This window comes from Citrobacter sp. Cpo148 (genome assembly GCF_030332375.1).
GTDB classification, from domain to species: domain Bacteria; phylum Pseudomonadota; class Gammaproteobacteria; order Enterobacterales; family Enterobacteriaceae; genus Citrobacter; species Citrobacter portucalensis.
Genome location: NZ_JAOWHY010000050.1, coordinates 299,797 through 490,525, shown reverse-complemented (window position 1 = coordinate 490,525; position 190,729 = coordinate 299,797). Strand labels below are relative to the sequence as shown.

General features: G+C 51.2%; 192 protein-coding genes, 1 tRNA gene, 2 pseudogenes and 1 other annotated feature (1 of these 196 cut by a window edge). Of the genes and pseudogenes, 105 read left to right on the top strand and 90 right to left on the bottom strand.

All coding sequences use genetic code 11. From position 1 onward, the window contains the following. Positions 1 to 215: 215 nt before the first annotated feature. Positions 216 to 920, top strand: a complete 705-nt coding sequence (locus OGY10_RS23680; protein ID WP_191226611.1) for a FadR/GntR family transcriptional regulator — start codon at positions 216 to 218, stop codon at positions 918 to 920. Position 921: 1 nt separating this feature from the next. Beyond that, complete coding sequence (mdtD, locus tag OGY10_RS23675; protein ID WP_008786557.1) at positions 922 to 2,349, top strand: multidrug transporter subunit MdtD; 1,428 nt, start codon at positions 922 to 924, stop codon at positions 2,347 to 2,349. Here the strand turns inward: mdtD and rbsR are convergent. The 7 genes from rbsR to kup form a co-directional block, all read right to left on the bottom strand. Beyond that, complete coding sequence (gene rbsR / locus OGY10_RS23670) at positions 2,315 to 3,307, bottom strand: ribose operon transcriptional repressor RbsR (RefSeq protein WP_003023757.1); 993 nt, start codon at positions 3,305 to 3,307, stop codon at positions 2,315 to 2,317. The two genes, mdtD and rbsR, sit on opposite strands and share 35 nt — an antisense overlap. Before the next feature lie 3 nt (positions 3,308 to 3,310). Then, positions 3,311 to 4,240, bottom strand: coding sequence for a ribokinase (gene rbsK, locus OGY10_RS23665; protein WP_003826997.1), 930 nt, complete (start codon positions 4,238 to 4,240; stop codon positions 3,311 to 3,313). 141 nt (positions 4,241 to 4,381) lie between these two features. After that, on the bottom strand, positions 4,382 to 5,272 hold the full coding sequence (gene rbsB / locus OGY10_RS23660) for a ribose ABC transporter substrate-binding protein RbsB (RefSeq protein ID WP_003023760.1): 891 nt from the start codon (positions 5,270 to 5,272) through the stop codon (positions 4,382 to 4,384). A 24-nt stretch (positions 5,273 to 5,296) separates the two neighbouring features. Next, positions 5,297 to 6,262 carry a ribose ABC transporter permease gene (rbsC, locus tag OGY10_RS23655; protein ID WP_003826999.1) on the bottom strand — a complete coding sequence of 322 codons (966 nt, stop codon included), beginning with the start codon at positions 6,260 to 6,262 and terminating at the stop codon, positions 5,297 to 5,299. A 5-nt stretch (positions 6,263 to 6,267) separates the two neighbouring features. After that, entirely contained in the window at positions 6,268 to 7,773 is a 1,506-nt protein-coding gene (rbsA, locus tag OGY10_RS23650; protein WP_286577516.1) for a ribose ABC transporter ATP-binding protein RbsA, read from the bottom strand. Between the two features lie 7 nt (positions 7,774 to 7,780). Continuing rightward, complete coding sequence (gene rbsD, locus OGY10_RS23645; protein ID WP_003827001.1) at positions 7,781 to 8,200, bottom strand: D-ribose pyranase; 420 nt, start codon at positions 8,198 to 8,200, stop codon at positions 7,781 to 7,783. Positions 8,201 to 8,392: 192 nt separating this feature from the next. Next, a complete protein-coding gene (gene kup / locus OGY10_RS23640; RefSeq protein WP_003827003.1) occupies positions 8,393 to 10,261 on the bottom strand; it encodes a low affinity potassium transporter Kup in 1,869 nt (622 codons plus the stop codon). Between the two features lie 329 nt (positions 10,262 to 10,590). Between kup and ravA the strand changes: the two genes are divergently transcribed. Together ravA and viaA are read left to right on the top strand one after the other, a co-directional pair. Next, positions 10,591 to 12,087 (top strand): ATPase RavA, encoded by a 1,497-nt coding sequence (ravA, locus tag OGY10_RS23635; protein ID WP_020996042.1) that lies wholly within the window; start codon positions 10,591 to 10,593, stop codon positions 12,085 to 12,087. After that, positions 12,081 to 13,532, top strand: a complete 1,452-nt coding sequence (gene viaA / locus OGY10_RS23630; RefSeq protein WP_008786554.1) for an ATPase RavA stimulator ViaA — start codon at positions 12,081 to 12,083, stop codon at positions 13,530 to 13,532. Before ravA ends, viaA begins: the two co-directional genes overlap by 7 nt. A gap of 3 nt (positions 13,533 to 13,535) precedes the next feature. Here viaA and asnA read toward each other — a convergent pair whose 3' ends face one another. Further along, positions 13,536 to 14,528, bottom strand: coding sequence for an aspartate--ammonia ligase (gene asnA / locus OGY10_RS23625; protein ID WP_003827009.1), 993 nt, complete (start codon positions 14,526 to 14,528; stop codon positions 13,536 to 13,538). Between the two features lie 151 nt (positions 14,529 to 14,679). Between asnA and asnC the strand changes: the two genes are divergently transcribed. The 20 genes from asnC (at position 14,680) to phoU (ending at position 35,330) form a co-directional block, all read left to right on the top strand. After that, positions 14,680 to 15,138, top strand: coding sequence for a transcriptional regulator AsnC (gene asnC, locus OGY10_RS23620; protein WP_003023780.1), 459 nt, complete (start codon positions 14,680 to 14,682; stop codon positions 15,136 to 15,138). 88 nt (positions 15,139 to 15,226) lie between these two features. Then, positions 15,227 to 15,676 carry an FMN-binding protein MioC gene (gene mioC, locus OGY10_RS23615; protein WP_003827013.1) on the top strand — a complete coding sequence of 150 codons (450 nt, stop codon included), beginning with the start codon at positions 15,227 to 15,229 and terminating at the stop codon, positions 15,674 to 15,676. A gap of 372 nt (positions 15,677 to 16,048) precedes the next feature. Then, positions 16,049 to 17,938, top strand: a complete 1,890-nt coding sequence (mnmG, locus tag OGY10_RS23610; RefSeq protein WP_191226614.1) for a tRNA uridine-5-carboxymethylaminomethyl(34) synthesis enzyme MnmG — start codon at positions 16,049 to 16,051, stop codon at positions 17,936 to 17,938. Positions 17,939 to 18,040: 102 nt separating this feature from the next. Next, positions 18,041 to 18,664 carry a 16S rRNA (guanine(527)-N(7))-methyltransferase RsmG gene (gene rsmG, locus OGY10_RS23605; RefSeq protein WP_003827017.1) on the top strand — a complete coding sequence of 208 codons (624 nt, stop codon included), beginning with the start codon at positions 18,041 to 18,043 and terminating at the stop codon, positions 18,662 to 18,664. Positions 18,665 to 19,278: 614 nt separating this feature from the next. Beyond that, positions 19,279 to 19,659, top strand: a complete 381-nt coding sequence (atpI, locus tag OGY10_RS23600; RefSeq protein WP_003827019.1) for a F0F1 ATP synthase subunit I — start codon at positions 19,279 to 19,281, stop codon at positions 19,657 to 19,659. 7 nt (positions 19,660 to 19,666) lie between these two features. Beyond that, the gene (atpB, locus tag OGY10_RS23595; protein WP_003023792.1) at positions 19,667 to 20,482 is read left to right on the top strand and encodes a F0F1 ATP synthase subunit A; all 816 of its coding nucleotides are present in this window, start codon (positions 19,667 to 19,669) and stop codon (positions 20,480 to 20,482) included. 46 nt (positions 20,483 to 20,528) lie between these two features. Then, complete coding sequence (atpE, locus tag OGY10_RS23590) at positions 20,529 to 20,768, top strand: F0F1 ATP synthase subunit C (protein WP_003023794.1); 240 nt, start codon at positions 20,529 to 20,531, stop codon at positions 20,766 to 20,768. A 59-nt stretch (positions 20,769 to 20,827) separates the two neighbouring features. Continuing rightward, positions 20,828 to 21,298 carry a F0F1 ATP synthase subunit B gene (gene atpF, locus OGY10_RS23585; protein ID WP_003827022.1) on the top strand — a complete coding sequence of 157 codons (471 nt, stop codon included), beginning with the start codon at positions 20,828 to 20,830 and terminating at the stop codon, positions 21,296 to 21,298. Between the two features lie 14 nt (positions 21,299 to 21,312). Beyond that, on the top strand, positions 21,313 to 21,846 hold the full coding sequence (atpH, locus tag OGY10_RS23580) for a F0F1 ATP synthase subunit delta (protein ID WP_003827024.1): 534 nt from the start codon (positions 21,313 to 21,315) through the stop codon (positions 21,844 to 21,846). A 12-nt stretch (positions 21,847 to 21,858) separates the two neighbouring features. Next, on the top strand, positions 21,859 to 23,400 hold the full coding sequence (atpA, locus tag OGY10_RS23575; RefSeq protein WP_003827026.1) for a F0F1 ATP synthase subunit alpha: 1,542 nt from the start codon (positions 21,859 to 21,861) through the stop codon (positions 23,398 to 23,400). A 50-nt stretch (positions 23,401 to 23,450) separates the two neighbouring features. Beyond that, on the top strand, positions 23,451 to 24,314 hold the full coding sequence (atpG, locus tag OGY10_RS23570; protein WP_006687765.1) for a F0F1 ATP synthase subunit gamma: 864 nt from the start codon (positions 23,451 to 23,453) through the stop codon (positions 24,312 to 24,314). A gap of 26 nt (positions 24,315 to 24,340) precedes the next feature. After that, complete coding sequence (atpD, locus tag OGY10_RS23565) at positions 24,341 to 25,723, top strand: F0F1 ATP synthase subunit beta (RefSeq protein WP_003023806.1); 1,383 nt, start codon at positions 24,341 to 24,343, stop codon at positions 25,721 to 25,723. 20 nt (positions 25,724 to 25,743) lie between these two features. Beyond that, a complete protein-coding gene (locus tag OGY10_RS23560) occupies positions 25,744 to 26,163 on the top strand; it encodes a F0F1 ATP synthase subunit epsilon (RefSeq protein ID WP_003023809.1) in 420 nt (139 codons plus the stop codon). Between the two features lie 671 nt (positions 26,164 to 26,834). After that, positions 26,835 to 28,205 (top strand): bifunctional UDP-N-acetylglucosamine diphosphorylase/glucosamine-1-phosphate N-acetyltransferase GlmU, encoded by a 1,371-nt coding sequence (glmU, locus tag OGY10_RS23555; protein WP_267442171.1) that lies wholly within the window; start codon positions 26,835 to 26,837, stop codon positions 28,203 to 28,205. Between the two features lie 367 nt (positions 28,206 to 28,572). Beyond that, the gene (gene glmS / locus OGY10_RS23550) at positions 28,573 to 30,402 is read left to right on the top strand and encodes a glutamine--fructose-6-phosphate transaminase (isomerizing) (protein WP_003827031.1); all 1,830 of its coding nucleotides are present in this window, start codon (positions 28,573 to 28,575) and stop codon (positions 30,400 to 30,402) included. Positions 30,403 to 30,736: 334 nt separating this feature from the next. After that, entirely contained in the window at positions 30,737 to 31,777 is a 1,041-nt protein-coding gene (gene pstS, locus OGY10_RS23545; RefSeq protein ID WP_003827033.1) for a phosphate ABC transporter substrate-binding protein PstS, read from the top strand. A 143-nt stretch (positions 31,778 to 31,920) separates the two neighbouring features. Continuing rightward, the gene (gene pstC / locus OGY10_RS23540) at positions 31,921 to 32,880 is read left to right on the top strand and encodes a phosphate ABC transporter permease PstC (RefSeq protein ID WP_008786549.1); all 960 of its coding nucleotides are present in this window, start codon (positions 31,921 to 31,923) and stop codon (positions 32,878 to 32,880) included. Then, positions 32,880 to 33,770, top strand: coding sequence for a phosphate ABC transporter permease PstA (gene pstA, locus OGY10_RS23535; protein WP_003827037.1), 891 nt, complete (start codon positions 32,880 to 32,882; stop codon positions 33,768 to 33,770). The genes pstC and pstA overlap by 1 nt, the downstream gene beginning before the upstream one ends. Before the next feature lie 46 nt (positions 33,771 to 33,816). Continuing rightward, positions 33,817 to 34,590: a phosphate ABC transporter ATP-binding protein PstB gene (gene pstB, locus OGY10_RS23530; protein ID WP_003023821.1), complete on the top strand. Its 774-nt coding sequence runs from the start codon at positions 33,817 to 33,819 to the stop codon at positions 34,588 to 34,590. 14 nt (positions 34,591 to 34,604) lie between these two features. Next, positions 34,605 to 35,330, top strand: a complete 726-nt coding sequence (gene phoU / locus OGY10_RS23525) for a phosphate signaling complex protein PhoU (protein ID WP_003023824.1) — start codon at positions 34,605 to 34,607, stop codon at positions 35,328 to 35,330. 121 nt (positions 35,331 to 35,451) lie between these two features. Here the strand turns inward: phoU and yieH are convergent, their stop codons facing one another. Continuing rightward, the gene (gene yieH / locus OGY10_RS23520; protein ID WP_003827040.1) at positions 35,452 to 36,117 is read right to left on the bottom strand and encodes a 6-phosphogluconate phosphatase; all 666 of its coding nucleotides are present in this window, start codon (positions 36,115 to 36,117) and stop codon (positions 35,452 to 35,454) included. 167 nt (positions 36,118 to 36,284) lie between these two features. Here yieH and adeP point away from each other — a divergent pair, with 167 nt between their 5' ends. Beyond that, entirely contained in the window at positions 36,285 to 37,622 is a 1,338-nt protein-coding gene (gene adeP / locus OGY10_RS23515; RefSeq protein WP_003827042.1) for an adenine permease AdeP, read from the top strand. Positions 37,623 to 37,678: 56 nt separating this feature from the next. Here the strand turns inward: adeP and OGY10_RS23510 are convergent, their stop codons facing one another. The 10 genes from OGY10_RS23510 to OGY10_RS23840 all read right to left on the bottom strand — a co-directional run bounded on the left by OGY10_RS23510 (position 37,679) and on the right by OGY10_RS23840 (position 45,647). After that, on the bottom strand, positions 37,679 to 38,245 hold the full coding sequence (locus tag OGY10_RS23510; RefSeq protein WP_003827046.1) for an NADPH-dependent FMN reductase: 567 nt from the start codon (positions 38,243 to 38,245) through the stop codon (positions 37,679 to 37,681). A gap of 30 nt (positions 38,246 to 38,275) precedes the next feature. Then, positions 38,276 to 39,022, bottom strand: coding sequence for a 4'-phosphopantetheinyl transferase family protein (locus tag OGY10_RS23505; protein WP_286577513.1), 747 nt, complete (start codon positions 39,020 to 39,022; stop codon positions 38,276 to 38,278). Between the two features lie 166 nt (positions 39,023 to 39,188). Then, a complete protein-coding gene (yidZ, locus tag OGY10_RS23500) occupies positions 39,189 to 40,148 on the bottom strand; it encodes an HTH-type transcriptional regulator YidZ (protein ID WP_003827051.1) in 960 nt (319 codons plus the stop codon). Further along, positions 40,117 to 41,298, bottom strand: a complete 1,182-nt coding sequence (locus OGY10_RS23495) for an MFS transporter (protein ID WP_032945462.1) — start codon at positions 41,296 to 41,298, stop codon at positions 40,117 to 40,119. The genes yidZ and OGY10_RS23495 overlap by 32 nt, the downstream gene beginning before the upstream one ends. A 182-nt stretch (positions 41,299 to 41,480) precedes the next feature. Then, a complete protein-coding gene (gene mnmE, locus OGY10_RS23490; protein ID WP_032945460.1) occupies positions 41,481 to 42,845 on the bottom strand; it encodes a tRNA uridine-5-carboxymethylaminomethyl(34) synthesis GTPase MnmE in 1,365 nt (454 codons plus the stop codon). Between the two features lie 105 nt (positions 42,846 to 42,950). Beyond that, positions 42,951 to 44,597 carry a membrane protein insertase YidC gene (gene yidC / locus OGY10_RS23485; protein WP_003827058.1) on the bottom strand — a complete coding sequence of 549 codons (1,647 nt, stop codon included), beginning with the start codon at positions 44,595 to 44,597 and terminating at the stop codon, positions 42,951 to 42,953. Between the two features lie 2 nt (positions 44,598 to 44,599). Next, entirely contained in the window at positions 44,600 to 44,857 is a 258-nt protein-coding gene (gene yidD / locus OGY10_RS23480) for a membrane protein insertion efficiency factor YidD (protein WP_003023846.1), read from the bottom strand. Then, positions 44,821 to 45,180 carry a ribonuclease P protein component gene (rnpA, locus tag OGY10_RS23475; RefSeq protein WP_003844432.1) on the bottom strand — a complete coding sequence of 120 codons (360 nt, stop codon included), beginning with the start codon at positions 45,178 to 45,180 and terminating at the stop codon, positions 44,821 to 44,823. Before rnpA ends, yidD begins: the two co-directional genes overlap by 37 nt. Positions 45,181 to 45,197: 17 nt before the next feature. Continuing rightward, a complete protein-coding gene (gene rpmH, locus OGY10_RS23470) occupies positions 45,198 to 45,338 on the bottom strand; it encodes a 50S ribosomal protein L34 (protein WP_003023858.1) in 141 nt (46 codons plus the stop codon). A 228-nt stretch (positions 45,339 to 45,566) separates the two neighbouring features. After that, on the bottom strand, positions 45,567 to 45,647 hold the full coding sequence (locus OGY10_RS23840) for a hypothetical protein (RefSeq protein WP_418221920.1): 81 nt from the start codon (positions 45,645 to 45,647) through the stop codon (positions 45,567 to 45,569). Positions 45,648 to 45,944: 297 nt separating this feature from the next. Here OGY10_RS23840 and dnaA point away from each other — a divergent pair, with 297 nt between their 5' ends. From dnaA to yidA, 5 genes are all read left to right on the top strand, one after another. Continuing rightward, on the top strand, positions 45,945 to 47,348 hold the full coding sequence (gene dnaA, locus OGY10_RS23465; protein WP_003827078.1) for a chromosomal replication initiator protein DnaA: 1,404 nt from the start codon (positions 45,945 to 45,947) through the stop codon (positions 47,346 to 47,348). Between the two features lie 4 nt (positions 47,349 to 47,352). Then, the gene (gene dnaN / locus OGY10_RS23460; RefSeq protein WP_003023863.1) at positions 47,353 to 48,453 is read left to right on the top strand and encodes a DNA polymerase III subunit beta; all 1,101 of its coding nucleotides are present in this window, start codon (positions 47,353 to 47,355) and stop codon (positions 48,451 to 48,453) included. A gap of 138 nt (positions 48,454 to 48,591) precedes the next feature. After that, positions 48,592 to 49,665, top strand: a complete 1,074-nt coding sequence (gene recF, locus OGY10_RS23455) for a DNA replication/repair protein RecF (RefSeq protein WP_069323651.1) — start codon at positions 48,592 to 48,594, stop codon at positions 49,663 to 49,665. A 28-nt stretch (positions 49,666 to 49,693) separates the two neighbouring features. Continuing rightward, positions 49,694 to 52,108 (top strand): DNA topoisomerase (ATP-hydrolyzing) subunit B, encoded by a 2,415-nt coding sequence (gyrB, locus tag OGY10_RS23450; protein WP_008786542.1) that lies wholly within the window; start codon positions 49,694 to 49,696, stop codon positions 52,106 to 52,108. Between the two features lie 210 nt (positions 52,109 to 52,318). After that, positions 52,319 to 53,131 (top strand): sugar-phosphatase, encoded by an 813-nt coding sequence (gene yidA, locus OGY10_RS23445; protein ID WP_003827086.1) that lies wholly within the window; start codon positions 52,319 to 52,321, stop codon positions 53,129 to 53,131. Positions 53,132 to 53,175: 44 nt separating this feature from the next. On the opposite strand, the gene OGY10_RS23440 is transcribed toward yidA, so the two are convergent. Together OGY10_RS23440 and cbrA are read right to left on the bottom strand one after the other, a co-directional pair. Next, complete coding sequence (locus tag OGY10_RS23440) at positions 53,176 to 53,745, bottom strand: YidX family protein (protein ID WP_053069302.1); 570 nt, start codon at positions 53,743 to 53,745, stop codon at positions 53,176 to 53,178. An 82-nt stretch (positions 53,746 to 53,827) separates the two neighbouring features. Beyond that, positions 53,828 to 54,973 carry a colicin M resistance lipid reductase CbrA gene (gene cbrA / locus OGY10_RS23435; protein ID WP_079934380.1) on the bottom strand — a complete coding sequence of 382 codons (1,146 nt, stop codon included), beginning with the start codon at positions 54,971 to 54,973 and terminating at the stop codon, positions 53,828 to 53,830. A gap of 99 nt (positions 54,974 to 55,072) precedes the next feature. Here cbrA and OGY10_RS23430 point away from each other — a divergent pair, with 99 nt between their 5' ends. Then, positions 55,073 to 56,299 carry a YidR family protein gene (locus OGY10_RS23430; RefSeq protein ID WP_079934379.1) on the top strand — a complete coding sequence of 409 codons (1,227 nt, stop codon included), beginning with the start codon at positions 55,073 to 55,075 and terminating at the stop codon, positions 56,297 to 56,299. A 1-nt stretch (position 56,300) separates the two neighbouring features. Here the strand turns inward: OGY10_RS23430 and OGY10_RS23425 are convergent, their stop codons facing one another. Further along, positions 56,301 to 56,633: a YceK/YidQ family lipoprotein gene (locus OGY10_RS23425; RefSeq protein ID WP_003023879.1), complete on the bottom strand. Its 333-nt coding sequence runs from the start codon at positions 56,631 to 56,633 to the stop codon at positions 56,301 to 56,303. A 238-nt stretch (positions 56,634 to 56,871) separates the two neighbouring features. Next, positions 56,872 to 56,944, top strand: a sequence feature (ROSE (Repression Of Heat Shock gene Expression) occurs in the 5'-region of heat shock genes and acts as an RNA thermometer to modulate expression.). Between OGY10_RS23425 and ibpA the strand changes: the two genes are divergently transcribed. From ibpA to OGY10_RS23390, 7 genes are all read left to right on the top strand, one after another. Then, a complete protein-coding gene (gene ibpA, locus OGY10_RS23420) occupies positions 56,938 to 57,351 on the top strand; it encodes a small heat shock chaperone IbpA (RefSeq protein WP_003023882.1) in 414 nt (137 codons plus the stop codon). (Overlaps the previous feature by 7 nt.) A gap of 92 nt (positions 57,352 to 57,443) precedes the next feature. Beyond that, on the top strand, positions 57,444 to 57,872 hold the full coding sequence (ibpB, locus tag OGY10_RS23415) for a small heat shock chaperone IbpB (protein ID WP_003827096.1): 429 nt from the start codon (positions 57,444 to 57,446) through the stop codon (positions 57,870 to 57,872). Between the two features lie 135 nt (positions 57,873 to 58,007). Further along, the gene (gene dinD / locus OGY10_RS23410) at positions 58,008 to 58,838 is read left to right on the top strand and encodes a DNA damage-inducible protein D (protein ID WP_191226625.1); all 831 of its coding nucleotides are present in this window, start codon (positions 58,008 to 58,010) and stop codon (positions 58,836 to 58,838) included. A gap of 110 nt (positions 58,839 to 58,948) precedes the next feature. Next, positions 58,949 to 60,610, top strand: coding sequence for a putative transporter (locus OGY10_RS23405; RefSeq protein WP_079934377.1), 1,662 nt, complete (start codon positions 58,949 to 58,951; stop codon positions 60,608 to 60,610). 185 nt (positions 60,611 to 60,795) lie between these two features. After that, on the top strand, positions 60,796 to 61,143 hold the full coding sequence (locus tag OGY10_RS23400; RefSeq protein WP_003023888.1) for a YidH family protein: 348 nt from the start codon (positions 60,796 to 60,798) through the stop codon (positions 61,141 to 61,143). After that, positions 61,133 to 61,495, top strand: coding sequence for a DUF202 domain-containing protein (locus OGY10_RS23395; protein WP_079934376.1), 363 nt, complete (start codon positions 61,133 to 61,135; stop codon positions 61,493 to 61,495). Before OGY10_RS23400 ends, OGY10_RS23395 begins: the two co-directional genes overlap by 11 nt. 14 nt (positions 61,496 to 61,509) lie before the next feature. Continuing rightward, positions 61,510 to 62,022, top strand: coding sequence for a radical SAM protein (locus OGY10_RS23390; RefSeq protein ID WP_003827104.1), 513 nt, complete (start codon positions 61,510 to 61,512; stop codon positions 62,020 to 62,022). A 12-nt stretch (positions 62,023 to 62,034) separates the two neighbouring features. On the opposite strand, the gene dsdA is transcribed toward OGY10_RS23390, so the two are convergent. After that, positions 62,035 to 63,357 (bottom strand): D-serine ammonia-lyase, encoded by a 1,323-nt coding sequence (dsdA, locus tag OGY10_RS23385; protein ID WP_003827105.1) that lies wholly within the window; start codon positions 63,355 to 63,357, stop codon positions 62,035 to 62,037. A 17-nt stretch (positions 63,358 to 63,374) separates the two neighbouring features. Beyond that, positions 63,375 to 64,712 carry a D-serine transporter DsdX gene (dsdX, locus tag OGY10_RS23380; protein WP_003827107.1) on the bottom strand — a complete coding sequence of 446 codons (1,338 nt, stop codon included), beginning with the start codon at positions 64,710 to 64,712 and terminating at the stop codon, positions 63,375 to 63,377. 229 nt (positions 64,713 to 64,941) lie between these two features. On the opposite strand from dsdX, the gene dsdC reads away from it, so the two are divergent. Beyond that, positions 64,942 to 65,868: a DNA-binding transcriptional regulator DsdC gene (gene dsdC / locus OGY10_RS23375; protein WP_057067116.1), complete on the top strand. Its 927-nt coding sequence runs from the start codon at positions 64,942 to 64,944 to the stop codon at positions 65,866 to 65,868. Positions 65,869 to 65,946: 78 nt separating this feature from the next. Then, entirely contained in the window at positions 65,947 to 67,029 is a 1,083-nt protein-coding gene (locus OGY10_RS23370) for a cellulase family glycosylhydrolase (protein WP_032941555.1), read from the top strand. Here the strand turns inward: OGY10_RS23370 and emrD are convergent. The 3 genes from emrD to tisB all read right to left on the bottom strand — a co-directional run bounded on the left by emrD (position 66,956) and on the right by tisB (position 69,378). Continuing rightward, a complete protein-coding gene (gene emrD, locus OGY10_RS23365; protein ID WP_008786527.1) occupies positions 66,956 to 68,140 on the bottom strand; it encodes a multidrug efflux MFS transporter EmrD in 1,185 nt (394 codons plus the stop codon). The genes OGY10_RS23370 and emrD overlap by 74 nt on opposite strands. A gap of 191 nt (positions 68,141 to 68,331) precedes the next feature. Then, positions 68,332 to 69,165 (bottom strand): EamA family transporter, encoded by an 834-nt coding sequence (locus OGY10_RS23360; protein WP_079934375.1) that lies wholly within the window; start codon positions 69,163 to 69,165, stop codon positions 68,332 to 68,334. Positions 69,166 to 69,288: 123 nt separating this feature from the next. Next, positions 69,289 to 69,378, bottom strand: a complete 90-nt coding sequence (gene tisB / locus OGY10_RS23355; protein WP_003023909.1) for a type I toxin-antitoxin system toxin TisB — start codon at positions 69,376 to 69,378, stop codon at positions 69,289 to 69,291. A 523-nt stretch (positions 69,379 to 69,901) separates the two neighbouring features. On the opposite strand from tisB, the gene ivbL reads away from it, so the two are divergent. The 3 genes from ivbL to ilvN all read left to right on the top strand — a co-directional run bounded on the left by ivbL (position 69,902) and on the right by ilvN (position 72,090). After that, positions 69,902 to 70,000, top strand: coding sequence for an ilvB operon leader peptide IvbL (ivbL, locus tag OGY10_RS23350; RefSeq protein ID WP_003827118.1), 99 nt, complete (start codon positions 69,902 to 69,904; stop codon positions 69,998 to 70,000). A 107-nt stretch (positions 70,001 to 70,107) separates the two neighbouring features. Further along, positions 70,108 to 71,796 carry an acetolactate synthase large subunit gene (gene ilvB, locus OGY10_RS23345; RefSeq protein WP_032945438.1) on the top strand — a complete coding sequence of 563 codons (1,689 nt, stop codon included), beginning with the start codon at positions 70,108 to 70,110 and terminating at the stop codon, positions 71,794 to 71,796. Positions 71,797 to 71,799: 3 nt separating this feature from the next. Then, the gene (gene ilvN / locus OGY10_RS23340; RefSeq protein ID WP_003023914.1) at positions 71,800 to 72,090 is read left to right on the top strand and encodes an acetolactate synthase small subunit; all 291 of its coding nucleotides are present in this window, start codon (positions 71,800 to 71,802) and stop codon (positions 72,088 to 72,090) included. Position 72,091: 1 nt separating this feature from the next. Here the strand turns inward: ilvN and OGY10_RS23335 are convergent, their stop codons facing one another. Next, entirely contained in the window at positions 72,092 to 72,877 is a 786-nt protein-coding gene (locus OGY10_RS23335; protein WP_003827122.1) for a DeoR family transcriptional regulator, read from the bottom strand. Positions 72,878 to 73,201: 324 nt separating this feature from the next. Here OGY10_RS23335 and rbsK (OGY10_RS23330) point away from each other — a divergent pair, with 324 nt between their 5' ends. From rbsK (OGY10_RS23330) to uhpT, 7 genes are all read left to right on the top strand, one after another. After that, positions 73,202 to 74,122, top strand: a complete 921-nt coding sequence (gene rbsK / locus OGY10_RS23330) for a ribokinase (protein ID WP_003827124.1) — start codon at positions 73,202 to 73,204, stop codon at positions 74,120 to 74,122. A gap of 27 nt (positions 74,123 to 74,149) precedes the next feature. After that, positions 74,150 to 75,466 carry an L-fucose:H+ symporter permease gene (gene fucP, locus OGY10_RS23325; protein ID WP_003827126.1) on the top strand — a complete coding sequence of 439 codons (1,317 nt, stop codon included), beginning with the start codon at positions 74,150 to 74,152 and terminating at the stop codon, positions 75,464 to 75,466. Positions 75,467 to 75,477: 11 nt separating this feature from the next. Then, complete coding sequence (locus OGY10_RS23320; protein ID WP_032945437.1) at positions 75,478 to 76,491, top strand: aldose 1-epimerase family protein; 1,014 nt, start codon at positions 75,478 to 75,480, stop codon at positions 76,489 to 76,491. Positions 76,492 to 76,644: 153 nt separating this feature from the next. Next, a complete protein-coding gene (gene uhpA / locus OGY10_RS23315) occupies positions 76,645 to 77,238 on the top strand; it encodes a response regulator transcription factor UhpA (RefSeq protein WP_003023923.1) in 594 nt (197 codons plus the stop codon). Then, complete coding sequence (gene uhpB / locus OGY10_RS23310) at positions 77,235 to 78,737, top strand: signal transduction histidine-protein kinase/phosphatase UhpB (RefSeq protein WP_286577506.1); 1,503 nt, start codon at positions 77,235 to 77,237, stop codon at positions 78,735 to 78,737. The genes uhpA and uhpB overlap by 4 nt, the downstream gene beginning before the upstream one ends. A 9-nt stretch (positions 78,738 to 78,746) precedes the next feature. Continuing rightward, a complete protein-coding gene (locus OGY10_RS23305; protein WP_008786521.1) occupies positions 78,747 to 80,075 on the top strand; it encodes an MFS transporter in 1,329 nt (442 codons plus the stop codon). A 142-nt stretch (positions 80,076 to 80,217) separates the two neighbouring features. Further along, entirely contained in the window at positions 80,218 to 81,609 is a 1,392-nt protein-coding gene (gene uhpT, locus OGY10_RS23300; protein WP_003023929.1) for a hexose-6-phosphate:phosphate antiporter UhpT, read from the top strand. A 47-nt stretch (positions 81,610 to 81,656) separates the two neighbouring features. Here uhpT and OGY10_RS23295 read toward each other — a convergent pair whose 3' ends face one another. Continuing rightward, on the bottom strand, positions 81,657 to 82,562 hold the full coding sequence (locus OGY10_RS23295; RefSeq protein ID WP_286577503.1) for a LysR family transcriptional regulator: 906 nt from the start codon (positions 82,560 to 82,562) through the stop codon (positions 81,657 to 81,659). A gap of 105 nt (positions 82,563 to 82,667) precedes the next feature. On the opposite strand from OGY10_RS23295, the gene OGY10_RS23290 reads away from it, so the two are divergent. From OGY10_RS23290 to nepI, 3 genes are all read left to right on the top strand, one after another. After that, positions 82,668 to 83,120, top strand: a complete 453-nt coding sequence (locus OGY10_RS23290; RefSeq protein WP_003827141.1) for a DUF1198 family protein — start codon at positions 82,668 to 82,670, stop codon at positions 83,118 to 83,120. A 99-nt stretch (positions 83,121 to 83,219) separates the two neighbouring features. Then, complete coding sequence (locus OGY10_RS23285; RefSeq protein ID WP_071444550.1) at positions 83,220 to 83,744, top strand: SRPBCC domain-containing protein; 525 nt, start codon at positions 83,220 to 83,222, stop codon at positions 83,742 to 83,744. 141 nt (positions 83,745 to 83,885) lie between these two features. After that, positions 83,886 to 85,079, top strand: a complete 1,194-nt coding sequence (nepI, locus tag OGY10_RS23280; protein ID WP_008786516.1) for a purine ribonucleoside efflux pump NepI — start codon at positions 83,886 to 83,888, stop codon at positions 85,077 to 85,079. Between the two features lie 61 nt (positions 85,080 to 85,140). Here nepI and OGY10_RS23275 read toward each other — a convergent pair whose 3' ends face one another. The 5 genes from OGY10_RS23275 to OGY10_RS23255 form a co-directional block, all read right to left on the bottom strand. After that, positions 85,141 to 86,520 (bottom strand): carbohydrate porin, encoded by a 1,380-nt coding sequence (locus OGY10_RS23275; RefSeq protein WP_008786515.1) that lies wholly within the window; start codon positions 86,518 to 86,520, stop codon positions 85,141 to 85,143. A gap of 205 nt (positions 86,521 to 86,725) precedes the next feature. After that, the gene (locus OGY10_RS23270; RefSeq protein ID WP_008786514.1) at positions 86,726 to 87,028 is read right to left on the bottom strand and encodes a PTS lactose/cellobiose transporter subunit IIA; all 303 of its coding nucleotides are present in this window, start codon (positions 87,026 to 87,028) and stop codon (positions 86,726 to 86,728) included. A 12-nt stretch (positions 87,029 to 87,040) separates the two neighbouring features. Continuing rightward, entirely contained in the window at positions 87,041 to 88,423 is a 1,383-nt protein-coding gene (gene gmuD / locus OGY10_RS23265) for a 6-phospho-beta-glucosidase GmuD (RefSeq protein ID WP_267458523.1), read from the bottom strand. A gap of 20 nt (positions 88,424 to 88,443) precedes the next feature. Further along, complete coding sequence (locus OGY10_RS23260; protein ID WP_008786512.1) at positions 88,444 to 89,775, bottom strand: PTS cellobiose transporter subunit IIC; 1,332 nt, start codon at positions 89,773 to 89,775, stop codon at positions 88,444 to 88,446. Positions 89,776 to 89,787: 12 nt separating this feature from the next. Beyond that, complete coding sequence (locus OGY10_RS23255) at positions 89,788 to 90,102, bottom strand: PTS sugar transporter subunit IIB (RefSeq protein WP_008786511.1); 315 nt, start codon at positions 90,100 to 90,102, stop codon at positions 89,788 to 89,790. A gap of 292 nt (positions 90,103 to 90,394) precedes the next feature. Between OGY10_RS23255 and OGY10_RS23250 the strand changes: the two genes are divergently transcribed. Continuing rightward, positions 90,395 to 91,342, top strand: a complete 948-nt coding sequence (locus OGY10_RS23250) for a LacI family DNA-binding transcriptional regulator (protein WP_032941556.1) — start codon at positions 90,395 to 90,397, stop codon at positions 91,340 to 91,342. 37 nt (positions 91,343 to 91,379) lie between these two features. Here the strand turns inward: OGY10_RS23250 and OGY10_RS23245 are convergent, their stop codons facing one another. After that, the gene (locus OGY10_RS23245; RefSeq protein WP_286577499.1) at positions 91,380 to 91,673 is read right to left on the bottom strand and encodes a YicS family protein; all 294 of its coding nucleotides are present in this window, start codon (positions 91,671 to 91,673) and stop codon (positions 91,380 to 91,382) included. 130 nt (positions 91,674 to 91,803) lie between these two features. On the opposite strand from OGY10_RS23245, the gene OGY10_RS23240 reads away from it, so the two are divergent. The 10 genes and pseudogenes from OGY10_RS23240 (at position 91,804) to nlpA (ending at position 100,997) form a co-directional block, all read left to right on the top strand. Continuing rightward, entirely contained in the window at positions 91,804 to 92,220 is a 417-nt protein-coding gene (locus OGY10_RS23240) for a GNAT family N-acetyltransferase (protein ID WP_032945427.1), read from the top strand. A gap of 90 nt (positions 92,221 to 92,310) precedes the next feature. After that, positions 92,311 to 95,109, top strand: a complete 2,799-nt coding sequence (dagR, locus tag OGY10_RS23235) for a transcriptional regulator DagR (protein WP_191226634.1) — start codon at positions 92,311 to 92,313, stop codon at positions 95,107 to 95,109. 120 nt (positions 95,110 to 95,229) lie between these two features. Then, on the top strand, positions 95,230 to 95,655 hold the full coding sequence (locus OGY10_RS23230; RefSeq protein ID WP_032945423.1) for a PTS sugar transporter subunit IIA: 426 nt from the start codon (positions 95,230 to 95,232) through the stop codon (positions 95,653 to 95,655). A gap of 12 nt (positions 95,656 to 95,667) precedes the next feature. After that, positions 95,668 to 96,153 (top strand): PTS sugar transporter subunit IIB, encoded by a 486-nt coding sequence (locus tag OGY10_RS23225; RefSeq protein ID WP_003023959.1) that lies wholly within the window; start codon positions 95,668 to 95,670, stop codon positions 96,151 to 96,153. Positions 96,154 to 96,178: 25 nt separating this feature from the next. Beyond that, positions 96,179 to 96,928: a PTS mannose/fructose/sorbose/N-acetylgalactosamine transporter subunit IIC gene (locus OGY10_RS23220; RefSeq protein ID WP_003023960.1), complete on the top strand. Its 750-nt coding sequence runs from the start codon at positions 96,179 to 96,181 to the stop codon at positions 96,926 to 96,928. Beyond that, positions 96,925 to 97,785 (top strand): PTS system mannose/fructose/sorbose family transporter subunit IID, encoded by an 861-nt coding sequence (locus tag OGY10_RS23215; RefSeq protein WP_005121522.1) that lies wholly within the window; start codon positions 96,925 to 96,927, stop codon positions 97,783 to 97,785. Before OGY10_RS23220 ends, OGY10_RS23215 begins: the two co-directional genes overlap by 4 nt. A 3-nt stretch (positions 97,786 to 97,788) precedes the next feature. After that, on the top strand, positions 97,789 to 98,898 hold the full coding sequence (gene dgaE / locus OGY10_RS23210; RefSeq protein WP_191226635.1) for a D-glucosaminate-6-phosphate ammonia lyase: 1,110 nt from the start codon (positions 97,789 to 97,791) through the stop codon (positions 98,896 to 98,898). Further along, complete coding sequence (dagF, locus tag OGY10_RS23205; protein ID WP_191226636.1) at positions 98,885 to 99,628, top strand: 2-dehydro-3-deoxy-phosphogluconate aldolase; 744 nt, start codon at positions 98,885 to 98,887, stop codon at positions 99,626 to 99,628. Before dgaE ends, dagF begins: the two co-directional genes overlap by 14 nt. A 100-nt stretch (positions 99,629 to 99,728) precedes the next feature. Next, a pseudogene (locus tag OGY10_RS23200) lies at positions 99,729 to 100,055 on the top strand (Rpn/YhgA-type helix-turn-helix domain-containing protein); the annotation flags it as partial. Between the two features lie 123 nt (positions 100,056 to 100,178). Further along, on the top strand, positions 100,179 to 100,997 hold the full coding sequence (gene nlpA / locus OGY10_RS23195) for a lipoprotein NlpA (RefSeq protein ID WP_191226637.1): 819 nt from the start codon (positions 100,179 to 100,181) through the stop codon (positions 100,995 to 100,997). Positions 100,998 to 101,025: 28 nt separating this feature from the next. Here the strand turns inward: nlpA and OGY10_RS23190 are convergent, their stop codons facing one another. Both OGY10_RS23190 and OGY10_RS23185 read right to left on the bottom strand, forming a co-directional pair. After that, entirely contained in the window at positions 101,026 to 101,928 is a 903-nt protein-coding gene (locus OGY10_RS23190; protein WP_003827166.1) for a carboxylate/amino acid/amine transporter, read from the bottom strand. Between the two features lie 25 nt (positions 101,929 to 101,953). Beyond that, entirely contained in the window at positions 101,954 to 102,898 is a 945-nt protein-coding gene (locus tag OGY10_RS23185) for a LysR substrate-binding domain-containing protein (protein WP_191227188.1), read from the bottom strand. Between the two features lie 146 nt (positions 102,899 to 103,044). Between OGY10_RS23185 and OGY10_RS23180 the strand changes: the two genes are divergently transcribed. Beyond that, entirely contained in the window at positions 103,045 to 103,821 is a 777-nt protein-coding gene (locus tag OGY10_RS23180; RefSeq protein ID WP_048237032.1) for an SDR family NAD(P)-dependent oxidoreductase, read from the top strand. A gap of 39 nt (positions 103,822 to 103,860) precedes the next feature. Here the strand turns inward: OGY10_RS23180 and OGY10_RS23175 are convergent, their stop codons facing one another. Both OGY10_RS23175 and OGY10_RS23170 read right to left on the bottom strand, forming a co-directional pair. Further along, positions 103,861 to 104,151, bottom strand: coding sequence for a putative quinol monooxygenase (locus OGY10_RS23175; protein ID WP_162623446.1), 291 nt, complete (start codon positions 104,149 to 104,151; stop codon positions 103,861 to 103,863). Between the two features lie 16 nt (positions 104,152 to 104,167). Then, complete coding sequence (locus OGY10_RS23170; protein ID WP_060682985.1) at positions 104,168 to 105,175, bottom strand: zinc-binding alcohol dehydrogenase family protein; 1,008 nt, start codon at positions 105,173 to 105,175, stop codon at positions 104,168 to 104,170. Between the two features lie 104 nt (positions 105,176 to 105,279). On the opposite strand from OGY10_RS23170, the gene OGY10_RS23165 reads away from it, so the two are divergent. After that, positions 105,280 to 106,182, top strand: coding sequence for a LysR family transcriptional regulator (locus OGY10_RS23165; RefSeq protein ID WP_191226638.1), 903 nt, complete (start codon positions 105,280 to 105,282; stop codon positions 106,180 to 106,182). A 36-nt stretch (positions 106,183 to 106,218) separates the two neighbouring features. Here the strand turns inward: OGY10_RS23165 and OGY10_RS23160 are convergent, their stop codons facing one another. The 3 genes from OGY10_RS23160 to OGY10_RS23150 form a co-directional block, all read right to left on the bottom strand. Beyond that, on the bottom strand, positions 106,219 to 107,715 hold the full coding sequence (locus OGY10_RS23160) for a C69 family dipeptidase (protein WP_032945412.1): 1,497 nt from the start codon (positions 107,713 to 107,715) through the stop codon (positions 106,219 to 106,221). A gap of 342 nt (positions 107,716 to 108,057) precedes the next feature. Continuing rightward, the gene (locus OGY10_RS23155; RefSeq protein ID WP_032945411.1) at positions 108,058 to 108,522 is read right to left on the bottom strand and encodes a YqeJ family protein; all 465 of its coding nucleotides are present in this window, start codon (positions 108,520 to 108,522) and stop codon (positions 108,058 to 108,060) included. Next, complete coding sequence (locus tag OGY10_RS23150) at positions 108,519 to 109,292, bottom strand: winged helix-turn-helix domain-containing protein (RefSeq protein ID WP_020996049.1); 774 nt, start codon at positions 109,290 to 109,292, stop codon at positions 108,519 to 108,521. Before OGY10_RS23150 ends, OGY10_RS23155 begins: the two co-directional genes overlap by 4 nt. A gap of 577 nt (positions 109,293 to 109,869) precedes the next feature. Here OGY10_RS23150 and OGY10_RS23145 point away from each other — a divergent pair. Both OGY10_RS23145 and misL read left to right on the top strand, forming a co-directional pair. Then, positions 109,870 to 110,487, top strand: coding sequence for a helix-turn-helix transcriptional regulator (locus OGY10_RS23145; protein WP_137377033.1), 618 nt, complete (start codon positions 109,870 to 109,872; stop codon positions 110,485 to 110,487). Between the two features lie 75 nt (positions 110,488 to 110,562). After that, positions 110,563 to 113,367: an intestinal colonization autotransporter adhesin MisL gene (misL, locus tag OGY10_RS23140; RefSeq protein ID WP_286577492.1), complete on the top strand. Its 2,805-nt coding sequence runs from the start codon at positions 110,563 to 110,565 to the stop codon at positions 113,365 to 113,367. Between the two features lie 109 nt (positions 113,368 to 113,476). Here the strand turns inward: misL and OGY10_RS23135 are convergent, their stop codons facing one another. From OGY10_RS23135 to OGY10_RS23125, 3 genes are all read right to left on the bottom strand, one after another. Next, positions 113,477 to 113,779, bottom strand: a complete 303-nt coding sequence (locus tag OGY10_RS23135; protein WP_191226641.1) for a type II toxin-antitoxin system RelE/ParE family toxin — start codon at positions 113,777 to 113,779, stop codon at positions 113,477 to 113,479. A gap of 3 nt (positions 113,780 to 113,782) precedes the next feature. After that, entirely contained in the window at positions 113,783 to 114,043 is a 261-nt protein-coding gene (locus OGY10_RS23130; protein WP_071444563.1) for a type II toxin-antitoxin system Phd/YefM family antitoxin, read from the bottom strand. 338 nt (positions 114,044 to 114,381) lie between these two features. Then, complete coding sequence (locus OGY10_RS23125) at positions 114,382 to 114,672, bottom strand: SymE family type I addiction module toxin (RefSeq protein WP_071444564.1); 291 nt, start codon at positions 114,670 to 114,672, stop codon at positions 114,382 to 114,384. Between the two features lie 135 nt (positions 114,673 to 114,807). On the opposite strand from OGY10_RS23125, the gene OGY10_RS23120 reads away from it, so the two are divergent. Then, a complete protein-coding gene (locus tag OGY10_RS23120; RefSeq protein WP_008786495.1) occupies positions 114,808 to 115,002 on the top strand; it encodes a toxin-antitoxin system HicB family antitoxin in 195 nt (64 codons plus the stop codon). A gap of 8 nt (positions 115,003 to 115,010) precedes the next feature. Here the strand turns inward: OGY10_RS23120 and OGY10_RS23115 are convergent, their stop codons facing one another. The 13 genes from OGY10_RS23115 to OGY10_RS23055 form a co-directional block, all read right to left on the bottom strand. Next, positions 115,011 to 115,577 carry a DUF6680 family protein gene (locus OGY10_RS23115; RefSeq protein WP_032945404.1) on the bottom strand — a complete coding sequence of 189 codons (567 nt, stop codon included), beginning with the start codon at positions 115,575 to 115,577 and terminating at the stop codon, positions 115,011 to 115,013. A 453-nt stretch (positions 115,578 to 116,030) separates the two neighbouring features. Beyond that, positions 116,031 to 116,372 (bottom strand): TA system toxin CbtA family protein, encoded by a 342-nt coding sequence (locus OGY10_RS23110; RefSeq protein WP_039185960.1) that lies wholly within the window; start codon positions 116,370 to 116,372, stop codon positions 116,031 to 116,033. Between the two features lie 26 nt (positions 116,373 to 116,398). Continuing rightward, on the bottom strand, positions 116,399 to 116,716 hold the full coding sequence (locus OGY10_RS23105) for a type IV toxin-antitoxin system YeeU family antitoxin (RefSeq protein ID WP_039185963.1): 318 nt from the start codon (positions 116,714 to 116,716) through the stop codon (positions 116,399 to 116,401). 28 nt (positions 116,717 to 116,744) lie between these two features. Further along, positions 116,745 to 117,227 (bottom strand): RadC family protein, encoded by a 483-nt coding sequence (gene radC, locus OGY10_RS23100; RefSeq protein WP_039185966.1) that lies wholly within the window; start codon positions 117,225 to 117,227, stop codon positions 116,745 to 116,747. An 8-nt stretch (positions 117,228 to 117,235) separates the two neighbouring features. Beyond that, positions 117,236 to 117,694: an antirestriction protein gene (locus tag OGY10_RS23095; protein ID WP_039185968.1), complete on the bottom strand. Its 459-nt coding sequence runs from the start codon at positions 117,692 to 117,694 to the stop codon at positions 117,236 to 117,238. A gap of 85 nt (positions 117,695 to 117,779) precedes the next feature. After that, complete coding sequence (locus OGY10_RS23090) at positions 117,780 to 118,016, bottom strand: DUF905 domain-containing protein (protein WP_039185970.1); 237 nt, start codon at positions 118,014 to 118,016, stop codon at positions 117,780 to 117,782. Positions 118,017 to 118,090: 74 nt separating this feature from the next. Further along, positions 118,091 to 118,501 (bottom strand): hypothetical protein, encoded by a 411-nt coding sequence (locus tag OGY10_RS23085; protein WP_039185973.1) that lies wholly within the window; start codon positions 118,499 to 118,501, stop codon positions 118,091 to 118,093. 66 nt (positions 118,502 to 118,567) lie between these two features. Next, on the bottom strand, positions 118,568 to 119,005 hold the full coding sequence (locus tag OGY10_RS23080) for a hypothetical protein (RefSeq protein ID WP_039185977.1): 438 nt from the start codon (positions 119,003 to 119,005) through the stop codon (positions 118,568 to 118,570). Between the two features lie 41 nt (positions 119,006 to 119,046). Further along, the gene (locus OGY10_RS23075; protein ID WP_039185980.1) at positions 119,047 to 119,583 is read right to left on the bottom strand and encodes a DUF4339 domain-containing protein; all 537 of its coding nucleotides are present in this window, start codon (positions 119,581 to 119,583) and stop codon (positions 119,047 to 119,049) included. 25 nt (positions 119,584 to 119,608) lie between these two features. After that, complete coding sequence (locus OGY10_RS23070; protein ID WP_050335315.1) at positions 119,609 to 120,319, bottom strand: DeoR family transcriptional regulator; 711 nt, start codon at positions 120,317 to 120,319, stop codon at positions 119,609 to 119,611. Positions 120,320 to 120,527: 208 nt separating this feature from the next. Next, positions 120,528 to 121,352 (bottom strand): DUF932 domain-containing protein, encoded by an 825-nt coding sequence (locus OGY10_RS23065; RefSeq protein WP_039185985.1) that lies wholly within the window; start codon positions 121,350 to 121,352, stop codon positions 120,528 to 120,530. A 93-nt stretch (positions 121,353 to 121,445) separates the two neighbouring features. Then, on the bottom strand, positions 121,446 to 122,309 hold the full coding sequence (locus tag OGY10_RS23060) for a GTPase family protein (RefSeq protein WP_039185988.1): 864 nt from the start codon (positions 122,307 to 122,309) through the stop codon (positions 121,446 to 121,448). Positions 122,310 to 122,407: 98 nt separating this feature from the next. Next, entirely contained in the window at positions 122,408 to 123,319 is a 912-nt protein-coding gene (locus tag OGY10_RS23055) for a hypothetical protein (protein ID WP_229717749.1), read from the bottom strand. Between the two features lie 456 nt (positions 123,320 to 123,775). Between OGY10_RS23055 and OGY10_RS23050 the strand changes: the two genes are divergently transcribed. From OGY10_RS23050 to arsA (OGY10_RS23015), 8 genes are all read left to right on the top strand, one after another. After that, a complete protein-coding gene (locus OGY10_RS23050) occupies positions 123,776 to 124,357 on the top strand; it encodes a YagK/YfjJ domain-containing protein (RefSeq protein ID WP_039185993.1) in 582 nt (193 codons plus the stop codon). Between the two features lie 93 nt (positions 124,358 to 124,450). Continuing rightward, complete coding sequence (locus OGY10_RS23045; RefSeq protein WP_008324847.1) at positions 124,451 to 124,657, top strand: helix-turn-helix transcriptional regulator; 207 nt, start codon at positions 124,451 to 124,453, stop codon at positions 124,655 to 124,657. A 102-nt stretch (positions 124,658 to 124,759) separates the two neighbouring features. Then, positions 124,760 to 125,335, top strand: coding sequence for a hypothetical protein (locus OGY10_RS23040; RefSeq protein WP_039185998.1), 576 nt, complete (start codon positions 124,760 to 124,762; stop codon positions 125,333 to 125,335). Between the two features lie 194 nt (positions 125,336 to 125,529). Further along, a complete protein-coding gene (locus OGY10_RS23035; protein ID WP_039186002.1) occupies positions 125,530 to 125,853 on the top strand; it encodes an ArsR/SmtB family transcription factor in 324 nt (107 codons plus the stop codon). 1 nt (position 125,854) lies between these two features. Beyond that, a complete protein-coding gene (gene arsH / locus OGY10_RS23030) occupies positions 125,855 to 126,568 on the top strand; it encodes an arsenical resistance protein ArsH (protein ID WP_039186004.1) in 714 nt (237 codons plus the stop codon). 8 nt (positions 126,569 to 126,576) lie between these two features. Further along, positions 126,577 to 127,122 carry a sigma-70 family RNA polymerase sigma factor gene (locus OGY10_RS23025; RefSeq protein WP_039186008.1) on the top strand — a complete coding sequence of 182 codons (546 nt, stop codon included), beginning with the start codon at positions 126,577 to 126,579 and terminating at the stop codon, positions 127,120 to 127,122. Positions 127,123 to 127,197: 75 nt separating this feature from the next. Beyond that, positions 127,198 to 127,560, top strand: coding sequence for an arsenic metallochaperone ArsD family protein (locus OGY10_RS23020; protein WP_039186011.1), 363 nt, complete (start codon positions 127,198 to 127,200; stop codon positions 127,558 to 127,560). 20 nt (positions 127,561 to 127,580) lie between these two features. Beyond that, a complete protein-coding gene (gene arsA, locus OGY10_RS23015) occupies positions 127,581 to 129,338 on the top strand; it encodes an arsenical pump-driving ATPase (RefSeq protein WP_050335311.1) in 1,758 nt (585 codons plus the stop codon). A gap of 31 nt (positions 129,339 to 129,369) precedes the next feature. On the opposite strand, the gene arsC is transcribed toward arsA (OGY10_RS23015), so the two are convergent. The 12 genes from arsC to OGY10_RS22955 all read right to left on the bottom strand — a co-directional run bounded on the left by arsC (position 129,370) and on the right by OGY10_RS22955 (position 141,003). Further along, on the bottom strand, positions 129,370 to 129,795 hold the full coding sequence (gene arsC, locus OGY10_RS23010) for a glutaredoxin-dependent arsenate reductase (protein WP_039186012.1): 426 nt from the start codon (positions 129,793 to 129,795) through the stop codon (positions 129,370 to 129,372). 12 nt (positions 129,796 to 129,807) lie between these two features. Then, the gene (arsB, locus tag OGY10_RS23005; protein WP_050335309.1) at positions 129,808 to 131,097 is read right to left on the bottom strand and encodes an arsenite efflux transporter membrane subunit ArsB; all 1,290 of its coding nucleotides are present in this window, start codon (positions 131,095 to 131,097) and stop codon (positions 129,808 to 129,810) included. Between the two features lie 47 nt (positions 131,098 to 131,144). After that, positions 131,145 to 132,896 (bottom strand): arsenite efflux transporter ATPase subunit ArsA, encoded by a 1,752-nt coding sequence (gene arsA, locus OGY10_RS23000; RefSeq protein ID WP_039186017.1) that lies wholly within the window; start codon positions 132,894 to 132,896, stop codon positions 131,145 to 131,147. 17 nt (positions 132,897 to 132,913) lie between these two features. Further along, the gene (arsD, locus tag OGY10_RS22995; RefSeq protein ID WP_039186019.1) at positions 132,914 to 133,276 is read right to left on the bottom strand and encodes an arsenite efflux transporter metallochaperone ArsD; all 363 of its coding nucleotides are present in this window, start codon (positions 133,274 to 133,276) and stop codon (positions 132,914 to 132,916) included. Between the two features lie 44 nt (positions 133,277 to 133,320). Further along, positions 133,321 to 133,674, bottom strand: a complete 354-nt coding sequence (gene arsR, locus OGY10_RS22990) for an As(III)-sensing metalloregulatory transcriptional repressor ArsR (RefSeq protein ID WP_039186022.1) — start codon at positions 133,672 to 133,674, stop codon at positions 133,321 to 133,323. Between the two features lie 159 nt (positions 133,675 to 133,833). Then, positions 133,834 to 134,274: a protein-tyrosine phosphatase family protein gene (locus tag OGY10_RS22985; RefSeq protein WP_039186024.1), complete on the bottom strand. Its 441-nt coding sequence runs from the start codon at positions 134,272 to 134,274 to the stop codon at positions 133,834 to 133,836. 45 nt (positions 134,275 to 134,319) lie between these two features. Next, complete coding sequence (locus OGY10_RS22980) at positions 134,320 to 134,799, bottom strand: arsenate reductase ArsC (RefSeq protein ID WP_039186026.1); 480 nt, start codon at positions 134,797 to 134,799, stop codon at positions 134,320 to 134,322. A gap of 4 nt (positions 134,800 to 134,803) precedes the next feature. Beyond that, complete coding sequence (locus OGY10_RS22975) at positions 134,804 to 135,175, bottom strand: ArsR/SmtB family transcription factor (RefSeq protein ID WP_039186030.1); 372 nt, start codon at positions 135,173 to 135,175, stop codon at positions 134,804 to 134,806. Between the two features lie 250 nt (positions 135,176 to 135,425). Beyond that, complete coding sequence (locus OGY10_RS22970) at positions 135,426 to 137,204, bottom strand: UvrD-helicase domain-containing protein (RefSeq protein WP_202215727.1); 1,779 nt, start codon at positions 137,202 to 137,204, stop codon at positions 135,426 to 135,428. After that, positions 137,201 to 139,144, bottom strand: a complete 1,944-nt coding sequence (locus OGY10_RS22965) for an ATP-dependent nuclease (RefSeq protein WP_229717746.1) — start codon at positions 139,142 to 139,144, stop codon at positions 137,201 to 137,203. Before OGY10_RS22965 ends, OGY10_RS22970 begins: the two co-directional genes overlap by 4 nt. A 386-nt stretch (positions 139,145 to 139,530) precedes the next feature. Further along, positions 139,531 to 140,745: a tyrosine-type recombinase/integrase gene (locus tag OGY10_RS22960; protein ID WP_039186036.1), complete on the bottom strand. Its 1,215-nt coding sequence runs from the start codon at positions 140,743 to 140,745 to the stop codon at positions 139,531 to 139,533. A gap of 163 nt (positions 140,746 to 140,908) precedes the next feature. Beyond that, positions 140,909 to 141,003, bottom strand: a tRNA-Sec gene (locus OGY10_RS22955). A 290-nt stretch (positions 141,004 to 141,293) separates the two neighbouring features. Here OGY10_RS22955 and OGY10_RS22950 point away from each other — a divergent pair. The 9 genes from OGY10_RS22950 to OGY10_RS22910 all read left to right on the top strand — a co-directional run bounded on the left by OGY10_RS22950 (position 141,294) and on the right by OGY10_RS22910 (position 151,501). Further along, positions 141,294 to 142,676, top strand: a complete 1,383-nt coding sequence (locus OGY10_RS22950; protein ID WP_048215282.1) for a glycoside-pentoside-hexuronide family transporter — start codon at positions 141,294 to 141,296, stop codon at positions 142,674 to 142,676. Between the two features lie 10 nt (positions 142,677 to 142,686). Further along, the gene (yicI, locus tag OGY10_RS22945; protein ID WP_286577452.1) at positions 142,687 to 145,005 is read left to right on the top strand and encodes an alpha-xylosidase; all 2,319 of its coding nucleotides are present in this window, start codon (positions 142,687 to 142,689) and stop codon (positions 145,003 to 145,005) included. Positions 145,006 to 145,461: 456 nt separating this feature from the next. Further along, a complete protein-coding gene (locus OGY10_RS22940) occupies positions 145,462 to 147,015 on the top strand; it encodes a BglG family transcription antiterminator (RefSeq protein ID WP_032945399.1) in 1,554 nt (517 codons plus the stop codon). Between the two features lie 26 nt (positions 147,016 to 147,041). After that, positions 147,042 to 147,512 (top strand): PTS sugar transporter subunit IIA, encoded by a 471-nt coding sequence (locus OGY10_RS22935; protein ID WP_008786490.1) that lies wholly within the window; start codon positions 147,042 to 147,044, stop codon positions 147,510 to 147,512. A gap of 19 nt (positions 147,513 to 147,531) precedes the next feature. Then, positions 147,532 to 147,852 (top strand): PTS fructose transporter subunit IIB, encoded by a 321-nt coding sequence (locus tag OGY10_RS22930; RefSeq protein ID WP_003844521.1) that lies wholly within the window; start codon positions 147,532 to 147,534, stop codon positions 147,850 to 147,852. 26 nt (positions 147,853 to 147,878) lie between these two features. Beyond that, on the top strand, positions 147,879 to 148,970 hold the full coding sequence (locus OGY10_RS22925; RefSeq protein ID WP_003827232.1) for a PTS fructose transporter subunit IIC: 1,092 nt from the start codon (positions 147,879 to 147,881) through the stop codon (positions 148,968 to 148,970). An 11-nt stretch (positions 148,971 to 148,981) separates the two neighbouring features. After that, positions 148,982 to 149,833, top strand: coding sequence for a class II fructose-bisphosphate aldolase (locus OGY10_RS22920; protein ID WP_032945395.1), 852 nt, complete (start codon positions 148,982 to 148,984; stop codon positions 149,831 to 149,833). An 80-nt stretch (positions 149,834 to 149,913) separates the two neighbouring features. After that, positions 149,914 to 150,774 (top strand): ketose-bisphosphate aldolase, encoded by an 861-nt coding sequence (locus tag OGY10_RS22915; protein ID WP_003827236.1) that lies wholly within the window; start codon positions 149,914 to 149,916, stop codon positions 150,772 to 150,774. Between the two features lie 49 nt (positions 150,775 to 150,823). Next, the gene (locus OGY10_RS22910) at positions 150,824 to 151,501 is read left to right on the top strand and encodes a D-lyxose/D-mannose family sugar isomerase (protein WP_060682971.1); all 678 of its coding nucleotides are present in this window, start codon (positions 150,824 to 150,826) and stop codon (positions 151,499 to 151,501) included. Positions 151,502 to 151,543: 42 nt separating this feature from the next. Here the strand turns inward: OGY10_RS22910 and OGY10_RS22905 are convergent, their stop codons facing one another. Together OGY10_RS22905 and xanP are read right to left on the bottom strand one after the other, a co-directional pair. Continuing rightward, the gene (locus tag OGY10_RS22905) at positions 151,544 to 153,253 is read right to left on the bottom strand and encodes an AsmA family protein (protein WP_286577449.1); all 1,710 of its coding nucleotides are present in this window, start codon (positions 153,251 to 153,253) and stop codon (positions 151,544 to 151,546) included. Positions 153,254 to 153,374: 121 nt separating this feature from the next. Further along, positions 153,375 to 154,766 (bottom strand): xanthine/proton symporter XanP, encoded by a 1,392-nt coding sequence (gene xanP / locus OGY10_RS22900; protein ID WP_003024026.1) that lies wholly within the window; start codon positions 154,764 to 154,766, stop codon positions 153,375 to 153,377. 225 nt (positions 154,767 to 154,991) lie between these two features. Here xanP and gltS point away from each other — a divergent pair, with 225 nt between their 5' ends. Further along, entirely contained in the window at positions 154,992 to 156,197 is a 1,206-nt protein-coding gene (gene gltS / locus OGY10_RS22895) for a sodium/glutamate symporter (protein WP_003024029.1), read from the top strand. 42 nt (positions 156,198 to 156,239) lie between these two features. On the opposite strand, the gene recG is transcribed toward gltS, so the two are convergent. The 5 genes from recG to gmk are packed head-to-tail and all read right to left on the bottom strand — an operon-like array spanning position 156,240 to position 162,107. Next, positions 156,240 to 158,321, bottom strand: coding sequence for an ATP-dependent DNA helicase RecG (gene recG / locus OGY10_RS22890; RefSeq protein WP_191226650.1), 2,082 nt, complete (start codon positions 158,319 to 158,321; stop codon positions 156,240 to 156,242). Positions 158,322 to 158,326: 5 nt separating this feature from the next. Then, positions 158,327 to 159,016, bottom strand: a complete 690-nt coding sequence (gene trmH / locus OGY10_RS22885; RefSeq protein ID WP_032945382.1) for a tRNA (guanosine(18)-2'-O)-methyltransferase TrmH — start codon at positions 159,014 to 159,016, stop codon at positions 158,327 to 158,329. 4 nt (positions 159,017 to 159,020) lie between these two features. After that, a complete protein-coding gene (gene spoT, locus OGY10_RS22880; protein WP_003024038.1) occupies positions 159,021 to 161,135 on the bottom strand; it encodes a bifunctional GTP diphosphokinase/guanosine-3',5'-bis pyrophosphate 3'-pyrophosphohydrolase in 2,115 nt (704 codons plus the stop codon). Between the two features lie 18 nt (positions 161,136 to 161,153). Further along, the gene (gene rpoZ / locus OGY10_RS22875) at positions 161,154 to 161,429 is read right to left on the bottom strand and encodes a DNA-directed RNA polymerase subunit omega (RefSeq protein ID WP_000135058.1); all 276 of its coding nucleotides are present in this window, start codon (positions 161,427 to 161,429) and stop codon (positions 161,154 to 161,156) included. Positions 161,430 to 161,483: 54 nt separating this feature from the next. Next, positions 161,484 to 162,107, bottom strand: coding sequence for a guanylate kinase (gmk, locus tag OGY10_RS22870; protein WP_003024042.1), 624 nt, complete (start codon positions 162,105 to 162,107; stop codon positions 161,484 to 161,486). A 261-nt stretch (positions 162,108 to 162,368) separates the two neighbouring features. Between gmk and ligB the strand changes: the two genes are divergently transcribed. Next, complete coding sequence (ligB, locus tag OGY10_RS22865) at positions 162,369 to 164,048, top strand: NAD-dependent DNA ligase LigB (protein WP_191226651.1); 1,680 nt, start codon at positions 162,369 to 162,371, stop codon at positions 164,046 to 164,048. Here the strand turns inward: ligB and OGY10_RS22860 are convergent. Then, entirely contained in the window at positions 164,045 to 164,662 is a 618-nt protein-coding gene (locus tag OGY10_RS22860) for a trimeric intracellular cation channel family protein (RefSeq protein ID WP_003024049.1), read from the bottom strand. The genes ligB and OGY10_RS22860 overlap by 4 nt on opposite strands. Positions 164,663 to 165,120: 458 nt before the next feature. On the opposite strand from OGY10_RS22860, the pseudogene OGY10_RS22855 reads away from it, so the two are divergent. Together OGY10_RS22855 and OGY10_RS22850 are read left to right on the top strand one after the other, a co-directional pair. After that, a pseudogene (locus OGY10_RS22855) lies at positions 165,121 to 165,372 on the top strand (hypothetical protein); the annotation flags it as partial. 13 nt (positions 165,373 to 165,385) lie between these two features. Further along, on the top strand, positions 165,386 to 165,826 hold the full coding sequence (locus OGY10_RS22850) for a hypothetical protein (protein WP_149607897.1): 441 nt from the start codon (positions 165,386 to 165,388) through the stop codon (positions 165,824 to 165,826). A 102-nt stretch (positions 165,827 to 165,928) separates the two neighbouring features. Here the strand turns inward: OGY10_RS22850 and OGY10_RS22845 are convergent, their stop codons facing one another. Beyond that, positions 165,929 to 166,792: a YicC/YloC family endoribonuclease gene (locus OGY10_RS22845; protein WP_191226652.1), complete on the bottom strand. Its 864-nt coding sequence runs from the start codon at positions 166,790 to 166,792 to the stop codon at positions 165,929 to 165,931. A 125-nt stretch (positions 166,793 to 166,917) separates the two neighbouring features. Between OGY10_RS22845 and rph the strand changes: the two genes are divergently transcribed. Further along, a complete protein-coding gene (rph, locus tag OGY10_RS22840) occupies positions 166,918 to 167,634 on the top strand; it encodes a ribonuclease PH (protein WP_003024054.1) in 717 nt (238 codons plus the stop codon). A 65-nt stretch (positions 167,635 to 167,699) separates the two neighbouring features. Further along, positions 167,700 to 168,341 carry an orotate phosphoribosyltransferase gene (gene pyrE / locus OGY10_RS22835; protein WP_003837602.1) on the top strand — a complete coding sequence of 214 codons (642 nt, stop codon included), beginning with the start codon at positions 167,700 to 167,702 and terminating at the stop codon, positions 168,339 to 168,341. Between the two features lie 66 nt (positions 168,342 to 168,407). Here the strand turns inward: pyrE and slmA are convergent, their stop codons facing one another. The 3 genes from slmA to coaBC all read right to left on the bottom strand — a co-directional run bounded on the left by slmA (position 168,408) and on the right by coaBC (position 170,777). Further along, the gene (gene slmA / locus OGY10_RS22830) at positions 168,408 to 169,004 is read right to left on the bottom strand and encodes a nucleoid occlusion factor SlmA (protein ID WP_003827257.1); all 597 of its coding nucleotides are present in this window, start codon (positions 169,002 to 169,004) and stop codon (positions 168,408 to 168,410) included. A gap of 116 nt (positions 169,005 to 169,120) precedes the next feature. Continuing rightward, on the bottom strand, positions 169,121 to 169,579 hold the full coding sequence (dut, locus tag OGY10_RS22825) for a dUTP diphosphatase (RefSeq protein ID WP_003827259.1): 459 nt from the start codon (positions 169,577 to 169,579) through the stop codon (positions 169,121 to 169,123). Further along, the gene (coaBC, locus tag OGY10_RS22820) at positions 169,557 to 170,777 is read right to left on the bottom strand and encodes a bifunctional phosphopantothenoylcysteine decarboxylase/phosphopantothenate--cysteine ligase CoaBC (protein WP_191227190.1); all 1,221 of its coding nucleotides are present in this window, start codon (positions 170,775 to 170,777) and stop codon (positions 169,557 to 169,559) included. The genes dut and coaBC overlap by 23 nt, the downstream gene beginning before the upstream one ends. Before the next feature lie 171 nt (positions 170,778 to 170,948). On the opposite strand from coaBC, the gene radC (OGY10_RS22815) reads away from it, so the two are divergent. From radC (OGY10_RS22815) to mutM, 4 genes are all read left to right on the top strand, one after another. Further along, on the top strand, positions 170,949 to 171,614 hold the full coding sequence (gene radC, locus OGY10_RS22815) for a RadC family protein (RefSeq protein ID WP_032945377.1): 666 nt from the start codon (positions 170,949 to 170,951) through the stop codon (positions 171,612 to 171,614). Between the two features lie 276 nt (positions 171,615 to 171,890). Then, positions 171,891 to 172,127 carry a 50S ribosomal protein L28 gene (rpmB, locus tag OGY10_RS22810; protein ID WP_003024071.1) on the top strand — a complete coding sequence of 79 codons (237 nt, stop codon included), beginning with the start codon at positions 171,891 to 171,893 and terminating at the stop codon, positions 172,125 to 172,127. A gap of 20 nt (positions 172,128 to 172,147) precedes the next feature. Further along, positions 172,148 to 172,315, top strand: coding sequence for a 50S ribosomal protein L33 (rpmG, locus tag OGY10_RS22805; RefSeq protein ID WP_003024094.1), 168 nt, complete (start codon positions 172,148 to 172,150; stop codon positions 172,313 to 172,315). A 98-nt stretch (positions 172,316 to 172,413) separates the two neighbouring features. Then, on the top strand, positions 172,414 to 173,223 hold the full coding sequence (gene mutM / locus OGY10_RS22800) for a bifunctional DNA-formamidopyrimidine glycosylase/DNA-(apurinic or apyrimidinic site) lyase (RefSeq protein ID WP_048237016.1): 810 nt from the start codon (positions 172,414 to 172,416) through the stop codon (positions 173,221 to 173,223). Positions 173,224 to 173,261: 38 nt separating this feature from the next. Here mutM and coaD read toward each other — a convergent pair whose 3' ends face one another. After that, entirely contained in the window at positions 173,262 to 173,741 is a 480-nt protein-coding gene (coaD, locus tag OGY10_RS22795) for a pantetheine-phosphate adenylyltransferase (protein ID WP_003024099.1), read from the bottom strand. A gap of 8 nt (positions 173,742 to 173,749) precedes the next feature. Beyond that, on the bottom strand, positions 173,750 to 175,027 hold the full coding sequence (gene waaA, locus OGY10_RS22790) for a lipid IV(A) 3-deoxy-D-manno-octulosonic acid transferase (protein ID WP_048237015.1): 1,278 nt from the start codon (positions 175,025 to 175,027) through the stop codon (positions 173,750 to 173,752). Between the two features lie 405 nt (positions 175,028 to 175,432). Here waaA and rfaQ point away from each other — a divergent pair, with 405 nt between their 5' ends. The 6 genes from rfaQ (at position 175,433) to OGY10_RS22760 (ending at position 181,735) form a co-directional block, all read left to right on the top strand. Next, positions 175,433 to 176,503 (top strand): lipopolysaccharide core heptosyltransferase RfaQ, encoded by a 1,071-nt coding sequence (gene rfaQ / locus OGY10_RS22785; RefSeq protein WP_191226654.1) that lies wholly within the window; start codon positions 175,433 to 175,435, stop codon positions 176,501 to 176,503. Next, the gene (locus tag OGY10_RS22780; protein WP_191226655.1) at positions 176,500 to 177,624 is read left to right on the top strand and encodes a glycosyltransferase family 4 protein; all 1,125 of its coding nucleotides are present in this window, start codon (positions 176,500 to 176,502) and stop codon (positions 177,622 to 177,624) included. Before rfaQ ends, OGY10_RS22780 begins: the two co-directional genes overlap by 4 nt. Then, the gene (gene rfaP, locus OGY10_RS22775) at positions 177,617 to 178,414 is read left to right on the top strand and encodes a lipopolysaccharide core heptose(I) kinase RfaP (protein WP_191226656.1); all 798 of its coding nucleotides are present in this window, start codon (positions 177,617 to 177,619) and stop codon (positions 178,412 to 178,414) included. The genes OGY10_RS22780 and rfaP overlap by 8 nt, the downstream gene beginning before the upstream one ends. Positions 178,415 to 178,445: 31 nt before the next feature. Beyond that, positions 178,446 to 179,438, top strand: coding sequence for a glycosyltransferase family 8 protein (locus tag OGY10_RS22770; protein ID WP_191226657.1), 993 nt, complete (start codon positions 178,446 to 178,448; stop codon positions 179,436 to 179,438). Between the two features lie 241 nt (positions 179,439 to 179,679). Next, positions 179,680 to 180,873 carry a capsular polysaccharide export protein, LipB/KpsS family gene (locus tag OGY10_RS22765; protein ID WP_191226658.1) on the top strand — a complete coding sequence of 398 codons (1,194 nt, stop codon included), beginning with the start codon at positions 179,680 to 179,682 and terminating at the stop codon, positions 180,871 to 180,873. A gap of 85 nt (positions 180,874 to 180,958) precedes the next feature. Further along, on the top strand, positions 180,959 to 181,735 hold the full coding sequence (locus OGY10_RS22760; RefSeq protein ID WP_191226659.1) for a glycosyltransferase family 25 protein: 777 nt from the start codon (positions 180,959 to 180,961) through the stop codon (positions 181,733 to 181,735). Between the two features lie 76 nt (positions 181,736 to 181,811). Here OGY10_RS22760 and rfaL read toward each other — a convergent pair whose 3' ends face one another. Genes rfaL through rfaD form a run of 4 tightly spaced genes read right to left on the bottom strand, consistent with a single transcriptional unit; the run spans position 181,812 to position 185,981 of the window. Next, on the bottom strand, positions 181,812 to 183,029 hold the full coding sequence (rfaL, locus tag OGY10_RS22755) for an O-antigen ligase RfaL (protein WP_204191597.1): 1,218 nt from the start codon (positions 183,027 to 183,029) through the stop codon (positions 181,812 to 181,814). Continuing rightward, the gene (gene rfaC, locus OGY10_RS22750) at positions 183,016 to 183,996 is read right to left on the bottom strand and encodes a lipopolysaccharide heptosyltransferase RfaC (RefSeq protein ID WP_286577441.1); all 981 of its coding nucleotides are present in this window, start codon (positions 183,994 to 183,996) and stop codon (positions 183,016 to 183,018) included. Before rfaC ends, rfaL begins: the two co-directional genes overlap by 14 nt. Before the next feature lie 3 nt (positions 183,997 to 183,999). Next, on the bottom strand, positions 184,000 to 185,046 hold the full coding sequence (gene rfaF, locus OGY10_RS22745; protein WP_060682951.1) for an ADP-heptose--LPS heptosyltransferase RfaF: 1,047 nt from the start codon (positions 185,044 to 185,046) through the stop codon (positions 184,000 to 184,002). Positions 185,047 to 185,048: 2 nt separating this feature from the next. Next, the gene (rfaD, locus tag OGY10_RS22740; RefSeq protein WP_003827312.1) at positions 185,049 to 185,981 is read right to left on the bottom strand and encodes an ADP-glyceromanno-heptose 6-epimerase; all 933 of its coding nucleotides are present in this window, start codon (positions 185,979 to 185,981) and stop codon (positions 185,049 to 185,051) included. A 214-nt stretch (positions 185,982 to 186,195) separates the two neighbouring features. On the opposite strand from rfaD, the gene kbl reads away from it, so the two are divergent. Both kbl and tdh read left to right on the top strand, forming a co-directional pair. After that, on the top strand, positions 186,196 to 187,392 hold the full coding sequence (kbl, locus tag OGY10_RS22735; RefSeq protein WP_191226663.1) for a glycine C-acetyltransferase: 1,197 nt from the start codon (positions 186,196 to 186,198) through the stop codon (positions 187,390 to 187,392). 9 nt (positions 187,393 to 187,401) lie between these two features. Continuing rightward, positions 187,402 to 188,427: an L-threonine 3-dehydrogenase gene (tdh, locus tag OGY10_RS22730; RefSeq protein ID WP_003024132.1), complete on the top strand. Its 1,026-nt coding sequence runs from the start codon at positions 187,402 to 187,404 to the stop codon at positions 188,425 to 188,427. Positions 188,428 to 188,488: 61 nt separating this feature from the next. On the opposite strand, the gene rfaY is transcribed toward tdh, so the two are convergent. Next, positions 188,489 to 189,175, bottom strand: a complete 687-nt coding sequence (gene rfaY / locus OGY10_RS22725; RefSeq protein ID WP_191226664.1) for a lipopolysaccharide core heptose(II) kinase RfaY — start codon at positions 189,173 to 189,175, stop codon at positions 188,489 to 188,491. 244 nt (positions 189,176 to 189,419) lie between these two features. Here rfaY and OGY10_RS22720 point away from each other — a divergent pair, with 244 nt between their 5' ends. Continuing rightward, positions 189,420 to 190,454, top strand: coding sequence for a glycosyltransferase (locus tag OGY10_RS22720; protein WP_191226665.1), 1,035 nt, complete (start codon positions 189,420 to 189,422; stop codon positions 190,452 to 190,454). Here OGY10_RS22720 and OGY10_RS22715 read toward each other — a convergent pair. Continuing rightward, positions 190,441 to 190,729, bottom strand: the end of a protein-coding gene (locus OGY10_RS22715; protein ID WP_191226666.1) for a divergent polysaccharide deacetylase family protein. The gene runs 686 nt beyond the window's last position; the window shows 289 of its 975 coding nt (coding positions 687–975); the start codon falls outside the window, past its right edge; it ends in the stop codon at positions 190,441 to 190,443. The two genes, OGY10_RS22720 and OGY10_RS22715, sit on opposite strands and share 14 nt — an antisense overlap.

Sequence of the window (190,729 nt, the reverse complement as noted above, 5' to 3'; positions counted from 1 at the left end):
GCTTGTAATCCGTTGTTCCGTGTCAGTGGAGGCGCATTATAGGGAGTTATTTCAGGCTGACAAGGGGAAATTTAAAATAACTTTCCGAGTGCGTGTTTTTTCACCAAAACAACCATTAACATGCCATAAAATAAGCAAATTGCCGTTTTTGCAGCCGCAATCACACTTCCAGGTGGCATACTAATGAATAAGAAAAAGAGTAAGGAAGAACATTCATGCCGTTAAATGCCCAACAGCTAGCCGCACAGAAAAACTTGTCCTACGTTCTGGCCGAAAAGCTGGCTCAGCGAATATTAAAAGGTGAATACGCGCCGGGTGCGATATTGCCTGGCGAAATAGAGCTGGGCGATCAGTTTGGCGTGAGTCGCACCGCGGTAAGAGAGGCGGTAAAAACATTAACGGCAAAAGGTATGGTATTACCGCGCCCACGTATTGGCACACGCGTCATGCCGCAAGCAAACTGGAACTTCCTTGACCAGGAGCTACTCACCTGGTGGATGACGGAAGATAATTTCCCGCAGGTCATTAAACATTTTCTGGTGATGCGTATCAGCCTGGAGCCTCAGGCGTGCTTACTGGCGGCGACTATAGGTACGGCTGAACAGAAAGCGCACCTCAACACGCTGATGGAAGAGATGGTCGATCTGAAAAGAAACTTCAGACGCGAACGCTGGATTGAGGTTGATATCGCCTGGCATGAGCACATCTATGAAATGAGTGCGAATCCGTTCCTTATATCCTTTGCATCTCTGTTCCATTCGGTTTACCAGACCTACTTTACCTCTATTACCTATAACGATGTGGTGAAACTGGATTTGCACCAGGCCATTGTCGATGCAATAGATGATAACGATGGCGATCGCGCCTTTGCTGCCTGTCAGGCATTGCTGATAGCACCGAACGTGCTACCGGATAAATAATATGTCAGAAAAGAAATCACGCAGTATGGCCGGGCTACCGTGGATAGCAGCCATGGCCTTTTTTATGCAGGCACTAGACGCCACGATCCTCAATACCGCCCTACCCGCAATAGCACATAGTCTTAACCGCTCTCCACTCGCCATGCAGTCGGCCATTATCAGCTATACCCTGACTGTCGCGATGCTGATCCCGGTAAGTGGTTGGCTGGCAGACCGATTTGGTACCCGACGCGTCTTTATGATTGCCGTTAGCCTGTTTACGTTGGGATCGCTGGCCTGCGCGCTGTCCAGTTCCTTAAGCGAGCTGGTGATTTTCCGTGTCATTCAGGGAATCGGTGGCGCCATGATGATGCCCGTTGCCCGTCTGGCGTTATTGCGTGCTTACCCCCGCAGCGAACTGCTTCCCGTGCTTAACTTCGTCACCATGCCAGGACTTGTGGGGCCGATTTTAGGTCCGGTATTGGGCGGTGTACTGGTTACATGGGCCAGTTGGCACTGGATCTTCCTGATTAATATTCCAATTGGCATTGCCGGTATCTTCTATGCCCGCAAATATATGCCGAACTTCACCACGCCACGCCGCGGTTTTGATATGACCGGTTTCTTTCTGTTTGGTTTGAGCCTGGTGTTGTTTTCCAGCGGCGTTGAATTGTTCGGTGAGAAGCTTGTCGAGACCTGGGTCGCACTCGGTATTATTCTTGCCAGTGTGTTGTTACTACTCGCCTATATTCGCCATGCGCGTCGCCACCCAACGCCGCTGATATCGCTTCCGATATTTAAGACTCGGACCTTTTCTGTTGGGATCGCCGGAAACCTCGCCACTCGCCTGGGTACAGGCTGTGTGCCCTTCTTAATGCCGCTGATGTTGCAGGTAGGATTTGGATATCCGGCTCTGATAGCCGGCTGCATGATGGCGCCAACAGCGTTAGGTTCAATTCTGGCAAAATCCATGGTGACGCAGGTACTGCGCAAACTCGGCTACAGGACCACATTGGTGGGTGTTACGGTATTTATCGGCCTGATGATTGCGCAGTTCGCTTTGCAATCTCCTGCCATGCCGATCTGGATGCTAATCCTGCCGTTGTTCATTTTAGGTATGGCGATGTCCACCCAGTTTACTTCAATGAATACCATCACTCTGGCGGATCTGACCGATGAAAACGCCAGCAGCGGCAACAGCGTATTGGCCGTTACTCAGCAGTTATCAATCAGTTTAGGGGTTGCCATCAGCGCCGCCGTTCTGCGTATCTATGAAGGTATGGAAGGAACCAATACGGTCGAGCAGTTCCACTACACCTTTATGACGATGGGCGCTATCACGGTAATATCCGCGCTGATGTTCATGCTGCTAAAAGCCAAAGATGGACGTAACCTGATCAAAGATCGGCACAAACCTAAACCGACCCCCGCTCCATCAGAACAGGAGTAAGCTGCAAACGCTGTTGCTGTAATGCGGGCTGCGCCATCCGGTGAATTAATACATCGATGGCCAGTTCGCCCAATTCATCTTTTGGTTGGTGGATGGTCGTCAGGGGCGGCGTCATATAGCGCGCCAGCTCGATATCATCGTAACCCACCACAGCCATATCCTGCGGAATGCGCAATCCTGACTGGTACAGAGCCTGATACGCGCCAACTGCCATTGCATCATTGCCGGTAAAAACGGCCTGCGGTCGCTGTTTATGCGACAGCAACGTTTGCATAGCTTCAAAGCCGCCGCCGAACTCAAAGTCACCGGTAATCTCATAGCCTTCCGGGACAGGCAACCCCGCCCGCTTCATTGCTGCCCGATATCCTTCCAGACGCAAACGCGCCGGGGTTTTATCCAGCGGCCCGGTGATGCAGGCAATGCGCGTAAAACCTTTTTCGATAAGATGTTGCGTGGCTAAATCACCGCCCAGCAAGGAGTTATCCTGAATCAGATCGCTTTCACCATCAAAAGGCGACCAGTCCATCATCACGGTCGGTATAGAAGGATAACGCTGCATTATCTCTCTGGAAGGCTGATGTGTTTCGGTGCAGAGCAGCAACAAGCCGTCCACACGTTTTTGCATCAGGGTTTCCAGGTTACGGTTCATGCGCTGTTCATCGCCTTCGGTATTGCACAGCACCAGGCTGTAGCCGCGCTCAAAACAGCTACGTTCAACGCCGCGCACTAGTTCAGAATAGAAGGGATTGGTACTGGCAGTGATTAACATGCCAATCGTGCGGGTCTGGTTTAGCTTAAGGCTACGCGCCAGTGCGGAGGGCGCGTAGTTAAGCGCTTTAATTGCAGCTTCTACTTTGTCAGTGACGGACTCACTGACAAAGCGATCTTTATTAATGACGTGAGAAACCGTCGACGTGGAAACACCCGCCAGGCGGGCGACGTCCTTCATTGTAGCCAAGCGTTACCTCTGTTGACTTAAAAACGCTTCTATTTCTTCGCGCCACGGAACGGAAGGCTGTGCGCCTTTACGGGTAACCGCAATCGCTGCAGCGGCATGCGCAAAACGGATCGCTTCAGGCAGCGGAGTCTCTTCCAGTAACGCTGTAATTAACGCGCCATTAAAGGTGTCTCCAGCGGCAATAGTATCAACGGCTTCCACTTTAAAACCGGGCACACGCTGTCCTTCGCCATTAACGCTGGCCCACACACCGCGACTACCTAAAGTAATCAGTACAGTATGGATACCTTTAGCGTGCAATGCCTGCGCCGCTTTGGCCGCGTCTTCATCATTTTCGACCCGGATCCCCGTCAGCTTTTCAGCCTCGGTTTCATTCGGGGTAATAATATCCACCAGCGCCAGCAGTTCATCAGAAAGTTCACGTGCCGGTGCCGGGTTCAGGGCGACCATGGTCTTATTTTGATGTGCAATCTTTGCTGCAGTCAGTACGCTTTCGATCGGCGATTCTAACTGCATAAGTAAGGCGGACGCCTGAGCAATACGCTCATGCTGCGCTTCCACCAGCGCTGGCGAAAGAGCTGCGTTCGCTCCGGCATGAATGCCGATAACGTTCTCACCTTCACCATTCACAAAAATCAACGCCACTCCGGTCGATTCCCCCGAAATCACGCTAATCGGCGCGATATCGATGTTGTCTTTGGCTAACTGTTTACGCACACTTTCGCCAATATCATCATCGCCCGTACAGGCAATGAATGCGATATTCGCGCCACTACGACCCGCAGCAACAGCCTGATTCGCGCCTTTACCGCCAAATGCTACCTGATAATGGCTACCAGTTACGGTTTCACCAGGTGTCGGGAAAGAGTTAAGGTTAAGGATGTGATCGGCATTGATACTGCCAAGAACAACGAGGTTGCCTGCGGTTTTCATATTTGGTGTTCCAAGTCAAAGTGCGCCACCGGGTTAGGGTGGCGCGTGCCCTGCTTTTCTTTTTACGCTTTCATCCCCAAAATCAGATACGGGGATGGCGTATTTATGTCTCCATCAGGCCGCGAGCGACCTGAATCGGTATTACTGCTTGATGACCAGCTTCAGGTCAACCGGATATTTAGCCTGAACCTTCTCGCCTTTCAGGACTTTATCCGCAGTCTCAACGCCTTTCGCGCCGATCTGATCCGGCAACTGAGCAATGGTCGCAGCCAGTTTGCCATCATTTACTGCTTTTTCGCCATCTGGAGTGCCGTCAAATCCAACCACCATCACATCAGATTTACCCGCTGTTTGCAGTGCGCGCAGCGCACCCAGCGCCATTTCATCGTTCTGGGCAAATACGGCCTGCACATCAGGATGCGCGGTCAGCAGGTTCTGCATGACGTTCAGACCTTTGGTGCGGTCGAAGTCTGCCGGCTGGCTGGCCAGTACGTTAAATTTGTGTGCCGCAACGGCCTGCTGGAAACCTTCGCCACGCTCACGCGCCGCTGAAGTTCCGGCAATCCCTTGCAGTTCGATAACTTTCGCGCCTTCACCTGCTTTCTTCGCGATGTAATCACCCGCAATTTTGCCACCCAACACGTTATCAGACGCGATGTGGCTTACCACTTCGCCTTTGGAGGCAACACGGTCAAGGGTAATAACCGGAATTTTTGCCTGGTTAGCCATCTTCACAGCATTACCAACGGCATCAGAGTCAGTCGGGTTGATCAGCAGAATTTTAGTTCCACGAACCGTTAAGTCCTGAACGTTAGCCAGCTCTTTCGCCGGGTTGTTCTGCGAGTCCAGAATCACCAGGTTGTAACCCAGCTTATCCGCCTCTTTTTGCGCCCCATCCTTCAGAGAAACAAAGAACGGGTTGTTGAGGGTGGAGACCACCAGCGCAATGGTATCTTTCGCCATCGCATTCGCGCTCACGGTGGCGCTCAGCGCAACAGCAGAAACCAGGGTAGCCAGTTTTTTCATGTTCATATTTAAGATGTCCTGTAATCGTTGTTACTGCTTTTTGTTGTCTACCAGTACCGCCAGCAAAATCACCACCGCTTTGACGATCATCTGGTAATAGGAGGATACACCTAACAAATTCAAACCATTATTGAGGAAACCAAGAATCAATGCGCCGATCAGCGTCCCAACAATACGTCCTTTACCACCCGCCAGGCTGGTACCGCCTAACACTACCGCTGCGATAGCATCCAGCTCATAGCCAGTACCTGCCGTCGGTTGTGCGGAGGAGAGTCGCGCGACTTCAATGATGCCCGCCAGCGATGCCAGCAGACCGCACAGTGAGTAAACGATAATTTTGATTTTACTGACGCTGATACCGGACAAACGCGTTGCCGCTTCGTTACCGCCCAGCGCGTAGATATAACGGCCCAGACGAGTGTGGTGCAGCATGTACCACGCCGCGAGGAAGACAATCCCCATGATCCACACTGGCGTAGGGATGCCTAACGGACGACCAATACCAAACCAGCCAAACAGATCGGCATTGTCAGTAAATCCGGTATTAACCGGACTGCCGTTGGTGTACACCATGGTCACGCCGCGCAGCAACAGCATCATCACCAGCGTTGCAATAAACGCCTGCACCCGGCCTTTCGCAACAATCACCCCGGTGACTGCGCCAATGGCAGCGCCGAGCGCCAGGGCTGCAGCAACAGCCACCAGCGCATTGACCTCAATCCCTACAATTGAAGCCGCAACCGCGCCGGTAAGCGCCAGCAAGGAACCGACGGACAGATCGATACCCGACGTCAGGATGACCAGCGTCATGCCAACGGCCATGATGGCGTTCACCGACGTTTGCTGGAGAATGTTGAACAGGTTATTAACGGTAAAAAAGTTAGGGCTCATGGTGGAAACAATCGCGATCAGCACTAACAGAGCGATGAGCGACTTTTGCTCCAGAAGCCATGCTTTAGTGAAATAACGGCGACCAGAAACAGCCTGGGTAGTCATCTTTTTTACTCCTGATTCACGCGATTAAGCTTGCCCACAGCGGCAGCCATTAATACTTCCTGAGTGGCCTGCTCGCGAGTGAACTCACCGCCGAGATGCCCTTCATGCATAACGATAATTCGATCGCTCATGCCCAATACTTCTGGCATCTCAGAGGAGACCAGAATGATACTCAGCCCGTCAGCCTTAAACTGGTTGATAAGCTGATAGATTTCTTTCTTGGCTCCAACGTCAACGCCGCGCGTTGGTTCATCAAGGATCAGCACTTTTGGCCGGGTCATCAGACCGCGCGCAATCGCCACTTTCTGCTGGTTACCACCGGAAAGCAGGCCGATAGCCTGTTCCATTGATGGTGTTTTAACATTGAACAGACGAATAAAATCACCCACCGCCTGCTGCTCATCTTTATGTTTAAGGCTTCCACCGGCGCGGCTGAAATAACGCAGCGCGGTCAGTGACATGTTCTCTTTCACCGACATGCTCAGCACTAAGCCATCGCGTTTACGGTCTTCAGAAATATAGACGATGCCGTTAGCCAACCCATCCTGCGGCGAACGGGTAACCACTTCATGGCCATCAAGCGTGACGTAACCGCTGGTGCGCGGCAATGCGCCGTACAATACTTTCATCAGTTCGGTACGTCCGGCCCCCATCAGCCCGGATACGCCAAGGATCTCGCCTTTACGCAGCGTGAACGAAACATCGTTTACGCCAGGACCGCACAGGTTATCGACCTTCAGGCGAATATCACCCGGCGCTTTTTCCAGGCGCGGGTACTGATCTTCCAGCTTACGTCCCACCATCATTTCAATCAGCGAGTCTTCAGTCAGCGAGGCAACTTCACGTTCGGCAATAAACTGCCCGTCGCGGAAGACGGTTACGTCGTCGCAAATCTCGAAGATCTCTTTCATACGGTGAGAAATATAGACAATGCCGCGTCCCTGGGATTTCAGTTCGCGGATGACGCGGAACAGGGATTCGGTTTCAGTGTCGGTGAGGGCATCCGTCGGTTCATCCATAATGATGACCTTCGATTCAAAGCTCAGCACTTTGGCAATTTCGACCATCTGCTGATCGCCAATCGACAGCTCACCAACCAGTCTGTCGCTTTTAAAGCGCAGATTCAGTTTGGCGAGCAGCAGATCGGCTTCGGCGTACATCTTCTTCCAGTCAATTTTGCCAAAGCGATTCACAAACTCACGGCCAAGAAAAATGTTCTCGGCGATAGTGAGTTGCGGGATCAGGTTCAGCTCCTGGTGGATGATACCGATTCCGGCTTCCTGGGAGGATTTCGGGCCGTTAAAGGTGGTCTCTTTCCCCAGCCACAATAAAGAACCGGCATCACGGGTATAGATCCCGGTCAGCACTTTCATCATGGTGGATTTGCCCGCGCCGTTTTCGCCCACCAGCGCCATTACGCGGCCAGGGTAGACATTCAGCGCGGCGCCGGATAGCGCTTTTACGCCCGGGAACGCTTTATCGATCCCTTTGAGTTGCAGTAATGCGTTCATGATGGCCTCAGAACGTGACGCCAGCACAGAGAATGATATTCGCATACGGAGAACATTCTCCGCTGCGAATTACCGCCTGACTGTCTGCGGTTTGTTTTTTGAATTGTTCATGCGTGGTGTAACGAATTTCTATGGTGTTTCCCTGGTGTTGTTGCAGTTGCTCAATGTGGCTGAGCAACGTTTCGTGGAGTTGCGGATTATGTTGTTTAATTTCCGACGCGAGAATGGCTGCCTCGACCTGCATTTCACGTGTGACCACATCCAGTACCTGCATAAAAGAAGGTACGCCCTGGGTTAATGCCATATCAATACGCGTTGTGCTGTTCGGGATGGGTAAACCTGCATCACACACCACCAGCGTATCGGTATGCCCCAGACGGGAGATCACCGTTGAAATTTCAGAGTTGAGTACCGTGCCTTTCTTCATTTTCTTTCCCCACTAGCGAAACGTTTCGCTGGAGATAAGTGTAGTGCGAAGAGTGGACAGAAAACCACCGCGACGTTACGAAAATGTGATCGCCATCGAAACGTTTCGCAAGGATTATCATTTGATGAAATGAAAACTGAGAGGGGCAAAACAAAACGCCCCCTTTCGCGATGAAAGAGGGCGTCGATGAGATTAAATCTCTACCTGAGTACCAAGCTCAATAACCCGGTTCGGTGGGATTTCAAACTGGTCCGGCGCGCGCAGCGCGTTGCGCTGTAGCAGCAGATACAGCTTGCCGCGCAGACGCAGGTACCATGGCCGCTTGCCTACAATCAACGACTCATGCGACATGAAGAAGGACGTTTCCATCATCCGACAGCTTAAGCCTTCCAGACCGCAGCGATGGAACACTTCCTCCACGTTCGGCGTTTCGCGCCAACCGTAGCTGGCCACCACGCGCCAGAAGGTGGGCGATAACTGCTCAATCTGCACCCTACGCACGTTGTGAACATAGGGTGCATCTTCCGTGCGCAGCGTCAGCAGAATAACGCGCTCATGCAGCACCTTGTTATGCTTGAGGTTATGCAGAAGCGCAAACGGGATGACGTTCAGTGCGCGGGACATATACACCGCCGTTCCCGGCACGCGTACCGGTGGCGATTTCTCCAGAGAAGCAATCATCGCCTCCAGAGAGTTACCGTGCTCATGCATGCGACGCAGCAGACGGAAGCGTTCGCTTTTCCAGGTGGTCATGATGGTGAACATCACCAGACCCAGCGTCAGAGGCAGCCAACCGCCGGAAATAAGCTTATCGAGGTTCGCAGAGAACAGCGGAACATCGACGCACAAGAACGCCACCAGGATCAGGAAGACGAAGTATTTATTCCAGTGCCAGTTTTTGCGCGCCACGGTGGTAGACAGAATAGATGTCAGTACCATCGTCCCCGTTACCGCAATCCCATACGCCGCGGCCAGATTACTGGAGTGTTCAAAGCTCACAATCACGATAACTACCGCAAAATAGAGCATCCAGTTAACGAAAGGAATGTAAATCTGGCCCGATTCCATTTCCGAGGTATGGATGATACGCATCGGCGATAAATACCCCAGACGTACGGCCTGACGCGTCAGCGAGAAGACGCCGGAGATAACCGCCTGAGAGGCGATAACCGTTGCCAGCGCGGCGAGGATCAACAATGGAATTAATGCCCAGTCCGGCGCCAGCAGGAAAAACGGGTTTTTGATCGCTTCAGGATGCTTTAACAGCAACGCGCCCTGCCCAAAATAGTTCAGCACCAGTGAAGGCAATACCACGGAGAACCATGCCAGACGAATCGGCAATTTACCGAAGTGGCCCATATCCGCATACAGCGCTTCAACACCGGTAATCGACAGCACCACCGCACCCAGTGCGATAAAGGACAGCGTTTTGAATTCGAGGAAGAAATGCACCGCCCAATACGGATTGAGCGCCTGCAGCACTTCCGGATTGCCAATAATACTGCGCACACCTAATACCGCGAGCGTCAGGAACCATAGCAGCATAATCGGCGCAAACAGCTTACCGACCATGCCGGTACCGTGTTTTTGAATCAAAAACAGCAGGGTCAGCACAATTATTGAGAGCGGAACAATCCAGGTATCCAGTTGCGGGGCAACTATCTCCAGACCTTCAATTGCAGACATCACCGAAATGGCTGGCGTAATCACCACTTCACCATAGAAGAAGCTGCCGCCTATCAATCCCATAATGACCAGCATGGAGGTTGTTCGCGCCGAGGTATTGCGCCCGGCCAATGACATCAGCGTCAGGATCCCGCCTTCTCCGGCGTTATCTGCGCGCATGACAAACGTCAGGTATTTAATGGAGACAACAAAGATCAGCAGCCAGAAAATCAGCGAGAGAAAACCAAATACGGCATCACGTTCAACGCCAAAACCAAACTGGCCGGACAAACATTCACGAAGCGTATAAAGTGGGCTGGTACCAATATCACCGTAGACAACCCCAATGGCCGCAAGGGTAATCGCAGACAATGATTGTTTATTATCAGTGCTCATAGACTCGTCTTTCGTTTATACACATCATCTTTCAAGTCACTCCGTGTGGGCTGCATTCGTTATTCCCCCCATCCCAGAAGAAAACTCCATTGCCGCCTTGGTGCAGCTTGATTGATTTGGTGTATATATAAGAAATGTGTGCGTCGTCCCTTGGCCCACAAAAAGGCGCACAGTATGCACGATTAATCACAAAATCGTACCCCTAAATGAGACCAGATTAATCTGGCTCAAAGAAAAATAAGCGCACCTTCAGTCTATTACTGCAATGGTGTGAAGCATCTATACTCGCAGTTTATGCAGTACATTTGGCGAAAGGACGCCACTTCATTATGGCTCACCCACATTTATTAGCGGAAAGAATTTCCCGTCTGAGCAATGCGCTGGAAAAGGGACTTTATGAACGTAGCCACGCCATTCGTCTGTGTCTGCTGGCAGCACTCAGCGGCGAGAGCGTTTTCTTATTAGGTCCCCCGGGGATCGCAAAAAGCTTAATTGCCCGCCGACTGAAGTTTGCCTTCCAAAACGCACGCGCTTTTGAATACCTGATGACGCGCTTCTCTACGCCCGAAGAGGTGTTTGGTCCGCTGTCCATTCAGGCGTTAAAAGACGAAGGTCGCTATGAACGCTTAACGGCGGGCTATCTTCCTGAAGCTGAAATCGTTTTTCTCGATGAAATCTGGAAAGCAGGCCCGGCAATTCTTAACACCCTGTTGACCGCCATTAACGAACGTCACTTCCGTAACGGCGCGTATGAAGAAAAAATTCCGATGCGTCTGCTGGTGGCGGCTTCCAACGAACTGCCTGAAGCCGACAGCAGCCTGGAAGCGCTGTACGACCGTATGCTGATTCGTCTGTGGCTGGATAAAGTTCAGGACAAGGCCAATTTCCGCTCCATGCTGTTAAGTCAGCAGGATGAAAGCGACAATCCGGTCCCGGCATCATTGCAGGTGACGGATGAAGAGTATCACCAGTGGCAAAAAGACATTGGTGCGATCAAGCTTCCCGATCGCGTGTTTGAGCTCATTTTCACGCTGCGCCAACAGTTGGACGTGTTACCGAATGCTCCTTATGTGTCCGATCGTCGCTGGAAAAAAGCGATCCGCTTACTCCAGGCCAGTGCTTTCTTTAGCGGACGCGATGCGGTAGTACCTATCGACCTGATCCTGCTGAAAGATTGCCTGTGGTACGACGCACAAAGCCTGAATCTGATGCAACAACAGCTTGAAATATTGATGACCGGACACGCCTGGCAACAGCAAGCCATGCTGACGCGCCTGGGCAGCATTGTGCAGCGCCGCATTCAGCTCCAGCAGCAGCAAAGTGACAAAACGGCGTTCACGGTGATCCGCCAGGGAGGAATGTTCAGCCGTCGTCCTCATTATGATTTACCGCCAGAAGCCTCGTCTTCTGTCGTGACATTACTGCTGCAAAAGCCTTTAAAACTGCATGATATGGAGGTTATCCATATAGCTTTCGAACGTGGCGCGCTGGAACTGTGGCTAACAAAAGGCGGTGAGATCCGCGGAAAACTAAACGGGATCGGCTTTGCCCAAACGCTGAATATGGAAGTCGATAGCGCACAGCATCTGGTTGTACGCGATGTCAGTTTACAAGGTTCTCGCCTGGCGCTGCCGGGTGCTTCGCAAGAGAGTATGCCCGCAGAGATAAAACAGGAGCTTGAAGCGCTCGATAATGAGTGGCATCAGCAACACAGCGCATTCAGCGAACAGCAAAAATGCCTGTTTATTCATAGCGACTGGTTAGGCCGCATTGAGGCCAGCCTACAGGATGTCGGGGCGCAAATCCGCCAGGCGCAACAATGCTGACCCTTGATACGCTCAACATCATGCTGGCAGTCAGCGAAGAGGCGATGATCGAAGAGATGATCGTCGCCCTGCTGGCTTCCCCAAAGATGGTGGTATTTTTTAAAAAATTTCCTCGCCTTAAAAAAGCGATCACTGACGACATCCCCCGCTGGCGTGAATCATTGCGTAGCCGCCTCAAAGATACCCATGTACCGCCGGAGCTGATGGAGGAAGTTATGTGCTATCAACAAAGCCAGCTCCTCTCTCATGCGCAGTTTATCGTTCAGCTACCGCAAATATTATCGCTATTGCACCGCCTCCATTCGCCTTGGGCCGGGCAAGCGCAGCAACTGGTCAATGACAACAGCACCTTTACGCCTGCACTACATACGCTTTTTCTCCAGCGCTGGCGCCTGAGCCTGGTGGTGCAAACCACAACGCTGAATCAGCAACTGCTGGAAGAAGAGCGCGAGCATTTGCTCAGTGAAGTACAGGAACGTATGACCCTTAGCGGACAACTGGAACCTGTACTGGCAGAAAATGACAACGCAGCAGGCCGGTTGTGGGACATGAGCGCGGGCCAAATCAAGCGCGGTGATTATCAGTTGATGGTGAAATACGGCGAATTTCTGACGCAGCAACCCGAACTCCAGCGCCTGGCCGAGCAGTTAGGTCGTTCCAGAGAGGCGAAATCCGTGCCGCGTAAAGATGCGCCAATGGAAACCTTCCGTACCCTGGTGCGCGAACCTGCAACCGTCCCGGAGCAGGTGGATGGCATCCAGCAAAGTGACGATATCCTGCGCCTGCTACCGCCAGAGCTGGCCACGCTGGGCATTACCGAACTGGAATACGAGTTCTACCGACGGCTGGTGGAAAAACAACTGCTCACCTACCGCCTGCACGGCGAAGCATGGCGTGAAAAAGTAACGGAACGTCCGGTGGTGCATCAGGATTTTGACGAGCAGCCGCGCGGGCCTTTTATCGTCTGCGTTGATACCTCGGGATCGATGGGCGGATTTAATGAGCAGTGTGCGAAAGCCTTTTGCCTGGCGCTAATGCGCGTTGCCCTTGCCGATAACCGGCGCTGTTTCATTATGCTGTTTTCAACAGAAGTGGTGCGCTATGAGCTTTCCGGTCCGGAGGGCATCGAACAGGCTATCCGCTTTTTAAGTCAGCGCTTTCGTGGTGGCACTGATATTGCCAGCTGTTTTCGCGCCATAATTGAGCGCATGCAGGGTCGGGAATGGTTTGATGCCGATGCGGTGGTGATCTCAGATTTTATCGCTCAGCGATTGCCCGATGAGGTCGTCAATAAAGTGGGTGAATTACAGCGGGTGCACCAGCACCGTTTTCACGCGGTGGCGATGTCAGCACATGGCAAACCCGGCATCATGCGCATTTTCGATCATATCTGGCGCTTTGATACCGGGATGCGAAGCCGCCTGCTCAGACGCTGGCGGCGTTAATTGTTACAGCAGAGAAGCGACGCTTTCACGTACCTGGGCCGGCCATACGCCACACTGAACCTGACCAATGTGCGGTAATTGCAGCAACAGCATGGTCAGACGCGACTGCCCAATGCCGCCACCAATTGTCTGCGGCATTTCACCGCGCAGCAGCGCCTGGTGCCACTCCAGACTCAGGCGATCTTCATCACCGGTCAGAGACAGCTGGTGTTTCAGGGCGTCAGCATCCACACGGATCCCCATAGAAGACAGCTCAAACGCATCTTCCAGAACCGGGTTCCAGACCAGAATATCACCGTTCAGACCGGCATGACCCAGCTCGGACGCTGAACTCCAGTCATCATAATCCGGCGCACGTACGTCATGACGGTGACCGTCACTGAGCTTACCGCCGATCCCCACCAGGAATACCGCACCCAGCTCTTTAGCGATCGCACGTTCACGACCTTTTGCATCAAGATCCGGATAACGAGATAACAGCTCCTGGCTATGAACAAAGTGGATCTGCTCTGGCAGGAACGGTGCCAGACCAAACTCTTTGCTAACCGCAGCTTCGGTGGCCTTAATTCCCGCCCAGATAGCCTCTACCGTGCTTTTCAGAGTGGAGAATTGACGCTCACCGTCGCCCATCACGCGCTCCCAGTCCCACTGGTCAACGTACACTGAGTGCAATGGGGAGAGGCGATCTTCATCGGGACGCAGGGCTTTCATGTGCGTGTACAGCCCCTCGCCTGCGCTAAAGTCGTGTTGTCCTAACGTTTGACGCTTCCACTTCGCCAGTGAATGAACCACTTCGAATTGAGCGTCTGGCAATGCTTTAACCTTCACCTGCACCGCTTTTTCACAGCCCGACAAGTTATCCTGCGTGCCATCTCCAACGCGGCTGAGGATCGGCGCCTGAACTTCGATCAGGCCTAAACGCTCTTCCAGCTGGCGAGAAAAATGAGATTTTACGAAGCTAATTTGACGTTGTTTGGCAATGTAAGCGGTTTTCATTATGTGTACTCCTGTGTCCTGTTGCCTATGATTAAGCAACAGAATGGAGGTAATATTCAATAATCAACAAACAAAAAGCCGACTTCGATTTTGATTCGTTAAAAATTACGTCTAAAATAGAGGGAATCATTAATCTACATAAGAAAAACCTATGGAAAATTATCAGATCGACAATCTGGACCGCGGCATTCTTGACGCCTTAATGGAAAATGCTCGTACCGCCTACGCAGAATTAGCCAAACAGTTCGGCGTCAGCCCAGGAACAATTCACGTTCGCGTAGAAAAGATGAAGCAGGCGGGGATCATTACCGGCGCGCGGATTGATGTTAGTCCCAAACAATTGGGTTATGACGTCGGCTGCTTTATCGGCATCATCCTGAAAAGTGCGAAAGACTATCCGTCAGCGCTGGCCAGACTGGAAAGCCTCGATGAAGTGACCGAAGCGTATTACACCACCGGGCACTACAGCATCTTTATTAAGGTGATGTGCAAGTCGATCGACGCATTGCAGCAGGTACTTATCAACAAGATCCAAACAATTGACGAAATTCAGTCCACGGAAACGCTGATCGTCCTGCAAAACCCGATCATGCGTACCATCAAGCCGTGATCGCTTTTTTTAATACCCTGGTTTTCCACAGGTAGATCCCAGCTCGCTCACAGCGTACAATACGCCCTCTTTATAAAGGTGGGCGATCATGGCAGACATCACTCTTATCAGCGGTAGTACGCTTGGCAGTGCGGAATATGTAGCAGAGCATCTGGCTGAAAAGCTGGACGACGCCGGTTTTTCCAGCGAAATACTGCATGGGCCAATGCTTGAAGAGGTTCCTACTGACGGGATCTGGCTGATTATCAGCTCCACGCACGGTGCGGGAGATATTCCTGACAACCTGCAGCCTTTATATGATGCGTTACGCGAGCAAAAGCCGGACCTGTCACAAGTGCGCTTTGGTGCAATCGGGATCGGCAGTCGTGAATATGACACCTTTTGCGGCGCAATCGACAAGCTGGAAGCCGAATTGAAGGCCTGTGGGGCAAAACAGATCGGCGAAACACTCAGGATCAACGTGCTGGAACATGAAATTCCGGAAGATCCGGCAGAAATTTGGCTGGGATCGTGGCATCCGTTGCTCAGAGATTTGTAAAGATCGTACTTTTTTATGTGGATAACTCTGGTTAAAAGCTTGGATCAACCGGTAGTTATCCCAAGAACAACCGTTGTTCAGTTTTTGAGTTGTGTATAACCCTTCATTCTGATCCCAGCTTATACGGACCAGGATCACCGATCATTCACAGCTAATGATCCTCAGCAACCTGTTGATCTTACTTAAAGGATCGTCCTTATCCACAGAAAGGTGCGATCCTAATAAGAGATCACAATAAAACAGATCTCTAAATAAAAAGATCTTCTTTTTAATACCCAGGATCCCAGGTCTTTCTCGATCGACTAAAGTTGAGTAGAATCCACGGCCCGGGCTTCAATCCATTTTCACACCGCGTTATGCGAGGCAATTACCATGTTTTATCAGGATCCTTTTGACGTCATCATCATTGGCGGGGGTCATGCAGGCACCGAGGCCGCAATGGCCGCGGCGCGAATGGGACAACAAACCCTGCTTTTGACACACAATATCGACACTCTGGGGCAGATGAGCTGCAACCCGGCGATTGGCGGTATTGGGAAGGGACACCTGGTAAAAGAAGTGGATGCGCTTGGTGGATTGATGGCAAAAGCGATCGACCATGCCGGTATTCAGTTTAGGATACTAAACGCAAGCAAAGGACCAGCCGTTCGCGCTACCCGAGCTCAGGCCGATCGTGTGCTCTATCGCCAGGCGGTACGCACTGCGCTGGAGAATCAACCTAACCTGATGATCTTCCAGCAGGCGGTTGAAGATCTGATTGTCGAAAACGATCGCGTTGTGGGAGCAGTAACCCAAATGGGACTGAAGTTCCGTGCCAAAGCGGTCGTATTAACCGTGGGGACTTTCCTCGACGGCAAAATTCATATTGGCCTGGATAACTACAGCGGTGGCCGCGCTGGCGATCCGCCGTCCATCCCGCTGTCACGCCGTCTGCGTGAACTGCCGCTGCGCGTCAGCCGCCTGAAAACCGGTACACCGCCGCGTATCGATGCGCGCACGATTGATTTCAGCGTGCTCGGCCAGCAAAACAGCGATAACCCGATGCCGGTCTTCTCATTCCTGGGCGATGCTTCTCAGCATCCGCGCCAGATGCCGTGTTACATCACGCATACCAATGAGAAAACCCATGACGTGATCCGCAATAACCTCGATCGTAGCCCAATGTACGCTGGCGTGATCGAAGGTATCGGCCCACGTTACTGCCCGTCGATCGAAGACAAAGTGATGCGCTTTGCCGATCGTAACCAGCATCAGATCTTCCTCGAACCGGAAGGACTGACCTCTAACGAAATTTACCCGAATGGCATCTCCACCAGCTTGCCGTTCGATGTGCAGATGCAAATTGTCCGCTCCATGCAGGGGATGGAAAATGCCAGAATCGTCCGCCCAGGCTACGCGATTGAGTATGATTTCTTCGATCCGCGTGACCTGAAACCTACTCTGGAAAGCAAATTCATCCAGGGTCTGTTCTTTGCGGGCCAGATTAACGGTACAACCGGTTATGAAGAAGCCGCTGCACAAGGCATATTGGCAGGTCTGAACGCCGCACGCTTGTCTGCCGAAAAAGAGGGTTGGGCACCGCGTCGCGATCAGGCTTATCTTGGCGTGCTGGTGGACGACCTGTGTACGCTGGGTACCAAAGAACCGTACCGTATGTTCACATCTCGCGCTGAATATCGTCTGATGCTGCGTGAAGATAACGCCGACCTGCGTCTGACCGAAATTGGTCGTGAACTGGGTCTGGTGGACGATGAGCGCTGGGCTCGCTTCAACGAGAAACTGGAGCGTATCGAACAGGAACGCCAACGTCTTAAATCAACCTGGGTGAATCCGTTAGCGGAGTCCGCAGCAGAAGTGAATGCTCACCTGGCTACACCTCTGTCACGTGAAGCGAGCGGTGAAGATCTGCTGCGTCGCCCGGATATGACCTATGCTCAGTTGACCTCTTTATCTGCGTTCGCACCCGCGCTTGATGATGCTCAGGCCGCGGAACAGGTTGAGATTCAGGTGAAATATGAAGGATATATTGCCCGTCAGCTGGAAGAAATTGAAAGACAACAGCGCAATGAAAACACCCTGTTGCCTGCAACGCTGGATTATCGTCAGGTCTCTGGCTTGTCGAATGAAGTTATCGCTAAGCTGAACGATCACAAACCCGTTTCGATCGGTCAGGCATCGCGTATTTCCGGCATAACGCCTGCCGCCATCTCCATTCTGCTGGTATGGCTGAAAAAACAAGGTATGCTGCGCCGCAGCGCTTGATAACACTATTTTGGCGGGGGCGCTTCGCTTGCCCGCCGTACAAATTTGTAGGCCCGATAAGCGAAAGCGCATCGGGCATTTGATTATTAACAGGTAACGACCGTGCTCAACAAACTCTCTCGTCTGCTGGCTGATGCCGGTATTTCTCTTACCGATCACCAGAAAAATCAGCTGATTGCGTATGTCGATATGCTGCACAAATGGAACAAAGCCTACAACCTGACGTCGGTGCGGGATCCAAACGAAATGCTGGTACGCCATATTCTGGACAGCATTGTCGTTGCACCGTATCTGAAGGGTGAGCGTTTTATCGATGTAGGTACGGGACCGGGCCTGCCGGGAATTCCGCTTTCTATAGTGCGTCCAGAAGCGCATTTCACACTGCTCGATAGCCTGGGAAAACGTGTTCGTTTCTTGCGTCAGGTGCAGCATGAGCTTGCGCTTACTAACATCACTCCAGTGCAAAGCCGTGTTGAAGAATTTCCTTCAGAACCGCCGTTTGATGGGGTGATTAGCCGTGCTTTCGCTTCACTCAATGATATGGTGAGCTGGTGTCACCATTTGCCGGGCCAGAATGGGCGTTTTTATGCGCTAAAAGGGCAGTTGCCTGCAGATGAAATTGATTCGCTGCCAGCAGAATTCAGCGTTGAGTCCGTCGAAAAATTACGCGTTCCGCAGTTGGATGGTGAACGTCATTTGGTGGTTATTAAGCCAAACAAAATTTAATTTTTATCAAAAAAAATAGAGAAAAAACGGCTTTTCAGGTGTTAAAAGTCATAGGTAATAGTGTGGTTAAATGTCGTTACATTTCACTAATGCCTTACGGTTTTGCATCATAACTATAACGTACCGTTTTTTGTTAAAAGCGAAACAAGTCAGCTGTGAAAATATCAGTCTGCTAAAAATAGAACGTAAGAATCACCGTCCGTGTTAATTTTTTATTATAAATGTCAATGAGCGGTTTTTTTGTTGTTAGGCGTTGTTTTTGAAATAGTGGCTATTTTTACGCTTAAATATCAAAAAGATGAAAAGGCATCAATTGCCACGTAAATAAATTATGCGAAGGTGAATATGTTCAATATGTGATCTGGTGCACGCTTTGGCGCCAGTGTTTTCGCGGCATTTGCAGTTTTGCATGATCGTTCACAGTTTGCCTAAAAGTAATAAATGTGGGGCAGCGAAAAATATTTAAACATTTATTCACTTTTTAGCTACTTATTGTTTGAAATCACGAAGGCGCACCGTATAATTTGTCCGCTTTTTGATGCTTGACTCTAAGCCATAAAGAACGTTTTATACGACACGCGGCATACCTCGAAGGGAGCAGGAGTAAAAACGTGATGTCTATGTCGCTCTTGAGTCGAAACGTTGCTCGTAAGCTTTTGCTCACACAGCTTCTGGTTGTAATAGCAAGTGGATTGCTGTTTAGCCTCAAAGACCCTTTCTGGGGCATCTCCGCGTTGTGTGGAGGATTGGCAGTGTTACTGCCTAATGTGTTGTTTATGATATTTGCCTGGCGTCACCAGGTACATACACCAGCGAAGGGCCGAGTAGCCTGGTCGTTCGCTTTCGGCGAAGCCTTCAAGGTATTAGCGATGCTGGTGTTGTTGGTGGTGGCGTTGGCTGTTTTGAAAGCGGTATTCATGCCGCTGATCGTTACGTGGGTTTTGGTGCTGGTGGTTCAGATACTGGCGCCGGCTGTAATTAACAACAAAGGGTAAAGGCATCATGGCTTCAGAAAATATGACGCCGCAGGATTACATAGGACACCATCTGAATAACCTTCAGTTGGACCTACGTACATTCTCGCTGGTGGATCCGCACAACCCCCCAGCCACCTTCTGGACGCTCAATATTGACTCCATTTTCTTCTCGGTGGTTCTGGGTCTGTTGTTCCTGCTTATGTTCCGTAGCGTAGCCAAAAAGGCGACCAGCGGCGTACCAGGTAAATTTCAGACCGCGATTGAGCTGGTAATCGGCTTTGTGCATGGTAGCGTGAAAGACATGTACCATGGCAAAAGCAAGCTGATTGCTCCGCTGGCCCTGACGATTTTCGTCTGGGTATTCCTGATGAACTTGATGGATTTGCTGCCTATCGACCTGCTGCCGTACATCGGTGAGCATATCTTTGGCCTACCGGCTCTGCGTGTGGTTCCGTCTGCTGACGTGAACATCACCCTGTCGATGGCGCTGGGCGTATTTATCCTCATTCTGTTCTACAGCATCAAAATGAAAGGCATCGGTGGCTTCGCGAAAGAGTTGACGCTGCAGCCGTTCAATCACTGGGCGTTCATCCCTGTCAACTTAATCCTTGAAGGGGTAAGCCTGCTGTCCAAACCAATCTCTCTTGGTCTGCGACTGTTCGGCAACATGTATGCCGGTGAGCTGATTTTCATTCTGATTGCTGGTCTGTTGCCGTGGTGGTCACAGTGGATCCTGAATGTGCCTTGGGCCATTTTCCACATACTGATTATCACGCTGCAAGCCTTCATATTTATGGTTCTGACGATTGTCTATCTGTCGATGGCATCTGAAGAGCATTAATTTACCAACACTACTACGTTTTAACTGAAACAAACTGGAGACTGTCATGGAAAACCTGAATATGGATCTGCTGTACATTGCTGCCGCTGTGATGATGGGTCTGGCGGCAATCGGTGCTGCGATCGGTATCGGCATCCTCGGGGGTAAATTCCTGGAAGGCGCAGCGCGTCAACCGGATCTGATTCCTCTGCTGCGTACTCAGTTCTTTATCGTTATGGGTCTGGTGGATGCAATCCCAATGATCGCTGTAGGTCTGGGTCTGTACGTGATGTTTGCTGTCGCGTAGTAAGCGTTGCTTGAATTAAGAGCAATATCAGAACGTTAACTAGATAGAGGCATTGTGCTGTGAATCTTAACGCAACAATCCTCGGCCAGGCCATCGCGTTTGTCCTGTTCGTTCTGTTCTGCATGAAGTACGTATGGCCGCCATTAATGGCTGCCATCGAAAAACGTCAAAAAGAAATTGCTGACGGCCTTGCTTCTGCAGAACGAGCACATAAGGATCTTGACCTTGCAAAGGCCAGCGCGACCGACCAGCTGAAAAAAGCGAAGGCGGAAGCTCAGGTAATCATCGAGCAGGCGAACAAACGCCGTGCTCAGATCCTGGACGAAGCTAAAACTGAAGCAGAGCAGGAACGTACTAAAATCGTGGCACAGGCGCAGGCGGAAATTGACGCCGAGCGTAAACGTGCTCGCGAAGAGCTGCGTAAGCAAGTTGCTATCCTGGCTGTTGCTGGCGCCGAGAAGATCATCGAACGTTCCGTGGATGAAGCTGCTAATAGCGACATCGTGGACAAACTTGTCGCTGAACTGTAAGGAGGGAGGGGCTGATGTCTGAATTTATTACGGTAGCTCGCCCCTACGCCAAAGCAGCTTTTGACTTTGCCGTTGAGCACCAAAGCATTGACCGTTGGCAGGATATGTTGACGTTCGCCGCTGAGGTGACAAAAAACGAACAAATGGCAGAGCTTCTCTCTGGCGCGCTGGCGCCGGAAACGCTCGCTGAGTCGTTTATCGCCGTGTGCGGTGAGCAGCTGGACGAAAGCGGCCAAAACCTGATTAGGGTAATGGCTGAAAATAACCGTCTGAATGCGCTCCCGGATGTTCTTGAGCAGTTTATTCACCTGCGTGCAGCCAGTGAGGCTATCTCTGAGGTAGAAGTCACTTCTGCCAATGCACTGAGTGATGAACAGCTTACGAAGATTAGTGCTGCGATGGAAAAACGTCTGTCACGCAAAGTTAAGCTGAATTGCAAAATCGATAAGTCTGTAATGGCAGGCGTAATCATCCGAGCGGGTGATATGGTCATTGATGGCAGCGTACGCGGCCGTCTTGAGCGCCTTGCAGACGTCTTGCAGTCTTAAGGGGACTGGAGCATGCAACTGAATTCCACCGAAATCAGCGAACTGATCAAGCAGCGCATTGCTCAGTTCAGTGTTGTGAGCGAAGCTCATAACGAAGGTACTATTGTTTCTGTAAGTGACGGTGTTATCCGCATTCACGGCCTGGCCGATTGTATGCAGGGTGAGATGATTTCCCTGCCGGGTAACCGTTACGCTATCGCACTGAACCTGGAGCGCGACTCCGTAGGTGCAGTTGTGATGGGTCCATACGCTGACCTCGCCGAAGGCATGAAGGTTAAGTGTACGGGTCGTATTCTGGAAGTTCCGGTTGGCCGTGGCCTGCTGGGTCGTGTGGTGAACACTCTGGGTTCCCCGATTGACGGTAAAGGTCCGGTTGATAACGATGGCTTCTCGCCAATCGAAGTTATCGCACCAGGCGTAATCGAACGTCAGTCCGTCGACCAGCCAGTACAGACCGGTTATAAATCTGTTGATGCCATGATCCCAATCGGTCGTGGCCAGCGTGAGCTGATCATCGGTGACCGTCAGACAGGTAAAACTGCGATGGCAATCGATGCCATCATCAACCAGCGTGATTCCGGCATCAAATGTGTGTACGTGGCTATCGGCCAGAAAGCGTCCACCATTTCCAACGTGGTTCGTAAACTGGAAGAACACGGCGCACTGTCCAACACCATCGTTGTTGTGGCGACCGCGTCTGAATCTGCTGCACTGCAATACCTGGCACCATATGCCGGTTGCGCAATGGGCGAATACTTCCGTGACCGCGGTGAAGATGCACTGATCGTTTATGATGACCTGTCTAAACAGGCTGTTGCTTACCGTCAGGTTTCCCTGCTGCTGCGTCGTCCGCCAGGACGTGAAGCATTCCCGGGCGACGTATTTTACCTCCACTCCCGTCTGCTGGAACGCGCATCCCGCGTAAACGCGGAATACGTTGAGAAGTTCACCAATGGTGAAGTTAAAGGTAAAACCGGCTCCCTGACCGCTCTGCCGATTATCGAAACCCAGGCGGGTGACGTTTCTGCGTTCGTTCCGACTAACGTAATTTCCATTACCGATGGTCAGATCTTCCTGGAAACCAACCTGTTTAACTCCGGTATTCGTCCGGCAGTTAACCCGGGTATCTCCGTATCTCGTGTTGGTGGTGCAGCGCAGACTAAGATCATCAAGAAACTGTCCGGTGGTATTCGTACCGCTCTGGCACAGTATCGTGAACTGGCAGCGTTTTCTCAGTTCGCTTCCGACCTGGATGAAGCTACTCGTAAGCAGCTGAGCCACGGTCAGAAAGTAACTGAACTGCTGAAGCAGAAACAGTATGCGCCAATGTCTGTTGCACAGCAGGGTGTGGTGCTGTTTGCGGCTGAACGCGGTTACCTCGAAGATGTGGAACTGGCGAAAATCGGTAGCTTCGAAGCCGCTCTGCTGGCTTACGTTGACCGTGACCACGCTCCGCTGATGCAAGAGATCAACCAGTCCGGTGGCTATAACGATGAAATCGAAGGCAAGCTGAAAGCTATCCTCGATTCCTTCAAGGCAACCCAGTCCTGGTAACGTCTGGCGGTCTGCTTTAGGGCGGACCGCAAGGCATTGAGGAGAAGCTCATGGCCGGCGCAAAAGAGATACGTAGTAAGATCGCAAGCGTCCAGAACACGCAGAAGATCACTAAAGCGATGGAGATGGTCGCCGCTTCCAAAATGCGTAAATCGCAGGATCGCATGGCGGCCAGCCGTCCTTATGCAGAGACCATGCGCAAAGTGATTGGTCACCTTGCGAATGGTAATCTGGAATATAAGCACCCTTACCTGGAAGAACGCGACGTTAAACGCGTGGGCTACCTGGTGGTGTCGACCGACCGTGGTCTGTGCGGTGGCTTGAACATTAACCTGTTCAAAAAGCTGCTGGCGGATATGAAAACATGGTCCGATAAAGGCGTTCAGTGCGATATCGCAATGATTGGCTCTAAGGGCGTGTCTTTCTTTAACTCCGTTGGCGGAAACGTGATCGCTCAGGTAACCGGCATGGGGGATAACCCTTCCCTGTCCGAACTGATCGGTCCGGTTAAAGTGATGCTGCAGGCCTACGATGAAGGTCGTCTGGACAAACTGTACGTTGTCAGCAACAAATTTATTAACACCATGTCTCAGACGCCAACCATCACTCAACTGCTGCCTCTGCCGGCATCAGATGATGATGAATTGAAGCGTAAATCCTGGGATTACCTGTATGAGCCAGACCCGAAAGCGCTGCTGGATACCTTGCTGCGTCGTTATGTCGAGTCTCAGGTTTATCAGGGCGTGGTAGAAAACCTGGCCAGCGAGCAGGCCGCACGTATGGTGGCGATGAAAGCCGCGACCGACAATGGCGGCAGCCTGATTAAAGAGCTGCAGTTGGTATACAACAAAGCTCGTCAGGCCAGCATTACTCAGGAACTCACCGAAATCGTCGGTGGTGCATCCGCGGTATAACCAGGTTAATTCGTAGAGGATTCAAGATGGCTACTGGAAAAATTGTCCAGGTAATCGGCGCCGTGGTTGACGTCGAATTCCCTCAGGATGCCGTACCGCGCGTGTACGATGCTCTTGAGGTTATGAATGGTAAAGAGAGCCTGGTGCTGGAAGTTCAGCAGCAGCTCGGCGGCGGTATCGTACGTACCATCGCCATGGGTTCTTCCGACGGTCTGCGTCGTGGTCTGGAAGTTAAAGACCTCGAACACCCGATCGAAGTCCCGGTAGGTAAAGCAACCCTGGGTCGTATCATGAACGTCCTGGGTCACCCGATCGACATGAAAGGCGATATCGGTGAAGAAGAGCGTTGGGCTATCCACCGCGCAGCACCTTCCTACGAAGAGCTGTCCAGCTCTCAGGAACTGCTGGAAACCGGCATCAAAGTTATCGACCTGATGTGTCCGTTCGCTAAGGGCGGTAAAGTCGGTCTGTTCGGTGGTGCGGGTGTAGGTAAAACCGTAAACATGATGGAGCTGATCCGTAACATCGCGATCGAACACTCCGGTTACTCCGTGTTTGCGGGCGTAGGTGAACGTACTCGTGAGGGTAACGACTTCTACCACGAAATGACCGACTCCAACGTACTGGACAAAGTGTCCCTGGTATATGGCCAGATGAACGAGCCGCCGGGAAACCGTCTGCGCGTTGCACTGACCGGTCTGACCATGGCTGAGAAGTTCCGTGACGAAGGTCGTGACGTTCTGCTGTTCGTTGATAACATCTACCGTTACACCCTGGCCGGTACAGAAGTATCTGCACTGCTGGGTCGTATGCCATCAGCGGTAGGCTACCAGCCGACCCTGGCGGAAGAGATGGGTGTTCTTCAGGAACGTATCACCTCTACCAAAACCGGTTCTATCACCTCCGTTCAGGCGGTATACGTACCTGCGGATGACTTGACTGACCCGTCCCCAGCAACCACCTTTGCTCACTTGGATGCAACCGTGGTACTGAGCCGTCAGATCGCGTCTCTGGGTATCTACCCGGCAGTTGACCCGCTGGACTCCACCAGCCGTCAGTTGGATCCGCTGGTTGTTGGTCAGGAACACTACGACACCGCGCGTGGCGTACAGTCCCTGCTGCAGCGTTATCAGGAACTGAAAGACATCATCGCCATCCTGGGTATGGATGAACTGTCTGAAGAAGATAAACTGGTGGTAGCACGTGCGCGTAAGATCCAGCGCTTCCTGTCCCAGCCGTTCTTCGTTGCGGAAGTATTCACCGGTTCTCCGGGTAAATACGTTTCCCTGAAAGACACCATCCGTGGCTTTAAAGGCATCATGGAAGGCGAATACGACCACCTGCCAGAGCAGGCGTTCTACATGGTTGGTTCTATCGACGAAGCCGTGGAAAAAGCCAAAAAACTTTAACGCCTTAATCGGAGGGTGATATGGCAATGACTTACCACCTGGACGTCGTCAGCGCAGAGCAACAAATGTTCTCTGGTCTGGTCGAGAAAATCCAGGTAACGGGTAGTGAAGGTGAACTGGGTATTTTCCCGGGTCACGCACCGCTGCTCACCGCCATTAAGCCTGGTATGATCCGCATCGTTAAACAGTTCGGTCATGAAGAGTTTATCTATCTGTCCGGCGGCATTCTTGAAGTGCAGCCTGGCAGCGTGACCGTACTGGCTGATACCGCGATTCGCGGACAGGATCTCGATGAAGCGAGAGCCCTGGAAGCGAAGCGTAAGGCTGAAGAGCACATTAAGAGCTCTCATGGTGACGTGGATTACGCTCAGGCATCTGCGGAACTGGCCAAAGCGATCGCGAAACTGCGCGTTATCGAGTTGACCAAAAAAGCGATGTAACACCGGCTTGAAAAGCACAAAGGCCAGTCTGGTTTCCAGGCTGGCTTTTTTTATGGATTTGTTTCAGTAAAAGTGGAACTAAAAAGCTGTTTTATTATTTTGTGATTTACATCACAAAAATGTTGATCGGTTAAAAAATGAGGCGTAAACTCTTTTTTGTGTGATGTGTGTCACAAAATTAATTCAGATAAAAACAGGATACCAACATGAAATTGTTTAACAAAATCATCGCCCTTTTCAGCAGCATGGACGTTTAGTCGTTCCCTACCTGCTCTGTGGCGCGATGCTTAATACGGTTTATCAGCTAGCGCCATCGTTATTAAATCCCCCTCCTTCGCTGTATCATTTGTTCTCTGTCTTTCCCCCTCAATTTTCCCTACCCGTTTTTCTGCTTCTCACTGAATCACATAAATAAAATCGTATTATGCTGATGTAATGCTTTATTCATGCGGTAAAAAAATAGCAAAAACATTAACCTAAGGCTTTAATAAGAGCAGACTCCTGGTTTTTGGGAGACAAAAGACGCAGATATAGACGAAAATAGTGAGTTATCAGATGGGGAATCCCCCCTGTTGAACGTTTTATCTTCGGTCCATTTTACGCTGAAAAAAATGTAGTATTTTCAATGTGAAACGGTATAAATTCGTTCTCAAATTACAGTCAGGACGTGTATGTTGAATAATGCTATGAGCGTTGTGATCCTTGCCGCAGGCAAAGGCACGCGTATGTATTCCGATCTTCCTAAAGTGCTGCACACCCTCGCAGGAAAGCCGATGGTTCAGCATGTCATTGATGCAGCTAATGAATTAGGTGCGACTCATGTACACCTTGTCTACGGACACGGTGGCGATCTGCTTAAGCAAACGCTGAAAGATGGCAATCTGAATTGGGTTCTGCAGGCTGAGCAGTTGGGTACCGGCCATGCAATGCAGCAGGCGGCGCCATTCTTTAGTGATGATGAAGACATTTTAATGCTCTATGGCGATGTGCCGCTGATCTCTACCGATACCTTACGTCGCCTGCGTGAAGCCAAACCGCAGGGTGGTATCGGTTTGTTAACGGTAAAACTGGACGACCCATCCGGCTATGGGCGTATTACCCGTGATAACGGCAAAGTTACTGGTATTGTTGAGCATAAAGATGCAACCGACGAGCAGCGTCAAATCCAGGAAATCAACACTGGCATTCTGATTGCCAACGGCGCTGACATGAAGCGTTGGCTGTCTAAACTGACCAACAACAACGTGCAGGGTGAATACTACATCACCGATATCATCGCGATGGCGTATCAGGAAGGACGTGAAATTGCGGCAGTTCATCCGGCACGAATCAGTGAAACGGAAGGGGTAAATAACCGCCTTCAGTTATCCCGTCTGGAACGTGTTTATCAGTCTGAGCAGGCAGAAAAACTGCTGCTGGCGGGCGTGATGCTGCGCGATCCTGCACGTTTTGATCTCCGCGGTACGCTGATTCACGGGCGCGATGTTGAAATTGATACTAACGTTATCATTGAAGGTAACGTAACCGTTGGGGATCGCGTCAAGATTGGCGCTGGCTGTATCATCAAAAGCAGCGTGATTGGTGAGGGGTGTGAGCTTAGCCCGTACAGTGTGGTGGAAGATGCCCATCTGGAAGCCGCTTGCACCATCGGTCCATTCGCGCGTCTGCGCCCGGGTGCAGAGCTGCAGGAAGGCGCACACGTGGGTAACTTCGTCGAAATGAAAAAAGCGCGTCTGGGTAAAGGCTCTAAAGCTGGTCATTTGACCTATCTGGGCGATGCGGAAATTGGCGATAACGTGAATATCGGCGCGGGTACGATCACCTGCAACTACGATGGTGCCAATAAGTTTAAAACCATCATTGGTGATGATGTGTTTGTGGGTTCTGATACTCAGCTGGTGGCACCTGTCACCGTGGGTAAAGGTGCGACGATTGCCGCAGGGACCACCGTAACGCGTAATGTCGCCGATAACGAATTGGTATTAAGCCGTGTACCTCAGGTCCATAAACAGGGCTGGCAGCGTCCGGTGAAGAAGAAGTAATTTATTTTTGCCGGATGGCGGCTTTGCCTTATCCGGCCTACGTGCGGTGACGTTCTGTAGGCCTGATAAGCGTGAGCGCCATCAGGCAGACAAGAGATGAGGGGATAATATAATCCTCCGCTCAACAAGCAGTACCTATAAAAATAACCCCACTCTCTACAAGGCTCGGGGCGCCCGTAAATACGGGTTTTATCCAAAGATTTCGCGTTGTGGTAAGGCGGCAAGCGCGTGAGACCATGGGAGCTTACAATCAGTAAGTGACCATGGCGAAAGCGTGCAGCCAACACAGCCACAGCGTGAAAGATGAAGGATAAATACAGGTTGACCGACAACGACAGGCTAATGCCTAAATTCGGAATCAAAAAATATGTGTGGAATTGTTGGCGCTATCGCGCAGCGTGATGTAGCTGAAATCCTTCTCGAAGGTTTACGTCGTCTGGAATATCGTGGTTATGACTCTGCTGGTCTGGCCGTTGTCGATGCTGAAGGCAACATGACCCGTCTGCGTCGTCTGGGTAAAGTGCAGATGCTGACTGCTGCTGCGGAAGAACATCCGCTGCATGGTGGTACTGGTATTGCTCACACCCGCTGGGCGACACACGGTGAACCTTCAGAAGCGAACGCGCATCCCCATGTTTCTGAACACATTGTTGTGGTGCATAACGGCATCATTGAAAACCATGAACCACTGCGTGAGCTGTTGAAAACGCGTGGCTACACCTTTGTTTCTGAAACCGACACCGAAGTGATTGCTCACCTGGTGCACTGGGAGCTGGAACAGGGTGGTACGTTACGTGAAGCCGTGCTGCGTACTATTCCGCAGCTGCGCGGTGCCTACGGCACGGTGATCATGGATACCCGTAACCCGGAAACCCTGCTGGCGGCCCGTTCTGGCAGCCCGCTGGTGATTGGTCTGGGTATGGGTGAGAACTTTATCGCTTCCGATCAGCTGGCACTGCTGCCGGTAACCCGTCGCTTCATCTTCCTGGAAGAGGGCGACATCGCGGAAGTAACCCGTCGTTCGGTCTCTATTTTCGACAAGTCTGGCGCGGAAGTGAAACGTCAGGATATCGAATCTAATCTGCAATACGATGCGGGCGAAAAAGGTATTTATCGCCACTACATGCAGAAAGAGATCTACGAACAGCCGAACGCAATTAAAAACACGCTGACCGGCCGTATCAGCCACGGTGAAGTGGATTTAAGCGAGTTGGGTTCGCATGCCAACGAGCTGCTGTCTCAGGTTGAGCATATCCAGATTATCGCCTGCGGTACGTCGTACAACTCCGGTATGGTGTCCCGCTACTGGTTTGAATCGCTGGCTGGCATTCCTTGTGATGTCGAAATTGCTTCCGAATTCCGCTATCGCAAATCCGCCGTGCGTCGTAACAGCCTGATGATCACCCTTTCCCAGTCTGGTGAAACGGCAGATACCCTGGCGGGTCTGCGCTTATCCAAAGAGTTGGGCTATCTGGGTTCGCTGGCTATTTGTAACGTACCGGGCTCTTCTCTGGTGCGCGAATCCGACCTGGCGATGATGACCAATGCCGGTACCGAAATCGGCGTGGCCTCCACGAAAGCATTTACCACTCAGCTGACCGTTCTGCTGATGCTGGTGGCGAAACTGTCTCGTCTGAAAGGCCTGGATGTGGCTATTGAGCAGGAAATCGTTCACGGTCTGCAGGCGCTGCCGAGCCGTATTGAGCAGATGCTGTCTCAGGACAAACGCATTGCCGCTCTGGCTGAAGGTTTCTCTGATAAACACCATGCGCTGTTCCTGGGCCGTGGCGATCAGTACCCGATTGCGCTGGAAGGCGCGCTGAAGCTGAAAGAGATCTCGTATATTCACGCTGAAGCTTATGCCGCAGGCGAACTGAAACACGGTCCGCTGGCGCTGATTGATGCCGATATGCCGGTTATCGTGGTTGCGCCGAACAACGAACTGCTGGAAAAACTGAAGTCCAACATTGAAGAAGTTCGCGCCCGTGGTGGTCAACTGTACGTCTTTGCTGACCAGGATGCTGGCTTTACCAGCAGCGAAAATATGCACATCATTGAGATGCCGCATGTGGAAGAGGTGATTGCACCGATCTTCTATACCGTTCCGCTGCAGCTGCTGGCGTATCATGTGGCACTGATTAAAGGCACCGACGTGGATCAGCCGCGTAACCTGGCGAAGTCGGTTACCGTAGAGTAATCCGTACCTAACTGAACTGAAAATGCCCTGCTATGAGCGGGGCATTTTTTTAAACTTGTTCTGTTTTTAATCAATTATCCCGCCTGTTTTATGTGACAAACCGTCATCTTCAGCTACTGTTTGCAGTGTCATAAAAAGAAAATTTTAGCGAAATGTTATTGTCATGGTAATAGATAACATTTTGTTTTAAATGAATTTTTAGACAAATAACTTTCCGTATTTTTCATTGTCATAAAACTGTCATATTTCGTACATTTAACTGTCACCTGTTTGTCCTATTTTGCTCACAGTAGCAACTCAAACAACGATTTACGAAAACCGTGCAGGAGACATTATGAAAGTTATGCGTACCACTGTCGCAACTGTTGTCGCCGCGACCTTATCCATGAGCGCGTTCTCTGCGTTTGCAGCAGCGAGCCTGACAGGTGCAGGTGCAACCTTCCCTGCGCCAGTGTATGCCAAATGGGCAGATACCTATCAGAAAGAGACCGGTAGCAAAGTAAACTACCAGGGTATCGGCTCCTCCGGTGGTGTAAAACAAATTACGGCCAATACCGTTGATTTCGGCGCTTCTGATGCCCCGCTGTCTGACGAGAAACTGGCACAAGAAGGCCTGTTCCAGTTCCCGACCGTTATCGGCGGTGTGGTGCTGGCGGTGAATATCCCTGGACTGAAATCCGGCGAGCTGGTGCTTGACGGTAAAACGCTGGGCGACATCTACCTCGGTAAAATTAAGAAGTGGGATGACGAAGCCATCACCAAACTGAACCCGGGTCTGAAGCTGCCTTCGCAGAATATCGCCGTTGTGCGTCGTGCTGACGGTTCCGGTACGTCCTTTGTCTTCACCAGCTATCTGGCAAAAGTGAACGAAGAGTGGAAATCTAAAATTGGTTCCGGCTCTACCGTTAACTGGCCGACCGGTCTGGGCGGTAAAGGTAACGACGGTATCGCCGCGTTCGTCCAGCGTCTGCCGGGCTCTATCGGTTACGTTGAGTACGCTTACGCTAAGCAGAACAACCTGGCGTACACCAAGCTGGTCTCTGCTGATGGTAAACCGGTAAGCCCGACCGAAGAAAACTTTGCCAACGCCGCTAAAGGCGCTGACTGGAGCAAAACTTTCGCTCAGGATCTGACTAACCAGAAAGGTGACGATGCGTGGCCAATCACTTCCACCACCTTCATCCTGGTCCATAAAGAGCAGAAGAAGCCTGAGCAGGGCGTTGAAGTGCTGAAATTCTTCGACTGGGCATACAAAAATGGTGGCAAACAGGCTAATGACCTGGATTACGCCAGCCTGCCGGACAGCGTGGTTGAGCAGATTCGTGCTGCATGGAAGACCAACGTGAAAGACAGCAGCGGTAAAGCGCTGTACTAATAGAATATCTTTAACGAGTTGGCGGATGGCGCTACGCTTATCCGCCCTACAGTTCCGACTGTAGGCCCAATTTGTAGGCTGGATAAGCGTAGCGCCATCCGGCAGGGCAATTTCGTAAACGCGTTTAACTTAAAGAGTGATTTATGGCTGCAACCAAGCCTGCTTTTAACCCACCGGGTAAAAAGGGTGACATGATATTCAGCGCGCTGGTAAAACTGGCTGCGCTGATTGTGCTATTGATGTTGGGTGGCATTATTGTCTCTCTGGTTATCTCCTCCTGGCCAAGCATACAGAAATTTGGTTTCTCCTTTTTGTGGACCAAAGACTGGGATGCGCCGAACGATATCTACGGCGCGCTGGTACCGATTTACGGTACGCTGGTCACCTCGTTTATTGCATTGCTGATTGCCGTTCCGGTGAGTTTCGGCATTGCGCTGTTCCTGACTGAACTTGCACCTGGCTGGCTGCGTCGCCCGTTGGGTATCGCTATTGAACTGCTGGCAGCAATTCCGAGTATCGTATACGGCATGTGGGGCCTGTTTATCTTTGCCCCGCTGTTTGCGACGTACTTCCAGGAGCCGGTCGGAAACATCCTTTCCAACATTCCGTTTGTTGGCGCACTGTTTGCTGGCCCGGCGTTTGGTATCGGTATTCTGGCGGCTGGTGTGATCCTCGCTATCATGATCATTCCGTACATTGCTGCGGTTATGCGTGATGTGTTCGAACAAACGCCGGTACTGATGAAAGAGTCAGCCTACGGCATCGGCTGTACCACCTGGGAAGTTATCTGGCGTATCGTCCTGCCGTTCACCAAAAATGGTGTGATCGGCGGTGTGATGCTGGGTCTGGGCCGCGCGCTGGGTGAAACCATGGCGGTCACCTTTATCATTGGTAACACCTACCAGCTCGATAGTGCCTCGCTGTACATGCCGGGCAACAGTATTACCTCTGCGCTGGCGAATGAATTTGCCGAAGCGGAATCTGGCCTGCACGTTGCTGCGTTGATGGAACTGGGTCTGATTCTGTTTGTTATCACCTTCATCGTACTGGCGGCGTCTAAGTTCATGATCATGCGCCTTGCGAAGAACGAGGGGGCACGCTAATGGCTACGCTTGAAATGCAAAACACCACTGCGCTGGCGGAGTCCCGCCGTAAAATGCAGGCACGTCGCCGTCTGAAGAACCGCATCGCGCTGACGCTCTCTATGGCGACCATGGCGTTCGGTCTGTTCTGGCTCATTTGGATCCTGATGTCCACGATCACCCGTGGTATTGACGGTATGTCGCTGGCGCTGTTCACCGAAATGACGCCTCCGCCGAATACAGCGGGTGGTGGTCTGGCGAACGCCCTGGCCGGTAGCGGACTGTTAATTCTGTGGGCGACCGTGTTTGGTACACCGCTTGGCATTATGGCGGGTATCTACTTGGCAGAGTACGGACGTAAGTCCTGGCTGGCTGAGGTTATCCGCTTTATCAATGACATTCTGCTGTCTGCGCCATCAATCGTGGTCGGTCTGTTCGTTTACACCATTGTGGTAGCAAAAATGGAACACTTCTCTGGCTGGGCGGGCGTTATCGCGCTGGCGCTGCTGCAGGTGCCCATTGTTATTCGTACCACGGAGAACATGCTCAAGCTGGTGCCGGATAGCCTGCGTGAAGCCGCCTATGCACTGGGTACGCCGAAATGGAAGATGATTTCTGCGATCACCCTGAAGGCGTCTGTCTCGGGGATCATTACAGGCGTTCTGCTAGCGATTGCTCGTATCGCAGGTGAAACGGCTCCGCTGCTGTTTACGTCGCTCTCCAATCAGTTCTGGAGCACCGACATGATGCAGCCTATCGCCAACCTGCCGGTCACTATCTTTAAGTTTGCGATGAGCCCGTTTGCTGAGTGGCAGCAACTGGCCTGGGCCGGGGTACTGATTATTACCCTGTGCGTACTGCTGCTGAACATTCTGGCGCGCGTCATTTTCGCGAAGAAGAAACACGGTTAATTTTTACGGCGTGGCTGATGCGGCGCCGGATGAGGAAGAGATTGAAATGAGTATGGTTGATACTGCCCCAGGTAAGATTCAGGTTCGTGATTTGAACTTCTACTATGGCAAATTCCATGCCCTGAAGAACATCAACCTGGATATTGCTAAAAACCAGGTAACGGCGTTTATCGGGCCGTCAGGCTGTGGTAAATCAACGCTGCTGCGTACGTTCAACAAAATGTTTGAACTGTACCCGGAGCAGCGTGCGGAAGGTGAAATCCTGCTGGATGGCGACAATATTCTCACCAATACCCAGGATATCGCTCTGCTGCGTGCCAAAGTGGGCATGGTATTCCAGAAGCCGACGCCGTTCCCGATGTCCATCTACGACAACATTGCTTTTGGCGTACGTCTGTTTGAGAAACTCTCGCGTGCGGATATGGACGAGCGTGTGCAGTGGGCATTGACCAAGGCCGCATTGTGGAACGAAACCAAAGATAAATTACACCAGAGCGGGTACTCTCTCTCGGGTGGTCAGCAGCAGCGTCTGTGTATTGCGCGTGGTATCGCCATTCGCCCGGAAGTGCTTCTGCTTGATGAGCCATGTTCAGCGCTCGACCCTATTTCTACCGGGCGTATCGAAGAGCTGATCACTGAGCTGAAAGAGGATTACACCGTCGTTATCGTTACCCACAACATGCAGCAGGCTGCGCGTTGTTCCGATCACACGGCATTTATGTACCTGGGCGAGTTGATTGAGTTCAGCAACACGGACGATCTGTTCACCAAGCCCGCGAAGAAACAAACTGAAGATTACATCACCGGTCGTTACGGCTGATTCAGGAGCTTGTTGTGGATAACCTTAACCTTAATAAACATATTTCCGGCCAGTTCAATGCAGAGCTGGAAAGCATCCGTACCCAGGTGATGACCATGGGCGGCATGGTCGAGCAGCAGCTTTCTGATGCAATCACGGCGATGCACAACCAGGACAGCGAGCTGGCAAAACGCGTCATTGAAGGCGATAAGAACGTCAACATGATGGAAGTGGCGATCGACGAAGCCTGCGTGCGTATCATCGCCAAGCGTCAACCGACAGCGAGCGACCTGCGTCTGGTGATGGCGATTATCAAAACCATCGCTGAGCTGGAACGTATTGGCGACGTGGCGGACAAAATTTGCCGTACCGCGCTGGAGAAGTTCTCGCAACAGCACCAGCCGCTGCTGGTAAGCCTGGAATCACTGGGCCGCCACACCGTACAAATGCTGCATGACGTGCTGGATGCGTTTGCGCGTATGGATCTGGACGAAGCAGTGCGTATTTATCGCGAAGATAAGAAAGTTGACCAGGAATATGAAGGCATCGTGCGTCAGCTGATGACTTATATGATGGAAGACCCACGTACCATTCCAAGCGTGCTGACCGCGCTGTTCTGCGCACGTTCCATCGAACGTATCGGTGACCGCTGCCAGAATATCTGCGAATACATCTTCTACTTCGTGAAGGGACAAGACTTCCGTCACGTGGGCGGGGATGAGCTGGATAAGCTGCTGGCGGGCAAAGATCCGAAGGAATAAGCAGCTTGTTGCGTGCGCCGGGATCCCCCGGCGTCGCTATTGTAGGCCGGATAAGGTGTTACGCCGCATCCGGCATTCTGCGCCATTCGCCTGATGGCGCTTTGCTTATCGGGCCTACTGTTTATTCGACGATATTCCAACCCCGCGCTTTCCACAATTCCGGCAACTGTGCCAGATCGGTAAACGTCGTGACTTTTGGATGATCGATCGGTTTGTTATGCGGATCGGCGCAGAAGTAGAACACTTCCATCCCGGCGGCAATCCCCGCCTGCGCACCTGCGCTGGAATCATCAACCAGAATGCAGTTCTCAACGTTAACGTCCATCGCTTTCGCCGCATGGAACATCAGGGCCGGATCGGGCTTCCAACGCTGAATATCGTAGCCGCTGAACAGTAAATCAGGGAAATGGTGCAACATGCCCAGCTTACCCAGCGAATGCTGCATTTTGCTGACTGGACCGTTAGAGACCACACACATTGGTACGGCCATGCTGTCCAGTAGAGCATTGGCACCGGCAATCACCTCCAGTTCCGTATCGAACAGACGTGCGACCTCAGCGCGGTAAACCGGTTCTAAATCGGCTTTTGCCAGTTCGACACCGTGCTCTTCGTTGATAATGTCGATGATCTCGTACAGCTTTACCCCCTTGAAGCGTTTGAAAATTTCTTCAAGATCGAGCGTAATGCCAAACGCCTGGAACATGCTGACATACGCGCGAGAACAAATCACTTCACTGTCGACAAGGGTACCGTCACAGTCAAAAAATACGGCTTCTATCTGGGACATGTCATTTCCGTTTTAACAAGTTTAACGTTTTCGTAATGCATTATTGGGCGACGCAATCGTTGCCGTATAAGCAAAATCAATGAAAAAAGTTGCTCATAACCCAACCCTATTGTCGCATTTTGGTATAGGATAGCGACGAATTTTCCCTCCTTGTTCGGAAATTGATAATGAGTCAACAACACACAACCCAGGCTTCTGGCCAGGGGATGCTGGAACGCGTGTTCAAACTGCGCGAACATGGCACGACGGCACGGACCGAAGTGATCGCCGGTTTAACGACCTTCCTGACGATGGTGTATATCGTTTTTGTTAACCCGCAAATTCTTGGCGTGGCTGGCATGGATACCAGCGCTGTCTTTGTTACCACCTGCCTTATTGCTGCATTTGGTAGCATCCTGATGGGCCTGTTTGCCAACCTGCCGGTCGCACTTGCGCCTGCTATGGGCCTGAACGCATTCTTCGCTTTCGTGGTCGTTGGTGCGATGGGGCTGTCATGGCAGATTGGTATGGGCGCTATCTTCTGGGGCGCTGTTGGTCTGCTGCTGCTGACGATTTTCCGCGTTCGTTACTGGATGATTGCCAATATCCCGGTTAGCCTGCGTGTGGGGATCACCAGCGGTATTGGTCTGTTCATCGGCATGATGGGGCTGAAAAACGCCGGTGTTATCGTCGCCAACAAAGACACGCTGGTGTCTATCGGTAACCTGACGTCCCACAGCGTACTGCTCGGTATCCTGGGCTTCTTTATCATCGCGATTCTGGCGTCCCGTAACATTCACGCGGCGGTGCTGATTTCTATCATCGTAACCACGCTGCTGGGCTGGATGCTGGGCGATGTTCATTACAACGGTATCGTTTCTGCGCCACCGAGCGTGATGTCTGTTATCGGACATGTCGACCTGGCCGGTTCGTTTAACATTGGCCTAGCGGGTGTGATTTTCTCGTTCATGCTGGTTAACCTGTTCGACTCCTCCGGTACGCTGATTGGCGTTACGGATAAAGCCGGTCTGGCGGATGCGAAGGGCAAGTTCCCGCGCATGAAGCAAGCGCTGTATGTGGATAGCGTGTCGTCGGTTACCGGGGCGTTTATCGGGACTTCTTCCGTTACTGCGTATATCGAATCTTCTTCCGGGGTTTCGGTCGGTGGACGTACCGGTCTGACCGCCGTGGTCGTTGGCCTGCTGTTCCTGCTGGTTATCTTCCTGTCGCCGCTGGCGGGGATGGTACCGGGTTATGCGGCCGCTGGTGCGCTGATTTACGTTGGCGTCCTGATGACATCAAGCCTGTCGCGCGTGAAGTGGGATGACCTGACAGAAGCGGTTCCGGCGTTTATTACCGCCGTGATGATGCCATTTAGCTTCTCAATTACCGAAGGTATTGCGCTGGGCTTTATTTCTTACTGCGTGATGAAGATTGGTACCGGACGTTTCCGCGATCTCAGCCCGTGCGTCATCATTGTCGCGCTGCTGTTTGTGCTGAAGATTGTGTTTATCGACGCGCACTAATCGCTGTTTATTTGCCCATATATCAACAAGCCCGGCATATCGCCGGGCTTTTTCTTTTACGCTTTCACGCGCTGAATGTAGTCGCCAAATGCGGTCAATTGACCGGTCAGATGGTCCAGCGTGCTTTGGTCGATCACTTCACCTGTCTGCGGGTCTACTTTGTTCTGAATGACGCCGCCCATAAATTCCGGCTTGTTCATTACCATGGCGTCGAGGAATACCAGGATCTGACGCAGATGATACTGGCAGCGCGCGCCGCCAATAGCACCCATAGAACTGGTCTGGATCAGCACCGGCTTACCCGATAATGGCTGATCGGGCAGGCGGGACAGCCAGTCGATGGCGTTCTTCAGTCCGCCCGGAACAGAATAGTTATATTCAGGTGTTACGATGACGACACCGTCAGCCTTTCTGATTTGCTCAGCCAGCGCTTCTACGCTGGCCGGAAAACCTTCTTCCTGTTGGAGGTCGGCATCGTACAGAGGGATATCACCAATCGACGGCAGCGCGTTCACTTCCATTCCCGCTGGAGCAATCTTGGGCAGCGTACGGGCAACCATTCCATTAAACGAACCTTTGCGCAGACTTCCCAGTAACGTAACAACATTCAATGTTTCAGACATGGCGACTCCTGTTTCATCATGAAGGTTAAATCAAAGCGTATGGCTCTTCGCTGCACATAATTGAGAGAACCGGATCAGACGACCCGTTGGCTCATTGGCGCGAGTCTGGATATCAGGCAAACTTTTCCAGTCCTGTTTACCATCAAACTCCCAAACCTTGAGTTTTTCAATGGTTGGCGTAACTGCAACTGACCACACCAGTACATCTTCCGCATCGCAAATGGCTTCAACCTGCGCCACATGGGCACATTTCAGGCGCCCTGCGCCGGGTAAAAGCTGGAGCTCGCGCGGATCGTCATTGCACACATCGCCAGTGAGTTTGAGTACGCTCTGGCGCAATGTAATGAGCTGCGCGCGTGCTTCGTTGGGGTCGTTTTGGTTATTGATCCACAGGCTTTCGTTACTGGAGAAGCGCCACGTTTCCGCTGAATTTGGATTGTGAAACCCGCGGGTGGCCCGCTGAAGTTCCATATCCAGGCCGCACGTTCCTTCAGTTGTTAGCACAACGCCGACGATATTCCCGGCATAGGAAATCGAAAAACCCGGCAGGTTCTTATCGCGAAAAACGGGCTTACCTTTGGCCTGAGTAACAATTTCGGGCAGCGTGCTGGTGCCGTAAAGCATAAACATCAGTTCAGCGAGAAGACTTCGGGAAGCCAGGAAACGTGTCCGGCGATGAGCGGGTAGATCTCTTGCTTCGATATGACATGGAGAAGGGAGGCGAGCTGAAACCAGGTGTCCCTCCGTAAGAATCCCTCTGGCAAAATGTGTCGCCATTTGTCGCTCCGTGATTAATGGTCCGTGATTATTACCAGAGTAACATTTACACGGCTTCCGGGCAGGCTTTGCTGCCCAAAAACTAAGCGAAAATGGGAGACATTACGCGATATTTACATTTCTGTTGCCAGAATGGTCGATTTAGCAACACCAAAATGAAGGATCTTCAGGAGATATCGCGATAAAGCGCCTTGATCGTGTCTTTTAGCCAGACGATCTTAGGATTGTGGCTGTTGCGTTTATGCCAAAGAAGAGTGAACGGTACGCGCATTTTTTCCAGTTGCGCCGTATCAAATGGCATTGGCCGTGCAACGAGTGGAAGCTGGTGGAGTTGGTTATAACGCTGGCAATAGACCGGTGCGGTGGCTATCAGCGCGTGATCCGGCTGCGCGGCCATAAACAGCGATTGCTCAAAACCGGGCAGACATAACGCGATATTGCGTGCGCGTCCCATTTCTTGCAGGACTTCATCCAGCGCCCATGTATCGCTTTGCTCCCAGCTAATGCTGATGTGCGGATAGCGCAGAAAGGTGTCCAGATTCCACTCTTCCTGCAGTGCGGGATGATCTTCACGTAGCCAGACGCAGGGCAGATCGGAAAACAGCACTTCATGGTCGATCGACAATGGCAACAAACTCAGCAGTTCGCGCGAACGCGGATGGCTTTCGCGCCCGGTAAAGCCAATATCCACTTCACCGCGAATAATGGCATCCAGCGAGTCATAGTCCCAGTTGCGTATTTTGATTGTTGCCTGGGGATAGCGCTGATAAATCTGCTGGGAGAGCGCATTGAACATGATCATCACTAACGGCGTTTCGGCCGCCAGATCAAACTTCAGCCCGCGTGGAGACTCATGGTGCGGCTTATCGAGCAACTGATTGCCCATCTGCATCCATTCAGCAAGGCTCTGCTCCATGCTGACCATCAGCGGCGTCGGTGATAGCCCCAGCGGGGTGTTCACAAACAAGGGATCGTCAAACCAGGTCCGCAGCTTCGACAGCGACTTACTGACCGCCGACGGTGTGACGTTCATCCGTTTGGCGGTTTTAGTGACGCTGCGTTCCTGCATCAACAGCTGCAGGCAGAGCAATAAATTAAGATCGAGACTGCTGAGGGATTTCTTCATGAGTTGGCGCGGACCGGTTAGGTGCAACAGTGATAATCAGCATGATACTCACTATGCTACAGCCAATCAGAATCCCGATCAGCATATTCAGCGCATCAAGGCCAAGAACCGCCGCCAGCCAAATCCACAGCGAGGAACCGCAAACCTGGGCAATACCTAATGCCGAGCTGGCGACGCCCGCGCGCAGCGAGAACGGCCCAAGCGCCTGGCTCATCGCAACACCGAAGCCGACCGAGAATCCGGCGCAGATTAACGTCAGCCCGAAAAGCGTTACTGCGTGTGAAGTGGCAAGGGTTAACACCACGCCGGCACACAGAAACAGCACCTGTGAGGTCAGCATCAGAACGCGGGGCTTAAATACGCTCAGAGCAAATGGCGTAGAGAAAGAGACCGCCATACTGATGCCTGCGGTCATGGCCATCGTGGTGGCATACTCACCACGGTCGAAGCCCATCACTTCCATCAGCAGCACCGGAGACGTATTCACGAAGGTCAGGATCACCGACACGCTGAGGGTGGTAATGGCCAGACGGCTTAAGAAAAAGCGGTTTACCAGTGATTCGGTCGTGTGGTTCTTTTCCGTCGTCGCCATAAGCGTTGCTGGGCGCGATTCTCGCAGCACAAACACCGATAGCAGGCAAACAGCCACACCCATTCCCATCATCGTGTAGAACAGGCTCTGCCACGGGTATTTGAGCATGATCAGATGCCCCATCACTGGAGCCAACACCGGCACAATACAGGTAATACCGTTCAACAACGACAGCACCTTCGCCCGGCGGCGATCGTCGAGCGTATCGCGCAGGATAGCGAAAGCCACCACGTAGCAACAGCCCGCACCTACGCCCTGAATAAAACGACCTATGAGGAATGGCGTACCGCTTTCGGCGAAAGAACATAGCGCAGAGGCGAAAATAAAGATGAGTGCGCCGACTATGGCGACCGGTTTGCGACCTGACTGGTCGGCAATTTTACCGGCGAACAGCATCGCCGTCGCCATTCCTGCCAGATAAACCGAAAACGCGATATGCAGTTGCGCCTCGCTGGCCTGTAAATCGGCAGCAATACGGGGCAGCCCCACCAGATACATATCAATACCGGCAGGATAAAGAAGAACCAGGGCGAAACTGCAGATTAGAAAGCGTGTCATAGCGACCTCATAAGAAATGTGGCGCTAAGCATACGGTCAGAGAGTCAACTGCACGAGTTGCCATTTGGACAACAGTGATTTCCACATGGGAAATAGTTGTTGCCGGATGGCGGCGTAAACGCCTTATCCGGCCTACGGGGCCTGTAGGCCCGGTTAGCATCGCGCCACCGGGCAACACAACGTTACTTACCAATACAGAAGCTGGAGAAAATCCGTCCCAGCAGATCGTCGGAGGTAAACTCTCCTGTGATCTCACTGAGGTTCTGCTGCGCCAGGCGTAGCTCCTCAGCCAGCAATTCTCCGGCCCATGCTCCGAGCAGTTGGGCTTTACCCTGCTCGAGATGCTCCGCCGCTTCTGCCAGCGCCTGCAGGTGACGACGACGGGCCAGGAAGCCGCCTTCCATATTGGTTTCAAAGCCCATGCTCTGTTTGAGATGATTACGCAGTACGTCAACGCCTTCACCGGTACGCGCAGAGAGGCGAACCAGTGAGTGGCCATTTACTTCGCTAAGGCCCAGCGTCTCACCGGTAATATCCGCTTTGTTACGCACCACGGTGATCGGCAGTTTGGCTGGCAGACGGGCAATAAAGTCTGGCCAGATATCTGCCGGGTCCACGGCGTCGGTGGTGGTGCCATCAACCATAAACAGTACACGGTCGGCCTGTTCAATTTCCTGCCAGGCACGTTCGATACCGATGCGTTCAACTTCGTCGCTGGCATCGCGCAAACCGGCGGTGTCGATGATGTGTAGCGGCATGCCGTCGATGTGAATATGCTCACGCAGCACGTCGCGAGTAGTCCCGGCGATATCGGTGACAATGGCCGCCTCACGGCCAGCCAGCGCGTTCAGCAGGCTTGATTTCCCGGCGTTTGGCCGACCGGCAATCACCACCTTCATCCCTTCGCGCAGCAGGCTGCCCTGACGCGCTTCCGCACGCACGGCATCAAGATCGCTGATAACGCTGTTGAGTTGCGCTTCAATCTTGCCGTCAGACAGGAAGTCGATTTCTTCATCCGGGAAGTCGATCGCAGCTTCAACATAGATGCGCAGGTGAGTGAGCGCTTCCACAAGATGATTTACCCGTGCGGAAAATGCGCCCTGCAACGAGTTCAGCGCCGAGCGAGCGGCTTGCTCTGAGCTGGCATCGATCAGGTCGGCAATCGCCTCGGCCTGGGCTAAATCGAGCTTATCATTGAGAAACGCTCGCTCGGAGAATTCACCCGGTCTGGCAATGCGCAGCCCGGGAATGGTCAGAATACGTTTGAGCAGCAGGTCAAGAATCACCGGACCTCCGTGGCCCTGAAGCTCTAAAACGTCTTCGCCGGTAAAGGAGTTTGGGCCGGGGAACCACAAGGCAATCCCCTGATCCAGCGCGCTGCCATCCGCGTCTTTAAACGGCAGATAATCGGCATAACGCGGTTTGGGCAGTTTCCCCAGTACGGTTTCTGCGACCTCACGCGCCTTCAGGCCGGAGATACGCAGGATACCCACGCCACCACGTCCCGGTGGGGTGGCCTGAGCGACGATGGTGTCGTTATGGCTCATGGTTTGTCTCTTCTTAATGCAATAAAAAAGGCGGTCTAATGACCGCCCTTTACTTTATGTTCCGTTTGCCGGATGGCGGCTTCGCCTAATCCGGCCTACACCGAATCAGGAGTTTTTCTTCTCGCGGCTATGCAGGCCACGTTTCTCCAGACCACGGTAAATCAGCTGCTGCTGAATAATGGTTACCAGGTTGCTGACGATATAGTACAGCACCAGACCTGACGGGAACCACAGGAAGAACACGGTGAAGATGACCGGCATGAAGGTCATGATCTTCTGCTGCATCGGGTCGGTTACGGTGGTCGGAGACATCTTCTGAATGAAGAACATCGTCACGCCCATCAGAATCGGCAGGATGTAGTACGGGTCCTGTGCAGACAGGTCATGGATCCACAGGGCGAACGGCGCATGACGCAGTTCAATGGAGCCCATCAGCATGTAGTACAACGCCAGGAAGATTGGCATCTGGATGATCAGCGGGAAGCAGCCGCCCAGCGGGTTTACCTTCTCAGCTTTGTACAGGGCCATCATTTCCTGGCTCTGACGCTGTTTGTCATCGCCCAGACGTTCACGCATAGCCTGAATCTTCGGCTGCAGCATACGCATCTTCGCCATGGAGGTGTACTGCGCTTTGGTCAGCGGGTACATGATGCCACGAACGATAAAGGTGATAACGATGATGGAGAAGCCCCAGTTACCCAGGAAGCTATGGATCCACTTCAGCAGTTTAAACAGCGGCTGAGAAATGAACCACAACCAGCCGTAATCCACGGTCAGATCCAGGTGCGGTGCAACGGCCGCCATTTTATCCTGAATTTCCGGGCCGACCCACAGGGTGCTGGTCATCGCGCCAGTCTGGCCAGGCTGTACCAGTACCGGCTGTGATTTATAGCCGATAGCGGCAATGCCGTTACCCAGGTTAGCGGTATAGAAGTTGTTGGTGCCGTCGTTACGCGGAACCCATGCCGTTGCGAAATACTGTTGCAGCATTGCGACCCAGCCATCTTTAGCATTGACGTTCAGGTTTTCGTTTTCAGCAATGGTGTCGAATTTGTATTTCTCATACTTCTCATCCGGCGTGGAGTACGCCGCGCCACGGAAGGTGTGCAGCGCAAAGTTGCTGCTACCGGTGTCGCGATGAGATGGCAGATTGATGGATTGCTTCAACTGACCAAAGGTGGAGATTTCCAGCGGTTTTTCGCCGGCGTTCTGCACGCTGTAGTTAACGTTGACAGCATATTCACCACGCTTAAGAACAAACGTTTTAGTGAATGTGTTACCCGCTGCGTCAGTATAGGTCATCGGGATCTGCAGTTCGTTCTGACCGTCAGCCAGTACAAACGCGTCTTTATCGACGTTGTACAGCGGACGTGGGCCGTTAGCCGGGTTATCCGGGCCGTCACGACCTGTCAGGCCACTCTGTGCCTGGTAGATGAACTGTGGCGTGGTTTCCAGTAACTGGAACGGTTCGGTAGAACCGAGTTCTTTCGGGTAAGCTGGCAGTGAAGCCTGTTCCACATCACCACCACGGGTGTTGATGGTCAGATCAAGCACGTCAGTTTTAACCGTAATCAGTTTCCCCTGGCCACTGGCCGGTACGCCCTGGTCTGCGGCGCTACCCGCTGCGGTGGTCGTTGTCTGCGTGGTCTGTTGGGCCTGAGGTTGCGGGTTTTTATCCTGCTCCCAGGCTTGCCAGATCATGAAAGACACGAACAGCAAAGCGATGACTAAAAGATTGCGTTGCGAATCCATCGTTAGTGTTCTCTGGTATCAAATGGTCCGGGCGGGACGGGATCGTCACCACCAGGGTGTAAAGGGTGGCATTTTAATACGCGTTTCACCGTCAACCAACTGCCTTTTATCACTCCAAACCTGCGCAATGCCTCAATTCCGTAGCTCGAACAGGTTGGAGTGAAACGGCAATGCGGCCCAAGCAGCGGACTGATCAGGCGTTGATAGACCCGAATGAGGGCTATCAGGACCCGCGAGCCAGGCGACAATGGCGACGCCATAATTTTTCCAACGCTTCCGAGAGAGCACGGTTATCGAGGTCAGCAACCCCTTTTTTCGCCACCACCACGAAATCCATTGCTGGAAGCTCGTGCTGACGTAAACGGAAGCTTTCACGCGTCAGACGTTTAATCCGATTGCGTTCATGCGCACGTTTAACATTTTTCTTGGCGACTGTAAGACCGATACGGGGATGCCCCAGCGAATTCAGGCGGCCGAGGATGGTGATTTGCGGCGTGCCAGCCCGTTGTGGCTGCTGGAAGACGAATGTGAAATGAGTGGGAGTTAACAAACGTAACTCCCTGGGAAATGCGAGCTTAACCACTCAGGGGCTAGCTTTTATTACTTAGAAACGGTCAGACGAGAACGGCCTTTAGCACGACGACGTGCCAGAACCTGACGACCATTTTTATTAGCCATACGAGCACGGAAGCCGTGAGAACGGTTGCGCTTCAGTACAGACGGTTGAAAAGTGCGTTTCATGGCGATTTCTACCTAAACTTGAATAAATTCACTGACTTTTGCGTATACCCGAACGAATTTCGAACGACTTACGCCACAGTGTGGGTGATTAAAGAGGCCGGATTGTAATAATTGTACACTCCGGAGTCAATTCTCTTTCCTTATTTCCCGCTTTTTTCCGCATGGTTTCGCGTAAAAAACAGGCAGCGTTGACGCCGTAAGGCGACCGTTACTCGCTGGGGGTAAGAATTATACGGGCTGGTGGATAAAGCGCAAGGATCGCACGGGATCTTTATTAGATCGTTTAAGCAGTAAAGCATCTTTACTCATTAATTTTTTCAATATGCGCGCTAAAACCTGCAGCACTTCTCCAGGATCGTTTACACTTAGCCGATTCTGGATCATCCTGTGGATAAATCGGGAAGAATCTGTGAGAAACAGAAGATCTCTTTCTCAGTTTACGCTATGATCCGCGGTCCTGATCGTTTCAATGGATCCTGATCGGGTAAAAATTGCAGATAGCAATTCGCACGTCACCCTTTGCATAGGGTCTTGTCGATGTGCGTCAACAATCATGAATGTTTCAGCCTTTGTCATTTATCGACTTTTGTTCGAGTGGAGTCCGCCGTGTCACTTTCGCTTTGGCAGCAGTGTCTTGCCCGATTGCAGGATGAGTTACCAGCCACAGAGTTCAGTATGTGGATACGCCCGTTGCAGGCGGAACTGAGCGATAACACGCTGGCTTTGTATGCGCCAAACCGTTTCGTGCTCGATTGGGTAAGGGATAAATACCTTAATAATATTAATGGATTACTCAATAATTTCTGTGGCGCGGATGCCCCACAGCTGCGCTTTGAAGTCGGCACTAAACCCGTCACGCAAACGCTGAAAACGCCGGTCAACAATGTTGTTGCGCCCGCCCACGTGGCTCAGCAAGTGCAACCACAACGTGCTGCTCCGGCGGCGCGTCCAGGCTGGGATAACGTCCCGGCTCCGGCAGAACCTACCTATCGTTCTAACGTCAACGTCAAACACACGTTTGATAACTTCGTTGAAGGTAAATCTAACCAGCTGGCGCGCGCGGCGGCACGTCAGGTGGCGGACAATCCTGGCGGCGCCTACAATCCGTTATTCCTTTATGGCGGTACGGGTCTGGGTAAAACCCACCTGTTGCACGCTGTCGGTAACGGCATTATGGCGCGTAAGCCAAACGCCAAAGTGGTGTATATGCACTCCGAGCGTTTTGTGCAGGACATGGTCAAAGCCCTGCAAAACAACGCGATCGAAGAGTTTAAACGCTACTACCGTTCCGTTGACGCGCTGCTGATTGACGATATCCAATTCTTCGCGAATAAAGAGCGATCGCAGGAAGAGTTTTTCCACACCTTTAACGCCCTGCTGGAAGGCAATCAGCAGATCATCCTGACCTCGGATCGCTATCCGAAGGAGATCAACGGCGTTGAAGATCGTCTGAAATCCCGCTTTGGCTGGGGACTGACTGTCGCGATCGAACCGCCTGAACTGGAAACGCGTGTTGCGATCCTGATGAAAAAAGCCGACGAAAACGACATTCGTCTGCCGGGTGAAGTCGCGTTCTTTATTGCCAAGCGTCTACGCTCTAACGTACGTGAGCTGGAAGGCGCACTGAACCGCGTGATCGCCAACGCCAATTTTACCGGCCGGGCGATTACTATCGATTTCGTGCGCGAAGCGCTGCGCGATCTGCTGGCTTTGCAGGAAAAGCTGGTCACCATCGACAATATCCAGAAGACGGTGGCGGAGTATTACAAAATCAAAATTGCGGATCTGCTTTCTAAGCGTCGATCTCGCTCGGTAGCTCGTCCGCGCCAGATGGCGATGGCGCTGGCAAAAGAGCTCACTAACCACAGTCTGCCGGAAATTGGCGACGCGTTTGGTGGGCGTGACCATACTACCGTGCTTCATGCCTGCCGCAAGATTGAGCAGTTGCGTGAAGAAAGCCATGATATTAAAGAAGATTTCTCCAATTTAATCAGAACATTATCTTCGTGACGCTATGAAATTTACCGTTGAACGTGAACATTTATTAAAACCGCTTCAGCAGGTCAGCGGCCCGCTGGGTGGACGTCCTACACTGCCTATTCTCGGAAACCTGCTGCTGCAGGTTGCTGACGGCACGCTTTCGCTGACCGGCACCGATCTCGAAATGGAGATGGTGGCGCGCGTGGCGCTGATCCAGCCTCATGAACCTGGTGCGACCACCGTTCCGGCGCGTAAATTCTTCGATATTTGCCGTGGATTGCCGGAAGGCGCGGAAATTGCCGTTCAACTGGAAGGCGACCGTATGCTGGTGCGTTCTGGCCGCAGCCGTTTCTCGCTGTCTACGCTGCCTGCCGCCGACTTCCCGAATCTGGACGACTGGCAGAGCGAAGTCGAATTCACCCTGCCGCAGGCGACGATGAAGCGCCTGATTGAAGCCACGCAGTTTTCGATGGCGCATCAGGACGTACGTTACTACTTAAACGGCATGCTGTTTGAAACCGAAGGGGAAGAGCTGCGTACCGTGGCGACCGACGGTCACCGCCTGGCGGTCTGTTCAATGCCTGTTGGTCAGCCGTTGCCAAGCCATTCGGTGATCGTACCGCGTAAAGGCGTGATTGAACTGATGCGTATGCTCGACGGCGGCGATAACCCGCTGCGCGTGCAGATTGGCAGCAACAACATTCGTGCGCACGTTGGTGACTTCATCTTCACCTCTAAGCTGGTTGATGGCCGTTTCCCGGATTATCGCCGCGTATTGCCGAAGAATCCGGACAAGCATCTGGAAGCCGGTTGCGATATCCTCAAACAGGCGTTTGCGCGTGCGGCGATCCTCTCGAACGAGAAATTCCGCGGCGTGCGTCTGTATGTCAGCGAAAACCAGCTCAAAATCACCGCCAACAACCCGGAGCAGGAAGAAGCAGAAGAAATTCTGGATGTCTCCTATCCTGGTACAGAACTGGAAATCGGCTTTAACGTGAGCTACGTACTGGACGTTCTGAACGCGCTGAAGTGCGAGAACGTGCGTATTCTGCTGACCGATTCCGTATCGAGCGTACAGATTGAAGATGCAGCGTCACAATCTGCAGCCTATGTCGTCATGCCTATGCGCTTGTAAAGAATATCGGGCTATCTTACTTGTTATTCTGGCTCCGGGCAGTGCTCGCAATCCTCACGTACTTCAGTACGCTCCGGTTGCTGTGCGCTGGCCGTAACCAGACTAACTGCGACGATAACGCCCTGGTTATGAGTTGATATGTCGCTATCCCGACTCCTGATTAAAGATTTCCGCAATATTGAAAATGCGGATCTCGCTTTATCCCCTGGCTTTAACTTCCTGGTTGGCGCGAACGGCAGCGGCAAAACCAGTGTGCTGGAAGCCATCTATACGCTCGGCCATGGCCGGGCGTTTCGCAGTTTGCAGATTGGCCGCGTGATTCGCCACGAGCAGGAGTCGTTTGTTTTACACGGGCGTTTGCAGGGTGAAGAACGTGAGACGTCGATTGGCCTGACGAAAGACAAACTGGGCGACAGCAAAGTGCGCATTGACGGCACTGACGGGCACAAGGTCGCAGAACTGGCACACCTGATGCCGATGCAGCTGATCACGCCAGAGGGGTTTACTTTACTCAACGGCGGCCCCAAATACAGAAGAGCATTTCTTGACTGGGGATGCTTTCACAATGAAGCCGGATTTTTCACCGCCTGGAGCAACCTGAAGCGACTGCTCAAGCAGCGCAATGCGGCACTGCGCCAGGTGAGTCGTTATGAGCAACTGCGCCCGTGGGATAGAGAACTTATCCCGCTGGCGGAACAAATCAGCACCTGGCGCGCGGAGTACAGCGCCGGTATCGCGCAGGATATGGCGGATACCTGCCAGCAGTTTCTTCCCGAGTTTTCGCTCTCCTTCTCATTCCAGCGCGGCTGGGAGAAAGAGACTGATTATGCCGAAGTGCTGGAACGCAGTTTTGAACGCGATCGCATGTTGACCTACACTGCGCACGGCCCGCATAAGGCGGATTTCCGCATTCGCGCCGACGGTGCGCCGGTGGAAGATACGTTGTCGCGTGGGCAGCTAAAGCTGCTGATGTGCGCCTTACGTCTGGCGCAAGGGGAGTTCCTGACCCGTGAAAGCGGGCGGCGCTGCCTGTACCTGATAGATGATTTTGCCTCTGAACTGGATGACGCGCGTCGCGGACTGCTGGCCAGCCGCTTAAAAGCCACGCAATCTCAGGTCTTTGTCAGCGCAATCAGCGCTGAACACGTTATAGACATGTCCGATGAAAATTCGAAGATGTTTACCGTGGAAAAGGGTAAAATAACGGATTAACCCAAGATAAAATGAGCGAGAAACGTTGATGTCGAATTCTTATGACTCCTCCAGTATCAAAGTCCTGAAAGGACTGGATGCGGTGCGTAAGCGCCCGGGTATGTATATCGGCGACACGGATGACGGCACCGGTCTGCACCACATGGTATTCGAGGTGGTAGATAACGCTATCGACGAAGCGCTCGCGGGTCACTGTAAAGATATCGTGGTAACGATTCACGCTGACAACTCCGTGTCCGTTACCGATGATGGCCGTGGTATCCCAACCGGTATTCACCCGGAAGAGGGCGTTTCGGCAGCGGAAGTTATCATGACCGTTTTGCACGCAGGCGGTAAATTCGATGATAACTCCTATAAAGTTTCCGGCGGTCTGCACGGCGTGGGTGTTTCCGTCGTTAACGCCCTGTCACAGAAGCTGGAACTGGTGATTCGTCGTGAAGGCAAAGTGCATCAGCAAACTTACGTGCACGGTGTGCCGCAGGCGCCGCTGGCAGTAACCGGCGAAACAGAATTGACCGGGACTCAGGTCCGTTTCTGGCCAAGCCACGAAACCTTTACCAATGTTGTTGAATTTGAATACGACATTCTGGCGAAACGTCTGCGTGAGCTGTCATTCCTGAACTCCGGCGTCTCTATTCGTCTGCGCGACAAGCGCGACGGCAAAGAAGACCATTTCCACTACGAAGGTGGCATCAAGGCGTTTGTTGAATACCTCAACAAAAACAAAACGCCGATCCACCCGAATATCTTCTACTTCTCCACCGAAAAAGACGGTATTGGCGTTGAAGTTGCGCTGCAGTGGAACGATGGTTTCCAGGAAAACATCTACTGCTTCACCAACAACATTCCACAGCGTGACGGCGGTACTCACCTTGCAGGCTTCCGTGCGGCGATGACCCGTACCCTGAACGCCTACATGGACAAAGAAGGCTACAGCAAAAAAGCGAAAGTCAGCGCTACCGGTGACGATGCCCGTGAAGGCCTGATTGCCGTTGTTTCCGTGAAAGTACCGGATCCGAAGTTCTCCTCACAGACCAAAGACAAGCTGGTCTCCTCTGAGGTGAAATCGGCGGTAGAACAGCAGATGAACGAACTGCTGAGCGAATATCTGCTGGAAAACCCGTCTGACGCGAAAATCGTTGTTGGCAAAATTATTGATGCTGCGCGTGCTCGTGAAGCTGCACGTCGTGCGCGTGAAATGACCCGTCGTAAAGGCGCGCTGGACTTAGCGGGTCTGCCGGGCAAGCTGGCGGACTGTCAGGAACGTGACCCGGCGCTGTCCGAACTGTACCTTGTGGAAGGGGACTCCGCGGGCGGTTCTGCGAAGCAGGGCCGTAACCGTAAAAACCAGGCGATTCTGCCGCTGAAGGGTAAAATCCTCAACGTCGAGAAAGCGCGCTTTGACAAGATGCTCTCCTCTCAGGAAGTCGCGACGCTGATCACTGCGCTCGGCTGTGGCATCGGTCGAGACGAGTACAACCCGGACAAACTGCGTTATCACAGCATCATCATCATGACCGATGCGGACGTCGATGGCTCGCACATTCGTACGCTGCTGTTGACCTTCTTCTATCGTCAGATGCCGGAAATCGTTGAACGCGGCCACGTTTACATTGCACAGCCACCGCTGTACAAAGTGAAAAAAGGCAAGCAGGAACAGTACATTAAAGATGACGAAGCGATGGATCAGTATCAGATCTCTATCGCTCTGGATGGTGCTACGCTGCACACCAACGCCAGCGCACCGGCCCTTTCCGGTGAGTCGTTAGAGAAACTGGTTTCTGAATACAACGCGACGCAGAAAATGATTGGCCGTATGGAACGTCGTTTCCCGAAAGCGCTGCTGAAAGAGCTGGTTTATCAACCGACGCTGCCAGAAGCCGATCTGGCTGATGAAGCGAAAGTTACGGCCTGGGTTTCCCAGTTGGTTAACGTGCTTAATGAAAACGAAATGCACGGCAGCACCTGGAATAGCTTCGTGCGTAAAGACGCTGAACTGAACCTGTTCGAACCGGTGATCCGGGTGCGTACCCACGGTGTCGATACTGACTATCCATTGGAACATGAATTTGTGACCGGTGGCGAGTACCATCGTATTTGTACGCTTGGCGAGAAGCTGCGTGGGCTGATCGAAGACGATGCGTTTATCGAACGTGGCGAGCGTCGCCAGCCGGTTGCCAGCTTTGAGCAGGCACTGGAATGGCTGCAGAAAGAGTCTCGTCGTGGCCTCGCTATCCAGCGTTATAAAGGTCTGGGCGAGATGAACCCGGAACAGCTGTGGGAAACCACCATGGATCCGGAAAGCCGTCGCATGTTGCGCGTTACCGTGAAGGATGCGATTGCTGCCGACCAGCTGTTCACCACGCTGATGGGCGATGCCGTTGAACCGCGTCGCGCATTTATCGAAGAGAACGCCCTGAAAGCGGCGAACATCGATATTTAAGCCAATCTGTAGGCCGGATAAGGCGGTTTACGCCGCCATCCGGCAAGACGTTGTATTGTGCCTGATGGCGCGTTGCTTATCAGGCCTTCAAACGACAACCAATCTACAAAAAGGGGAATCTCGATTCCCCTTTCTATCCCCCTTTTCGTAGCTGTTTTTTGAGCGGAATCGCGTTAGCATGAGGACGGACTCATTTAATCCGGGGAACTCATGGCTATCAAACTTATTGCTATCGACATGGATGGCACACTTCTGCTGCCCGATCACACCATTTCACCAGCGGTCAAAACGGCGATTGCCGCGGCACGCGCGCGTGGCGTGAATGTGGTGCTGACCACGGGACGCCCGTATGCCGGCGTTCACAGCTATCTGAAAGAACTACATATGGAACAACCCGGTGACTACTGCATTACCTACAACGGTGCGCTGGTGCAGAAAGCAGGGGATGGCAGTACCGTGGCGCAAACCGCGCTGAGCTATGATGATTATCGCTACCTGGAGCAGCTTTCCCGGGAAGTTGGCTCGCATTTCCACGCCCTCGATCGCAATACGCTGTATACCGCGAACCGTGATATCAGCTACTACACGGTGCACGAATCGTTTGTCGCGACCATCCCGCTGGTGTTCTGTGAAGCCGAGAAAATGGATCCCGCAACCCAGTTCCTGAAAGTGATGATGATTGACGAGCCGGAGATCCTCGATAAAGCTATCTCTCGTCTACCTGCGGAAGTAAAAGAGAAGTACACCGTGCTGAAAAGTGCGCCGTACTTCCTCGAAATCCTCGATAAACGCGTCAATAAAGGGACGGGCGTAAAATCGCTGGCCGATGCGTTAGGCATTAAAGCCGAAGAGGTGATGGCGATTGGCGATCAGGAAAACGACATCGCGATGATTGAATACGCAGGGGTGGGCGTTGCCATGGATAACGCTATTCCGTCAGTCAAAGAAATCGCCAACTTCGTGACGAAATCTAACCTTGAAGATGGCGTCGCGTATGCCATTGAGAAATTTGCGCTGAATTAAGAAATTATGGGCAAGTGCCTTGTTACATTTGCCCATTTAAATATTTATTGGTGATAATAATTAAAAAATAATATTTGTAATGGAGAGGTTACGACATCCAGAGTGATAGTAATGGGCAGCAGTCCGTTTGTGACGAATTCGGGTATATGTGAGGTTTTATATTCGTAAAAACCAACGGTAAATGGATGATAAAACGTAAGCATCTGCGAGTAATCCTGTTTGGTGCTTTTTTTATGGATTGTCCCTTGCAGTTTGGATAGATTTTTAGTGCAGTATTGCGCTGAGCAGTCAAAACCGTAGCCCGTAAGCACTTGTTTAACGTCCTGCGTTTCCCCTGTGTATTTAAGCGTTAATACGCCTTTAAACACCTTTTTATTGTCGCTGATGATGAATTTGGCGATATCAACTGCCTGTAAATTATGACGGTCGATTTGCGGATCTTGCAGCAACTTCACCACGCTTTCGGCACCACTGGTTATCAGATAATCAAACGTTTTACCGACAAAGACATAGCCTTCATTACCATCATTATCTTTACCTGACGATAAGCCAATAACGGTGTCTGTTTCCCACTTTTCCATTGTTGTGTGTGGATCGCCTGCTTTGAGCCACATAAAGCTCAGGCACCCTGATAACATAACGCTAAGCGATGATACGACCAGTGATTTTACCAACCAGCTATATTTTATGTTCAACTTAATCCCTTAAAAAAACGCGCCATAATGTCATAGCCATACTACGCGATTTCTCACGCTTTGCTTTCGCTGGCGGGTGACTTTCAGATTTTGCCAAGGGAATATGCGCAACGCCGCTACGCATAATCCATTTACGGGAAAATGCCGACGTCAGGGTCCGGCTTTTCAGGATTTTGCCATACAGTTTGAGACGTAACTTGTGGGTGGCTTTACGGTAAGCGTGATTCATATCTGGCGTATCCCGCAGCAGTACCGATTTGAGGATCTCCGCGCTGTCCAGCGCATAGCTAATCCCTTCCAGCGAGCTGGCGCTGATAAAACCGGCCGCTTCACCAATCAAAAATGCGTTGTCCTCGCCGCAGACGAAGTCTTTCCAGCGTGAGGGGAATAGCACCGTACATTTTTCACTTTTCACCGGTTTGCCGAACTGGAAATGGAACGCTTCCAGCTTCTCTTTCAGCGCGTCAAAGCGTGCCTGTCCGTCCTTCATGGGGTAGGCGCCACCAAAGATAAAATAGCCATCTTTGCTGATACTCCAGGAATAACAGTCAGTTGCATCGTTATCAAAAATACAGGAATAGAACGGTACGGGATGCTTTTCCGCAAACCATTGTTGAATAGCGACATATTTACGGATTTGGTGCTGTGGATAGAGATGACGGCGCACCAGTGAATTCGCGCCGTCTGCCCCCACCAGATAACGTGCAGTGATCTGCTGCTCCCAACCGTCGGCGCGGAAGATAACATGCCATTTATCGCCCTCGCGCCAGATTTTCCGACACAGGCTGTCGTGATACACCTGCACATCATCAGGGATGAGAGATTTAAGCCATAAATCAAAAGCATGGCGGTTGATATTAATGTAGCTGCGCTGGTAGTTACGCGTCAAAGAAGCGGCAACATCAACCGTTTTAACGCTAAAAATCTGCGGGTTGGCGATAACATCAACGGGTAAGGTTATCCCGTCGCGGATAAACGAACGCTGGGCGTCCGGGGCCAGCAGACCGCCGCAGGGTTTAGTGAAACCTTCGTTGCCGCACTGGCGTTTTTTATCCAACGCAATCACGCGCATTTTTCCGCTCAACTGTCGCGCCAGCGCTGCGCCTGCCGGACCTAAACCGATAATCGCTACGTCAAAATGTTCCATCTTTCTGTCCGCAAAAATGAAGATGGCGATACGCTAAAGCCTGAAAGTGAAGTGCTTGTGAAGTATGATTGTTTTAATCGTCTTGTATCAGGGCATCTCATGAAGCAAATCACCTTTACGCCGCGTAATCATCAGCTTACCAATATCAACACCTGGACATCGGACAGCCAGTGGCTGGTCTTTGATGTGCGCCCTTCCGGCGCTTCCTTTACCGGTGAAACAATTGAGCGCGTCAATATCCATACTGGCGAGCTGGAGGTGATTTACCGGGCTACTCAGGGATCGCACGTTGGCGTGGTGACCGTTCATCCAAAGTTGGAAAAATATGTATTCATTCACGGGCCTGAAAATCCTGATGAAACATGGCATTACGACTTCCATCATCGTCGTGGGGTGATTGTTACGCAGGCTGGGGTGGAGAATCTGGATGCAATGGATATTACTGCGCCCTATACGCCAGGTGCGCTGCGCGGCGGGAGTCATGTGCATGTTTTTAGCCCGAACGGTGAGTTTGTCAGTTTCACCTATAACGACCATGTTCTGCATGAGCGCTCTCCGGCGCTCGATTTACGCAACGTCGGTGTGGCTGCACCGTATGGTCCGGTGAAGGTCTCCGCGCAGCATCCGCGTGAATACAGTGGCAGCCATTGGTGCGTGCTGGTGAGCCAGACGACACCAACGCCAAAACCGGGTAGCGATGAGATTAACCGCGCCTATGAAGAGGGCTGGGTTGGAGAAAACAGGCTGGCGTTTATCGGTGATACGCTATCAGCCACTGGCGAGAAAGTACCGGAGCTGTTTATTGTTGATTTGCCACAGGATGAAAGCGGCTGGAAACAGCCGGGGGACGCGCCTCTGGAGGGGACTGACATGACCATGCCTGCGCCACCATCCGGTATTCGCCAACGCCGTCTGACGTTTACCCATGAGCGCGCCTTCCCGGGGCTGGTGAATCAGCCTCGCCACTGGGTACGCAGTAATCCAAAGGCATCTGAGATTGCGTTTTTAATGCGTGATGACAACGGTATTGTACAGCTGTGGCTGATTTCCCCACAGGGTGGATCGCTGCGTCAGCTTACCCAGTGCGCTACGAATATTCAGTCAGCCTTTAACTGGCACCCATCGGGGAAATGGCTGGGATTTGTACTGGAGAACAGAATTGCCTGTTGTGATGTTCAAACGGGCGAGATTGATTTTTTAACGGAACGTCATGATAACCCTCCGTCGGCCGATGCGATCGTCTTCTCCCCTGATGGTCGACAGGTTGCGTGGATGGAAGACGTCGAGGGTTTCCGCCAGCTGTGGGTGACTGAAACCGGGCGTTAATTTATGGAGCAGACATTTCTGCCGGGGGAATAACGGCGTTCGTGGCCTGGGTTCTCTCCTCGCTCTTTTCTACGCGGGATCTCACCGAGTTATCTTTGCGAAAGAGATCCCAAGGTAGCAATACCGTATCGAGCACCGCGGTAAAAGGCATATCCAGAATCGCCAGCGACTTGGTTCCCCAGTTCGTATCACTTTCGCTAATCATTGTGGCACTGGCTCGCGTGCCAGGATACGTCCCTTCTTTGCCACCTGTATGCGACATTATGCTGGAACAACCGCTTACAAACGCCATCCCACTACACATCGTCAGTGTTACCAACATTTTTTTAATCATCATTTATTCATCTGTATTTATCGTGTTTGCATGGTGAGTTAAAGCGATCCGTTGCGAAAATAACATCACCATTTCGTCGCACTGTGGCGGCCATCGCGATTTAACGAGAACAACTGCTCCCCCCAGTGTATGCAATAGACAACAAACTGCAAAAAAAGTCAGATGAATACGCTTGAAAAGTTTGTATTAAGACCCATTTTTAGAGTGTAGACAAATGAAGGGCATGCCTGATGGGTGTCCTGGCTACCTGACCTGTCCATGATGGAAGGTCAATTATTCTCGCTGATTTCAGGAGCTATTGATTATGCGTAACTTTGATTTATCCCCGCTGTACCGTTCTGCTATTGGTTTTGACCGTCTGTTTAACCTGCTGGAAAACAATCAGGGCCAGAGCAATGGCGGCTACCCTCCGTACAACGTGGAGCTGGTAGACGAAAACCATTACCGCATTGCAATTGCCGTTGCCGGTTTTGCTGAAAGCGAACTGGAAATTACTGCCCAGGACAATCTGCTGGTGGTAAAAGGCGCCCATGCGGACGATCAAAAAGAACGTACTTACCTGTATCAGGGTATTGCCGAGCGCAACTTTGAACGCAAGTTCCAGTTAGCGGAGAACATTCATGTTCGCGGCGCAAACCTGGTAAATGGTCTGCTGTATATCGATCTTGAGCGCGTGATTCCTGAAGCGAACAAACCGCGCCGCATCGAAATCAACTAATTCTGTAGGCCGCTTCAGGCGGCCTTGCTAAGTCATCGGCTTGCCGTCAGGGAGCCGAAAGGTACCTACTCGCTTCTTGGAAGGAGATTATTATGCGTAACTACGATTTATCCCCACTGCTGCGTCAATGGATCGGTTTTGACAAACTGGCCAATGCCTTGCAAAACACCGGTGAAAGCCAGAGCTTCCCGCCTTATAACATCGAAAAGAGCGATGATAACCACTACCGCATTACCCTTGCGTTAGCCGGTTTCCGCCAGGAAGATCTGGATATTCAACTGGAAGGCACGCGCCTGACCGTGAAAGGTACGCCGCAGCAGCCGGAAAAAGAGACCAAATGGTTGCATCAGGGGCTGGTCACTCAGCCGTTCAGCCTGAGCTTTACGCTGGCTGAAAATATGGAGGTCTCCGGCGCAAGCTTCACTAACGGCTTGCTGCATATTGATTTGACCCGGAATGAACCTGAAACCATTGCTCCACAACGTATCGCCATCAGCGAACGTCCTGCATTAGATAGTTAAATAGCTCCATGCCTTTGCCCCGCCAGAAATGACGGGGCTTTTTTGTGCGTCAGCACACATGAAACTGACTTGTTGTAACGAATGTTTCACTGTAAAAACATCCAGTATTAATACTCTTAACGAGGGAATGTTTTTATGAGTGAACATCAGCCATTTGAAGCCATGAAACAGTTTGATGATGCCGGGGTTGAATATTGGTCTGCCCGGGCATTCGCTAAAACTCTTGAATATTCAGAGTACCGACATTTTCTACCTGTCATAAAGAAAGCAGTGGAGTCATGTGTAGCCAGTGGTCAATTAGAGAGTGACCATTTCGAGGAGATCCTCGCAATGGTACGAATTGGGTCAGGAGCCAGTCGGAAACTAAAAGACGTAAAACTCTCCCGCTACGCCTGTTATCTGGTCGTGCAAAATGGTGATCCCGCGAAACCTGTTATAGCGGCAGGGCAAACCTACTTTGCTATTCAAACCCGGCGTCAGGAGTTGGCCGATGATGCTGCTTTTAAATCTCTGCGTGAGGATGAAAAACGTTTGTTCTTACGCAATGAACTAAAAGAACACAATAAGCATCTTGTTGAAACTGCACAACTTGCTGGCGTAGAGACCACTTTCGATTTTGCTATCTTTCAAAACCATGGTTACAAGGGGCTTTATGGTGGTTTAGATCAGCGAGCGATTCATGAACGTAAAGGGTTGAAGAAAAGCCAAAAAATTCTCGATCACATGGGGTCTACAGAGCTCGCGGCAAATCTGTTTCGGGCAACGCAAACGGAAGACAAACTGCGCAGAGACTCTGTTAACACCAAACAGCAAGCTAATCAGACGCATTATGAAGTAGGTCGCAAAGTTCGTCAGACTATTCATGATCTGGGGGGCACGATGCCAGAAGCGCTGCCATTGCCAGAAAAAAGCATTCAGCAATTACAAATCGACGTAAAGAAAAACAGTAAAGAGCGCCCTTCTTAAGCGCTCCAGAGCGCCTTGTAGCATGATAATGTGCGCCACTCTGCATTCATGCCTGAACGCTTCAGTCATAATCCTCGTTAAATGAAATGTTATTCACAGGGAACAGAATAATGAGTGATATAGCATTGACGGTCAGCGTTCTGGCATTAGTGGCAGTTGTCGGGTTATGGATCGGCAACATAAAAATACGTGGTGTGGGTTTTGGCATTGGAGGCGTGCTGTTCGGCGGTATTATCGTCGGGCATTTTGTCGATCAGGCAGGGATGACCCTGAGCGGCGACATGCTGCATTTTATTCAGGAATTTGGCCTGATTCTTTTCGTCTACACCATTGGTATTCAGGTGGGGCCGGGCTTTTTTGCTTCTCTGCGCGTTTCGGGCCTGCGGCTGAATCTGTTTGCTGTGCTGATTGTCATCATGGGTGGCATGGTCACCGCGATCCTGCATAAGATTTTTGCCATTCCTCTCCCTGTGGTGCTGGGAATATTCTCTGGAGCGGTCACCAATACCCCGGCGTTAGGTGCGGGGCAGCAAATTCTGCGCGATTTAGGTACGCCTGGCGATGTGGTTGACCAGATGGGGATGAGCTATGCCATGGCTTATCCTTTCGGCATCTGCGGAATTTTACTGACCATGTGGCTGATGCGCCTTATTTTCCGCGTTAACGTCGATGCTGAAGCCCAGCAGCATGAATCCACGCTGACCAACGGGCACGCACTGATTCAGACGATGAACATCCGCGTGGAAAACCCAAACATCAACAATATGGCGATTCAGGATGTCCCGATTCTGAACAGCGACAAAATCATCTGCTCGCGTCTGAAACGTGACGAGACATTGATGGTGCCGTCGCCAGGGACTGTTATCCAGATGGGCGACCTGCTACACCTGGTCGGACAGCCTGCTGACCTGCATAACGCGCAGGTGGTGATTGGGCAGGAGGTAGACACATCGCTGTCTACGCGAGGTACCGATTTACGCGTCGAACGCGTGGTGGTGACCAACGAGCAGGTGCTGGGTAAACGTATCCGCGACCTGCACTTTAAAGAACGTTACGACGTGGTGATTTCCCGCCTGAACCGTGCGGGTGTTGAGCTGGTAGCCAGCAGTGACGCCAGCCTGCAATTCGGGGATATCCTCAATCTGGTGGGGCGTCCCGCGTCCATTGATGCCGTTGCCAATGTTGTGGGTAACGCGCAGCAAAAACTGCAGCAGGTGCAGATGCTGCCGGTATTTATCGGTATCGGGCTGGGTGTTCTACTGGGTTCAATCCCGCTGTTCATCCCGGGGTTCCCGGTGGCGTTGAAACTGGGGTTGGCCGGCGGGCCGCTGATTATGGCCCTGATCCTGGGGCGTATTGGTAGCATCGGTAAGCTGTACTGGTTTATGCCTCCCAGCGCTAACCTGGCGTTGCGAGAGTTGGGTATCGTGCTGTTTCTTGCGGTGGTGGGTCTGAAGTCAGGCGGTGATTTTGTCGATACCCTAACACAGGGCGATGGCCTGAGCTGGGTGGGTTACGGTATTTTCATTACCGCGATTCCGCTTATTACCGTGGGCTTGCTGGCGCGAATCTTTGCCAAAATGAACTATCTGACACTGTGTGGCATGTTGGCTGGCTCAATGACCGATCCCCCGGCTTTGGCGTTTGCTAATAACCTGCATGCCACCAGCGGGGCAGCAGCGCTCTCCTACGCTACCGTTTATCCACTGGTCATGTTCCTGAGGATTATCACCCCGCAACTGTTGGCGGTGCTCTTCTGGGGATTAGGTTAAAACTGACTTATCCGGCCTGCATCTCCTGTAGGCCGGATAAAACGCAACTCTCCATCCGGCATTACAAACACCCTCTCTCTTTCCCATTGTCTCATCACCCGACTCGCCCTCTCGTTTGAGAATCAGGTTCATACTCCTTAACTGTTCCGGTATAACGACCAGACAACAATATTTAAGGAGCTGTCATGAAGATTTCTCGCCTTGGAGAAGCACCGGATTATCGCTTCTCGCTGGCAAATGAGCGTACTTTTCTGGCGTGGATCCGCACCGCGCTCGGATTTCTGGCGGCGGGGGTTGGCCTTGATCAACTGGCCCCGGATTTTGCCACGCCGGTCATCCGTGAGGCGCTTGCCTTGTTGCTGTGTCTGTTTGCCGGCGGTCTGGCGATCTACGGCTACCTGCGCTGGCTACGTAACGAAAAGGCGATGCGACTGAAAGAGGACTTGCCCTACACCCACAGCCTGCTGATTATCAGCGTCATGCTGACTATTGTGGCGGTGATTGTCATGACGCTGGTGCTGTATGCCGGATAGCCGCAAATCCCGACGCATCGCTGACCCGGGGTTACAACCGGAGCGGACTTCACTGGCCTGGTTTCGCACGTTGTTGGGCTATGGCGCGTTAATGGCGCTGGCGATTAAGCACAACTGGCACCAGGCGGGAGTGTTGTTCTGGATATCGGTAGTTGTGCTGGCGATAGTGGCGATTATCCTCTGGCACTACACCCGCAGCCGTAATCTGATGGATGTGAGTCATAGCGATTTTTCTGAATCTCGCGCGGTGCGTGACAAATTTATGATCTCCCTCGCGGTGTTATCCCTCGCAATGCTGTTTGCTGTAACGCATGTTCGCCAACTTATCGTATTTATCGGGAATTTTGCATGACAGGATGTGAGAACATGGATGTTAGTGATGATGTTTTAAACGTGGTGATTGACCATCAGAAGTGTTTACAACCGGTTGAAGTGTACCGTGGTTTGCAACAAGGAAATGTTCGCCTGGTACAATTTATTCCGCTGGTTAAGCACGATGGTTCAGGTCATCTGACAGACGAATCGGTTACGTCTGAGGCATGGGGCCGATTTTTAATTACGATATTTGATATCTGGGTACGTGAAGATATTAATCAGATATCTATCCAGCTTTTCGATAAAACGCTTCGCCAGTGGTGTGGTCTGACGGCACAGATTGAACGACAGACCATGTCATCAATGAATACGCGTTGCCAGACATGCTCATTGTTTCAATATTACCACGGTGATTGTCCTGCGTACTGCGAGGAAAATGGAAAGGGCGTGCTGTGTGCAGGCTATCAGGCTTTCTTCAGCCATACCGCGCCGCATATGCGCGTGATGCGTGACCTGCTTAAGCAGCATCGCTCACCGATGGAGCTGATGGCGATGCTGCGTTAAGCTCAGCTGTATTTAACGTCCTTTGGCCAGATACTGCGCCATTTCATCTTCCGGGACCATTCCACCGCCGGTCGCCCACACCAGGTGGGTGGCGTTATTGAGCTGATCCGCGCTGAAGCCGTGCATGTGCTGATAGTCAGCAGAGGCGCAAACGTGTTGCGGACCGGCCATCCCTGCCAGCGCTGACGGTTCGAGGCGAATACCTTCTTCCTGCGCCAGCCAGCCCAGCATATCGTACATCGTCTGATCGTCCAGAGTGTACAGACCGTCGAGCAGACGTTCCATTGCCCGGCCAACAAAGCCAGACGCACGGCCGACAGCCAGCCCATCAGCCGCCGTCAGGTTGTCGATGCCAATATCCTGCACGGAAATCGTATCGTGCAGTCCGGTATAAATCCCCAGCAGCATGCACGGTGAATGGGTTGGTTCTGCGAAGAAGCAGTGCACGTTATCGCCAAACGCCAGCTTCAGGCCAAACGCCACGCCGCCAGGGCCACCGCCGACGCCGCATGGTAGGTAAACAAACAGTGGATGGTCTGCATCCACCACGCGCCCCTGCTGGGCAAACTGCGCCTTTAAGCGCTGTCCGGCCACCGCATAGCCTAAAAACAGCGTGCGGGAATTTTCATCATCGATAAAGAAGCAGTTTGGATCGGACTCCGCCGCCTTACGGCCCTGTTCAACCGCCACGCCGTAATCTTCTTCATACTCCACGACCGTCACACCGTGACTGCGCAGTTTGGCTTTTTTCCATGCGCGGGCGTCGGCCGACATATGCACCGTCACCTTAAAGCCGATACGGGCGCTCATAATGCCAATCGACATGCCGAGATTACCGGTGGAGCCTACTGCGATGCTGTACTGGCTAAAGAACTGTTTGAATTCGGGCGAAAGCAGAACGCTGTAATCGTCTTGTGTGGTCAGCAGACCGGCTTCCAGCGCCAGTTTTTCCGCGTGGGTCAGTACTTCATAAATGCCACCACGGGCTTTAATCGAGCCAGAAATTGGCAGGTGACTGTCTTTCTTCAGCAGAATTTCGCCATTGATGCGCTGCCCGTACTCTTTCTCCAGCCGCTTTTGCATGGCCGGAATCGCGGCCAGCTCAGATTCAATAATGCCGCCGGTGGCCGCGGTTTCCGGGAATGCCTTTGCCAGGTACGGCGCAAAGCGCGTCAGACGGGCGTGAGCATCCTGAACATCGTGTTCAGTCAGGCCAACATACGGTAAACCTTCCGCAAGAGAGGTGGTGCCAGGGTTAAACCAGGTTGTCTCCTTGAGAGCAACCAGATCTTCCACTAAAGGATACTGGGCGATAAGTGTTTGAATGTTTTCCATAGTCAGTCTCTTTGCGCTTAGATAATAAAGGAAAGCAGGAATGTGCAAGCCAGTGCAATCACGGACGCGATAAATGTCGCGGTCGTATAGTATTTAAACGTTTCATTCAGGGTGGCACCGCAGTATTGCTTCACCAGCCAGAAGAGGGAATCGGTAACGATCGTGCAGCCAATAGCGCCGGAACCGATAGCAATGGCGATGATCTCCGGGCTGACGTTGGGATAGAGCGGCAGCATCGGTGCAACGATTGCCGTGGCGCCCATCATTGCCACCGTGGCGGAACCCACCGCAGCATGCAGGATTAACGCCACCAGCCACGCCAGCAGAATCGGGTGCATATGCATGTTCGAGAGGATCAGCGCAAGAGTATCCGCCAGCCCACTGCTCTTGAGGATAGCGTTGAATGCGCCGCCTGCGCCGATAATCAACAGAATGTTAGCTATGGAGCCAAAACCGTTTTCAGTGTGGGTCAGCAACGTACCCATACCGATGTGCTGACGCAGGCCGAGAATGTAATAGGCAACGAAAACGGCAATAAACATCGCGGTGATCGGGTTACCAATAAACTCCAGCAGCGTATATACCGTGCTGCCTTTCGCCATGTTCAGCTCAGCGACGGTTTTTACCAGCATCAGGCCAATCGGCAGCAGAACGGTAAACAGCGTAGCACCCAGCGACGGCAGCGTACTTTCGTCACGCACTTTAAGGTCAGAAAACTCAGCCGGAACCGGTTTAAACGGCAGACGGTTACCCAGGAATTTCAGGTACAGAGGACCGCCTATCAGCGAGGCCATCAAGCCGACCAGTAAGCCGTAGACAATCACGGTGCCAATGTCTGCGCCCAGCTTGTTCGCCACGAACAGGGCAGCCGGATGCGGTGGTACCACGCAGTGCACCGCCATCAGCGCCGTACACAGCGGAATCGCCAGCTTCAGTAATGAAGTATTGGTTTTCTTGGCAATTGAAAAGGCCAGTGGAATCAACAGCACCACGCCGACTTCAACAAACAGCGTGATCCCGCAAATCAGTCCAACCAGAACCATAATGACGTCGGCGGATAGCCAGCGGCAGCGCTGCAGCGTCAGGCCAATGCGTTCGGCTGCGCCGGACACTTCCATCATTTTGCCCAGAATGGTCCCAAGGCCGATAACCGCGGCGAGGAAGCCCAGCGTACCGCCGATGCCACTCTCAATGGCATTGACCATATCCAACGGCCCCATGCCCATCATCGTACCCACGAAGAAGCTGGCTAACAGTAGCGCCAGAAACGGGTGGAATTTGAACTTCACGATGGTCAAAACGATTAACACGATGCTTATCAGCAGCGTGCTCACAACCCAGATTTGAGAGTGCATAACTCACCTTGCCCTGTGATTAATATAGGGTTATTGGACAAAAATAAGGCATGGTCTGACAAACGATATAAATCCCCATTCACATGAGCCAGATTGCATCAAATGCGTGATTTATGTCTAATTGTGCTTTGTTTATGCGATATGGTTCACTCTGGTTCACCTTTGAGCTGATTTTTGCAGCGAACTTTTTTACACTCCAGCGCATGAATCAGAAGGAAAGGAGGTGAGAATGGATCCCCTACGCGAAGTCAGAAACCGGCTGCTCAACGGCTGGCAGCTGTCAAAGCTGTATACTTTTGAAGTGGCGGCCCGGCATCAGTCGTTTGCGCTGGCGGCAGACGAGCTGTCATTGAGCCCCAGCGCCGTCAGCCATCGCATAAATCAGCTTGAAGATGAGCTTGGCATCCAATTATTTGTTCGTTCTCATCGCAAAGTGGAACTCACTCATGAGGGCAAACGGGTATTTTGGGCGCTGAAGTCGTCACTGGACACGCTCAACCAGGAGATTCTTGATATTAAGAATCAGGAGCTCTCGGGGACGCTCACCGTCTACTCACGGCCTTCTATCGCCCAGTGCTGGCTGGTTCCGGCGCTCGGCGACTTTACCCGTCGCTACCCGTCAATTTCGCTAACCATGTTGACCGGGAACGACAACGTCAATCTACAGCGTGCGGGTATCGATCTCGCCATCTATTTTGACGATGCACCCTCCGCGCAACTCACGCATCACTTCCTGATGGATGAAGAGATCCTGCCGGTGTGCAGCCCGGACTACGCCCGCCGCCATGACCTTACCGGTTCGCTGGTGAATTTGCCGCACTGTACGTTGCTGCACGACAGACAGGCGTGGAGTAACGATTCCGGGACCGATGAGTGGCACAGTTGGGCGCAGAATTTTGCGGCGAATTTGCCGACATCGTCGGGGATTGGTTTTGATCGTTCTGATTTAGCAGTGATTGCGGCAATGAACCATATCGGCGTAGCGATGGGCCGAAAACGGCTGGTGCAAAAACGCCTCGACAGCGGAGAATTGATTGCGCCTTTTGGCGATATGGCGCTGAAATGTCATCAGCATTACTACATCACCACGCTGCCCGGCAGGCAGTGGCCGAAAATCGAGGCGTTTATTGGCTGGCTACAGGAGCAGGTTAAATAAGCGGGTCGCGAATATTTTTTACGCTTTCGCTCTACACGGAAAGTGAAAAAGCGTGCTAAATACGTGATATCACTCCTGATGATTTGCGTAAGGACGACCGTGTTAAAGCCGATTGTTTCCCTTTTACTGTTGGCCAGCGCCACCGTGTGTGCCGCGCAACCTGTGTTGACGGCGGCGCAGTATGTGCAGCAGCTTGGGGTTGGGATGAACGTAGATTGGGCGCGTACCGATCGGGGCATCCGTGAATTCGATCCGCTGGTGGTGCGGGATTATAAGGCGAAAGGGTTGACCCACGTGCGCATTCGCGTGGCGGGTGAGCCTACGGAGGCGCGGCTCATTCATCTGCGCAAGCTGGTGGAAGCCTGCGAGCAGTATGGCGTGATCCCGATAATCGCCTATCAGGCTGACGAGTATAAAAAAGACCCCAGTGCCAGTAACGAAAAAGAGGTGGTTAACTGGTGGGTGGCGGTGGCGCATTACTTTGGCCAAAGCTCGCCGTTGCTGGGTTTCGACCTGATTTATGAACCTGCCGATAAGCTCAACCATAATCAGGCGTCGCTCAATAGGGTGTATGACAAAACCATCCGTACCATCCATGCCATCGATCCACAGCGAATGATATTTATCGCGCCGAAACTGCATGCCGCTCCTGAAGATTTGCCCAACCTAAAGTTGCCGCCGCAAAGTCAGAATACCGTGCTGGCCCAATGGCATATTTTCCCGTGGGGGCCGCTGAAAAATAACGGTAAATACCCGTGGACCTCAGGGACAGCGGCAGAAAAGGCCGCCATTCGCGCCCGTATCAATACCGCCATTCACTGGCAGCAGAAAACCGGTCATGTTAGTTGGGTAGGAGGCTGGTCGCCGGGAGAAACCATCAGGAATGCGCCTTCTGCCTCGCAAATGGCGTTTGCCCGCTTTATGGCTTGCGAGCTGAAGAAAGCGAAAATTCCCTATGCTATCAATGCGGATACGCAGTTCTATGATGGTGAGGAAGGGGCATGGAGACCGGCGCTGGAGCCGTTGTTGAATACCATGATTGCCCCTGAGTGTGAAAAGCCCGGCGAGAAGCCGGGCCATCATACGCTTAAACCGCCTGTCCCTGATGCGACACGCGTGACGCCAGCGGAAGCCAGCAAACAAAAATCAACAGCCCCATAAGGGTCATCAGCAGGCCCAGACTGGCTTGCCCGGTCTGCGGCAGCATGGCAGAGAACCACGCCAGCACGCCGGAACCAATGTTCTGTAATCCACCAACCAGCGCACCAGCAGTACCGGCCAGGAACGGGAAAGGCTCCATTGCGCCGCTGGTTGCCAGCGGAAACAGCATCCCGGCGCCGAAGAAAAACAGTGCGGCGGGAACCAGCAGCGTCCAGACGTTCATCACGTCGAACAGACCAGGGATCCACATCATCAAACCGGCGACCAGACAGCAGATAACTGACTGCCACATTAGCGTCGAGAAACGCTTATTCGGGCGACCGGCGAACCAGGCACCAAAAAACGCCGCCGGAATGGGCAGAATAAACAGGATACTGACCACCATGCTGCTTAAGCCGAGACGCGCGCCTAACAACACCCCGGAACAGGCTTCGAAGACCGCAACGCCCGCCAGGCCGCCGATCAGCATCAGCACGTAACAGGTGAAAGAGCTGTTGCCAAACAGCGTTTTGTAGCTGGCGATAAGCAGTGGACGCGGCGCACCTGCGGGGCGCGTTTCCGGCATCCAGCGCGCCATGCTAAACGTGACGCCTGCACACAGCACCAGCAGGAAGATGTAACAGGCGCGCCAGTTCCACAGGGTATCCAGCATACCGCCAATCAATGGTGCCAGCAGTGGGCTAACCAGAATCCCCATGTTTAACAGGCTGTTCGCATGGCGTAACTGCGTGCCTTCATACAAATCGCGCGGTAACGTTCGCGCCATCACGCCGCCGACGCCTGTTCCCATCCCCTGTATTGCGCTGGCGATAATCAATACCGTCAGGCTGTGGGTGGTTATGGCGACCAGCGTAGCCAGCATAAAAATGGACATCCCGGCGAGGATCACCGGGCGGCGGCCAACGCGATCGGAAAGTGGGCCGTAAATCAGTTGTGACAGGCCGTAGGTCAACAGATAGGCGGCCATCACGCTTTGCACCGCCCCTTCGCGAACGTTCAGTTCACGCGCCATATCAGCAATCGCGGGGATATAAATGGTTTGCGCCATCTGACCTACCGCCACCAGTAATACCAACATCAACAACAAATTGACGCTTCTATGCCTTTTCATTTCGCTGATTACTTTTCAAAAAGTGAAAAAATAAGAATAAGGTGCTGCACTTTCCCGTAAATGCGCGTGGAATCTACCACAACAGAAAAAGAAGGCCAGATAGTGGGCTGGAATGTTTAAACGATGGACGGCAGGAAATGTAAACAAAAAGCGGCAACAAATGTTGCCGGATTGCATCGGGTTTACAGAGGTCATGATAAGCGTAGCAAAACTGCGCCTATGGCAATGCCTCCAGCCGCAACGAGACGTATTCCGGCAACCTTCTCTTTCAGTAGCAGCCACGCGAGCAGCGCGCCAAACAGGATGGAAGTTTCACGCAGCGCAGCGACTACCGCCAACGGAGCCTGAGTCATGGCCCACAGCGCCAGACCGTAAGAACCCATTGTGCCAATCCCGCCAAGAATACCTTTCTTCCACTGCTGTACCAGATAGCGCGACGCTTCCCGGCGTCGGGCAATCATCGCCCAGCCCAGCAGGCAGGAGCCGTTCAGAAAGAAGGTCCACAGCGTATAACCCAGCGCGGTTTCTGATAAACGTACGCCGGTGCCATCAACCAGCGTATATCCGGCGATAAAGCAGGCGTTAATGAGCGCCAGCACGATCCCGCGTTGCGAGCTGCTGCGTCCGTTAAACGCCATGCCGAGGATCGCCAGACAGATCGTGGCAATCCCCACCCAGGCTAGAACAGAGAGGCTATCGCCAAGAAACAGGACGCTGATAATTGCGACCAGCAGCGGCGCTGTGCCGCGCATTAACGGATAGGTCTGGCTCATATCCGAAACCTGATAGGTTTTGGCGACCAGGACGGTATATACAATTTGCAACGCAGTTGAGACGGCTAAAAACGGCAGGCTGGCGGCGGAAGGTTGCGGCGCAAAGGGTAAGAAAATCAATGCCATAATTGCGGCAGAACCGCTGACACCGATCGCTGAGTACAGTTTATCGTTTCCAGCTTTAACAATGGCATTCCAGCTGGCATGCAGCAGCGCGGCGAACAGCAAAATGCAGAAAACAGAAAGCGTCATGGTGGAATTCTTCCCTGAGAATGTCATAAAAACGTAACATATTGGCGCGACACAAGCACCAGGGAGAAGGTGAAAGGGGAGCGGAGTGTTACCCGCCCCCCTTAGGTGCGACTTGAATCCGAATTACTTAACGTATTTCAGAACGGCATCAAGTAGTTGCAGTGCTGCAACAATGAGTTTGAGGATAAGAATAGCGATATCCACGAGGCTCATACGCTCTCCTTTTGGTACAAGGAGCACGGTGCTGACGTACCTCGCCGCTGCCTGTTGCCAGCACCTTTGTTGACATAACACAGTGTGCTCACACGGGGGTTAAGGCGCTGACGGCACCACCCGTTTCAGCCAGGACTTTGATGCGCCGGTTTACGATGCGGCCCCCGCATAACACATTGCGTACCGAGACATTATAGATAAATACTGTATAAATTAACAGTATTTTATGGACGTTACGCTATTCATGTTCCATACTCGAAACCATCAAAATTCGTGCCGAAATTGCGTGTTCTTCGCAGAACGCGTATACTTTTTTCGTTGACATAACACAGTGTGTTCGGCGGCTACCAACCGCACAGCACTGAAAAAAAACCTCGCTCCGGCGGGGTTTTTTGTTTTTCAGCAATGCACAACGAAATGTGATCGTTGACGCATTTTTATGCAGATGAAAATTTTTCCATTGTCACGCTGAAAAACCTGTGTTTGTATAAATCCAGTTAATCAACAAACAGACAGGTCCCTAATGAACCCTTCCATGCTGACTGCGACCCTACTAAAAACTGCGCCATCTCGCGCAGCGGTCGTCGTGCGTGTGGTGGTGGTCGTCGGCAATGCGCCGTAGGGTCCGAATCAACACACGATTCCAAAACCCCGCCGGCGCAAACCGGGCGGGGTTTTTCGTTTCAGAGACCTGCCCGGAGCAAAGGCCCAGAATAAAAGGACTGGAGCATGGCAAGTTCGGGCATAACATCCAAGCGTACGCGTTTTACGGGCGCAGAATTCATCGTTCATTTCCTGGAACGCCAGGGGATTCAGGTTGTTACCGGTATTCCCGGCGGATCGATTCTTCCCGTCTATGACGCCTTAAGTCAAAGCACGCAAATCCGTCATATCCTGGCGCGCCACGAGCAAGGAGCAGGGTTTATCGCGCAGGGAATGGCGAGAACCGATGGCAAACCCGCCGTTTGTATGGCCTGCAGCGGACCGGGCGCAACCAATCTGGTGACCGCCATTGCCGATGCGCGTCTGGATTCCATCCCGCTGGTGTGTATCACCGGGCAGGTTCCGGCTTCAATGATCGGCACCGACGCCTTCCAGGAAGTCGACACCTACGGCATCTCTATCCCCATCACTAAGCACAACTATCTGGTACGCCATATCAGTGAATTACCGCAGGTCATGAGCGATGCGTTCCGCATTGCGCAGTCCGGACGTCCAGGCCCGGTGTGGATAGACATTCCTAAGGATATTCAAACCGCCGTTTTTGACATTGAAGAGATGCCGGAGCCTGCACAGAAAATGGAGGCACCAGCGTTCAGCCAGGACAGCATTCGCGATGCCGCAGCCATGATTAACGCCGCACAGCGTCCGGTGCTGTACCTCGGCGGCGGCGTGATTAACGCACCTGAGCGCGTACGTGAACTGGCGGAAAAAGCGATGCTGCCCACCACTATGACCTTAATGGCGCTCGGTATGTTGCCGAAAGCGCATCCGCTGTCGTTAGGCATGCTGGGCATGCACGGCGCGCGTAGCACTAACTTTATTCTGCAAGAAGCGGATTTATTGATTGTTCTGGGCGCACGTTTTGATGACCGGGCGATTGGTAAAACGGAGCAGTTCTGCCCGAACGCCAAAATCATTCACGTGGATATCGACCGCGCGGAGCTGGGTAAAATCAAACAACCGCACGTGGCGATTCAGGCGGATGTCGATGAGGTTCTGGCACAATTGATCCCATTAATTGACGCGCAGCCGCGAGAGTCGTGGCATCAGACGGTGGCCGATTTACAACGTGAATTCCCTTGCACTATTCCGCAGGAAAGCGACCCGCTCAGCCACTATGGATTGATCAACGCCGTGGCTGCCTGCGTAGACGATAGCGCCATTATCACCACCGACGTAGGCCAGCATCAGATGTGGGCGGCACAGGCTTATCCGCTGAACCGTCCGCGTCAGTGGCTGACCTCCGGCGGTCTGGGAACTATGGGCTTTGGCCTGCCAGCGGCAATTGGCGCGGCGCTGGCCAATCCAGACAAGAAAGTGCTGTGCTTCTCCGGCGACGGCAGCCTGATGATGAATATTCAGGAAATGGCGACAGCCAGCGAAAATCAGCTGGATATTAAAATCATCCTGATGAATAACGAAGCGTTGGGTCTGGTGTATCAGCAGCAGAGTCTGTTCTATAAGCAGGGTGTTTTTGCCGCGACCTATCCGGGGATGATTAACTTTATGCAGATAGCCGCCGGGTTTGGTCTCGAAACCTGCGATCTGAATAACGAAGCGGACCCACAGGCAGCGTTGCAGGAGATTATTAATCGCCCTGGGCCTGCGCTGATCCACGTGCGCATCGATGCCGAACAGAAAGTGTACCCGATGGTGCCGCCGGGTGCGGCAAACACAGAAATGGTGGGGGAATAAGCCATGCAACAGCAGACACATGACAACGTAATCCTGGAACTCACCGTACGCAACCATCCGGGCGTAATGACTCACGTTTGCGGGCTGTTCGCCCGCCGCGCGTTCAACGTAGAAGGCATTCTCTGTCTACCGATTCAGGACAGCGATAAGAGCCGCATCTGGCTACTGGTCAACGACGATCAACGTCTTGAGCAGATGATAAGCCAGATCGACAAGCTGGAAGATGTGGTGAAAGTGGCCCGCAACCAGTCCGATCCGTCGATGTTTAACAAAATTACCGTGTTCTTTGAGTGAGTTAGTCGCCGTCTGAATCTGGGGTGATCACTTTGACAGAGCCGTTCCGGCAGTGGGTTGCGTAATCTGCCGGTAACGGACGGTCGCTTATCAGTACGTCAAAGGTGGAGAGTGGACCAATGCTGGCGGGGGCGACCTCATCGAACAGGGCGTGCCGCGTCAGCAGAATTTTGCGTAATCCGCGTTCCATCGCTTTGCGTTTTGTGGCCAGATCGTCCGGATTGAACCAGCTAACGCCGAAATGCTCATGGACTCCGCTGGCGGAGATAAAGACTTTCCGTGGGTTGAGTGCATCCAGCGGGGAGGGATTGCTGGTGTCGTAAAAGGCGTCACTTTTCGCCCGGTAGGTCCCCCCGCAAAGAATCGCTGTGGCGTTGGGCTTTTCATTTAGCGCTACGAACACCCGGTGCGAGTAGCAAATCCCGGTAAAGGAAATATCGTCCGGGATCATGCTGACCACCAACGGCATTTCCGCACCATTATCAAAAAAGACCAGATCATTTTCACTCACCAGTCCCGCAGCCAGAATGGCAACCGGTAAATCGTCGCGGTGATACTGTTTTTGCGCGGGGAGTGGCGCGTTAACGATGGCAGCAGGTTTGTTCACCATCACAATGTAACCACCGAGCAGCGTGAGTGGTAACGGTTCGTCATCCTGACTGAGATCCCGACGAATAGTCATCACGGAAACTTCCAGCATTCGTGCCGCCTCTTTCAGATGGATTCGGTCGGTCTTCTTCAACAATTCCATCAGACGTCGAATACGTTCTTTTTGCTTAGTTTCCATGTGCTTCTCCACGAATCATGTTCCCATGTTCCTTCAGTAACATTTTTGTGTTTCTGAGAACATGACATTGCCACATTACTATACGTCTGACTATCCGGAAATAAAAGCGTGTTTTTTCACGTTTTATTGATTATATCCAGTTAATTTTCAGTCAATTGTAAGCAACTTCATCATTTGTATTGTGATGTGGGTGTAACGTTTAGTGCAATAAATAAACAATAAAATGATCTTCCAATCGCGATCCTAGTCACAAATGATACGAAAGTAACATGATAATGTTATTTTAATATCATTGTTGTGTGATTGTTTCTGAGAGGTAGTAAAATGGATATCGCGGTTATTGGCTCCAACATGGTGGATCTCATCACCTACATCAACCAGATGCCCAAAGAAGGGGAAACGCTGGAAGCGCCGGCGTTCAAAATTGGCTGCGGGGGCAAAGGCGCAAATCAGGCCGTTGCGGCCGCTAAGCTCAATTCCAAAGTGCTGATGCTGACAAAAGTCGGTGATGATATTTTTGCGGATAACACTATTCGCAATCTCGAATCCTGGGGAATTAATACTACCTATGTCGAAAAGGTACCCTGCACCAGCAGCGGTGTCGCACCGATCTTTGTTAATGCGAACTCCAGCAACAGTATTCTGATTATTAAAGGAGCGAACAAATTTCTCTCCCCGGAAGATATCGATCGTGCGGCGGAAGATCTGAAAAAATGTCAGCTTATTGTCCTGCAACTGGAGGTGCAGCTGGAAACCGTTTATCACGCGATTGAATTTGGCAAAAAACACGGTATTGAAGTGTTACTAAATCCCGCCCCTGCATTACGGGAATTAGATATGTCTTATGCCTGTAAATGTGATTTTTTTGTGCCGAATGAAACCGAGCTGGAAATATTAACCGGTATGCCAGTAGATACTTATGACCATATTCGCGCAGCGGCACGTTCTCTGGTTGATAAAGGTCTGAACAATATTATCGTCACCATGGGTGAGAAAGGTGCGCTGTGGATGACGCGTGACCAGGAAGTCCATGTTCCAGCGTTTAAAGTGAACGCTGTCGATACCAGTGGCGCAGGCGACGCTTTCATCGGTTGTTTTGCTCACTATTACGTTCAAAGCGGTGATGTGGAAGCCGCCATGAAAAAAGCCGCTCTCTTCGCTGCTTTCAGCGTTACCGGGAAAGGCACTCAATCATCTTATCCAAGCATCGAACAATTTAATGAGTTTCTTACCTTAAACGAATAATACTCCTGCACTGTAAAAGGTAGCACTATGAACGATAAAAACATCATTCAGATGCCTGACGGCTATTTGAATAAGACCCCTCTGTTCCAGTTTATTTTGTTATCCTGTTTATTCCCGTTATGGGGATGCGCAGCCGCATTAAATGATATTCTGATTACGCAATTCAAAAGCGTATTTTCACTCAGCAACTTTGCCTCGGCATTAGTTCAGAGTGCCTTTTATGGCGGTTATTTTTTAATTGCGATTCCAGCATCTCTGGTGATTAAAAAGACCAGTTATAAAGTCGCCATATTAATGGGGCTGACCCTTTATATCGTTGGGTGTACGCTCTTTTTCCCGGCATCGCACATGGCCACCTACACCATGTTCCTTGCGGCGATTTTCGCGATTGCGATTGGTCTGAGCTTCCTGGAAACAGCAGCCAACACCTACAGCTCAATGATCGGCCCAAAAGCGTATGCCACTTTACGCCTGAACATCAGTCAGACTTTTTATCCTATTGGTGCGGCTGCTGGCATTCTGCTAGGTAAATATCTGGTCTTCTCTGAAGGTGAAAGCCTGGAAAAACAGATGGCCGGGATGAACGCTGAGCAGATCCATAACTTTAAAGTGTTGATGCTGGAAAATACCCTTGAGCCATACAAGTACATGATTATGGTACTGGTTGTGGTGATGGTGTTATTCCTGCTGACTCGCTTCCCGACCTGTAAAGTCGCGCAAACCACGAGTCATAAACGCCCGTCAGCGATGGATACACTGCGTTATCTGGCCAGCAATGCCCGTTTCCGTCGTGGAATTGTGGCGCAATTTCTTTATGTGGGGATGCAGGTCGCGGTGTGGTCATTCACCATCCGTCTGGCACTGGAATTAGGTGATATCAACGAGCGAGACGCCTCAACCTTCATGGTCTATAGCTTCGCCTGCTTCTTTATCGGCAAGTTTATCGCCAACATTTTGATGACGCGCTTCAATCCGGAAAAAGTGCTGATTCTCTATTCCATTATTGGTGCGCTGTTCCTCGTCTATGTTGCACTGGCGCCAAGCTTCAGCGCTGTGTATGTCGCAGTGCTGGTGAGTGTCCTGTTTGGACCCTGCTGGGCGACAATCTATGCGGGTACGCTTGATACCGTGGATAACGAGCATACCGAAATGGCGGGTGCCGTCATTGTCATGGCGATTGTCGGCGCGGCGGTGGTTCCGGCGATTCAGGGCTATGTGGCCGATATGTTCCATTCATTGCAACTTTCGTTCCTGGTTTCCATGCTGTGCTTCGTGTACGTCGGCATCTACTTCTGGCGTGAAAGCAAAGTGCGCAACAACCTGGCTGAAGCGACAGTTTCCTGAGGAGAGCGATCATGACAACACGTATAACGCTGTGGCGAGAACTCTTTGCAGAGCATCCGCGAATCTTACTGAAGAATAACGACTTCACGGTTACCGCATTTCGTTACGCCAGCGGAGTGGAAGGGCTGAAGGTAGAAAACAGTCGTGGACATCTGGTTATTCTGCCCTGGATGGGGCAGATGATCTGGGATGCTCAGTTTGATGGCCATGACCTGACCATGCGTAACATGTTCAGTCAGCCGAAACCGGCGGCGGAAGTGGTGGCGACCTACGGCTGTTTTGCCTTCCACTCAGGTCTGTTGGCAAATGGCTGCCCATCACCAGAGGATTCACATCCTTTGCACGGTGAAATGGCTTGTGCCGCGATGGATGAAGCTTGGCTGGAGCTGGAGGGTGAGAATTTGCGCGTGGGGGGACGCTATGAGTATGTGATGGGGTTCGGTCATCATTATCAGGCGCATCCTGCGGTGGTAATGCACAAAGCGAGCGCGCTGTTTGATATTCAGATGGCGGTTACCAACCTCGCCTCAGTGGCAATGCCGTTGCAGTACATGTGCCATATGAACTATGCCTACGTACCGGAAGCCACCTTCAGCCAGAATATTCCGGATGAGGCCATGAAGCTGCGTGAGTCGATACCCGCGCATGTTAAGCCGACTGAGCAGTGGCTGGCGTTTAATCAGCGGATTGTACAGGGCGAGGCTTCTCTGGCGCGGCTCAATGAACCCCATTTTTACGATCCGGAAATTGTCTTCTTTGCTGACCAACTGGACAGGTACACTGATAAGCCAGAATTTAGCATGATCGCGCCTGATGGCACCACGTTCGTTACGCGTTTCTCCAGCACGGAGCTGAATTATGTGACGCGTTGGATCCTCTACAACGGCGATCAACAGGTTGCGGCATTCGCCTTGCCTGCAACCTGTCGACCTGAAGGATTCCTGGCAGCACAACGCAATGGCACCTTGATTGAAATAGAACCGCAGCACACCCGGACATTTACAGTCACAACTGGCATAGCCTGATCGCTCAAGGCTTGAACACCAAAGCACTTATCGTTAAGGTAAGCGCTTTTGCTGGGTGGCGGCATTAATGCCTTATCCGGCCTACAACGGCACCCGCCCGTAGGCCTGATAAGCGTAGCGCCATCAGGCATGCCTTAGCGCCAGGATGAACCCATGATTACCGTTGCCCTTATTGACGACCACCTCATCGTCCGCTCCGGCTTTGCCCAACTGCTGGGGCTGGAACCTGATTTGCAGGTGGTCGCTGAGTTTGGCTCAGGCAGTGAGGCGCTGGCGGGATTACCGGGACGCGGCGTGCAGGTGTGTATCTGCGACATCTCGATGCCTGATATCTCTGGTCTTGAACTGTTAAGCCAGTTGCCAAAAGGAATGGCGATTATCATGCTTTCTGTCCACGACAGCCCGGCGCTGGTGGAGCAGGCGCTCAACGCGGGCGCGCGTGGTTTCCTTTCTAAACGTTGTAGCCCGGATGAGCTGATCGCGGCGGTGCATACCGTAGCGACCGGCGGCTGTTACCTGACGCCGGACATCGCCGTCAAACTGGCGGCCGGTCGTCAGGATCCTCTCACCAAACGTGAACGTCAGGTGGCGGAAAAACTGGCGCAAGGTATGGCGGTCAAAGAGATTGCCGCTGAACTGGGTCTGTCGCCGAAAACGGTGCACGTGCATCGCGCTAACTTGATGGAAAAGCTGGGGGTCAGCAACGACGTCGAACTGGCCCGCCGGATGTTTGACGGCTGGCAATGAACACGCTCTGTTCCCGGTTAATCACCGTTGTTGCCTGCTTTTTTATCTTCTCCGCCGCGTGGTTTTGCTTGTGGAGCATCAGCCTGCATCTGGTTGAGCGCCCGGAGCTGGCGGTACTGCTGTTTCCGTTTGGCCTGCGTCTGGGGTTGATGCTGCAATGTCCGCGCGGCTACTGGCCGGTGCTGCTGGGCGCGGAATGGCTGCTTCTTTTCTGGCTGGCGCAGGAAGTGGCGCTGGCCCATTTACCACTTTTGATGATCGGCAGCTTCCTCACGTTACTCCCGGTGATGTTGATTTCGCGATACCGCCATCAGCGCGACTGGCGCACGCTGTTGTTGCAGGGCGCGGCGCTCACGGCGGCGGCGTTGCTGCAATCGCTGCCCTGGCTTGGGCAAGGTGAAGAGGCGTGGAACGCGCTGCTGCTGACGCTCACCGGCGGATTAACGCTGGCGCCGATCTGCCTGGTGTTCTGGCACTATCTGACCAGCACGACCTGGCTGCCGCTGGGCCCGGCGGTGGTGTCGCAGCCGGTGAACTGGCGCGGGCGGCATCTGGTCTGGTACCTGCTGCTGTTTAGCGTCAGCCTGTGGCTACAGCTCGGTTTACCCGCCGAGCTTTCGCGCTTCACGCCGTTTTGCCTCGCGTTGCCGATCATTGCGCTGGCCTGGCACTACGGCTGGCAGGGGGCGCTGATTGCGACGCTGATGAACGCCATCGCGCTGATTGCCAGCCAGACCTGGCACGATCATCCCGTCGATCTGTTGCTCTCGCTGCTGGTGCAAAGCCTGACCGGGCTGCTGCTCGGTGCGGGTATTCAGCGTCTGCGCGAACTTAACCAGTCGCTGCAAAATGAATTAGCACGCAACCATCGTCTGGCGGAACGCCTGCTGGAAACCGAAGAGAGCGTGCGCCGGGATGTGGCGCGCGAACTGCACGATGATATCGGCCAGACCATCACCGCCATTCGCACCCAAGCGGGTATTGTTCAGCGGCTGGCGCCAGAAAACGCAGGGGTGAAGCGCAGCGGGGCGCACATCGAACAACTTTCTCTCGGCGTGTACGATTCGGTGCGTCGCCTGTTAGGCCGTCTGCGACCGCGCCAGCTGGACGATCTCACGCTGGAGCAGGCCATCCGCTCACTGATGCGCGAAATGGAGCTGGAAAGTCGCGGTATCGTCAGCCATCTCGACTGGCGAATTGATGAATCTGCACTTAGCGAAAGCCAGCGGGTGACGCTGTTTCGCGTCTGTCAGGAAGGGCTGAACAATATCGTTAAGCACGCCAACGCCAGCGCGGTGACGCTTCAGGGCTGGCAACAGGATGAACGGCTAATGCTGGTGATTGAGGACGACGGTAGCGGCCTGCCGCCAGGGTCGAATCAACAGGGATTTGGCCTCACTGGGATGCGTGAACGGATTAGCGCCCTCGGCGGAACGCTCTCGATTTCCTGTACGCACGGCACGCGGGTCAGCGTGTCGTTACCCCAGCGATATGTGTAAGGCGCGGTCATGTTTTCGTTTTTAAAAGCTCCGGCCAGTGCGCCGCTCATTACTGATAAGCGTGAAGTGGATGCCCTCTACCGCTACTGGCGGCGGCATATCCTGACCACCATCTGGCTCGGCTACGCGCTGTTCTATTTCACACGCAAAAGCTTCAATGCCGCCGTACCGGATATCCTCACCAGCGGCGTGCTGACTCGCAGCGACATTGGGCTGCTGGCGACGCTGTTTTACATCACCTACGGCCTGTCGAAGTTTGTTTCCGGTATCGTCAGCGACCGATCTAACGCTCGCTATTTTATGGGCATCGGACTGATTGCCACCGGCGTGGTAAACATTCTGTTTGGATTCTCCACCTCGCTATGGGCCTTTGCGGTGCTGTGGGCGCTGAACGCCTTTTTCCAGGGCTGGGGATCGCCGGTCTGCGCGCGTTTATTGACCGCGTGGTATTCGCGTACTGAACGCGGCGGCTGGTGGGCGCTGTGGAACACCGCGCACAACGTCGGCGGGGCGCTGATCCCTATCGTGATGGCGGCGACAGCGCTGCACTACGGCTGGCGCGCCGGGATGATGATCGCCGGTCTGCTGGCGATTGTGGTGGGGATTTTTCTCTGCTGGCGGCTGCGCGACAGGCCGCAGGCGATTGGTCTGCCGCCAATTGGCGACTGGCGGCATGATGAACTGGAAATTGCCCAACAGCAGGAAGGCGCTGGGCTAAGCCGCAAAGAGATCCTCACCCGTTATGTGCTACTGAATCCTTATATCTGGCTGCTGTCACTGTGTTATGTGCTGGTGTACGTGGTCCGTGCCGCGATTAACGACTGGGGCAATCTGTATATGTCGGAGACACTTGGCGTTGATTTGGTCACTGCCAATACCGCCGTGACCATGTTCGAACTGGGCGGCTTCATCGGCGCGTTGGTCGCGGGCTGGGGCTCGGACAAGCTGTTTAACGGCAACCGCGGTCCAATGAACCTGATTTTCGCCGCCGGAATTTTGCTCTCCGTTGGCTCGCTGTGGCTAATGCCGTTCGCCAGCTATGTGATGCAGGCCGCGTGCTTCTTCACCACCGGATTCTTCGTCTTCGGCCCGCAGATGCTGATCGGCATGGCGGCGGCGGAGTGTTCGCACAAAGAGGCGGCGGGCGCGGCAACCGGATTTGTCGGGCTGTTTGCTTATCTGGGGGCATCGCTCTCCGGCTGGCCGCTGGCGAAGGTGATGGAGGTCTGGCACTGGACCGGATTCTTTGTGGTGATCGCTATTGCGGCGGGAATTTCCGCGCTGCTGCTGCTGCCATTTTTAAACGCCCAGGCTCCGCGCGAACTCAACGAAGCGTGATGTACCTCACCTTTTTGCCCCGAGTGGAGCAAAACTAAGAAATTTTCCCGGTTTCACCTGGACGCTGTCTCAGGCGCGTCTTCCGGCTGATTTTTACAATGCCTGCTATTCGCAGGTATAAAAATTAGCTCGGGAGTGTCAAATGCTGGCCTTTCTAAACCAGGTGCGCAAGCCGACCCTGGATCTGCCGCTCGATGTGCGGCGCAAAATGTGGTTCAAACCATTCATGCAGTCCTATCTGGTGGTCTTTATCGGCTACCTGACCATGTACCTGATCCGCAAAAACTTCAACATCGCGCAGAACGACATGATCTCCACCTACGGGCTGAGCATGACGCAGCTGGGGATGATTGGCCTGGGCTTCTCCATCACCTACGGCGTGGGTAAAACGCTGGTTTCCTACTACGCGGACGGCAAAAACACCAAGCAGTTCCTGCCGTTTATGCTGATCCTCTCCGCCATCTGTATGCTTGGCTTCAGCGCCAGCATGGGCGCGGGTTCAACCAGCCTGTTTTTGATGATCGCTTTCTACGCGCTGAGCGGTTTCTTCCAGAGTACTGGTGGCTCATGTAGCTATTCCACCATTACTAAATGGACGCCGCGTCGCAAGCGGGGTTCCTACCTCGGCATGTGGAATATCTCCCACAACCTCGGCGGTGCGGGTGCGGCGGGCGTGGCGCTGTTTGGCGCTAACTATCTGTTCGACGGTCACGTCATCGGTATGTTTATCTTCCCGTCGATTATTGCTCTGATTGTTGGCTTTATCGGCCTGCGCTACGGCAGCGACTCCCCGGAATCTTATGGCCTCGGTAAAGCCGAAGAGCTGTTCGGTGAGGAGATCAGCGAAGAAGACAAAGAAACCGAAGAAAACGAGATGACCAAATGGCAGATCTTTGTTGAGTACGTGCTGAAAAACAAAGTGATCTGGCTGTTATGTTTCTCGAACATCTTCCTGTACGTAGTGCGTATCGGTATCGACCAGTGGTCCACAGTCTACGCCTTCCAGGAGCTGAAGCTTTCCAAAGAAGTGGCGATTCAGGGCTTTACCCTGTTCGAAGTGGGCGCGTTGGTCGGTACGCTGCTGTGGGGCTGGCTCTCTGACCTGGCGAACGGTCGTCGTGCGCTGGTGGCCTGTGTAGCGCTGGCGTTGATTATCGCCACCCTGGGCGTTTATCAGCACGCCAGCAACCAGTACGTTTATCTGGCTTCGCTGTTTGCGCTGGGCTTCCTGGTGTTTGGCCCGCAGCTGTTAATCGGCGTTGCGGCAGTCGGATTTGTGCCGAAAAAAGCGATCGGCGCAGCCGATGGGATTAAAGGCACTTTCGCTTATCTGATTGGTGACAGCTTCGCCAAGCTCGGTCTGGGGATGATTGCCGACGGCACGCCGATTTTCGGGCTGACCGGCTGGGCAGGCACCTTTGCTGCGCTGGATACCGCCGCCATTGGCTGTATCTGCCTGATGGCCATCGTGGCCGTGTTTGAAGAACGTAAAATTCGCCGCGAGAAAAAGATTCAACAATTGAAAGTAGCTTAAGTTAAGTGTGCATTGGTAACTTTTGCCCGCCTTAATGGCGGGCTTTTTTATGCTCTCAACTGGCTGGTTTCATGTACCAGATTGCGCAGCCACTGATGAGCGGCATCGCGATGCGTGCGTTCATGCCAGGCCATGCTTTTTGTAAAACCGGTTATGGGCAGCGGGGGCGGTAAAACGTGCATACGGGTGTCGTCATACGCCAGACGGGCAGGAACAACGGCAATCATATCGCTGATAGCGAGGATGTCCGGCAATACCAGGAAGCTGCTAACTGACAAACCAATCTGCCGTTGGCGTCCGACGCTTGCCAGTGCCTCATCGGTGACGCCCCAGAAACTTTCACCCTCAAAAGAAACCAGCACATGCTCCAGCGCGCAGAAGCGATCGAGCGTCAGCGGTCCCCCCGCATCAGGATGCGCATGACGCATGAGACAAACGTACTCTTCATCATATAACGCCCGGCTGTGCAGGTTGTCGGGCGTGGAATCCGGCGTCAGCAATGCCAGGTCGATTTTCCCCTGCTCAAACTGTGTGGTGAGCAGCACTGGCTCAACCGGGATCACTCGTACACGAATGCCCGGTGCGCGCATGCGAAGCGCGGCAATAAATGGCACGATAACCGCTTTGAGCGCGTAATCCGTAGCGGCGACGGTAAAGGTGAGCGCTGCGGTGAGCGGGTCAAATTGTGTCGGTTTAAGCAGGATATCGATATCGCTGAGGATTTGTTTGACCGGGGCGGCCAACTGTTGGGCACGCAGCGTCGGAACAATGCCATGCGGTGTGCGACTAAACAGCGGATCGTCAAAATAGTCGCGCAGGCGGTTGAGCATACCGCTTACCGCAGGCTGGGTGAGCGACAGCCGCTGCGCCGCCCGGGTTACGCTGCGTTCATCCAGCAGGGCATCCAGCGTTTTTAACAGATTGAGATCGAGCGTTCTGATATCAGATTTCATGATGTCTGCCTGCGAGTTCGATAAGTCACATTATGACACGTTCAGTCGTCGACAGAGGTGAATTTGCCGCTATGATGGGCGTCCTGTCTGGTAATGGATGTGCGCATGATTTGGATAATGCTGGCCACGCTGGTGGTTGTTTTTGTGGTGGGATTTCGGGTACTAACGTCCGGGTCGCGGCGGGCAATTCGCCGTCTGAGCGAGCGGCTGAACATTGATGTCGTGCCGGTAGAATCGATGATCGATCAGATGGGAAAAGTACAGGGTGAGGCTTTTTTACAGTACCTCCACCGTCCTGATGAATCGCATCTACAAAATGCTGCCCAGGTGCTGTTGATCTGGCAAATCGTTATTGTCGACGGCAGTGAGCAGAACTTGTTGCAATGGCACCGCTGGCTGCAAAAAGCCCGGCTGGCTGCACCGATTACCGACGCGCAGGTGCGTCTGGCGCTCGGTTTTCTGCGCGAGATGGAGCCGGATATGCAGGAGCTTAATGCGTTCCAGATGCGCTATAACGCCTTTTTCCAGCCCGAGGATGGCGTGCACTGGCTGCACTGATATCAAAATTTATGATGACGACTATTTTGAATCGTCATTATCTTTATATCTTACGCGAAAGCATGATGTACCTCGTTAACTCACACGACGAGGTACATCATGAATCAAGCGACTCAACAACGTGCAATTATCTGGCCTGCAGCGTATCTGCCGGGGACGACTGATAACTTTGCTTCAAATGAAATTATCGTTGCCGGACTGAGCGCCCGTGCCGTCTGGGCACAGCTTAATGATACAACGCGCTGGCCGACGTATTACAGCAACGTAGCGGATATCCGTTTTCACGACGGTTCCGGTCCATTGTTAAGCATGGATGCCCGCTTTCGTTTTACGACTTTTGGTTTCCCCATCGAAGCGCAAATCACTGAGTATGTGCCGCCGGTTGACGGCCAGGCCGCGCGTGTTGCCTGGCATGGCTGGGCGGAAGGCGACGCCACTACACGTCTGGATGTGATCCACGCCTGGCTCTTTGAGGATTTACCCGGCGGGCGCGTACGTATTCTGACCCAGGAATCACAAATTGGCGTTCCGGCACAAGAACTGGCACTTACGCTGCCCAATCCGATGATCAACGGTCACCAGGAGTGGATAACCGGCCTGGCCCGGGCTGCGCGTGACGCTTAATTGAGCCAGAAAGGGCTCTCTGTCCTGGGCCGGATAAGGCACAGCCGATCTCCGGTGAATAGTTGTCAAAACGTTAAATACGTCACAAATTTAATGTTACACTGCGTAACTTTTCTACAATAACCCCACGCAGGTAGCAAAATGAGTGAAGCTGTTGAACAAAAATCCCGCGCTGAGGCAAATTCCCGACCTAACTGGTCGGCGGTATTTGCCGTGGCGTTCTGCGTTGCCTGCCTGATAACCGTTGAATTTCTCCCCGTTAGCCTGTTAACGCCGATGGCGCAGGATTTGGGGATTTCTGAAGGCGTGGCCGGGCAATCGGTGACCGTGACGGCATTTGTCGCCATGTTCGCCAGCCTGTTTGTGACGCAAATTATTCAGGCGACCGATCGTCGCTATGTGGTGATCCTGTTTTCGGTGCTACTGACGCTTTCCTGTCTGCTGGTTTCCTTTGCCAATTCTTTTTCGCTGCTGCTCGTTGGCCGCGCCTGCCTCGGTCTGGCGCTTGGCGGCTTCTGGGCGATGTCGGCGTCGCTGACCATGCGTCTGGTTCCTGCACGTACGGTGCCGAAAGCGCTGTCGGTTATTTTTGGCGCGGTCTCCATCGCGCTGGTAATTGCCGCGCCGCTGGGGAGCTTTTTGGGCGGCATTATCGGCTGGCGTAACGTGTTTAATGCGGCGGCGGTAATGGGCGTGCTGTGCACGATTTGGGTGGTGAGAGCGTTGCCTTCGCTGCCTGGTGAACCTTCGCATCAGAAACAAAACATGTTCAGCCTGTTGCAGCGTCCTGGGGTGATGGCCGGGATGATTGCCATCTTCATGTCCTTTGCTGGTCAGTTCGCCTTCTTTACCTATATTCGCCCGATCTATATGAATCTGGCGGGCTTTGACGTTGATGGCCTGACGCTGGTGCTGCTGAGCTTCGGTATTGCCAGTTTTGTTGGTACGTCGTTCTCGTCGATGATTTTGAAGCGTTCGGTCAAACTGGCGTTAGCCGGTGCGCCACTGGTGCTGGCGCTCAGTGCGCTGGTCCTGATCCTGTGGGGCAGCGACAAAGTGGTCGCGGCGGGTATTGCGATTATTTGGGGGCTGTTGTTTGCGCTGGTACCGGTCGGCTGGTCGACGTGGATCACCCGTTCGCTTGCCGATCAGGCAGAAAAAGCCGGATCCGTCCAGGTCGCCGTGATCCAGCTTGCCAATACCTGCGGGGCAGCGGTGGGAGGCTATGCGCTCGATACCCTCGGACTGCTGTCGCCCCTGATGCTTTCCGGCAGCCTGATGCTGCTGACGGCGCTTTTGGTGGCAGCGAAAGTTCGCATAAAAGGTATGCAATAATCTCGGTGTTGTTCGCCGGATAAGGCGTTCTCGCCGTATCCGGCACTTCACGACTCACTAATCAGAACCATGCTTCCCACATGGCACCAAGGTTAAAGTCGTCCAGCGTTTCATCCTGCGTGCCGTTGACCCGCGCGGTGCGATCGTTATCCACCTTGCCGCCGGTGACGTAGAAGCGCAGCATCGGGCGGAACTCTGGTCCCATGGCGATCGACATGTTCTGCGACAGCGTCAGTTTCCAGCCGTGGTTATCCCCGCCGTTGTCGTAATCTACGCGCTGATAGCCCGCTTCCAGCCAGGTGGAGTGAACGTCGTTCCAGAAGTACATTGGACGCACAATCGCGCCGTAGTTCTTACGGTTATCGCTCTTATCGGTGCTGTTGTCGTAATCATGGAATGCTAACAGGTATTCCACCTGCGCCTGGCGGGTAAACTTATGACTTCCCTCGAAGCTGGCGTAAACCGTAGTCAGGTCGTCGGTTTTGTTATAGACGCTGTTGTCGGAGTTATCAGAATAACGGGCAATCACTTTATTCACGCCGCTGTCGTTGGTGTGGCTCAGCACGAATGCGCCCTGCCAGGCTTTCAGGCGGTCATCGCTCTCGACGGCTTTGGAGTCAAAACCGTAGTTGGCGTAGATCTCCAGATCCAGCGGGCCCACTTTCATATTGTGAATTTTTGACGTCACAGCGTAGTTGCCTTTATCGCCGGTACCGGAACCGCCGGTACAGGTAATACGCGATGGGTTGGCTTCGTCTTCCATCACTTCCGGGCTGCACGATTCAACTGCGGCAACGGTGGCGACATCAAACTGTACGCCGCCGATGTCGAAGTTCTTCACCCCGGCGCCCTGGCCGTCGTGGTTCATCCAGAAGTAGTCGTTGATACCCTGTTGCGGACGCTGGTGGAAGTCGCGGCCTGCCCAGATATAGGCGTTGGGATTGGATTCCAGTACGTTGGTGACGCCCGCGTAGGCTTTTTTCAGGTTAACTTCGTCGCCCCAGTGGTCGATCATCACGTTGATGTCCCAGATGGCGCCGTTATCGCTTTTGAACGCTTTTGAGAGCTGGAACTCGCCGCCGTTGCCTTCGTTACCCAGGCGACCGATAGCGGAAGCACCGTTGTAGGAGCCATCAACGCCAACGTATTTCTGATCGCCGCTCTGGAAATGCGCGCCGTAACGCGCATAGCCGCTGAATTTCACACCGAACGGAATAGCCATATCCGGCGATTGCGCCGCGCTTTGCGGCTCGTTAATGACATCGGTTTTTTTCGCCACGGCGGCGTCCATTTTTGCCTGACGCTCAGCCAGCGCTTTATCGACGGCTTTGGCAACGATGGCATCGATTTGTTCTTGTGTGAATTCCTGTGCGAGGACAGAAATTGGGCACAGCGCGGCGACGACCGCCAGCGTGACTGGAAGTTTTTTTATCATGTTCATGGTTATCTCATCGACACTTTACCCTTCAGTTTGCGTAGAGCATTCTGAATAAGCGTGTGCATTAATTTATTTTAAGATAATAACCATCCCGTCTCGGTTTAATTTGCTATCACCAAAACAAGTTGATTTGTCTATTTAATAACGGGTACAGGGCTGCTTTATTTAATCGTAATGCTTTCTCCGTTGTTGAATGTGTAATTAACGATTAACGCTGATACAGATGAATAATTTCTTCTGACAGTTCGCGGGCTAATAACGACGTCATTAAGTGGTCCTGCGCATGCACCATAATTAATGTCATTGGTTGCCGGGCTTCCCCGGCGTCCTGTTCGATCAATTTGGTTTGCATGTGATGAGCCTGACGGGCGTAACCGTCAGCCTCACGAAGCAGGCTTTTTGCCTCGTCAATATTGCCAGCGCGCGCGGCATGCAGCGCTTCAAAGCACAGACTGCGGGACTGCCCGGCATTGACGATGATTTCCATTACTGCTTCTTCTAATGCAATCATGTTGTTCTCTTCCTAATCGAATCCGTTATTTTCGGCGGTCTGGGCAAACCATTCGCCGCTTTTTTTCACCGTACGTTTTTGCGTTGCTAAATCTAACTGAACAAAACCGTAGCGGTTTTTATAGCCGTTAAGCCATGACCAGTTATCAATAAAGGTCCACATATGGTAGCCAAGACAATTACAGCCTTCGCTAATTCCTTTATGTAGCCATTTAAGATGATCAGAGACAAATTCAATACGGTAGCTGTCGTTGATTTGCTCTTGCTGAATAAAACGCTGCTCATTCTCGACACCCATACCGTTTTCAGAAATAAAACAGCGCGGGTTGCCATAATTATCACGCAGATTGGTAATAATATCGTAAATACCCGGCTCATAAATTTCCCAGCCACGGTAGGGGTTCATTTTCCGCCCCGGCATTTCGTAATAATCAAACAGCCACTCCGGCATAAACGGTGCATCCGGGTTGACGGCGCTATCACGACATTTCACGCGACGCGGCTGATAGTAGTTGATGCCGAGCAGGTCGATTTTGCCCTCGGCGATTAACTGGCTGTCGCCTGGCTGACATGTTGGTAATTGATCATACTCCTTCAGCAGCTCAACCAGATCCGCCGGATATTCACCCTTCAGCACCGGGTCGAGGAAGCTGCGGTTAAACAGCAGATCCGCATAGTGTGCGGCTTTTACATCCGCCGGATTTTGTGAGCGCGGGTAGGAAGGCGTTAAATTCAGCACCACGCCGATTTCACCGTCATGGTTTGCGGCACGATATGCCCGAACCGCCGTCGAATGCGCCAGTACGGTGTGATACGCCACGGTGGCTGCACGTTTGAAATCCACCACATTAGGGTAATGGAAGTCATACAGATAGCCGCCTTCAACCGGGACAATTGGCTCGTTAAAGGTAAACCAGTGCTTAACCCGGTTGCCGAACAATGTAAAACACGTTTGTGCATAGCGGCCAAACGCCTCGACCACTTCACGGTTTTCCCAGCCACCTTTCTCCTGCATCACCATCGGCATGTCGAAATGAAACAGGGTGATAAATGGCGTAATGCCTTGTGCCAGCAGCTCGTCGATGACGTTGTTATAGAACTCGACGGCTTCAGGATTAACCTCGCCGGTACCGTCCGGAATCAGGCGCGACCAGCTCAGAGACGTACGGAAGCTGTTGTGCTTCAGCTGTTTGAGCAGTGCGATGTCCTGTTTCCAGTGCTGATAAAAGGTCGAGGTAGTTGCCGGGCCAACTCCCTGATGGAAACGACCTGGCTGACGGTCGAACCACACGTCCCACGTGGTCTGGCTTTTGCCGCCGTTCAGGCTATCCCCTTCGGTTTGCAGCGCTGAGCAGGCACTGCCCCACCAGAAGTTTTCAGGAAAACGGTATCTCATTGTTCTGACTCCTTGATTCATTATGAGTTGCTACGGGCAGCGTTCGCCACGGAGACGGCATCCTGTGCTTTTTGCTCTTCGGTTTTCAGCAAAGAACGTTCGTAAGCACGCAGGAATGGAAGGTACATCAGCGCTGACATCGCCATACAGATAAAGCACATCACCACCGGACTTAATGCCCAGTTTGCGGCCCAGGAAGCACCGATTGGCGCAGGCGTAGTCCACGGCGTCAGTGAAACAACCTGTGCCAGCCAGCCGAGTTTGGTGGCGCTATAGGCCAGCACGGCGTTAACCAGCGGGACGCAGACAAACGGGATGAACAACATCGGGTTCATGATGATTGGCGCACCAAACAGAATAGGCTCATTGATATTAAAGAAACTAGGCACAATTCCCATTTTGCCGATAGTACGCAGATGGGCGACGCGACTGCGCAGCAGCAGGAATGCCAGCGGTAAAGTTGAACCGACGCCGCCAATCAGCAGGTAGTGATCCCAGAAACCTTGCAGATAGACATGGGGCAGCGCAGCGCCCGCTGCCAGAGCGGCCTGGTTAGCGGACAGGTTCGCCATCCAGAATGGGTTCATGATGCCGGTTACGATCAATGAGCCGTGAATGCCGGCAAACCAGAAAATCTGGCACAACAGCACAGAAAGCAGAATAGCGGGCAGTGAGTCAGAAGCGGAAACCAGCGGCTCCAGCAGGTGCATAATCGCCTGCGGGATGATCATCCCGGTTTGTGCTTCGATAAACAGGTTCAGCGGATGCAGGGTCGCAATCACCACCAGTACCGGAATGAGGATCTCGAATGAACGCGCGACGCCGGTCGGGACTTCCTTCGGCAGGCGGATTGTCACGTTATTCTGCTTCAGCCATGCATATATGCGGGTGGAGTAAATGGCGGTGATGAGGGCGGTAAAGATACCCTGACCGGAAAGATACTGCGTCGAGATTTTACCGTCGGCATAGGGCGCAGCAACCAGTAAAAACGCCATAAAGGCCAGCAGGCCAGACATCACCGGATCGAGGTTAAACTGACGGCCCAGGCTGGCACCAATGCCCACGGAGATAAAGAACGTCATAACACCCATGCTGAGGTTAAACGGCAGCATCAGCTGTTCACGATAAGTTGCCGAGAAATCGAGCCAGCCCCGGGCAAAGCTGTTGGTGGTATCGGCAGAGAACGGCGGAAAAATAAACACCAGCATGAAGGAGCCGATGATCATAAACGGCAGCGCCGCAGTAAAACCGTCACGAATTGCAATCACATACTTCTGCTGCCCTAACTTGCCAGCGAGCGGGGTGATGGATTGTTCAATGACGGCAACCATTGACTGATATAACGAACTCATAATGACACCTTTCTAGTGTGTCGCTTCAATCAGCGACAGAGCATAATCCAGCACTTTGTCACCGCGTTGCATACCGTAATCCATCATATCTATGGCTTTTACGGGTATACCCTGGGTGGCAGCCTTTTCGGAGAGCGTATTAAGCATGTACTTTACCTGGGGGCCGAGTAGCACCACCTGGTAATTTGGAAACTGAATGTCAAATTCGGAAACGCCGTAGGCCTCAATCTTCACAGGCAATCCGCGAGACTCTGCCTCTTCAACCATTTTGCGAACCAGCAAGCTGGTGGACATCCCTGCCGAACAACACAACATAATCCTGAACATAGTGAACCATCCTTTAAATGTAAAAACTTATTGCGAGTCTGATTTGATATCATACGGAAACCGGTTTCCATTCATGGAAAACAGAACTGTGACGGCCATCAAGATCTTATTCTTATAAGGCTAATTATTTGGATTTAGCTCACGAAATTAGCTGTGAAGATCTCTTTTTGAGTCCAAATGGAAAATCGGTTTCCATGAAAAACGGAAACAGCTATACTGCGGATGGCGATTATTTGAGCCAATGTTAAATTCAGGATGGAAAGGGCCAGGCGGGTCCTGTCAGGGGAGAATGATGTCTACTATCAACGATGTATCGCGTTTGGCTGGCGTGTCAAAAGCCACTGTGTCACGCGTGTTGAGCGGATCGCGTGGCGTAAAAGAGGCCAGCCGCCTCGCCGTGTTGAAAGCGGTGGATGAACTCAATTATCGTCCTAACGTGATTGCGCAGTCGCTACTCAGCCAGTCTACGGGCTGTATCGGCGTGATATGCGCGCAGGACAACATTAATCAGACCACGGGTTATCTCTACGCGCTGGAAAAGCATCTTAGCCAGCATCAAAAGCACCTGCTGCTGCGTTTTGCCAATACCAAAGCGGAAGTCATGAGCGCTCTTGATGAATTAAGCTGCGGCTTGTGCGATGACGTCCTGATTATTGGCGCACGTTTTCCGCTGAACATCAATCAGGAGAATGTCATTCTGGTGGATTGTCTGGATTCCGGCGATGACGTCAACAGCATCCAGTTCGATCATGAGTTCGCTACCGAAACCGCCTGTAACTACCTGATAAGTCAGAACCGACGCCAGATTGCTTTAATTCATCCGGACGGGATGGGTTTCTCCGATCAGGTGCTGTTGGGCTATAAACACGCGCTGGAAAAAAACTTCCTGCCGTTTAACCGTAACCTGGTATTTATGGCTGCAACGTCATCGTCAGTGGCCTTGCAGGAGCTGCTGAACAACGCGTCCACGCTGAATTTTAACGCGCTGCTGGTGGCGGATGAACAGCAGGCACAGCGGGTGATCCCGCAGTTGCAGGCGTTTAATAAATCAGTACCGCAAGACATTATGGTCTTTAGCCTGGCCGGTTCGCTGCATCTGCCGGGAATCCCTACGATCCCGGCGATTGAATATTCCATGGACGCCATGGCGGCGCGGATCGTCAGTTGGCTTAACGAGAAAACCCAGAGCGTGCTGGGGTCGTACGTGCTGCGCGGCGACTTAATTATTCCTCAGCGTTAACGCTTTCCCTCTGGCGTGGGGCTATTTCGCTTCACGCCTATAAATCCGGGCATTCAACTTTGCCAAGCGCTTCCCAGTAGTTGTTTTGATTGTTTCTTTGAATTGCCAGAATGGCTTCGCGGATGTGCTGCTGATTACGCGTATCAGCCATAATCGTTTTTTCCCACACCTCATCAGATGGCGACCCTTGCGGGGTGCAAATCTTACGTAAATCCTTCATAACAGTATTCTTTTCGTGTACAGCCTGCAGACTGCCATAAGCCGAGTCGGCATATGCCAGACCGGGTAGCGTGAAAAGGACGGCAATAATCGGAAAAATGACTCGTTTCATGATAATAATCCTTGTTGTCTATGCGCATCATCTCAAGAGTAAGTGTAGACGGCATACGACTCACTCATCACCCTGTGTTAATGTCTAAAAATAAATCAGCCAGAAGTTGTAGTTATTTCAGGAGGATAGGATGAAAATACAGATTACAGATACGATTACCGAAGACGATCAAGATGCCCTGCTTGCCGGATTGCGCGCTTACAATCGGCAGTTTCTGAGAACCACCAATTTTGGCGACCTGGCGGTGTACTGGCGCGATGAGCGCAATGACATTCTGGGTGGGCTGATCGGCAAAATCAAAGGCGAATGGCTGTGCATTGATTTTCTGTGGATGCATGACTCGCTGCGTAAAGGTGGTTACGGCACAAAATTGATGCAGGCCGCAGAACAGACGGCGCGTGAGAGAGGATGCCTGCATGCGCTGGTGGATACCATGAGTTTCCAGGCGCTGCCGTTTTATCAGAAAAACGGCTATCAGCTGCAAATGACCCTCGATAACTTCCCGGAAACCGGTTCCGCGCGCCATTATTTGTCGAAAACGTTTTGATGACCGGAAGGTCTGGATGCCGCCTCACTTTCTTGCGCAGCAGAATAGTGTATGTTCTGAACAATCATTTATTTCTTAAGCGGTAAAGAGATGAGACGGATTGAGATAATACTGGGAGAGCTGGAACGGCTGACGCGAGGACTGAATCTTGCCCATCTGGCGCAGGAAACGGCGTTCACGGCGGAGGCCATCGGCTTCAACCTCGGGCTGGCGCGCAACTCGGTCAGTAAAGATCTCAATCAGCTCTGGAACGACGGCCTGGCGATTAAAAGCCGTGGGCGCCCGGTATTCTTTCTGCATCGTCAGGCGATTGAAACGCTGCTGGGGCGCAAACTGGATGAGTCCGAGCGAGAAGTGCAAACCGTTGCCGACCTGTTGCCTGTTCAGGAAAACCAGGCGACAGACGATCCCTTTTCCAGCCTGATTGGTTACGATCGCAGCCTGCGCGATGCGGTGGAAAAAGGCCGCGCGGCGGTGCTGTATCCCCACGGGCTACATGTTCTGCTGACCGGTCCCTCCGGCGTGGGTAAAACCTTTTTTGCCGAACTGATGCACCGTTTCGCCTGCGAACGTGCACCGGGAACACCTCCACCGCTGGTCTATTTCAACTGCGCGGAATACGCGCATAACCCGGAGCTGCTCTCATCGCACCTGTTTGGTCATCGACAGGGAGCGTTTACCGGTGCAAACGAGAATAAACCCGGTCTGGTTGAACAGGCTGATGGCGGCTATCTCCTGCTCGATGAAGTGCATCGTCTGCCGTATGAAGGTCAGGAAAAGCTGTTCTCTATTCTCGACAAAGGTGAATACCGGCCGCTGGGTTCCAGCGCCGTGGCGCGTTCAATCTCGGTTCGCCTGATATGTGCGACCACCGAACCGGTAAGTTCGGCGTTGCTGCGCACTTTCCAGCGACGTATTCAGGTATGTATCGATCTCCCCGGCATTCGCCAGCGTTCGGTGGAAGAGCAGGTTGAGCTGATCGTTGGTTTCTTACAGCGTGAGAGCCGCAAAATCGAGCGTACGATAAGCATCGACCGTCCCCTGCTGCTCTGGCTGCTGAACAAGCCGCTGGAAGGCAATATTGGTCAGCTCAAGAGCGATATTCAGTTTCTCTGCGCCCAGGCCTGGGCCTCGGGAATGACGGAGCACAGCGATACGCTACAGCTGGATAAACGTCTGACCGAGATCCCCTTTAATGCCACACCGGAACAACGTCTGTTGGTTGGAGCGCTGTTCGAAGGCAAAGAGCACCTGAGCATCGATGCCCGCACGTTGCCGGCACTGAAAAATTCGCTGGCCACCGGAGCCGAAATTGAAGAGAGCGATCTCTTTTACAGCTTCCTGACCCGGGAATATATCAACCTGCGTAACAGCAACGTACCACCTGCTGAAACGCTGGCAATCCTCAAAAACAAACTCAGCTCGATTTTTGAATACGGTCTCTACAGCCGCGACAGTGTGGCGCATCCCCCGCGCTATGGCGATCAGATTGAAGAGCGAGTTACGCTGCTGATCGGCTGCGTTGAGCAGGTGCTTGGTTTTACGCTGCCAGAAAATCTGGTTAACCCGCTGCGCAAACACTTTCTGGCGCTGATTGGCTACGTGCAGCGCGGCCTTATTCCGCAACTTTATTCTTCCAGCCTGATCCTCGATCGCTGCAAAGATGAATACGAAAACGCCACGCTGTTATGCCGAAAAATCAATGAACTGCTGCATATTCAGTGTCCGGCGACGGAGGTGGTCTGGCTGTGCCTGTTCCTCAAAGAGTGTCGCCATTACCGCCAACGGATAGACGCCAGTCCTGACTGCGGGGTGATTTTGATTGCCCATGGCGCGACGACCGCCACAAGCCAGGCGCAGTACGTGAATCGCGTGCTGGAGCGCGAGGTGTTCAGCGCTATCGATATGCCTTTCGAGCAGTCAGTGCATGACACGCTGGAAGCTCTGACACAGATGATCCAAACCCGGCAGTATCGCCGATTGATCCTGATGGTGGATATTGGCTCGCTGGTCCATTTTGGCAGTACGATCAGCAAATTATTCCAGATAGACGTTCTGCTGATGCCCAACATCACGCTCACCAGTCTGCTGGAAATAGGGTTGGATTTAAGCTACGAAACCAGCGACTTGCCGCAACTGGCGGCGTTGATGCAGAGCAAAAATATTCCCTGTCAGCTCTGTACGCCACAGCAGGAAAACAGCGGTAAAGTGCTGGTCATTTCGTGCATCACCGGGATGGGAACAGCAGAAAAAATCAAAAAGGTGCTGGAAGAGAGCTTCGGTGAGTTGATGTCGCAGGATACACGGATGGTGATCCTCGATTACAACGAAGTTCGCAGCCTGGAGCGTGTTCAGCAGGCGATTAACGCCAGTGAACGTCTGGCGGGCATAGTGGGTACTTTCCAGCCAGGACTGCCGGATATTCCGTTTATCTCGCTCGAGGAGTTGTTCTCTGAGCAAGGCCCTGAGCTGGTGCTCAGCCTGCTGACGCCAGATCTCTCCAGCAGCGAACGCCGACTGGAGATGGAGCGTAGCGCGATGCGCTTTATCAGCGCGTTGACTATGGAGAGCATCATTAACCATATTTCGGTGCTCAACCCGCAGCGTATTCTGAAAGAGATGGAAGGCGTGCTGAATCATCTGACCGCTGCGCTGTCGCTCAAACCGAGCCGTCAGGTGACACTGCGCTTCCTGATCCATTGCTGCTGTATGGTCGAGCGTATCGTGATTAACCGCAAACCGTTACAGATGGCGCTGGAGAACAAGCCGGATCTGGATGTTCGTGCGTTTAGTGTCATTAAATCTGCTTTCCTGCCGATCGAAGAGGCCTATGCCATTCGCTTATCGGACGCGGAATATTTTTATATCTACGAACTGCTGTATAGCTAATCCCAAGACTTGCGGGGCTTTGCGCCCCGTCGGCATCCATAACTCCCCCGCGTGACACAAATTCTGGCACAGCCTTTGCTCTGTTTACCTATGTCTATGTAATCGAGCCAGGAGGCCATTTTGACTACCACTGAATCCTTGCCCCAGATCCTGCTGCTGACCCATGGCGGCTGGGGGCAACAGCTTTGCAACAGCCTGCGCATGGTGATGGGCGAAATCAAAGGCGTGACGGAAATTCCGCTAATGCCCGTTGATACGCTCGGCGAATTTTATCAGCGCGTCGAAGCCGTAGTGAAAACTATGCCGGAAGGCTCACTGATCCTGACTGATTTTATTGGCGGCACCACGTCTAACGTGGCGGCACGGCTGAGCGCCGATTACCCGGTGGCAGTGATTTCAGGGCTCAATGCCTCTTTGTTACTGGAGGCGCTCGACAAACGCGAGCATGGCCAATTGACCACCTGCGTGGCCGATCTGGTCGAGGCCGGGCGTAGTAGCTGCCTGGACGTTGTTGCCCACGTACGTCAATTACAACAATCACAATAAGGAATAAACATCATGGCAAACATCGTTTTATGTCGTATCGATAGCCGTCTGATTCATGGACAAGTGGTGACCAAATGGGTTGGGCAATCTCAGGCAAACCGGATTGCAGTGGTCAGCGATGAGCTGGATGCCGATCCGTTTATGAAAAACATCTACCTGATGGCAGCGCCGCCGAACATCAAAGTGGATTGCTTTGGTAACCAGAGTTTTGCCGCCGCATGGAAAGAAAACCAGCTTGGTGACGGCAAGGTTCTGGTGCTGTTCCCCTCTCTGGCGGCGGTTCAGGAAGCGGTCCAGTTGGGTTTTGATGTCACCACCATTCAGGTCGGTGGGCTGGGCGGTGGGCCAAACCGCAAAGCGGTATTCCAGAACATTACGCTGGATGAAAAAGACGTCGGCATTCTGAGCGACCTGAAAAATCGTGGGATTCAGGTGTTCTTCCAGACTATCCCGGAAGATAAGCCTCAGTCGCTGGACGATATCCTGAAAAAATTCTAATTCTTTGATAACAGGGTACTTAATTATGGATACTTTAGTCTTCGCAAGCCTAATGGGGTTGTATTACTGGTTTGCCCGATTACGCCTTGGCTACACCTTCTCCGCCATGCTGCTACAGCCAGTGGTGATTGCCGTATTCGTTGGTCTGCTGTTAGGCAACATGGAAACGGCGATGATCATCGGTGCAGGTATGCAGCTGGTTTATCTCGGCGTGACCTCCACGCCAGGCGGCAACGTCCCGTCGGATCCGGCGCTGGCTGCCTGCATTTCAATTCCTATCGCCGTGAAGGCCGGAATGGACCCGAACCTGGCTATCGCACTGGCGATCCCGTTTGGCGTTATCGGCGTGTTCCTCGACCAGTTGCGCCGCACGCTAAACGCGGCATGGGTACATATGGCCGACAAGCATGCGGAAACGGCAAACATGGCGGGCATTATGCGCTGTGCGTTCCTCTACCCGGCGTTGCTCGGACTGGTACTGCGTTTCCCGGTGGTCTTCGCCGCCAACTATTTTGGTCAGGACGTTGTGGAAAGCTTCCTTAAGCTGATGCCGCATTGGCTGACGCACTCCTTTGAAATTATGGGCGGCATTCTGCCGGCGCTGGGCTTCGCCATCACCATTATGGTGATCGGTAAAAAGAGCCTGCTGCCATGGTTTATCGGCGGTTTCTTTGCGGTGCTGTACCTGAAGGTAGACATCATGGCGATGGCAATCTTTGGTACCTGTGTGGCCTTCCTCATTAAAGGTCTGGCGAAAAATGAAGGAGCAGCATGATGAGCAGCGATGTAATGCAGCATGAACTGGTGGAGCGCGCGCGTGAAAGCGGCACGTTGACCAAAGCAGACATCACCAAAGCCTGGTTTATCTACTGGCTAGGCGCGGAAGTTTCCAGCTCCTATGAACGTTTGCAAAGCCTTATTTTCTGCGCCTCAATGACGCCGATCATCAAAAAACTCTACCCGCAAAAAGAGGAGCAGGTTGAAGCGCTGAAACGCCATTTGAACTTCTTCAACTCGGAGCAGACGTTCGGGGCGGTGATTCAGGGGATCTCCATTGCGATGGAGGAACAGAAAACCCGCGGCGAGCCGATCAGCGACGCCTCAATTACCGGGATTAAAACCGGGCTGATGGGACCACTGGCCGGGATGGGGGACTCCATCATCTGGGCCGCCGTGATGCCGCTGTTAATTGCTATATTCATCCCGTTTGCGGCGAATGGCAGCGCGATGGGCGGAATTGTACCGTTAATTCTCTATCCTGCTATTACGCTGGCAATCAGCTATGGCATGGTTCACAAAGGCTATACGCTGGGGCGTGACTCGATAATTGGGCTGCTGCAGGGAGGGCGAATAAAGGAACTTATCTACGGCGCTAACGTGCTGGGTTTGATCATGATGGGGGCGCTTTCTGCAAGCTACGTCAAGATCACCACGCCGTTAAAACTTAGCGCCCTGAAAGGCTCTGAAGTGGTGGTCCAGCAAATCCTCGACTCTATTGCCCCCGGCCTGTTGCCGCTGGCGGCGGTGTTCGCCATCTATTTCTATCTGGTGAAGAAAGGGCCGCGTTACACCACGATTTTACTGTCGATTGTCGCGCTCAGCGTGGTCTGTTCGCTGCTGGGAGTGCTGTAAGCCATGACACAGAATATCTACCAACAATTGGGGCTAAAACAGGTCATTAACGCCTGCGGCAAGATGACGATTCTGGGGGTTTCCAGCGTAGCGCCGCAAGTAATGCAGGCCACCGCGCGGGCTGCTTCAGCCTTTGTTGAAATTGATCGGCTGGTGGACAGAACTGGAGAACTGGTTTCCCGCTACACCGGGGCTGAAGACAGCTATGTCACCTCCTGTGCATCGGCGGGCATTGCTATCGCTGTTGCCGCCGCCATTACCCGTGGTGACCAGGCGCGAGTCTCGCTGATGCCGGACAGCGCAGGTATGGCCAATGAAGTGGTCATGCTGCGCGGGCATAACGTTGACTACGGTGCGCCTATCACCAGCGCCATCCGTTTGGGCGGCGGGAGGGTGGTGGAGGTTGGCTCAAGTAATCTGGCGGCCCGCTGGCAGCTGGAGAGCGCGATTACCGATAGCACCGCCGCGCTGCTGTACGTGAAATCGCACCACTGCGTGCAGAAGGGGATGTTGAGCATTGCGGATTTTGTGCAGATCGCGCAGGTTCACAACCTGCCGCTGATTGTCGATGCTGCCGCCGAGGAGGATTTACACGCATGGGTGGCGAGCGGGGCGGATATGGTGGTCTACAGCGGGGCAAAAGCTTTTAACGCGCCGACCTCCGGATTTATCACCGGGAAGAAACAGTGGATTGCCGCGTGTAAAGCGCAGCACCACGGGATTGCCCGGGCGATGAAAATCGGCAAAGAGAATATGGTTGGGTTGGTGTATGCCCTGGAAAACTACCATCAGGGACAAACCGTAGTCACTGCCGAAGAGCTCCGCCCTGTGGCGCAGGCGATTTCAGAGATTCGCGGACTGGATGCGGATATAGAGCAGGATGAGGCCGGACGCGCCATCTGGCGGATTCGTATTCGGGTGAACGCACAGGTGCTGGGAATGGATGCTTACGCTGTAGAAGCGCACCTGCGTGAGGGCGATATCGCGATCTACGCTCGCCGTTACAACCTTCATCAGGGCGTCTTTAGTCTTGACCCGCGTACGGTCGCAGAAGGGGAAATGGCGCTGATCGTGGCCCGATTAAAGGAGATTGCAGAACATGCAGCACATTAATTTTTATCGTAATAAAGTGGCTATTAACGTGCTGGCGAAGGATATCGCCAATGCGCGGGAAATCTATGATGCTGCCGAAGGCCACGCGGTGATTGGCATTCTTTCGGCGCAGTTTTCCTCGGTTGAGGAAGGGGTTCTGGAAGTAAAACGTTGGATGAACGACGTGCCGTCGATTTCTGTGGGGTTGGGGGCCGGTGACCCGGCGCAGTATTACAAAGCGGCGATGATTGCCTCACAGGTACATCCAGCACACGTCAACCAGACCTTTACCGGTTGCGGGTTTGCGGCAGGCGCCTTGGCGGCAACGGGCGGTGAACAGACCCATATCAACGCGTTAGTCAGTCCCACTGGCACGCCGGGGGACGTGTTGATCTCGACCGGCGTCAGAAGCAACCAAGGCACGCCAGCCCGCGTTTCCTGCGAGGCAGCGGTCCGTATGATGTTGGATTCAGGAGCCCATGCGGCGAAGTTCTTCCCAATGGGCGGTGAACAGTCGCTGCCTGAGCTATACGCACTGGCGACGACTGCAGCACGAAACGGCATGACGCTGATTGAACCGACCGGCGGTATCGATCTCGATAACTTCGGCGTTATCCTGCAATCCTGTCTGGAGGCGGGAGTACCGCGCGTCATGCCGCATGTTTACAGCTCGATTATCGACCCACAGACCGGTAATACCCGGCCTGCAGATGTCATCAGGCTGATGGAGATAGTCAAAGCCCTGGTGTGATGTTGCTATCGCCGGATGGCACTTCGCTTATCCGGCCTACAGATAACCTCATGTCACCAGCCCGGTCAGCGTAAGCGCTATCGGGCATTTTGACGTATATAAAGGACACGCTAATGACAGTCAGGTAGAAACGCTATTTAATTACCTGGCGCAGTCTGGCAGCGCACCGCGTTTTGAGGCGTTTATTCGAGAGGTTGCTCTGCGCGTTCCCCAGCATAAGGAGAGATTAATGACGATTGCAGAATGCTTACGTGAGTCGGGGCGAAGGACAGGGTTGCTAGAGGGCAAACTCGAAGGCAAACGCGAGGGCAAAAAGGACGAAGCGTTGCGGATAGCCCATGCCATGCTTGAGAAGGGGATCGATCGTGAACTGGTGCTAATCATTACCGGTCTTGCAATTGATGAACTAACGGTATCTTCCGACTAATTTATCTTAGCCCCATTATGCTTTTTTCTTCTTGCTGATGCTTTTTCGTTTTTTAAACCGCAGCGGCCTTCCCGCTATAGTCATTTCATTACTCATCAGGCGGTTATTGCAAAAGGATAAAACGTGAAGCTGAAGATACCTTATTTCGGGGCCGGGGCGGCGGTATTACTGGCGGGATTATTGCTGGCAGGATGCGATCAACAGAGCAGCGATGCAAAGCATATCAAAGTGGGTGTAATTAACGGTGCTGAGCAGGATGTAGCGGAGGTCGCGAAGAAAGTCGCTAAAGAAAAATATGGTCTGGAGGTGGAACTGATGGGTTTTAGCGGTTCTCTGTTGCCCAACGATGCCACCAATCATGGTGAGCTGGATGCCAACGTCTTCCAGCATCGCCCGTTCCTTGAACAAGATAATAAAGCACACGGCTATAAGCTGGTCGCAGTGGGCAATACCTTTGTGTTCCCGATGGCTGGTTATTCGAAGAAAATCAAAACGGTCGCTGAACTAAAAGACGGTGCAACGATTGCGATACCTAACGATCCAACCAACCTGGGCCGGGCGCTGTTGCTGCTGCAAAAAGAGAAGTTAATTACGCTGAAAGCGGATACCGGCCTGCTGCCAACAGCGTTGGATATTACTGATAATCCGCGGCATCTGAAAATTATGGAACTGGAAGGTGCGCAGTTGCCGCGTGTGCTGGACGATCAGAAAGTGGATGTGGCGATTATCAGTACCACCTACATCCAGCAAACCGGGCTTTCCCCGGTACATGACAGCGTATTTATTGAAGACAAAAACTCACCGTATGTGAACATTCTGGTGGCGCGAGAAGACAACAAAGATGCCGAGAATGTGAAAGAGTTCCTGCAATCTTATCAGTCACCTGAAGTGGCGAAGGCGGCAGAAACTATCTTTAACGGTGGCGCGGTTCCGGGCTGGTAATCATAACCTTTTGCCGCGCCGGTTGGTGTTAAACCGCTCTGGCGCGGCGACGTGAGTCCATTGAGATAAGTATTACCGAAGAGAGGATCAAAAGCGTGCCCAGCCAGTCTGGCAGGGTAAAGGTAATACCTAACAGCAGCAGGGACAGCAACGCGCTGCTCAACGGTTCCGCGCAGCTTAAAATGCTCGCTTTCGGTCCGCCAATCATCTGCGCGCCTTTCAGGTACAGGCTAAACGTCAGCGACGTGCCGATGACCACCAGATAGAAAAACGCCAGAATCAAACTGCCATTCACCACGAAATTAGTGCCCTGTCCGGCATAAAACGGCAGCAGGATCATGCCGCCGATTAACATACTCCAGCCGACGACCGGCAGCGTGCCGTAGCGCGCGATAAGCGTTGAGGGGTAGGTGGTGTAGAACGCGGCGGCAAACGCCGAGGCAATTCCCCAGAACAGCGCGGCAGGTGAGATAGACAGCGACGTCGGGTTACCGTGGGTGACCAGCAAGAAGGTGCCGATAAGCGATGTGAAGATCGCAGTCAGCACTAAAATCCCCGGTCGTGCTTTGCGCACCACGGAAAACCACGCCACGATTATGGTCGGTGACAAAAATTGCAGCACCGTCGCGGTAGCGGCGTTGGATTTTTCAATAGTCAGCAGAAAAGTTAGCTGTACGGTGAGCGCCCCAACCACGGAAAAAATCAGCAGGCTGATGGCGTCTTTGCGGTTTTTGATAATGGAGAACACTTTGTCGCCGTGAACGAAAGAGAGCATCAGCAGAATGAGCCCGGCGAAAATCAGGCGCGTCATGGTCAGAAACTGCGACGACATCTGGCTTTGCTCCATGATGTATTGCGCGCAAACGCCTGAACTTCCCCACAATACGGCGGCAATCAGGACGTTCATCATCCCTCTTCTGGTGGAACTCATCTTTCCCTCGGCATGTTGTTTTGTTTTATTTGTGTGCAGGCATCATAGCAGAGATGGTTGTGATTTCTGCCAGCACATCCGCAATCAGCCAGTCATTAAAGACTTTTACCTCCGGGCGTATTACCGCGTGCTGTGGCGTAACAATGTAGTAAGACCACGCCAGAGGCCAGCGGGTGTTGGGATGAAGCTGAACCAGTTGTCCGTCTGTCAGTAGCTGCTGCACCAATGCCCTACGCACAATGGCGACACCTTGACCGCTGAGTGCCGCCAGAATCACTGCAGAGGTAGAGTTGATGTGCAATCCACTGTCGCGAACGGCAGGTGCCTGGGTGGCGGTCAGGACATCATTCCAGCCCGGGAAATTGGCGCCGGGGTGGGGAGTGTCATCATGGATAAGCTTCTGTGCGGCCAACCATTCTCCACAGGATATTTTATCTACTGGCACAATACGTGGGCTACAAACCAGAACCGCTTCTTCATCCATCAGCCAGGTTTTATTTACCCCAGGCCAGTCGCCTTTACCGCAACGTACGCCCAGATCCGCTTCGCCATGAGCAACATCCATCAGCTTTTCCGTCACGTTCAAGCGTAATTCTATGTTTTCATGCGCTTGTGAGAAACGATTGAGGCGGCTCATCAGCCAGTTCATCACCAGTACCTGAGAGGCCGTGATAATCACCACCGAGCGCGCCCGTCGGCCGCGTAACTTGTTCAGCCCGGATTCCAGGCTATCCAGTCCCTGGGTTATCTCGCGCAACGCGTCCTGTGCTTCGCTGACCAGCGTGAGACGCTCTTTGCCTGAACGGGTTCGATGCAGCAGCGGGTGGCCAACCCAGTCTTCCAGCGCACGAACCAGTTGCCCAACGGCAGCCGGAGTGACCCCCAGTTCCTGCGCCGCACCAGTAAAACTGCCGTGGCGGGCTGTGGCCTCAAAAGCGTGTAACCATTTAAGTCGATTAAGCGAGCGCATCAGGTCATTTCCCGTTTTGTGAATATCTTCAGTATATGCCATCGAGATAGATTTTCTTTCTCGGTTAGCTATTTCTTCTCATTCGTCAGCGCCTCAGGGGAGTGGCATTGTTAGCGCATTAACGAATACGTGAAACGAGGCTAGCGATGAACACATTATTTGTCGGCAAAAAACTGTTAGTGGTGGGCGGTACCAGTGGTATCGGATTTGAAACCGCAAAACTGATCCTCCAGGGTGGTGGTCGAGTGGTGCTGGTTGGCAATCGTGCCGAGAAAGCGGAACGGGCCCGTCAGGCGTTGGCGGAACTGGGTGACGTCTCTGTCATTGTGGCGGATCTGATGTCAGAAGCGGGCGTTAAGCAGGTGATGGCAACGGTGAATGCTGAGCACAAAGACATCAACCTGTTAGTAAATGCAGCTGGGGTTTTCTTCCCAAAACCTTTCACTGATCATGAAGTTGAAGATTATGAACTGTACATGAGCCTCAACCGCGCGACGTTTTTTATCACCCGCGATGTCGTGCGTAATATGGTGGCGGCTAACATCCAGGGTGCCATTGTGAATATTGGTTCGATGTGGGCGCAACAAGCAATTGGCGCAACACCTTCTTCAGCGTACTCAATGGCAAAAGCGGGCCTGCATGCATTAACTAAAAATCTGGCCATCGAGCTGGGGGCGAATGGGATCCGCGTCAATGCCGTTTCGCCAGCAGTCGTGCATACACCTATCTACGAAGGATTTATCCCGAAAGAAGACGTACAAGGTGTGATGAGTAGCTTTGACAGCTTCCATCCGATTGGTCGGGTTGGTACGCCGCGTGATGTGGCTGAATCCGTCGCGTTCCTGTTGTCAGACAAAGCGCAATGGGTAACTGGCGCCATCTGGGATGTGGATGGCGGTGTTATGGCCGGACGCAATGGCTGATGTAAAGCCCCCGCATAGCTGCGGGGGCGCGTCGAGACATTAAGGCTCAATCGGCGTCAGATAATCCAGCCGTAGCGGTTCGGCTAGCAGATCGTTCATTTGTAGAATGAACGCCTGGAAATGTGGCAGAGCGATATGCTCATCCAGACCGGCCTGACCGCGCCAGGATTCACGCACGTAGAACACATCCGGCGTGTCGCGTAACTGGAACAGGGCATATTCAATATTGCCCGGCTCCCGGCGCGTGGGCAGCAGCAGAGCTTGTAGCGCCTGTTTCAGTGCGTCGATTTTCCCCGGTTTGGCTTTCAGTACCGCAATAATTGAAATCACGTCAGAATCAGACATGTTAAAACCCCTCCAGCACAATCTTGCCGACCGAGCGACCGGTTTCAATTTGCGTGTGGGCTTTTTGCAGATTTGCCGCGGTAATCGCGCCAAAATGTTCGCCCAGCGTGGTACGGAGGGTGCTGTCGTCGATCAGCTGCGCCACGCGGGTCAGTAACTGATGCTGCGCAATGATGTCGTGGGTGGTAAACATCGAACGGGTAAACATAAACTCCCAGTGCAGCGAAATGCTTTTGGCCTTCAGCGGGCGCGCATCGAGAGATTGAGGATCGTCAATCAGCGCCAGTTTGCCCTGCGGCGCCAGTGCGGCAATAATTTGCGAATAGTGCTGCTCGGTATTGTTCAGGCTGGCAACGTGCGTCACCTCTTTAATGCCTATCCGTGCCAGCTCTTCCGTCAACGGCTTGCTGTGGTCAATCACATGATGAGCGCCCGCTTCACGTACCCATTTCTGGCTCTGCGGACGTGATGCGGTACCGATGACGGTCATTTTGGTCAGCTTACTGGCCAGTTGTGTCAGAATAGAACCGACGCCGCCAGCCGCGCCAACAATCAATAACACATCATCTTCATTGCCATTTTCCTCAACGCCCAGACGGTCGAACAGCATTTCCCAGGCGGTGATAGCGGTTAGTGGCAGCGCCGCAGCAGAAGCATTATCCAGTGTTTTTGGCTTCAGCGCGGTAATACGTTCATCAACCAGCTGAAATTCACTGTTACTGCCAGCGCGGCCCAACGCTCCGGCGTACCAGACTTCATCGCCGGGTGCGAACAGGGTGACGGCTTCGCCCACGGACTTCACCACGCCAACGGCGTCCCAGCCCAGTACGCGCGGCACATCAGCGTTAAAACCTTCGCGGACCTTGGTATCAACGGGGTTGACGGAAATGGCTTTCACTTCAACCAGAAGATCGTGCCCGGTAGCAACTGGCATGGGCAGGTCAATCTCTTGTAAAAATTCAATGTTATTGCCGTCGGTCGCGGCGCGGGTAATGGCGATGGCTTTCATATTAGCTCCGGTCACAGGAATCAGTTGAATAATTCGATGGTAAACCGGTAACAGAACGGGAAAAATAGCCCTATGGCGACAGGACTTATACTCGGGGAGTGAAAATGTTCCGGCTTGAAGATCTCACGTTGTTTGTCCGCGCCGCGGCGCTGAATAGTTTTAGTGATGCTGCGCGCGAAGTCGGCGTTCAGCCTGCTCAGGTCAGTTCAGCTATCAAGCGCCTGGAGTCTACGTTGGCTATCCGCTTGTTCGCTCGCTCCACGCGCAGCCTGCGCCTGACGCCAGAAGGTGAAGTCTGGTTACCCTATGCCCGCCAGATGCTGGACGTAATGCATGCCGGGCTGCAAAAAATTCGGACTCCGGAAGATGAAGTTTCTGGCACGCTGCAAATCGCCGTGCCTTCCGATCTCGGTCGTAACCTGCTGCTGCCGGTCTTTCAGTCGTTTCGACGCCGCTATCCCGCGCTGCGCCTGCGGATTTTTTTCTCCGACCAGGTAACGGATGTCTTTAAAGACCCCGTCGATGTTGCGTTTCGCTATGGCAACACCGAAGACGCGTCTTACATTGCGCTGCCCGTTGCAGCGGGTAACCGACGCGTGCTGGTGGCATCACCGGAATGGGTTGAGCAAAACGGCGCGCCGCAAAAACTGGATGATTTAACACAGCTCAACGCCATGACCTTCGTATTACGCGGCCGCCTGCACGATCGCTGGACGTTTACGCGCAACGGCGAGGTCAGTAGTGTGCAGGTTAACGGCACTATTATGAGTGACGATGCGGAAGTGATCCGGCGCCTGGCGATTGCCGGAGAAGGTGTGGCGTACAAGTCGTGGCTGGATGTCAGCGAGGATGTGCGTGACGGTCGATTACAACTGCTGATGCCGGATTATCAGGGAGAGAAAGTCCCGCTGAATATGATTTGCCCGCATCGGAAGCAGCTTTCAACCGCGGTACGCCTTCTGCACGAGGCGGTGAAGGCGCGGTGTGAAATGCTGGCGCAAAGCTAATAAGCGCTTTACGCCAGAATACTATCGCGTCGTTACTCAGTCTTTTTTCGTTGCATTCGCAAAGAAAATATCAGACTGAATGTCTTTAGTACGGATGGTAAATAGCTGATTGGTTAGATCTTCCGTCAGCTTCTCGGCGTCGGCCATGATGCGCAGGTTGAAGTCATTCAGCATCTTATCCGCGGCGGGTTTATCGGTTTTCGCCATCTTCAGATACTCTGCTTCGACCTCTTTTTGCTCCTTCGCCACTTTGTCTTCCCACGCTTTGTAGGCTTTTTTGACGATTGGCGCGAGCTTCGGATAATCGGTCATCGTCAGCGTTTGTAATTTACGATATTTCCAGTAGATAGACTGATCGTCCGCTTTATCGGTACCCATCGTGTAGTTAGCCGGATACGCTTTCAGACCGCTGTAGTACGGAACGAAGGCGGTGAGGTCAGCCATGCCCAGGCCAATGTAGGTCGTTTCACCAATCTCTTTTGGCAACCACGGACGGACCTGCATAACGTGCGCTTCATAGGTACGGAAAACGCTGACCGGACGCCATGGCTCTTTGCCGTTCAGACCGTTGGTGTACGGGTCATGGCTGGTCCCTTCATAGTGACTACGCAACACGGCTTTCACATCGTCCAGCGTCATTTTCTTCTCTGGCGTCATGAAGACCGGGAATTCGCGCCCTTTGGCCATATCCTGATTTACGGAAGGATTGAACTCTTTCTGGATGGTCCATACGCGAGGGTCGTTATACGTGCGGTCACGCTCGTCATCACGGGTATAGGCTTTGGAGAAGTTGAATTTACCGTCTTTCGCCGGATCGTACAGCCCTTTTTCAGTCGCAAATTGAATCAGGTTTTTTGACGCCATCATGTCCGGACTTTTAGGATCGTAATCCTGTAAGCGGCCCTGATTACCGGTGGCAAAATACTGGTTATTCGGCAGACGCTGCGCCATCCACTGGTGGCCGCTACCGGTTTCCAGGTACCAGATCTCGTTATCGTCGACGACGGCAACGCCAAAACCTTCGCCTGCGCCGACGGTCTCAACGATATGGCCCAACAGCGCCACAGCTTCACGTGCGGTTTTACTTTGTGACAGCAGAATATCCGGGATATCGTCTTCGGTGATCCCTTTATCCTCAACGTACGGGTCGGCGGCCAGTGCTTTCGGTGAGGCAAAAATGGATTCTGTACCGCTCACGCCGACACCCAGTTCGTTAAATCCGGTCGCGCCGTGCAGTTGGGTTTTCCAGTTTGGGACAGTGGTATAACGCAGAGAGTTTTTCGGCAGTGGCCAGGTAAAATCATTCGCACCATTATGTGCTTTGGTGCTGTATACCCCGGTCTGATTTTGCTTTGCCGGATGAATGACAAAATGCTGTGCTTTCAGGGCATCGCTGTCTGCGCTACGGGCGACCAGCATGGAGCCGTCCGCTGATGCTTCGTTGCCGACCAGCAGGGTCGTACAAGCAAAACCTGATGAAACAACGGCCAAATTTATAGAAAGTGCAATCAGGCACTTTTTAAAAGTAAACATTACGTATCCCTCATATGTACGCCAAAAATACACCGGAAACACACCGTTTCCTGAAATGCGATAACGCCTGAACGCTCAGACATTGCTCGCGAGAGAGATAAACGCCCCTGCCCACGTCTTCTCCAAATATCCATCCGTAGGTTGAAGTCTTCTGGGCAAAATATAACGCCCATTTCGCTTAATTATTACGCAACGGATATTATGATATTCAGGATGTTTCCTGATTCGCGATGAAGAATAGCAATGGGTTATGTGTGGATTCAGTGACCCATGTCGCGTAAGTCAATGATGACAAATGTGAATTTCATTGAGGGGCCGTACTTTTTGTTTCCGGATATGACGCTACCTTTTGCGGCAATACAGCGAGGGCACATTGGAGCTGGCAAAAATCCATGCACCTTTATACTCCTCCATGACCAGGCTCAGGCTTCGTCCGCTTTGGCGGTAAAATCCAGGTAATGTGTCGTTAATATCCGCTTCATCAGCGGTGTCAGCGAAGGTTTTGACGACCTGCATCGCCTGTAGCACTCGGGCATCGCGCTTTTGGGTGTAGTTAAAATAGATGTTCCTGCTAATGTCTGAGGTATTACGCCCGTACAGTTTGCCGGTAATAGTGGCCAGGCCTTCACTGTTGTACATCCGAAACGATAACGTACCCGTAAAGCGGTTGCTGCCAATATTCCATTCAATGTTACCGATGCAATTCAGCGGTTTGTCGGCATAGCGTGAATGCCATAACCATCCGCCTGAACCGAGCACAGTAACCAGCCCGGCCACGAGCACTATAAGGTGGCGTGTTTTTTTCATTGCCCGCGCATCCAGTAATAATGAGTAGTACAAAATGCGTTAGCATCCACCCGTGCATCTTTATCACAGACAAATGCCACGATCCTTTCCGCTTTGCTGTAACCGGTAAGAAATACGTGCTTGTTGTTTTCACAGAGATAGGGATGTAACTGCATCAGATTGAAATAGCCTTGCTGGTCGTGTTCATTTGGTGAGTAATAGATTTTGCAATTTTGCCGCGATGGCGTCTGCATGGAAGCCTGGACAAATTTACTAAACGGCATAACAGGGCGCGTTTGATACCACACCAGCCAGATGATCAACGTGGCAATCACGACACTGGCGCTAAATAAAACCTCAAACCAGGGTATCTGCGTCGTTTGTTGTGGTGTCGAAGGAATTATCTTTGCGGGGGGGATTTCTTCAATAACCGGCGGTGGGGAAACTTCACTCTGTTGAAGCGTTATTGTCTCTACTTGCGTATTCTCATTTAATCTGAGCCCGCGTCGGGAAATAGTTTTCACCGTATCACGAGGCAACCCCACGTCCGCCAGCGCGTTTCGTAGCGTCAGAATAGCCTGGTAAAATGTGTTGGTGGTGGTCACATTATTTCTTTCACCCCAACCAATTGTCATCAACGTGTTCTGGGAAACAATGTCACTTGCGTGAGTAATTAAATAGAGAAAACAGAGCGAGGCAGGGAGCTGGAGCTGAATTGCTCGCCCGGTCTGACGATTGACCAGACTTTTGCTATCAGGATTAAATTCGACCAACTGATTGATAAGATACAATTGCCCAGCCCTCAGTAACCAAAACGTATCACAGCGTGTTCTTGCACACCCCTTAAATTTTACATCCAAATCGATAAGACGCCTCTATCTTTGTACATGATCTAAGATAAGAATTTCACTTAGGGGGTAAAAATCCTTCAAATACAATATGTTATTAACTTAATTTCTTAGGTGGGAATTAGCTAAGGTTAAATAATGAGAATTCATTACATTTTTATCTGAATTATCTTTATATTTGTCCACAACATGACAAGGGTGATTGAGTTATCAGAATTACGTAATTAGTAAGTAACTTTTACGCAGGTTATTTTTTAGCAAATAGTGCTTTTTTACTGTTTATCCTGGAATCTGGATTTATGCATAAAATTCCTAATGCATAGGTTGTTATTCTGAGATAAAGCGTAAATAAGCTTAGCGCAATCGTATTACTCACAGACTATACATATTAGTGCATCAGGAGTTTATTACATTTTATTAGCGCCACTGTTATTAACAGACAAGGAACGTACTACGTGTTGGATTGACACATTTATTTACCAATGAAATATTTATGGAAAAATAACAGGAGTCATTTTTGATGAAGAGATCACCGTCACAGACTGTTCGTTGCATAAGCTGTGAATTATCCTGTCAATTATTTCCGGATACTGCGGTTCGCGCCAGTTACTGCCACCGTGCCGCTTTTGCGATCTGGCCTGCGGGGAATGGCTTTCTGCAAAAAGGAATTATTGAAAAGCTTCTGCTTAATAATCAAAACCATTTGTCGCGCGGGTTTATTTTTGTGGACTTTTCTTTCCCGAATCTGCGTCTGTTTGCCGACCCGCAATGGGTTGACCGGCTTGCCTACAGCGGTATGCATATTGTGTTGATAGCAGACAGGAACCTGGCGCCGTTAGCCAACTACTGGCTGTCCAAAAGCAATAAAATACAAGGGATTATATATTCTGATGATGATGACGAAGTTCAACATCAGAAAATTAGGCGACTCTTTACGGGTCATCTCGCTAACAGCAAACGTGGACGCTCACTTAACTATACTGAAATGATATTACTGAAGCGTTTTGTGTCAGGGAAAAGTATTCAGCAAATTACCAAAATAGATAATATCGATATTAAGAAAATATATGTCTACAAGCTCAGGCTTGAAGATAAGTTAGGCCATAGTATTCATCAAATATTGTCGAATATTTTATAACGTATTTTTGAATTTTATTATTTTCACATCCTTGCGATGTGGTGGACGCTCTACGCCTGAAAGCAGGAGGCTAATATGCCAAATCCCAAATCTTATTCTCGTATTGCCATAGCGGTTTCAGCCGCATTAACCTCTATGGTATTTTCAGCTCAAGCGGCATGGGTTGACGTTGATAGTCTACCCTCCACCGGACTGGTTAGCAGTCTGCCCCCGGAATTGCAGGCAATAATTCCAGCGCAGGCAAATGCCAGTTTCGCTAAAACCAGCGCCATGCCGAATTATGTTTATCAATGGAGTGCGGGCACGATTCCCGTTTATGGCAATGGATTAACGATTAATGGACCCGGCGCTGAAGCTTTTGAGCACTCTGTTACCGTTATTCAGAACAGTACAACGGGTAGTCCGGGCGTTATTTTTGGGGACGACCTGACGATTCGCACGCAGTCGAAGAATGCCGCCAATAATGGTAAAGATGTTGACGGTATCCGCACGCACGGGGCCAATACGCCGGATAACCCGGTCTTTATCATAACCGGGGATCGCACCAGTATTTATGTGGACGGTCAGGATGGTGACGGTATTAACGCCGGTTACAACTCCTATAGCCAGGGTTGGAAGGGCTCGGCCAGCATTTACGTCGGTGACGATCTGTATATTCAAACCACCGGTTCCCAGGGACGTGGTATCACAGCAAACGCGATGAAAGACGCCACGCAGGCCAAAAATACAATTGTCGTTGGCGACCGGGCACACATTGTGACGACAGGTGACAGTTCAGAGGGTCTTCGCACCGGGCAGAACGGTTCCTCGATACTGCTTGGCAATGACGCCACCATTGAGACTTCGGGTGCTTCTTCAACGGGGATTTATGCCGCCTCATCGTCCAAAACGGAACTGGGCAACAACGCGACGATTACGGTCAACGGCGTCAGCGCTCATGCGGTTTATTCCACCAACGCGACCGTGAATCTTGGTGAAAACGCAACGATCAACGTGAATAGTTCGGCGAAAGCGGCGTCATACAGCAAAGCGCCACGCGGCCTGTATGCGACTTCACGCGGGACGATAAACCTGGCAGGCGGTGCCGCCATTACCATGGCGGGCGATCACAGCAACGAAAGTTATGCCATCAGTACTGAAACGGGCGGCATCGTAGACGGTTCTACTGGCGGGCGTTTTCTTATCGACGGCGATCTTCATGCCGCTGGCGCGACTGCTGCAACCAGCAGCCTGCCGCAGCAAAACAGTACCATTAAGCTCAACATGACCGACAACTCGTTGTGGAGCGGGGCGTCATACATCACCAGCGCCACTGCCGGGACGGGCGTTATCTCGCTGCAAATGAGCGACGCGACCTGGAACATGACTAACAGCTCAACGCTCACCGACCTGACGCTGAACGGCGGGTCAGTGGTGAACTTTGGGCATGCTGACGGCGAACCGTGGCAGACGCTTACCATCAATGAAGATTTTACCGGGAACGGCGGCAAACTGGTTTTCAATACTGTCCTGAATGACGATACCTCCGAAACCGACAAGCTGAAAGTGCTCGGCAACACTGCGGGTAATGCGTTTGTGGCGGTGAATAACATTGGCGGAACCGGGGCGCAGACCATTGAAGGTATTGAGATCATCGAAGTGGCCGGTAATTCTGACGGTACTTTTGAGAAAGCGGGCCGTATTGTTGCCGGTGCGTACGACTATAACGTGGTGCAGAAAGGCAGTAACTGGTATCTGACCAGCTTTATTCCTGCTCCGCCGGATCCGGAAGACCCGGACCCCGTCGATCCGCATGACCCGGACCCTGTTGATCCGGACCCGGTTGACCCTATTGATCCAGACCCGGTCGATCCTGTAGACCCGATTATCCCTGAGCCGGAAGAACCTGTTGCGCCTCCTGTCACTGAGCAGCAATACCGTCCGGAAGCAGGCAGTTATCTGGCGAACAACTATGCGGCTAACACGCTGTTTATGACCCGACTGCACGATCGTCTGGGTGAAACGCAGTACGTAGATATGCTGACAGGCGAGAAGAAAGTTACCAGCCTGTGGATGCGTAACGTTGGGGCGCATACCCGCTTCAAAGACGGTAGCGGGCAGTTGAAAACCCAAAGCAACAGCTATGTAATGCAGCTAGGCGGCGACCTGGCGCAGTGGAGTAGCGACGGTCTTGACCGCTGGCACCTTGGCGCGATGGCAGGTTATGCCAACAGCCAGAACCGCACGCAGTCCAGCCTGACCGGCTACCATTCACGTGGTCAGGTCACCGGTTACAGCGTGGGGCTGTATGGCACATGGTATGCCAATGACGCCGACAAGACCGGCACCTACGTGGATACCTGGGCGCTGTATAACTGGTTTGATAACAAAGTGATGGGCCAGGAGCAGGCAGCAGAGAAATACAAATCCAGCGGGATAACCGCTTCGGTTGAAGCCGGTTATAGCTTCAAACTGGGTGAAAGCGAACGCAACAGCTACTGGCTGCAACCGAAAGCGCAGGTGGTATGGATGGACGTGCAAGCCGACAGTCACCGCGAAGCGAACGGTACCCGCGTGAAGGACAACACCGATGGCAACCTGATGACCCGTCTGGGTGTGAAAGCCTTTATTAATGGTCACAACGCCATCGACGACGGTAAATCTCGCGAGTTCCAGCCGTTTGTTGAAGCCAACTGGATCCACAACACGCAGACGACCAGCGTGAAGATGGACGATGTGAGCAACGACATGCGCGGCACCAAAAACATCGGCGAGCTGAAAGTCGGCGTTGAAGGTCAAATCACTCCGCGCCTCAATGTGTGGAGCAACGTGGCCCAACAAGTCGGCGATAAAGGCTACAGCGATACCCGCGGTATGCTCGGCGTAAAATATAATTTCTAATGTAAGTGAGTAATGGAAAAGCCGCTGATTCACCGATCGGCGGCTTTCTTTTTTGTGGCAATCGTAGGCCGGATAAGCGCAAGCGCCATCTGGCAAATAAGGTGGCGGGCTACAAACGTTGTCCGAGATGTTTTGTTGGTACTCGGCTTTGGTGTAAGACTGCCAGTACAACAATATTTGTGTCTTGTGCACTGTAGTAAATCATATGGCTAACATAAGGAAAGCTGTAAATATCTTCACCAAAATCATCAATTCGATGATGCCCCATGTCTGGCATTTCAGCTAACTGAGAGAGAACGCCCCGTAATTTTCTAAGATAATCCCTGGACTGTTTAGCGCCCCAATTTCTTGATGTGTAATCACGGATTTCAATAATATCGCGCTGTGCTTCTCCAGTAAGTTTGTAACTCACTTTTTATCCTTTGTGTTGCTCCATCAACTCATCAAAAAAAGCATCACCATCAACAATATTGCCCAAATGAATATCGTTTTGAGCACGCTGAATTTTGGCTTTCAGTAACTGGAGCTTCATGGCTTCCATTTGTTCATAGTCCTCAATAGAAACGACGACTGCAACAGGTTTACCGTTACGGTTAATTTGCACAGGTTCTCGCTGCGCTTTAAGTAGCATATCGCCAAACTGGGTTTTGGCTTCATTTGCCGTAAGAGTATGCATATTGCCACCATTTCGCATGAATCGTTCGATTCGTTCATTATAGTCGATATCTTTCTGGGGGTCACTATGAGGTGGGTGGTCAGACAGAGGGTATTGTGAAAGTAGGCCGGATAAGCGCAAGTGCCATCCGGCATCAGGTGAGCATGTAAGTGTCACTTACATGATTCTAGAGAGCTATTGATCCGGAAATCTAATCTTTCCCTTCCCAATGAACTATCCGGAATTTCCGGATAGTTCATTTTCTATCAAATCCAGTTCAGTTGAGTAGGCCGGATAAGCGCAAGCGCCATCCGGCACCAAGTAAACCTGTAAGTACCGCTTGCAGGTTCAGCCGTGCTTCACTGGAGAGTCGCCAATGTGCTCTCGATTCTGTTCAGCTTCTGATGTGCCTCTTTCAACTCATCCTGCAACCGTTGCTCCTGCTCGCCATAGACCATCAGGACGATACAGCCATTCATCACTTTTACGGTAATCTGTTGCCCGGTATCAAACCCCGCTTCGCGTAGCCACTTGCCGGAAAGAATAATTTTGGGTGTAGATTTGTCGAAAACATTAGGGCGGTATCCCACAATTACCGAACGCTCGGTTCCGGATTGGTCGGTGTCTGGGGTAGAATGCGAATCAGCCATAATCAACTCCTTGATAGTTGGTGAGGTTAGCTCTCGTCGGGTACTGCGAATACCAGGCGAGGGCGTTATAAATCAGGTCGCCAGACATAAAGGTACGTACCTGGTTGGTGGTATACTGCTCTTATAGGTACGTACATGTCAACGGCTAAACGCGATCCAAATCAGTCTAAATCCGGAAAAGCACCAACTTTCCAGATTCGCATCACTCCCGAGTTAAAGGCGCAGTTCGAGGCTGCGGCAAAGGCCGAAGGGATGAGTTTGGGGAATTGGCTCAAAACTTTAGGGAGAAAGGAGTTGGAACGGTTAGGTATTGAGCCACAGGATAAATAGTGAATAGATTAATTGCCCTGTCTTGCGGGAATATTAATAATTTCCATTTTTAGGGCATTTTCTCCTGAGAATATTGCAGCCAACCCCTGTCTAATTTTTAATTTATCGTTTTCTATTGCCCCGTGGGCAATAGGTGAATATATGGCTGTTTGTAATTGAACTCGCTCAAAATCATAGCCAATATCTTTCGCTATCTCTGATAGCAAGTCTAGAAAAAGATTGTTGCTTGTTTGGTTCCATATGGTGCCAGATGCATTATCATTATCAGGGTAAGATGTATTTAAATGTGCAAAGTAAAGTTTCCACGAAGATAATACTTTACTTTCAGAATCGCTTCTCTTGGTTCTTCCTCTTTTTATTTTTCCGTAAAATGCTAAGTCGATCATATTTAATGCGCGAACATGTTCATTAGACAGTCGAGAGTTCTGAGATCGAGTAGCCATAAGTTGCTTGAATATATCAATTTTTAATGATTTTTTCTGAGAATATCTTTCTATAAATTTCTGTGTCTGAATGGCTAATAATGGGCTAATTACAGTAGCAGCAATGGCCATGATCGTAAGGGCAGTGCTCATATGGGATTCTCGTTAATCATAAATGAAAATAGATATTGTGGACGAGAATTATAAAAGCATGCATATGCTGAGAATATATGGCAAATGACTGGAATAAGATAGGAACTTTGGCGGAGATCACAGGAGTCGTATCTAATGGTTAATATCATTGTTTTTAATCATTATTGTCTTGTTTGATTTTGTCTTGTGCCCCCATTTGTGCCCCCGAATGAATTTACTTGTGAAAGTCGGGGCGTTCCAGAACGCTTATGTTTCAGCGCAATATCGCGCCTGGTCACGTTGTCCTGAATACTGGCGGAACAGATTTGCACGTAGTGATCGGTTAACACTTCTGTTTGCATGATATTTTGTCCGTAAAAAGTAAATACGCCTACCGGGAATAGCAGGCGCATTATACAGAGAGTAAAGAGGGAGAAATTTGGGAAAGTGAATCGGGGAGTTTCCTTACAGATTTCAGAATGCAGTTTTATTACGGCTTCGTTGCAACAAGCCAGTTGCCTGTCGCGCCCGTAGAATATCTACTGCCCGAAGATAAGGTGACTGTTCCTGACAGCTAAATCCCTTACGATCAATACGAACCAGTTCGTACTTCTCCACTAGAAAGTTAACTGCATCAGCCAGTGTGATGCCAGCGTTTATATGTTCCTGAATAACGGTTTCATCACTGAATGGGGTGTCGTTCAGGGTCAGGCCGTAGTGCTGTTCCAGCAAACGGGTTAGCAGCTTCTGCCAGACCACTACGGGGGGCAGGCGTGGCTTTGCTGTCCGCTGAATTATTGCAGGTAAGGTTTTCATTTTTATCTCGCGTGAATTTAAAAGATTTAGCGCTGCGTAGGGTAAATGACGATGTAGACGTAACCATGTGAACCAAGTGTATCGGCTTCGCAGGTGAAACCGTTGTGATACAAGATAACGCCATGCGCATGTCGAGGATTCAGTTCACCCGTGGTCAGCATGGATTCCATTTGGCTGATAAAGCACGGGAATGCGTCTTCGAGTATCTGGCTTTCTTTTTCGCCAAAATGACCGGTTATTCCAGCCCGGTCCGTGAGATAGTGCAGCCGTTTACCCTCCTGCACCAGCCTGGCACCGAGACGGGGAGTGACGTCACGCTGCAGGCCCCAGCTCATTTCATTCATTAATGATCTCCTTTACGGCAAATACATCTCACAACAAACCGTGTTCAGCGAACGACAGTATCTGGTTACCGCCGACGATAAGGTGGTCGGGTACGCGGATGTCCACCAGCGCAAGTGCCTGCACCAGACGCTGCGTAATGGCTTTGTCTGCCTGGCTGGGTGTGGTATCGCCAGAGGGATGGTTGTGGGCAACTATCACCGCTGCCGCATTGAAGTACAGGGCACGTTTCACCACCTCGCGGGGATGGACTTCGGTGCTGCTGATGGTGCCGGTGAATAGTGTTTCATGGGCAATCAACTGGTTCTGCTGATTAAGGTACAGCACCATGAACTCTTCGCGCTCAAGTCCCGCCATTTTCAATTTAAGCCAGTCACGGGCAGCCTGGGCGGACGTGAATGCCACACCAGTTTCACGCAGGTGGCGATCAAGCAGCGTTAAAGCGCGTTTTACCGTACGTTTTGCGGTCAGTGGAAGTGCCGGAGCCTGTGGGATAAGTGGCTGTTCCATCATGAATATCCTTAATCAATAATGCGAAAAATGGCGTGGGATTCAGGGTGCTGCAGGGCGTAATCCCGCAGGCGGTAATAGTGCTCCGTCATGGCATCGCATTCGGTGCGACAGGCGTGATGGCTGTATTCAATCAGGCAGATAGCAATACCTGCGGCTTCTGCGCTCATTTGCGCACTATTACCGTTCATGCTGTTGAAAAGATGCCATTTATCGTCACTGTTAGCATCAGGAGCCATAAACGCGCCGCCATTGCTGAGCGTGTAAAAGGACCAGATACCACCGCTGTACTCATCACAGAAGCGGTCCATCCAGGCGAAAATACGGGGTTCCAGCGTTATCCACTGCGTGATAGCACCAAAGTGCAGCGGCCAGAAATCGAGACGCTGCTCGTCAGGTACTGGTGATGCAGTAAGGTCAAATTGAGGTTCATTAGCGGACAGCAATTCGCATTGCGTTTGTGTCGTCATGGATATTCTCCGTCAATAAAAACGCCAGCGACGATGGCTGGCGTATGGGAAATAAAGGACATGCAGGGATGATGGATGAGTGTAATCAGGAGGACGATTCTCTGAGGATGCCGTACTGTCGGATATAACGGTTATGTCCTTCACCAGCATCAGGTTCAAAGCACCAGGCCCGCCAGACCATTCGACCTTCAGAGTCACGAACCACCAGGCGGAAGTGACTACCCTGGTCGTCTTCAATACCGATGTTGCGATACCGGCGGGTAACCGCTTCGGCCTGCTGTCGGGTAAAAGGACCCGGTGGCAGCATGTGAGATTCAGGCATTCGGTGTACCTTAAAAACAAAAGCCCCTGACGCAGATGCGTTAGGGGCTGTGGGAGTTTGCATGTGTGGGGGGGTCAGTAACCGGTTTGCACCTTATACAGCCGCAGGGTTTTGCTGCCCCGTACAATTTTCACATATAGGGCATTATCTTTCGTGCTGCGCACAAACCCGGCCTGCACATCGCCCTTACAGTCACCACCGTCGTAAGAAATGTTGACACCGGTCTGGCGCACCAGGTCGATAACCCCGAAGCTTAGGTCCTCACAGGCCGGGCCCGGCAGGTCCTGAATCAGGGCAAATTTATGGTCGTCGCTGACACCGGTCAGTGAGCACATAGACGTATTGATGTCGTTTCCCTGACACCAGTACTCCTGGCCGGGATTGTCTTTATCCATCAGGCTTGCCGGAAGCTGAGCGGCACCGGCACTGAATGCGGCAAGTGACAGAATGAGGGCGGGTACAGCAGAAGTAATTATTTTCAGCATGGTTTTCTTCCTGAATTAATCCAGCCCGCTGTCGGGCAAAATGAGGGAGGTTGATATCGGGTGTTATCAGAAGCGGCGGTAACGAAACAGCTCTTTGCCCTGGTAAAGTGCCACCAGGTCGTCATATTCCGGCTTCTTCTGGTTGGGCTTAAAGGTCACTACCGTGCCCGGACGGCACAGGTCTTTTACGGTGAGCCCAAATTTCTTGTCCGGAGTAATGGTGAATCCCTTCGACACATCGTTGTGCATGATGGTTATCCACCCCCACAGGCCGCCTTCGCAGTCTTTAAAAGGTGCTGAACGCACCGTGACCATCCCGCCCTGACGGTCAACAGACATGGCTTCGCATTTTCCGGTAACCTGACGATGCGCATCACACCAGAAAATATTCCCGTTGTTGTCATTGACGACGGCAGGTAGCGTCCGGTTATAGGGCTGGGCCTGAGCCTCTGCACAAAGCAGAAGGCTGCCGGTAATGCCCAGTATTTTAATCAGTGTTTTCATTACGTTGGTCCTTAACAGAGAAAGTATCAGGTAGCATTGATTCAGGCCCATACGGTCAGGGCCAGCATCACAAGCCATACCCAGAAGTAAGCCGGTTTCTGACCGAGGGTTTTCGCCCGACGCCACAAATAGAACGGCACCAGCCAGGCCAGTTTGCCGAACATGGTGGTATCCACTCCGGCCTTACGCAGGCGTCGTTCATCGAGATACCCCAGAGCGATATTGAGCAGCAGCGTGATAAACCAGTACTGCCCGCCCGAGACGGCCTCATATGCCTCGTCAAAAGACATTCCGTTCAGCCCTGCAGTCCACAGCTCGAGCGCATAACCAATGAAGGGAGCAAATGCCAGCGTCCATACCACTCCACCCGGAATGCGGTTCCCCGGCAGCGCTGGTGGTGTAGTGCTGTGGAGCAGCGCTGAAGCCAGCGGGGTGGCGGAGACCGGTTGCCAATCCGTCATGCCCTGTCGCCACACCAGCGTGGCAGCTGTGAGTTCACCGCGCATAATCAGGCCAGTGATGTCGTCTTCGGTCACATTGTCTTGACGTATGCCATTTTTCTCGTAATGCCAGGTCATTGTTTTTCCTTCTTAACAGAGGTAATTAAATCAGTGTGTTGCCCTGCTCCTCCTCAGAGGGCCCAGGAGACAGGACTTCGCAAATACAGCTGAAGTGCGGAAGAGCCCGGATAAAGCCCGCCTGTGTGGTTAACTGGCTGAGACGTTTTCGCGGGGTAAAAGTGGTGTTCAGAACTGTCACCGCATGGATAGTCGCCAGAGGATGCACGGTGATATGCCCGTTAAGTTCACCGGTGAGATACCAGCAGCCGTCGAGTGATATCAGGCGGTACGGGGCCAGCCCGTCACAGCGCTCTCCCTCGGCCAACAGCAGCACCCGCTGGCAGGCGGTTATGGCACTGACGAGACGGTAGAACACCAGTGAGATGGCCGGGGACACAGACTGTGGCGGCTGCCATACCAGACACGGCATCCCTCCTGCAGTGAGCAGCATGCCCGCCAGACGCCGGTCCAGCCCCGGAAAAATATCGGCCAGTCCTGCCCGGTGAGCAAAGGTCAGCGCATCCAGCTCGCCCTGTACGCCTCCACCGGTACTGCGCAGGCGGCATTGCCCCCGTCGATACTCAAGGTCGAGGTACATCAGCCGTTCGCGAAAATCCCGTCGCAGGGTACGGACTGACACACCAAACTCTGCAGCCAGCCGCGCCAAGTTCAGCGTTTCACCTGCAACCAGGCGGCTGATTATCAGTGACAGCCTGACAGCCAGCCGGTCATGACGGCGCTCTGCCTGTGTCATCTTAAATCTCCGTAATAGTTAACTGACTGAATATGAAATGATTCTAAAGAGGGGGGCGGACAGGGTATGGACATGGAATGAACTATTTTTTATCTGCCTCCGGAAGCAGGCCCGACGCGGCACACCGTGAAATGCGGTGAAAAAACACTCAATTTAATGCAGGTAAAACGGACAGGGAGTGTCCTTTCTTAACATGCTGATAACAATCTCAGGACCGAAACCCACTCAGCATCGCTTCAGCCATCACCCAGAGAGCCCGGTTGAGCTTCACATCTCCGTCGATACCACGTACGGCGCGGGTATGCGTTCGCCCGCCTTTTGTACTCCGACCACTGAGCCCGCCCTTAATCAGGTTCTCCTGAATACGCTGGTATGTGGTCCACAGATCATTGCTCTCATCCTGCCAGCGGCGTGGGGAAAGTATCTGAGGTGCTGTCACCGGCTGGTGGTCCTCACCGAAACGGTACGTCAGTGCAGCCTGTGCCAGAGCCTGTTGTGCAGGTGGCGGCAGCATCAGCGACTGCATGGCATCCCGCTTCTCTTCCACACGGTCAAAAATACCCAGTACTTCATACGCCCCCTCAATCACCTGACTCACGACATCTCCTTTGTGCGGCACTCGCACCTCGCCAAACGACTCACCGCAGACAAGCCCGTTCTGGCATACCGCACGGAATAGTCCCGGTAGCATCTGATACGAACTGGAGCCATCGTGAGAATTGAGCAGAATAATTTCCGGCACCTGCTTACCGGTAATCTGCCCCTCCCGACGCAGGCGCAGCATGTGCTTCGTATGTTCACGACGACCCGGATCACGCACGCGGGTCTGACAGGCAAAGAACGGCTGAAAGCCCTCCCGCTGCAGACTGTCCAGCAGAGAGATGGTGGGTATATATGTGTATCGTTCACTGCGGGATTCGTGTTTGTCCTCGCTGAAAACGCTGGGTACCACAAGAAACAGTTCTTCGTGGGTTAACGGACGGTCACGACGGATAAGATTTACTGCGCCAAAGCGCGAAGCCAGACGGGTCATAAGCAGACTCCTCATGATGGAAAATAAATACAAAAAGCCCCGCCGCAAAGTCGCAGCAGGGCTCAGCAAACTACGGGTTAGAAGGGTTAATTTTCAGAAGAAGAAACTCCAGACTGCACGAGCGACTGATACTACGATGTCGCGTACAGACTGGATGACTGTCCGAACCGGGGCCGGTATCAGGGGCATGGAACTTACTGTGTCCAGTACCGAGCCGACCGTTTCACCAAAATCGTCACGGGCTTTTTTATTAACGGCATCGGTACGAAGTGGAGCACTAAGCTGTACCGCTACCGAACTACTGGCCTCTCGCGGCAGGCAACGAATCATCCGTTCAACCATCATCCGCAGCCCCCACTGCAAACGTACCGACACTGCGCAGACAGGGTTTACCGGCTGGAACAACTCATGTAGCAGGCAGATTTTGCGGCTGATATTTTGTTTCTGCTCTGTAGACAGCTTTTCACCACCGCAGGTGGGTTCAACCTTGTCGGACTGACTGATAACAAACAACACCTTATGCCGGTATGCCTCACCAATCACCTCCCGGTAAAAATGTTCATCCACCGCCAGCGCCCGGTCATCGGCCTTGATCAACCACAGCACCAGGTCGAGCCGGGGAAGTTGTTCACGGTAGAGTGCGGCATATTCAGCATCCCGTAGTTCGGACTCACCAACGCCGGGTAGGTCCCTAATTGTCATAAAGCGTTTGCCGAGCTGCAGGCGAAACTGCAGTGGTTTTCGAGTACATGCCGCTACATCACTGACCGGTGATATATCCCCAGCAAACAGGGTATTGCACAGGCTGCTCTTTCCCGTCCCGGTTTTCCCCATAATGCCTATTACAGGCTCGTATTGGGTTAACTGATTTATCTGCTGCAGAATGCGTTCAGAGACCCACTGGGGCAGGCCGGAAAGCGGTTGCTGCAGTGACTGCAGACCGTCAAATTGTTTCATTACTGCTCCTCCGAAAAAGTATACAAAAACGGCAGAACCTCGTGGTTCTGCCGTTAATGGGATATGTTCAGAGTGATGATATATATCTGTAATATTTTTTAATTTTCCCAACTTTTCAGTTTAGCTTTTGCGTATGCATCATTGATCAGTATCTCAATTAATTCATTGATTTTCATTTCATTTTTACTGACCAGATAATCAAGTTTTCTCTTACTGCCTTTGCTAATATAGGTATTGAGAACCTTTTTGTTTGCAACACTATCTCTGAATTTTTTCTGCCCCCATGCTTTTTTTGTTTTTATAATAAACAATTCACCTTCAGCATCGGATTTATTCTCAACCCATTGATCAAAGATTGAATGAACTTTCAGATTCATATTTTTTTCAAACCAAAAATCCACATTACCATTAATCATTTTGTTCTTATCGAAGTAAGACATCACCCACTGATAATCTGCCTGGTATTTAGCATCATGTCTGGTTGATGAGAACCAGAACGGATTGCCAAATTTTTTCTTGATACGGAGCCAAGAATTTTTCAAATGCTCTAAGTTTGAACGGATATGGTTAAAGCTTGATACACGACATTGATAGTCGATCAAAAGAATTAACCCGTCATAATTTACGCCACCCTTATCAGAATCAAGGCTCCATTCAGGTAAAGTGATATCAAGAAGAGAGGGGGCATTATTATTTGTATATAGCTTATATTCGGCATGGATATAATTAGCAACAAATGACAACGAACGCTCACAATCAATCCACTCAAGTTCACTAAAAGGTATTAACTTACCCTCAACCTCTCGCTTACTCTTTTCAAAGAAATCCTCCGCACTCCTATATTTAACCATTTCTTTTTTATTCATATACTTAATGCAAGACTCTTTGAAAAGAGTGGCATCATCTATTCTTCCCACTAATTCACGAGACTCATCAACATGCATCAATGCTGAGCGAAAGATATCCCAGTAAAGCCATAAATTTATTCTTTTCATCCAGAGACTGGTCACTCGTTTTCCTGCACTCATCATAACCTCAAACGTAACAACAACCGTAGAAAAAGACGTAGCACTCTACGTAGTATACTACGTTCTTTTTTGATTGTAGTAAGCTTCTGTAACAGCTCTTCAAGCCTTGAATCTATTGATAATTAAGAAAGTATGATATGCATCATCTAAATGAGTATCCCGAAAACACTATAAATTGACTATGTGCCCCCCAGATGACTGCCACGGGCAGCTTGCAGAAAACAGTAGGGAAACCGAGGAATGTTATCAGGTTAAAGAATAATTAAGGTTAATTGGTATTATAGAGAGTAGATCCCAATTGATAGACATCTAACATCCCCACCATGGGATGATATATAGCCGTCAAAAGTGATTAAAACTTGCCTTGCAGGCATCCTTTAAGTGACAGAAAAAAACAGATGTACCAATTCCTTTGGATTAACTCAAAGGAACAGAGCAATGCAAAAACATTACCCACATTTAAAGAAAATCATCCCTAATGACTTCCTGCTGAATCTGATTAACCATCATCTTAATCAGATCCTGGCATGTCACGCCAAGATACTGGCGTTTCGAATGGATTTTGATTACCAGCGGGGTACTAATCGATTCATTCGTAACTCCTCGATCGAAATACAGGATGACCTCAGAGAGCTTACTCAGACAATGATCAGCCTTCCTGGCGTTGTCGGTAGTTTCTGGGTACTGGAATGGACATCAGAAGGGGCAGTTCATGCCCATGCTATTTTTTATCTTAATGGCCGAGAACATCAGAAATCATTCCCATTCATTTTACAGGCCGGGGAACTGTGGCATCAAATTACCTATGGCGAGGGAAAATACCAGCGATGCAAACCAAAGAAATATCATCAGGACAACATTAACAATGTTGTTGAGTATCACAATAACGAAGCCATAAACAGTCTCAGACGTATAGCCAGTTATCTAACAAAAGAAGACCAAAAATATGGTTATCTAATTTGGGGTTGTAATGAGGTTCCTTCGCCTGCAAGGCAGGGTAGACCAAGAAAGTTTAGTTAGTTTTTTACAGCAGCACCGGTTGCTATGCCGGAGAGGGCAGCAGTAATTCTTAACCCATCTCCGGTTCCCACTTAGCTACCGGAGAATCAAATCATGACCGTTAAACCTTCCCTGCTCGAAGATCAGTTTATCGATATGGTGTTTATCACCAGCCTACTTGGGGTTAGTGATAAATGGATATACCGACTCATCAAGGAGGGGCTTTTCCCTAAACAGATAAAGCTGGGACGTAGCTCTCGCTGGCGGAAAAGTGAAGTGGAAGCCTGGCTACAGGCGAGAATCGACGAATCACACAGCTAGATACCTCTCCTTACATATCACTTTCCTGACTGGCAGACTCTTTATCCGCTCATTGCGGAGGTTTGCGGCTGCCTGTCATTCAGTATTCAGGGATAATTCACCATGAAAGAGACAAAGACGCGATATGACAGTTTGCTGGACAGCTATCAACGTTGGCTAAACGGGTTTACAAAACTGGCCATCATAAATGGCATGTGTCACCCCAATATCCAGGCCAGCCACCATCTGATGGTGGGCAGTCTGTACTTTCCCGGCGCGGGGCAGATGACTGCAGTGGTACCACAATGCCTTTACCGACTGATTTACGGAAGTCAGCACCCGGAGCCATTATCGATAGTCACTGATATGCAAATCAGCCTGCAGACAAAGCAAAAAACTTTACTGCACCACCCAATGCTGGAAGGGATATTGCTGAGTGAATGTATCCGCCTAAAACAACGCCCACTGGCAAATAGGCTGATTAGCCTGTTACAACAATTCAGCTCACCGGAGCATCGCCACAAACTGGTCTGGCTATGTTGGTACGATCTGATGATGGGGGCGACGCTGGAAGACTGGCTGGATAACCTGAAACGTAAGGCACCTGAAGATCTAGGCTTGTGGCTGGTTGGACGGCAGGAGGAAAACATATCTCTCACGCAAATGATGGATGAATATCTGCTATTTACCGGCCACTGATATCAGTTCCGATTTGTGCCAAGGCGCTTTTACACCTAGCAAAAAAGCAGAACTCCTCCTCCCTACTACCCACTTTTTCTCAATGACGCCCCCTCTTTATCCAAAATGTTCAGGGGCAAGGCTATTCACTATTGGTATTTATTGGAGGATACGATATATTTCCATTATTCCAGAAATATAGAAATGAGATGCAAATGGAGCTTTCAAAAGCAGCAGATACCCTGAAAGAACTGGGCCATCCTACGCGCCTGAGCGTATACAGAGCGTTGGTTAAAGCCGGGCATGAAGGATTACCGGTTGGCGAATTGCAGAAACGGCTTGAAATCCCTGCTTCTACGCTGAGCCATCATCTCTCATCGCTGATATCAGTCTCTCTGGTACGCCAGGAGCGCCAGGGTAGAACGCTCTATTGCCATGCTCGATATGAGAACCTTGAGGCTCTCATTACCTTCCTGACAGAAGAATGCTGTTCAGGGACTAACGACTGCCTCACCATGCCCCAGAAGACGGAGAAGTAAAATGACAGGCGATCTTAAGAATGTTGATTCTGGTTTGTTTGACACCTCAATCACAGAGGCAAGATTAGGCATTCCTGCTGTTCCCCATCCTCCCCGTATCCTCATGCTGTACGGCTCTGTACGCGAACGTTCCTACAGCCGACTGGCAACTGAGGAAGCGGCAAGGTTACTGACCGCCATGGGCGCAGAGGTGCGGATCTTCAATCCTTCTGGTTTGCCTCTTCCTGATGATGCGCCTGACTCGCATCCTAAAGTCATGGAGCTGCGTGAGCTGGTTCGTTGGTCCGAAGGAATGGTGTGGTGTTCACCTGAACGCCATGGTGCGATGACTGGCATCATGAAGGCCCAGATTGACTGGATACCACTTTCTGAAGGCGCTGTTCGCCCTTCGCAGGGTAAGACACTGGCCGTAATGCAGGTCTGCGGTGGCTCTCAGTCTTTCAATGCCGTCAACCAGATGCGCATTCTTGGCCGCTGGATGCGGATGATCACCATCCCAAATCAATCCTCTGTGGCAAAAGCCTGGCAGGAGTTTGATGAAGATGGACGAATGAAACCCTCGTCTTATTACGACCGCATCGTGGATGTAATGGAAGAACTGGTGAAATTTACACTGCTGACCCGAGGTAACTCAGCCTATCTCGTTGATCGCTACAGCGAACGAAAAGAGTCGGCAGAGGAACTTTCCCGGCGGGTTAATCAGAGCAAAATTTGAGGGCTGGTATGAGTGATGTAACGGCATTCAACAACTGCATGAGCGTGTTCTGGCGGCAACATGAAGCCGAACTCTCTCGCTTTCTGACATCGAAGACAGGTGATAGCGAAAAAGCGGCAGATCTTCTGCAAGAGCTATTCCTGCGTGCCCGCACTCATTCAGACAGTTTCTGTGAAATGGATAATCCACGAGCCTGGCTGTATCGGGCGGCGAGGAATCTGCTGATTGATGAGTACCGCACCACCAGGGAGTTCGTTGAGCTGGAAGAAGATGCCCCATTCACAGACGCCTCCCCTGATGCCATCTCAACGCTGGATATTTGCCTACCTGAAACATTACAGGCATTGCCCGAAGATGAGCGGTGGCTGATTGAAGAGTCCGATCTTAACCGGCGTCCTCAGCAGTCCCTGGCCGATGAACTGGGTATTACGCTTACCGCGTTTAAATCCCGTCTGCTTCGGGCCAGAAAGCACCTGAAGGAGACGATGACAGAACTCTGTCAGATTGAGGCTGATGGCAATTCTCCCGTCTGCTGCCACAAAAAAATGAACTAATCGCGCATCTTTTTCCCACCACCTTCGTTTACCTCAGTGTAAAGCCAAATGACTAAACACTGAGGTAAACAATCCATGTCAAAAATTGAGATCTTTGAAGCAGCAGGTTGCTGCGCAACCAGTAGCGTTGTGGTCAGCGACGAAGCCGTTAAATGGAACGCCAGCGCCGAATGGGCGAAAAAGAATGGCGTTGATATTCAGCGCTACAGCCTTGCGAAAAACCCGCAGCAGTTCCTGAACACCCCTGTCATCAAAGAGTTTTTGAACACATCAGGGATGGAGTCCCTCCCTGTCACCTTGCTCGACGGCAAGCTGGTGATGGCAGGCAAACTGCCGACTCGTGAAGATATCTCCCGTTGGGCAGGTATTCCGCTAACTCAGGACTGGAGTGAAGACAGTACGCAACCGCGTTGCTGCAGCATTCCACGTATGCCTTAATTCCAGAGGAGCTATCACTGATGAATATGCCATTTTTAAAAGACATTCCCCCGTTCATCTTCTTCACCGGTAAAGGTGGCGTGGGTAAAACATCTCTGGCCTGTGCTACTGCAGTATGGCTGGCCGATCAGGGTAAGAGAACGCTTCTGGTGAGTACCGATCCGGCTTCCAATGTCGGCCAGGTATTTAGCCAGACTATCGGCCACCGAATCACAGATATTAGTACTGTAGAAAATCTTGCCGCGATGGAAGTTGATCCGATGGCTGCAGCGCAAGCCTATCGTGATCGTGTGCTCGACCCTGTTCGCGGGCTGATGCCAGCTGATGTGGTCAGCAGCATTGAAGAGCAACTCTCCGGCTCATGCACCACGGAAATCGCTGCGTTTGATGAGTTTACCGGTCTGCTGACCAATCATGAGCTGCGGGAAAAATATGACCATATTGTATTTGATACCGCGCCAACCGGTCACACCATCCGCATGCTTGAGCTTCCGGGGGCCTGGAGCGGTTATCTGGAAGCGAACCCCGATGCCGCCGCTAACCTCGGGCCTCTGGTAGGGCTGGAGAAACAACAGCACCAATACTCCGATGCGGTTAAAGCGCTGTCTGATGCAGCACTCACGCGCTTAGTGCTGGTAGCCCGTGCCCAGGCTTCAACGCTGAAAGAGGTTTCTCATACGCACGATGAGCTGTCTGCTATCGGTTTGCAGCATCAGCACCTTGCCATCAATGGTGTGCTGCCGCCGTTTGCGGGTGAGAATGATCCACTGGCGCAAAGTATTCTGGCTCGGGAAGAAAAAGCATTACAGGCAATGCCTGATAATCTGGCTAATCTTCCCTGCTCGCAGCTGTATCTGAAGCCATTTAATCTGGTCGGTCTGGAAGCCCTGCGGGAATTATTTACACCGAGCAAAGCCTCGCAGCCGCTCCCGGCTACCACGCTGAATACTCTGGATTTGCCGAAACTATCCTCATTGGTGGATGAACTCAGCCAGACAGGCAAAGGGCTGGTCATGACGATGGGTAAAGGCGGAGTGGGCAAAACGACCGTTGCGGCATCAGTCGCGGTATCGCTGGCGAAACGCGGCCACAAAGTCCACCTGACCACATCCGACCCGGCAGCACATCTGTCTTACACGCTGGATGGTTCACTGCCAAATCTGCAGGTCAGCCGTATCGATCCGAAGGTGGAGACAGAGCGCTATCGTCGATTTGTACTGGAAAATCAGGGCAAAGGGTTAGATGCGGAAGGACTGGCGGTGCTGGAAGAGGATCTCCGCTCGCCATGTACTGAAGAGATCGCCGTCTTCCAGGCATTCTCGCGGATCATCAAAGAGGCCGACGACCATTTTGTCATTATGGACACAGCGCCAACGGGTCATACGCTTCTGCTACTGGATGCAACAGGGGCCTATCACCGGGAAATGGTGCGCCAGATGGGGCAAACACATGACCATGTGTTGACGCCAATGATGCAATTGCAAGACCCGGAGAAGACGAAGGTGATTATCGTGACGCTTGCCGAAACGACACCTGTACTGGAAGCAGCAAACCTGCAGCAGGATTTGCGTCGAGCTGGCATCGAGCCATGGGCATGGGTTGTGAATAACAGCCTGGCGGCAGCTGAACCGTCTTCACCTTTCCTGAAGACCAGGGCGAACCGCGAGCTGCCACTTATCTCTGATGTGGAAGAACAATATGCAAAACGTATTGCACTCACAGCGCTACAGAGCGAAGAGCCGGTTGGTATTGACCTGCTGGAAGAGATGGCGAAGTAATAATGAAGGGGGCATTTGCCCCCCTTCATCTTTATTTCAGTCGTTTACCTGCCTCATCAACGACTTTTTCACCGTCTTCCTTGGTGAAAGCCGCTTTCTGAGCCTCTGGCAGAATATCCAGAACCACCTCCGAAGGACGGCAAAGTTTAGTTCCCAGTGGCGTCACCACAATCGGACGGTTAATCAGGATCGGATGTTGCAACATAAAATCGATTAACTGGTCATCAGTAAATTTATCTTCTGCAAGACCCAGTTCCTCATACGGCTCAACGTTCTTACGCAGTAACGCCCGGACGGAAATGCCCATATCAGCAATGAGTTTGACCAGCTCATCGCGTGAAGGTGGAGTCTCAAGGTAAAGAATAACGGTCGGCTCATTACCGCTGTTGCGAATCATCTCCAGCGTGTTACGCGATGTGCCGCAGGCTGGGTTGTGATAAATGGTGATGTTGCTCATATCAGTATCTCATTACAAAGTGAAAGAGAGACGTAGCGCCAGCGCGGCCAGCGTTACAAACAGCACAGGCAGAGTCATGACGATCCCGGTGCGGAAATAGTATCCCCAGGTGATGGTCATATTCTTCTGTGAAAGTACGTGTAGCCAGAGCAGCGTTGCCAGGCTACCAATAGGGGTGATTTTGGGCCCCAGATCGCAGCCAATGACGTTGGCATAAATCATCGCTTCTTTGATGACACCCGACGCGGTACTGCCATCAATCGACAATGCGCCAATCAATACGGTAGGCATGTTATTCATGATAGAAGAGAGGAATGCGGTCAGGAATCCCGTTCCCAGCGTGGCTGCCCACAGGCCTTTATCTGCGAGTAAGTTCAGCACGTCAGACAAGTATTCTGTCAGCCCTGCGTTACGCAGCCCATAGACCACCAGATACATCCCCAGCGAGAAGATCACGATCTGCCATGGTGCCCCACGCAACACTTTACCGGTGTTAATGCCGTGACCTTTTTTTGCCACAGCAAACAGGATTGCTGCCCCTACTGCTGCAATGGCACTGACCGGAATACCCAGTGGCTCGAGTACAAAAAAGCCCACTAACAAAAGAATTAATACAATCCAACCGGTTCTGAATGTTGCCAGATCTTTGATGGCTTTTGCGGGCTCTTTCAGTCGTTCCAGATCATAAGTGGGCGGGATATCTTTGCGGAAAAACAGATGCAGCATCACCAGAGTGGCGACGATGGCGGCGATATCCACCGGCACCATTACCGAGGCATATTCCGTGAATCCCAGTTTGAAGAAATCAGCCGAAACGATATTGACCAGGTTCGATACGATAAGCGGCAAGCTGGCGGTATCGGCAATAAACCCTGCGGCCATCACGAATGCCAGCGTGGTGCTTTTACTGAAGCCAAGCGCCAGCAGCATGGCAATAACAATCGGCGTCAGAATAAGTGCCGCGCCATCGTTGGCAAACAGTGCCGCTACTGCCGCGCCGAGTAGAACGATATAGGTAAACAGCAGACGGCCACGACCGTTCCCCCAGCGAGAAACGTGCAGCGCAGCCCATTCGAAAAAGCCGGATTCGTCCAACAACAGACTGATGATAATAACGGCGATAAACGTTGCCGTCGCATTCCAGACGATATTCCACACCACCGGAATATCAGCAATGTGTATCACCCCCGATGCCAGAGCCAGTACGGCCCCCAGCGTGGCGCTCCAGCCAATCCCTAATCCCTTCGGCTGCCAGATAACCAATATGATGGTCAGGATAAAAATGGCTCCTGCCAGTAACATAAAACCTCCTGAAAGGGCAGCATTGCTGCCCTGAATGATGGCAATAATTAACCCGCGAGTTGTTTGAGTTTGTCGATGCCGGTTGGTTCTGACGCCAGTACGGGGACAAGTGCTACACGGCTGGCATGCAGGTTTTTAACGCTCTCGATCTGCGGACGTTCCTGCTGAGCCCGCAAGCGGAGCAGGGGGGAACGGGTATCAGCTATGGAAAGGCTGTTATTGATAATCCAACCCCAGGGGTGAATTCCTGCACGTTCAAGGTCGGCCTGTAAATTTGCCGCCTCAAGTACCGGCGTGGTTTCCGGTAGCGTGACCAGTAATACTTTGGTTCGTTCCGGGTCCTGCAGTTGCATCATCGGAGTGGTGAAGTGACCATTTTCTCCCATTTTCTTAGCAATCTCGCGGTGATACGCGCCGGTAGCATCCAGCAACAGTAACGTGTGCCCGGTGGGTGCCGTATCCATGACCACGAAGCGTTTACCCGCTTCACGAATCACGCGTGAAAAGGCCTGGAAAACTGCAATTTCTTCGGTGCAGGGAGAGCGTAAATCCTCTTCCAGCAGGCGTTTCCCTGCATCGTCCAGATCTCTTCCTTTTGTCTCAAGGACATGCTGGCGATAGCGCTCCGTCTCCTCGTGAGGATCTATCCTGCTGACTTGTAGATTGTTAAGACTGCCGTTCAGGGTTGTGCTGAGGTGTGCTGCTGGATCTGAGGTTGTCAGATGGACATCAAATCCCAAATCCGCCAGTCTGACGGCAATGGCAGCCGCCATCGTGGTTTTCCCCACACCACCTTTACCCATAAGCATAATCAGCCCATGTTCATTACGGGCAATATCATCGACTAACGCTGAGAGCGACGGAATTTCAGGTCGTTGCTGAATGTATTCTTCAGAAGAGGATACTGTTTCAGGCTGAGAGGAGAGAAGCCCGCTTAATGCACACACGCCAACCATATTGAGCGGTTGGAGGAATAACGTGTCAGTTGGCAGCCCGGAAAGATCAGAAGGAAGATTGGCCAACGCCTCCTGTTCACGGCCCCATATTGCCGCAGCCAGTGTATCGTTTGCCGCTTCTGTTTTGGGCAGAACGCCGTTGATGACCAGGTACTGATTTTTAAGGCCGATTGCGGCGAGTTCTAAATGAGTTCGGGCGACTTCCTGCAGGGTAGATTTTTGCAGTCGGGCAACTAAAACCAGTCGGGTACGAGCTGGATCTGACAACGCTTCAACGGCATGGGCATACTGTTCGCGCTGCTTTTCCAGGCCAGCCATTGGCCCAAGGCAGGAAGCGCCATCCGGATTACTTTCAATAAAGCTGCTCCAGGCTCCGGGAAGCTGAAGAAGGCGAATAGTGTGGCCGGTCGGTGCGGTATCAAAGATGATATGGTCAAACCGGGTCAGCAGAGAGGCGTCTGTCAGTAATCCGGTAAACTCGTCAAATGCAGCAATCTCTGTTGTGCATGCTCCCGACAACTGCTCGTTGATGCTACTCACGACGTTATCAGGCAGGATGCCTTTAATTGGGTCAACGATTCTAGCCCGGTACTGTTGAGCAGCGGCCTGCGGATCAATCTCAAGTGCCGACAATCCAGGGACAGAGGCTATTGGCTGAATGGTATTGCCAATAGTCTGACCAAAGACCTGACCTACGTTTGAGGCCGGGTCAGTACTGACAAGCAGCACCCGTTTCCCCTGTTCTGCCAGACGGATCGCCGTGGCGCAGGAAATAGAGGTTTTACCAACGCCTCCTTTACCAGTAAAAAATAGATAAGGGGGGATGTTCTGTAAGAATTTCATATGTCCTCCTGACATACTTAACAACAAGAAGTATTGCCACCACAGCAGCCTGAAGCCGCTAATCCCACTTTCTCCAGCGGAATGCCAAACCAGCGAGCCAGTTCAGCGCGTTTTGGGTAACGTCCTGCCATCACCGTTTCGCCGTCCAGCAACAACAGCGGAAGCCCTTCTGCTCCAGAAGCCTCAAGGAATGTTTTCACCTTCTCGTTCTGAACGAAGCTCATCGGCTGTTGTGCCAGGTTGTAACGTTCGATCTGAACACCACGACCTTTCAGCCATTGCACATCTGCAGAAAAATCAACCAGAGTCTGATCAACATCTGTACCGCAGACACCGGTGCTGCAACACAACGCTGGGTCAAATACAGTTAACGTTTTCATTTCAATACCTCACATTTGATAAATCATATATGTTCAGGCAAATTTTAGATGCAAACAGCCTTACTGCTACCAGCACAGTTAGCTGAAGCCAGCTTACGGGCGATGGCCTGAACGTCGTCCTGTTGGCTTAACCAGGCCTGCTCAATAATCTGAGCAGCCCAGGAAGGAATATGTGGAGATAAGCGGTAGTGAACCCATTTCCCTTGTTTTCGATCCAGAAGAATCCCGCCTTCCCGTAGCATTGCCAGATGGCGGGAGATTTTAGGTTGTGACTGCTCTAGTGCCGTACACAAATCACATACGCACAGTTCCCCCATCTCTCTGAGCAAGAGCACGATACCCAGACGGGTTTCATCAGACAGGTTTTTGAAGAGTTGTAGGGATGAAATTGGCGACATTAGTCCTCCTGCTTTTATGAAGTAGTGTCCTCCCACTGCTGCAAGATGTCAAAGTTATATTTGAATATCCATATGTGTATTGAGTGGCACAGGTTGCATTAAGAACGAAAAACTCCAGCATTGCACTAGTATGAGCAGCGGAAAACTGGAGTCTTTTATTTAGTTGGGTTCAGGGTAGAGCAGGCCTAACGCCTGATACTGAATTGGCTTGATGTTGAGTACTGGGCGAATAGATTTAGCCAGTTCAACCGCTTCCGGTAAGGTTTTGCTGATTTTTAATTCCAGCAAGACTCCCGCTGCCACAGTTCCAGTCCGCCCTCTGCCTGCACCACAATGAAATGCCACTTTATGACCATTTTGGTAGGCATCCACTACCGCGAGAATTGCATCACGGAACAATTGTTCCTCAGGTTCTTCGGCATGATCACTCAATGGAATATGTACCCACTGCACCTCTGGTTGATGTGCAGCACAGCCCGTCGATTCGGCACGTAAATCAACCACCACTTCGATGCCATCTTCATCCACCATCTGCTGGATATCATTAGCGCCGCCACAGTAAATATGGCCCGGTATTAGTGCATGATATAACTTGCTCATGTACTTGTTTTCGCTCCTAATAAATTAAAAAAATAGACTAAATACTTAACCCACCAGATTACCGATACGGTCCAGCTCGGCTTTCAGCATGGTTTTATCCTGCTGCAACTTTGCCAGTGGAAGAGTAAAAAACGCCTCGATACGCGCGCGCAGAATGGTGTATGCCGTTACAAAAGCCGCATCAATCTCCTCGTCCGTCCCTGTGACATGAGCAGGGTCCTCAACTCCCCAATGGGTTCGCAATACAGGCCCCAAATAGGCTGGGCAGGTTTCATTGGCAGCATTGCCACAGACGCTGATTACGATATCCGGTACATCGGGTAGGTTTTCCCACGACTTGCTGAAATATCCCTCGGTGGCGATACCTTCACGAGCCAGTAAAGCAAGTGAGCGAGGGTGCACATGACCCGTCGGATGACTCCCGGCACTCATCCCATGCCAGCCTTCTGGTGCAAGATGGTTGAATGTCGCTTCGGCGAGAATGGATCGACAAGAGTTACCGGTACACAGAAACAAAACGTTCATTAGACTAGTCCTCACAATTTATCCTGGTGGGTGCCGGTGGTTCTGTGGAGGAGCAACTGGGATCAGAGTAAAGAGATATGCATTTTTCCGGATGACCAGAACAACACTCTTCAGTCAGGAAAGTTATCAACTCCAGCATCAAGGGGATGTTGGCCCGATAACGCTGGAAACGTCCTTCTTGCTCAACCGATAGCAATTCGGCACGGGTCATAGCCTTGAGATGAAATGACAAATTATTTGGAACAATGGCAAGGCTTGAGGCAATTTGCCCCGCGACCATCCCCTGTGGCCCGGCTTTCACCAGCAAGCGGTAGACATCCAGTCGGATGCCAGAAGCCAGGGATTCAAAAACTTGAGTTGCGGTGTCTTTTTTCATAATTCAATGCTACAAGAACTATTGAAGTAATCAACCGGACTTTATAGGCTGGTAACCTCGTAACAATTTCCAATTAAGTGTCAGGTAAAAATTAGGGGGCGTAAATGAATGATCTTGAGCTTCAAAAAAACAAGGATGATGCCGCCGAATGGACCTTAACTCATGGTGTTGCCTTCAAGGAATCGCTGTATTCCATAGTGCATACCCTGGTATGGTAAGCTCTAAAGGATTCTCAATTTTACTTATTCGCTCATGTATTAGTATCGAGTGGAAGAACAGTAAAACCAATAGCCTCAAGTTTCTTTTTTTCTTCGTTTTTAAGGGTTTTCACAGCCCAAATTAAATAATGCTGTGGCCTTGATGATGCCACGTAAGCGAATCTGGCAGCCTCACTTTTTGGATCGCTGAGCCAGTCAAGCCAATGTGAATCTTTACCTGAACGGGTGGAAGATACCACTATTGTTACATCATGGGTCTCACCTTTAGCACCATGAATAGTAGATCTTCCATACAGCGATGTTGATTCGGATATTGTACCTAAAGTAGAGTTTACTTCTTTGTTGGCTAAGCCTGATGGGGAAGTTAAGTTTACACTAGCTAATGGTGCTAATGCTGCGGAAATATTGGTAGGGCAAAATTCTTTACTTGATAGTATACGAATTGAAGATTTAGCTTGCTTAACCCAATTAGACCATGAAATATTCATATTTTGAAGTCCAATACTATTCATGTAGCTCAATGATGCACACAGAAATTTACGCCAGGAAATAGAAGAATTAACCGAATACGGGCAATTAAAGTCTTTTGTTTTGCAGCTTTCTTTAAGATGATGGCGAATAAATTCCGAGAATAGTTGCAAGGAGTTAGTTAACATACTCATATCGTCTGAGTTATAAATACTAATGGCCAGGGCAAGTTTTTGGATATTGTTCAATTCATTTTCGGATGTTTGAAACTTTAATAAATTTGAGTGGCCTCTTGAGACGATTACGTTTTTATTATAATTTTTACATATGCTGTCAAAGGTATCTGTGAGTTCAGTTGGGCTATTTTGGTATTGAACGACTAAGCATCTTGGATCTAGCCAAGTTACGTTTCCGTTGATATTGTTACGACCTGTGAGCTTTGCGCAAAGATTAACAATATTTTGACAGCTACGAAAATTTCTCGTTAATTCTAAAATGTTAAAATTATTATCGATAATAAACTTTTTTACTCTCGCGGGTTCAACTTCACGAAAACCATAAATAGCTTGATGAAGATCCCCGACAAATTGCAATTTTGTCCCTTGATTTAATAGTATTTGCAAAATAGTTAATTGTTCTTCCGATAAGTCTTGGCATTCATCAATTATAATCAGCGGATAGCGCTTTGCTAATAAACTGACAAAATGCTTAAATCTTTCCTCATTAAGAGCTCGCAGAGCCAAATATTCAATATCTCGGTAAGTCGCGAAACCTCCATCTAGCATTCTACGTTTTGTCTCTGAAAAATCCTGAATTTGCCAATTCTCTAACTTGAGGGTGTTTAAAGCTCTATCAAATACTGCATCCCCAGTCTCAAAAATTATACCTCCGCTTCTAAGGTTGTGAGAATAGTGATGGGCATGGATGTTGCCACGTTTTGCGTAACTATATTTTGTTCTGTACCCCATTTGTGCAGATGGCTCTACAATTCTAATTGTAGCATCGTTCCCAGTCCCTGTGTAATTGGTTAATTCTGTTGCTAATGGAGATACTATGTTTTTGTAAATGAAGCTATCAAATGTGCCAATGAAATGAGGATATATGGATTGCCCTGCATTACAGTATTTTGATACTCTTTTAATTAATTCTTCTGTAGCACTGTTAGCAAAAGAAAGTACAGCTATCCCCCCTGGTCTTTTATTCCAGATATATATTTCCTTCGCTAGTTTGGCAGCTACGACCTCAGTTTTACCACTCCCAGGACAAGCTTCCAAAAAAATGTGCTTATCAATACTTGAATTAATATAATTAATTTGTTCATCAGTGAATTGGTTATCCATCATTTTTCACCGCCAACTTCTAATGATGTCGCCCACAAAATTGCATCCCTTATATAAGCAGGAACAATAAAGTCTAACGTTGGGTCTTTGAGTTTTTCTGTCATAACTTGTGCGAACATACCTTTCCCAATATTATCATCGTCAATTCGATTTAGGATTTTATATGCAGCTTCTGCGACTTCTTTATTTGTTTTTTTTGTCCAATCAATATTTGACATTATATTGAAATCATTGATTATTTCACTTTCACCTTTCTGGGGTTTTGGCCACAGTGATGCAATTATTTTTGACATCAGCGCAGCATTATTTCCTTCCATGGCAAGATCATATTCCAGTGTTTTGTATTTGCTTACGAATAATCGTGCATTACTTGAATTATTAATAGACTCTACGAGTTTGATAGCATGATTATTACCATCTTTGATGTTTCCATCATAAGGTATGAAATCTTCGATGATTTCCTTAATTTCGTCTGTGTTATCGAGGCCCGCAACCTTTTTTTTAATAGTCTTTGGTGGATCTAAATCTGTTAAACCTGCACATCGAATTGGAATATTTTCACCATTAATTTCTTCGTCGACATCATCGACTGATTTAACGTTGCAATATAGTTGCATAAAGTGTTTAAAATATATTCCATTCAGATTTATTGTTGAAACACCAATGTCTTCTAGGCTTCTTTTACCGTCATTTTGATTACTAAGCACTCTTTTTGCGAGAGCCGGTATTAACATTTGTTCGGCAATCCCTTCGACTAAAATCACACCACTGGCAAACAATAGATTCGATTTTGTAACATCCAGCCATCGGTTGATGAACTGAGAACTATTTTCTTTTAGTCCACAATTTCGCAACGGTGTGGCAACTGGATTATGGGATTTAGATAAATGAATGATTGATTCAAGTTCAACAGATGAAGCTAATACCGTTGAGTGAGTAGTGACAATTATCTGGACATTTTTATTTTCGTCAGCTACGGATTTTATGTGATTGAGAAGCCTGATTTGCAACTGTGGGTGTAAATGAGCTTCAGGTTCTTCTATAAGCAGTAATTTTAAAAGGGGTTGCTCATCATCGTCATCATCATCTAACGTTAATTCAGCTAAAATAGATGCAATATATAGTAAGTTATTATATCCCAAACTATTTTGGCTTAAACTACGGAATAATGATTGATCTTCATTTGATAAATCTGGAAAAAAAAGAAGTTTTAAACTTTCTACTATTTTTGTAAAATCACTTTCTGCAAATTGTATACTGGTTTTTTGTCCAAAGTTATAACCTATTGCCTTAATCAAGTTTTTTGTTATTAATTCATTAGCATCTTTAATACCGAGGTTTTCATCAGCAGCTAACGTAGTATTAAACTCCTTGATTTTTTCTTCTAGCGGATGAGGCTTACCATCTTTACGAGAGCGCTTTAACTCTCTTCGGTTCAATGCTCTAAGTAGTTTTGATAAACGTGATTGGCGACCATTGGACAACTTTGATTCAGCATCCCTTAATGGGGGTAGATAAATGCATTGGATTAAATCCAGTAACTCAGGCTCAAATAGAGAACTTTTCGACTTTCCGCCCCAAAGTATCTTTCTAAATCTACCACGTATTTCTTTATTTTCTGCTTCTAAATTTAGAACTGCAGTTTTATTAGATCCAATCCATGGTAAGAGGGTTACTTTATCGCTTACGCTCAGTTCATCGAACTCTGCTTGAATAGAGAAAGAATTTGCTGCTTCTCCATTAATCTTAAATGGAAATGAAAAATCATCGTTGCTGACGCTATATCTTCCAGACTCAGAATCGATAAATAACTGTCTAATTGCACTAATGATTGCAGTTTTACCTGCACCATTTTCACCTACAATTACATTCAATCCACGAGATAAATGAATGTTAAAATAGTCATTAAAACAGCGGAAACCATTTATTTTCAGTTTACTCAAGTGCATTTTTCTTCCTTGCAAAAAACATTGGCTATAGATAATGATTATTTGTCTTGAAATTCTTATTAGTCATTCTGGTAAAGAGCATTTTTGATAAAACATTATGAAAGCATACAAAAAAATGATCAACAGATTGACATTCAATGAGAGTGCTTAAGATCGCATCTTGCAAAATATCTATTTAGTTAGTACGTCTGCTCTTTGCTGTGAGTTCATCTGCCAAATGTAATATTTCCCCGCTACCGGATATCGGCAGATTCAGTAGCAATTGGTACATTTTGATTAATTCAATATAGCAAGTAACGCTTTGATTTTTCAATTGATTTGTTGGGAAGTCTTACAATAACCCCATCCATCCAGTTACCTAAATGGATGGGGTTATGTTACTATGCTGTTTTTCCAAATACCCCTTTAGTAACAATCACTTCCTTTCCTAAATTATCAATATAATCTGCATACCACTGCATCATCTCCCTACGCCCATCCAGGTACTGTGCATGGTTGTACGTCCCGCGAATCGCATTCTTATCCACATGAGCAAGCTGCGTTTCAATCCACGCTGAGTTAAAGCCTTCTTCATGCAGAATTGTGCTCATTGTGTGACGGAAACCATGCCCCGTAAGCCTGCCCTTATATCCCAGCAGCTCAATAACCTGATTTACGCTCTCTTTGCTAATTGGTTTACGCGGGTCGTTCCTGCCGATAAACACTAGTGGGCGATGGTTTGAAATTGGTTCAATTAACTTAAACAATGCAATGACCTGATCCGAAAGCGGCACAATGTGAGGTCGTTTCATCTTCATCACTTCAGCCGGGATCTCCCATAATTTCTTCTCAAAATCAATATCCTCCCAGCGAGCGAAACGCATTTCCTGCGTGCGTACACCGGTTAGCATAATGATCTGTGTGGCAGTTTTGGTTATTACACTACCAGTATATCCAGCCAGATCTTTAATGAAGTGTGGTAGCTCTTCGGCAGTGAGGAACGGGAAATGTGTTTTCTTAGGAGTTGCTAAGGCTGTTGCAAGATCTGACACGGGGTTGTAATCAGCTCTGCCAGTTACGATAGCGTAGCGGTACACTTCACCACAGCGTTGACGCACTTTACGCATTTTCTCTAAAGCACCGCGTTTTTCTATTCGACGAAGAATTTCAAGCCAATCCATGGGTTTCATATCGACGATTGGACGCCTCCCCGTATAGGGAAATATATCCTTCTCAAAGGTATCAAGGATTTCATCACGATAACGCAGTGACCAGCGGTCTGCTTTATGCTGATGCCACTCGCGAGCAATTGCTTCAAAAGTATTTTCAAAGCTGATTTTTTGGGCGATTTTCTCGGCTTTCTTTATCTCACCAGGATCATTTCCTGCTGCTATAACCTTTTTTGCCACATCGCGTTTATCACGCGCTTCAGCGAGTGATACCTCTGGGTAGACACCAAAAGCCAGGCGTTTCTCTTTACCGCCATAGCGATACTTCAATCTCCAATAGCGAGAACCACTGGCTGTCACTTCAAGATAAAGCCCGCCACCATCAGAGAGTTTGTATGACTTATCTTTAGGCTTAGCGGTTTCAACTTGTCGGGCTGTTAGCTTCATTGGGGGCACCTCAAAATGGGGGCATCATCAATGCCCCCTATGATGCCCCCAGAATGTACTTGATTCCGGTAGACATGAGTTGACATTAGTAGAGCGCTGATGGCTTTATTTATTGGTATTATAAGGGATTTATTGAATATGGTGGAGTTCAGGAGAGGTTAATTGGCGGAAGATCACAGGAGTCGAACCTGCCCGGGACCGCTGGCGGCCCCAACTGGATTTGAAGTCCAGCCACCTCACCGGAGATGACGATCTTCCGCGCCTCGATTGCTACATGGAGGCGGGGCGCATTATAGCTACTTCCAAACGTTTCCACACCCCCTCACTCACTTTTTTAACTTCCGTTTCTCCATACCATGACCAGTTTCAAATAAATCCCCGCAAAATCCATTACTTACACTTAGACACATTTTTTGACGCTACTCTGATCACAGAAAACAAGAATCGTAATTTGATAACGAGATATCGGAATACCCGCGCTCACAGGGATGGTTTACAAGAACTGTAACCGGTATCAGTGCGTGTGAAAGTGCTAACAAGGATGCGTAATGAAAAGTGAGATTTTGTCCGTTAAAGAGAAGATTGGCTACGGCATGGGCGATGCCGCCAGCCACATCATCTTTGATAACGTTATGTTATATATGATGTTCTTCTATACCGATATTTTTGGTATCCCGGCCGGTTTTGTCGGCACGATGTTCTTACTGGCTCGCGCGCTGGATGCTATCTCAGACCCTTGCATGGGACTGCTCGCCGACCGCACCCGTTCACGCTGGGGGAAATTCCGCCCATGGGTGCTGTTTGGCGCTCTGCCATTTGGTCTGGTCTGTGTGCTCGCCTACAGCACGCCGGATCTCAGCCTGCACGGCAAAATGATTTATGCCGCAATCACCTACACGCTGCTGACCCTGCTTTATACCGTGGTGAATATTCCCTACTGCGCGCTGGGCGGTGTGATAACCAATGACCCAACGCAGCGTATCTCCCTGCAGTCATGGCGCTTTGTGCTGGCGACGGCGGGCGGCATGCTCTCCACCGTGCTGATGATGCCGCTGGTGAATCTGATTGGCGGTGAAAATAAAGCGCTGGGCTTCCAGGGCGGGATTGCCGTGCTTTCGGTTGTGGCGTTCCTGATGCTGGCGTTTTGCTTCTTTACTACCAAAGAACGTGTGGAAGCGCCGCCGAGCAGCAACTCAATGCGTGAAGACCTGCGCGACATCTGGCAGAACGACCAATGGCGTATCGTCGGCCTGCTGACCATCCTCAACATCCTTGCCGTCTGCGTTCGCGGCGGGGCGATGATGTATTACGTCACCTGGATTCTGGGTACCCCGGAAGTGTTTGTCGCCTTCCTCACCACCTATTGCGTCGGCAATCTTATCGGCTCTGCGCTGGCAAAACCGCTGACTGACTGGAAATGCAAAGTCAGCGTCTTCTGGTGGACGAACGCCCTGCTGGCGGTCGTCAGTCTGGCAATGTTCTTTGTGCCGATGCACGCAAATCTCACCATGTTCGCCTTCATCTTCGTGATTGGCGTACTGCATCAGCTCGTGACGCCAATCCAGTGGGTGATGATGTCCGACACCGTTGATTACGGCGAGTGGTGTAACGGAAAACGTCTGACGGGGATCAGCTTCGCGGGCACGCTGTTCGTGCTCAAGCTGGGTCTGGCGCTCGGCGGGGCGATGATCGGCTGGATGCTGGCGGGCGGCGGTTACGATGCCGCAGCGAAAACCCAGAATAGCGCCACCATTAGCATCATTATCGCATTGTTCACGATTGTCCCGGCTATTTGTTACCTGTTGAGTGCCGTGATTGCCAAACGCTTCTATACCCTGAAAACGCCGTATCTGACGGAAATCATGAGTCAGCTGGCTCAGGGTGCGCACCGCAATCAGCAGGATTTTTCGACGAAAGAATTACAGAACTAAGGAACCAACGATGAAAATTAGCGACGGAAACTGGCTGACGCAGCCTGGCCTGAATTTAACTCACCCGATTCAGGTATTCGAGGTCGAGCAACAGGGTAACGAGATGATTGTCTACGTTGCGCCGCGCGATGTGCGTGAACGTACCTGGCAACTGGATACTCCACTCTTCACCCTGCGCTTTTTCTCGCCACAGGAAGGCGTGGTGGGTGTGCGTATGGAACATTTCCAGGGCGCGTTGAATAACGGTCCGCACTATTCGCTGAACGTGCTGCAGGACGTCAACGTAGAGATACAAAACACCGCTGAATTTGCCGAACTGAAAAGCGGTAATTTGAGCGTGCGGGTCACTAAAGGTGAGTTCTGGTCGCTGGATTTCCTGCGTAACGGCGAACGTATTACCGGCAGCCAGCTGAAAAATAACGGCTACGTGCAGGACACCAACAGCGGGAAAAACTATATGTTTGAACGCCTGGATCTGGGCGTTGGCGAAACAGTGTACGGTCTGGGCGAGCGCTTTACTGCGCTGGTACGTAACGGCCAGACGGTGGAAACATGGAATCGCGATGGTGGCACCAGTACCGAGCAGTCTTACAAGAACATCCCGTTTTATCTCACCAACCGTGGTTACGGCGTGCTGGTAAACCATCCGCAGTGCGTGTCGTTTGAAATTGGCTCTGAGAAAGTGTCAAAAGTGCAGTTCAGCGTTGAAAGCGAGTATCTGGAATATTTCGTCATCGACGGCCCAACGCCGAAAGCGGTGCTGGATCGCTATACTCGCTTTACCGGTCGTCCGGCGCTGCCGCCAGCCTGGTCATTCGGTTTGTGGCTGACTACATCGTTCACCACTAATTACGATGAAGCGACGGTGAATAGTTTTATCGACGGGATGGCCGAGCGCAATCTGCCGCTGCACGTCTTCCATTTCGACTGCTTCTGGATGAAAGCCTTCCAGTGGTGCGACTTTGAGTGGGATCCGGTGACCTTCCCTGACCCGGAAGGCATGATCCGCCGCCTGAAAGAGAAAGGGCTGAAGGTCTGCGTATGGATAAACCCCTATATCGGCCAGAAATCCCCGCTGTTCAATGAACTGAAAGAGAAAGGTTATCTGCTCAAGCGCCCGGACGGCTCCCTGTGGCAATGGGATAAATGGCAGCCGGGCCTGGCGATTTATGACTTTACCAATCCTGAAGCCTGCGAGTGGTATGCCAACAAGCTGAAAGGTCTGGTGGATATCGGCGTTGACTGCTTCAAAACTGACTTTGGCGAACGCATTCCTACTGACGTTAAGTGGTTTGACGGTGCCGATCCGCAGAAAATGCACAACCATTATGCGTACATCTACAACGAACTGGTATGGAACGTGCTGAAAGAGACCGTCGGTGAAGAAGAGGCAGTGCTGTTCGCCCGTTCGGCCTCAGTGGGTGCGCAACAGTTCCCGGTGCACTGGGGCGGCGACTGCTACGCCAACTATGAATCAATGGCCGAAAGCCTGCGTGGCGGGTTGTCCATCGGCCTGTCCGGCTTTGGCTTCTGGAGTCACGATATTGGCGGCTTTGAGAATACCGCCCCGGCGCACGTCTACAAGCGCTGGTGTGCGTTTGGGTTGCTCTCCAGCCACAGCCGCCTGCACGGTAGTAAATCCTACCGTGTTCCATGGGCGTACGATGATGAATCCTGCGATGTGGTGCGCTACTTCACTGAGCAAAAATGCCGCATGATGCCATACCTGTATCGCGAAGCGGCGCGCGCCAATGAACTCGGAACGCCGATGATGCGCGCAATGATGCTGGAGTTCCCGGACGATCCGGCATGTGATTATCTCGACCGCCAGTACATGCTGGGCGATAGCGTGATGGTTGCGCCGGTGTTTAGCGAGGCGGGTGATGTGCAGTTCTATCTGCCGGAAGGACGCTGGACGCATCTGTGGCGTAACGACGAGGTGGTGGGCAGCCGTTGGCATAAGCAGCAGCATGACTTCCTGAGTCTGCCGGTTTATGTGCGCGACAATACACTGCTGGCGCTGGGCTGCAACAACCAGAAGCCGGACTACGCCTGGCACGAAGGGACGGCGTTCCAGCTGTTCCATCTGCAGGAGGGTCGGGAGGCGATTTGTGAAGTCCCGGCGGCTGACGGTTCGGTTATCTTCACGCTGAAGGCGACGCGCACGGGTAATACCATCACCGTGCAAGGAAGTGGCGAAGCGCGCAACTGGACGCTGTGTCTGCGTAATATTACGCAGGTTAGCGGCGTGAAGGGCGGCTCATCTGTGGGCAGTGAGTGGGGAACGGTTGTCACGCCGGATGCGGATGTGCTGACGATTACCCTGTAAGTAAATCTCAACGTGGGCTGGATGGCGACGCAATGCGTTTTATCCGGCCCACGCTGCGAGCAGCATTCCAGATCTGAAAATCCAAAACATCCTGAATTAAATTTTTATCTCCCCATATTTGCGAGCAATATCACTCTGAATCCCACGAAAAATGTGATCTGCGCCGTAAATATTTCACTATTTCCCGTTTTTGTCTTATTTCTGTCCGGAATACAGGACACGATTTAGTATTGTTGGCGCATCGTAGTCCTCTTATATTTATCATCACGGATTACACGTGGAGCATCAATGCTTCTTTATAACCTAAATAATTCGAGTTGCAGGAAGGCGGCGACGCAGCGAATCCCCTGAACGTACATAAGTACGTGACTGGGGTGAGCGAGGAAAGCCAACGCACATGCAGCTTGAAGTATGACGGGTATAGATATTTAATCTGGTATGTAATAAGGGTAAATAATGCAAATGATTACCTCGCGACAAAACAGATTATTAAAATTTCTTCTGTCTAAGAAGGAATATGTCACGCTGCTGAAAATTGCCGAATATTTATCTGTTTCAGAGAAAACTGTGCAGCGCGATCTGCGCTTACTGGAACCATGGTTATCAGAATGGAAAATAGCCATCGATAAACGTGCTGGTGCTGGGGTGATATTAAGTGCTGATAATATTACAGACCTTTTATATATGGACCAGTTATTAGGAACGGAGGGTGATGATGCTGACGGCATGATGAATAATTCACGGCGAGTCAAGATAGCTTCACAATTATTAAGCGAAACGCCGCATGAAACGTCGATCAGTAAATTATCCGAACGTTATTTCATTAGTAGCGCATCGATTGTTAACGATCTGAAAGTAATTGAATCCTGGATTACCCCGTTGGGCCTGTCGTTGATTCGTAGTCAGAGCGGCACGCACATTGAAGGCAGCGAGAGCGGTGTGCGCCAGGCGATGGCGTCGCTGATTAACGGTGTGATTAACCATAATGAACCCGGCAGCGTGATTTATTCACGCCTGGATCCGGGCAGTTATAAAGCGTTAGTGCATTACTTTGGCGAAGAAGACGTTTTATTTGTCCAGACGTTATTGCAGGAAATGGAGAACGACCTGTGCTGGTCGCTCGGCGAGCCTTATTACGTCAATATCTTTACCCATATTCTGATCATGATGTACCGCATCACGCGGGGCAATGCGCTTCCGAGAAAAGAAGAGAGCATCTCTACCTGTGATGAGAACATATTTTCCATTGCCAGTCGCATGATTCAGCATATCGAAAAACGCATTGCCCACCCGCTGCCGGAAGACGAAGTCTGGTTTATATATCAATACATTATCTCCTCGGGTGTGGTGATTGAAGAGCATAATGACGTGAGCGTGATTGGTCATATGCACTCCAGCGACGAAGCGCGTTTGATTACCCATCGGTTGATTGCCACCTTCGCCGAGATGGTCGACAGCGATCTTAGCCAGGACACGGCGCTGTATGACGGATTGCTGATCCACATTAAGCCGCTGATTAACCGACTGAACTACCAGATCCGCATTCGTAATCCGCTGCTGGAGGATATCAAAGGCGAGTTGCAGGACGTGTGGCGTCTGACCCAATGTGCGGTGAATCGGGTGTTTAGCGGTTGGGGCGAGCGGGCCGTGTCGGAAGATGAAGTGGGATATTTAACCGTGCATTTTCAGGCTGCAATGGAGCGTCAGATAGCGCGTAAACGCGTACTACTGGTCTGTTCAACGGGTATCGGCACTTCTCACTTACTCAAAAGCCGTATTCTACGCGCCTTTCCGGACTGGACTATCGTCGGCGTGGTGTCGGCAGGCAGCCTGCCCACTGTACTGACGGACGATATTGAACTGGTGGTATCGACGATTAATTTACCCGCGGTTGCCATGCCGGTCGTGTATGTCACTGCCTTCTTCAATGATGCGGATATTAAGCGGGTAACAGAAACGGTTATTACGGAAAAATTACATCGGGCGACGTCGCTGGTCGTTGAAAATTAATGTCTGAACTCCATGAGGTATGATTGATGGACATCACGAAAATACTCAATACAAATCGCGTTATTTTGGACATGAAGGCTACAAGCAAAACGGAGGCTATTGAGGAACTGACGGATATTCTGCAAAAAGATGGAGCAATTAGCTGTCGCGAAACGTTTATTCAGGATGTCTGGCAACGTGAGTCAGAAGGCTCGACCGGCTTCGAAAACCATATTGCGATCCCGCACGGGAAATCCTCGGCGGTGGTCAATACCACGCTGGCGATTGGGCGTACCCGCCAGGATATTCCCTGGGAAACCCTGGACGGCAGCAACGTGCGCTGCATTATTCTGTTTGCCGTACGTCTTGAAGATCAAAACACCACCCATATTCGTCTGCTTTCGCAGGTTGCTGGCGCGTTGGCAGATGACGACATTATTGAACAACTATTAGTTGAAAGTAGTCCACAAAAAATTATTGAGCTTTTTAGCCAATATGCTGAATCCAATGTCTGCTAAATAAAATGTGGAGCATGTTATGAATATTGTTTGTGTTGCCGCCTGTACGGCGGGTATTGCGCACACCTATATTGCCCGTGAGAAGTTAATTAAAGGTGCCAAAGCGCTTGGTCATAATATAAGAGTTGAAACCCAGGGCACCATTGGCACAGAAAACGAACTGCTGACAGAAGATATTTCTGCGGCTGATGTCGTGATTCTTGCTGTCGATGTAAAAATAAAAGGGGAGGAGAGATTTTCAAACAAACGCATTGTGCGAGTAAAAACTGAAATCGTCATAAAATCGCCCATTCAGTTTCTTGAAAAGGTTGAAAAATCATTAGTTAATAATAACCAGTAGCGTTCCTCATTCTGGAGGGGTTTCACATGAGTGAAAATAAAATTCCGCTATCTCAGGAAATAAAAAAACATTTATTAACGGGAATTTCGTGGATGATCCCGTTAATTGTCGCCGCCGGGATCTGTATTGCTCTCGGGCAAATACTTGGCGGCACTAACGTCGGTGAAAAAACAGGAACTATTCCCTGGATGCTCAACCAGATTGGCGGCTGGGGGATGGGGTTAATCGTACCGCTGATTAGTGCGGCGATTGCGTACTCCATTGCTGACCGTCCGGGATTCGCGCCGGGTCTGATTGTCGGCTTCGTCTGCGGAGAAATTCATACCGGTTTTATCGGTGGGATGCTGGGCGGATTTCTGGTCGGTTATACCGTCCTGCTGCTCAAGCGCTATATCCGTTTGCCGCAGTCGATGCAGGGGTTGATGCCCATCATGGTGCTGCCGGTACTGAGTACCGTTATCGGCGGCCTGTTGATGATGACGCTGATTGGCAAGCCGATTGCCTGGCTGCAGGACGCGTTGATTCATCTGCTGGAGTCCATGCAGGGCGGATCCCGCTTTCTGATGGGCGCTATCCTCGGTGCGATGGCGACATTCGACTTCGGTGGGCCGGTGAATAAAACCATGTCGCTGTTTGCTGACGGCATGCTGGTCAGCGGCGTGTACGGTCCGGAAGCGGTGAAGTTTGTTGGTTCGATGATCCCTCCATTTGGCATTACGCTCTCTTTCCTGCTGACGCGTCACAAGTACACCCGTGCGGAACGTGAGGCGCTGAAGGCTGCATTCCCGATGGGGATCTGCATGATTACCGAAGGGGTTATTCCGATTGCGGCGCGCGACCTGCTGCGCGTGGTGGGCTCCTGCGTGGTGGCCTCGGCGATTGCGGGTGGCCTGATTATGGTGTGGGGTGTCGAAAGCCCGGTACCGCACGGCGGCATGTTTGTGGTTCCGCTCTTTACGCATCCGCTGCTGTTTTGCCTGGCGCTGGGGATCGGTACGGTGATTTGTGGCGTCATGCTGTCGCTGTGGAAGAAACCGGTAACCGAGCGTGATGAAGAGTTTGACGAACTCAGCGATCAAAAGCTGAAAGACGAAGAAATCACCTTCACCCTGGAATAACCGGAGGCCATATGTTTGCCGATATGAAAAGCATGGTGACCAAAGCCTGGCGCGAACAGTACGCGCTGCTGGCCATCAACTGTATGAACCTGGAAAGCGCCCGCGCAGCGGTGCGAGTGGCGGAGAAACACCGTGCGCCCATCATCCTGAATTTGTATCAGGGGCATCTGGAGCATTTTCCGGCCCCGATAGCGGCAGCGGTGGTCAAAACGCTGGCAGAGGAAGCCTCGGTACCGGTCGCGCTGGCGCTGGATCATGGAAAGGATCCTGTACGCATTCGCCAGGCTTTTCGCGCCGGATTCAGCGGCTTAATGATCGACGCCTCCGCCTTTGCGCTGGAGGAGAACATTCGCCAGACCCGGGCGGTGGTTGAGCTTGCAGCCAGCGTTTCTCTGTGCGTGGAAGGCGAGCTGGGTCATCTGGCCGATGCTCCGTGCTATGACCACGCCGCTAACGCTGATTTGATGACCCAGGCCGCCGACGTGGAACCCTTTATCCAACAGACCGGGATCGATTTGCTGGCGGTGTCGGTGGGTACGGCACACGGCATGTACGCGCCGGGCATCACACCTGCTATTGATTTCCAGCGGCTGGAGGAAATAGCCCGGTTATCAACGGTGCCGCTGGCGCTGCATGGCGGCAGCGGGACGCCGTTTGACCAGCTACAGCGCTGCCCGACGTTTGGTGTCGCCAAGATAAACGTTGGTGCGGCGGTTTTCGAAGCCGGAAAGGCTGCGCTACTGCATACCCTATGTCGCGACACATCCGGTGAACTCGTTGATGCCCTGGCCCTGATGGAACAGGCCTGCGAGGAAGCCATTATTCCGTACCTGCAGGCCAGCGGCGCTATCGGCAAAGCCTGATTCATTTTCTGTAACGCCTTCTATGCCTCTGCGATGACGCACTGGCAGGGCTTTCTACACCCTGAAACTGGAGAATTAACATGTTAGTTTCGATGAAAGAATTACTGCAACCTACCCGTCAGCACGGTTTTGCCATCGGCGCATTCAACGTGGCGGACAGCTGCTTTGTACGCGCAGTAGTGGAAGAAGCGGAGGCGACCAATACCCCGGCGATTATCTCCATTCACCCCAGCGAACATGATTTTGTCGGCGATGCGTTTTTTAGCTACGTCCGTGATATCACCATGCGTAGCCCGGTTCCCTTTACTCTGCATCTGGACCACGGCGCTTCGGTTGAGCATGTCCTGCGGGCGATTCAGTGTGGGTTTACCTCGGTGATGATTGATGGCTCGCTGCTGCCATATGAAGAGAACGTGGCGCTGACCCGCGAAGTGGTCAAATTGGCGCATGCGGTAGGTGTTTCGGTGGAAGGGGAGTTGGGAACGATTGGCCAGACCGGGACGTCAGTGGAAGGCGGCGTGTCGAAGGTTACTTATACCGATCCTGCTCAGGCAGAGGATTTTATCGCCCGAACGGGTGCAGACACGCTGGCGGTGGCGATTGGAACCGCGCACGGGATCTACCCGAAAGGGATGCAGCCAGAGCTGCAAATGAACATCCTGCGCGATATCGCTGGACGTGTGGATATTCCGCTGGTGCTGCACGGTGGTTCCGCGAACCCGGATGCGGAAATTGCCGAATCCGTGACGCTGGGCGTTGGCAAAATCAACATTTCCAGCGATATGAAATACGCCTACTTCCAGAAAGTCCGCGAAATCCTGGCGAAAGAAACCTGGTGGGACCCGAACGTAATCTACCCGGAAGCCATTAGCGCCGCGCGGGACGTGATCCGCCACAAAATGAAACTGTTCGGTTCAACCGGCAAAGCATCACTTTACTAACGGCATGCAGGCGGGGCGACCCGCCTCTTTCGCAACAAGGAAAAGTGGAATGAAGCGTTCACACATTAATTATGCCGTCGATAAAGCGCATGCCATCGCTGAGACTTTTCGGGTCTGTCTGCCTGATTTTGCGTATTTTACGGTCGATGCCTGGCGGCAACAGGATCAAACTCTGTGGCGTGAAGTGCGCGATCTCCAGTTGGGCTGGGATATTACCGACTTCGGACACGGAGATTTTGCGCAAACAGGTCTGACGTTACTAACGTTGCGCAATGGTCTGATGGGGTCAGCGGATTACCCCAAACCGTATGCCGAAAAGATGCTGCAAATTCAGCAGGATCAGCAAACGCCATGGCATTTTCATCGCCATAAAATGGAAGATATCGTTAATCGCGGCGGCGGTGATTTATGTATGCAGCTGGCGTGGGCCACGCCTGATGATGAGTATGATGCCCGACGCGTTGTTGAGGTTAGCGTGGATGGTCAGCGGCGTACAATTAACGCTGGCGAGACGCTGGTATTGAAACCGGGACAAGGAGTGTGTCTGCCGCCGCGCTTGTATCATCGCTTTTGGGCGGAGAAGGCGTTTGTGCTGGGCTGGGAAATCTCGATGGTCAATGACGACCAGCATGACAACCACTTTCTGGAACCTGGCGGTCGCTTCCCGGTGATTGAAGAAGACGAGCCGGTGAAATGGCTGCTGTGCAGTGAATATATTCGCTTATGAGCGTGAGTAGGCCCGGTAAGCGAAGCGCCACCGGGCAATAAATCATTGTGCAGGTGGTGGTGCAGTGACTTCACTCCCCGAAACCACGCCCGCCTGCATGGTTTGCGTTACCTGCTGTTTCTCCACGTTCACCGCATGCAACTGACCGTTGACCGTTGGCTTGAGAGGCGCATCGGCCTGAATATTGCCGCTGGCGGTAAGCTGGATGTTGCCATCGCCGGAAAGCGGCAGTGCGGGCCAGCCCCACTGCTGCAGGATCGTCATTGGCACGCCGCGCCCGTTCAGGCTGACCTGCGTCTGGCGCTGAGGTAGCTGCGAAATGCTGGCAGTGGCCTCCAGCAGTCCTTTTTCCGTATAGGCGCTCAGTTCGCTGATATTGATGGTTCTGCTGTTTGCCGTTAGCGCCAGAGAAGGACGACGCACATCCGTACGGTTAAAGGTGGCTGCGGCAGCGTTGAGGGTGGCGCTCCCGCTCCAGATCCCCCACTGATTGTTCTGTACCAGCCCGAGGTTAGCGCCGTAGCCGTCCAGCGCGGTGAGCTGCCACGGGAAATTGGGGTCGATATCTATCACCAGATTGCGGCTGGCGCTGAATTTCTTCAGCGTCAGGCTGTTTAGCCACGCTGGCAGGGGTTTCATCCACAGCTGCTTCCAGTTTTCCGGCAGCGTGTATTCCAGACCAGCAATAGCGGCATCGTCAAGGACCAGCGCTTTGTTGCTGCGCATCCAGTTTCCGGATGTTCTGACCATACCGCCTTCCCAGCGGGTGGTGAACTGGCGCAGCGCAATGCCCTGCGGTGAGAACTCGGCGTTCAGAATCGGATCGAAGAAGTGCAGAGAGCCGTAAATAAACTCGCTGGCATTCATCGACAGTTTGCCTTCCTGAGTTTGCCAGTCGTCCTTACTGAAGGTCATGTTGCGCAAGCTCAGATCGAGATCCGTCACCGCCCAGTCGGGGCCTTGCAGACGGGCATCCGTCACTTCCAGACGACCAATTTGCAGGGAAGGAATAGTGCTTAACGGGGCAAAAAAGTCGGCCAGCGATTTGTCGCTTTGCAGCCGGATATCGTTCAGGCGCAGATTCTCCACAACCCAGCTCCCGTCGGCATTGCGTTGCGCTACGCCGGTTAATGCCCCACGCGCCACGTCAGCGCCAATATTGCTTAGCGTCACCCGGTCATGGTCGATGCTGCCTTCAATCAAGACGTTGGTAGTTGGAACATCGTTGAGCGTCAACGAACTGGCGCTGAGCTGAATTTGCGCTTTGCTCCCGAGAATTTTACCTGCCTCAGGGCTCCAGGGAATGACGCCGCCGTTAACGCGCTGGGCGCTGAGATTCCACTCGCTGCCGGGGCTGTTAAGCGCCATATCCTGCAATTGCAGGCGATCGGCCTGGAACGGTAGCGGCGCGGTTTGCTGGGAAAGATTCAGTGTGCCGTTTTGCAACAAAATGGTGTCTACGTGCAGCGGGTCGGTGATTTGGCGGCTACTCAGCCCAATATCGACCGTTTTAGCGACCAGCGTTGCGGGCTGACCATCCCGGCCAAAGGTGACGTTTTCCAGCAGAATATGGGAAGGGGAGGAAAACCGGTGATCGATGGCATCAAACGCCAGATGGTAGCTGCTGTTCTCCGAAACCCAGGCGCTGACGTGCTCTGCCCCCCAGCGGGTTTGCAGTAGAAAATAAAGGCCGAGAATCGCCACTGCAAGGGCGATCAGCACGTAAAGAAGCAGCTTTCCAATAAATTTCATGGTCTTCCATCCCGCGAAGTGCACATAGTCAAGTTATGCACGATTTAGGCGCAATGCTCAAGGCGGGAATGGTGAAAGAGCGTTACAGCGGCGTTGATTCAGAACCAACGCCGCATTTTGCTTATTGCTTTTCTGGCGGGAATACCAGATTCAGAACGATTGCGGTAATACCGCCAGCGGCGATACCGGAAGAGAGCAGGTTTTTCACCCAATCCGGGGCGAACTGGAGAATCAGCGGCTGCTGGGAAACACCCAGACCAACGGCCAGCGACAGCGCGATAATCAGAATCGCGCGGCGGTTCAACGGCTCGCGGGACACGATACGCACACCGGATGCTGCGATAGTACCGAACATCACCAGCGTTGCGCCGCCCAGTACCGGCTCAGGAATATGCTGTACAAAACCGCTGACTGCCGGGAACAGGCCCAGCGCGATCAACATCAGCGCCACCACAAAACCAACGTAGCGGCTGGCAACGCCTGTTAACTGAATAACCCCATTGTTCTGGCCAAAACAGGAGTTCGGGAAGGTGTTGAACACGGCGGAAACAAACGAGTTCAGACCGTTCGCCAGCACGCCGCCTTTCAGGCGCTTCATATACAGCGGACCAGAAACCGGCTGCTCGGAGACATCAGAGGTGGCCGTAATATCGCCGATGGTTTCCAGTGACGTGATCATAAAGACCAGCATCAGCGGCAGTAGTAAACTCCAGTCGATGCCCAAGCCATAATACAGCGGCGTTGGCACCATCAGCAGGTCCTGACTTACCGGTGCGGTATTTTGCGGCAGCATGTCCATAAACCAGGCCAGCAGATAGCCTGCCGCCATCGCAATCACCAATGACGCAACGCGCAGGTACGGGTTGCGTTGACGGTTAAGCAGGATGATTAGCGCCAGCACCACGCCTGCCAACAGTAAATTCTTCGGCGCACCAAAGGTGTTGTCGCTCATTGCGGCATAGCCACCGCCAATCGATGTCAGACCCACCTGAATCAACGACAGGCCGATAATCATCACTACCACCCCTGAGACCAGCGGAGTAATAATACGACGCGCCAGGTGCAGGACACGCGAGATAACCATCTCGGTGCAGCTTGCCAGCATCAGCGTACCGAACAGCGCCGCCATCATGGTTGGGACATCTGCGCCACCGGTTTTTAGCGCCGTACCGCCCATAATCAGTGGCGCAACAAAGTTAAAGCTGGTGCCCTGAATGGATAGCAGCCCTGAGCCGACCGGCCCCCAGGCTTTGATCTGAATGATAGAAGCCACGCCGGAGGCGAACAGCGACATACTGATAATGTGTTGAGTATCCTGAGCCGGTAAACCAAGCGCCTGGCAAATTAACAGGGCAGGGGTGATCACCGCGACGAACATGGCCAGCAGATGCTGGCAGGCGGCAAACAGGGTCTGGGCTAACGGGGGGCGATCTTCAAGACGGTAAATCAGTTCACTGTTGTGAGTCTGCGCAACCGGTTGCGCATTTGTTGACTCTACGGCGTTAACGGACATCAGAGGCAATCCCATGGTGGAAAAGCGGTGATTTTATCTGACCAGGGCAGAAAAGCAAACGTTTGCTAGCAGGTATTCTTAATATTTAAAACGGATAAACAAACATTTTTATATAACTTTTCATCATTTTCTGCTTAAAATCCACTCCGAAAACTCAATAAGAGCTAAAAATCGGTCTGGAATGCATCGTGCGTGATTGTGCTAAACGCACTAATGGAGCTGTAAATGTTTTATCTCGATACGTTATCAACGCTGGTTGCGGCAACCCTTGTGTTGCTGCTGGGACGTAAGCTCGTTCAGTCTGTCTCCTTCTTGAAAAAATACACCATTCCCGAACCCGTTGCAGGCGGATTGCTGGTGGCGATTGCGCTGCTGGTGCTGAAAAAAAGCATGGGTTGGGAAGTGAACTTCGATATGACCCTGCGCGATCCGCTGATGCTGGCCTTTTTCGCCACTATCGGTCTGAACGCCAATATCGCCAGTCTGCGTGCTGGTGGCCGCGTGGTGGGTATCTTTCTGATAGTGGTTGTTGGCTTGTTGCTGATGCAAAACGCCATCGGTATTGGTATGGCGACCCTGCTGGGTCTGGACCCGCTGATGGGTCTGATCGCTGGCTCGATCACCCTCTCTGGTGGACACGGAACCGGGGCCGCGTGGAGCAAGCTGTTTATTGAACGTTATGGCTTCACCAATGCGACTGAAGTGGCGATGGCTTGCGCAACGTTTGGTCTGGTGTTGGGTGGGCTGATTGGCGGCCCGGTGGCACGCTATCTGGTCAAACACTCCACCACGCCAGACGGTATGCCGGACGATCAGGCCGTGCCGACCGCATTTGAAAAGCCGGACGTTGGGCGCATGATCACCTCGCTGGTGCTGATTGAAACCATTGCTCTGATCGCTATCTGTCTGACGGTGGGTAAAATCGTTGCGCAAATGCTGGTTGGAACAGTGCTGGAATTGCCGACCTTCGTCTGCGTCCTGTTTGTTGGGGTGATCCTCAGTAACGGTCTGGCGCTACTGGGCTTTTATCGGGTGTTCGAACGTGCGGTTTCTGTACTGGGTAACGTTAGTCTGTCGCTGTTTCTGGCGATGGCGCTGATGAGCCTGAAGTTGTGGGAACTGGCTTCACTGGCCTTGCCGATGCTGGCAATCCTGGTTGTGCAGACTATTTTCATGGCGCTGTACGCGATATTCGTCACCTGGCGCATGATGGGTAAGAACTACGATGCCGCCGTGCTGGCTGCCGGACACTGCGGTTTTGGCCTCGGCGCGACGCCGACGGCGATTGCCAACATGCAGGCGATTACCGAACGTTTTGGACCATCCCATATGGCGTTTCTGGTGGTGCCGATGGTGGGGGCGTTCTTTATCGATATCGTCAACGCGTTGGTGATTAAGCTGTATCTGCTGTTACCGATTTTCGCGCAATAACGGCTGTGCGGTGGGGTAACGTCCGCCGCCGCTATGAATTAACTACGCGTTGGAGTAGCGTTCGGTTTCCGGCATCCAGCGCTCTATCAGTGCCACGGCCTGTTGCGGATAACGTTCGTGAATATGGCGGGCAATGCGCTGAACTTCCGGGATAATCGCCTGATCGCGCAGTAAATCTGCGACCTTGAATTCTGCCGTTCCGGTCTGGCGAGTACCTAACAGCTCGCCGGGGCCGCGAATCTCTAAATCTTTTTGCGCAATTACGAACCCGTCGTTGCTGTCTCGCAGAACCTGCAGGCGTTTCTGCGCGGTTTTAGACAGCGGTGATTTGTAGAGCAGAACGCAGTGGGAAGCCACCGCGCCACGGCCTACGCGACCACGCAACTGGTGCAACTGGGCCAGACCTAAGCGTTCCGGGTTTTCAATAATCATCAGGCTGGCGTTTGGCACGTCCACGCCCACTTCAATCACCGTGGTGGCAACCAGCAGATGCAGTTCACCCTGCTTAAAGGCCGCCATTACTGACTGCTTCTCGGCGGGCTTCATGCGCCCATGTACCAGGCCAATATTGAGTTCTGGCAGCGCCAGTTTAAGCTCTTCCCACGTCGCTTCTGCCGCCTGAGCTTCCAACAAGTCAGACTCTTCAATCAGCGTACAGACCCAGTATGCTTGACGTCCTTCGTGGGTACAGGCGTTGCGCACGCGATCAATGATATCGCTGCGGCGGGTATCCGGAATGGCGACTGTAGTGACCGGCGTACGCCCCGGAGGGAGTTCGTCAATGACCGACGTGTCGAGGTCAGCATAGGCCGTCATCGCCAGGGTACGTGGAATCGGCGTGGCGGTCATGATTAGCTGGTGTGGATGGAAACCCTGCTGCTGACCTTTTTCCCACAGCGCCAGGCGCTGATGAACGCCGAAGCGGTGCTGTTCGTCGATGATAACCAGCGCCAGCCCGCTGAACTGCACCTGTTCCTGGAAAATCGCGTGCGTGCCGACAATCATCTGCACCTGACCGCTGGCGATAGCTTCCTGTTGCGCCAGACGCGCTTTACCTTTCTGCTTGCCCGCCAGCCAGCCCACTTCAACGCCCAGTGGCGCGAACCAGTTGCGGAAGTTATTTGCATGTTGTTCAGCCAATAGTTCGGTAGGAGCCATTAGCGCAACCTGCTTACCATGTGCGATAGCCCGCAGCGCGGCCAGCGCGGCAACCAGCGTTTTACCGGAGCCGACATCACCCTGTACCAGGCGCATCATCGGCACATCCAGTGCCATATCGCGTTCAATCTCAGCGGTAACACGGGCCTGTGCGCCAGTAGGTTTGAACGGCAATGCTGCCAGCAGCTTATCTTTTAGCGCGTTGTTAGCACTTAACGGCTGGGCGTGAAAACGCTGTGCCCCGGCGCGTAGTGCCAGCATGCTGAGATTATGCGCCAGCAGTTCTTCGAGAATCAGACGTCGCTGCGCCGGATGTTGTCCGGTTTCCAGATCGCTGAGTTGCAGCGACGGTGGGGGGCGGTGCAATGTGCGCAGTGCTTCGGGTAGGCTCATCATGCCCTGTAACAGCTCTGGCGGCAGCAGTTCGGCAATGGCGCAGGTATCGAGCAGATCCAGTGCCTGATCGGTCAGCTTGCGCAGCGTGGCCTGCTTCACACCTTCGGTGGTTGGATACACTGGTGTGAGTGTTTCCTGCAATTCTGGCGTGCTGAGATCGCCTTGTACGCGGTATTCCGGGTGAATCATCTCTGCGCCGTATTTCCCGCGTTTGGCTTCGCCGTAGGCCAGTACCCTACGCCCGGTAGCGAGGCTGTTTTTCATCGCTGCGCTGAAGTTGAAAAAGCGCATGGTGAGAATCCCCGAGCCATCGCTGATTTGACAGGTCATCATCCGGCGGCCGCCGAAGGTAATATTGCAGTTCAGCACTTCGCCTTCAACGGTGGCATAGACACCCGGCAGCAGTTCGCCAATTGGGTACAGATGGGTACGGTCTTCGTAACGCAGAGGGAGGTGGAGCAGGAGGTCCTGCACGGTGTGCAGGCCAATTTTCGCCAGTTTACTGCTTTGCGCTGCGCCAACGCCGGTCAGAGAGTTGAGTGGGATGGCATCCAGTAAACGGCCTTTCATCGCGTTTATCTCGCAGATTGCATAGTGGCCCACCACGTTGCATCGGCTTCAATTTCGCCCTGCGTGTTTACGTGAGGGTAGGGAAGACCTTTGCGCTTAGCGACATTCGCCAGCACCGGATAACCGCCTTCAAACAGTAAGCGCTGCTGCTCTTCTTGTGGCAGCATGCTGTTTTCTCGTCGGTACATCCCCGCGTTTTGCCGCTGGCGCTGTGCTTCGTACAGAATCAGCGCGGAGGCGACAGAAACGTTCAGTGACTGCACCATGCCAGTCATGGGAATGATGATGTCCTGATCAGCCAGATCCAACGCTTCCTGAGTGATGCCGGTTTTCTCCTGGCCCATCAGGATGCAGGTGGGGCGCGTGTAATCAATCTCGCGAAAATCCACGGCTTTATCTGACAGATGGGTTGCCAGGACCTGCATGCCCCGGCTTTTTAAATGTGTGACCGCATCGCCAATGGTAAGGTGAGTTTTCACCTGCACCCAACTGTTGCTGCCTGCGGCAGAAGAGGCCATGGTGCGCATACGGCTACCCGGCCAGACGGCGTGGACTTCATGCACGCCGACCGCATCTGCAGTACGAATAATCGCAGAAACGTTATGAGGTTTGTGAACCTGCTCCATGCAGACGGTCAGATCGGGCTGACGACGTGCGAGCATCTCGCGGATACGTGCATAGCGCTGTTCATTCATAAGACTAGTTTCGGTTACGGGTGACTTTTATCACGTCCGGCATGACGCGGATTTTGCGCATGATATTCGCCAGGTGCACGCGATCACGAGCGGTCAGGCGAATAAAGGCGCTATAAACGCGGCCATCTTTCTCTTCCGTATTCAAACTTTGAATATTGGAGGTGGTCGTGTTGATTGCCGCCGTCAGGTTCGCCAGAGCACCCTGGTGGTTAAACATATCCACCTTAATCTCGGTGATGAATTCCTGCTCTGTCTCTTTATCCCATTCCACCGCCATAAACTTCTCTGGCTCTTTCTGGTAGCCACGAATATTACGGCAGGACTCATGGTGGATCACCAGACCTTTACCCGGACTGACGTGGGCAATGATTGGATCGCCTGGAATTGGACGACAGCATTTCGCGAAGGTGATCAGCACGCCGTCAGCGCCTTTGATCGGCAGATGACCATGGCCAGATTGTGCTGGTACGTTCGCTGTTGCTTCGCCCTGCTGGAGGTTTTTCGCTACCACCACGCTCATGGCGTTACCCAGACCGATTTCTGCGAGCAGATCGTCAAGCGTGGCGAGCTTCATACGCTCAAGCTCACGCTGGATGCTCTCTGGCGGGATCTCAGCCAGTTTACGGCTACCGCCCAGGGCATGGTTGAGCAGTCGACGACCCAGACTGACGGAATCATCGCGCTTGAGGTTTTTCAACAGTTGGCGAATCTTGGCGCGCGCTTTCGAACTGACGACGAAGTTTAGCCACGCTGCGTTCGGACGTGCGCCCGGCGCGGTGATAATCTCAACGGTCTGGCCGCTAAAGAGCGGTTGTGAAAGCGGGTAAGGCTGTCTGTCGACGCGCGCGCCGACGCAGGCGTGACCGATATCGGTATGCACGGCGTAGGCGAAGTCGACAGGCGTTGCACCGGCGGGCAGTTCGACAATTCGCCCTTCCGGTGTGAAAACATAAATCTCATCCGGGAAGAGATCAGATTTGACGCTTTCAATAAATTCAAACGAGCTACCGGCGCTCTGCTGCAGTTCCAGCAAGCTTTGCATCCAGCGCTGAGCGCGGATTTGCGCAGTGGTGCTGCTTTCGCCGCCGTGCTCTTTGTAAGCCCAGTGCGCTGCGACACCCATCTCTGCCATCTGGTCCATGTCTTCAGTACGAATCTGTACTTCAACCGGGACGCCATGAGGGCCGATCATTGAGGTGTGCAAAGACTGATATCCGTTCGCTTTCGGAATGGCGATATAGTCTTTCACGCGACCAGGGCGTGGTTTGTACAGGCTGTGCATCTGGCCGAGTACGCGATAGCAGGTATCGGAATCATGAACGATGACGCGAAATGCGTAGATATCCATGATGGAGTGAAAACGCTGCTCTTTGAGCACCATTTTGCAGTAAATAGAGTACAGGTGCTTCTCACGCCCGCTTACGCGACACGGAATACCTGCCTCCTGCAAACGCCCTTCGATTTCCGAGAGGATTTTTTGGATCATCTCTTTGCGGTTGCCGCGAGCGGCTTTAACCACTTCTTTAATCACGCGATAGCGGTTTGGGTACAGCGCTTCAAAACCCAGCTCTTCCAGCTCGGTTTTAATGTGATGAATACCTAAACGGTGTGCCAGCGGACTATAGATTTCGAGGGTTTCACGGGCGATGCGGCGACGTTTGTCCGGGCGTAATGAGCCCAGCGTGCGCATGTTGTGGGTGCGGTCGGCAAGTTTGATGAGAATGACGCGGATATCCTGCACCATCGCCATAATCATCTTGCGAAAGTTTTCAGCTTGCGCCTCTTTCTTATCGCGAAACTTAAGCTTATCAAGTTTCGATACCCCTTCTACCAGCTCTGCAACGCTTTTACCAAAAAGCTGTTCCATGTCCTGATAGGTGGCTGGGGTATCTTCAATCACGTCATGCAGCAGCGCAGCCATCAGCGTTTCGTAGTCGAGTTTCATCTCGGCCAGAATGCAGGCTACCGCTACCGGGTGCGTGATATAAGGTTCACCGCTTGAACGTGTCTGGCCCTCGTGAGCGTCACGTGCAACGAGATACGCCTGCCGAAGACGCTTAATCTGGTCTTCCGGCAGGTAGTTTTGAATCAGTTGATTCAGGCTTTCAAACAGATACAAGGGTGACCCGCTTTGTGATTAACGACGACCTTCAGCAATAGCGGTAACGGCTTGTAATTCAGCGGCTTCCTGCTCTTGCTGTTCCTGGCGCTCACGCACGTCGAGGATCTGGTTGTTGATCAGACCTTCTTCGATTTCGCGCAGCGCGATAACGGTAGTTTTATCGTTTTCTTCCGGTACGAGCGGATCCTTTCCGCCTACCTGCATCTGACGAGCGCGACGCGCGGCGACCAGTACCAGGTCAAAACGGTTACCAATTTTCTCTACAGCGTCCTGAACAGTTACGCGTGCCATACTTAAAATGCTCCACAGGTGAAGAAATGACTGGGCATGATACTGAATGTGGGTTCAGTCTGCCAACAGTTTGCTGATTAAAGCGTCATGACGCTGCTTTTGGCGGCTCATGCGCAGACGTTCGGCGCGAATGATGGTTTTCAAATCGCCCAGGGCGGTGTCGAAATCATCATTCACAATAAGATAATCATATTCGGCGTAATGGCTCATTTCTGCAACAGCTTGCGCCATACGTTTCGCGATCACGTCTTCGCTATCCTGACCGCGGCCACGCAGGCGGCGGTCCAGCTCAATCTTAGACGGTGGCAAAATAAAAATACTGCGCGCATGCGGCATTTTTTCACGAATTTGCTGCGCACCTTGCCAGTCGATATCTAAAAAGACGTCTACGCCGGATGCTAATACTTGCTCAATGGTTTCACGCGAGGTGCCGTAGTAATTACCGAAAACCTCCGCGTGTTCCAGGAACGCGTCTCTGCCAATCATGGTTCTGAATTCATCATGGTTCACAAAGAAATAGTGTTCACCGTGCACTTCCCCCGGGCGCGGTGCGCGCGTGGTGTGCGAAACAGAAACCTGGGTGTCATACAACGGTTGGGTCTTTAATAAAGCCTGAATCAGGCTGGATTTACCCGCGCCACTGGGGGCAGAAACAATATAAAGCGTGCCTTGAGCCATGAGTATCTTAATGTATGTGATTGTCGAAAGAGAGCCTACATACGGGCTTATTATACACGTAGCCGCTATGTGACGTAGCCCTTGTCACACTTTTTGCGCATGTTTATTGCGTTTTGCGTACCAGTTTCCTGTTTTATCGGTGATTTGCAGCAATACATGCAAATGTCCGGAAAGCTGTTCGCAGGATGAATTTTTGCCGCTCTGTTTCTATTTCACTTCGCGCTATACCTGCCGGGAAACGTATCGTTCAGCGGAGATAGCATGGGATTATGGAAATGCATAGGGCTGGTTTTACTGGTGTGGCATTTACCTGCGTGGGCGGTATGCCCCGTCTGGTCGCCTGCCAGGGCAAACGAGGAAATTTCACGACTACAGCAGCAGATTACACAGTGGAATGACAGTTACTGGAAACAAGGGGAAAGTGCCGTAGACGACGGCGTTTATGACCAGCTCAATGCGCAACTAATTCAATGGCAGCGCTGTTTTGGCGATGAAGTCCCACCAGATCTGTCTGTGCCCCCAATAAGTGGCACCGTCTCGCATCCAGTTCCCCACACGGGCGTTCGAAAACTTGCTGATAAGCAAGCGCTACAGCAATGGATGCTCGCTCGCAGCGATCTCTGGGTTCAACCGAAGGTGGATGGCGTGGCGGTGACGTTAGTCTATCGCAATGGCAATCTGGTACGGGCGATTAGCCGTGGTAATGGCCTGAAAGGCGAAGACTGGACGCAAAAGGTTCTGCAGATCCCTTCCGTACCACATTCCACCAAGGGGAAACTCGCTAACAGTACGTTGCAGGGTGAGATATTTTTGCAGCAAGAGGGGCATATTCAGAAGCAGAGAGGGGGAATGAACGCCCGCTCGAAGGTTGCTGGATTAATGATGCGCCAGGGCAATCCGGAAATGTTACGCTCGCTGGCAATTTTTATCTGGGCCTGGCCTGATGGTCCGGCGGTCATGCCTGAAAGACTGGAGCAGCTCACGGCTGCCGGGTTCAGTTACACGCAACGTTATACTCAGGCCGTGAAGAATGCGGATGAAGTCGAAAAGTTGCGCGCCAGGTGGTGGAGTTCAGCATTACCTTTTGTGACAGATGGTGTCGTGGTACGAACGGCAAAAGAGCCACGGGCAAAGTATTGGCTACCCGGGCAGGGTGACTGGCTGGCGGCGTGGAAATATCCTCCCGTGACGAGGGTATCTGAGGTTACTGGTATTCAGTTCTCCGTTGGTAAAAGCGGGAAAATTGCGGTGGTTGCATTGCTGACTCCCGTCATGCTGGATGATAAACGCGTACAGCGCGTCAATATTGGCTCCGTCCGACGCTGGAATGAATGGGATATCGCGCCTGGCGATCAGATTCTGGTGAGCCTGGCCGGACAAGGGATACCCCGTATAGACGAGGTGGTCTGGCGCAGCACTCAGCGTACTAAGCCAATGCCCCCCGAGGGGCGCTTCAATTCATTAACCTGTTTTTATGCTACAGCGGAGTGCCAGGAACAGTTTGTTGCCAGACTGGTCTGGCTGGGCGGCAAAGAGGTGCTGGGGCTGGAGGGGATCGGCGAGGCGGGATGGCGAGAGCTCAACCAGGCGTATCGCTTTGAACATATCTTTTCCTGGCTTGGGTTAACTCAGGAACAGTTAGAGTCCGCACTTGGTGTAATCAAAGGGGAGAAGCTGTGGCATCAGTTCAACCTGTCGCGCGATCTCCCGTTCACGCGCTGGGTGATTGCCATGGGAATACCGTTAACACAGGCAACGCTAAATGCCAGCCGGGATGGTTCATGGCAGCAATTAAAAGAACGCGATGAACAAAGCTGGCGGCAGCTTCCTTTCATGGGGGAACGGCGGGCACGGCAGGTTATTCAATGGCTGGAGGATCGAGAGGTCACAGCGCTGAGCAACTGGTTAGCTGCTCAGCGGATCGCGGGCTTTATGCGTTAATGGCCTTCGTGGCGATAGTAAAATACTGGCAGACCTAACTTCAGGCGCAGTGCCAGTAATCGGGCGGTAAAACCGAAGAGCAGGGTAGAGATAACCACTACATCATGACTGGAGACATAATGCTGTAGCACGATGTACAACACAGCAGCGGCGAATGATACGCCAGCATACAGCTCTTTCTGGAACACTAACGGGATGCGTTTGCAGAACATGTCGCGTAATACGCCACCGAAGACGCCGGTCGTGACCGCAGCGACCACGGCGATAATCGGTCCATGACCCATATCCAGTGCCACCTGAGCACCGATAATAGAAAAGACCACCAAGCCCAGCGCATCCAGTACGAGGAATATTTTGCGCAGATAGGGCATGACGGGAGCAATAATGGTGGTGAGTACCGCAGCGGTCGCCACGATAATGACGTATTCAGGGTGCTTTACCCAGCCAAGAGGATAGTGGCCGAGAAGAATATCGCGTACCGATCCGCCGCCAATGGCCGTCGCGGTGGCAATGATGATGACGCCAAATGTATCCATACGACGACGCCCAGCAGCAAGCGCACCGGTCATGGCTTCGGCAGTAATACCAATTAAATATAAAACGTGTAACAGCATGCATTCCCCCTGATTTGCTGGGGGCTAAGGTTAACGATTTGTGCGCCTTGTCACGATTGAGATTTTCTAAGGTGAAGTGATTTTAATAACTACAGCTAATGATGGTTTGGCGAAAATGCCATATGATATGCGATATCACGATATTAATGACGCTGATAAATGATGAGAAAATATAATGCGTAGTGGGAGGTTATAAACATGCTCATCGGAAAAAACGCGTAGCGCCGCCGTTTACTGGCGAGCCACGTATGATATTTCATCAAACTATCCCCCGACCATAGGACAAGTTGACACTCCAGAAGCCATTAGGGACGTCATCCTGAGTAAACTCTGATATGCAGCGGCTTCTATTCTGAAAAATGGTTCCCCCAGCTATCGCCTCTATGCGTGTAGGCGCATTTACAGCAAAATTTTCAGCATTAAGTGAGTCGGAGTGATAGACATGAGCGTAAGATAGTAACCCATTCCCGCTATTGCAGCCCGTCAGCAAAGAGGAAGCCCTCAGACGTTGGGATTATTATGGTCCAATCGGCTCTTTTAAAAACACCTCATTCCAACCGATTTTATTTCCCGATCCGATGAAATCAGCTTTAGCTCTTCCTGTAAAAGGTGTTTTACCCTCATTAATGAGAACAGTGATACCTTACAGCGACTTCAGTTCTGGTAACGTTAAAATAGTTTCCAGAGATGGAACGGTCGTTAACTGGTAAAAAAGGGAAACATATGAAACAGGCAGTCATAATAGTGCTGATGGTAATAGCTATATGCAGCTCTTATTTCTGGCCTAATATTAAAATGAGACTTGCAGGTAACGCACAATATTCAGAGTTTGATAAAGCCAAATATGATTATTACACTCCCCAAGTTTTAAAAAAAATGCCGAGAATATCCCAAGTGTATGACTTTAATTATACGAACATTTCTGGCCCTAAGGCTGATGTATGGAGTGTGACGTTCTATAATACCAAGGATACGTGGAAAATTAGTGAATATCTCTCAATGGCGGGCTATGAAAAACAGGAAAAATGCGATATAGAGGCAGAATGCTGGCGCCTCAGGGGATCTGATGAAGTACTGACAGTTGTGAATATGAACAGCAGCAACGCTGTTCGGGTTGATATTCTGAAGAGTCTTTATAACGACAAATATATGCCAGATAAATAATTACTCCAATTTTATATCAATCAGCACTTATTGGCGGTAGGGATAGCCCGCATTTAGCAGGCTATCCTGTGCTTTACGATAGCATAGGTATGGTACGCAAAATTACTCGATATTCTGAATCTGCTCGCGCATTTGCTCGATCAGTACCTTCAGTTCAATCGCGGAATTCGTCACTTCGGCATTGATAGACTTCGATGCCAGAGTGTTCGACTCACGGTTGAATTCCTGCATCATGAAGTCCAGACGACGGCCAACCGCCTCTTTTTTCTTCAGAATGTTGTAGGTTTCTTTGACGTGGGCTTCCAGGCGATCTAATTCTTCCGCCACATCGATACGTTGCGCCATCAGCACCAGCTCTTGCTCAAGGCGGTTATTTTCCAGTTGCACCTGGGCGTCTTCCAGTTTGGCTACCAGACGCTCGCGCTGCCATAGCAGGATTTCTGGCATATGTGCACGCACTTTTGTGACTTCAGCACTGACGCCTTCCAGACGCTGCTCGATCAGCGCTTTCAGCGCCTGACCTTCGGTTTCACGCGCAACGATGAAGTCATCCAGCGTACCGTCAAGCGCGGCGAGGATTTCGGCGGCAATGGCGTCCAGATCTTGCTCCTGGGCAGCCATTACGCCAGGCCAGCGCAGGATATCAACTGGGTTGATTTCACCTTCATCGCTCTGCATTTTGACCCAGTTAGCAGCGCTAACGAGCTGTTTAGCGAGTTTTTCATTCAGAATCAGCTCGCCTTGCGCGCTGGCATCAGGCTCAAAACGCAGCGTACATTCGACTTTACCGCGCGTCAGACGCGTGCGAATACGTTCGCGAACAACGGGTTCGAGACTACGGAACTGCTCCGGCAGGCGAAAATAAGTTTCCAGATAACGCTGGTTTACCGAGCGCATTTCCCAGGTGGCGCTACCCCATTCACCCTTGATTTCACGCCGGGCGTAGGCGGTCATGCTGCGGATCATAGACGTTCCTGTTTTTAAAGATGAGATGGGAGGATTATAGCCATCCACGTCTTGTCAGGATAGGAATAACAGTCGGAAGTCCGTATAATGCGCAGCCACATTCGTTTCAAGCCGGAGATTTTATCATGCGTCCAGCAGGTCGTAGTGCCAATCAGGTGCGTCCCGTCACCCTGACCCGTAATTATACAAAACACGCTGAAGGCTCCGTGCTGGTCGAATTTGGTGATACCAAAGTGCTGTGTACCGCCTCTATTGATGAAGGCGTACCGCGTTTTCTGAAAGGTCAGGGCCAGGGCTGGATCACCGCAGAATATGGCATGCTGCCACGCGCTACGCACACCCGTAACGCCCGTGAAGCGGCAAAAGGTAAGCAGGGCGGTCGTACCATGGAAATCCAGCGTCTGATCGCCCGCGCGCTGCGCGCAGCTGTTGATCTGAAAACGCTCGGCGAATTCACAATTACGCTGGATTGCGATGTTATTCAGGCCGATGGCGGTACGCGCACCGCATCAATTACCGGCGCATGCGTTGCGTTGGCTGATGCGCTGAACAAGCTGGTGGCGAGCGGTAAGCTGAAAACTAACCCGATGAAAGGGATGGTCGCCGCGGTTTCCGTGGGCATTGTGAACGGTGAAGCACTCTGTGACCTTGAGTATGTTGAAGACTCTGCTGCTGAAACCGACATGAACGTAGTGATGACTGAGGACGGTCGCATTATAGAGGTTCAGGGTACGGCGGAAGGCGAACCGTTCAGCCATGAAGAACTTCTCACCCTACTGGCATTGGCCCGAGGGGGAATCGAATCCATTGTAGCGACGCAGAAGGCGGCGTTAGAAAATTGATTTTAAAGGCGACTGATGAGTCGCCTTTTTTTTGTCTGTAATAAAGTGAGATGAGGAGCGAATCCATGAAACCGTATCAGCGCCAGTTTATTGAGTTTGCGCTTAGCAAGCAGGTACTAAAGTTTGGCGAATTTACGCTGAAATCCGGGCGCAAAAGCCCCTATTTCTTCAACGCCGGGCTGTTTAATACCGGGCGCGACCTGGCACTGTTAGGCCGTTTTTATGCCGAAGCGCTGGTGGATTCCGGTATTGAGTTCGATTTGCTGTTTGGCCCTGCCTACAAAGGTATTCCGATTGCGACCACAACGGCCGTTGCGCTGGCGGAACACCACGATAAAGATTTGCCGTACTGCTTTAACCGTAAAGAAGCGAAGACCCACGGTGAAGGCGGAAATCTGGTCGGTAGCGCACTAGAGGGACGCGTAATGCTGGTGGATGATGTTATCACCGCAGGTACGGCGATTCGTGAGTCGATGGAGATTATCCAGGCGAATGGCGCCACTCTGGCGGGGGTACTGATTTCTCTCGATCGTCAGGAACGCGGTCGCGGCGAGATTTCCGCGATTCAGGAAGTGGAACGCGATTATGGCTGCAAGGTGATTTCTATCATTACCCTGAAAGATCTGATTGCGTATCTGGAAGAGAAACCAGAGATGGCGGAGCATCTGGTGGCAGTACGGGCCTATCGCGAAGCGTACGGAGTTTAAGAACTGCCGGATGGCGCTGCGCTTATCCGGCCTACGTAACCCCGTAGGCCGGACAAGACGAAATCGCTACTGCAATTGAGCGGCAACCAACGGCCAGCGGGTGTCAAAATCATCCGTTGGGCGGTATTTAAATTCGCTACGTACAAACCGGGACAGCATACCTTCGCAGAAAGCCAGTAACTGGCTGGCCAGCAGCGTTTCATCCACGGTGTAGCCTTCACCTTCACGCATTCTTTTTTCTCGCAGAACCTGGCGCAACTGCGCTTCAATGCGCTCAAAAAGTTGGTTAATGCGACCTTGCAGACGGTCTTGCTCGAACATCAACGCGTGTCCGGTCAGAATTCGTGTCAGGCCAGGATTACGCTCACCAAACCCTAAAATCAGCAGAACGATCAGACGCAGACGCGCGTTGGTGTCTTTTTCATCTTTCAAAATCAGATTGATACGCGTAATCAGACTATCTTCGATAAACTCAATCAGGCTATCGAACATACGGGTCTTGCTGGGGAAATGGCGATACAATGCCGCTTCGGATACGCCAACTGAGGCTGCCAGCTTTGCTGTGGTGATGCGTTGGCTACCATCGCTGGACTCAAGCATCAGTGCCAGAGACTGAAGTATTTCTTCGCGACGATTCCTTTTCGCAGTTTGCTTTTCTACCATGTTACAAAATACCCCTGAAAATAAGCTCTTGCCAGGCAGGCATCCACACAGCGACCGCAAACTGTTGTTTGCGGTGTGTTATTGCGTTATTACGCTATGGGATGCTTTTCTGCGGGTTACTTGCGCCCGGAATGGCCGAAGCCACCTTCGCCACGATCGGTGGCTTCAAACTCTTCCACCAGATTAAATTCAGCCTGCACGACCGGTACAAATACCATCTGCGCGATACGTTCGCCCGGCTCAATAGTGAAGCTGTCCTGACCACGGTTCCAGACGGACACCATCAGTTGGCCCTGGTAGTCGGAATCAATCAAACCAACCAGATTGCCCAGCACGATACCGTGCTTATGGCCCAGCCCGGAGCGAGGGAGCATTACCGCTGCCAGAGAAGGATCGGCAATGTGGATAGCTAACCCGGTTGGCACCAGCGTTGTTGCGCCCGGCGCCAGCTCTACGGCGTCATCAAGACAAGCACGCAGGTCAAGTCCGGCAGAACCAGAAGTGGCGTACGTCGGGAGCGGAAATTGTTGCCCTACGCGCGGGTCCAGAATCTTAACGTCGATTTTTTTCATCATAACGGGTCACGATCTCGTCGAGTAATAATTGGCCCAGGAGTTCTTTACGCTCAAGCGGTAAGACTTTGTCTCCATCCTGCCAAAAAAGGTGTAATGCGTTGCTATCGCTGTTAAATCCTTGAGTTGACAGCGAAACGTCGTTCGCACAGATCATATCAAGGTTTTTGCGGATGCGTTTTTGCCGGGCATATTCTTCCACATTATTTGTTTCGGCGGCAAACCCAACGACAAAAGGACGGTTAGCATCCAGTGCGGCAACACCGGCGATAATGTCCGGATTTTTGACCATTTTTACTGTTAATTCATCACCCTGTGTCGCTTGTTTTTTTATTTTTTCGTGGGCGACAGTTTCAGCGCGATAATCAGCGACTGCAGCGCAGCCGATAAAAATATGCTGTTGTTGCACCGTAGACTGCACAGCGGCTTCCATTTCCAGCGCGGTCATCACATCAACCCGTTGAACAAATGGTGGTGTGGATAACGAAACCGGACCCGATACCAGTGTGACGTTTGCCCCGCGCTTTGCGGCAGCGGCCGCGATCGCAAACCCCATCTTCCCGGAACTGTGGTTGGAAATATAACGCACGGGATCAAGCGGTTCACGCGTCGGACCCGCCGTAATCATGATGTTGAGATGTTGCAGATCGTTGACAGGTGAAAAATGTTCTGCCGCCATATCCACAATCGTTAACGGATCCAGCATACGTCCAGGGCCGATATCACCACATGCCTGACTACCGCTGTCAGGACCCCAAATGAGCAAACCGCGTGAGGCAAGAATACCCAGATTGTGCTGGGTCGCGGCAGCGCGGTACATCTGCTGGTTCATGGCTGGCAGTACAGCAACAGGAGCAGGCGTTGCCAGACAAATCGTTGAAACCAGGTCGTTGGCCATACCTGCGGCGACACGAGCAATCAGGTCTGCTGTAGCGGGTGCCAGGATGACCAAATCGGCCCATTTTCCCAGCTCAATGTGGCCCATCGCGGCTTCGGCTGCGGGGTCAAGCAGGCTGTCGGAAACGGGATAACCTGAAACCGCCTGTAAACTCAGGGGAGTAATAAATGCTTTTGCCGCTTCGGTCATCGCCACGCGGACGTCAGCGCCGCGTTCCCGTAAACGACGCACCAACTCAGGGGTCTTGTACGCAGCAATACCGCCACTGACGCCAAGTACGATTTTTTTACCGGCCAGGCTCATCATGATCTTTCCTGTTGGGTTTCACCAGAAGGCGGATATTTTATCACAATCCGCAATTTGTCGTGCTTTTGACCGTGCTCCACTTTGCGAGGCGCTACGAAGAAGTGAAAACAACGCGTCGAATCACCGTCGGTGTTATGCCACTATGCGGACGCGAGAGGAGGGAGAAGCATGGAAAATACAGGAAGTATGATGCCCCGGGAAAAGCTATTGGCGCAGGGGGCCAGTTCTCTGACCGATGTTGAGCTTTTGGCTCTTTTTTTACGTACCGGCATGCAGGGTAAAGATGTGCTTACGCTGGCGAAAGAGATGCTTCAGCATTTTGAGTCGCTGTATGGCCTGTTGTCTGCTGATTACATGGATTTTAGCTATGTTCAGGGAATCGGTATCGCGAAGTACGCGCAGTTGAAGGGGATTGCGGAGCTGGCAAGACGCTACTACAACGTGCGAGTGATAGAGGAGCGTGCTCTACTTAGTCCGGAAATGGCGCGTGAATTTCTGCAAAGTCAGCTTTCGCAAGAGGAACGCGAGATCTTTCTGGTGATCTTTATGGATTCTCAACATCGCGTGATTAAACACAGCAAACTTTTTTCCGGTACGCTTAGCCATGTCGAGGTGCATCCGAGAGAAATTGTCCGTGAAGCGATAAAAATGAATGCTTCTGCGGTGATCCTTGCGCATAATCACCCTTCGGGGTGTGCAGAGCCGAGTAAAGCAGATAAACTCATCACCGAGCGTGTTGTGAAATGCTGTCAGTTCATGGATATCCGGGTGCTTGATCATCTGGTCATTGGGCGCGGAGAGTACGTTTCTTTTGCGGAACGCGGTTGGATTTAACGCACTTTACGCGATCCATCGGGATCTTTGTCTGTTCGGGACTTGAGCACATCGCTGACTCAGCGTATACTACGCCACCTTTGAGAATCTCGGGTTTGGCATTTGGGCCTGGCAATCGAGAGTTCGCAAATACGCAAAATCATTCTTGTTGCGTCCAATGACGAGGCAACATTGAAAGATTAAGTGTATTGAACTGCGATAACCGGGCTGAGAAGCCTGACGAGGCGCCAATACCCCATACGAAGCTCGAGCTAATTTGATTTTTGGAGAATAGACATGTCCCGAGTCTGCCAAGTTACTGGCAAGCGTCCGGTGACCGGTAACAACCGTTCCCACGCACTGAACGCGACTAAACGCCGTTTCCTGCCTAACCTGCACTCTCACCGTTTTTGGGTTGAGAGCGAGAAGCGTTTTGTCACCCTGCGTGTATCTGCTAAAGGTATGCGTGTTATTGATAAGAAAGGCATCGAAACAGTTCTGTCTGAACTGCGTGCCCGTGGCGAAAAGTACTAAGTACTAAGAGGAAATAAATCATGGCTAAAGGTATTCGTGAGAAAATCAAGCTGGTTTCTTCTGCTGGTACTGGTCACTTCTATACCACTACGAAGAACAAACGTACTAAGCCGGAAAAACTGGAACTGAAAAAGTTCGATCCAGTTGTTCGTCAGCACGTTTTATACAAAGAAGCGAAAATCAAATAATTTTCGTTTTGATGTAAAGAAAAACCCTGCCTCGGCGGGGTTTTTTGTTTTCTGGCCGTCCCCATATTAATGAGACCTGACATACCGCCGGAGATACTATGCCTGAATTACCTGAAGTCGAAACCAGTCGCCGTGGTATTGAGCCGCATCTGGTGGGGGCAACGATTATGCACGCGACGGTGCGTAACGGTCGTTTGCGTTGGCCAGTATCTGAGGAAATCTATCGTCTGAGTGATCAACCTGTCCTCAGCGTACAGCGGCGCGCGAAATACCTGCTGCTAGAACTGGCGGATGGCTGGATAATCATTCATCTGGGGATGTCGGGTAGCTTGCGTATCCTTCCTGAAGAGCTTCCGGCAGACAAGCACGACCACGTTGACTTAGTGATGAGCAACGGCAAAGTTCTGCGTTATACCGATCCCCGCCGCTTTGGCGCCTGGCTGTGGACTAAAGAACTGGATGGACATAATGTCCTCGCTCATCTTGGCCCTGAGCCGCTGAGCGACGATTTCAACGCCAATTATCTACAGCAGAAATGTTCGAAGAAGAAAACGGCGATTAAACCCTGGCTGATGGATAACAAGCTGGTGGTGGGTGTGGGTAATATCTACGCCAGCGAGTCGCTATTTGCGGCTGGGATTCATCCTGACCGTCTTGCGTCATCGCTGTCGAAAGATGAGTGTGAATTGCTGGTACGCGTTATCAAGGCGGTGTTGCTGCGTTCTATCGAGCAGGGTGGGACGACGCTGAAGGACTTTCTGCAAAGTGACGGTAAGCCTGGCTATTTTGCCCAGGAGCTGCAGGTCTATGGGAGAGAAGGTGAACCGTGTCGTGCATGCGGCGCACCGATTGTTGCGACAAAACACGCCCAGCGTACAACGTTCTATTGCCGTCGCTGTCAGAAATAGTGTCATTGCAGGCCGGATGCTGCATCCGGCCTGGTGCATTACTTCAGTTTACTCATTAATGCCTGATGGACGTTTTCCGGCAAAAAGTGCGTCACGTCACCCTGGTGGCGGGCAACTTCTTTCACCAGTGACGATGAGATAAATGACCACTCTTTAGATGGCATCAGAAAAACGCTTTCCAGCTGTGGCATGAGGTGGCGGTTCATATGGGCCAGCTGCATTTCATACTCAAAATCGGCTACCGCGCGCAGGCCACGGATCAGAATGTTCGCCTGATTATCACGGGCAAAGTTTGCCATCAGATCGCTGAATCCCAGCACTTCCACATTGCCAAGATGCGCCGTTGCCTGTTGTGCCAGCTCAACACGCTCTTCCAGAGTAAACATCGGCTTTTTACTGGGACTTGCGGCTATTGCCAGAATCACGTGATCAAACATGCTTGTCGCACGCGTCACGATATCGAGGTGGCCGTTAGTAATAGGATCAAAGGTTCCTGGATAAATCGCCCGTTTTTGCATGACTTGCCTCAATGCGTTTTGGGTGGCAGGTAAGGTTCCAGCAGTTGCAGAAGACGCTGTAGCGCGCCCTGATTTTGATACAGAACTTCAACTGCGTGACGGCCATAAAAATTACGATAATCTGCATCGGTCAGTAAGGAAGAGACCTCTTTCACCAGCGTAGTTGCGTCGGTGACGGTGATCAATCCGCTTGCCTGTTCGAGACGGGCGCAAATATCTTTAAAATTAAACGTATGTGGTCCCATCAACACCGGAATAGCATGCGCTGCCGCTTCCAGCGGGTTGTGTCCACCACGTTCAACCAGTGAACCGCCGACAAAAGCAAGGTCGGCAATGCCATACAGCAACATCAGCTCACCCATGGTATCGCCGATCACAACCTGAGTACCTGATGATGGAACTTCACCCGAAGAACGAGTGGTATAGCTTAGTCCAGCCTGGCGTACGAGGTTAATGGCATCCGGGAACCGTTCTGGATGTCTGGGAACCAGAATCAATAAAAGATTCGGGAACTGATTTAATAACGCCTGATGGGCGGCAATGATGATGCTTTCTTCGCCGTCGTGGGTGCTGGTTGCAATCCATACCGGGCGGTGAGGCGCCCATTGACGACGTAATGTCACCGCTTTTGCGGCTAGTTGCGGTGTGACGGATATATCAAACTTCAGGCTGCCAGTAACGGTGACTTGATTGCTTCTGGCGCCAAGCGTAATAAAACGTGCGCCATCTTCTTCGTTTTGTGCGGCAATCAACGTAATTCGACGCAGTAGTCTGCCAACAAATTTACCTAATTTCGCATAACCAGCGGCTGAACGAGCAGAAAGACGTGCGTTGGCAATGACCAGAGGAATGTGGCGCTTATGGAGTGCCGCGATCAGATTTGGCCACAGCTCGGTTTCCATAATTAACACCAGTTTGGGGTCAACTTTATTCAGAAAACGGTTCAGGGCATCCGGTAAATCGTATGGCAAATAAATGTGCTGAACGTCAGTGCCAAAAGCAGATTGTACGCGCTCGGAACCGGTTGGCGTCATGGTGGTTACCGTGATCGGCAAGTCGGGATAACGATGTCGCAGAGCGCGAACTAATGGGATTGCAGCCAGCGTTTCGCCCACAGAAACCGAATGAAGCATGATGCCGCCAGGTTTTAGCGGGCGGCGATAAAAGCCGTAGCGTTCGCCCCAGCGTTTACGGTAGGCCGGAGCCTTACGTCCGCGCACCCAAAGCCGTATCCAGATCAAAGGCTGAATAAGGTAGAAAAGGGCGGTGTAAAGCAATTCGAGCATAATGGTAGCTGACTTATGAATGTGCTGGGGATTCTATGTATTTAACTATGGCTTTACCATCATTTTTGCTGATTTTGGTCTAAATTATCCCCAGCACAGGGGCTGTTCGTGGATATTGCGACTTATCCCTCTTTACCTCCGCCATTCATCGGGAGTTATCCCTCTGGATTTTTTGGGGCGATAATATTAAATTTTTATTCGAGAGTGAATTGTTAATCCATTGTTTTTATTTGATTAATTTTATTTGTGGTACAAAATCCTTCTCGTTCGGATTGCGGCAAAAGAAGTGGTACACTATTACGTCAAAAAATGAGCGCGATATCAGTCATCAGGTAGCTGTTGAGCCTGGGCGGTAGCGTGCTTTTTTCCTACTTTTACCGGACAATCACAACAAAAGAGTTGCTTGTGGAAAAGTCATTTAGAAAAATTCTGGTCATCAAAATGCGTTTTCACGGGGATATGTTGTTGATTACACCCGTTATTAGCACGCTTAAACACCAGTATCCTGATGCGAAGGTTGATGTCTTATTGTACGAAGACACAATACCAATTTTGTCTGAGAATCCTGAAATCAATGCGTTGTATGGCATCAAGAATAAAAAAATCAAAACGACGGAAAAGATTGCCAACTTTATTAGTTTAATCAAAACACTGCGTTCTAATCGGTACGACCTTGTCGTCAATATGGCCGATCAATGGATGGTGGCCGTATTGGTTCGTTTACTTAACGTACCGATGAGCATTTCACCGGATTTTGGTCATCGTCAGTCAGCCTTATGGCGTAATAGTTTTACGCGTCTTGTTCTCTTAAAAGGGAACAATGTTGTTGAAAATAACCTGTCGATATTAGAGCCGTTGGAGATTGAAACTCCCGTAGCTGAAACAACCATGAGCTACAAACCTGAGTGCTGGGATCGCGTGCATGATGAGTTGATAAAGGCAGGTGTAGGTGAGGGTTATGTTGTGATCCAACCGACAGCACGGCAGATTTTCAAATGCTGGGAGAATGAAAAATTCTCTCAGGTGATTGATGCATTGCATGAACGTGGTACCGAAGTTGTTCTGACATCTGGCCCGGGAGCGGAAGATTTAGCCTGTGTGAATGCAATTGCACAAGGCTGCAAACAGCCGCCGGTGACGGCGCTCGCGGGGAAGCTGACGTTTCCTGAGCTGGGAGCGCTTATTGACCATGCGTCACTGTTTATTGGTGTTGACTCCGCTCCAGGGCATATCGCCGCCGCAGTAAGAACGCCGCTGATCTGTCTGTTCGGTGCGACTGATCACGTTTTCTGGCGCCCTTGGTCAGACAATATGATTCAATTCTGGGCCGGCGATTATCGGCCAATACCAACGCGTGAGCAGCTTGACCGTAATGAAATGTATCTGGCGGTGATTCCGGCCGAAGATGTTATTGCAGCGGTTGATAAAATGATGTCTACCAGCCATGTGAAACCAGTCACGGGCGGAGAATTATGATTGTTGCCTTTTGTCTGTATAAATATTTTCCTTTCGGTGGTTTACAGCGGGACTTTATGCGCATTGCCCAGACCGTGGCTACACGTGGTCACCAGGTACGGGTGTATACCCAATATTGGGAGGGTGAATATCCTGATGCGTTTGAGTTGATTCTTGTCCCAGTAAAATCCCTAACCAACCATGGACGTAACGCTGAGTATTATGCGTGGGTGCAGAACCATTTGCGTGAGCACCCTGTCGCGCGGGTTGTCGGTTTTAACAAAATGCCGGGGCTGGATGTGTATTACGCGGCCGATGTGTGTTACGCCGAGAAAGTGGCGCAGGAAAAAGGTTTCTTCTATCGCCTGACATCGCGTTATCGGCATTACGCGGCTTTTGAGCGAGCGACGTTTGCACACGGTAAGCCGACGCAGTTGCTGATGCTGACGGACAAGCAGATTGCGGATTTCCAGAAGCACTATCAGACCGAGTCTGAGCGTTTTAATATTCTGCCGCCGGGGATTTACCCGGACAGAAAATACAGTCAGCAGATCCTAAACGCCCGTCAGGTTTATCGGCAGAAGAACGGCTTGAGCGAATCGCAGAACGTGCTGCTACAGGTGGGATCCGATTTTACGCGCAAAGGCGTGGATCGCACGCTGGCCGCGATGGCTTCGTTACCCGAAAGCCTGCGTCAGAATACGCAGCTGTTTATTGTCGGCCAGGATAAGCCGGGGAAATTTGCCGCGCTGGCCGAGAAGTACGGTATTCAGCGCAACGTCCATTTTTTTTCCGGGCGCAACGACGTGGCGGAGCTGATGGCTGCGGCAGATTTACTGCTGCATCCGGCCTATCAGGAGGCGGCGGGTATTGTGCTGCTGGAAGCGGTAACGGCTGGCCTGCCGGTGTTAACGACCTGCGTGTGCGGCTACGCGCACTATATCGTGGACGCAAACTGCGGCGCGGTGATTGACGAACCGTTCCGACAAGAAGCCTTAAATGAGATTCTTCTTAAGGCCCTGACCCAGTCAGCGCTGCGCGAGGCATGGGCGGAAAATGCGCGCAATTACGCCGACACACAGGACTTATACAGTCTGGCGGACAGAGCGGCAGATATCATTATAGGTGATTTGGATGGTTGAGCTGAACGAACCGCTGTCCACGCTGTGGAGCGGAAAAGATGCCTTTGAGGAAGTAAAACATCTGCAAGGTGAGGTGTTTCGTGAACTGGAAACCCGCCGAACGCTGCGCTTCGAACTGGCCGGCGGCAGCTATTTTCTGAAATGGCACCGTGGCACCTCTCTCAAAGAGATCGTTAAAAACCTGATTTCCCTGCGTATGCCGGTGCTGGGCGCCGACCGTGAGTGGAACGCGATCCACCGCCTGCACGATGTGGGCGTCGACACTATGCACGGCGTGGGCTTTGGCGAAAAGGGGTTAAATCCGTTAACCCGCACGTCATTTATCATCACCGAAGATTTGACGCCCACCATCAGCTTGGAAGACTACTGCGCGGACTGGGTGGCGAATCCGCCGATGCCTGCGGTTAAACGCATGCTGATTAAACGTGTCGCCATGATGGTGCGCAAGATGCACGAAGCTGGTATTAACCACCGTGACTGCTATATTTGTCACTTTTTGCTGCATTTGCCGTTTAGCGGCCATGAAGATGAGCTGAAAATCTCAGTTATCGACCTGCATCGTGCGCAACTTCGCCGCAAGGTTCCACTGCGATGGCGCGATAAGGATTTGACAGGGCTTTATTTTTCTTCGATGGATATCGGATTGAAAACTCGAGATTATCTTCGTTTTATGAAGGTATATTTCGGGTGCCGTCTGAAAGACGTGTTTATCAAAGAAGCAATGCTTATAAATAAGATCGAAGAGAATGCTGAACGCGTAAAAGAAAGAACATTGAGAAAAAATCTGTAGTTAATAATTAATTATACTATAAGAGTTATCTATGAATATTAAAGATTGTATTAAAAAAAGTGAGTGCTTTAATTTTTATCCTGATGAGGGAAATTCTTTAGACATAATTAATGTGGCTTACGGAGTTGATGCTAATTTTCAATTTGGGGCATCAGTATCTATAGTTTCACTACTTATCAACAATACATCAAATCGTTTTTCATTTTATTTATTTACTGATACTGTTTCAGATGAATATAGAGATGCTTTAAGAGTTATTGCAGAGAAGTATCACTCAAAAATAACACTTTATACATTGGATGGTGATGTTTTTTCACAATTTCCATCGACCAATGCTTGGTCTCGGGCTACCTATTTTAGATTCGCTGCGTTTGAGTATTTGTCAGATTATATTGATAGAGTTATGTACATTGATGCTGATGTTATTTGTAATAATAGCATTGACGAATTCTATTTCGAAGATATTAGTAATTTCATAGCTGCTGTTATTCCTGATGTCGAGAGAAATAGAGTTAAAGCCGCCGAGCGATTTTCAATAAGTGAGTTTGGTGATAGCTATTTTAATGCTGGTGTTATTCTTTTGAATTTAGTTAAATGGAAAAGAAAATCATGCTTTGAGCAAGCGCTTGATATATTGAGCAATAGTAAATACAATCTGGCTTTCTTGGATCAGGACGTGTTAAATCTCATTTTTCGTGGTGATACCGTGATAATGAGAAGAGATTTCAATTGTATTTATGGAATGGACCGAGAGTTAATTAAAAAAGAAACTTATCGCGACTATATTAAAAAATCTACAGTGTTGATTCATTATGTCGGTTTAACAAAACCATGGCATGAATGGGCCATCGATTATGAGTCTGCACAACCATTTAAAAGAGCATTTCTGCAATCACCATGGGGAAATAGTGCGTTAGTTAAGGCTAATAGTGTCAAATTGATTAAACGAAAATCTAAGCATGAGAAAAGACAAGGTTTTTATTTAAAGAGCATTATGACATTTTTAAGCCAGTATAAAAGTTAGCATAGCTTATGGTGATTATTTAACGTTATATTCCAAAAAATATTGAAAATATTATGCATTTATATACTAACAGCAGGGTTATCATCTCTTATAACTTGTCCCTTGAAGTGGAAGATATTTTTTGATGTTGAAATTATTCTGTTTTTTGTACGAAAACTACTATGTTGGAATATGAACACCCATTGGGCAATGATAAATTTTTATGGACATGTAGACTTTATTCTTGTTATGAGAGGCATTTATGAGTGACCTGAATCGCTTTTATTTCGATTTGCCCGGATGGCTTGGTGATCGGGATAATATTCATCGTCAATTTATTGGTAATTTTATTTCGTGTCTTCATGGCGAACAATTAAAAGTAATAGTGACACCAGTTAAATTCCCATGTTATGGCCTCGAAAGGCCAGCAATAAAAGGTGGGATAACTTTTGCATTTCATTCTTATAACAATGATAAAAATGTATTTTCAATTAAAGAATCTCCTATCTACGGGTTATACTCTATTGATAAAAATGGTTATTCAGGTTGGGCGGATATATGTGTGAATTTCGATTCTTACTGTGATGAAATAAATAAAATAAATGCCCTCACTGCGAAGAACATAATAAAAGAGAAAAGAGACTTTTTCGGGAAAACAAAATTATCAAAATATGTACAATCTGATTTTAAGGTTGCACTACCTGATGATTATATCTTTTTTCCCATGCAAATAAATTCTGACTCAGTTACCGATCATGAAAATATCAACGCAATAGAAGTTCTTGACTATATTGCAAATTTAGCACTGAAAACGAATCGATATGTGATTATTAAACGACACCCACTTTGTAAATCCAGAGGAATCAGTCTCAAGCTTGAGCATCTACTGGCTACCAATAATAAAGTGATGTCAGTTGATGCAAATATTCATGATTTAATTGATAAATGTAGTGCCGTTATTGCATGTAACTCAGGCGTAAGTATTGAAGCACTAATATCGGGTAAGCCAGTCTTCTGTTTTGGGAAAAGTGAATGGTATGAAGCTAGCCATAAAATAGAAAAATTACAAGATCTTGATGCTGTTTTTTCCCAGGAAAAACATAACGGAATGTCAGGGTTTCAGGAAAAGATTATTGCCTACTTACTCTCTGAATATTGGGTCCCTTTTGATAGTGTTGAAAAAATTCAAGAAAAAATAAAACAATGTGTTGCTCTTTATGAGCCTAACTATGGTGATGATTTTTGTCATGATGAGGTGAATGATAGTAAATACGTCAAGAATTTTCTGGAGGCTCAAAGAGAGATTGCAATAATGAAAAGGAAACAGAAAAAATACAAGAAAGATTATGAGATGTTATCCTTTATCAGTAGGTTCGTTCTATTTTTCCCATTTAAGATTATTGTATCTTTGTTGGGACGGAAAAATGCACGCATAAATAAATTGAATGATAAATAATTAATCCTGATGTGTTGATTAGCCCATTTTTAGCACTATATCTCTATCTCTGTGTGCATTAATTATTTTTTAAAGGTATAAACAAATGCATGTTTTTATAATATCACTTCCTTTTGACATGGCTCGACGCAGTGAAATTGGGAAGAAAATGAATGATCTGAATATTGAGTATTCATTTTTCGATGCTGTATATGGCAAAGATTTAACTTCAGAAGAAAAAGAAAAAATATCTACAGTCGATTTTAAAAAGCGTTCAAAAAATGATCCCATTGATGGTGAGTTTGGTTGTACATTGAGCCATATTCGACTATTTGAAAAAATGGTACATGATGAAATAAAATGGGCATGTGTTCTTGAAGATGATGCTATTATAGATGAGACCTTCAAAGATTTTATATCAAAAGTAGACGAGACAAAACTCACCGATGATACGCAGTATATATTGGGTGGGCAAGATGGATTGGTCTATAGAAATAAAGTCGTGCTGAGCCATTTTGCGAGGGAGTTAATCGGTGGAGAAGTATTCCATAAAGTGATATCTGGTCATGGTTATGTTTTAAGATCGTGTGGTTATTTGATTAGTTTAAGCACTGCTTCTCGTTTAATGAAACGCTTTAATGAAGGTTTCTTTATTATTGATGAGTGGGCTTACTTAATGAGAGAGGGGCTCTTCTCAAATATATATCTGGCTGATTTTGTTCATCACCCAGAAGATTTATCTAATAGCTGGTTAGATAAAGAACGTAAAGAAAATAATAAAGACAAGAAAGTTCGAAAGAAAAAGTCTTATTTAAGAAAGAAAATATCATCCAGCTATTGGATTGCAAGGCGTTATATTCTTGGTTTTTGTTGGTGGAAATAAAAGTTATACCTTTACTCTATTCTTGCATTAACCGGACATCATCCATGTGTCCGGTTCTCTAGCTTTAATACACGTCTTATTTCTTGATGGCTTTTGGTATGATCATGGATATGGCTATACCAATAACAATAGAAAAATGCTGTAGGTTTATTGTTTCGAACATACCTCTTACTAAAAAATCACCAAGAACAATTAAGAATATAGTTAACCATCCTATTTGGGTTACACCTGTATTTTTAATATATTGGCTTACTGATTTTTGCACCAGGGCTAATAGTAAAAGCCACAAACTGATTAATCCAAAGATTCCTCCAGAAAACCACATAGATAAGGATAAATTGTGTGGGCCGATTGGTTTCTGGAAAAACCATTGAGGATGGGTGTCGATGTTCTTTGCATAAACATCCAGATAAAGTTCTTTCCCATAACCATACCCCTTGAATGGTTTATCAAGAATCAGATCGAGAGCGGCTCCTTGCGTACCATTTCCATATCTCTCACTACTATCGGTCTGTTGCATTTTATGGAAAAGAGTAGAGAATTGCTGATCCTTTTTTAAGTAGACATATCCTAATGGAAGAGCCACGATTATTGCCACGCAGAGCATCAGTCGCCATTCTTTACGAAGAACTATCCATACCAGCCCGGGGATCAGTACCGCAAGCCATGTGCCACGTTGAAGTGTTCCCAGAATCATTATCGATAAAATTGGGAGAAGGATGCAAAAAGCGGCGGCAGTGTATTTCCGTTTTAAGGACCATAGCCCCATCAGTCCGATGGCCATGAATATAAAAGCATCAGATTTATATCTGTGTTCAAAACTTGTAAATGGGAGTATACCAACTTTATAGTCATTGTAATACTGGATGCCATCGGCGATAGCCATGGGGATAATCGATGCACATAATGAATATATTAAAAGCTTTGCAATATCTTCTTTTTTTTCTTTGTGTAGTACGACTATCATAGGTAGTATTATGACTATAACTTTTTCTAGAATATCTTTTTCCACCGCTTTTATACTAATATCCGTATTTACAGATATTAGTATTGAATAAACCATGCTAATGATAAAGATGAAAAAGGTGATGCTAATGTTGTTTTTGAACAAAACTAACGCTTTCGCTCGTAATTGATAACAGTAAGCCAATGCAGTAATAACCATCAATAATGTTAATGCATTTTTGAAGCGCGTAACACCTTCCAAAAAATAAAGAAAAATATAAAGCGAGACAAGAGATCTATTCCATCGCGATTGCCAGTTTGATAGCGGATTTTTCTCACTGAGAAACATGTTTTATTCCTATGAACTGTAGATATTTTTCTACCATGGCTACAGACAGGTTTTCTAAAGAAGCATTTTCAGAACAGCATACCATCTGATTCTTTCCATACCCTCCAATTAACCTTGGATCTGTCGGCCCATACAGCGTGATATTTGGGCGATCCAGCGCCGCGGCTAAGTGGCTCAATCCGGTATCCACTGAAACGACAAATTCCGCACCTGCCAGCACGTGCGCCACCTTCTCTAGGCTCAGACGCGGCAGAACTTCCACGTAATCAAACCCTTCAGCCAAGCGCTTCGCGCGTGTTTCTTCATGCGGCGCGCCCCAGGGGAGTTTAATGTGCAGCCCGCTCTCTTTTAGCAGCCCAATCAGCTCGCGCCAGTTGCTCTCCGGCCAGTGCTTATCGTCGCGAGTGGTGGCGTGCAAAAAAACGCAGTAGGGGGCTTCCGTTGGCGTATATGTCCCCTGGAAATGCCGGGCAATGGCATAGTCACCTTGCTCATCGGGGAGGGCATACCCCAGGCTTTTGGCGAACAATTCACGCGTACGTTCTACCGCGTGCTGCTGTTTGGCTATGTGATGTTTGCGATTATAAAACAGACTTGCCAGCGGTTCGCGGGCTGTGCTCCAGTCCATACCATGCTTGATGCCACGTGCCAGACGTGTCACCAACGCCGCGCTTTTAACTAAACCCTGAGCATCGATTATTGCGTCATAATGCTGTAAACGCACCGCATCGTGAAACGCTTTACGCTCGGCTTTAATCGGCGCTGAAAACCAGGCTTTACGCCAGCGACGGATCGCCACTGGAATAACCCGGTCAACGGCTGAATGCCAGGAGGGGATTTGAGCGAACCCTTCTTCCACCACCCAATCAAATTGAATACCCGGAATAGCCTGCTGCGCATCGGTTAATGCGGGCAACATATGCAGTACATCGCCCATAGACGACGTTTTAACGATCAGAACCCGCATCCGTCAGGCTTCCTCTTGTAACAACAGGTCGTTGAGTTCTTCCAGTACGCGCTGGGGTGTGATGTCCATCAGGCTCTGGTGATAGCCTTCTGCCGCATCGCCCTTACGCACTTTGTGATACCCCGTAATCAGGCGAATGACACGTGCCTTGTGGGAAAGCGGAGGCGTAAAATCCGGGCTGCTTGGACCATACAATGCGACCAGTGGACGGTTCAGTGCTGCGGCCACGTGCATTAATCCAGAATCGTTGGTGACGACCGCTTTGCAGGCGGCGAGCAGAATGACGGCCTGTTCCAGCTGTGTTTCGCCCGCCAGATTACGGCACCAGGCTTGCTGTTCAGTGCTCAGCGTTGCCAGGATCTCATTGCCAGCTTCATGGTCTTTTGCTGAGCCAAACAGCACAATCTGATGGCCTTCATCGATCAACTGCTTCGCCAACGCTGCGTAGTGGTAATGTGGCCAGCGTTTTGCTGGACCAAATTCCGCACCTGGGCAAAAGCCGATGATGGGGCGTTCGGCAGAGAGGGAAAACTGACTACAGGTCAGTGATTTCTCGCCTTCGCTGACCTGCAACTGCGGCCATAGCAGAGGCTGCGGCAAATCTTTGGCCGTCAGCATCACGCCTTTATCATAAGCCAGAGCCACATAGCGCTCGACCATCAGTGGCCATGCGTCTTTATCCAGTACGCGCGCATCGTTCAGCAGACCGTAGCGCATCTCGCCACGCCAACCGGTACGATGGGGAATACCCGCAAAGAACGGCACCAGAGCGGATTTAAACGAGTTAGGCAGCACATAAGCGCGGTCATAGCGCTTCTCACGCAGACTGTGGCCGAGTTTACGGCGCTCGCCGATCTCCAGCGCGCCGTGCCCCAACGGCATGGCGATAGCTTCGTTGACTTCTGGCATGCGCGACAATAACGGACGGCACCAGGCAGGTGCCATCACGTCGATTATCGCCTGGGGATAGCGCGCCTTGAGCGTGCGATAGAGACTTTGCGACATCATCATGTCGCCCACCCAAGACGGGCCAACCACCAAAATTTTCATATTTACGCGTCGCGGTTCAGCCAGGCCATATATTCCGTGACGCCTTCGGCGACGGTTTTAAACGGCTTGTCATAGCCCGCTGCGCGCAGGTTCGTCAGATCTGCCTGGGTAAATGCCTGGTAGCGGCCTTTCAGTTTTTCCGGGAATGGAATGTACTCAATGCTGCCTTTTTTGTGGTACGCCAGCGTAGCATCGGCAACGGCCTGGAAAGATTCCGCACGACCTGTACCGAGGTTAAAGATGCCAGAAACCCCATTTTCCAGGAACCACAGGTTTACCGCAGCCACGTCGCCTACATAAACGAAATCACGTTTGAAGTTTTCACTGCCTTCAAACAGTTTTGGCGTTTCGCCATTGTTAAGCTGGGTGTTGAGGTGGAAAGCAACGCTTGCCATGCTGCCTTTGTGGCCTTCACGCGGTCCGTAAACGTTGAAATAGCGGAAGCCAACAATCTGAGAATTGGCTTCTGGCAGGATCTGACGCACGTACTCGTCGAACAGGAATTTTGAGTAGCCGTAGACGTTCAGTGGTTTCTCATATTCACGGGATTCGATGAAATCAGACGTGCGACCGCCGTAGGTGGCGGCAGAGGACGCGTACAGGAACGGGATTTCACGCTCCAGGCAGTAGTGCAGTAGCTCTTTGGAGTATTGATAGTTGTTATCCATCATATACTTGCCGTCCCACTCGGTGGTGGACGAGCATGCGCCTTCGTGGAAAATCGCTTCGATATCGCCGAAATCTTCCCCGGCCATAATCTGGATCAGGAAGTCTTCCTTGTCCATGTAGTCAGCAATATTCAGATCCACCAGGTTAACAAACTTGGTGCCGTCTTTCAGGTTGTCCACCACCAGGATGTCGGTGATGCCTTTATCATTCAGGGACTTAACGATGTTGCTGCCGATAAAGCCCGCGCCGCCGGTAACGATGATCATAAATGTAACCTTCGAATTATGGAGTCAGAGACAATCTCAGACACGAATACTTCTATCATATCACTACATGGCTTAGGCTTCAGCCATTCACCGATAAGCCGTGCGGGTACACGTGATTTATGCTTCATTTTGAAGAAGTGATGATGCGTCATCTCGTATCAACGTATAGCTTTGGGTAATATGTGCTGAAATTTGCCCAGTCTGGAGAATTGAAATGCGTGGGGATTTTTACAAACAGTTAACGAACGATCTCGAAACCGCACGTGCGGAAGGATTGTTTAAAGAAGAACGCATTATTACATCTGCCCAGCAGGCGGATATCACCGTGGCGGATGGAAGCCACGTTATTAACTTTTGTGCGAACAACTATCTGGGACTGGCTAACCATCCGGAACTGATTGCAGCGGCAAAAGCGGGTATGGATTCTCACGGATTTGGTATGGCTTCGGTTCGCTTTATTTGCGGTACCCAGGACAGCCATAAACAACTGGAGCAAAAACTGGCGGCATTCCTCGGTATGGAAGATGCCATCCTTTACTCTTCTTGCTTCGACGCCAACGGTGGCCTGTTTGAAACGCTGTTGGGCGCAGAAGACGCAATTATTTCCGATGCCCTGAACCACGCTTCTATCATTGATGGTGTGCGTCTGTGTAAAGCAAAACGTTTCCGTTACGCCAACAACGATATGGTGGAACTGGAAGCTCGCCTGAAAGAAGCGCGTGAAGCAGGCGCTCGTCATATCCTGATCGCCACTGATGGCGTGTTCTCTATGGATGGGGTAATCGCTAACCTGAAAGGCGTTTGCGATCTGGCGGATAAATACGACGCGCTGGTCATGGTTGATGATTCCCATGCCGTCGGTTTTGTCGGCGAAAATGGTCGTGGCTCCCATGAATACTGTGACGTGATGGGTCGCGTGGACATCATCACCGGTACGCTGGGTAAAGCACTCGGCGGCGCATCCGGTGGTTACACCGCAGCGCGCAAAGAAGTTGTTGAGTGGCTGCGTCAGCGTTCCCGCCCTTATTTGTTCTCCAACTCACTGGCACCGGCGATTGTTGCGGCTTCCATTAAAGTGCTGGAAATGGTTGAAGCTGGCAGCGAGCTGCGCGATCGCCTGTGGGCGAATGCACGTCAGTTCCGCGAGCAAATGTCTGCCGCAGGCTTTACGTTAGCCGGTGCGGATCACGCGATCATCCCGGTTATGCTGGGTGATGCAGTAGTGGCGCAGGCATTCGCCCGCGAACTGCAAAAAGAGGGGATTTACGTTACCGGATTCTTTTATCCGGTGGTTCCAAAAGGCCAGGCGCGTATCCGTACCCAGATGTCTGCGGCGCATACCCCTGAGCAGATTACGCGTGCTGTTGAGGCGTTCACACGCATTGGTAAACAACTGGGCGTTATTGCCTGAGGATGTGAAATGAAAGCGTTATCCAAACTGAAAGCGGAAGAGGGCATTTGGATGACCGACGTTCCTGAACCGGAAGTCGGTCATAACGATTTGCTGATTAAAATCCGTAAAACAGCCATCTGCGGGACTGACGTTCACATTTATAACTGGGATGAATGGTCGCAAAAAACCATCCCGGTACCGATGGTCGTTGGGCATGAATATGTCGGCGAAGTTGTTGGCATCGGTCAGGAAGTTAAAGGCTTTAAAATCGGCGATCGCGTTTCAGGCGAAGGTCATATCACCTGCGGGCATTGCCGTAACTGCCGCGGTGGGCGTACTCACCTCTGCCGCAATACGACCGGTGTCGGTGTAAACCGCCCTGGCTGCTTTGCGGAGTACCTGGTGATCCCGGCATTTAACGCATTTAAAATCCCGGACAATATCTCCGACGACCTGGCGTCTATCTTCGATCCGTTCGGTAATGCAGTGCACACGGCGCTGTCGTTCGATCTGGTTGGGGAAGATGTGCTGGTTTCCGGTGCGGGTCCAATCGGTATTATGGCGGCAGCGGTCGCGAAGCATGTTGGCGCACGCCACGTGGTGATCACCGACGTTAATGAGTATCGCCTTGAGCTGGCGCGCAAAATGGGTATCACCCGCGCGGTCAACGTGTCGAAAGAGAATCTGACCGACGTGATGGCTGAACTGGGTATGACCGAAGGGTTTGATGTGGGCCTGGAGATGTCCGGGGCGCCGCCAGCGTTTCGCGCCATGCTGGACACCATGAACCACGGTGGCCGTATTGCTATGCTGGGTATTCCGCCATCTGATATGTCAATCGATTGGACCAAAGTTATCTTTAAGGGGCTGTTTATTAAAGGTATCTACGGTCGTGAGATGTTTGAAACCTGGTACAAAATGGCTGCACTGATCCAGTCTGGTCTGGATTTGTCGCCGATCATCACCCATCGATTCTCCATCGATGAATTCCAGCAGGGCTTTGACGCGATGCGTTCAGGCCAGTCAGGGAAAGTGATCCTGAGCTGGGATTGAAAGCTTGATCTGTATTAACCAACGGCCAGATTATTTGATCTGGCCGTATACATAATAAATGTTATTTACCACGAAGCTTTCTGGATAAAGATCTTGCCGCTTCTTTGAGCCAGATGAGATTATAGACTAACCCTTTCCCTTTGATTTTAATATTATATTTTCGCTGCAACGCTAAAATATCATTAGCCTGACAAACCTTTATGTTTCCCTTACAAGATAAGTCGATAATTCTTAATTCACCGCTTGGTGTACGAATGAAGTTTCCTGGGTGGATATCATTAGATGCCAACCCGACTTTATGAAGGCGCAGAACGCACTGCTTCACTTCATCGGCATTCTTAGGGCTAATTTCTTTTAAGGGAGTACCTTCAATATATTCATGAATAGTATAAACATCATGGCACTGGCGAAAACGTGTTTTCTCAGCAGCATAATAGAGATCGGCAGTACAGATGCGCATTTCCGGGGAGAGCTTGTCCAGCTTCTTGATGAGCCTGGAATAGAAGGGACCTGAGATAAAATTCTGCATTTTTTTCTCAAATCGAGGATCAACTTCACGGTCGTTTTTGATGATAAATTTTTGTGAGTTGTACTCGACCAACTCCACGCTGCGCAATGCGTTACCACTGCTCAACGGTTTGCCACTGATTTCTTTATTTATATACTTACTCATCAGTAAGTTAAGGTCGATATTGGTTTCTTTACAATATACCGTATAACCTTTTTCATGTGTCTTACTGATGGCCATCACTTTCCTCAATATCAGTGTACATAATGCGTTAATTTATAGCGATATAGTATACAGGTTGCGCCTCTCAATATGTAGACGATCTGAGCTTTCACAATCCGCTGAACTCAGGTTTCGTATAGCATTTTCTCATACTGGCTGCTTTCGCCGTGTCGCTTCTGGTGGTAAAACGTTCCAAGCTTAATAATTCCTTAATGAAACTGTAGTAAAAGTCATCAGCGTAATGACAACCTTGGGTTAGCTGATGAGAAACTGCACAAATATGTTGAGTGTTATTATTCCGTTATATAACGTGGGTGATAGTTTTCGGGATTGCATGGAATCGTTGATCGCACAGACATGGACTGCGCTAGAGATCATCATTGTGAATGATGGTTCAACGGATAACTCTGTTGATATTGCGAAACATTATGCGGATAACTATCCCCATGTACGGTTGTTGCATCAGGCTAACGCAGGGGCATCCGTAGCGCGTAACCGCGGCCTGGAAGCGGCCAAAGGGGAATATGTTGCATTTGTCGATGCCGATGACCTGGTTTATCCCAATATGTACGAAACACTGATGACCATGGCGATTCAGGATGACCTGGATTTAGCTCAGTGTAATTCCGACTGGTGCATTCTTGAAACGGGGCACACCTGGCAATCAATACCGACGGCTCGTCTTCGGTCTACGGGGGTGTTGACCGGCCCTGACTGGTTACGTATGGCGTTGGCTTCACGCCGCTGGACACATGTGGTCTGGATGGGAATTTATCGCCGGGATATTATTGAGAAAAATAAAATAAAATTTATTCCGGGGTTACATCATCAGGATATTGTCTGGACGACGGAGTTTATGTTTAACGCTGTACGTGTGCGATACACCGAGCAATCTTTATATAAATACTTCTTACATGATCAATCAATCAGCCGTCTTAAACGACAAGGTTTAAAAAATCTCAACTACCAGCGGCACTATATTAAAATTACGCGGTTATTGGCTAGGCTGAATCGTGAATATGCCGATCGGATTACTATTTATCCGGAATTTCATCAGCAAGTCACCTATGAAGCATTACGCGTATGCCATGCAGTCCGGAAAGAACAGGATGTGCATATTCGTCAGCGTATGATCGCAGAGATTTTTGTCTCTGGTATGTATAAGCGCATGATAACTAACGTACGCAGTGCCAAAGTATTGTACCAGGCACTGCTATGGTCATTCCGTCTCTGGAAATGGCGAGATAAAACATCGTCGCCTTCTCGTATTGCACGTAAAACGCTTAATCTACGTTAGCGTTCATAGTGCCGGGAGAGGATGTATTTCCCCAGCCCTGCCACTGCAGGCGCATATACTGCACCAGCGTGCTTTGGGTGATGCTTTCGCCGAGCACGCTGAAGAAGCGGCTGGCGTACACCGGCTCTAACGGCTGTTTCGGTTTGCATAATTTCACCCCGCGGAAAGGATTACGCGGCGCATCAGGCGTACCGTTCTTCGGTGGTGTGAGGTTTGGTCTGGAGGTATCCACCTGTGGTTCATTGAGCAAACTGCTTGGGCGAACCAGCGTGATG

Coding starts and splice junctions, on each gene's coding strand:
- OGY10_RS23680 (WP_191226611.1), top strand. CDS start 216: ATGCCGTTAAATGCCCAACAGCTAGCCGCACAGAAAAACTTGTCCTAC.
- mdtD (WP_008786557.1), top strand. CDS start 922: ATGTCAGAAAAGAAATCACGCAGTATGGCCGGGCTACCGTGGATAGCA.
- rbsK (WP_003826997.1), bottom strand. CDS start 4,240: ATGAAAACCGCAGGCAACCTCGTTGTTCTTGGCAGTATCAATGCCGAT.
- rbsB (WP_003023760.1), bottom strand. CDS start 5,272: ATGAACATGAAAAAACTGGCTACCCTGGTTTCTGCTGTTGCGCTGAGC.
- rbsC (WP_003826999.1), bottom strand. CDS start 6,262: ATGACTACCCAGGCTGTTTCTGGTCGCCGTTATTTCACTAAAGCATGG.
- rbsA (WP_286577516.1), bottom strand. CDS start 7,773: ATGAACGCATTACTGCAACTCAAAGGGATCGATAAAGCGTTCCCGGGC.
- rbsD (WP_003827001.1), bottom strand. CDS start 8,200: ATGAAGAAAGGCACGGTACTCAACTCTGAAATTTCAACGGTGATCTCC.
- kup (WP_003827003.1), bottom strand. CDS start 10,261: ATGAGCACTGATAATAAACAATCATTGTCTGCGATTACCCTTGCGGCC.
- ravA (WP_020996042.1), top strand. CDS start 10,591: ATGGCTCACCCACATTTATTAGCGGAAAGAATTTCCCGTCTGAGCAAT.
- viaA (WP_008786554.1), top strand. CDS start 12,081: ATGCTGACCCTTGATACGCTCAACATCATGCTGGCAGTCAGCGAAGAG.
- asnA (WP_003827009.1), bottom strand. CDS start 14,528: ATGAAAACCGCTTACATTGCCAAACAACGTCAAATTAGCTTCGTAAAA.
- asnC (WP_003023780.1), top strand. CDS start 14,680: ATGGAAAATTATCAGATCGACAATCTGGACCGCGGCATTCTTGACGCC.
- mioC (WP_003827013.1), top strand. CDS start 15,227: ATGGCAGACATCACTCTTATCAGCGGTAGTACGCTTGGCAGTGCGGAA.
- mnmG (WP_191226614.1), top strand. CDS start 16,049: ATGTTTTATCAGGATCCTTTTGACGTCATCATCATTGGCGGGGGTCAT.
- atpI (WP_003827019.1), top strand. CDS start 19,279: ATGTCTATGTCGCTCTTGAGTCGAAACGTTGCTCGTAAGCTTTTGCTC.
- atpB (WP_003023792.1), top strand. CDS start 19,667: ATGGCTTCAGAAAATATGACGCCGCAGGATTACATAGGACACCATCTG.
- atpE (WP_003023794.1), top strand. CDS start 20,529: ATGGAAAACCTGAATATGGATCTGCTGTACATTGCTGCCGCTGTGATG.
- atpH (WP_003827024.1), top strand. CDS start 21,313: ATGTCTGAATTTATTACGGTAGCTCGCCCCTACGCCAAAGCAGCTTTT.
- atpA (WP_003827026.1), top strand. CDS start 21,859: ATGCAACTGAATTCCACCGAAATCAGCGAACTGATCAAGCAGCGCATT.
- atpG (WP_006687765.1), top strand. CDS start 23,451: ATGGCCGGCGCAAAAGAGATACGTAGTAAGATCGCAAGCGTCCAGAAC.
- atpD (WP_003023806.1), top strand. CDS start 24,341: ATGGCTACTGGAAAAATTGTCCAGGTAATCGGCGCCGTGGTTGACGTC.
- OGY10_RS23560 (WP_003023809.1), top strand. CDS start 25,744: ATGGCAATGACTTACCACCTGGACGTCGTCAGCGCAGAGCAACAAATG.
- glmU (WP_267442171.1), top strand. CDS start 26,835: ATGTTGAATAATGCTATGAGCGTTGTGATCCTTGCCGCAGGCAAAGGC.
- glmS (WP_003827031.1), top strand. CDS start 28,573: ATGTGTGGAATTGTTGGCGCTATCGCGCAGCGTGATGTAGCTGAAATC.
- pstS (WP_003827033.1), top strand. CDS start 30,737: ATGAAAGTTATGCGTACCACTGTCGCAACTGTTGTCGCCGCGACCTTA.
- pstC (WP_008786549.1), top strand. CDS start 31,921: ATGGCTGCAACCAAGCCTGCTTTTAACCCACCGGGTAAAAAGGGTGAC.
- pstA (WP_003827037.1), top strand. CDS start 32,880: ATGGCTACGCTTGAAATGCAAAACACCACTGCGCTGGCGGAGTCCCGC.
- pstB (WP_003023821.1), top strand. CDS start 33,817: ATGAGTATGGTTGATACTGCCCCAGGTAAGATTCAGGTTCGTGATTTG.
- yieH (WP_003827040.1), bottom strand. CDS start 36,117: ATGTCCCAGATAGAAGCCGTATTTTTTGACTGTGACGGTACCCTTGTC.
- adeP (WP_003827042.1), top strand. CDS start 36,285: ATGAGTCAACAACACACAACCCAGGCTTCTGGCCAGGGGATGCTGGAA.
- OGY10_RS23510 (WP_003827046.1), bottom strand. CDS start 38,245: ATGTCTGAAACATTGAATGTTGTTACGTTACTGGGAAGTCTGCGCAAA.
- OGY10_RS23505 (WP_286577513.1), bottom strand. CDS start 39,022: ATGGCGACACATTTTGCCAGAGGGATTCTTACGGAGGGACACCTGGTT.
- yidZ (WP_003827051.1), bottom strand. CDS start 40,148: ATGAAGAAATCCCTCAGCAGTCTCGATCTTAATTTATTGCTCTGCCTG.
- OGY10_RS23495 (WP_032945462.1), bottom strand. CDS start 41,298: ATGACACGCTTTCTAATCTGCAGTTTCGCCCTGGTTCTTCTTTATCCT.
- mnmE (WP_032945460.1), bottom strand. CDS start 42,845: ATGAGCCATAACGACACCATCGTCGCTCAGGCCACCCCACCGGGACGT.
- yidC (WP_003827058.1), bottom strand. CDS start 44,597: ATGGATTCGCAACGCAATCTTTTAGTCATCGCTTTGCTGTTCGTGTCT.
- yidD (WP_003023846.1), bottom strand. CDS start 44,857: ATGGCGTCGCCATTGTCGCCTGGCTCGCGGGTCCTGATAGCCCTCATT.
- rpmH (WP_003023858.1), bottom strand. CDS start 45,338: ATGAAACGCACTTTTCAACCGTCTGTACTGAAGCGCAACCGTTCTCAC.
- OGY10_RS23840 (WP_418221920.1), bottom strand. CDS start 45,647: ATGAGTAAAGATGCTTTACTGCTTAAACGATCTAATAAAGATCCCGTG.
- dnaN (WP_003023863.1), top strand. CDS start 47,353: ATGAAATTTACCGTTGAACGTGAACATTTATTAAAACCGCTTCAGCAG.
- recF (WP_069323651.1), top strand. CDS start 48,592: ATGTCGCTATCCCGACTCCTGATTAAAGATTTCCGCAATATTGAAAAT.
- gyrB (WP_008786542.1), top strand. CDS start 49,694: ATGTCGAATTCTTATGACTCCTCCAGTATCAAAGTCCTGAAAGGACTG.
- yidA (WP_003827086.1), top strand. CDS start 52,319: ATGGCTATCAAACTTATTGCTATCGACATGGATGGCACACTTCTGCTG.
- OGY10_RS23440 (WP_053069302.1), bottom strand. CDS start 53,745: ATGTGGCTCAAAGCAGGCGATCCACACACAACAATGGAAAAGTGGGAA.
- cbrA (WP_079934380.1), bottom strand. CDS start 54,973: ATGGAACATTTTGACGTAGCGATTATCGGTTTAGGTCCGGCAGGCGCA.
- OGY10_RS23430 (WP_079934379.1), top strand. CDS start 55,073: ATGAAGCAAATCACCTTTACGCCGCGTAATCATCAGCTTACCAATATC.
- OGY10_RS23425 (WP_003023879.1), bottom strand. CDS start 56,633: ATGATTAAAAAAATGTTGGTAACACTGACGATGTGTAGTGGGATGGCG.
- ibpA (WP_003023882.1), top strand. CDS start 56,938: ATGCGTAACTTTGATTTATCCCCGCTGTACCGTTCTGCTATTGGTTTT.
- ibpB (WP_003827096.1), top strand. CDS start 57,444: ATGCGTAACTACGATTTATCCCCACTGCTGCGTCAATGGATCGGTTTT.
- dinD (WP_191226625.1), top strand. CDS start 58,008: ATGAGTGAACATCAGCCATTTGAAGCCATGAAACAGTTTGATGATGCC.
- OGY10_RS23405 (WP_079934377.1), top strand. CDS start 58,949: ATGAGTGATATAGCATTGACGGTCAGCGTTCTGGCATTAGTGGCAGTT.
- OGY10_RS23400 (WP_003023888.1), top strand. CDS start 60,796: ATGAAGATTTCTCGCCTTGGAGAAGCACCGGATTATCGCTTCTCGCTG.
- OGY10_RS23395 (WP_079934376.1), top strand. CDS start 61,133: ATGCCGGATAGCCGCAAATCCCGACGCATCGCTGACCCGGGGTTACAA.
- OGY10_RS23390 (WP_003827104.1), top strand. CDS start 61,510: ATGGATGTTAGTGATGATGTTTTAAACGTGGTGATTGACCATCAGAAG.
- dsdA (WP_003827105.1), bottom strand. CDS start 63,357: ATGGAAAACATTCAAACACTTATCGCCCAGTATCCTTTAGTGGAAGAT.
- dsdX (WP_003827107.1), bottom strand. CDS start 64,712: ATGCACTCTCAAATCTGGGTTGTGAGCACGCTGCTGATAAGCATCGTG.
- dsdC (WP_057067116.1), top strand. CDS start 64,942: ATGGATCCCCTACGCGAAGTCAGAAACCGGCTGCTCAACGGCTGGCAG.
- OGY10_RS23370 (WP_032941555.1), top strand. CDS start 65,947: ATGATTTGCGTAAGGACGACCGTGTTAAAGCCGATTGTTTCCCTTTTA.
- emrD (WP_008786527.1), bottom strand. CDS start 68,140: ATGAAAAGGCATAGAAGCGTCAATTTGTTGTTGATGTTGGTATTACTG.
- OGY10_RS23360 (WP_079934375.1), bottom strand. CDS start 69,165: ATGACGCTTTCTGTTTTCTGCATTTTGCTGTTCGCCGCGCTGCTGCAT.
- tisB (WP_003023909.1), bottom strand. CDS start 69,378: ATGAGCCTCGTGGATATCGCTATTCTTATCCTCAAACTCATTGTTGCA.
- ivbL (WP_003827118.1), top strand. CDS start 69,902: ATGAACCCTTCCATGCTGACTGCGACCCTACTAAAAACTGCGCCATCT.
- ilvB (WP_032945438.1), top strand. CDS start 70,108: ATGGCAAGTTCGGGCATAACATCCAAGCGTACGCGTTTTACGGGCGCA.
- ilvN (WP_003023914.1), top strand. CDS start 71,800: ATGCAACAGCAGACACATGACAACGTAATCCTGGAACTCACCGTACGC.
- OGY10_RS23335 (WP_003827122.1), bottom strand. CDS start 72,877: ATGGAAACTAAGCAAAAAGAACGTATTCGACGTCTGATGGAATTGTTG.
- rbsK (WP_003827124.1), top strand. CDS start 73,202: ATGGATATCGCGGTTATTGGCTCCAACATGGTGGATCTCATCACCTAC.
- fucP (WP_003827126.1), top strand. CDS start 74,150: ATGAACGATAAAAACATCATTCAGATGCCTGACGGCTATTTGAATAAG.
- OGY10_RS23320 (WP_032945437.1), top strand. CDS start 75,478: ATGACAACACGTATAACGCTGTGGCGAGAACTCTTTGCAGAGCATCCG.
- uhpA (WP_003023923.1), top strand. CDS start 76,645: ATGATTACCGTTGCCCTTATTGACGACCACCTCATCGTCCGCTCCGGC.
- uhpB (WP_286577506.1), top strand. CDS start 77,235: ATGAACACGCTCTGTTCCCGGTTAATCACCGTTGTTGCCTGCTTTTTT.
- OGY10_RS23305 (WP_008786521.1), top strand. CDS start 78,747: ATGTTTTCGTTTTTAAAAGCTCCGGCCAGTGCGCCGCTCATTACTGAT.
- uhpT (WP_003023929.1), top strand. CDS start 80,218: ATGCTGGCCTTTCTAAACCAGGTGCGCAAGCCGACCCTGGATCTGCCG.
- OGY10_RS23295 (WP_286577503.1), bottom strand. CDS start 82,562: ATGAAATCTGATATCAGAACGCTCGATCTCAATCTGTTAAAAACGCTG.
- OGY10_RS23290 (WP_003827141.1), top strand. CDS start 82,668: ATGATTTGGATAATGCTGGCCACGCTGGTGGTTGTTTTTGTGGTGGGA.
- OGY10_RS23285 (WP_071444550.1), top strand. CDS start 83,220: ATGAATCAAGCGACTCAACAACGTGCAATTATCTGGCCTGCAGCGTAT.
- nepI (WP_008786516.1), top strand. CDS start 83,886: ATGAGTGAAGCTGTTGAACAAAAATCCCGCGCTGAGGCAAATTCCCGA.
- OGY10_RS23275 (WP_008786515.1), bottom strand. CDS start 86,520: ATGAACATGATAAAAAAACTTCCAGTCACGCTGGCGGTCGTCGCCGCG.
- OGY10_RS23270 (WP_008786514.1), bottom strand. CDS start 87,028: ATGATTGCATTAGAAGAAGCAGTAATGGAAATCATCGTCAATGCCGGG.
- gmuD (WP_267458523.1), bottom strand. CDS start 88,423: ATGAGATACCGTTTTCCTGAAAACTTCTGGTGGGGCAGTGCCTGCTCA.
- OGY10_RS23260 (WP_008786512.1), bottom strand. CDS start 89,775: ATGAGTTCGTTATATCAGTCAATGGTTGCCGTCATTGAACAATCCATC.
- OGY10_RS23255 (WP_008786511.1), bottom strand. CDS start 90,102: ATGTTCAGGATTATGTTGTGTTGTTCGGCAGGGATGTCCACCAGCTTG.
- OGY10_RS23250 (WP_032941556.1), top strand. CDS start 90,395: ATGTCTACTATCAACGATGTATCGCGTTTGGCTGGCGTGTCAAAAGCC.
- OGY10_RS23245 (WP_286577499.1), bottom strand. CDS start 91,673: ATGAAACGAGTCATTTTTCCGATTATTGCCGTCCTTTTCACGCTACCC.
- OGY10_RS23240 (WP_032945427.1), top strand. CDS start 91,804: ATGAAAATACAGATTACAGATACGATTACCGAAGACGATCAAGATGCC.
- dagR (WP_191226634.1), top strand. CDS start 92,311: ATGAGACGGATTGAGATAATACTGGGAGAGCTGGAACGGCTGACGCGA.
- OGY10_RS23225 (WP_003023959.1), top strand. CDS start 95,668: ATGGCAAACATCGTTTTATGTCGTATCGATAGCCGTCTGATTCATGGA.
- OGY10_RS23220 (WP_003023960.1), top strand. CDS start 96,179: ATGGATACTTTAGTCTTCGCAAGCCTAATGGGGTTGTATTACTGGTTT.
- OGY10_RS23215 (WP_005121522.1), top strand. CDS start 96,925: ATGATGAGCAGCGATGTAATGCAGCATGAACTGGTGGAGCGCGCGCGT.
- dgaE (WP_191226635.1), top strand. CDS start 97,789: ATGACACAGAATATCTACCAACAATTGGGGCTAAAACAGGTCATTAAC.
- dagF (WP_191226636.1), top strand. CDS start 98,885: ATGCAGCACATTAATTTTTATCGTAATAAAGTGGCTATTAACGTGCTG.
- OGY10_RS23190 (WP_003827166.1), bottom strand. CDS start 101,928: ATGAGTTCCACCAGAAGAGGGATGATGAACGTCCTGATTGCCGCCGTA.
- OGY10_RS23185 (WP_191227188.1), bottom strand. CDS start 102,898: ATGCGCTCGCTTAATCGACTTAAATGGTTACACGCTTTTGAGGCCACA.
- OGY10_RS23180 (WP_048237032.1), top strand. CDS start 103,045: ATGAACACATTATTTGTCGGCAAAAAACTGTTAGTGGTGGGCGGTACC.
- OGY10_RS23170 (WP_060682985.1), bottom strand. CDS start 105,175: ATGAAAGCCATCGCCATTACCCGCGCCGCGACCGACGGCAATAACATT.
- OGY10_RS23165 (WP_191226638.1), top strand. CDS start 105,280: ATGTTCCGGCTTGAAGATCTCACGTTGTTTGTCCGCGCCGCGGCGCTG.
- OGY10_RS23160 (WP_032945412.1), bottom strand. CDS start 107,715: ATGTTTACTTTTAAAAAGTGCCTGATTGCACTTTCTATAAATTTGGCC.
- OGY10_RS23155 (WP_032945411.1), bottom strand. CDS start 108,522: ATGAAAAAAACACGCCACCTTATAGTGCTCGTGGCCGGGCTGGTTACT.
- OGY10_RS23145 (WP_137377033.1), top strand. CDS start 109,870: ATGAAGAGATCACCGTCACAGACTGTTCGTTGCATAAGCTGTGAATTA.
- misL (WP_286577492.1), top strand. CDS start 110,563: ATGCCAAATCCCAAATCTTATTCTCGTATTGCCATAGCGGTTTCAGCC.
- OGY10_RS23130 (WP_071444563.1), bottom strand. CDS start 114,043: ATGCATACTCTTACGGCAAATGAAGCCAAAACCCAGTTTGGCGATATG.
- OGY10_RS23125 (WP_071444564.1), bottom strand. CDS start 114,672: ATGGCTGATTCGCATTCTACCCCAGACACCGACCAATCCGGAACCGAG.
- OGY10_RS23120 (WP_008786495.1), top strand. CDS start 114,808: ATGTCAACGGCTAAACGCGATCCAAATCAGTCTAAATCCGGAAAAGCA.
- OGY10_RS23115 (WP_032945404.1), bottom strand. CDS start 115,577: ATGAGCACTGCCCTTACGATCATGGCCATTGCTGCTACTGTAATTAGC.
- OGY10_RS23110 (WP_039185960.1), bottom strand. CDS start 116,372: ATGAAAACCTTACCTGCAATAATTCAGCGGACAGCAAAGCCACGCCTG.
- OGY10_RS23105 (WP_039185963.1), bottom strand. CDS start 116,716: ATGAATGAAATGAGCTGGGGCCTGCAGCGTGACGTCACTCCCCGTCTC.
- radC (WP_039185966.1), bottom strand. CDS start 117,227: ATGATGGAACAGCCACTTATCCCACAGGCTCCGGCACTTCCACTGACC.
- OGY10_RS23095 (WP_039185968.1), bottom strand. CDS start 117,694: ATGACGACACAAACGCAATGCGAATTGCTGTCCGCTAATGAACCTCAA.
- OGY10_RS23090 (WP_039185970.1), bottom strand. CDS start 118,016: ATGCCTGAATCTCACATGCTGCCACCGGGTCCTTTTACCCGACAGCAG.
- OGY10_RS23085 (WP_039185973.1), bottom strand. CDS start 118,501: ATGCTGAAAATAATTACTTCTGCTGTACCCGCCCTCATTCTGTCACTT.
- OGY10_RS23080 (WP_039185977.1), bottom strand. CDS start 119,005: ATGAAAACACTGATTAAAATACTGGGCATTACCGGCAGCCTTCTGCTT.
- OGY10_RS23075 (WP_039185980.1), bottom strand. CDS start 119,583: ATGACCTGGCATTACGAGAAAAATGGCATACGTCAAGACAATGTGACC.
- OGY10_RS23070 (WP_050335315.1), bottom strand. CDS start 120,319: ATGACACAGGCAGAGCGCCGTCATGACCGGCTGGCTGTCAGGCTGTCA.
- OGY10_RS23065 (WP_039185985.1), bottom strand. CDS start 121,352: ATGACCCGTCTGGCTTCGCGCTTTGGCGCAGTAAATCTTATCCGTCGT.
- OGY10_RS23060 (WP_039185988.1), bottom strand. CDS start 122,309: ATGAAACAATTTGACGGTCTGCAGTCACTGCAGCAACCGCTTTCCGGC.
- OGY10_RS23050 (WP_039185993.1), top strand. CDS start 123,776: ATGCAAAAACATTACCCACATTTAAAGAAAATCATCCCTAATGACTTC.
- OGY10_RS23045 (WP_008324847.1), top strand. CDS start 124,451: ATGACCGTTAAACCTTCCCTGCTCGAAGATCAGTTTATCGATATGGTG.
- OGY10_RS23040 (WP_039185998.1), top strand. CDS start 124,760: ATGAAAGAGACAAAGACGCGATATGACAGTTTGCTGGACAGCTATCAA.
- OGY10_RS23035 (WP_039186002.1), top strand. CDS start 125,530: ATGGAGCTTTCAAAAGCAGCAGATACCCTGAAAGAACTGGGCCATCCT.
- arsH (WP_039186004.1), top strand. CDS start 125,855: ATGACAGGCGATCTTAAGAATGTTGATTCTGGTTTGTTTGACACCTCA.
- OGY10_RS23025 (WP_039186008.1), top strand. CDS start 126,577: ATGAGTGATGTAACGGCATTCAACAACTGCATGAGCGTGTTCTGGCGG.
- OGY10_RS23020 (WP_039186011.1), top strand. CDS start 127,198: ATGTCAAAAATTGAGATCTTTGAAGCAGCAGGTTGCTGCGCAACCAGT.
- arsA (WP_050335311.1), top strand. CDS start 127,581: ATGAATATGCCATTTTTAAAAGACATTCCCCCGTTCATCTTCTTCACC.
- arsC (WP_039186012.1), bottom strand. CDS start 129,795: ATGAGCAACATCACCATTTATCACAACCCAGCCTGCGGCACATCGCGT.
- arsB (WP_050335309.1), bottom strand. CDS start 131,097: ATGTTACTGGCAGGAGCCATTTTTATCCTGACCATCATATTGGTTATC.
- arsA (WP_039186017.1), bottom strand. CDS start 132,896: ATGAAATTCTTACAGAACATCCCCCCTTATCTATTTTTTACTGGTAAA.
- arsD (WP_039186019.1), bottom strand. CDS start 133,276: ATGAAAACGTTAACTGTATTTGACCCAGCGTTGTGTTGCAGCACCGGT.
- arsR (WP_039186022.1), bottom strand. CDS start 133,674: ATGTCGCCAATTTCATCCCTACAACTCTTCAAAAACCTGTCTGATGAA.
- OGY10_RS22985 (WP_039186024.1), bottom strand. CDS start 134,274: ATGAGCAAGTTATATCATGCACTAATACCGGGCCATATTTACTGTGGC.
- OGY10_RS22980 (WP_039186026.1), bottom strand. CDS start 134,799: ATGAACGTTTTGTTTCTGTGTACCGGTAACTCTTGTCGATCCATTCTC.
- OGY10_RS22975 (WP_039186030.1), bottom strand. CDS start 135,175: ATGAAAAAAGACACCGCAACTCAAGTTTTTGAATCCCTGGCTTCTGGC.
- OGY10_RS22970 (WP_202215727.1), bottom strand. CDS start 137,204: ATGATGGATAACCAATTCACTGATGAACAAATTAATTATATTAATTCA.
- OGY10_RS22960 (WP_039186036.1), bottom strand. CDS start 140,745: ATGAAGCTAACAGCCCGACAAGTTGAAACCGCTAAGCCTAAAGATAAG.
- OGY10_RS22950 (WP_048215282.1), top strand. CDS start 141,294: ATGAAAAGTGAGATTTTGTCCGTTAAAGAGAAGATTGGCTACGGCATG.
- yicI (WP_286577452.1), top strand. CDS start 142,687: ATGAAAATTAGCGACGGAAACTGGCTGACGCAGCCTGGCCTGAATTTA.
- OGY10_RS22940 (WP_032945399.1), top strand. CDS start 145,462: ATGCAAATGATTACCTCGCGACAAAACAGATTATTAAAATTTCTTCTG.
- OGY10_RS22935 (WP_008786490.1), top strand. CDS start 147,042: ATGGACATCACGAAAATACTCAATACAAATCGCGTTATTTTGGACATG.
- OGY10_RS22930 (WP_003844521.1), top strand. CDS start 147,532: ATGAATATTGTTTGTGTTGCCGCCTGTACGGCGGGTATTGCGCACACC.
- OGY10_RS22925 (WP_003827232.1), top strand. CDS start 147,879: ATGAGTGAAAATAAAATTCCGCTATCTCAGGAAATAAAAAAACATTTA.
- OGY10_RS22920 (WP_032945395.1), top strand. CDS start 148,982: ATGTTTGCCGATATGAAAAGCATGGTGACCAAAGCCTGGCGCGAACAG.
- OGY10_RS22915 (WP_003827236.1), top strand. CDS start 149,914: ATGTTAGTTTCGATGAAAGAATTACTGCAACCTACCCGTCAGCACGGT.
- OGY10_RS22910 (WP_060682971.1), top strand. CDS start 150,824: ATGAAGCGTTCACACATTAATTATGCCGTCGATAAAGCGCATGCCATC.
- OGY10_RS22905 (WP_286577449.1), bottom strand. CDS start 153,253: ATGAAATTTATTGGAAAGCTGCTTCTTTACGTGCTGATCGCCCTTGCA.
- xanP (WP_003024026.1), bottom strand. CDS start 154,766: ATGTCCGTTAACGCCGTAGAGTCAACAAATGCGCAACCGGTTGCGCAG.
- gltS (WP_003024029.1), top strand. CDS start 154,992: ATGTTTTATCTCGATACGTTATCAACGCTGGTTGCGGCAACCCTTGTG.
- recG (WP_191226650.1), bottom strand. CDS start 158,321: ATGAAAGGCCGTTTACTGGATGCCATCCCACTCAACTCTCTGACCGGC.
- trmH (WP_032945382.1), bottom strand. CDS start 159,016: ATGAATGAACAGCGCTATGCACGTATCCGCGAGATGCTCGCACGTCGT.
- rpoZ (WP_000135058.1), bottom strand. CDS start 161,429: ATGGCACGCGTAACTGTTCAGGACGCTGTAGAGAAAATTGGTAACCGT.
- gmk (WP_003024042.1), bottom strand. CDS start 162,107: ATGGCTCAAGGCACGCTTTATATTGTTTCTGCCCCCAGTGGCGCGGGT.
- ligB (WP_191226651.1), top strand. CDS start 162,369: ATGGGATTATGGAAATGCATAGGGCTGGTTTTACTGGTGTGGCATTTA.
- OGY10_RS22860 (WP_003024049.1), bottom strand. CDS start 164,662: ATGCTGTTACACGTTTTATATTTAATTGGTATTACTGCCGAAGCCATG.
- OGY10_RS22850 (WP_149607897.1), top strand. CDS start 165,386: ATGAAACAGGCAGTCATAATAGTGCTGATGGTAATAGCTATATGCAGC.
- OGY10_RS22845 (WP_191226652.1), bottom strand. CDS start 166,792: ATGATCCGCAGCATGACCGCCTACGCCCGGCGTGAAATCAAGGGTGAA.
- rph (WP_003024054.1), top strand. CDS start 166,918: ATGCGTCCAGCAGGTCGTAGTGCCAATCAGGTGCGTCCCGTCACCCTG.
- pyrE (WP_003837602.1), top strand. CDS start 167,700: ATGAAACCGTATCAGCGCCAGTTTATTGAGTTTGCGCTTAGCAAGCAG.
- slmA (WP_003827257.1), bottom strand. CDS start 169,004: ATGGTAGAAAAGCAAACTGCGAAAAGGAATCGTCGCGAAGAAATACTT.
- dut (WP_003827259.1), bottom strand. CDS start 169,579: ATGATGAAAAAAATCGACGTTAAGATTCTGGACCCGCGCGTAGGGCAA.
- coaBC (WP_191227190.1), bottom strand. CDS start 170,777: ATGAGCCTGGCCGGTAAAAAAATCGTACTTGGCGTCAGTGGCGGTATT.
- radC (WP_032945377.1), top strand. CDS start 170,949: ATGGAAAATACAGGAAGTATGATGCCCCGGGAAAAGCTATTGGCGCAG.
- rpmB (WP_003024071.1), top strand. CDS start 171,891: ATGTCCCGAGTCTGCCAAGTTACTGGCAAGCGTCCGGTGACCGGTAAC.
- rpmG (WP_003024094.1), top strand. CDS start 172,148: ATGGCTAAAGGTATTCGTGAGAAAATCAAGCTGGTTTCTTCTGCTGGT.
- mutM (WP_048237016.1), top strand. CDS start 172,414: ATGCCTGAATTACCTGAAGTCGAAACCAGTCGCCGTGGTATTGAGCCG.
- coaD (WP_003024099.1), bottom strand. CDS start 173,741: ATGCAAAAACGGGCGATTTATCCAGGAACCTTTGATCCTATTACTAAC.
- waaA (WP_048237015.1), bottom strand. CDS start 175,027: ATGCTCGAATTGCTTTACACCGCCCTTTTCTACCTTATTCAGCCTTTG.
- OGY10_RS22780 (WP_191226655.1), top strand. CDS start 176,500: ATGATTGTTGCCTTTTGTCTGTATAAATATTTTCCTTTCGGTGGTTTA.
- rfaP (WP_191226656.1), top strand. CDS start 177,617: ATGGTTGAGCTGAACGAACCGCTGTCCACGCTGTGGAGCGGAAAAGAT.
- OGY10_RS22770 (WP_191226657.1), top strand. CDS start 178,446: ATGAATATTAAAGATTGTATTAAAAAAAGTGAGTGCTTTAATTTTTAT.
- OGY10_RS22765 (WP_191226658.1), top strand. CDS start 179,680: ATGAGTGACCTGAATCGCTTTTATTTCGATTTGCCCGGATGGCTTGGT.
- OGY10_RS22760 (WP_191226659.1), top strand. CDS start 180,959: ATGCATGTTTTTATAATATCACTTCCTTTTGACATGGCTCGACGCAGT.
- rfaL (WP_204191597.1), bottom strand. CDS start 183,029: ATGTTTCTCAGTGAGAAAAATCCGCTATCAAACTGGCAATCGCGATGG.
- rfaC (WP_286577441.1), bottom strand. CDS start 183,996: ATGCGGGTTCTGATCGTTAAAACGTCGTCTATGGGCGATGTACTGCAT.
- rfaF (WP_060682951.1), bottom strand. CDS start 185,046: ATGAAAATTTTGGTGGTTGGCCCGTCTTGGGTGGGCGACATGATGATG.
- rfaD (WP_003827312.1), bottom strand. CDS start 185,981: ATGATCATCGTTACCGGCGGCGCGGGCTTTATCGGCAGCAACATCGTT.
- kbl (WP_191226663.1), top strand. CDS start 186,196: ATGCGTGGGGATTTTTACAAACAGTTAACGAACGATCTCGAAACCGCA.
- tdh (WP_003024132.1), top strand. CDS start 187,402: ATGAAAGCGTTATCCAAACTGAAAGCGGAAGAGGGCATTTGGATGACC.
- rfaY (WP_191226664.1), bottom strand. CDS start 189,175: ATGGCCATCAGTAAGACACATGAAAAAGGTTATACGGTATATTGTAAA.
- OGY10_RS22720 (WP_191226665.1), top strand. CDS start 189,420: ATGAGAAACTGCACAAATATGTTGAGTGTTATTATTCCGTTATATAAC.